This is a genomic window from Micromonospora sp. A202 (genome assembly GCF_006715105.1).
In the GTDB taxonomy this organism is placed as follows: domain Bacteria; phylum Actinomycetota; class Actinomycetes; order Mycobacteriales; family Micromonosporaceae; genus Micromonospora; species Micromonospora zamorensis.
Map to the genome: position 1 here is coordinate 3,000,208 of NZ_VFMP01000001.1, position 224,267 is coordinate 3,224,474.

A 224,267-nucleotide genomic window follows, 5' to 3' on the forward strand; every position below is an offset into this window, starting at 1 on the left:
GCGTACGGCGGTCAGCTGGTATCCGACGGACGTGTGGCGCCACGTGCTCGCCTCCGCCTGGACCCGGATCGCCCAGGCGGAGCACCTGCCCGGCCGGTGTGCCGAGGTCGGTGACGAGCTGGGCAGCCGGGTGGTGACAGCCGGGCTGGCCCGGGATCTCCTGCGGCTCGGTCTGCTGCTGCGCCAGCGTTGGCCGCCATACGACAAGTGGCTCGGCACGGTCTTCAGCCGGCTGGACGACGCCGAGCCGGTGGTCGTGGCGCTGGCCGACGCGCTCGGCCCGGGCGACTGGGCGCGGCGTCAGGCGGGGCTGGTCGAGGCTCTGGAGACGGTGGCCCGATGGACCGACGAGACCCGTCTCGCGGTGCCGGTGCGCGCCCGGGCGCGGCCGTTCCACAGCCGCCCGTTCCTGGTGCTGCGCGCCGAGCGGATCGCCGCCGCGCTGAGTGCCGCCGTGACCGACCCGGCGCTGCGTGTCCGGCCGCTGGTGGGCGCGGTCGACCAGTACGTGCACAGCGTCGATGTCCTCACCGACGCGGCCCTGGTGCGCCGGTTCGCCGGCAGCGTCTGATCAGCCGCCCGGTCACCGATCCCCGACACCGACCGCCGACCGCCGACCGCCGACCATGGTGGTCGTGCCGGCGGTCCACCAGCGCCAGAACACCCCGGCCCGTTCGTCGACGTGCATGTCGCCGTCCCCCGTTCGCCGAGCCAGCGCGTTCCAAACTGGAACGGACTATAGTCGGAGCGGGAGCAACGGAGGTAGCGGGTGCGGCGAGAGGATCTTGCCGATGCGGACTGCGGCATCGCGCAGGCGCTCGGCGTACTGGGGGACTGGTGGACGTTCCTCATCGTGCGCGACGTCGCCGGTGGGACGACCCGCTTCGACGCGTTGCAACGCGAGCTGGGCGTCAGCCGACGGGCGCTGACCGAGCGCCTCGGCGCGTTGGTCGAGCACGGTGTGTTGGAGCGCCAGCCGTACTCACGACACCCCCCGCGCTACGACTACCTGCTCACTGCGAAGGGCGAGGGGCTCCTACCGGTGCTGATCGCCCTGCAGGACTGGGGGACGAGGCATCTGATGGGTGATGGAGAGTTGACCGCGACGGCCGACGCCGGGTCTGCCGAGGCGCGCCGGGCACACGACCTGATCGGGCGGCGGTTGCCCGAGGCCGTGCTGCCGGGTGCCGACGGTCAGCCGGTGTCGGTGGCCGCCACGGGCGAGTGGAGCGTCCTCTACCTCTTCCCCGGGGCGTACGCGCCGGGGACGCAGGGCTATCCGCCGGCCTGGTCGGAGATCCCCGGTGCCCGGGGCTGCACCCTCGAATCGACCACCTACGCCAAGCGGCACCCGGACTTCCAGGCCGCCGGGGTGCGGGTGTACGGGATCAGCACGCAGCGACCGGACCAGCTCGCCGACTTCTCCGCGTACGCCGGGCTGCCGTTTCCGCTGCTGTCCGACCAGGACGGCCGGCTGGCCGCCGGGCTGCTGCTGCCCGTCTTTCGCGCCGGTGGGATGACCCGGTTCAAGCGACTGACGCTGCTGGTCGACCCGCAGGCGGTGGTGCGGGCCGTGCAGTTCCCGGTCACCGACCCGGCCGGCTCGGTGGAGGAGATGCTCACTCTGGTCCGCGAGCACGCACCGATCCCCGGCTGACGCGGGGCTTTGACCGGGCACCCGTAGCGCTGGTCCGTCTGCGAGCCAGCACAGCCGTGGCGACCTGCGCGATCCAGATGGCACCGGCCATGGTCATTATCAGGGGGACGAGGTTCGGGCCAGAGATGTGGAACGGCTGCGCGGTCATCGCGACCCCGAGCATGAGGCACCCCACCCACGCCCCGACCGTGCAGACGGCGTACGACACCGTGACGTCGGAGCTGGACTTCATCCTCCCCACGTACCGGCCCACGGTCGGGGGTACGGCCAGCAGCAGACCGAGCGGTATGGCAAAGAGAACGAACGCGCCGAACACCAGACCGCCGCCGGCGGCGATGCTCACGCAGATGAGCAGGATCGGGATGACGGTCGGGGCCGACCACTGCCCGCGGTGCACGACCCGCTGGAATCTGGATTCCATTGCACGTCCTCAGTCGGTCGGCAGCGTCCGGCCCGACCCGATCGGTCCACATCTATGATCGGCCGCAGGGTCGGGTCACTCTAGCTGCCGACGGCGCGACCTGCTCGCCGACGTCACCGCGTACGCCGTTGCCGCTGCTCACCCATCCGGATGACCCTGCCTGCCCTGGCTCGCGAGCACGCACCGATCCCCGGCTGACGCGGGGGCGTCGACCGGGGATCGTTGCGACCGAACCGTCAGGCCGGGAGCGTCCAGCGCTGGTTGGCGCCGGCGAAGCAGTCCCAGATCTGCAACCGGGTGCCGTCGGCGGAGCTGTTGTCGCTGGCGTCCAGGCACTTGTTCGACTGCGGGTTGCGCAGCGTGCCGTTGGACTGCGACTGCCAGACCTGCGCGCCGCTGCCGTTGCAGTCCCAGAGCTGGATCTTCGCGCCGTTGGCGGTCGCGCCGTTGGTGATGTCGGCGCACTTGCCGAGGGCGCGCAGCGTGCTGTCGCTGGCCACGGTCCAGGTCTGCGCGTTGGTGCCGTTGCAGCCCCATAGCTGGATGGGGGCGCCGTTGGCGGTGCTCGCCGAGGCCACGTCGAGGCACTTGCCGCCGATGCCGGTGATCCGCCCGGTGCGGCCGGTCGGCGGCGGCGTGGTGCCGCCCATGATCGTGTCGTACATGGCGCTGACCAGCGAGGTCGAACCGGTGGTGTCCTGCGACAGCTCCCAGTTCATCACGCCGCCGGCGTTGGCGAGTGCCCACTGCGTCTTGCGCTTGACCGTCGGGATGCCGTTGTAGCACTGCTGGGCGCCACCGGCCGTGGTGCAGTCCCGGTTGGCGTTGGCCGGGTCCAGCGCGACCAGTGCCGAGTAGGTGAAGTAGCCGGGGCGGCTGTAGAACGGGATGCCGAGCACGGCCTTGCTGGCCGGCAGGCCCCGGGCCTTCCACAGGTTGATGCTGTTGATCGACCAGTCGTAGTTGGCGTGCGGGCTGCCACCGTCGTACGCCATGATGTTGAGCCAGTCGACCTGGTTGAACACGGCCGTCTGCACGCCGTCGACGGAGTAACCCTCGCTGACCACGGCGGCGGTGAGCAGCTTGCCGCGGCTGTGCATCGCGCTGCCGAGCTGCGTCATGAGCGCCGCGTAGTTGTTGGCCGAGGCGCCCGGGTCGGGGTATTCCCAGTCCATGTCGACGCCGTCCAGGTTGTACTGGTTGACGAAGTTGACCAGGTTGTTGACGAAGGTGGTCCGGCTGCCGGAGTTGACGGCCAGGGCCTCGAAGGCCGAGTCGTTGCCGTCGTTCCAGCCGCCGACGGCGATCGACACCTTGACGTTGTTGGCGTGCGCGAGGGAGACCAGCGAGGAGAGCTTGCTCGGGTTCTCGACCGCACGCAGGCTGCCGTCGTTGTTGGGCAGCACGAACGCGTAGTTGATGTGGGTGAGCTTGTTGTACTGGATGGTGTTGACGTTGCCGGCCCAGGAGGGCATGTAGCCGACGCTCTTGAAGTTGTTCGGCAGCACCACGGCCTGCGCGGCATTGGGGGTGATGGCGAGGGTGGCGCCGGCGGTGGCCAGCGCGAGGAGGCCGGCGGTGAGGGCGCGGCGCAGTGGTGAGGACATCGGGGGCCTTCCCGTGGGCGGGGGACGACGCCCGCCCGCGCAGGGTTGTCGCGGGCGGGAGTTGCGGGGGGACGCAGGGACGGGTGGGCCTCGAGGCAGCCAAATCTTAAAGAGTGTTAACTGTGCGCGTCAATCAACGTCGATGGATTTTCCGACGATCGGTGTCGATATGGGGTTTGCCCAAACGACCGTTAAGCTGACGGGGTGGGAATCGACGAGCTGTATCCGCCGGATCGGCTGATCGCCGCGCAGCGCGCCACCGCCGCCGCCGGCCTGGACGCCCTGCTGCTCACCCCCGGCTCCGACCTGCGCTACCTGAGCGGCTACGACGCCCACGCGGGGGAGCGGCTGACCTGCCTGGTGCTGCCCGCCGAGGGCGAGCCGACCCTGATCGTGCCCCGGCTGGAACGCCCGGCGGCGGAGGCGTCCCCCGCGCCCGCCACCGGGGTCCGCATCGTCGACCACGTCGACGGCACCGACCCGTACCCCCTGGTGGTCGCCGCCCTCGACGGCCCGCCGGCGGCGGTGGGGCTGGCCGACCGGATGTGGGCCGAGCAGGTCCTCGCGCTGCGCGCCGCGCTTCCCGGCGCCGCGCAGCGGCTGGCCGGCGAAGTGCTGCGTGAGCTGCGGATCCGCAAGTCCCCCGCGGAGGTGGCGGCGCTGGCCGAGGCCGGCGCCGCCATCGACGAAGTGCACCTGCGGATGGGCGAGTGGCTGCGCCCCGGCCGCACCGAGGCTGAGGTCGCGACGGACATCGCCGCAGCGATCCGGGCCGCCGGGCACGTCAGCGTGGACTTCGTCATCGTGGCGGCCGGCCCGAACGGGGCCAGCCCGCACCACGGCACCTCGGACCGGCCGATCGGCGTCGGAGAGCCGGTGGTGGTCGACATCGGCGGCACGATGCCCTCGGGCTACCGCTCGGACTGCACCCGCACCTACCTGGTGGGAGGGTCCGCGCCGGCCGACTTCCTGGACTACTACACGGTGCTGCGCGACGCCCAGCGCGCTGCGGTCGCGGCGGTGCGGCCCGGGGTCACCGGCGCGGCGGCCGACGCCGCGGCGCGGGAGCCGATCGCCGCCGCCGGCTACGGTGCCGCGTTCCTGCACCGCACGGGGCACGGCATCGGTCTCGACGGTCACGAGGAGCCCTACCTGGTGGCCGGCAACGACCAGCCCCTGGAGGCCGGCATGGCGTTCTCCATCGAACCGGGGATCTACCTGGCGGGCCGACACGGCGCCCGTATCGAGGACATCGTCGTCTGCACAACGGACGGCGTGCAACGGCTCAACACCACCCCCACGGAGCTCATCGCGCTATGACTGTCGACCGGATCCTCCCCACCGACGAGGCCCACGACCTGCTGGGTCTCGCCACCGAGCTCGCCGACCGCGAGCTCGCGCCGAAGGCCGTCGCCTTCGAGGAGCGCGCCGAGTTTCCCCGCGAGGTGCTGCGTACCCTCGGCCGGGCGGGCCTCCTCGGGCTGCCCTACCCCGAGGAGTACGGCGGCGCAGCCCAGCCGTACGAGGTGTACCTGCAGGTGCTGGAGATCCTGGCCAGCCGGTGGCTCGCGGTCGCCGAGGCGGTCAGCGTGCACACCCTGTCCTGCTACCCGGTGGCGGCGTTCGGCAGCGACGAGCAGCGCAAGCTGTTGCCGGACATGCTCGGTGGCGAGTTGCTGGGCGCGTACTGCCTCTCCGAGCCGCAGGGCGGCTCCGACGCGGCGTCGCTGAGCACCCGGGCGGTCCGGGACGGGGACGCGTACCTGGTCTCCGGCACCAAGGCGTGGATCACCCACGCGCGGACCGCCGACTTCTACAACGTCTTCTGCCGCACCGGGGGCCCCGGCCCGAAGGGGATCTCCTGCCTGCTCGCCGACGCGGGCACCCCTGGCATCGCCCCGCAGGCGGCCGAGCGGACGATGGGTCTGCGCTCCTCCCCGGTGGCGCAGATCGCCTTCGACGAGGCACGCGTGCCGGCCGACCGGTTGATCGGCGGCGAGGGCGTGGGCTTCACCATCGCCATGTCCGCGCTGGACTCCGGCCGGTTGGGCATCGCGGCGTGCGCGGTCGGGCTGGCCCAGGCGGCCCTGGACTACGCGGTCTCCTACGCCCGGGAGCGGCAGCAGTTCGGTCGGTCCATCATCGATTTCCAGGGCCTCGGCTTCCTCCTGGCCGACGCGGCCACCCAGATCTCCGCCGCCCGTGCGCTGACCCTCGCGGCGGCCCGGTTGCGGGACGCGGGTCGCCCGTACGCGATCGAGGCGGCCAAGGCGAAGCTCTTCGCCACCGACATGGCGATGCGGGTGACCACCGACGCGGTGCAGGTGCTCGGCGGCGCGGGCTACGTGGCCGATCACCCGGTGGAGCGGTACATGCGTGAGGCCAAGGTGTTGCAGATCGTGGAGGGCACCAACCAGATCCAGCGTCTGGTGATCTCCCGGGCGCTCGCCCAGGGCTGAGGGCGGCGCGTGGTGGTGGGGCTGCGGTGGTTCGCCGTGGCCCACCGCCCGCGTGGCCGCGTCGGGCGCTGCGTCGCAGTCGGGCGGTTTTCCCGGTAGGTTGCACGCCGTGGAGGAGATCGACCGCGCTATCGTCGCCGCGCTGACCGCCGACGGCCGTCTGTCGTACACCGACCTGGCCGAGAAGGTGGGGCTGTCGGTGTCCGCGGTGCACCAGCGGGTGCGCCGGCTGGAGCAGCGTGGGGTGATCAAGGGGTACGCCGCCCGGGTCTCGTTCGAGGCGCTGGACCTGCCGCTGACCGCGTTCGTGGCGATCCGCCCGTTCGACCCGTCGCAGCCGGACGACGCGCCGGAGCGGCTGTCCCACCTGCCCGAGATCGACTCCTGCTATTCGGTGGCGGGGGAGGACTTCTACATGCTGCTGGTGCGGGTGGCCAGTCCGGCCGACCTGGAGCGGGTGTTGCAGGAGATCCGCACCTCGGCGAACGTCACGACGCGGACCACCGTTGTGCTGTCCACCCCGTATGAGAACCGGCCGCCGAAGATCAGTGCCGCGGTGCCGAGTCGGTCGCGGTCCCGGGCGCCGGAGGAGCCGGCTGGTTCCACCGCAGGATGACCTGTCGGCCGTGCTCGTGACCGAGTGCGCTGACCGTGGCGGTCTCCAGGCGGAGCCGTCCGCCGGCGGACGGGGGCAGGCCGATCCAGCGGGCGCCGAGCACCCGCAGACTGTGCGCGTGACCGACGAGCGCGACGGTGCCGCGGTCGAGCAGCGGGGTGACGCGGGCCAGCACCCGGTCGAGCCGTTCGCCCACCTGCGCGGGTGACTCGCCGCCGGGGCAGCCGTCGGTCCAGATGTTCCAGTGCGGCTGGTCGGCGTGGATGTCGACGGTGGTGCGGCCCTCGTACTCGCCGTAGTTCCACTCGCTGAGGTCCTCGTCGACGGCGTCGACGGTGAGGCCGGCCAGCTGCGCGGTGCGCAGCGCCCGGGAGCGGGGGCTGGCCAGCACTGTCACGAAGCGCCGGCCGGCCAGGAACGCGGCGAGGGTGCGCGCCTGTCGCTCGCCGTCGGGGGTCAGCTCCAGGTCGGTGTACGAGGTGTGCCGCAGGCTGGCGCTCCACGTGGTTTCGCCGTGCCGGATCAGCAGGAGCTCTCCCATGCGGCCAGTTAACCACCGTGGCCGGGGGTCGGCATGCGCCCACCCTCAACCTATCTTCCTAGGATGCCTTAGCGGGTGTGCCGACCGGCACCGCCGGTTTCGGCACCGGGAGAGCGGGCAAGCGTGCGAGGACAATCGCCAGACCGAGGAGGCGCGATGAGCTTCACCGAGAAGGCAAAGAACAAGGTCGAGCAGATGGCCGGCGCCGCGCGGGAGCGCATGGGCGACATGACCGACAACGAGCGGATGCGTGGCGAGGGCGCCAGCCAGCAGAGCGACGCGCGCGCCAAGCAGGCCGGTCAGAACGTCAAGGACGCCGGTCGCAACGTGAAGGACTCATTCAACAAGTGACCTGAGCGGTTCACGGGTCCCCGGGCGCATCGTCGCCCGGGGACCCGCTGTGTGTGGCGGCTAGTCTCGCCGGGTGACAGTGCTCCGTTCGCTGGTGTTGTTCGCGTTGGCCGCGCTGGCCGAGATCGGTGGCGCCTGGCTGATCTGGCAGGGCTGGCGGGAGCATCGTGGCCTGTGGTGGATCGCCGCCGGGGTGGTCGCGCTGGGCTGTTACGGGTTCGTGGCGACGTTCCAGCCGGATGCGAACTTCGGCCGGATCCTGGCCGCCTACGGCGGGGTGTTCGTGGCCGGTTCGTTGGCCTGGGCGATGGTGGTGGACGGCTTCCGCCCGGACCGGTGGGACCTGACCGGCGCGGCGTTCTGCCTGCTCGGCGTCGCGGTCATCATGTACGCGCCGCGCGGGGGTTCCGCCTGACCCGCGCAGTGGCTGCGGGCGGTCGGTGACCGGAACGGCACCGCTGGGGCGGGCCTGGGACACGCGCCCACGAGCCCTCACGACAGCACGCGCGGGACAGTGAAACGCATTCGCGTCTGCGATGATCTCCGGCGTGATCCGAGCTGGGCTTCGCCCGTTTCTTGGCGTACTGGTTGTGGCGGCCATCCTCAGCAGTGCCGGGTGCGAAGCGTCCCGGGTGCCGCCCTCGGACCAGCCGGTCTTCGTCGGCTCGTCCGCCTCGTCGAGCCCATCCACGCCTTCCGTCGCGCCGTCCGTCGGTGTCCCGTCGCCGCCGGCGGTTGCCTCGGTGCCGGGCACGACGCCGACTGGGACCAGGGCGCCGGTGGTGGACCACGGGCCGCGGGCCGGTAACAAGGTCGCGTTGACCTTCGACGCGGACATGACCGACGGGATGCTGGCCAGTCTGCGTGCAGGTCGGGTGAAGTCGTACGCCAACCTGCGCATCCTCGACCTGCTGGAGCGCGACGAGGTCCCGGCCACGTTCTTCCTGACTGGCAAGTGGGTGCAGCGGTACCCGGACGTCACCCGGCGGATCGCCGACAATCCGCGATTCGAGTTGGCCAACCACACCTACGGGCACGCGGCGTTCACCGGCGACTGCTACGACCTGCCCTCGCAACCGGTGAACGAGTTGCGCGGCGACGTGGCGAAGACCTTCGAGGTGATCAAGCCGTACGGGGGTCGGCAGACCCGGTACTTCCGCTTTCCGGGACTCTGCCACGACGTGGCGACGCTGGACGCTCTGGCGCCGCTGGGCGTGACGGTCGTCGACGGGGACGTGGTCAGCGGTGATCCCTTCGCGACCGCGTGGAAGCCGCTGGTGCGGGCGGTGCTGGACCACGTTCGCCCGGGGTCGGTGGTGATCATGCATGTGACCGAGGCGAACGCCGCGATGACCGATGAGGCGTTGCCGCACATCCTGGCCGGGTTGCGTGAGCGAGGGCTGGTGCCGGCGCCGTTGTCAGAGGTGCTAGCCGCCGCCTGAGACGGCACGGTCCGTGTCGGTTCCGACGGCGCGCGTCCGGTGGGGTGTCACGGTTGGGGTCCCACCGGACATGGAGTGAATGTGAGCTCCGGGATGGAACAGGACGAGGACCGCTTCCGACGGGTGTACGCCGACGATTTCGAGTCGCTGCTGGCGTACGCATTGCGGCGTGTCGCACATCCGGAAGACGCGGCCGACGTGGTCGCGGAGACCTTCCTGGTGGCATGGCGTCGCCGGCAGGACATTCCGATCGCCGGTGCGACCCGGCTGTGGCTGTACGGGGTCGCCCGGCGCGTGCTGGCCAATCATCACCGTGGTGGCGTTCGCCGGCAGCGCCTCGGTGAGCGGTTACGCCAGCAGATTGCCGCGTCGGTGGCCGATCCGGGAAGTGAGGTGCCGGAGCGCCTTGCCGTTCGGGCGGCGTTGGCGGGTCTGACCGAGGTGGACCGGGAGGTGCTGATGCTCACCGTGTGGGAGGGGCTGCAACCGCATGAGGTCGCGTCAGTGCTGGGGGTGTCTCCTGCGGCGGTCCGGACGCGGCTGGCGCGGGCGCGGACGAGGTTGCGGGGGTTGGTTGGTGACGATCCGGGGCCGCCCGGACATGTACTCGACGTGCTGACCACATCCACCCGCAAGGAGGACTGATGACCACAGAGGAGCGTGTCGACCAGCTGGTTCGGGATTCCGACCCGGGTGGGCTCGGGATGATGGGGGACCTCGGCGGGGTGAAGCACACCCTCCTGGAGGACATCATGTCCGAGTCGTTGGTCCGGCGTAGCGTCGGGATGCCGTCGCGGCGGTTGTGGGTGCGTCGCTTCGCGGGCGTCATGACGGCGGCGGCCGTGCTCCTGAGCATCGTGCCGGCGTCCATGGTGTTGCGGGGGCAGGGCGAGGACGACGGGGTCTCTCCGATCGTCAGCGCGGGTGCGGCAGCCGGGGCCGTCTTTTCCCCGTTGGCGATGGAGGCGGCGGAGAGGAGCCCGCGGTTGCTGATCGATCAGGCCGGTTGGACGGTCGTGGCCCTGGCCGAGTTCTCCGAGAACTATGGCGTGGTCAGGTTTCGCCGGGGTGGGCGGGAACTGGAGATGAACTGGTATGCGGCGTACGTGTACACGGACCGGTATGCCGGTCAGCGCGATGCGGGGCCGGGGAAGTCGGTGCGGGTGGACGATTGGCCGGCTGATGCGTTCCAGAGCCTCAGCGGTGATTTCACTGTGCTGTTGCGTCCCCGCGACAACCTGGTCGTGGAGATGAAGACCTCCGAAAACTGGTCGCGCAAGGACCTGGACCGGGTTCTCGCGGACATCGTTCGGGTGGACGCGCGGACCTGGTTGGCCGTTCTTCCGGCGGAGATGGTCATGCCGGTGCGGGAGCGGGCGGCGAAGGTGCTCGCCGACGTGCCGCTGCCGCCGGGGTTCGATATGGCTGCGCTGGAGGAGATCGGGGTGAGCGACCCGTACCATTTCAACGTGGGGGTGACGTCCCGGGTGGGGTGCGGGTGGATCGCTGAGTGGCAGCGGGCGAGGGCGAGCGGGGACGAGGCCGGGGTGCGGCGGGCCGCCGACGCGTTGCGGAGCAGTCACGGGTGGCGGGTGCTGCGGGACATGGACAAGGCCGGCGACTGGCCGGAGGTGTTCTGGGAGTACGCCGACGAGATCGCGGCCGGGACGTTGCGGCCCGGTTACGTCCAGGGCCTGGGCTGCCGGTGACGGAGACGGCGGCGGCCCCCGGGAAGACCACCCGGGGGCCGCCGCCTTTGGTGGGTCAGTCGTCGCGGTGGTCGTTCCACCACTGCTGGCCGTCGGCGGGCAGGGTGTCGATCGGGTCGTAGTAGGCGTAGCGCTTGTTGAGCGCCTCCAGGTCGGCGGACTCGATGGAGGTGCGGTAGTTCTTCGTCCAGTAGGAGATGCCGCGTTCGCGGTCGTAGTCGGTGAGCATGTGCACCCAGCGCTTGCCGACGAAGGGGACGTCGCAGACGATCCGGGGGGTGGCGTAGCCGGGGAGGTAGCCCATGATGTCGTGCTGGAGCTGCTGGGCGTGCCAGACGGGGACCCGCCAGTGTTCGGCGTTGGGGATCATGTCGCACATGTAGAAGTAGTACGGCAGGATCCCGGCTTCGCCCTGGAGCGCGAAGCAGAGGTCGAGCAGCTCGGGGGTGGTGGCGTTGACGCCGCGCATGAGCACGCCCTGGTTGCGGACGTCGCGGACGCCGACGTCGAGGGCGGTCTGGGCGGCTTTGGCGACCAGTGGGGTGAGCGACTGGGCGTGGTTGACGTGGGTGTGGATGGCGAGGTTGACGCCTCGGCGGGCGGCGGTGCGGGCGACGCGTTCGAGGCCTTGGACGACGTCGGGCTGGAGCCAGTGCTGGGGGAGGCCCATGAGGGCCTTGGTGGCGAGCCGGATGTCGCGGACCGTCTCCAGTTCCAGAAGGCGCATGAGGTACGACTCGAGGTTGCGCCAGGGGACGTTGGCCACGTCGCCGCCGGAGACGACGACGTCGCGGACGCCGGGGTGGGCCTTGAGGTACGCGATGTGGGCGTCGTAGCGGTCGACGGGCTTGAGGGTGAGCTTGAGTTTGTCGACGGCGGGGGTGGAGTTGCCGACGAGGTCCATCCGGGTGCAGTGCCCGCAGTACTGGGGGCAGGTGGAGAGCAGCTCGGCGAGGACCTTGGTGGGGTAGCGGTGGGTGAGGCCTTCGGCGACCCACATGTCGTGCTCGTGCAGGCTGTCGCGGCTGGCGTAGGGGTGTGACGGCCAGTCGGTGCGGCGGTCGGAGGCGACCGGGATCATGTAGCGGCGGATGGGGTCGGCGAGCAGCGCCTCGGTGGTGAGGGGCGCGAACGGCACCATCGTGTTGATCATTTGTGGTGGCACCAGCATCGACATGGTGGCCAGGGCCAACTGGTCGGCCTCGAGGTCGGTGTAGAAGGTGTCGTCGATGAGGTCGCCGAAGACGGCGCGGAGCTGCTTGATGTTCTTGACGCAGTTGACGCGCTGCCACTGGGCGGATTCCCACTGGTCGCGGGTGACGTGGCGCCAGCCGGGGAACCGGGTCCAGTCGGGTTCGACCAGGGGGCGGCGGTGGTATTCGTAGGGCTGCCCGGCGGTCGGTACGGCGACCGGGGCGTGACGGGGTTGAGGGATGGTCTCAACCGGTTGGGTCTGGGTCACGGCCCCTCCTCGGTGTTGCGGCTGATCATCGAAGCCCGAAGGCTACTGGAAAATATTCGGTACAGAAACTAGTCTGCCGTAAGTTTTCCCGTTACGCGAGCCTTGACCGGGGCTTCGAGCGGCTGGACAAGGGGAGGTCGGCGTGACGTCACCGGTGGGACTGCACCGCGTCGTGCAACCGGCGGGGGTGCTGCCGCAGGCGGCCTGGCGCCTGGACGCGTCGGCGGCGATCGGGCCGAACGAGGTGCGGATCCGGGTGCAGCGGCTGAACCTGGACGCGGCGAGCTTCCGGCAGTTGTCGGAGAAGCACGGCGGCGACGGCGACGCGGTCCGCGCCGAGGTGCTGGAGATCATCTCCACCCGGGGGAAGATGCAGAACCCGGTGACCGGTTCCGGCGGGATGTTGATCGGCACGGTCGAGGAGGCCGGTCGGCGTTCCCCACTCGGGTTGAAGGTGGGGGAGCGGGTGGCGACGTTGGTGTCGTTGACGCTGACCCCGCTGGTGGTGACCGACGGGCTGGCGCGGTGGGATGGGCGCAGCGAGCAGGTGCCCTGTGACGGGTGGGCGATCCTGTTCGCCCGTTCCATCGCCGCGGTGCTGCCCGACGACGAGGACCCGCAGTTGTCCCTGGCGGTGCTGGACGTGTGCGGGGCGCCCGCGCTGACCGCGCGGGTGGTGTCGCGCTACGTGGAGGACCGTCGTCGCGTCGGTGACCCGACGCCGGTGCGCGTCGCGGTGATCGGCGGGGCGGGCAAGAGCGGGTCGCTGTCCCTCGCCGCGGCGCGGCGGGTGGGCGCCGCGCGTACCGTCGGGGTGGTGCCGGTGGCGGCCGAGCGCGACGCGCTGACGGCCGCCGGCCTGGCCTCGGTGGTGGCGTTGGCCGACGCGCGGGACCCGGTGGGGTTGTCCACGGCGGTGACGACCGCCCTGGGGGCGCCGGCGGACGTCACAGTGGTGTGCGTGGACGTGCCGGGGTGTGAGCACGGTGCGGTGCTGGCCACCGCGGACGGCGGCACGGTGATCTTCTTCTCGATGGCGACGAGTTTCTCCGCGGCGGCGTTGGGCGCGGAGGGGCTGGCGGCGGACGTGACGATGCTGGTGGGCAACGGGTACGTTCCGGGGCACGCGGAGCTGGCGTTGGGGCTGTTGCGGGCCGAGCCGGGGGTGCGTCAGCTGTTCACGGCGCGGGTCGCGGCAGACTGAGGTCATGACGAACCCCTCGACGTTGTACCGCGGCGGCGTGCTGCACTGCCCCGCCGACCCGAGCGCCACCGCGCTGCTGGTGTCCGGTGGGCGGATTGCCTGGTTGGGGACCGACGGTGACGCGCCGCCGGCCGACCGGGTGGTGGACCTGGATGGGGCGTTGGTGACGCCGGCGTTCGTCGACGCGCACGTGCACGCCACCGACACGGGGTTGGCGTTGTCGGGGCTGGAGTTGTCCGGGGTGCGCTCGGCGGCGCAGTTGCTCGACGCGGTGGCCGGGTTCGCGGCGGGCCTGCCGGCGGACGCGGTGCTGCTGGGCCACGGCTGGGACGAGTCGGGTTGGTCGGATGCGACGTTGCCGGACGCGGCGGCGTTGGACCGGGCGGCCGGGGGTCGGCGGGTGTACCTGTCGCAGGCGTCGATCCACTCGGCGTTGGTGTCGTCGGCGTTGCTGGCGGCGTGCCCCGAGGCGGCGGACGCGGCGGGGTACGACGCGTCGGGGTGGTTGCGGCGCGACGCGCACCACGTGGTGCGGGCGGCGGCGCAGGCGTCGGTGAGCCGGGCGCAGCGGGTCGCCGCGCAGCGGGTCGCCCTCGCGCACGCGGCGTCGTTGGGGATCGCGGCGGTGCACGAGTGCGGCGGTCCGGACATCTCCGACGAGGAGGACTTCACCGGGCTGCTGGGCATCTCCGGTGCGGGGTTGCCGGAGGTGTACGGGTACTGGGGTGAGCTGGGTGGCGCCGCCCGTGCCCGGGAGTTGGGTGCGGTGGGCGCCGGAGGTGACCTGTTCGCCGACGGGGCGTTGGGTTCGCGTACGGCGCACGTGTCGCAGCCGTACGGCGACGGTGACGACTGCGGGCACGGGTACCTGACGGCCGAGCAGGTGCGTGATCACCTGCTGGACTGCGCGGCGCACGGCATGCAGGGCGGTTTCCACGCGATCGGTGACGCGGCGATCGGCACCGTCCTGGACGGTTTCGCGGCGGCGGCGGAGTCGCTGGGTGTGGAGCGGCTGCGGGCGGCCCGGCACCGCATCGAGCACGCGGAGATCATGAACAAGCGGTTGATCGCGCGGTTCGTGGAGTACGGGGTCGTGGCGAGCATGCAGCCGGCGTTCGACCGGCTGTGGGGTGGCGCGGGCCGGATGTACGAGGCGCGGCTGGGGTTGGACCGGTCGTTGGAGTCCAACCCGATGGGTGCGATGCACTCGGTGGGTGTGGCGATGGCGTTCGGGTCGGACTCGCCGGTGACGCCGCTGGACCCGTGGGGTTCGGTGCGGGCGGCGGTGTCACACCACAACCCGGCGCAGCGGATGAGTGTGCGGTCGGCGTTCGCCGCGCACACCCGTGGTGGGTGGCGGGCGGTGCACCTGGACGTCGAGGGGGTCCTCGCGTTGGGTGCGCCGGCGACGTTCACGGTGTGGTCGACGCCCACGGGGGTGGAGCGGGGCCTGCCGGTGCTGCTCGCCGAGGACCCGGAGGAGCGGGGTCCGGACGACCCGACGCCGTTGCCGGTGTGCCGGCGGCTGGTGCTGCGCGGTGAGGTCATCTATGAGGAAGGGTCATCATGACCGGAAAGCTTGATCTTGATCCGGTGCTGGTGGCGCGGGCGCGCGAGTTGGCGCGCCGGGCCGGGCAGCCGGTGGTGAACCTTGCCCGCAGCCACACCACGGTGTCGGTGGAGCGGGCGGTGCTGCGGCTGGCCGGGGTGAGCGGCGCCGACCCGGATGGCATTCCGTGGGTGAACCGGCTCGTCGACGCCGTCGTCGCGGACGTCGGGTTGGGTCACGGGGTGGCGGTGCCGGTGTTCGACGCCCTGGCCCGCGAGGGCATCACCGATGTGACGTTGCTGGCGCAGAAGGCCGCAGCCGGGTCGGTGCGCTTCGCGCTGCCCACCGGGCGGGCCGCGACGGCGGCACGGTCGGCGGCGCGCAGGTCCGTCGGGGCGGGTATCCGGCGCATCGACCGTCGGCGCGCCGAGCGGGATCGCCTCATCAAGCGGCACGGGGACCCGAAGCAGCGGCCGTGGATCTACCTGATCGTGGCGACCGGCGACATCTACGAGGACATCCCGCAGGCCCAGGCTGCCGCCCGGGCGGGCGCGGATGTGATCGCGGTGATCCGCTCCACGGGGCAGTCGCTGCTGGACTACGTGCCCGAGGGCGCGACCCGGGAGGGTTTCGCCGGCACGTACGCCACGCAGGAGAACTTCCGCCTGATGCGCGCGGCGTTGGACGAGTCGTCGAAGGAGTTGGGCCGCTACGTGCGGTTGACCAACTACGCGTCCGGGTTGTGCATGCCGGAGATGGCGACCCTGGCGGGCCTGGAACGGCTCGACATGATGCTCAACGACTCGATGTACGGGATCCTGTTCCGCGACATCAATCCGGTGCGCACGTTCGTCGACCAGCGGTTCTCCCGGCAGGTGCACGCCCGGGCCGGGATCATCATCAACACCGGTGAGGACAACTACCTGACCACCGCGGACGCCGTGGACGAGGCGCACACGGTGACGGTGTCGCAGCTGCTCAACGAGTTCTTCGCGCACGAGGCGGGGTTGGCGGACTGGCAGTTGGGGCTGGGCCACGCGTTCGAGATCAACCCGGAGGTTCCGGAGTCGTTCCGCCTGGAGTTGGCGCACGCCCTGCTGGCCCGGGAGTTGTTCCCCGAGGCGCCGCTGAAGTGGATGCCGCCGACGAAGCACATGACCGGTGACGTCTTCCGGGGCAACCTGCTCGACGGGTTCTTCAACCTGGCGGGCGCACTGACCGGTCAGGGCATCCTGCTGGTGGGGATGATGACCGAGGCGGTGGTGACGCCGTGGTTGTCCGACCGGGACATCGCGTTGCAGAACGTGCGGTACGTGTTGGGCGCGGCCGGTGGGCTGCACGAGGACTTCGTGCCGGCGCCCGGCGGGTTCATCCGCCGCCGCGCCAACCAGGTCCTCGGTGAGGCCCTGGACCTGCTGGAGCGCATCGGGGAGCAGACGCTGCTCACGGCCATCGCCGAGGGCACCTTCGGGATCATGAAGCGGCCCGCGGACCGGGGCAAGGGCCTCGCCGGGGTCGCCGCGCACGAGGCGGACTACTGCAACCCGGCCACCGACATCCTGGAAGGGGACGCGGCATGAGCGCCGCCGACGCCGCGAAGAAGATCGTGCGGCCGTACGGGGACACCACCGGCGACGGGATGGTGCAGGTGTCGTTCACCCTGCCGGTGAGCCACGACAAGCGGGCCGAGGGCGCGGCGGTGCAGTTGGCCAACCGGATGGGCATCGACCCGGCGATGGTCGTGCACGCCAAACCGATGGGCGACGAGTTCACGTTCTTCGTGGTCTACGGGCGGGTCAACCACCTGGTCGACCTCAACGCGGTGCAGGTCGTGGAACGCGACTTCGCGCTGCTGTCGGCGAAGGACGTCAACACGGTGATCAAGCAACGGTTGCGGCGCAAGCTGTCCGTGGTCGGGGCGTGCATCGGCACCGACGCGCACACCGTGGGCATCGACGCGATCCTCAACGTCAAGGGCATCGCGGGGGAGAAGGGCCTGGAGTACTACCGGGAGTTGAAGGTCACCAACATGGGCGCGCAGGTCAGCGTGCCGGAGCTGGTGGAGACCGCCCGGGCGGAGAAGGCCGACGCGGTCCTCGTGTCGCAGGTGGTCACCCAACGCGACGCGCACCTGCACAACACCCGGGAGATGTCCGCCGCGTTCCGGGAGGCGATGCCCGCCGGGCGGCGGCCGCTGCTGATCGTCGGCGGCCCCCGCTTCGACGAGACGATGACCGACGAGTTGGGCGTGGACCGCATCTTCGGTCGCGGCACCACTCCCGGCGAGGTGGCCAGCTACCTCGTGCACGCCCTGATCACGCAACGGAAGGCGATGGCATGACCGACGCAAGGCTCGGGTTGACCGTGACGCACCGGCGGTACGTGCCGTACTCGCACGCCCACTACGCCGGCAACCTCGTCGACGGGGCGTACGCCCTCGCGCTGTTCGGCGACGTCGCCACGGAGGTGTGCATCCGCACCGACGGCGACGAGGGTCTGTTCGCCGGGTACACCGACGTGCGGTTCACCGCTCCCATCCGCGCCGGTGACGTGGTCGAGGTGACCGCCCAGGTGTCGCGGGTGGGCACCCGCAGCCGCACCCTGGAGCTGTCCTGCGCGGTGGTGTGCCGGGGTCGCCCGGAGCGCTCCGAGTCCGCCGCCGAGGTCCTCGACCCGCCGATCGTGGCGGTCACCGCGACCGGCACCGTGGTCGTTCCCGCCGGCTCGTGACCCTGGCGGTCTGCGCGGACGTCGGGTCCACGTACACCAAGGTGGCGGTGGTGGACCTGGCCGCCGGTGTGCTGGTGGGAGCGGCGGCGGCGCCGACCACCGTGGGCACCGACGTGTTGCACGGCCTGGACGCCGCGGTCGCGGCGGCCACCGACGGGCTCGGGGTGCGCGACGTGCCGTGGTACGTCTGCTCGTCGGCCGGTGGTGGGTTGCGGCTGGCCGTGATCGGCTACGAGCCGCTGGTCACCGCGCAGGCGGGCCGGCGGGTCGGGTTGTCCGCCGGTGCGCACGTGGTGCACGTGGCCGCCGGTCGGCTGGGCGCGGCGGACCTGGCGGCGTTGCGGGCGGCCCGACCGGACGTGGTGCTGCTGGTCGGTGGCACCGACGGCGGTGACGCCGAGACGATCACCCACAACGCGACCCGCCTGGCCCGTGCCCGGTGGCGGGTGCCGGTGGTGTACGCGGGCAACGCCGACGTCCGCGCGGAGCTGACCGGGCTGCTGGAGGCCGCCGGGGTGCCCGTGACGGGCGCGGAGAACGTCCTGCCGCGCATCGGGGTCCTCGCCCCGGCGTCGGCGCGGGCGGCGATCCGCGCGGTGTTCCTGCGCCACGTCATCGGGGGCAAACGACTGTCCAGGGGCACCCGGTTCGCGCGGCTGGTACGCGCGGCCACCCCCGACGCGGTCCTCACCGGTGTGGAGGTGCTCGCCGACACCATCGGCGGTGACCTCGCCGTCGTCGACGTGGGTGGGGCCACCACCGACGTGTACTCGGTGCTCACCCCCGACGAGCGGGCCACCGGCCCGGCGCGGGAGGTCGCCGGCAGCCTCTGGCGGGCCCGCACCGTGGAGGGCGACCTGGGCATGCGGTGGAGCGCCCCCGGGGTGCTGCGCGCCGCCGTCGAGGAGCGGCTGCTCACCCCGGACGAGTCCGAGGAGCTGACGGACGCGGCGGCCCGCCGGGCGGCCGACCCGGCGTTCCTCGCCGTCGACGACGTCGAGCGGGCCGTGGACCGGCGGATCGCCACCCTCGCGGCGACCGTGGCGTTGCGGCGGCACGCGCGGGGCGCAGCCACCGGCGAGCGGGCCGGGCGGGACCTGCGCGACGTGCGGTTGATGGTGGGTTCCGGTGGGGTGCTGCGGCACGCGCCGGCGCAGGCGTCCGCGCAGGTGCTGGCGGCCGTCCTGGCCGACCACGCCGGCGGGTGGGCGTTGCCGCGGGCCGCCTCCGCCGTGGTCGACGCCGACTACGTGCTGGCCGCCGGAGGGCTGCTCGCCGAGGAACACCGGGCCGCGGCGGGGGCGCTGCTGCGTCACCATCTGCGGACGCATTGAGACTCGCCGACCCGACACGCCGTGGCGCAACACACGACAGGCCGGGGGTGGGTTGACAAGCGACGGGGGTCGGCACGTACCGTCTTTGAGTCCTACCACGGGAAGCGGCTGTTGTTCGCTTCGTCCCTTCGTCCGCTGGCCGAGCGACATTTTTGAGCGTCATCGTCGCGGCGGCCAGGTCCAGCGGGCGGGGGTCGGCGGGGCGGCGCGAACCGGCCGCGGTTACCGGTGTACGGGCAGGGTGAGGTGCACGGCCAGTAGACAACGGCCCGGCGGGGGCAGCCAGTCCGCGTCCGGTCGGTCCGAAGGTCGTCGTACCCCATCCTCGCCACACCGGCCGGGAAGGGCCTGGGAGCATCGGGGCGCGGCGTGAGCCGCGCCCCGATTTCATGTCCGTCGGGCGGTTCGTGCCCGGCGGCCCGATGCGGCTGCTCCGGCCGCCGGCCAGGTAGCCTTCGCCCCGTGATCGAGGTGAAGCGGTGACGATTCTGGACCGGGACGAAACCCACAGCCCGGCGGCGCCGAGTCAGCCGGTCGTGACCGGTCGGCCGCTGCCGCTGCGGTTCGCCGTGCCCCTGGCCGTGGCCGCCGGCCTGGCCCTGCTGGTGGCGTTCCCCCCGTACGGGGTGTGGCCGCTGGCCCCGGTCGGGGTGGCGTTGCTGGCCGCCGCCGCGCACCGGCGGCGGTTGCGCGCCGGCGCCGGCCTGGGCTTCCTCACCGGGGTGGCGCTCTTCGCCCCGCTGCTGGCCTGGACGAACCTGCACACCGGTTCACTGCCGTGGGTGCTGCTGTCGCTGCTGCAGGCCGGCTACCTGGCGCTGCTGGGCGCGGCCACCGCCTGGGTGTCGCCGCTGGCCGACCGCGTCCGCTGGACGTGGCCGGTGCTGACCGGGCTGCTGTGGGTGGGGCAGGAGGCGCTGCGGGACCGCACCCCGTTCGGGGGGTTCCCGTGGGGGCGGTTGGCGTTCAGCCAGGACACCTCACCGCTGCTGCGCCTGGCCGCGTTGGGCGGCGCGCCGCTGGTGACCTTCGCGGTGGCGCTCGTCGGCGGGTTGCTGGTCACCGCCGCCTGGCGTGGCTGGGCCGCCGCCCGCACATCGCCCGCTGAGGGCTCCCAGGACGCCGACGGCGCGCAGGGGGTCACCTCGGCACGTCGGTGGGCGCCCGTGGCCGTACCGGCCGCCGTGGCGGTCGCGCTGACCGCCGGGGGCCTGCTGGTGCCGGTCGCCACCGCCGGGTCGGGCGCCACCACCACCGTGGCCATCGTGCAGGGCAACGTGCCGCGCCTGGGCCTGGACTTCAACGCCCAACGGCAGGCGGTGCTCAACAACCACGTCGACGCCACCATCGAGTTGGCCGGTCGGGTCGCCGCCGGGCAGGAACGGCAACCCGACCTGGTGGTGTGGCCGGAGAACTCCAGCGACATCGACCCGCTGCGCAACCCCACCGCCGGTGCCCGGATCTCCCAGGCCGCCGACACCATCGGCGCGCCGATCCTCGTCGGGGCGGTGCTGCTGGGCCCCGGCGTCGGGCAGGTCCGCAACGCGGGCATCCTGTGGCGCCCCGGCACCGGCGCGGACCTGGACCAGCTGTACACCAAGCGGCACCCCGTGCCGTTCGCCGAGTACGTGCCGCTGCGCGACGTGGCCCGGATGGTCAGCAAGCAGGTCGACCTGATCCGCAGCGACTTCGTGCCCGGAAGCACCCCGGGCGTGGTACGCGCCGGCCCGGCCGTGCTCGGTGACGTGATCTGCTTCGAGGTCGCCTACGACGAGGTGGTCCGCGACACCGTCACCGGTGGCGCGCAGCTGCTGGTGGTGCAGACCAACAACGCCACCTTCGACGTGGCGGAGGCCCGCCAGCAGATGGCCATGGTGCGGCTGAGGGCGGTGGAACACGGCCGGCCGGCGTTGATGGCCTCCACGGTCGGCGTGTCCGGGTTCGTCGCACCCGACGGGCGGGTAAGCGATGCCACCGGGTTCAACACCCGGGAGGTCGTGGTGCGGCAGGTGCGGCTCGACGACGGTCGTACCCTCGCCACCCGCCTCGGCTGGTGGCCGGAGGTGGCGCTCGCCGCGCTGGCCGCGGCGGCCCTCATCGGCGCGGCGGTGCTGCGCCGCCGGCAGCGGGTCATGTCCGGATAGCAACAGCCGGTACGCCGGCGGGAGCGGAGGAACCGTGATCCAGGCGACCGATACGATCCGACGCCCGGACGAGGTGCCCGGTGTGGGCCGGGTGCTGGTGGTGATCCCCACCTACAACGAGGCCGACAACATCGCCGCGATCGTGGGCCGGGTCCGACGCGCCGCCCCGCCGGTGCAGATCCTCATCGCCGACGACAACAGCCCCGACGGCACCGGGGCGATCGCCGACGCCCTCGCCGACGGCGACGCGCACGTGCAGGTGCTGCACCGCCACGGCAAGGAGGGCCTCGGCGCGGCGTACCTGGCCGGGTTCGGTTGGGCGCGGGAACGCGGCTACCAGGCGGTAGTGGAGATGGACGCCGACGGCTCGCACGCCCCGGAGGACCTGCCGGCGCTGCTGGACGCCGCCCGCGACGCCGACGTGGTGATCGGGTCGCGGTGGACCAGCGGCGCGCGGGTGCTCAACTGGCCGCTGCGGCGGCTGCTGCTGTCGCGCTGCGGCAACCTGTACGCGCGCCTCGCGCTGGGCATGCCCGTCTCGGACGCCACCGGCGGCTACCGGGTGTACCGGATCAGCGCGTTGGACGCCATCGACCTGGAGTCGGTGACCTCCCAGGGCTACTCGTTCCAGGTGGAGCTGTCCCGGCTGGCGCACCAGGCCGGGGTGCGGATCGTGGAGGTGCCGATCACCTTCGCCGAACGGGAACACGGCGACAGCAAGATGAGCCCGAAGATCGTGGCCGAGGCGCTGTGGCGGATCACCGCCTGGGGCGTGCGGGACCGCCGCCAGGCGGTACGCCGAGGTCTGCACGGCACCGCCACCGGTCAGGCGCGGTGGCCGTGAGCGCGGTCGTGTCATGCTGGATGAGCGGGACACGTCCGTGGTGCCCGCGGGAATGGCGATGAGGTGAGATGCGCCGAGGACTGAGGTTCGTGCCGTTGGCCCTGTTGCTGGCGGTGGTGCTGGAGCTGGCGGTGTTCGTCGGTGTGGGGCGGGCGCTGGGGTTCGGCGTGGCCGTGCTGCTGGTGTTCGCGGCGTCCCTGCTGGGGCTGGTGCTGCTGCGCCGCGAGGGGATGCGCGCCTGGCGTGGTTTCCGCTCCGCCGCGGCGGCCGGACAGCCACCGGGTGGGCAGGTGACCGACGGGCTCGTGGGGTTGGCCGGCGCGTTGCTGCTGGCGGTGCCCGGCCTGGTCAGCGGCCTGGTCGGGTTGCTGCTGCTGGTGCCGCCGGTGCGTCGACTGGCCCGCGCCGGGGTGCGCCGTGCCACCGAGCGGCGGGTGTCGTCGATGGTCGCCGGTGACCTGTTCGGCCCGCGTACGGTGCGGGTGCGTCAGGGCGCGCCGCAACCGACCCCGCAGCCGGAGCAACCGGTCGTGGTCGACGGCGGGCGGGCCATCGAGGGAGAGATCGTCGAGCCCGGTCGCCACTGAGACCACCTGTGCAGACACGACGGCGCCCCCGGGTTGTCCCGGGGCGCCGTCGTTGTTCGTCGTGCGGCTCAGGCGCGGCCGCGGCGGGTCCGAACCTCCTGCAGGCGCTCCTCGAGGATGTCCTCCAGCTCGGCGATCGAACGCCGCTCCAGAAGCATGTCCCAGTGGGTACGCGGGGGCTTGGCCTTCTTCTGCTCCGGCTCGTTGCCGTCGACGAGTCGGGCGACGCTGCCGTCGAACTTGCACTCCCAGGTCATCGGGACCTCGGCGTCGACGGCGAACGGCACCTCGAACTGGTGGCCCTTGGCGCACAGGTACTCGCGGGTCTGACGCGGCGCGAGCTCCGTGTTGCGGTCGGATTCGTAGCTCACCGCGCCAAGGCGGCTTCCGCGCAGCATACGCTCGCCCATGATCGACTTCCCCTCGTTCGTGGTGCTGGTCTTCTGGGTGTAACGGTGTGTGCCCGTCGAGCCATTCCCGCCCGAGGGCGTGAGGCGTCCACGTGTGGGCCGGGACCAAGGGTAGCCGGCCGGGACGATCACCCGGTGAGGTGATCACCAGGCGGGTCGCAACGGGCTGTGTGTCCGCTGCCACCGGGGATGTTAACCGCCGAAGCGTAGCGAAGGTTGCGCGACGATCATCGGGTGGCGTCGTCGGGAGTGGCAGCGCCGAGGCGCGCCAGCGCCAACGCCAGGTCGCTGACCTGGTCGCCGAGCTGCGCCACCCGCCGCTGGGCCAGGTCCCGGTCGGTCTCGGCGGCGTCGAGTCGTACCGTCAGGGCGGTGAGGCGGCCCTCGGCGGTCGCCGCGGCCTGCCGGGCCGCGGTCAGCTCGGCGGTCAGCGTGTCCCGCTGGGAGGCGGTGGCGGCCAGCTCCGCGCGCAGCCGCGCCGCGAGCTCCGCCGCCTCCTGCCGGGCGTCATCGGCCTGCACGGCCGCGACCTGCGCGCGGTCGCGGGCCCGGTCGGCCTGCTCCCGGGCGCGGGCGGCGTCGGCGGCCTCGGCGCGGGTCCGCGCGGCGTCGGCGCGGGCCTGCTCGATCTGGCGCCGCACGTCCTGCACCTCGGCCTGCCACCGGCCGGCCCGCTCGGTGGCCTCGGCGGCGGCCCGGGTGGCCCGCTCGGCGTCGGCGCGCGCCGCGTCGCGTTCCACGCTCAGGTCGGCCACCCGCTGCCGCTCGGCGTCGCGCTGCGCCCGCAGGTCGCGCACCTCGGCGCGGGCCTGGTCCCGGTCGCGTTCAGCCTGGGTGCGCAACGCCTCGGCGGCGCTGACGTCGTGGCGCGCCTGATCGCGGGCGGCCTCGGCGCGCTGTGCCCGCTCGTCGGCGGCGGTGGCCTGCCGGTGCGCCTGCTCGGCGCGCTGGCGGGCGTCGTCGGCCTCGGCGAGGGCCGCCCGGGCCTGCTCGCGGGCGCGCGCCGCGTCGGCGGCCGCGTTCTCGGCGTCGTCGCGGGCCTCGTCGCGTTCGGTCTGCGCCGCCGCGACCTCGGTGGCGGCCTCCGCGCGAACCTGGGCGACCTGCCGCTGCACACCCACCGGGGACAACTCGGCGTGCAGCGACTCGGTCAACGTCTCGACGATCTGATCGAGGCGGTCCACCGCCTCCCAGGTGCGGGCCACCTGCCCGGGCAGGCCGGGGGCATTGCGGTGCCGCATCCGGCTGTTGCGCGAGGCGCGCTGGCAGGCGCCGTCGTTGTCCCGGCAGTAGCGAAACGGCCGGCCCGCGCCGACACGCTGCGGCACCGGCGCTCCACAGTGGGCGCACGGGCGGGTTTCGGTGGTGGTGGGCTGGGCGTCCATCGAGGGCGAAGTCTAGTGCCGGCCGTTCACGTCGTCGTCCGGGCGGTCGCGTCCAGGGTGTAGCGGCGTTGCAGCAGCAGGGCCGCGAGCATCGCCACCGCCGGCAGCAACCCGAAGCCGTAGCGGACCGCCGCCAACGCCGCGTCCGGCTGCACCGGCGACTCACCGGCCGTGGAGGCCACGAAACCACCAACGGCCAGGCACAGGGCATAGGCGTACGGGCCGAGGGCGGCGCCGGTGGCCTCGGTGGCCGTCCACACCCCGGTGTAGGTGCCGGCGCCGGTGGCGGTCCCGTCCTTGGTGGTGGCGGCGCGGATCACGTCGGGCAGCATCGAGAACGGCAGCAGCTGCATGCCGGCGAACGCCACCCCGAGCACCGCCACCGCGCCGATCAGCACCGGCAGCCCGGCCGGTCGACCCACCGCCAGCACCAGCGACCCGACGGCGAACGCGCCCTGCGCGCCGAGCAGCGCCCGCTGCTTGCCGACGCGGCGGGCCACCACCAGCCAGACCGGGGTGACCAGCAGCGCCGGCGCGACGAACGCGGCCACCAGGACCGTGGTCAGGCCCGGGGCCCGGAGCTCGTACTCGGCGTAGTAGGGAACGCCGGCGAGCACCAGGTGGGTGGTGGTGGACATCGCCAGGTACGCGGCGACGAGCCAGCGGAACTGCCGGTCGCGCAGCGCGATGCGCAACGCCGGCCACCCGCCGTGGCCGGCCGGGGTCGGGTCCGCCGCCGAGCCGCGCAGCCGGGCGATGCCGACGACACCGACCAGCATGGCCACCAGCATCCCGACGGCGAGGACCACGCCCATCCGCTGGTAGCCGTCGCGGGTCGCGGCGTCGCCGCCGGTGAGCAGCGGGGCCAGCAGGCCGGAGACCAGGATGCCCAGGGTCAGCACGACCATCCGGAACGCCATCAGCCGGGTGCGTTCGTGGTAGCCGATCCGCAGGTCGGCCGGGGTGGCCAGGTAGGGGACCTGGTAGGCGGCGAAGAGCAGATTGCCGGCGATGAAGAACACCGCCACCCACGCGGCCGCCGGCGCGCCCGTCAGGCCGCCGGGCACCGCGAAGAGCGCCGCGAACGCGAGCGGCAGCGCGCAGCCGACCAGCAGCAGGCGACGCCGGTCGCCGCGTCGGGTCTGCTCGACGTCGGCGCGGTGCCCCACCCACGGGTGCAGCAGCACGTCGGCGATCTTCGGCAGCAGCAGCGCGAGACCGGCCAGCCACGGCCCGACGGCCAGCACGTCGGTGAGGAAGTAGAGCAGCAGCAGGCCGGGCACTGTCACCCAGACACCCATGCCGAGCGACCCGGCCGCGAAGCCCGCCAGGGGGCCGCGGGGCAGTGCCGCGTCGGTGGCGGCCACGGGCCGCCGGTCGAGCCCGGTCATCGCCGCATCCTCTCCGCAATCCAACAGTTGCTGGATTCTAGGGGCAGAATGGCGGCCATGACCATGCCCCGACGCCGTCCGGGTCGCCCGCGACGCGACGAGACCCGGCCGACCCGTGAGGTGGTGCTCACCGCCGCGACAGCGCTGTTCGCCGAGCGCGGCTTCGACGCCGTCGGGCTGCGGGAGGTCGCCGCAGCCGCCGGGGTCGACGTCGCCACGGTCGCGCACCACACGGGTACGAAGGCAGCGCTCTACGACGCCTGCTTCGCCCGGGTCTTCGCCGCCGAGCGGGAGGTGCTGACCGAGGCCGCCGAGCAGGCCCGCGCCGCCCTCGACGGAGGGCCGGACGCGGCGCGGCGGGCACTGCACCAGTTGGTCGACGTCTTCGTCGACTTCCTGGAGGACCGCCCCGAGACCACCGCGCTGTGGCTGCGTCGCTGGTTGGAACCGCAGCGGCACGCCGAGCTCGACCAGCGCTACGCCGAACCGTTGTACCGGCTGGTGGCGGAGCTGCTCACCGCCGCCGCTGCGGCCGGAGCGCTGGCCGAACCCACCCCGCACATCACCGTCCGGAGCCTGGTGTGGGCGACGCACGGGCATGTGGTGGCGCTGGCCGCGGGTGCACCGGGCGCTCGGGAGCGGCGTGAGTTCCGGGCGTTCGTGCATCGTCTGCTCGACGGGCTCTACGGGCGGTCGACGACTTGACGGGCCGCCGCCCGCCGACGATTATCCATCGGACGTTGGATTAAAGGGGGCGGCGATGGGCGTACCACCCAGGGTGGCGGTGATCGGCGCCGGCGCTGCCGGGCTCGCCGCGGTCAAGGCGCTGCGCGACGCCGGTGTCCCGGTGGTGTGCTTCGAGAGCACCGACCAGGTCGGCGGCCTCTGGGTGTACGGGGCACCCGACTCGCCCGCGTACCGGACGCTGCACCTGAACACCAGCAGGGGCCGCACCCAGTTCGCCGACCACCCGATGCCCACAGACTGGCCCGACTATCCCGACCACCGCCGGGTCGCCGGTTACCTCGCCGACTACGCCGACCGTTTCGGGCTGGGCGAGGACATCCGGCTGCGCCACACCGTCGAACAGGTCACCCGGGACTCGGCAGGCACCTGGACGGTGACAGCCCGCGGGCCGGACGGGCCGGTCGAGGTCACCGTCGACGCCGTGGTCGTCGCCAACGGGCACAACCGGGTGCCCCGGCTGCCCCACCCCGCGTACCCCGGCACCTGCACGGCCGAGCAGATCCACAGCCACGACTACCGGGGTCCGGAGCAGTTGGTCGGCAGACGGGTCCTCGTCGTCGGCGGCGGCAACTCCGCGATGGACATCGCCGTGGACGCCTCGTACGCCGCCACCCGCACCCTGCTGTCGTTGCGCCGGGGTGTCTGGGTGGTGCCGAAGTACCTGCTGGGTCGCCCCTCGGACACCCTCAACGGGGCGCTGGCCCGCCGGTTGCCGTGGCGGCTGCGTCAGCGCATCAGCCAGACGATGCTCACCGCCACCGTCGGCAGCCCGGCCCGCTACGGGCTGCCCGCGCCGACGCACGGTTTCCTCCAGGACCACCCGACGCTCTCCGACGGGCTGCTGTCGCGGCTGACCCACGGTGACGTCGAGGCCCGGCCCGGCGTCGCCGCCCTCGACGGCGACCGGGTCGAGTTCACCGACGGTCGCAGCGACAACGTCGACCTGATCGTCTGGTGCACCGGCTACCGGGTGGAGATCCCGTTCCTCGACCCGGCGCTGCTCGGCGGGGGCGCCGACACCCTGCCGTTGTACCGGCACGTGTTCCACCCGGACGCCCCCGGCCTGAGCTTCGTCGGGCTGATGCAGTCCACCGGTTCGGCGTTTCCCCTGGTGGAGGCTCAGGCCAAACTGATTGCCGCGAACCTCGCCGGCCGCTACGCGCTGCCCGATGAGGACCGGCAGCGGGCCGTCTGCCGCGCCGAGCTGCGGGCCGCGACCGCCCGCTGGGGTCAACGCCGCCCGGCGATGCGCGTGGACTTCGACGCCTACCTGGCCGAGCTGACCCGGGAACTGGCCGCCGGGACGCGCCGGGTCGGGGCGGGGCAGTGAGCCGCCGGACGCTGACCGGCCGCCGGGTGCTGGTGACCGGGGCCAGCGGCACCTTCGGGCGACACCTCGGGGCCGCGCTGACCGCCGCCGGCGCCCGGGTCGTGGGCCTCGACCTGCACGCGCGACCCGACGACGACCTGCCGGTGCTCGGCTGCGACCTGACCGACCCGGACGCCGTCGCGCCGGCGGTGGGCGCCGCCGTCGACCAGCTCGGCGGGCTCGACCTGCTGATCAACAACGCCGGGGTGGGTGGCCCCGCCCCCGCCGAGTTGCCGCCCGACGAGGTGGTCCGCCAGCAACTGGAGGTCAACCTGCTCGCCGCCTGGCGGACCACCGCCGCGGCCCTGCCCCCGCTGGTCGCCGCCCGGGGGAGGGTGATCTTCGTGTCCAGTCGGATGGCGGTGCTGCCACTGCCGCTCGCCGCCGCGTACGGGGTCAGCAAGCGGGCCCTGGTCGCCTACGCCGACGCGCTTCGCCACGAGGTGGGCAGCCACGTGGGGGTGAGCGTCGTCTACCCGAGCATGGTCGCCTCACCCATCCACGACAGCACCGCCGAGGCGGGCCTGTCCCTGCGGGGCGTGTCCCGCCCCGAGCCGGTCGAGGGGGTGGTCGCGGCGATCCTGCGCGCCGCCACCGCCCGCCGGGCGCCCCGGGACGTGGCGACCACCACCCGTGGACGCCTGGAGATGGCCGTCGGCCGGCACGCGCCCGCGGTGGCCGACCGGCTGGTCCGCCGTACCCTCGCGGCCCGGCTCGCCGCCGGTGACCTGGATGCCGCGCCGCTGGCCGCCGGGATGCTGCGCCGCCACCGGGGGCAGTGACCGTCGGGTGTCAGGGTGTGGCGACCGCCGCGCGGGAGCGGTCCGTGGCGATCCGGACGGCCAACGCGGCGAGGGCCGTCCCGGTCACCCACCGCTGCACCCGCAGCCACACCGGCCGGCGCGCGAAGAAGCCGGCCAGCGCCCCGGCGCTGAGCACGATCAGCGCGTTCACGCTCAACGCGACGGCGATCTGGGTCAGGCCCAGCAGCAGACTCTGCATGGCCAGGTGCCCCCGCGCCGGGTCGATGAACTGCGGTAGCAGCGACACGTAGAGGATGGCGATCTTCGGGTTCAGCAGATTGGTGATCAGGCCCATGGTGAACAGCTTCCGAGGCGGGTCCGGCGGCAGCGGGGTGGGCGCGAACGGCGAGTGGCCGCCCGGGCGCACCGTCCGCCAGGCCAGCCACAGCAGATAGCCGGCCCCGGCCAGCTTCACCACCGCGTACAGCGTCGGCACCAGGACGAAGACCGCGGCCAGGCCGGCGACCGCCGCGACCAGGTAGACGCCGAACCCGGCGGCCACCCCGAGCAGCGAGATCAGCCCGGCCCGGCGGCCCTGCGCCACCGAGCGGGACACCAGGTAGACCATGTTCGGGCCGGGCGTGAGCACCAGCCCCAACGCCACCAGCGTGATGCCCAGCAGTGCACCCGTACTCACCACGACGCTTCCCCCGTTCGGTAGTCCCCACACCGACCGTAATCGGGATGAACATCCCAACCCAGGGCCACCTGGCAGGCCGTGGCCTGCGATCCGGGGTGATCCACCCGCGTTCGGCGCAACGCCAGCACCGTCGGCGGGAATGCTCACCGTGGCGGGCGCGCTGACCCCTGGCAAGTGCGTGTCGCCGGCCGGAGGCGGCGCGTTACGGTGGCCAGGGAGGTGCCGCACGGTGACCGAGGCGTGGGAAGCGTCAGTGGAGGCGAAGATCCAGGATGCCGTTCAGCGCGGCGAGTTCGACGACCTGCCCGGCATGGGCAAGCCGATCCCCGGTCGGGGGGCGCCGTACGACGAGGCGTGGTGGATCAAGAGCTTCCTGGAGCGCGAGGCGCTCCCCAGTGACCTGCTCCTGCCCACGTCGCTGCAACTGCGCCGACGCATCGAGCAGGTCCCTGACGAGGTTCGTGACCTGCCCACCGAGCAGTCTGTCCGCGACTTCGTGGGGCAGTTGAACGCGCAGATCGTGGCGTGGCTGCGCTTCCCCGACGACGGCCCCCGGGTCGCGGTGCGCCCGGTGAACACCGAGGACGTGGTCCGCCGCTGGCGCGCCGAACGGGCCCGCCCCAAGGTCACCTCGACCGCCACCGAACCGGCGACCGTTCCGACACCGTCGCGCCGGCCCCGCCGCAGCTGGTGGCGGCGGTGGCGCCGACGGGGCTGACCCCCGGCCACGACCACGGCAGACTGTGCCGATGCTGATCGAATCGCGGTCACCCGACATGCCCTCGACGCCGGGAGTCGCGCTGCGTCCCTGGTGCGCCGACGACCTGAATGAGCTGGTGCGGGCGTACCAGGATCCGATCCTGCGCCGCTGGACCAGAGCTCCGGTGACCACCGCCGCCGAGGCCCGGCGGTGGCTGGACGGCGCACAGCGGGACTGGGCCGGCGGCCGGCGGTACACCTTCGCCGTCCTCGAAGAGCAGGCCGACGGCGTTCGGCTGGTGGGCAACGTGGTGCTCAAGGGGGTCACGCCGCAGCGCCCGGCTCCGGAGGTCGGCTACTGGACGGCGTCGTGGGCACGCGGCCGCGGCGTCGCCCCTCGCGCGGTCACCGCGCTGAGCCGCTGGGCGTTCGACCGGTTCCCCGAGGTGACGCGTCTCGACCTGCTGCACCAGGTGGACAACGTCGCGTCCTGCCGGGTGGCGCAGAAGTGCGGCTTCGTGCTCCAGGAGATCCTGCCGGCCCGGCCGCCCTTCCCACTCGACGGCCACCGCCACACACTCGACGCCGGCTAGTGGTCGCCCCGACAGGCGACCACCCACCCCTCGACGCTGGTGCGAGTCAGTCGACTGCGGCGCGCCAGACCCAGGACGTACGCCGGGCCCGGCCGGGCAGCTCGCCGCGGCCGGTCATCCAGAGCAGCACCTCGGGTGCCGCCCCGGCCGGGGCGTCCGGGAAGAGTCGCCGCAGCACCAGCGCGCTCAGCCGCTGCGGCGGCTGCCACCGCACACCGAGACCGAGGGTGACGTCGTGGGTGTGCAGCACGGTCTCGGCCACGCCCATGGCGGCGAAACCGGCCGGATCGCACGGACCGAAGTGCCAGGCCCGCGCGCCCGGCGGGGCGGCGTCGACGGCGGCGGCGAGCAGACCGGCGCAGGCCCGCACCACGGTGAGCACCTGCGTCGGGCTCGCGGCGGGGGAGACCCGCAGGTCGTACGGCAGGTAGCCGTCATCCGGGTGGCCGGTGACCTGGCCCGCGTACGCGAGAAGGTCGTGCGCGACGTGCGCCGCGGTGGTCCAGCAGCTCCAGCTCAGCGAGCCGGCCGGCACCGACCAGTCGCGTTCCCGGTGTGGCAGCAGCACCCGGGTCATCTCGTCGGCTGCCTCCCGCAGGTCAGCGCCGGTCACCGCCGACATTCGCCAACCCACCGGGCAGCACCGGGCGTGGGAATCCGGTCATGGGTAAAGGGCGTCGAGGCATGCAAGAATCCATCTTCGCATGTGGGGGAGGTGAACGGAATGTTGCCCAACCTGGTGGTGGACACGACCGTGGTGCCTCCGGCGGACAGGTTCGCCTTCTGGTATGCCCTGGTCGCCCAGGAGACGGCGCCCGCGCACATCAGCAGCGGTCACCTGGACAACTTCGTCGCGTACGCGCAGGCCATCGATCTCGGCCGCATTCGGATGACCTCGCTGGGCTACCCGTCGTTGGACTCGATCCGGCCCACGAAACTGGTCCGCCGAACCGAGGGGGACTTGTATCAACTCGCGCTACCACTGACGGGTCACAGCACCCTGATCCAGGACCGCACCGAGTCCACGCTGGAAGCCGCGAACCATTTCACGCTCTTGGACACCGCGCGACCGCACGTCGCCCGGCATCGCGCGGACGGCCCCGGTCTCGCCACCGCGATCACCGTGCAGATACCGCACGCGGCGCTGCCCCTGGCGCCGGACCGTCTCCGCCGCCTGTTGGCCACGCCGATGCCGTCGCACCTCGGCGTCGGCGGGCTGTTGGCCCACCACCTGCGGAGCATCGCGGCGCACCCGGAGCAGTTCGAGCCGGCTCAGGCAGAGATCCTGGGCGGGGTGGCGGTGGACCTGCTCACTGCCGCGCTCGCTCAGTACCTCGACGTCGAGGACACCTTGTCACCGGAGGCGCGGCAGACCGCACTGCGGGCCCGGGTCGTCGATTTCATCGACCGCCACCTCGACAGTGACGAGCTCAGCCCTCGCAGCGTCGCCGCCGCCCACCACATCTCGCCGCGGTCGCTGCACCGCCTGTTCGAGGCGGAGGCGACGACGGTTGCCGAGCTCATCCGCGCCAAGCGCCTGGAGCAGTGCCGGCGTGATCTCGGCAACCCGCTGCTGCGGCAGCCGATCCAGGCCATCGCCGCCCGTTGGGGTTTCCCGGACAAGGCCCACTTCAGCCGCCTCTTCCGTGCCCACTACGGACGTTCGCCGCAGGAATACCGCACAGGCGTCTATCGCCAGGATCGGTGACCCGCCCCGACGACCTCGCAGGGACGCTGCGACAGTGCAACGTCAGCTCCGCGCCGGTGACCACCCGTCGGCGACGAACCGGGGGGCGTCGGGACCCTCGCCCGAGAAGAGGACGCCGTGCCGGTCCGCTGCCACGACCCGGTCGACGTAGACGCCACGCCCCTGCCCGGAGCCGTCGGTGCTGCTGCTCCAGCGCAGGTGGGTGGCCTGATCGGGCAGCGCCACCGTGACCTGCCACCACACGCGGCCCCCGTAGCCGGTGACCGTGCCGTCGGCGCTCCACCGACGGGCGGCATCGCGGAGCTGCATCGTCGCCGGCACCCAGGTCAGGCCACCGTCGGTGGAGACCTCGAATCGCGCGTTGTCAAAGCGGGGCTCCGTGTCGTACCAGAGCAGGAAGCTCGCCGTCCCGCCACGGCCGGGCCGACGCAGCGGCGCCGTGAGCGTGCTCGTCGCCGAGTCGCGTGGGTCGGCCCGCCAGGCGCTGGCCGAGCGCGGCCGCACCGGCAACGCCTCCGCGAGGTCACGCGCGACGGCCCGTCGGGCGACGTTGTTGCTGCCCCAGCCCCGGTCCGGGTGCACCCGGTTGCTGAGCATGACGACGAACGAGTGGGAGAGCGGGTCGATGACGATCGACGTTCCGGTGAAGCCGGTGTGCCCGAAGGCCACCGGCGAGGAGAGCCCCATCATGTACCAGTGCTTGTTCAGCTCGAAACCGAGCCCGCGGTCGCTCTCCGGGTAGGCCGACTCCAGCGGCGCGTTGTAGTTGACCAGCATCTCGCGCACCGTTTCCGAGCGCAGGATCCGCCGGCCCAGGTATTCGCCGCCGTTGAGCAGCGACTGGCAGAGCACGGCCAGGTCCGCGGCCGTGGAGAAGACCCCGGCGTGCCCGGCCACCCCGCCGAGCGACCACGCGTTCTCGTCGTGCACCTCACCCCACACCATGCCCCGTCCCGCGTACGGCTGGTATTCGGTCGCGGCGATCCGCGACCGCCGCTGCGGACCGGGGTTGTAGCCGGTGTCGGTCATGCCCAGCGGCCCGGTCACGCCGTCGCGGACGAGGTCGGCCAGCGGCCGACCAGTCACCCGCTCCAGCAGGACTCCCAGCGCGATCAGCCCCAGGTCGGAGTAGACGTACTGGCCACCGGGCGTCGCCCCGGTGGCCAGCGGCGTGGCGAGCGCGGCGGCGAACCGCTCGGCCGGTGTCGGGTACCTGCTCCACAGTGGTGTGAACGCGGGCAGACCCGATGTGTGGGTGAGCAGCATCCGCACGGTCACCGTCGCCTTGCCGCCGGCGGCGAACTCCGGCACGTACCGGGCGACCGGCGTGTCCAGCTCCACCCGTCCCCGCTCCACCTGCTGCATGGCGACGATCGTGGTGAACAGTTTCGACACCGACGCCAGGTCGAAGATGGTGTCGCGGCGGGTCGGAATCTGCTGGTCGGCGGGGAGTTCCACACCGACCAGGTCGGGCGGTGGTCCCACCGCGGAGTATTTCACCGCGCTGCCCACGGCGGCGTGCTGGACGATCACGCCGTCCTTGGCGGCCAGGATCACCGCGCCGGCGTACGCCGGGTAGCCGGGGTGGTCCGGGGTCGGGCGCAGGTACGCCGCCAGGTCGGCGGGCATGCGATCCACCTGGTCGGGGAGCAGTCCGACCTGGCGGGCGCTGCCACGCCGCAACGTGTCGTGGCGGAACTGGATGTCGGCGGGGGTGACGGTCGGCGGACCGGACGACGGTGTCGCGGCGGCTGCCCCGGTGGCGGGCAGCGCCGTGCCCAGGGTCACCAGAGCCAGACCGAGCGCGAGTGAGCGGAGCGGACGACGAGTCGACCTGGTCATGACCGCGCTCCTCAGTAGAGCAGGTAGGGCCGGCGTTGCCGGTTGAAGGTGGCCAACTCCTCGGCCCAGGCGCCGACGACGTCGTCCACGTCAGCTCCGGCGTCGATCTGGGTCCGCAGCCGCGGCGATCCGGTGAGCTTGTCGATCCAGTACGGGCGCACGGTGTCCCACGAGTCGCGTCGCCAGGCGAACGCCGGGTACTTGTGGGCCTCCACGAGCATGGCCACGCCCGCGCGGATCGGGTCGTACACCGCCGGGTCGACGACCTTGACCTCGACGCCGGCGCAGAGCTTGTTGAGCAGGTCTGGCTTCTGCCCGGCCGAGGTCGGCGAGAAGTACGCCTCGCGGAACTCGACCCCGGGCAGGTTCCGGGCGTTGAGCCGGTCACCCCAGTGGTGGTCGAAGTCCGTCGCCAGCCCGCCGATCAGTTCGAACGGACGAGTCGTGCCGCGCCCCTCGGTGATCGAGGCGACACCCTCGAACAGCCCGGTGCCCGGGTAGACCAGCGCGGTGTCCGGGGTGGGCATGTTCGGGCTGGGCATCACCCAGGGCACGCCGGTGTCGGCGGCGAGGGCGTCGCGCTTCCAGTGCCGGCAGCGGACCACGTGCAGGTCGACCGGTCGTCCCGCCTCGGCCGGCAGGAACGTGGCGTTGAAGAACCGGGCCAGCTCCCCGACGGTCATCCCGTGCTGCTGGATGATTTCCTTCAGGCCCACTCCCGAGGTGTACGGGCTGGTCATCAACGGCCCGTAGGCCCGCCCGCCGATCGGGTTGGGCCGGTCCAGCACGACGTAGCGTTTGCCGACCCGGGCCGCGGCGACCATCGAGGTGTACATCGTCCAGATGTAGGTGTAGAAGCGGACTCCGACGTCCTGGATGTCGAAGACCACCGTGTCCACCCCGGCCTCGGTGAACATGGCCTCCCACCGGGCCTGCGAGGCGCCGTACGCGTCGTACACCGGTATGCCGGTGCGTGCGTCGACGCCGGTTCCCTCGCTGCCACCGGCCTGGGCGGAGCCGCGGAAGCCGTGCTCGGGGCCGAACGCCGCGACCAGTCGCACCCGACCGGAGCCGTGCATCAGGTCGACGAGGTGCCGGTAGGACGCGTCGACACCGGTCGGGTTGGACACGACGCCCACACGCTGACCGGTGAGTTCGGCGAACCCGGACGACACCAGCTCGTCGAGGCCGGTGCGAACCCGACGGGCACGGGAGCCGGCCGACGCCGGTCCTGCGCCGAGCGTCCCCGCCCCCAGCGCGCCCGCGCCGACCGCGCCGATGAGGAGATTCCTCCGCTGCATGCTTGCCTCCTACCAGCTCAGGCCGTGGCCGTAGGGGTAGAGCACGGAGCCCGTCCCCTCGGCCGTGGGGATCGTGACGGGCAGCCGTCCGCTCGGGGACAACTCGCCGTGCAGCGCGCGGACGAGGGCGTCCATCGCCGCGCGGGTGTACGAGTACGTCGCCAGGTAGGTGGTGACACCCGGCAGGTAAGCGATGTCGTACGGGTCGCGGACGGCCACGACGACAACGGGTTTCCCGGTGCCGAGCAGCGCAGCGACCAGGCGCTGCTGGGTGGCTCGCGGGTCGGTGACGGCGGTGTCCCACGCCTTGTTCACGAGCACGACGGTGAGGTCGTGCTCGGCGGCCTGGCTCGCCGTGGCGGCGATCGTCGCGTCGGAAGGCAGGGTCGCCGGTCGGGCGGTGGCACGGGCACCACGCGCGGTGAATCCGGCGGCGACCGTCGCGACCGGGGCGAAGGCAGCGCTGTCCCAGCCGGTGATCAGGACCGACCGGTCGGCGTGGGGCAGGGGCAGCACTCCGGCGTCGTTGCGGACGGCGGTGAGCGTGGGGTCGGTGACCCGGGTGACGGCGGCGAGGTGCTCCGGAGCGCCGACGGTCCGCACGGCCTTCTCCACGTCGACCAGCGGGGAGCGGGCCAGTCCCTGGCGATACTTCACGCCGAGGATGCGTCGGACCGACTCGTCGATCCGACGCTCGGTGAGCTCGCCGGTGGCGACGGCCCGCAGCACCGCGTCCCGCGCCAGCGCGAGGTTCGGCGGCATCAGGAGCTGGTCGGCGCCGGCCTTGAGCGCCAGGACGGGCACCCGCTCGTCACCGTACTTCGCCCGTACGCCAGCCATGTTGAGCGCGTCGGTGACGATGACGCCCCGGAAACCGAGCTCGCCACGCAGCACGCCGGTGAGGATCGTGGGCGACAAGGTCGCGGGGTCGCCGGACGGGTCGAGCGCCGGGACCACGATGTGCGCGGTCATGATCGTGTCGACACCGGCGCGGATCGCCCGCCTGAACGGCGGCGCGTCGATCCGATCCCACTCGGCGCGGCTGTGGTTGATCACCGGGAGACCGGTGTGGCTGTCGGTGGCTGTGTCGCCGTGACCGGGGAAGTGCTTCGCCGCGGCGGTCACCCCGGCCCGGTCCTGGAAACCGGTGACCTGGGCGGCGGTGAGGTCGGCCACGAGGGTGGGGTCGGCGCCGAAGGACCGCACCCCGATCACCGGGTTGCCCGGGTTGACGTTGACGTCGGCGATCGGCGCGTACGGCTGTCGGATGCCGACGGCGCGCAGCTCGCGTCCGGTGACCTCCGCCGCCGTCCGGGCGGCCTGGGCCGACCGCCCCGCGCCCAGGGCCATCGACCCGGGGAACTGGGCGGCGGGGGAGGGCATTCGCACCACCGCGCCCTGCTCCTGGTCGGTGGAGATGAGCAGCGGCACCCTGCCCTTCGCCCCGTCGCCGCGGGCGGCCCGCTGGAGGCCGTTGGAGAGGGTCGCGATCTGCCGGGGACTGTCCAGGTTGTGTGACCAGGAGAAGTAGCAGACGCCGCCCAGGTCGTACCGCTCGATCACCTCGCCCGGGGTCTCCACCCCGAAGGCGGCGAGGTTCGCGGCCCGGTCTGTGGCGCTGGGGTCCACGGCGTCACCGCCGTAGACGTAGGTGGCGAAGAGTTGGCCGACCTTCTGCTCCAGGCTCATGTGTCGCAGCGTGGACGTCACCCAGCCGTGCTCGGCATTCGGCGGGCGCGCCGGCGTGGCGGCCTGGGCAGGGAGGGAAGCGAGGGTGGCCACCAGTGTGGCCGCCCAGGCGGTCGCGGTAACGAGTCGGGTCTGCATAGACGCCTCTCAGTCCGGGTGGCTGAAACTTAGCTACACCTCAGCCGCCCGTCAAGAAGACAACCTACAGATAACCGTCGAGCGTCACGGCCGCGCGTCGGTCGGGTCGTCCGCGGCGAACTCGCGGATGGCGGCGCGGATGGCCTCGCCGTACGGGTCGTCGGACAGGTGCGTCAGGTGTTCGCCGGCTCGGGCCAGGTGCTCCCGGGCCTGGGCGGGGTTGCCCAGGCGCCGGTGGCAGTCGGCCAGGTTCAGGTACAGCGACGGCAGGAACGCCTGGACCTGGAGCGAGGACAGGTAACGCTGGGCGCGCTCGTCGGTCAGGTCGGACACGGCGGCCAGGGCGCGCTCGTCCCACACCAGCTCCGCGTCGGTGGTGTCCTGCAGATCGGCGAGGTAATGGGCGAGGGTGCAGCGGTGGAAGGCGTCGCCGGTGGGGCCGATCTCGTCCCACAGTGCGGTGAGGGCGTCCCGGGCGAGAGCCTTCTGCCCTGATCGGCCGAGCTGCACCGCCGCACCGATGCGGGTCATGGTCGGGTCGGGTGTCGGCTGGTTGTCCATGTCGCCGATCGTCGGGCCTCGACCCGGTCGAGGGTCAACTCAGCGGCTCGCAGGCCCGGTGCTCGCCAGCACGCATCACCGTTGGGAGACGATGGCCTCGAGCACCGAACGGACGGACGCCGGTCGACGACCGATGATGGTTTCCAGCGTCGGGTCGGTGACAGCGAACTCTCCCCGTCGCGCTGCGCGGTACAGGCCGAGGGTGAAGTCGGCGGCTGCCGCGGGCATGCCATGCGCGACGGCATCGGCCTTCCACTCGTCGTCGCCGACGACCACCCGGGCGATGGTGCGGCCCGTGATCCCGGTGAGGAGCCCGGCCACCGCTTCGAGGTCGAGCGCCTCCGCCGCGGTCAGCGCGGGCGTGATGCCATCGAGCAGGCCCTCCTCGGCCATTGCGATGGCTGCGGCCTCGGCCAGGTCGGAATGCGCGGTCCAGGACACCGGCCCGTCCGCCGGCGCCACGAGTTGCCCGGTCTCCAGCGCCGCACCGATGGAGTAGCTGAGCGTGCTCACGTAGAACCCGTTGCGCAGTGCGGTGAAGGGAACCCCCAGTCCGGCCAGGTGCTCCTCGGTCGCGGCGTGCGTGGGCTGGGGGGCGAACAGCGAGTCCCTGGAGGCGGCCTGGTGGCTGGTGTAGAGGATCCGTTTGGCTCCCGCGGCCCGGGCGGCGTCGATGGCGGCGCAGTTCGCGACGATCGCGCCGCTGCCGCGGATGGCGGTGGACACGACGAGGACCTTCTCGGCACCCTCGAAGGCGTGCTCCAGCGTGGCTGGGTCGGTGAAGTCCCCGGCACGCACCCGGACACCGCGCTCGGCGAGGCCCGCGGCCTTGTCGACGTCGCGCACGCTCACGCCCACGGCCTCGGGTGGCAGCCGGTCGAGGAGCAGGTCGACGATCTGGGACCCGAGCTGACCAGTGGCACCGGTGACGACCAGCATGATGAACGCTCCTTGTTATCGGTGATTCGCCTCCGACGTTAGCACCGATATTCCGCAGATAACAAGGCGCTGTTAGCATCGGTTCATGGTGACGACGCAGGACACGGCATCTCGCGACGACGTCCGCTCCAGCATCGTCGCGGCAGCCACCCAACTGCTGCGCGCGAAGGGCGCGAACGCGGTGACGACGCGCGCCGTCGCCCAGGCCGCAGGGGTGCAGGCTCCGACCATCTACCGCCTGTTCGGCGACAAGGACGGCCTCATCGACGCCGTCGCCGAACATGTCATGGCCACCTACGTCAGCGGCAAGTCGGTCGCGGCGGACGTCGCGGCGGGTGACCCGGTCGCGGACCTGCGCGCCGGATGGCGTACGCACGTGGATTTCGGCCTGGCGAACCCCGAGCTGTACGCGCTGATCGCGACGCGGGGGAGCGGCGCACCCTCGCCGGCGACGGTCGCGGGCCTCGACGTGCTGCGTCGCCGCGTTCGGCGACTCGCCGCAGCCGGCCTTCTGCGGGTCGACGAGCAGCGCGCACTATTGATGATCCACTCTGCGGGCAACGGAACCATCCTCACTCTGCTGGGAGTGCCCCCGGAGCAGCGCGATCCCGGTCTGAGCGAGGCCATGCTCGACGCTGTGCTCACCAGCATCCTGGCGACAACTCCGGCGACACCCGACACGGCCACGAACGCTGTCGCGGTGACATTCGCGGCGGTGCTGCCCGACCTCCCAGGGCTCACCGACGCCGAACGCGCGCTGATGACCGAGTGGCTCCACCGATCGCTGACCCGCCCGCAGGACCGCTGACGGCGACAGGGCGAGCGCCGCGCTCGCCGCGCGGACGAGAAGGCGTAGGCCCGTGACCATGACTGAAAAGAGCTGGCGGGACGATGGTCGGGCTTGTAGCTTGCAGGTGACGTGACCCGCCCGAGGAGGTGAGACCCATGAACGATGCAGCGATGTGGGTGCTCCCCCTTCCCGTCACGACCGGGCGATTGACGTAGGTGTCGCCGGGAGCGCCCCGCCAACAAGGCCCTCCCGAAAGGCAACACCCATGCGCCCTCAACAATTCACCGGCGAGCCCGCGTCTCAAAACGGGGTCGAGTCGCCGTCCACCAGTGCGGATCGCACGCCCCTCATCTTCGACGTGATCATTGCCGGGTGTGGGCCGACCGGTGCGATGCTGGCCGCCGAACTGCTGCTGCACGGCGTACGGGTCCTCGTGGTGGAGAAGGAAACCGAGCCCGCCTCGTACGTCCGTATCGTCGGTCTGCATGTCCGCAGCCTCGAACTGCTCGCCATGCGCGGCCTGCTGGATCGCATCCTCCCGCACGGCAGGCAGCGGCCGGCCGCCGGCTTCTTCGCGGCAATCGCCAAACCCGCACCGAAAGACCTGGATTCCGCGTACGCCTATCTGCTGGGTATCCCGCAGCCAGTCATCGTCGGTCTGCTCGAAGAGCATGCGATCGAACTGGGCGCGCAGGTTCGGCGTGGTCGCGCGGTCGTCGGCATCGAGCAGGACGACCACTGTGTGACCGTCGAGCTGACCGACGGGGAGCAACTGCGCTCGCGCTATCTCGTCGGCTGTGACGGCGGGCGCAGCGCGGTGCGCAAACTGCTCGGCGTCGGCTTTTCCGGGGAGCCTGCCCGGACCGAGACGCTGATGGGCGAGATGCAGGTGGGCGCGCCGCAGGAGGAGATCGCCGCCACGGTGAACGCGATCCGCGGAAACCATCACCCCTTGTGGCTCCGACCCGCAGGCAACGGGTTCTACAGCGTCGTGGTCCCCGCCGCGGGAGTCAGCGACCGTGCGGTGGCGCCCACCCTCGAGGATTTCCAACAACAGTTGCGCACAATCGCCGGAACCGATTTCGGTGTGCGCTCCCCGCGCTGGTTGTCCCGCTTCGGGGACGCCACCCGGCTGGCCGATCGATACCGGGTCGGCCGCGTCCTCCTGGCCGGCGATGCCGCCCACATCCATCCGCCCATCGGGGGACAGGGCCTCAACCTGGGCGTTCAGGACGCCTTCAACCTCGGCTGGAAACTGGCCGCGCACATCCGGGGCTGGGCACCGGAGGCTCTGCTGGACACGTACCAGGCCGAGCGTCATCCGGTCGCCGCGGACGTGCTGGACAACACCCGAGCCCAGATGGAGTTGCTGTCCCCCGAACCAGGCCCGCAGGCCGTACGCAGGCTGCTCACCGAGCTGATGGACTTCGACGAGGTGAACCGCCACCTGATCGAGAAGATCACCGCGATAGGCATCCGGTACGACTTCGGCGCGGGCCCTGACCTGCTCGGCCGCCGCCTGCCCGACGTCGCCCTGAAACAGGGCAACCTCTACGGTCTGTTGCATCGCGGCCGGGGCCTGCTGCTGGACCGCACCGAACGCCTGACCGTCGGCGGCTGGTCAGACCGGGTCGATCACCTGACGGATCCCACCGCGGAGCTGGACGTCCCCTGTGTCCTGCTGCGCCCCGACGGGCACGTCGCCTGGGTTGGTGACGATCAGCAGAGCCTGGACCAACACCTCTCCCGCTGGTTCGGCGAGCCCGCCCACTGAGTTCAAAGCCGGCCTGGTTGAGTACGGATGCCGCACTCAACCAGGCTGGCCCGGCCGGTGCGGGTCTGGTGCCTTGACCCAGCAGCGGGTCGGTCGCGTGTGCCCTGTGGATGCTGCAGACTCATCGCATGACGGGTCTGACCGCCGAGGTCGTGGTCGACGGTTGTGCCCCGCAGACCCCGGCGCTGGCCCCGAACGGGCGCCTGCTCTGCTACGTCCTCGCTCCCATCAGCCGGGCCGGTGACCACCTCGACACCGAACTCTGGCTCGCCGGCACCGATGACGCCGTCGCACCGCGTCGGGCGACAGCCGACACCGCAACCGAGTCCCGGCCGCTCTGGTCGGCCGACTCGGAGACGCTGTTCTTCCTGTCCGACCGCGCCGACCGCGGCACCCCGCAGCTACACAGATTCACCCCCTCCAGCGGTGTGGTGAGCACGGTGACCACCTGGCGAGCCGGCGTCATCGACCACCTGCCGCTCAGCGGCCCCCACCTGATCGCTCTGCTCGCGAAGGACGAACCCACCGAGCAGGACGCGCGCCGAGCCCGGGACCGAGACGATGCCATCGTCGTCGGCGAGCGCGAATCGCGTGCCCGTTTGCGGATGCTCGACCTGCGCACCGGCCGGGTCACCACCCCGGGTGTGTTCGGCGACCGGCACGTCGTGGAACTGTGCCAACGTCCCGGCGGCGGCCCACTTGCCGTGCTCACCTGGGCCAGCGCCGACAACGACCACGGCCCGCGCATGGGCCAACTGCACCTGTTCGACTCCACGACCGGGAGTGCGGAGAACCTTGGCCCGGTCGCGGCCGACGCACGATCTCTGGCCTGGTGGCCGGGCGAGGACGGTTGGCACCTCGGTTACGTCGCGCTCACCCCGCCGGTGCTGCAGGCCGGCACCGCCGTGTTCGACCTGGCCGTGGACAGCCGCGTCCTGCGCAACCGGACAGCTGGTCTCTCGATGTGCCCCACCCAGCTCTGCCAGACCGGTGCCGCCCCGCTGCTGGTGTGCGCCGACGGTCTGAACACGACACTGGCCCGGCTCGACCCCGCCGGCCTCACCACCCTGTCGCATCACCCCGGACGCCTCGACAACGTCACCACCACTCCAACCGGCACAGAGATCGCCGCCATTTCCGGCACCCGCTATCAACCCCCGAACGTTCACATCGGGCCGTCGACCGGGCCGCTGCGAAGAATCACCAACACCCGCCCGGACCTGGACGGCATCGCACTCGGCACGCAACAACCGCTGGCCTACCGCGCCGCCGACGGCCTCGATCTGGACGGTTTGCTCGTGCTGCCGGTCGGAAGGTCCGCATCGGAAGGCCCGTTCCCGCTGGTCACGATCGTGCACGGAGGCCCCTACGAGCGCTACGCCGATCGGTGCCAGTTGTTCTGGTTCCCCAGCGCGCAGTGGCTGGCCGCCGCCGGCTACGCGGTGTTCCTGCCCAACCCGCGCGGCGGCCAGGGCCATGGTCACCAGTTCGCTGCCAGCGTCGCCGGCCGGGTCGGAGGGCAGGAGTGGACCGACATCCTGACCGGCATCGACCTGCTCATCGCTCAGGGCATCGCCGACCCCGACCGGCTGGGCATCGCTGGTTGGAGTCACGGCGGCTTCATGTCCGCCTGGGCCGTCGGCCAGACCGACCGCTTCCAGGCCGCGCTGGTCGGTGCCGGCGTCGTCGACTGGGGCATGCTCGCCGCGACCGGGGAGAACGGCCAGTTCGAAGCCGCGCTCGGTGGCAGCACCGGCTGGTCCGGCATCGGCCCACACCCCCATGACGCGGTCAGCCCGATCTCCTTCGCCAGCCGCATCCGCACCCCGGTGCTCATCCTGCACGGTGCCGAGGACACCAACGTTCCCCTCGGGCAGGCCGTGTACCTCCACCGGGCGCTGCGCCACTTCGATGTCGAGCACGAGTTCGTGATCTACCCGAGAGAGGGCCACTCGGTCCGGGAACGCAACCATCAACTCGACGTCCTGCGCCGGACCCGCGCCTGGTTCGATCGCTGGCTCCGACCCTGAGCGGGCGCGTGGATCAGACGTCGTCGCTTGCCTGAGCTGACCTCAGGACCTTCAGATCCTTGAGACCTCGGGTCAACTCACCCACTCGCGCGCCGCCACAAGCTCCTCTTCGCCGTCTGGGCACATTAACGGTTTGCCGGTAACAGTAATCCGATAATTAGCTGCCACAAAGGGGGCGAAGCGGGCATGCATCATAATGACAGTTCTTGTGCGTAATGCTTCAGGATGTTGTGGGGATGCTCCTGAAGCGACCCGATGCCCAGCTCACGTGCTCACTCAGCCGCTTGCGGGAAGGGCTTCAGCCCACCTGCCGGCCGTGATGTGCGCCCAGGCCCGCCCGGCGACCTTTTGGTACACGCCCGCTGGCTGCCGTAACCGCGCACGATCAGGCAGCCGTCGTCTCGCCGGCCCGAACGACCGATGAGGTACGCGCGCAGGGCTAGGTCAGCGCTCTGACAGACCCGATCAGGTGGGAAGCCGCCAAGCGGCTCAGGTCGGTGATCGGCCTTGCGCGCCGGCAGCCTGACCGCCGAAATCCCAGGAGAATCGTTCTGACAGAACCGTTCAACCCGTTCGAGGGCAGCGCTTCCCCCGAGACTGCGACATCCTGGTCACTGTGATCACGCAACGGCTCCGGGTTGCCGCGTACGCGGTGTGTCTACGGGATGAGGACGTGCTGCTCGCCCGTTGGGTTTCGCCCGACGGTGCGCGGCGGCACTGGACGTTGCCCGGCGGCGGGGTCGAGCACGCCGAGGATCCGTTCGACGCCGTCGTGCGGGAGGTGACTGAGGAGACGGGGTACGAGGCGCAGGTCGAGCAGTTGCTCGGTGTGAATTCGCGTACGAGGAATGTGGAGCGCAACGACAGGGATGTTGTCGAGCTGCACATGCTGGCCATCTTCTACCGGGCCCGGATCGTTGCCGGTGAGCTTCGATCCGAGACGTGCGGCACGACGGACCTGGCGCAGTGGACACCCGTGGCACAGGTCTCGACCCTGGAGCGCTCCGTCGTCGTCGACGTCGGGCTTGAGCTGCACCGCAGTGCGCCGCCGACCGGGCACGTGGAGACGATCCAGACGACCGGACTCCTGCGGCACTGATCGCGGGGCGACGTCCTGGTCGATGAGCGATCAGCGACCGCACCAGGCCCGGGCCGAAGCGGTGCGGAGCAGCAGCCCGCTGACGAGCAGGGCCAGCACCGCCAGCAGCCCGCCCAGGATCCCCACGATGACAACGGGTTCGACCGGCGGCGTGATCAGCGGCCCGAGGCGCGGCCCGAACAGCAGCATCGTCCCGGCACCACCGAGAAAGGCGAGCCCGACGCCCACGGCGAATCGCTGGGCCACCCGCCACGCGGTCGGGCCCCCGCGCCGGAGGCCCCAGAGCAGGACACCGACGGCCACCGTGCAGCCACCCAGGGCGAGCCAGTTCCCGGCGCCGCCGACCTCGGCCAGGAGCGCGATGTCAACGGCAAGCACGTACACCCACCAGAACGCGAACAGCAGCACGCTGGCGCTGATGCTGGGCGGTCGCCGACCGGTGGCCGCCGGGCCAGGGCGCAACGGCTCAATGATCATCGCTGGATCATACGGACCGGTCACCCCGCGCGACGTGCGCCAGGTCCGCATGACCGAGGTACGCGGTCAGGCGCTTGAGGACTAACGCCTTCGCGACGCTGGCCTCCTGGAGCAAGAGGTTTCCTCCGATGCAGTTGATCTGTGAGCATCGTGCGATGGAGCGCTTGGACAGTCGGACCGTCTACACCAACGCCTGGATGACCGTCCGGGAGGATCGCGTCCGCCGGCCAGACGGCTCGACTGGCATTTACGGGGTGGTGGAGAAACCGGACTCTGCGCTGGTCCTGCCCCGCTGGGCTGAGGGCTTTTGGCTGGTCGAGCAGTTCCGCTACCCAGTTGGCCGGCGAGCCTGGGAGTTCCCTCAGGGCAGTTGGGGACACGGGGTCAGAGGCGACGCCGACGCGCTGGCTCGTCAGGAGTTGGCCGAGGAGACCGGACTGCGTGCGGAGACGGTCACCCATCTCGGGCACCTGTACGAGGCGTACGGCTTTTCCACCCAGGGCTTCGACGTCTACCTGGCCACCGGGTTGACCGAGGGAGAACCGGACCGCGAGGCGACCGAGCAGGACATGGTGCACCGGTCGTTCACCGACGTGCAGATCCGTGCCATGGTGTTGGCTGGCGAAATCGTCGATGCGCCGTCGCTGGCTGCGCTGACCCTCTACGCAATGTCCCGTTGACCCCGCTGCTCGACTCACGCCAGACGGCTCCCGGGGCCGCAGTGTCCCGCGCGCTCAGCCCACCTGCCGGCCGTACGCGGCCCGTGCTGCGGCAACCTCTTCGGACTGCCGTACGCGCCACCTCTTCTGCGCCTCGCTGTTGCACACTCGACACACAGTGCGGTAGCGACCACTCGTCGGATCGATCTCTCGCTCGTGCCCGTTTCGGCACCGCGGCTGCTGGGTGCGGTTGCGGCAGTTCTCGGCGTGGGTCACCTGCTGGAGATGGGTGGGTTCGATGCAGTCCGGCGCGCCACACAGGTGGCGCACGTCCAACCCGGGGTCGTATCTACCGACGAAGACAACGTAGGCCGTAATGTGCGCCCAGGCCCGCCCGGCGACCTTCTGGTACACGCCCCGCTGGCTGCCGTAACCGCGCACGATCAGGCAGCCGTCGTCTCGACGCACCGAACGACCGATGAGGTACGCGCGCAGGGACTCCTCAGTGAAATGTCGGGACAAGCCCTTCACCTGCGACAGCATCTCACCAGGCTAGATCAGGGGGCCGCGCGTGGGTGACGAGGACCGGCCGGGTGGACCGGCGTGAGCGAGCGACCCGCCGGTCCTGGCCGAGTTGGTCCCCGCGTTGCTGGTCGGCGCTCGATAGATTGGCGGCCATGTCGTCACTGGCAAGCTGGACGGGTGGGAGTCGCTGTCGCCGGACTGGCGCCCGCAATCGTCGGCGGCGACCCGGACGGGTGGGAAGACGCCAAGAACGAGATGCAGCGGGTCATCGGGGAGTGGGACGCACCGGCGATGACCTCGGACAACTACTGGGACGGCCTCTCGTGGGACATCGCCACCGGCAACTGCCACCCGCTAAAGAACGGCCATCTAACATCCCTCAAGCCCTCGTGGCATTGACACTCAGACATGTCATCACCCGTCTTTGACAAACGGGTTAACAGAAATGCACCCGTGCCGCCGCGCGATCTTCCACGCGACCGTTTCTGAGAGGAACCGCTTCGTCGCCTCGATCCGGAAGAGGCGACGGCTGTCCGGCCCGTCAGGAAGCCCGCGCCGACCGGAAGGTCGTCCGGATCTGATCGGTGAGGATGCCGGGCTGCTCGAGGGCGGCGAAGTGTCCACCGCGGTCGAGCTGAGCGTAGTGCAGCACGGTCTCGTAGCGTGCTTCGATCCAGCGCCGGGACGCCTGCACGGCCTCGCCGGGAAAGATGCTGAACCCGGCGGGGACGGGGTTCGGCCCCCACGAGCCGGCGCTCATGGCGTTGCTCTGTCGGTCCTCCCAGTACAGCCTGGCGGAAGACGCCGCGGCGTTAGGCAGCCAATAGAGCATGATGTCGTCGAGGATCTCATCACGGTCGACGACCTTTTCGGGGTTGCCGTCGCTGTCGGTGACGTCTTGGAAAAGGGTGTAGATCCAGGCGGCGAGGCCGGTCGGAGAGTCCGCGAGCGAGTAGCCGATCGTCTGTGGCCTGGTCGCCTGCTCCCGGGCGTACCCGTCAAGTTCGCTCTGGTAGCGCTGGGCGCGCGCCATCATCTGCTGCTCTTCCCCGGTGGCCGAGCTCATCTCCTGCGGGGTGGGGAACACCAGCGGCAGGTTGAAGTGAATGCCTCGGCTCCGCTCGGGCGCTTTGCGGGAGATCTGTTCGACGACGGCCGCACCCCAGTCGCCGCCCTGGGCGAACCAGCTGTCATAGCCGAGGCGCTGCATGAGGGTGATCCACGTGTCGGCGACGCGGGAGATGTTCCAGCCAGTCGTGGTGGGTTTGTCGGAGAACCCGAAGCCCGGCATGGAAGGGATCACGACGTGGAAGGCGTCCTCGGCGTTGCCGCCGTGGGCGACCGGATCGGTCAGCGGGCCGATCAGGTGCCGGAACTCCAGGACCGAGCCGGGCCAGCCGTGGCACAGCAACAGCGGTGCTGCGCCGGGCTCGGCCGAGCGCACGTGCAGGAAGTGGACGCCGATCCCGTCCAGGACGGTGCGCGATGAGCCGAAGCTGTTGATGGCCCGCTCGGTGCGCCGCCAGTCGTAGCCGGTGGCCCAGTGGTCACAGAGTGCCCGGATGCGGTCGAGTTGCGGTCCCTGGCTGGTGTCGCCGACGGTCTCACGGTCGGGCCAGCGGGTGATGGCGAGGCGGTGCAGCAGGTCCTGCAAGTCTTGCTCGGGAATTGCGATGGGAGACGACGTCACGACATCGTTGGTGAGGGAAGAGGTAGGCATTCCAGTACCGTAGCAGAGAGTGGAATTCTCCTTCAACTTGGAAGAGATATTCCGCTTGTGTATGCTCGGACACGTGAGCGAGCCACCCCCGTCCCTGCGCCGTGATGCCGTGCGTAACCGTCAACTGCTCCTGCGCACGGCGTACGAGCTCATGGCCTCCGACGGCCTGGATGTCCCTTACGAAGACATTGCCCGGGCCGCCGGCACGGGGATGGGCACGATGTACCGGCGCTTCCCGCAGCGTCAGGACTTGCTGGACGCCCTGTTCAGCGAGCACATCGACACGGTGATCGGCTTCGCCGAGCGGGCCGCGCAGTGCGGCGACGCCTGGGCCGGGCTCGCCTGGTTCCTGGAGCAGCAACTCGAGATCGAGGCGCAAAGCCGGGGGCTCGGGGAGCTGTTGCGCAGCCGCAGCCAGGCCACCGCACTGGTGCAGCGGGCGCACGAGCGAATGACCCCGCTCGTGGCAGATCTCATCACCCGAGCCGTGCGTGCGGGCCAGCTACCGGCCGGGGCGACCCCCGCCGACTTCGCCGCCGTGCACGTCATGGTCGGCAGTGTCATGGACGCCTCCCGGGCCTTCGCCCCCCATCTGTGGCGCCGCGCTCTCACCATCGCCCTGGCCGGCCTGCGCAATGCCGAACTATCCGGCGACCCGCCTGACGAGGCAGTCATCGACTACCTCTACAACGACAAGAAATGAAGGTCCAACCCATCATGGCCCTGCCCGACGACCTCCTCGCGGTTCTGCACAGCAAGGCGATCTGCTTCGTCACCACGCTGATGCCCGACGGATCTCCGCAGATTTCCCAGACCTGGGCCGGTACCGACGGCGAACATGTGCTGATCAATACGGTGGTCACCCACCAGAAGACCCGCAACATCACGCGCGACCCCCGCGTCGCGATCGGCATCGCCGACCCGGCCGCACCATCCCGCTCCTGGGCGCTGCGCGGCAGCGTCGTGACCGCCACCACGGACGGCGCGAGGGAGAACATCGACGAGCTGTCCCAGAAGTACATCGGCCGGCCCTACCCCGGCTTCGGCGGTAACCAGGAGCAGCGCCTCGTCCTCACCGTCAAGGTCGACAAAGTACATACACCTTGATGCCAGCCACCCACTCCGCGACGTGGGTGTAGGTGGAGATGCCCTGCCCGCGGGCGAAGTAGCGCGACAGGTGCCGGGCGGTGATGGACTTGCCTTTGACCGGGAACCGCTGTCCGTCAGAAGAGGACAAGGTGCCGGAGCCGAAGGTCTGGGTCAGCGGGAGCCGATGGTGGTAGTTCACGATCGCCGCGTTCGCCGCCTCCAGGATCTCGGGCCGGAAGTACCACTCGGCCGTCCAGGCCAGCACGTCATACGGCACGCCGCAGGACTCCGACATCGCCGTCAGGCCCATGTTGGTGGCCTCGGCGATGATCACGTACATCAGGTTGCGCTTGAGCTCCGCCGGCCGGTTCACCTTCCCCCGGCGTGCACCAGGTGGTCGGTGAACCCGGTCCTGGCGTCGACCTCTACCAGCACTGATGCGAGGGGTAGGCGGGGCAGCATGCCGGCCAGCTCGGTGCGCAGCACGTCGGCTTCGGCCGGGACGTCCTCGGCGGTCAGCGACGACGCTCGGAGAGCAGGTGCTCGACCCGCCGAGCGGCCCGGCAGGCGGTGGCGGCGGTGGACTGCCGATCACCGGTTCACCCATCCTCACCATCGCGGCGGTCGGGATCCTGCTGATCCTGATCGGCATGGCGGCCCTGTGGCGTACGCCGGCTGCGGTGGGTGGTCAAGTAGGTCACACCGTCCCGCCGCACCCCTGACGCGTGCGCCGGGACGGTCCGCCGCTGGTCACGCCCACGTTGGCAGCCAGATCTCCGCATCGACTGGGCTCGTTCGTCGCGAATCGAGATGATCGCGGAGTGTGGCGAGCGCGGGATGCGGGTTGTCGTCGCGCCAGATCAACGACATGGGGTAGACCGGGGCCGGCCCGCGTACCGGTATACGCCGCAGGTCGTAACTGTCCGGCCACAGGTACCGGGTGCGTTCGCCGGCCAACGTCGCCAGTTCCGCGGAGTCGGCGATCTCGGCCAACAGTGCCTCGTTGCCGAAGACCGGCCCGACCAGGTCGATGGTGAGGCCGAACGCGGCGCCGAGGTCGTCGTAGTAGTCCGCCCACTCGGTGCCGGAGGCCATGCCGGGCATCCAGATGCGGTGCGCGGCGAGCTGCGCGGGCGTGACGGTGCGGGCGTTGGCGAGGGCGTGGCGTGGCCCGACGAGGAGTTCGTGGTGTTCGTCGATCACGCGGGCGGTCCTGATCCCGTCGGGCAGATGGCGGGCCGGGATGGGGACCGCGTGGAACGTGGCGTCGACCGCCCCCGCCTCGACGGCCGCCATCGCGGCATGGACCTCGGCGTCGAGGGTGACGACATCCAGCTCGATGCGGGGATGCGCCCGGTGGAAGTCCTGCAACAGCACCGCCGGGGCGATGCGCCGACTGTGCACATCCACGCGCAGGGCGCGCCGACCGGGGCGTACGGAGGCGTCGGCGCGCGCCTCGACGCGCAGCAGTTCCCGGGCGTGGGGCAGGAAGGTCTGGCCGTCGATCGTGAGCTGGGCGCCGCGAGCGGTGCGGTTGAACAGCCGTACCTGAAGATCCTTTTCCAGGGCGGCGATGCGCTTGGACACGGCCTGCTGGGTGATCGACAGCGCGGTCGCGGCGTCCTGGAACTGACCGGCGTCGGCGGCGGCGACGAACGTGCGTACGGCGTCGAGATCCACGCCAGGAACCCTACTTCCACAACATCTGGTTGTGGCTCACCGTCGGTTCGGTTGTTTGATCTGGCCTCTGCACCCTTGCTTTGATCGCACCGGCCAACGGCAGGTTGTTGGAAGCGGGGGTGTGGGTTGTGGCGGCGAGACGATCCCTGGGCCGGCGGTTCCGGTGGTTGTGGGCGGCGTACGCGGTCAGCGCCTACGGTTCTGGCTTCGGCTTCGGTGCCCTACCGCTGATCGCCGTGCTGGTGTTGGACGCCAGCCCCGCCCAGGTGTCCGCGCTGTCGGCTGTGGGGCCGGCGGTGGGCGCGCTGGTCGCGTTGCCGCTCGGGCCGTGGGTGGAGTTCCGCCGCAAACGGCCGGTGATGGTCGTGACGGATCTGGCCCGGTTCGTGGTGCTGCTGACGATCCCCATCGCGTACGCGCTCGGCCGGCTCGGTTTCGCGCAGTTGTTGGTCGTCTCGGCCGTCGTCGCCACCGCCAGGATCGCTTTCGGTGCGGCCAGCGGCGCCTACCTCAAGGCCCTCGTCCGGCCGGACGACCTGCTCGTGGCCAACGCGAGGTTCGAGTCGACGACCTGGAGCGCCATCGCGTTCGGGCCGCCGCTGGGCGGCGCGGCGGTCGGCCTGTTCGGCCCGGTCGCCACCATCGTGGCCGATGCCGTGAGTTACCTGCTCTCCGCGCTGGGGATCACGGCGATCGGCGGGCGGGAGGAACACCCCCGGCGCGGTGGCGGTCGCCGGGTGCGGGCCAGCGAGGTGCTCGACGGCTGGCGGCACCTCCTGACCCACAGTGGCCTGCGGGCGCTCTACCTCAACCAGCTGCTCGTCAGTGGGCTGATCATGGCCACCGAGCCACTGCTGGCAGTGCTCCTGCTCGGCGAACTCGGGTTCCCACCCTGGCAGTACGGGCTTGCCTTCGCCGTGCCCTGCGTCGGCGGGCTCATCGGCTCACGCCTGGCCCGCCGGGTCGTCGCGAGGTACGGCCAACACCGGATCATCCGCACCGTGGGCACGTTGCGCGCGATCTGGCTGGTCGGCCTCGCCTTCGTCCAGCCCGGTGTCGTCGGGCTCGCCACGGTGATCGCCGTCGAACTTGCGATCATCATCAGCATGAGCCTGTACAACCCGGTTCTCGCCACCTACCGCCTGGAGCAGACGCCGAAGGACCGCGTGGTCCGCACTCTGACGGCCTGGTCGATCGGCAGCAGTGCCACCATCGCGGTCCTCAGCGCGCTCGGCGGACTGTTCGCCGCCGCCACCAGCCCTCGCACGGCCATCCTGGTCGCGGGACTGCTGATCCTCGCCAGCCCGTTGCTGCTACCGCGCCGCCCCGATCCCGGAGCGGCAGGGAACGCCGAGGCCCACGATGACGGCCGCCCGCAGACGATGCGGGAGTTCGCCTGATGTTCCAGCCGACCTACCCGATCCGCACCGCTCGGCTCACCCTGCGTCCGTTCACCATCGACGACCTCGATGACGTGTACGCGTACCAGCGTCGACCCGACGTCGTTCGCTGGATGCTCGGTGCCGAGCCGCGTACCCGTGAGCAGTCGCGGTCGTCGGTGCTCGCCATGGCCGGCGAGGACGAGCTGCGCGTGGAGGGGGACTGCCTGGCATTGGCCGCGGTCGGTGAAGCGGGGGTGATCGGGACCGTGGAGTTGGTGTGGCGCAGCCAGCTCGACCGTACGGCTGAGCTCGGTTTCGTGTTCAACCCCGACCATGGGGGTCGCGGGTTGGCGACGGAAGCCGCTTCGGCGTTGGTGGACTGGGGTTTCACCGAGTTCGGCCTGCACCGGATCTATGGCCGGTGTCACGGGCGCAACGCCGCCTCCGCCCGTCTGATGGCCCGGCTCGGCATGCGCCGCGAGGCACACCACGTCGCGAGCTATCTGTTCGCGGGGGAGTGGGCTGACCAGCTCGTGTTCGCGATCCTGGACCGCGAGTGGCAAAGCCGTACCCGCACGTCGCCGTGATGATCGACTGTCACGGCGACGTGCGCGTACGGCCGACGCTCAGCCCTGGCGGCCCAGCCACTCCCGGTAGGCGGTGGGCGCGATGACGGCGCCGTCGGGGGCGACGAGGACGTCGTCGGGTGCGGCGGCGAACATGCCGGCGGTGTCGTCGGTGGTGACGGTGCGCTGGTCACCACGGGCGGCGAGGGTGATGCGCCCCAACTCGTCGAGGGCGAAGACCTCGGGGCCGGCGACGTTGCGGATGCCCCGCAGCGGCGCGCCCATGCTGACGTCGGCAACGGCCTGCGCCACGTCGGCGGCGGCCATCGGCTGCACCGGGGTGCTGGGTAGGCGAACGGTGGTCTCGTCGGCGGTCCAGGAGAGGATCGACTCGACGAACTCGAAGAACTGGGTGGCGCGGACGATCGAGTACGGAACGGGACCGGCCTTGAGGATGTCCTCCTGGAGGGTCTTGGCGCGGTAGTAGGCCAGGTCGGGCACCTGGTCCACGCCGACGATGGAGAGCACCACCGCGTGACCGACGCCCGCACGCTCGGCGGCGGCCAGGAGGTTGTCCATGGTCGTCTGGAAGAAGGCGGGGGAGGCGTCGTCGAAGGTCGGCGAGTTGGTCAGGTTGACGACGACGTCGGCGCCGGTGAGCGCCTCGGACAGCCCCTGCCCGCTGAGGAGGTCCACCCCGGTGGACAGCGAGTGCGGCACCGCCTCATGCCCGGCGGTCTGCAGGATCTTGACGACCTGCGACCCGATGAGGCCGGTCCCACCCAGTACGGCGATCTTCATGCTCATGCACCTTCCTGTGAAATGTGGTCGTCTGTCCGGCTTCCCGGCTCAAGCCAAACTCGGACCTCTCCTGTCCGAGAACAATACTCGGACATTGCAAGTCCGAGTATCCGGGGTTGGCTAGGGTGAGGTCATGAAGATGTCCGGCGGGGTCGAGTGGGCGCTGCACTGCTGCGTGGTCCTCACGACCAGCAGCACGCCCGTCCCGGCGGCCAAACTGGCGGAGCTGCACGATGTCTCCAGCAGCTACCTCGCCAAGCAGCTCCAGTCGCTCGCCCGCGCCGACCTGATCCACTCCGTTCAGGGCAAGTCGGGCGGTTACGTCCTCACCCGGGCGCCGGAGAGCATCACCCTGCTCGACGTGGTGCGGGCCGTCGACGGCCCGGGGCCCAGTTTCGTCTGCACGGAGATCCGCCAGCGCGGCCCGTTCGCGACACCGGCCGACTCCTGCACCACGCCGTGCCCGGTCGCCCGTGCCATGTGGGCAGCGGAGGACGCGTGGCGCCAGGCGCTCGCCGCGGTCACGATCGCCGATCTCGCCCGCGACGTCGACACCGCCTCCGGCCCCGAGGCACTGGCCGGCATCCACACCTGGCTCACCAGCGACCGCGCCGGCTGACCACTGTCAGCCGGTGTGGCGTACCTCGGTGTCCCAGATCTGCGACCACGGACGCCGCAGACCCCGGCACACGTGGATCGGGCCGCCGTTTTCGTCGTTCTCCACCTCGACCCGCTGGTCCACCCGCCCAGCGAGCGTGCACGTCTCGAACCAGGCGTTCAACGGGTCGGGCCGTTCCCAGCCGACGGCGATGACCACGTCCGCTTCGGCGGGTGGCCGATCGAAGTCGACCATGCTGTTGTGCCCGGAGTAGGCGCGCGGAAGACCACGGGCCGGACCGTACCGGGCCACCGCACCGGCCTCGCCGTAGTTGCCGGTCAGGATGACCGCCCGGGAGCGCTCCTCGGGTGACAGGCCACCGTGGACGGCGGCGAGCGAGTCCGCGAACGTCGGCCAGCCGATCGTCTCGCCGGCGTCGTAGTTGACGTCGACCACGAACCCGGGGAGCCGCTCGGCGGGCAGCACCGGCAGCAGCAGCACGATGTTGGGCAGGAGGAACGGCACCACGCCCAGCACGAGCAGCCCTCGACGCAGCCGGATCGACCCGCGCGACGCCCACGCGACGGTGACCAGCACGCCGGCGGCGGTGAGGACCAGCAGCAGCGGCGCGTCGTAGTAACCCTTGCCGCCGGCGATCAGCACGATGCCGACCACCACCAGCCAGGCCCAGCCCACCGCCCGGTACGCCCGCCACGCCGGTCGGCGCAGCAGCGCGACGAGGCCCGCGATCCAGATCGGTACGGCGTACGGGCTGATGATGACGAACTGGAGGGTCAACGCGTCGACCCGACCGCTGTAGGAGCTGTCCCCGTCGGAGATGGAGGCCGCCACACCGAGCTGCGGGAAGCCGTGTGCCGCCTGCCAGATGAGGTTCGGAGCGGCCAGCAGCACGGCGACCCCGGCAGCGGCGAGCACCCACCGGTCACGCAGCAGCCGACGTGGCCCGGCGATGAGCACCCCGGCGATCAGACCCACTGCCAGCAACGCCGGCAGAAGCTTGCTGAGCATGCCCACCCCGAGCGCCAGACCGATGCCGAGCGCCCAGCGGCTGTCGCCGGTGCGCAGCAACCGCACCGCACACCACATGGCGGCCAGCCAGACCAGCAGGTCGACGGTGGTGGTGCTGAGCAGGTGACCGCTGGCGAGAACGATGCCGGACAGCGCGGCCAGCACCGCCGCGAAGGTCTGCGCGCCACGGCCGCCGCCCAGCTCCCGCGCGATGGCGGCGACCAGCAACACTGCGCCACCAGCCAGCAGCGCCGACGGCGTCCGCAGCACCACCAGGTTGCCCGGTGCGATCGTGTCGAGCAGCCGAGCGAGCGCCGGGACCAGCGGACCCTGGTCGACGTAGCCCCAGTCGAGGTGTCGGCCGGCAAGCAGGAAGTACAACTCGTCGCGGTGGTAGCCGTACCGGCCGGCGAGCAGCAGCAGCGTCACAGTGGTCGCTGCGGAAACCAGCCACGGGCCGCGCCCTCGTGCGCCAACCTCCGGTGGCGCGCCCGGCGGTGCCGCCGGAGCCGGCCGCTGAGGCCGGTCAATGTCGATCGCGGGGTCGCTCACCTGCTCATGATGACCCGCGAGGTGGTCGCGCGGGTGCCCGTACCGCGTTCGGCACTGTCCCGCATGCGGGTGGTCGGGACGGGTGCGAAGATCGGCTTCGTCACTCGGACCGAAAGGACGATATGCGCTATCGCACTCTGGGCTCCACCGGCACTGTGGTCTCGACCCTGTGCCTGGGCACCATGACCTTCGGCGCGGAAACCGACGAGGCGGGCAGCTTCGCCCAACTGGACCGGTTCGTCGAGGCCGGTGGCACCTTCATCGACACCGCCGACGTCTATTCCGCCGGTGTCTCGGAGGACATCGTCGGGCGTTGGCTGCGGGCCCGGCCCGACCTGCGCGACCGGCTGGTGATCGCCACCAAGGGGCGTTTCCCGATGGGCCCGGGGGCGAACGACGCCGGCCTGTCCCGGGTGCACCTCACCCGCGCGCTGGACGCCAGCCTGCGGCGACTCGGGGTCGAGGCCGTCGACCTCTACCAGGCGCACGCCTGGGACCCGATGACCCCACTGCCGGAGACCCTGCGGTTCTTCGACGACGCGGTGACCGCCGGAAAGATCCGCTATGCGGGGGTCAGCAACTTCACCGGTTGGCAGTTGCAGAAGGCCGCCCTGCTCACCCAGCACCTCAACCTCACCCCGATCGTGACCCTGCAACCGCAGTACAACCTGCTGGCTCGGGAGATCGAGTTCGAGCTGGTGCCGGTCTGCGAGAACGAGGGCATCGGCATCCTGCCGTGGTCGCCGCTGGGCGGCGGCTGGCTGACCGGCAAGTACCAGCGCGACAGCACGCCCACCGGAGCGACCCGCCTCGGCGAGAACCCCCAGCGCGGCGTCGAGGCGTACGCCGGTCGCAACGCCGAGGAGCGCACCTGGCGGGTGCTCGACGCGGTCCGTCAGGTCGCCGGGGAACACGGCGTGTCCATGTCGGCGGTGTCGCTGGCCTGGCTGGCGGCCCGACCGGCGGTCACCTCGGTCATCCTCGGCGCGCGCACCACCGAGCAGCTCGACGACAACCTGACCGCCGCGGACCTGGTCCTCGACGCCGAGCAGATGCGATTGCTGGACGAGGCGAGCGCCCCGCTGGTGGGGGACTACCCGTACGGCGCGGCGGGTGTGCGGCAGCGCGCCCGTGACCTGCCGACCTCATCATGATTCCCTTCCCCGAGCCCACCGCGCCGGCCGGCAGCCGCACCGAGGTCTTCCTGCGCTACCTGGACTACTTCCGCGAGTCCACTGTGGCCAAGGTGTCGGCGTTGGCCGAGCCGGAGCTGCGCCGCAGCCGGCTGCCGTCGGGGTGGACCCCACTGGAGCTGCTCACGCACCTGCGCCACGTCGAGCTGCGCTGGATCGAGTGGGGTTTCCAGGGCCGGGACGTCGCCGACCCGTGGGGCGACCGCCGCGACGACCGCTGGTACGTCGCCCCGGAGGAGACCCGGGAGGACCTGGTGGCGGCGCTGCGGGCCCAGGGCGAGCACACCAACTCGGTGGTGACGGCACACGACCTGGCGGAGATCGGTGCGCCGGGGCCGCGCTGGAACGGCGCGGACCCGGCGTCGCTGGAGCGGGTGCTGTTCCACCTGGTCCAGGAGTACGCCCGCCACCTCGGCCACCTCGACGTGGTCGCCGAACTCGCCGGCGGCCCCCTCGGCGAGTGAGCTCCCGGCTCGATAATGGGCCAATGCCGTCGCTCGTCACACCCGCACTGCCCGCCGGGAGTCTCGGCGCCCAGGACCAACCCCACCTACCGGTACGCCCCGGGCTGGCGCTGCGGCCGTGGCGCGACGACGACGCCGGGGTCGTCCGGGTCGCGTTCGACTGTCCAGCCATCCAGCGCTGGCACGTCCGCCGTCTCGACAGTGACGACGAGGCGCGGGCCTGGACGGCGCAGTGGGCCGGCCACTGGCACGAGGAGACGTCCGCGAGCTGGGCGATCGTCGACGCGGACGACCGGCCGCTCGGTCAGGTGGGGTTGCGGGGCGTGCTGCTGGCCGAGGGGTCGGCGCACCTGTCGTACTGGCTGCTGCCGGGTGCACGCGGTCGGGGGATCGCCACCGAGGCGCTGGGAGCCCTGACCCGGTGGAGCTTCACGGACGCCGGTCTGCACCGACTGGCCCTGGAGCACTCGACCGCCAACCCGGCGTCGTGCCGGGTGGCCATGCGGGCAGGTTTCCCCGCCGAGGGCGTGGCTCGCGGGTCGGTCCGCCACAGCGACGGCTGGCACGACATGCACCTGCACGCACGGCTACGCACCGACGGCTTGACCTGATCAGTGGACGCCAGCGGATGTGGGCCTGGGCGGGCACCACCGCCGACTCGACGGGCCCTACCATCTCCGGCATGGCAACGCGGCTCGTACAGATCAACATGAAGGCCCGTGACGATTCCGCGCTGGGCGGTTTCTGGGCGGCGGTGCTCGGTTGGGAGATCTCCAGCGAGGGCCCGGGCGTGACCAACCTCGAACCTGTGGGCTTCGTCTACCCGGACCCCGTCGCTGTCTGCATCGACCTCGTCGTCTCCCCGGAACCCAAGACGGTGAAGAACCGCGTGCACGTCGACCTCGCCACCACCTCGGCGGCTCACCAGGCGGAGGTGGTGGCGCGCCTGAAGGATCTCGGCGCGACACCTGCCGACGTGGGGCAGGGCGACGTTCCCTGGACGGTCCTGGCCGACCCGGAGGGCAACGAGTTCTGCGTGCTGGAGCCCCGGGCGCTCTACCGGGACACCGGGCCGATCGCCGCGGTCGTGGTCGACTGCGCGGATCCGCGAGCCATGGCCGACTTCTGGAGCCAGGCCACGGACTGGGTCCTGCACGACGTGACCGACCGCCAGGCGGTGCTGCGCTCCGCCAAGGGCGTCGGCCCATACCTGGAGTTCGTCCGGACACCCGACGTGAAGACCGTGTGGAACCGCGTCCATCTCGACGTCCGCCCCTACCCGGGTGACGACCCGGAGACCGAGGCGGCCCGACTGCGGGCTCTCGGCGCCACCGCCGTCGATCTGGGCCCCGACGACGTCGCGTGGACCGTCCTCGCGGACCCCGAAGGCAACGAGTTCTGCCTGCTCAGCCCGAGCTGACCGTACCCGTGAGAGGACTAAGGTCCTGAGGCGCAGTCAGGCGGCGTCGAGCGAGCTGAACTGGATACTGACGAGCCGCCATCCGGCCGACAGTTCGATCCAGACCTGAGTCAGTCGGACCGCCAGTGCCATCTCATGGCCGCGCCAGGACGCCCGGCTGCGCTGGACACAGCGCACGATGGCGGTGCGCTCGTAGCGGCGCACGTCCAAATCGCCGGTCTCCAAAGAGAGATAGGCGAAGTCGGCGTGACGGTCGATCCACTGCCGTTTGTCGAGCTGGTAACCCCGCTCGCCGATGGACATGAAATCGTCCGCCAGCAGTGCGTTCAAGCGGCCAGTATCTGCCCCGAGTTCGGCGTCGTCAAAAGCTTGCTGGAGTTCGCGGATGTCGGTTGTCATGGGCCATCCTGTCGCGCAGTGGTGAGGTTGGGTCTCTGTTCACATCGTGACGACTAGCTTGCCGGTCGTGTGCAGACGGACGAAGTCCACGCACGCTTGAACGCCGTCGTCGAGGGTGTAGCGGCGGCCGATGGTGGCCGGTAGTTCGCCGTGCACCGCCAGTTCGCCAACCTCGCGCATTCCGCCGAACGTGCCGTCCAGGTCCAGCACGAAATGCAGACCCACGTCGTCGCGGCTGATCCACTCCTGTTGCGGCACGGGGTAGGTGATCGTCAGTAGACGTCCGCCTGGGCGAATGGCGTTCGCGACCGCGGTGAGGCGGTCGCTCGGCAGGACCAAGTTGAACGCGACATCGACTCCTGCGGGGTACTGCGTTTCGGCGTATCCGATGGTCTCGCCGGCGCCCAGTGCTCGCAGAACGTCGGCATCGGCGGCGGTCGCGGTTGCGGTGACCCGGGCTTTCACGGCGGCGAGCAGCGAAATCAGCGCGGTACCGACGCCGCCGGTGGCGCCGACCACCAGGACGGTCTCGCCTGGCTGGACTTGGGCGGTGGCCATCAGCGCCCGGGCAGTCAGGCCGATGGTCGGCAGAGCTGCTGCCTGTTCGACGTCGAGACCGGGCGGGCGATGCGTCAGTAACGGGGTGTCGGCCTCGAAGACCGCGTACTCGGCCAGCGACCCGGTGCTCAGCGACGGCCGCGTCGTACCGACCATGGTTCGCAGCACTCGGGGCACGGCCTGACCGAAAATCTCGTCGCCCACCTGATAGGCCGTGACCCCGTTACCGATATCGCTGACCGTGCCGGCGAAGTCATTGCCGGGTACGTGCGGAAATTTCAGCGGCACGACCTCGCGGAAATCGCCGCTGGGTAGCCGCACGTCTGCCGGGTTGATCGAGGCCGCTGCGATCCGGACCTGAATCTGCCCCGGACCGGGCTGCGGCACCGGCACGTCGGCCACCACGTATTCCTCGGGTGGTCCGTAGTCGGTTGCAACAACTGCCTTCACGCAACTTCCTCCAAACGGACCGCTGGGTCATGTTACGGCGGCCAAGCTAGCAATAAACGGACCGAGCGGTCAACTTGCTAGAATGTTGAAGTGACCTCGACCCGGCCGTTGCGTGCCGACGCCGCCCGCAACAGGGAACTGCTGCTGGCGGCTGCTGCCGACGAGTTCGCGGAGCGAGGCCTGGACGCATCGGTTGCCGACATCGCCCGGCGAGCCGGTGTCGGAAAAGGCACCGTATTCCGCCACTTCGCCAGCAAGGACGACCTGATCGCCGCGATCGTGGTCGACCGCGTCGACGCGCTCAACACGGTCGGCGAACGGCTGTTGGACGCGGCGGATCCAGGCGGGGCGCTGCTGGAATTCCTCACCGCCGCAGCGCATCAGCGACAGCAACGCGACCTGTCGTTTCTGCAGGAGGCCGGCGAACTCACGACAGAGGTCACCAGGGTCCGCAACCGGATGTTCCACATCGTGCACACCCTGGTCGACCGGGCGCGCCAGCACGGCGCCGTGCGGACCGACGTCACCGGCGCGGACATCATCCTGCTGATGTGCGCGCCCAACTACGTCACCACCTACGTGCCGGACGCCCCACCTGACCTGTGGCGGCGGTATCTCGCCATCATCTTCGACGGCCTGCGCCCCGAAGGCGCCCACCCGCTGCCACACCCACCGCCACCGACGTCTTGAGTCGCGTGGACCGTCCTCGCGGACCCCGAGGCAAACGAGTTCTGCCTGCTCAGCCCGAGCTGACCCATACCCTCGTGAGCTGCTTCGTCGGAGTTCGGTGTATGGCTCAGCGGGCTTCGGCCCAGCCGACGAAACGCGGGGTCAGATTGGGCAGCGCGACGCCCGGGTTGAGCGTAATGAGATCGGCTTCGGCTGCCTCCTGAAGCTTTGCCAGGTGACTCAACAGGCCCGGCCGATCCTCGCGGTACTCGCCGAGGAGGCACAGCTTCGCGGCCGAGCACGGCCACAGGATGCCGCAGGCCGGGCAGCGCCACGACGGCCGCAACGGGAAGTGCTTCGGTCGCTCGGGCATCAGACGACCCCCACCGCTTCCCGACCCCGGGTCGGTGCGAGCGAGCGGGCATCCTCGGAGGGGCGGGGGGCCCGAACCTGCACCTGTACGCCCGCACGCATCACGAACAATTCGCGCCGCGCCACCGCCTCGCCCTTCCTGCCCAACTCGTACGCGTCGAGCCAGAGCCAACCGTCGTAGGTGTGGCGATCGGGCAGCTCGCGGATGACCCGGACGACGATCGGCTTCATAAATTGGACGCTCGCGGCGGTGGTCAAGCGGATCACGTCCCCAGCCCTGAGCGCAGGACCGGCCATGGTCGTCGCTCTTCCCGCTTCGGCCTCGCGGGCTTCTTCTCCGTCCTCGTCGGACACGGCTTTCCCCCAGATCAACGTGTGGGAAGGGGCCGCCCCCGTGAGTGCTCGCCCAACGGAAGCGGCCCCGCTACGAACGCGTCCGCCGGGTTCGGGTCCCCTGCCGGCCGCGCCGTCTACACAGCACCTTGCCCGGGGTTGCTGGACAAATACACAGCGTTATCTAATCTCTTCAAGGCAGTTGATTTGTTCCAGGGGAGGGACGGTATGAATCACGCCTTTGTCGCAGCACTGGCTGGGGCGGGTCACACCGCCGAGACCCTCGCAGGTCAGATCGGCGTGCACCCGAAGACCGTCGCCAGGTGGGCAAACCCGGGTCACATTCCCCAGAGCCGCCATCGCTCGACCGTCGCAAAGCTCCTGGCAAAAGATGCCGACGCACTTTGGCCGGACGTCGTCCGTCGCCGCGAACCGGTGTGGTTCCGGCCGTGGGTCGACCTCGAACGCGAGGCGGTGACGCTCCGGTCGTTTCAACTCGCGTGGGTGCCCGGACTGCTCCAGACGGAGGCGTACGCGCGAGCGACCCTGGCGGGCGGGGTGCTGGCACCGGACGCGGTCGCCGAATTCGCCGAGGCCCGAATGAGCCGGCAAGCGATCCTGAGTCGCGACGGCGGACCGCTGCTGATCGCGGTGCTGGACGAGGGGGTGCTGAGGCGACGCGTCGGCGACGACCGCGCGCTGATGGCGTCGCAACTCACGCGCCTGCTTGGCTTTGCCGAGAGCGGCAGCGTTCAGCTCCACATCGTCCCGGCGGACGCGCCCAGTTACCCCGGGCTCGACGGACCATTCACCATCGCCGACATGCCGGACGGATCGCGGGTCGCGCACGTCGACAGCCCTGCCCAGGCGCAGATCCTCGACCAGATGTCGGACCTTGTTAGCCTGGAGCGGCGGTGGGAGCGTATTCGCGGAGAGGCACTGCCCCGAGGACGTTCCGTGGACCTTCTGAGAGAAGCGGCAGCATCATGGACCTGACCGGCGCGCGGTGGCGTAAGAGCACGAAGAGCGGCGGCAACGGCGGTGACTGTGTCGAGGTTGCCGACAACCTTCCCGGCGTGGTCCTCGTCCGTGACACGAAGGACCGCGACGGCGCGACATTGGCCTTCAGCCCGCAGTCGTGGCGTGGCTTCGTGACGATGGCACGCGACGCCGACTGACTGACCACATCGGTCCGGAGGCTCCCCACCCGTTCACGTGACGGTCAACGGACGGCGACGGGTGCGACCGGTTGCGGTTGCGGGGTCGCTGGCCAGGTGAGTCGGCGTACGCCGGGGACGAGTGCCGTGCCCGCGCAGGAGGCGAGGACCAGCAGGCCGGCGACGGCCAGGGGCACGGGCGCGCCGAACGCGTCGGCGGCCAGCGGCGCCAGCGCGTATCCCAGCGGCATGGCGCCGAGCGACACCAACCAGTCGTACGAGGTGACGCGGGCCAGCACCTCCGGTGGGAAGTGGTGCTGCACGACGGTCTCCCAGACCGGGTTGAGGTAACCGAGGGCGGTCAGCGCCACCGCGTAGGCGACGATCACCGCCGGGGCGGGTGCGGCGACGGCGAGCAGGAACAGCGGCGCGGCGTAGCAGGCCAGCCCGAGGTTGGCCAGCAGCACCGGCCGGCGTAGCCGAACCCGTCCGGCCAGCAGCGATCCGACGAGCATCCCGACCGCGCCGGCCTGCAGCAGCAGCACCCAGGTCGTCTCACCGCCGAGGCGGTCGATGGCGACTGCCGGCCCGAGGGTCATCAGCACGGCGGCGGCACCGTTCCACACGCCGTGCCCGAGCAGGCTGGTCCAGAACCAGTCGCGGGCACGTACTTCGCCGAAGCCGTGCCGCAGGTCGGCGAGGACGGAACGGCGGGGCACCGGGACGTGGCGGACCCGCAGCAGCCCGAGCAGGAGGGCGCTGAGCGCGAACGACGCACTGTCGAGGATGAACGCCCAGCCGGGGCCGGCAGCCCAGATCAGCGCGCCGGCCAGCGCCGGCCCGGCGAGGCGACTGGTGTTGGCAGTCATGCCCATCAGGGCGTTGGCCCGCTGCCGGTCGACGGGCTCGACGGTGCCGGCGACCAGTGGAGACGCGGTCGGAATGGCGAACGCCGACGCGGTGCCGCCGAGCGCGGACGCCACGACAACGGTGGTCAGTGACGGGTCTCTGCCGAGCAGCTCCACGCCGACGGCGAGCTGGGTCGCGCAGCGCACCAGGTCGGCCGCCATGGCGACCCGACGGGCGTCGAACCGGTCGGCCACGACACCGCCCAGTGGCAGCAGAAGCAGTCGGGGGATCATCGCCGCGGCGAGGACCACGGCCAGCGCGCCGGTGGAGCCGGTGGCCCGCAGCACGGCCAGGGCCAGAGCGGCGGGCACCACCGCCTCGCCGAGAGCCGAGACGGTACGGCCCAGGAACAGCAACCGGAAGGAGGGGATGCGCAGGGGGTGAGCCATGGCCACAACATACTTCGACGCCGAATCTTTCGGCAATGAATATTTCGACGCTGAGGTAAGCTGGTGCGGTGACCACCACTCCGGATGACGTCGACCGGCACATCGAGCGTTGGCTTCCCGTGGTGCCTGACCTCGACGCGGACGTCGAGGGCGCGGTGACCAGGATGATCAAGCTGATCCGGCACCTGCGGACGGTCAAGGAACGGGTTCTGGCCGACCTCGACCTGCCCGCCCACGAGTACGACACCCTGCACGCCCTGGCCGGCCGACGCGGCCGGGCGGCCCCCTCGGACCTCGCCGTGGATCTCGCGGTTGCCCCCGCCTCGATCACGGCCCGGGTGGACACCCTGCTCCGGCGGGGTTTCGTGCGCCGGATTCCGTCGACAGTCGACCGCCGGCGGGTGGACGTGGAGCTGACCGACGCGGGTCAGGCTGCCTGGCGTGGGGCGATGGAGATCCAGGGCGCCGAGGAGCACCGCCTGCTCGGCGCGCTCACAGCGACCGAACGGCGGCAACTCTCCGACCTGTTGCGCCGGGTGATGCTCGTCGCTGAACAGCCGAAGGTCGACTGAACAGGTCCCGTCGACTACGCAGGCTTGGTCGAGCGAAGGCCGACCGTGCAGGCTCGGAGAAATCGCGTGGCGCCTCGCGTACAGCTGATGCGAGGGTGACCGGCGTGACTGCGCATGCTCTGGCCGGAACCCTGGCCGACGACGGACGGCGACGGATCTTCGCGGCGATCGTGCTGGGTGCCACCAGCGCGACGGAGGTCGCCGAACGGGCCGGCCTGCCGGCGCGGGTGGTGCTCACCGGGGTCCGCCGGCTCGCCGACGCGGGTCTCGTCACCGGCGCGGACGGCTCGCTGGCGGTCGACGAGGCGTCGCTGCGGGCGGCCGCCCGCAGCAGTCGCCCGGCCGACGACGCGGAGCCCAACGCCGACCCGGTGCTGCGGACCTTCCTGCGCGCGGGCGCCCTGGTGGGTCTGCCGGCGCAGCGCAGCCGACGGAGGGTCCTGCTGGCACATATCGCCGAGCGGTCGTTCGAACCGGGCACCCGCTATCCGGAGCGCGCCGTCGACGACGCGCTCAAGGCGTGGTGCGCGGCGGGCGGGTCGGATCACGCGACGCTGCGTCGGTATCTGATCGACGAGCGGTTGCTCACCCGCGAGCACGGCATCTACCAGCGGCCCTGATCGTCCGCTTGGCTAACCGTATCGTCGCGGAGGATCTTGCTAGCCTCGGCGCATGACCTCCTGCACGCCCGCTGACGGCCCCCCGGATCTGTTGTTCCTGCTCTCCTGGGCGAGTCACGCGCTGCAGACCGAACACGCGGCGGGGCTGGCCGAGCTGGGCATCTCACCGCGGGCGCACTACGTGTTGGCGCAGGCGCGCACCGGAGACCTGACCCAGCGGCAGATCGGCGAGCGGTGCGGCGTGGACAAGACCACGATGGTCGTCACCCTCGACCAGTTGGAACGGGCCGGGCTGGCCGAGCGTCGCCCCGTGCCGACGGATCGACGCGCCCGGCTGGTCGCGGTGACCCCGGCGGGGGAGCAGGTCCTGCTGCGGGCGCGGCAGGTGGTCGAGCGCATCCAGGAGGACCTGCTCGCGACCCTTCCCGAGCAGGATCGTGCGGTGTTCCTGCGTGCCCTGCTGGCCCTGGTGAACGGTCCGTTGGCCACCAGCTCCCCGTACGCGCCAGGTAGCCGCTCAGGCTGTTAGTTCCGAGAAAGATAGTTCTGAACAAGACTATCTGTTACGGTCGTACTCGTTCGTTTCCCCTGAACGAGGAGCCGTCATGAGTTCTGCCGCCGTCACGACCCCCACCACCTCGACCCTGCGCCGCCGCGCCCTCGCCGTCGGCGTCGCCGTCGTGGCCTGCCTGGCCATCTGGTCGCTCGGCGCACTGGCCGGTGTCGACTACACCGTCGAGAGTCCGGGTCAGCCCGCCACGGTCATCGGCGCGGGCGCGATCTTCGTTGTCGCCCTGGGCGCCGCCCTGCTCGGCTGGGCCGCGTTGGCCCTGCTGGAGCGGTTCGCCCCACGGGCCGCCCGTCCGGTCTGGATCTCGCTGGCCGTCGCGGTGACCCTGCTGTCCCTCGTCCCCCTGGTTGGCGTCGAGGCCACCGGCGGCGCCAAGCTGACCCTCGGCGCGACACACGTGGCCGTGGCGGTCGCGCTGATCGCCCTGCTGCCCCGCCCTCGCCGCTGAACGGCGGCGCACGGAAGCGTGCCGACCGCTCACGGAGGTCGTCGGTCAGCTACCTGCCGGGTCTTACGCGGGCGGTCGGCTGAGTTTGGCGGCCACGGCGTCGAGGACCCAGTCCAGGCCCGTCGCGAAGGATGTTTCGGCGTCCACGTCTGCGCCGTCGTGCACGGCCCTGGTCAGCGCCGGGAAGCGGCCCGTGGCCAACATCTTCGTCAGGTGCGGACCGGAGGCGCGCTGCCATTCGCGTTTGGACAGGCCTGTGACGCGCTCGGCCCGCAGGTTCGCGATCTCACGCCTGATCGCGCCGGTGAGGTAGGAGCTGACGGTTTCCACGGCGCGCAGAACGGTGTCGATGTCGGCGAAGCCGTCGAGGGCAGCCAGCTTGGCCTCGGTCACGGCCATGCCGTTCGGGCCCAGGGTCGGACGGCCGCCGAGCAGGTCGGCCAGCCAAACGTGGCGCAGGGCGGCCTGCCTGGTGCGGTGGGCGAGGACGCGCAGCGCCTCTCGCCAGTCACCGGGCTGCTCTGCGGGGAGAATCTCGGCGTGGACCTCGTCCACCATGAGGTCGAACAACTCCTGCTTGGTGGAGATGTACCCGTACAGCCGCATCGGGCCGGCGTTCAGTCGGGCGGCGACCTTGCGCAACGACACCGCCTCCAGCCCGCCTTCGTCGGCCAGCGCGATGGCGGCGGCGACGATCCGCTCGCGGTCGAGCGGCACGGGAGGATTCGACGGCTCGGGCCGGTCCCACACAGTCAATGGTCACCACCGTTCTGTTGCTGTGCATCGTACGAGTGGAATACGGTGTATCGCCATGAGACACCGTATCGCCGTGGTCGGGGGCGGCCCTGCGGGCCTCACCTTCGCCCGTGTCCTGCACCGCCACGGCCACCCCGTCGCCATCCTCGAACGCGATCCCACCCCGGACGCACGCCCTCCGGGGGGCGCTCTGGACCTGCACGAAGGACTGGGCCAGCTGGCACTGGACAAGGCGGGGCTGCTGGCAGAGTTCCAGGCGCTGTCTCGCCCGGAGGGGCAGGCCATGCGCATCCTGGACGCTGCTGGCACGGTGCTGCGGGACTGGCGGCCCTCTCCGGATGAGCAGGCCAATCCGGAGATCGATCGCGGGCAACTCCGTGATCTGCTGCTCGGCTCCCTCGACGTGCGGTGGGGTCGAGAGGTCCTGCAGGTGGTGCCGGGGACCGAGGATGGCGTACTGGTTCGTTACGCGGACGGGGGGCAGGAGACGTTCGACCTCGTGGTGGGCGCGGACGGCGCCTGGTCCCGGGTCCGCCCGGCGGTCTCGCCGGTGACGCCGCAGTACACCGGCGTCACCTCGGTCGAGACCTCCCTCGACGACGTCGACACCCGCCACCCCGCCCTCGCCCAGTTGATCGGCGACGGTTCGGTGGCCGTGTACGGCGTGAACCGATCTCTCGTCGCCCAGCGCAACAGCGGCGGTCACGTCAAGGTGTACACCAAGTTTCGCGCGCCGCTGGACTGGCACGCGGGGCTGGACCTGGCCGACGTCGAGGCCACGCGATCAGTCCTTCTGGCTCTGTTCGACGGCTGGGCCCCTCCCGTCCTCGACCTGCTCGGCCACGGCACCGCCTTCCTCCACCGCCCCTTCTACGTCCTGCCCGTATCCCACACCTGGGCCCACGTCCGCGGGGTGACGCTGCTGGGCGACGCCGCCCACCTGATGCCACCGTTGGGGGCGGGCGCGAACCTCGCGATGCTCGACGGCGCCGAGCTAGCGGAGTCCATCGCTGCCGACCCTGAAGATCTGGACGAGGCCGTCCGCGCCTTCGAGGAACGGATGTGGGCACGGGCCAGCAGGTGGGCGACGATCACGACGGCCGGCCTGGAACGCCTCGTGAGCCCGGACCCGGCCGAAGCCCTCGCCCTCTTCGACCAGGTCCAGCCATCCTGATCGCCACGAGCGGGAGCACCGACCGGGGTAATGCCGTTGACCGGGCGGTGATGATCGACTGGTGACCATCACCGCCCGAGCAACCTGGACGACCAGCGTCAGCCGACCCGACCAGCCCGACGCGGTGCTGCTGCTGCGCGAGTACATGACCGAGATGGTGGTGCGCTACCACCGCCGCCCGGCTCTGCCCGGCGAGGTCGACGAGGCGCTCGCGGAGATGCCCAGCGACGACCTGACCCACGCGAGCGGGTTGCTGCTGCTCGCCCACCACGGCACCGACCTGGCCGGGTGCGCCGGGCTGCGCTGGCACTCGGGCTGGGCCGAGCTGACCCGGGTGTTCGTCCGACCCGCGCATCGTGGCGCCGGTGGGGGTGCCGCGTTGCTGACCGCCGTCGAGCAGCACGCACGGGAGGCCGGAGCGCAGGCGATACGGCTGGACACCCGCGCCGACCTGGTCGAGGCCCGCGCCCTGTACGCCCGGCACGGCTACGTCGAGATCCCGGCGTACTCGCACGGCCCCTACGCCGAGCACTGGTTCGAGAAGCGCCTGGGTTGAGCGGTTGACGCTCGCCGGCGGATGCGCTAAATAAGAAGAGGAAGTTGAGTCACCCCGGCTCAACTCATCACCTTCGGCCAGGAGAACCGAGGAGGCATGACCATGTTGATGCGTACCGACCCGTTCCGCGAGATCGACCGGCTCGCCGAGCAGTTCTTCGGTACGGCGGCCCGTCCCGCGACGATGCACCTTGACGCCTACCGCGACGGCGACCACTTCTACGCGGCGTTCGACCTGCCCGGCGTCGACCCCGACACCATCGACTGCACCGTCGAGCGCAACGTGCTCACCGTCCGGGCCGAACGTCGCCGACCCTCCGGTGACGGCGTCGAGCTGGTGGCAGCCGAACGTCCGATGGGTACGTTCACCCGGCAGCTGTTCCTCGGCGACACCCTGGACACCGACAAGCTGGAAGCCGGCTACGAGCACGGGGTCCTGACGCTGCGCATCCCCGTCGCCGAGCGTGCCAAGCCGCGCCGGGTGACCATCACCGCCAACGGCGACGGACGTCGACAGATCAACGCCTGATCATGGTGTCGGGTGGGATCGGCGCGCCTGCACGCCGATCCCACCCGAAGCTGAGAACCTTTTTCACATGGTGTTCTCCGACGCTCCGGTGCTGGCCCGCCCGTCCGCGCCACCCGCGCTGCCGAGTGGGCCGGTCGAGGTCACCGAGGCGTGGCTGCGTAACCGGCGGTTGTCCGAGCACACCCGCGACGCGTACCGGCGCGACGTCACCGGCTGGCTCACCTGGTGCGCCGGCCGGGACCTGGACCCGCTGCGGGCCACGTTCCTGCACGTCAACGAGTATGCCCGGGCGTTGGAGTCCACAGTCGCCGCCCGCAGCGGCCGGCCGCTGACCCCGGCGACCGTGGCGCGACGACTCTCCGCGCTGTCCAGTTGGTACGACTTCCTGGTGAAGCTGGGCGCGGTGCCGGCCAACCCGGTCGCCGGCGCGGACCGGCCCCGCGTCGACCGGGACCACTCCGCCACTCTCGGGCTCACCCCCGAGGAGGTGGACGCTCTGCTCGGCGCCGCCGACGCGGACACGGGCGCGACCGCCCTGCGCAACCGGGCGGCGATCGCTCTCCTCGCCGATCTGGGCCTGCGCGTCGGGGAGCTGATCTCGCTGGACCTGACCGACCTCGGCACCGAACGCGGACATCGCAGCGTGCGTTTCGTCGGCAAGGGCGGCAAGCAACGCCGTCGGGCCCTCACCCCCGGCAGCGGGTACGCCGTGGACGCCTACCTGGCCCAGCGGGCCGCCGCCACCGGTGTGCCGGTGACACAGCTGACCGGGCCGCTGCTGGTCACCGCCAGCGGTGCCCGCCTGGACCGGCACTCGGTGTTCCGGATGGTCCGCCGGCTAGCCCGGGTCGCCGGCATCCCGGCCTGGGCGAAGCTGTCGCCACACTCCCTGCGGCACGCCTTCGCCACCACCGCCCGCTCGGAGGGCGTGCCGCTGGAGGACGTGCAGGACGCGATGGGGCACGCCGACCCGCGCACCACCCGCCGCTACGACCGGGACCGGCACAACCTCGACCGGGACCCGGCCTACGTGGTGTGGGCGGCGCGATCCCGTCGGAGCAGTTGAGCGCTACACGGCAGACGTCGGGTTGTTGATCAGTCGAGAACCGCAGTGGCTTCGACCTCGACGAGGAGATCAGGCTCACCCAGAGCACTGACACCCAGCAGCGTGATGGGCTTGACCAGGTCAACTCCCAGCTTCGCACCCGCCCGAGCGGCGCCTTCGCCCAACAGGGGCATCTTGTCGGGCGACCAGTCGACGACGTAGATGGTCAGTTTCGCCACGTCGCCGAAGGATCCTCCGACTTCGGCCAGGGCGGTGCCAATGTTGAGATAGCACTGCTCGACCTGGGCGGCGAAGTCTCCCTCGCCGACTTTGCGCCCTTCGGCATCGCGGGCCACCTGACCGGCGAGGAAGACGAGCTTGGACCCGGTTGCGATCGACAACTGACGGTAGACGTCCGGCTTCGGTAACCCGTCCGGGTTGACGAGAGTGATGGCCATGCTGACTCCTTCTGTCGTTGCGCCGGGCCGGCTCAGCTCTGCGGTCGGGGGCAGATGCAGAACGGCTGCCCGATCGGGTCGAGAAGCACCACCCACCGCTCGCCGCCGGGCTGGAAGTCCGGCTTCGAGGCGCCCGCCGCGACGAACGTCTCCTCCGCCGTGGCGAGGTCGTCGACGTACAGGTCCAGGTGGTAGCGCTTGTCGCCCGACGGGTCCGGCCAGGACGGCGGACGGTAACCCTCGACCAGCCCGAAGCCGATGGAGACACCACCGGAGCTGATCATCGCGTAGTCGGGTTGGCTGTGGGTGATCTCCCAGCCGAGCGCCTGGTGGTAGAACGCGGCGTGGCCGGCGGGGTCGGAACTGTCGAGGTTGACCATGGCGAGGTCCGCAGAGGCTGTCACGCCAGCAGTATGCCGCCGGGGCCCGACAAGCCCGCGTGACCGACACACGCGTCAGACCCCCGTCCTACGGTCGGCGAATGAGACATGGCCTGGAGATCTCCTGCGGTGGCGCCTCCATCCCGGTGTCCGTTCTGGTGGAGCTGGGTGAGCTGGCCGAACACGCCGGCTGGGACGGCGTGTTCCTGGAGGACTACCTCATCCACTACAGCGGGGACGAGCCGTCCACCTACGACCCGTGGCTGGTGCTCGCCGCGATCGCCGGACGCACCGGGCGGGTGCGCCTGGGCACCACGGTCACCGCGCTGCCCCGGCGCCGCCCGGCGAAGCTGGCGCGTGAGGTCCTCACCCTCGACCACCTCAGTGCCGGCCGCGCCACGGTGGCGGTCGGCGTCGGAGACCCCGGCGACCGAGGGCTGGCCGCGTTCGGCGAGCAGACCGAGGTGTCGGTGCGCGCCGCGATGCTCGACGAGGGCCTCGACCTGCTGACCGGGCTGCTCAGCGGTGAGCGGGTCGACCACCAGGGCACCCACTACCGCGCCGACGGGGTGGCGCTGCGGCCGGCGCCGGTGCAGGCACCCCGGGTGCCGGTCTGGGTCGGCGGCAGCACCCAGGCCGCAGCGGTTCGTCGCCGCGCGGCCCGCGCCGACGGCATCGTTCCGTACAAGCTCACCGACACCGACACATGGTCCGACTTCACCCCCGACGAGGTACGCGAGCTGGTCAACGCCCTGCCACCGACCCGCGCCGACGGTCAGCCGTTCGACGTGGCGATCGGTGGCCGGCGCCGCCGACCCGACGAACGTGCCGAACGGGCGTACCTCGAAGACCTCGCCGCGGCCGGCGCCACCTGGTGGCTGGAGTTCGTCCCGGTCGGCGATCCGGCGGCCATGCGCGCCGCCGTCGCCCGCGGGCCCCTGCGCTGACACGGGTCAGCATGCGGCGAGCATGAGTCGTCGGGCGTTCAGCAGAGCAGATCCAGGTGGTGGTGGGCGTCCTCGGCGATCTCCTCGTGCCGCAGCCAGCGGCGCGCCCACAGCCGGGCGGCCAGTGCCGCCTGCTCGTCGCCCCACGCGGCGTGCTCGACGAGCAACGCGGTGGTCAGCGCGTACGCCAGGTGCAGTGCCAGGCCACGCGCGCCGGCGAGCACCGTCGGTGAGCCCGGGTCGGCGGTCACCGAGGTGATGGTGTCGCCCAGCTGTGCGGCGGCGCCGGCCAGGGTGTCGGCCAGCACCGGCGACAACGGGCGGGCCAGGTCGACGGCGGCGGCGAGCCGGGCCAGCAGCGGCGCGCCGGCGTCCTCCCGGGTCAACGCGCGCAGCACGTCCAGCGACAGCACGTTGGTGGTTCCCTCCCAGATCGGCAGCACCTGCGCATCGCGCAGCAGCCGGGGCACGCCGGTGTCCTCCACGTAGCCGGCCCCACCGAAGCTCTCCACGTACTCGCTGGCGGAGCTGACCGCCAGCCGGCCGGTGGCCAGCTTCGCCAGCGGCGCCACGATCCGCAGCTCCGCCGCGGCCTCCGGGTCGGCGCCGACCTCGACCCGCCCGAGCAGGGCGAACGCGTGCCCGGCCAGGGCGAACGCCCCGGCCGCGTCGACCGCCAGGGTGCCCAGGGTGGCCCGGTGCAGCGGCGAGGACGACAGCGCGCCGCCCGCGACGTGCCGCACGTCGGCGTACGCCCGGGCGTAGGCGAGACCGCGTCTCATCCCGCCCGCCGCCGCTGCGGCGTTGTGCACCCGGGTCACCACGACCAGGGTCATCGCCCGGACCAGGCCGGGCACCGCCGGGTCGCCCAGCGGCACGGCGTACGCGTCGTGCAGACCGATCTCGGCGGTGGGCAGCGCCCGGGTGCCGAGCTTGTCCTTGAGGCGGTGCACGGTGACGCCCGGTGCGGGTGCGCCCGGCGCCAGCCCGTGGGCCAGCGGTGAGTCGACCGCGTAGCGGGGAACCAGGAACGGCGCGAGCACCCGACTGCCGCGCCCGGAGCCCTCCGGTCGGGCCAGCGCCACCGCCATCGCCGCGTCGGCGGCCGAGCAGAACCACTTCTCGCCTGTCAGCCGCCACGAACCATCCACCGCTGGCCGGCCGATCGTGCTGGAACGGCCCAGGTCGGAACCGCCCTGCGACTCGGTCATCCACTGCCCGCTGGTGATCGCCACAGCCGGGTCCGTGGAGATCAGCCGGGGCAGCCACGCGTCGCGGACCCCGTTGTCCACCTCGGGCAGGCTGAGCAGCGCCGCAGCCCCGTCGGCCATCGCCACCGGGCAGGAGAACGTCGCGGACTCCGGCCCGTACAGGTGGAGCAGGGCGTGTTGCACCACCCGGGCGGCGGCACCCCAGGTGCCGCGCGCGTCCGGCAGGTAGGGCAGCGCGACCACGGCGTGCCGGGCGGCGGCGGCCCGCTGCGCCTGCCAGCCGGCGGAGGTGTCGATCCGGTCGACCCGGGCGCCCCACGGGTCGTAGCGGACCAGCGTCGGCGGGTGCGCCTCCGCGTCGGCGTGCGCCGCGCGCAACGGCCCGGCGACGTCCGCGGCCAGGTCGGCGAGACGGCCCTTGGCGGCGGCGTGCCCGGCCGGGCCGAGGTGACGCTCCAGCCAGGACCGCAGCAGGCCATCACCGGCGTACGGGTCGACGGGGGGTGGTACCGGCTGCACGAAGCGGCTCATCGATCGGCTCCTGGCACTGCTCGGGGGTGTGCGCCGACGGTAGACGATCCGTGGTCGCCGCGAACAGGGCACACCCACTCACCGGGGGCACCCAGTTTCCGACTTGTCGTACCTCGGTGCGACCACGTTCTCTACGGTCGGTAGTCGTGGGTGCCGGCCAGTCGTGGAGCCGACCGGCCCGGCGCAGCCGCCCGATGCGCACCGGGTTGGCGTTCGCCGGGTTCGGGGTGGCGCTGTGCTGCGTCGGGGTGGCCGGGCTGGCCGCCTGGAACCTGCAGACCGTCCGTCAGGCCGCCGGCCCGATCCGGGAGACCGCCGACGGGTTCCTCAACGAGGTGAGCCTCGGCGACAGCGACAGGGCGTACGACCGGCTCTGCGAGGACGCGCGCAGCCGGTGGAGCGCGATCGGCTTCACCAGTTGGGTGCGTACGCCGCCGATGGTCACCGACTACGAGATCACCGACGTCTCGGTCACCACCCGGAGCGGACGACCGCAGGGCACGGTGACGGTGAAGCTGACCCGCGACGGCGGGCTCAGCGAGGAACGCCGCCTGCCGGTGGTCCGCGAGGGCGGCGACTGGCGGGTGTGCGGTGACCCCTTCTGAGCCGCCGGCCGTTCGGCCGAAGCGGCAGTGGTTGCTGCGCGAGCGTCGGGGGGTGGAGCCGACCACGTCGACGGAGCTCTTCTTCGACCTGGTCTTCATCTTCACGATCACTCAGTTGTCGCACTACCTGATCGAGCACCCGGACTGGCGTGGCGCCGCGCGTACCGCGTTGCTGCTGGCGTTGGTCTGGTTGGTGTGGATCTACACCGCCTGGGGGACGAACTGGCTGCGACCCGACCAGGCGCCGGTGCGGGCGCTGCTGATCGCGCTGATGCTGGGCAGCCTGTTGCTCTCGGCGGCGATCCCCGAGGCGTTCGCGGGCGCCGGGCTGGTCTTCGCGCTCGTCTACGCGACCCTGCAGGTGGGCCGCACCGTGTTCGCGCTGTGGGCGGTGCAGGGCCACCCGTGGCTGGTCGACGGGTTTCAGAAGGCGCTGCCATGGTTCGCCGTGACCTCATCGCTCGTGGCGGTCGGCGCGGTGGTCGGCGGGGGTTTCCAGGAGGCGCTGTGGGCGGCGGCGATCGTGATCGAGGTGATCGGCCTCTCGACCGGGTTCCCGGTGCCCGGTCTGGGCCGCAGTCCCGCTGAGCGGTGGATGGTGGAGGGCGGGCACCTGGCCGAGCGGTGCCAGGCGTTCATCCTCATCGCCCTGGGTGAGTCGATCCTGGTCACCGGGAGCACACTCGCGCAGCACCTGAACCTGACGATGTCCGGCGCGTTCGTGCTGGCGTTCGCCGGTTCGGTGGCGCTGTGGTGGGTGTACTTCGCCCGGTCCGCCCCGGCGGCGGCCGAGGTCATCGCGCGAGCCGGTGAGCGCACCGGCGGTTTGGGTCGGCTGGCGTTCAACTACCTGCACCCCGTGATGGTCGCCGGCATCATCGTCACCTCGGCGGGCGACGAGCAGCTCCTGCGCGAACCGGGTGCCCCCGCCACCACGACCGCCGCGCTGTTCACGCTGGGCGGCCCGGCGTTGTTCCTCGCCGGGCACGCCGCCTACAAGGCGGTGCTGTGGCGGACCCTGCCGACAAGCCGGATCGCGGCGGTGGTGCTCCTGCTCGCGTTGGTGCCGTTGTGCGTGGGACTGGGGGCCACCGTCGCGGTGTGCGCCACGCTGGCGTTGGCAGTGATCATCGCCGTGATCATGGCCGACCGGTTCCGCGTACGGCCAGGCGTCCCGCAGCCGTCCTGACGCGCCCGGCCGTACTGCGTCGGTTCTCGGACAACGTCACCGCAGGTGGGCCCCCGGGTGGTTAGCGTGGGTCACCGGCCCTCCGGGTGACCTTCCGCGGTGCTCGGACGAGCGGAGGCGACGCGATGGCAATCGAGCAGCGGCCCCGGCCACGGCGGTGGCTGATGCTGGTGGCCGCCGCCGGGTACGGCAAGACCACCGCCCTGGAGACCGTCGGCGGGGACGAGCCGACGGCCTGTCACCGGGCGACGGACCTGATCGACGCGGCGACGCACACCACCAGCCCGCCAACGGGCACGCAACCACCGGCCCGAGTCGCCGTGGACGAGGTGTCCGCGCTCAGCGGAGACGACCAGCTGGCCCTGGTGCGGTGGTTGGGAGCGCTGCCGGGTCAGCCGGCGGTGACGCTTGCCGCCCGACACCCCCTGGCCGACGCGGCGCTGAGCGCCTGCGCCGGGCCCGTCGTGCACCGCGGGCCGGAAACCCTCGCCCTCGGCCGGGACGCGGTCGCCCGGATCCTGCGCGACGAACACGCGGTGCCCGACAGCGACCTGGCCTACCTGGTGTACGAGCTGACCGCCGGCTGGCCGGCGTGGGTGCACCTCGCGGGCGACGCCCTCGGTCGGCAGGGCGTCGGCCGGCGGGAGCTGCTCGCGGCCCTGACCGAGCCCGGCACCGCCGGTGGGCACTTCGCCCGCGACGAGATCCTCGCCGACCTGCCCGCACAGGTGGCGACTCTGCTCGGTCGTGTCCACCATCTCGACCCGATCAGCGCGCCGCTGTGCGTGACCGTCGACGCCGACACGCCAGGCGACGTCACCGCGCACGCGCTGCGCTGGGCGACCCGCACCGGGTTGCTGGTCGCCCACCCCCGCCGTCGGGCCGGCCACACCTCGTCGACGGTGCAGCTGGTCCGGGTCCTCGCCGCGGTGCTGGCCCAGCAGGCGGGTCGGCCGGACACCTCGGGACGCCGCAGGCTGTACGCGGCCGTCGACTGGTACCTCGCCAACGCGTATCCGATGGCGGCGGCCCGAGCCGTGCACGACGCGGACGACGCCGGTCGGTGCGCGGAGCTGATTGTCAGCCACGGCGAGGGCATGCTCGCCGGTGGTGGTGCGCCGGACGTCACCGAACTGATCAGCGCGTTGCCGCAGGCCGAGCAGAACCCCGACCTTCAACTGATCTTCGGCGACGCGTTGCGGATGTCCGGCTCGGTGACCTGGGCGTCGAGGGTCTTCGCCGCGCTGCTGGCTCGGGCCGACCAGGACCGCCGTTGGCCGGCCCGGCTGCTCTGGCGGGCGGCGATGGTGCCGTACCTGCGGACTGACTACGCCGGCGCCCTGGCGGTGCTCGACCGCGCGGGCGCACCGCCGACGCTCACCCCACCGGGTCCCGACGACGTGCTGCTGCTGGCCTGTCGCGCCAGCACCCTCGCCCAGCTTGGCCGGGTCGACGACGCGGTCGCCGCCGGGGCCCGGGCGGTCGCCGCCGCACACCAGCTCAACGAGGACACACCGTTGGCGGCGGCGCACATCGCGGCCGCACTGACCTCGTCCGGCACCCGCCGCGACGAGCACCTGGCCGAGGCGCTGGCGGCGGCGGAACGCGCGGGTGACCTGGTCCAGCAGGCACGGGTCCTGGTCAACCAGGCGCACTGCCTGCTGCGCGAGGCCCGATACCCGTCGGCGCTGGCCACCGCCGTACGGGCGGTGCGCGCGGCGGAACTCGCCGGCCCGCCGGGAGTGCTGGTGACCGCCCTGCACAACGCGGGCGAGGCGCTGGTACGCCTGGGCCGCTACGACGAGGCGACACTGCACTTCACCCGGTCCAAACTGGTCTCCCAACGGTTGGGTTTGAACCGGGCTGCCGCCGGGGTCTACGGGTTGGCCGAGGTCAGTCGCCGCCTCGGCCGGCGGGAGGAGGCGTTGGCAGCGTTCGCCGAGGCCGCTGAGCTGGCCCGTGACGTGGGGGACCTCCAGGTGCGCATTCCGGCGTTGGCCGGTCTGGCCCGGCTGCGCTGCGAGGGCACGGGCGCCGACCTCGCTGCCGCTCGTGCCGCGGCCGACGAGGCGCACCGGTTGGCACCGGCGTTCCTGCTGTCCTGCGCGCTGGTCGCGACGGGTTGGGTGGCGTACGCCGGGGGTGATCTGGGTCTGGCCCGGCGGCGGGCGGCCGAGGCGGTCGGAGCGGCCCGCACCGGTCGGCAGGCCGACGCGTTGGCGGAGGCGTTGGAGCTCACCGCGGCGGTCGCCGCCGAGCCGGACGCGAGTCGAAGCGCGTTGCTGGAGGCCGGCGCGATCTGGCAGGCGGCGGGTGCGGGACCGGCCGCCGAACAGACAGTCGTCCGGCTGGGCCGTCTCCCGGGCGCCGACGCCGCGCAGCGGTCGGCGGCGCGGCTGGCCGCCGACCGGCTGCTGGCGCTCGGCATCGAGACGGTCGACGGGCGGGCGTTGGCCGAGACGCCCGCCGACGCGGACACCGTCGAGGTGCGGGTGCTCGGCCGGTTCGAGGTCGTCGTCGGTGGGCGGGACGTCCCGCTGCCGGCGTGGCGGTCCCGGCAGGCCCGCACGCTGCTGAAGATCCTCGTCGCCCGGCGCGGTCGTGCCGTCGGGCGGGGGGAGCTGTGCGAGCTGCTCTGGCCCGACGACGAGCCACGGCGGACCGCACACCGCCTGTCGGTGCTGCTGTCCGCCGTGCGTGCCGTGCTCGACCCGTCCCGCCGGTGGCCCGTCGACCGGTACGTCCGCGCCGACCTGACCGGTGTACGTGTCGACCTGACCCGGGTGGTCGTCGACGCGGAGAACCTGCTCACCGCCGTCCCGCGGGCCGAGCGCCTCGCCCGCGACGGTGACCCGGCGCGGGCCCGCGAGCTGCTCGCCGAGGTGGACGCCGCCTACCGGGGGGACGCCTTCGCCGACGAGCCCTACGCGGACTGGGCCGACGGGCTGCGGGAACAGGCCCGCGCGGTGTGGTTGCGGGCACTGCGTGACCTTGCCCGGCGGTACCGGGGCGACGGTGACGCCGACCGGGCCGCCACCGCCCTGGTCCGGCTGCTCGACGCCGACCCGTACGACGAGTGGGCGCACCAGGCGCTGGTCGGGACACTCGTCGGTGCCGGCCGGCACGGGGAGGCCCGGCGTTCGTTCGAGAGGTGGGCCGGGGCGATGCGTACGATCGACGCACCGCTCCCGGACCCGGGTGTGCTGCGGGCAGGGGCTGGTCAGCAGGCGTAGAAGTTCTCCTGGCCCGCGTCGGTCAGCACGTACGAATAGAAGATCGCGCCGGGGTCGGCCGTCTCGTCCTCCGCGCAGGTGTCCACCCCGGGCCCACCGTCGAGGGTGTCACCGCCGGGCCCCGTGACGGTGTCGCCCGCCACCCCGATCAGCAGGTCGGCGCCGTGGGAGCCGGAGAGGACGTCGTTGCCTTCCAGACCGGCGAGCAGGTCGGCGCCGGCGCCGCCGGCGATGAAGTCCCCGCAGCCCTCACCATAGATGGTGTCGTCACCACCGCCGCCGTGGATCGTGTCGACGCCACCGCCGCCGTAGATGATGTCGTTGCCGCCGAGCCCGTAGATCTCGTCGGGCCCGCCACCGCCGAACAGGGTGTCGTCGCCCTCGGTGCCCATGATCGGGTCGCCGTCGGTGGTGGCGCACGGGTTCGCGTCCGGGTCGGCCTGCGCCGCGGCGCCGCCCACGCCAACCAGTGTGCCGCTGAGCAGGAGGGCGGCCAGCACCGCCGCCACTCGGGTACGCATGATGAAACCTCCTGTTCGTGGACCCCGTGAGGAGTCCGGTGACGCCGCGCTGACGTCACCGGCACTGTCGCAGCCGCCCGTCATCGTGGCGTCAGTACGCCGAGGGCGGTCGCCGTGCTGACGCTCTCCTGACGACGGTGCGGAGTCTGGGCCCAACGCCGTCGTCGACAGTCGACGAGGCAGTGCGGAGGGAACATCCGATGAAGCGGAAACTGGCTGGTCTGGCAGTGCTGACCGGCATGGCGGCGGCGACGACGCTGCTCGCGCCGACGAGCCCGGCGCAGGCGTCGGTGGGCCTGTACCGGGTCGCCGCCACCAGCGTCCTGGACGCGACGAACGCCAAGACGATGGCCATCTCGTGCAACGGCGTCGACCAGGTGGTCGGTGCCGGCGGGAGGATCAACGACGGTCAGGGTGACGTCCTGATGACCCGGGTCTACGCCGACGCGACCCTGCACACGGTCACCGTGCTCGGCGTGGAGGCCAACGCCACCAACGTGCCCTGGTCGGTGGACGCGTTCGCGGTCTGCGCCCCGGCCGGGGCGGTGGCCGGCCTGCAACTGGTCACCACCACGTCGGCGAACAACGCCCTCGACAAGGTGGGCATTATCGCCGTGTGCCCGCCGGGCAAGAAGACCTTCGGCGGTGGGTACCGGATCGACAACGCCAACGCCGCGGTGGCGATCGACGAGCTGGCGTTCACCTCGGCGCTCGGCTCGGTGTCGAGCACCGCGTACGTGTTCGGCGCGCCGGGCAACTTCACGTTGCAGACCCAGGCGTTCTGCGGCACCCCGCTGCCGGCGATGGCGTTGACGGAGGCGACGAGCGCACTCAACGCGAACTCGCCGAAGTCCGTGACGACGCCGGCCTGCCCGGCGGGATCGCAGACCGCCGGGGTCGGCGCGGTGTTGAACGGGCTCACCGGGGCCGGCTCGGTGGCGACGTTGCTGCCCAAGCCGGCACTGGACACCGCCGAGGCGACCGGACGGGAGATCGTCGCGTTCGCCGGGGCGTGGACCGTCAGGGCGCAGCAGGTCTGCGTGGGTTGATCCACCCGTACCACGGCCGTCCCCAGCACGGGGGCGGCCGGCCACCGCGTCGACGCCTCAGTCGCGGGGGCCCAGGTCGCCCGAGCGGTAGTGCCTGCGGCACAGCACCTGGTAGCGCACGTCGGCGGTGTCGACGGTGTCGCCGATGACGACCTGGGCGCCCTCGCGAACCACCCGCCCGTTGACGACCCGGGCGTTGAGCAGCCCTTCCCGGCCGCACCAGCAGAGCACCTCGACCTGGATGCGGGCCACCTCGTCAGCCAGCTCGAACAGCCGCTGCGTGGCGGGGAACAGGCAGGACCGGAAGTCGGTGGCGAGGCCGAACGCGAACACGTCGACGTCGTAGCTGTCGACCAGCTCGGCCATCTGCTCGACGTGCTCCACGGTGTAGAAGCACGCCTCGTCGCAGATCAGGTAGTCCACGCGTACGCCGTCGGCCCACCGGCCGCGGACGAGGGCCCGCAGATCCAGGTCGTCGGTGACCTCGATGGCCTCGTGGGCCAGCCCGATCCGGGTGGTGACCTGCGGGCCCAGCGACCGGTCGATGCGGGTGGTGACCAGCCCTCGACGGCCCTGCCGGGCGTGGTTGTAGTTCATCTGCAACGCCATCGTGGACTTGCCGCAGTCCATCGGCCCCCAGAAGAACTTCAACGCCGCCGCGTGCACCGGACGCCCGTGGAGCCCGCGCGCAGCCGCGCACCCGGCCGGAGCGTGCGGCTGGCCGGGGAACGGGTGGGCCAGGCAGGTCGGGGCAGCGGCGGCGTCGTCAGTCACGGTCGGGCAGCCTAGCTGATCGACCGCCTCTGATCTGTCGGGCGCGGGACGCGTGCTCAGAGCACCCGGGGTGGCGTGTTGCCCGCGGCCACGATGGCCCGGCGGATCGGCACGGCCGCGAGGAGCAGGAAACCGACCACGAAGAAGATCAGCAGTGAGACCAGGCCCACCCGGTAGGAGGAGGTGAGCTGGAACACCAGGCCGAAGGCGAGCGGCCCGAGCCAGCTGGTGCCCTTGTCGCTGATCTCGTAGAAGCCGTAGTACTCGCCTTCCTTGCCGGCCGGGATGAGCTGGCTGAACAGCGACCGGCTCAGCGCCTGGCTGCCGCCGAGGACCAGGCCGATGGCCGCGCCGAGGACCATGAACGGCAGCGGCGCCTCGGCGGGAAGCCGGAACGCGGCGATGATCACACCGGTCCAGAGCACCAGGCTGAGCAGCACGGTCTTCCAGGCGCCGATGCGCTTGGCCAGCGCGCCCAGGCTCAACGCGCCGCCGAAGGCGAGGAACTGCACCAGCAGGATCGTGATGATCAGGGTGCTCTGCTCCAGGCGCAGCTCTTCGGTGCCGTACTGGCTGGCCAGGGTGATGACGGTCTGGATGCCGTCGTTGTAGACCAGGAACGCCAGCAGGAAGTACAGCGTCAGCGGGTATGCCTTGACCTCGCGCATGGTGCGGGCGAGTTGCCGGAACCCGTCGGTGAGCACGTTGCCGCCGCTGGCCAGGGCCGCGACGCTGGGGCGCTCGCGCAGCCAACGCAGCGGCACCAGGGTGAACAACGCCCACCACACGCCGGCGGACACGATCGACCAGCGGGCCAGGTCCAGGGTGCGTTGCGGGTTGTCGCCCTCGTCGAGCAGGGTGATCGCGACGAGGTTGAGGGCCAGCAGCACGCCGCCGCCGAGGTAGCCCAGCGCCCAGCCGCGGCTGGAGATGCCGTCGCGTTCGTCGGGGCCGCCGAGCTGCGGCAGGAACGAGTTGTAGACCACGATCGCGGCGCCGAAGGAGATGTTGGCGACCAGGAAGAGCGCCCCGCCGAGCAGGTAACGGTCGCCGGTGACGAAGGCCATCGCGATGGTGGCGCCGGCGCCGGTGAACGCGGCGCCGCCGAGCAGCCGCTTCTTGTGCGCAGAGCGGTCGGCGATCGCCCCGATGACCGGCAGCACGAACACGGTGAGGAACACCGACAGCGAGATCAGGTACGGGTAGTAGGACCCGGCGGCGATCTTGATGCCCAGTGGGTAGACGGAGCCGTCGCAGGTGTCCGCGCCGAGTTCGCAGCCGGCCGCCAACTCGGCGACGGTGGTCAGGAACGGGCCGAGGAACACGGTGATCACGGTGGTCTGGAACGCGGAGTTGGCCCAGTCGTAGATGTACCAGCCCCTGCGTTCCCGGCGGGTGCTCGCCGGAGGCGGGGTGTCGTCCACCGTGGGGGTCACGGTCTCGGCCATCGGGGGTCCTTCGATGGTCAGGCGGCCCAGTGGCCGCGGCTGCGGTAGACGTCGCGCAGCACGCCGACGTGATCGGTCATGATGCCATCCACGCCACGATCCAGTAAGTCGTGCATCTGGGCCGGTTCGTCGATCGTCCAGACGTGCACCTGCAGGCCGATCCGGTGGCAGTAGTCGAGGAACCGGCGGTCCACCACCGGCACCCGCCCGTAGCTCGGCGGCACCTGCGCGGCGACCACCGACGGGGGCAGTCGCAGCGGGCGTCCGTGCAGGGAGGCGAGCCGCAGCCGGGCGACCCCGCGCATGCCGAGGCTGGTGGCGACGCGCCCTTCGGTGAGCGCGCGCAGCCGGGTCAGGCGGGCGTCGCTGAACGAGGCCAGCAGCACCCGGTCGGCGGCGCCGGCCCGGGTCACGGTGGCGACCGTCGGCGCGACGCCGCTGTCGGCCTTCACGTCGATGTTGAAGCGGACCTGCGGCCAGGCGCCGAGCACTTCGTCGAGCCGGGGTACGACGGCAGCGCCGCCGACGCGTACCGAGGCGAGGTCGGCCCAGCTCATCTCGGCGATGCGCCCCGCCTCACCGGTGACCCGTCGCAGCGTCGGGTCGTGGAAGATCACCGCGACATCGTCCGTGGTGGCGTGCACGTCGGTCTCCACGTACCGGTAGCCGAGCCCGATGGCCCGGGCGAACGCCTCGGTGGTGTTCTCGTCGCCCTCGGCGGCGCCGCCACGGTGGGCGAACGCCAGCGGCGCGGGCGCGTCGAGGTAGCCGGGTCGGGTCAACACGCGACGCAGTATGCCCTCGGCGGGTGGCCGGTGGGTGGCCGGCCGGCGTCTGTCGCCCGCTCGCGCCGCCGTCCGGGCCCGCCGATGATCGACTCGGCTTTCGGAAGGCGGGGTGTCCGGGGCGCGGCGATGCCCCGGTTTGCAGGAAACCGAGTCGATCTCGGTGCCGGCATCAGCTCCAGTCGGTCTGACGGCCGTCCCGGCGCAACAGGTCGAAGGATGATCTGACGGCGCGACACTCGATCATTGTCCGCGTCGACCGCGCGGGTGAATTGCCGGGCGACACCGCCGAGCCGGTCAGCGCCGCAGGAGCCGGAGCGTCTCCTCCCAGAGGAGGTCGGCGTTCTTCTCGTCCAGGGCGTACGGGAGCACTCCGCTCCTGCCGTCGACGGGCTCGGCGATGACCGTGGCCTCGTTGGCGTCCTCGAAGTAGCGGCCGGTCACGCCGTCGACCGCAGGGGAGGCGGCCATCAGGACCGAGGTGGCCGCTCCCTGCTGCGGGGTCTTCCAGCCCGGTGGCACGTCGAGGCGGTTGCCCTGCTCGTCGACGGCGCCGACCCAGCGCAGCTGCGCGTCGTCGAGATGTCGTTGCAGCTTCGTCATGATGCCACCGGGGTGCAGGGCGTTGGCGGTGATCCCGTCGGCGGCCCACCTGCTCGCCAGGGCGACGGTGAAGAGGATGGTGGCGGTCTTCGACTGGCCGTAGGCCGACCAGGCCTCGTAGCGGCGCGCGGTGAAGTGGATGTCGTCGAGGATGACCGGGGACTGCTGGTGGGCCGACGAACTGACGACGACGATCCGGGCGCCCCCCGCTGCGGTGAGTGCGTCGTGCAGACCCAGGGTCAACTCGGCGTGACCGAGGTGGTTGATGGCGAACTGTGTCTCCCAACCCTCGGCGGTCCGGGTGAGCTCCGGCAGGGCCATGACACCGGCGTTGTTGACCAGGATGTGCAGTGGGCCCGTCCACCCGCTGAGGAAGGCGTCGATGGAGGCACGGTCGGCCAGGTCGAGGTGGTCGACTCGGACCTTGCCGGGCGCCCCGCCCGCCGTGATGTCGGCGGCGGCGCGCTCACCGGCGCCGATGTCGCGCACGGCCAACGTCACTTCGGCGCCGGCGCCGGCGTTGGCCAGGGCGCGGGCGGTTTCCAGGCCGATGCCGGACGCGCCGCCGGTGACCACGGCCCGCCGGCCGGCGAGATCGACCCCGGCGATCACGTCGGCTGCGGTCGACCGGGCGGAGTACGGGGTGATGATTCGTGACATTTCGGAACTCCTTGGACGCAGGGAACCAGCGTGAGGCGATACGGTCGGTGCCCGGCGGGTCAGTCGGCGGGTCGGTGGATCAGCTGCAGGCTCCGCCGGATGCGGTCGCGGAAGTCGTCCCTGGTGGCCGACGTCGATTTCCAGGTCAGGGCGGCGGAAAAGAGCAGATCCATCACGTCGTGTCCGGTCAGGTCGGCGTGCAGCAGGCCGGGTGGGGCGAGCGCGGTGATGTGGGCGCTCAACTTCGCCCGGGCCCGCTCCTGGTAGTCGTGGAACATCGAGCCCAACCGGGGTTCGCTGTTCTCCAGCAGTTCGTTGAGGTCGCGGGCCAGCTGGGTGTCGATGTACGGGCCCATCAGCGCGTCGAGCGCGGCCACGACTCCCTCGTCGAAGCCCAGCGAGCGGTCGGCGAGGTGGACCTCCATGGCCCGCTGGGCGCGCTCCAGGACACCCTGCATGGTGGCGCGGTACAACTGCTCCTTGTTGGGGAACGTCAGGTACAGACCCGGTCGGGAAATGCCGGCCGCCTTGGCGACGGCCTCCATCGACGTTTTCTGGAATCCGTAGCGGCCGAACACCCCGACCGCCGCCACGAGGACCGCAGCGCGCTTCGGGTCTTCGACGTCCATCTCCATGTTGCTCACGTTAGACACATTAGACGAATATCGAAGATTTGTATAATCCACCAGCTGGGAGTGCGGCAAAGAAGATCATCCCGCGTTGCGGCGGTGGGCGCGACTCGGGTCGCTGGGCCGACCGGGGTCGACGTGCCGGGGCAGGTCGGGTTCGTCGGGCCGCAGCGGGGCGAGGGTGTCGGTGAGCGCGTCGATGATCCGACCGGTGGCCCGCCGGGCGGCGCCAGGGCTCGCGGCGCTCGACTCGCCGAGGTCGACGGGCGCGCCGAAGTGCACCCGGATCACCGGGCGGCGCCACAGCGAGCGGGCGATGCCGCGCAGCATGCCCCGGGGCGCCCGGTAGGGCAGCACCTCGTGGGCGCCCCACTGGGCGACCGGTATGACCGGGGCGCCGCAGGCCAGCGCGAGTCGGGCCGTGCCGGTCTTGCCGCGTTCGGGCCACATGCCGGGGTCCAGGCCGATGCGCCCCTCGGGGTAGATGAGGATCACCGACCCGCGCGCGACGGCGGTGGCGGCATCGTCGAGGGCCCGGTGCACGGCGCTGGTGCCCCGGTCGACGCGGATGTGCCCGGCGTGGCGCATGGCGGCGCCGAGCACCGGGGCGCGGAACAGGCCGGCGGTCGCCATGATCCGGGGGGCGATGCCCCGGGTGTGACAGGCGGCGGCCATCACGACCGGGTCGAACGGGCTGATGTGGTTGGCGGCCAGCACCAGCGGGCCACGACGCAGGTGCGCCGGAACGTCGCCGGTGACCTCGAGGCGGGCCAGCAGGCCGACCAGGGCCCGGGTCAGCAGGAGGGCGCCGCGCCAGATCAGCGGCGGTTGCCAGGGGGAGTGCGCGGTGTCCATCAGCGCGACATCGTCGCACGCAGCGGTGTGGTCGCGAGGTCGGGTCGGCGGGTTGCCCAGGTCCGTGGTCCGGGGTGATCAGGGTCATTGGTCCCGGGCCGGTTCGGGCCGCCCGGCCCTGCCCAATCGTCTACGACGAGCAGTAGTATTTACTACGTCTCGTAGTACGAACAGCAGCTGGGGGTTTCAGGTGGACGCGTTGGACGTCGCCCGGTGGCAATTCGGTGTCACCACCGTCTACCACTTTCTCTTCGTGCCACTGACCATCGGCCTGTCGGTGCTGGTGGCCATCCTGCAGACGTTGTGGCACCGCACCGGCAACGAGCGCTACCTGAAACTCACCAAGTTCTACGGCAAGCTGTTCCTGATCAACTTCGCGATGGGCGTGGTCACCGGCATCGTGCAGGAGTTCCAGTTCGGCATGAACTGGAGCGACTACTCCCGCTTCGTCGGCGACATCTTCGGCGCACCCCTGGCCATCGAGGCGCTGGTCGCGTTCTTCCTCGAATCCACCTTCATCGGCCTGTGGATCTTCGGCTGGGACCGGCTGCCCAAGCGGGCGCACCTGGCCAGCATCTGGGCCGCCGCGATCGGCACCAACCTGTCCGCGTACTTCATCCTCGCGGCGAACTCGTTCATGCAGAACCCGGTCGGCTACCGCATCAACCCCGACAGCGGGCGCGCCGAGCTGACCGACTTCCCGGCCGTGCTGACCAACAAGGTCGCCCTGATCACCTTCCCGCACACCCTGGCCGGCTCGTTCCTGGTCGCCGGGTCGCTGGTCGTCGCGGTCGGCCTCTGGCACGTGATCCGCAACCGCGACTCCGCCGACACCGGCGCCTACCGCTTCGCCACGAAGTTCGGCTCCTGGGTGGTCCTGGTCGCCTCCGCGGCCGTGCTGTTCACCGGCGACATCCAGGGCAAGATCATGACGGACGTGCAGCCGATGAAGATGGCCGCCGCCGAGGGCCTCTACACCACCGAGAGCCCCGCCTCGTTCTCCGTACTCACCATCGGCAGCCTCGACGGCAGCCGCGAGGTGTTCGCCCTCAAGATCCCGTACCTGCTGTCGTACCTGGGCACCGGCGACCCGAACGGCACCGTGCAGGGCATCAACGACCTGCAGGCCCAGTACGCCACCCAGTACGGCGCGGGCAGCTACACCCCGATCATCCCGGTCACCTACTGGAGCTTCCGCTTCATGATCGCCTTCGGGATGGCCGCCGGGGCCATCGCCCTGCTGGTGCTCTGGAGCCAGCGCAAGGGCCGCACCCCGCGCAGCAAGTGGCTGCTGCGCGCGGGGCTGGCCATGCCGGTGCTGCCGCTGCTGGCCAACTCCTTCGGCTGGATCTTCACCGAGATGGGCCGCCAGCCGTGGATCGTGTTCGGCGAGATGCTCACCCGCAACGGGGTGTCCCGCAGCGTCTCGTTGGCCGAGGTGCTCACCTCGTTCACCGCCTTCACGCTCATCTACGCCACGCTCGCCGTGATCGAGGTGAAGCTGCTGCTGCGCTACGCCAAGGCCGGCGTGCCCGACGTCAGCGAAGAGCACCCCATCGACGACACCCACGACGACGCCGAGCGCCCGCTCGCCTTCGCCTACTGATCCCGGAGCCCATCGTGGAACTGACCACCATCTGGTTTCTCCTCGTCGCCGTGCTGTTCACCGGGTACTTCATCCTGGAGGGCTTCGACTTCGGCGTCGGCATGCTGCTGCCCGTCCTGGGCCGCGACGACCGTGAGCGCCGCGTCCTGATCAACACCATCGGCCCGGTCTGGGACGGCAACGAGGTGTGGCTGATCACCGCCGGTGGTGCCATGTTCGCCGCGTTCCCCGAGTGGTACGCCACCCTGTTCTCCGGCTTCTATCTGCCGCTGCTGCTGATCCTGCTGGCCCTGATCGCCCGGGGGGTCGCCTTCGAATACCGGCACAAGCGCCCGGAGGCGTCCTGGAAGCGCCGCTGGGACACCGCGATCGTGGTCGGCTCGCTGCTGCCGGCGATCCTGTGGGGCGTCGCCTTCGCCAACATCCTGCGCGGGGTGCCGCTGGACGCCGACCACGAGTACGTCGGTGGCCTGGTGGACCTGCTCAACCCGTACGCCCTGCTCGGTGGCGCGACCACCCTGGCGTTGTTCCTCACCCACGGCGCGGTGTTCCTGGCGCTGAAGACCACCGGTGACATCCGCGAGCGCGCGGGCGCGCTCGCGGTGCGCCTGGGCGTCGGCGCCGCCCTGCTCGCGGTCGGGTTCCTGACCTGGACGCTGAGCATCCGCTCCAGCGCGGCGGCCGTCGTGCTCGCCGTCGGCGCGGCCCTCGCCCTGCTCGGTGGTCTGGCCGCCGCCCGGGTACGCCGGGAGGGCTGGGCGTTCGCCGGCACCGCCGTGGCGATCGGCCTGGCCGTGGCGACCCTGTTCGCGGCGTTGTTCCCGAACGTGCTGCCGTCCACGCTGGACGCGGCCGGCACGCTGACGGCCACCAACGCCGCCTCCACCCCGTACACCCTGAAGATCATGACCTGGGTGGCGGTGATCTTCACTCCGATCGTGCTGGCCTACCAGGGCTGGACCTACTGGGTGTTCCGCAAGCGCATCGGCGTGGCCAACATCCCGCAGCACTGACCGGCGGCACGGGCCCGGCCCCGTCGATCATGGAGTTGTGGTGCCCAACTTGAGGCAGCAAGGGCGACTTTGTCACCCACCACAACTCCATGATCGGCGCGGGGTGGGACGGGGTGGGGCGGGGTGGGGTGGGACATTGGTGGGGGCCGGCAACCGCACCTGGCGGGAAATCGGCAGTCGTCGGGAGTCGCCCCCCGCTAGGGTGTGCCGATGCCCGAGCCTGTGCACGTTCGTGAACTCACCACCGACGACCTCGACGCCGCCTGGGAGCTGGGACGGGTCGCGTTCGGCGCCACCTCGGAACGAGCCGCCAGCACCACCATCGCGGTGCCCGGCATGAGCCGCTACGGCGCGTTCGACGACAGCGGTCGGCTCGTCGGCAAGGCCGTCGACCTGCACCACGACCAGTGGTGGTCGGGCCGGGCGGTGCCGGCCGCCGACGTCGCCGGTGTGGCGGTCGCCCCCGAGGCCCGGGGTCGGGGCGTGGGCCGTGCCATGCTCACCGGTCTGCTGCGGGGGGCCCACGAGCGGGGGGCGGCGGTCAGCGCGCTCTACCCGACCGTCGCCGCCCCCTACCGGGCCTGCGGGTGGGAGGCCGTCGGTGTGCTGCGTACCGTCGATCTGGCCACCGCCGCGCTGCCCCGGCACCGGCCCTCCCCGGACCTGACCGTGCGGGCCGGCGCGGTGGCCGACCTGCCCGCCGTCGCCGACCTGTACGAGCGGGTCGCCCGGTGCCGCAACGGCATGCTGACCCGTCGGGGTGAGCTGTTCGACTTCTTCGCCGCCGACCGGGGCCTGCCCGGCGACGGCCTCACCCTCGTCGAGGACGACGGCGACCTGGTCGGCTACGCCACCTGGCAGCGGGGATCGGGCTACGGCGCCGACTCGGTGCTCACCGTCGACGAGGCCCTGGCCGTCACCGCCGGGGCCGCCCGGGAACTGGTCGGGATGCTCGGCAGTTGGGCCAGCGTCGCGCCGACGCTGCGGCTGTGCCCCCTCGACGGCGACGCGGTCAGCCCTCACCTGCCACTGGAGTCGGCCCGCGACCACGAGCGGGACCTGTGGATGCACCGACCCGTCGACGTCGCCCGCGCAGTGAGCGCGCGGGGGTGGCCCGCCCACACCCGGGGCGTCGTCGACTTCGGCCTCACCGACACCCTCGCCGAGTGGAACACCGGCACCTGGCGGCTGACCGTCGCCGACGGCGACGCCGAGCTGACCCGGGTCAGCGGCGAGGCCGATCTGCGGTTGGACGTACGCGGCTTCGCCCTGCTCTACGCCGGCGCCGCGCGGGCCCGCTCGGTCGCGCAGGCCGGGCTGCTGCACCACAGTGCGGGTGTCGACCCGGCCGCGCTCGACCTCCTCGGCGCCGGCGGGCAGGCGCAGTTGCTCGACTACTTCTGACCGACGCCCACTGGTGCGGTGTCGGCTTCTGACGATGAGTGTCTGGCGGGCGGCGAGTCACCGGCGTGCTCAGTCGCCGTCGATCTGGCCCGCGCCGTTGAGGTAGGTGAGCACGGCGAGGACACGGCGGTGGCCGCTGTCGGTGACGGCGAGCCCGAGCTTGTTGAAGATGTTGCCGATGTGCTTGTGCACGGCGTTGTCGGTGATGACAAGCCGGTCAGCGATGGTGTTGTTGTCGTGTCCCTGGGCCATCAGTGCGAGTACCTCACGTTCGCGAGGAGTGAGGACGGCGATCGGGTCGCTGCGGTTGGCGAGGAGTTGGGCGATGACTTCAGTGTCCATGGCGGTGCCACCGGCGGCCACTCGGCGCAGCGCGTCGACGAACTCGTCCACCCGGCTGACGCGATCCTTGAGGAGGTAGCCGACGCCGCCGCCGGTGGTGGCGAGTAGTTCCGCGGCGTACTGCTGCTCGACGTACTGCGACAGCACCAGGACCGGCAGGCCAGGGTGCTCTCGGCGGGCCTGAAGGGCGGCTCGGATGCCCTCGTCGCGAAATGACGGCGGTAGCCGGACGTCGACGATGGTGACGTCGGGCCGGTGGTCCCGCACGGCGGTGAGGAAGCCCGCCGCGTCGCCCGCGATGGCGGCGATGTCGAACCCCACGCTGTTGAGTAGCAGTTCCAGTCCGGTGGCCAGCAGCACATTGTCTTCGGCGATTACGACCCGCATGGCAGCTCCATGGTGATCGTCGTAGGCCCGCCGGCCGGACTATCGACGTCGACGGTGCCGTCGAAGGCGAGCACACGGCGACGGATCCCGGCCAGGCCGGTGCCCAGCCGATCGTCGGCGCCGCCAGCGCCGTTGTCGGTGATCACCACCGATAGCCGGTCTGCCTTACGGCTCACCCGTACGCCGGCCGTAGTCGCTTGGCTGTGCTTGGCGACGTTGGTGAGTGCCTCGGCGACGGCGAAGTAGACGACGGCCTCCACGGCCGCCGGTACTGTGTCGAGGTTGTCGATGTCCAGCCGGGTTGGCACGCCACAGCGAGCCGTCACTGCGGTCAGTGCACCGGTGAGGCCGCGGTCGGCGAGGATCGGCGGATAGACGGTTCGGATCACGTCGCGGAGTTCGGTCATCGCCTCCTCGGTTCCTTCGTGTGCGTCCCGAAGAAGTTCTTCCAGGAACTGCTCGTTTCGTGGGTTGTCGGACAGTGCTCGCCGGGCCACGGCCAGCCGCATCGCGATGGCCACCAGCCGCGCCTGGGTGCCGTCGTGCAGGTCGCGCTCGATCCGGCGCAGCTCTGCGCCGTGTGCGTCGAGCACGTCTGCCCGGGTGCGGGTCAACACGGCGACCCGGTCGGCGAGCTGTTCGGCCGTCGAGTGCGACAGCACTGCCAGGCAGATCCGGGCATGTGCGCGAGCGATCGGTGCGAAGGCCAGGTACGACAACGCGGTGAGCAGGAGGATCTGCAGTGCACCGAGGGTGAGGGCTGTTGCCCAATTGGTCACCGGGACATCGATGAACAACCGTGGCCGATTCTCCGGCGCGAACGCCCACCACAGTGGTGTGGCGAGTGCGGCGGTCAGGAGGTTACCCACGCACAGCAGCGCGAGCAGGCCGAGCGTCACTCCGGTGATGGCGTTCACCGGCAGCCAGAGCAGGTCGCGGGGCGTTGCCGGATCGGCCCATGCTCGGCGCCCCGTCAGGTGCAGAACAGGGCGCGATGCCAACGGCGTCTCGAGCAGTCGGCCGGCGCGGTCACGGTGCCAATTCGCCCATCGCCGGGCGAGCCTCGGATGGCACAGCAGCGGCAGTGCGAGCAGCGTGGCGATCCCGGTGGCCAGTGATCCCAGGAGGTAGGTCCCGCCACGCCACACCTGCACCCACGGCCGACCCGACGTCACAGGATGCCCTTTCTGCGTACCCTCCTTGGGGCCGCGTTCACGACACCGCGTCAAGTCTGCCCGGTGGCCGCCGCCGGCGGCACTACAGCCACCTGTACCTCACATCCGGTGGTACGGGGTATCGGTATCCGACGGTCGCGGAATCTAGCGTCGGACCCATGAAGTTCAACAGCAGAAACCCATCGAGACGACGCGGGGCGCTGGTCGAGGCCACCGCGACCCAGTCGCTACGGCCGGGTGCACTGCCGACATTCAGAACACCATCGTGCGCGGTGCAATTGGATTCGGTGTCAAAAGTATACGGGTCGGGGAGGAACGAGGTACGCGCTCTCGACGGGGTGACAGCCGGATTCCCGCGCGGTACGTTCACCGCCGTCATGGGCCCGTCCGGCTCCGGCAAGAGCACGTTTCTGAACTGCGCGGCGGGTCTGGACCGCCCGACATCGGGCCGGGTCGTGCTGGGTGACACGGATCTGTCCGGCCGGTCGGAGACCGAGTTGACCGAGCTACGCCGCGACCGAATCGGGTTCGTCTTTCAGGCGTACAACCTGCTCGGTGCGCTGACCGTGGCGGACAATGTCACGTTGCCCCTCCGGTTGGCCGAGAAGCCGGTCGATGCCGAGCAACTGGCGAGCGTCCTCGCTGCGGTCGGGCTCGCCGAGCATCACGACCGGCGCCCGAGTCAGCTCTCCGGCGGCCAGCAACAGCGGGTGGCGATCGCGAGAGCTCTCATCAACCGGCCCGATCTGGTGTGCGCCGACGAGCCGACGGGCGCGCTGGACAGCCGTAACGGCCGCCAAGTCCTGACACTGCTCAGGAAGATCGTCGACGACCTGGGGCAGACCGTGCTGATGGTGACGCACGATCCGGTCGCGGCCGCGCAGGCCGACACCGTGGTGTTTCTCGCCGACGGCCGGTTGGCCGGCGAGATGACCCGACCGTCCATCGAGCAGATCGCCGAGCGGATGACTCACCTGGGGGAGCAGTGAGTCGCCGCGTGATGTCGAAGCGCATGCTGGCGCTGGCCTGGAAGACAGTCAAGGGGCGGAAGGGCGGGTTCGTCGCGGCATTCGTCGCGGTGCTGTTCGGCTCGGCGGTGATCACGGCCTGCGGGATCCTGCTGGAGAGCAGCGAGCGCTCGGGCGTGCCAACCGAGCGCTACCAGGCTGCCGACCTGGTGGTGGGCGCCTCGCAGGCAATGCCGGTGGCCGACGACGTAGATCCCAGGTTCGGCGAGCGAGCCACCCTGCCGGCCGCCCGGGTCGGCGACATCGCGCGAGTGCCTGGCGTCCGATCGGCGATCGCCGACGTCAATGTCCCGGTCAGCCTCGTGACGACGGACGCCGAGGTGCTCGCCGGGCCGGACGGCACCCCCGCGCTCGGGCATGGTTGGCAGTCGGTCGCGCTCGGCCCGTTCACCACGAGCACCGGCCGGGCACCGGCCGGGCCGGACGATGTGGTGCTGGACTCCGCGCTGGCCGAGCGGGCCGGCGTTACCGTCGGCGCGTCGGTGCGACTCGCGGTCGGCTCGAACACGTCGATGTACCGGGTGACAGGCATCGCGGGTCTGCCTGGAGGCCGACTCGCCCGGCAGTCCGCACTGTTCTTCACCGATGATCGGGCCCGAGAGCTGACCGGCCAACCGGACCGGGTGGACGCGATTGGCGTGCTGGCCGCACCCGGAGTCAGTGCCGACGAATTGGCAAGCGCCATCAAGTCGGCAGTTCCCGATGCGGTCGTCTACACCGGCAGCGACCGAAGCGAGGCCGAGTTCCTCGACATCGGCACCACGCGTTCGTTCATCAGCGAGCTGTCCCTGGCGTTCGGCGGCAGCATGATTTTGGTGATCATGATCGTTGTGGCGAGCACACTCGCCCTGTCCGTTCGGCAACGGCTGCGGGAGCTGGCGCTGCTGAGGGCGATCGGCGCGACCCCGAAGCAGGTGCTCGGGATGATCGCCGCAGAGACCATGGTGGTGGGCACGCTCGGAGCAGTGCTGGGCGTGATTCCCGGCATCGGCCTCAGCTTCCTCCTCCGCGAAACCTTCATCCTGGTCGGCGCGGTACCAGACGACTTTGAACTGTGGATCAGCCCGCTGCCGGTACTCCCGGCGATGGTGCTGTGCCTGGTCGGCGCCCGTTTGGGCGGCTGGATAGCCGCGCGGCGCGCGGCCAGGCTCAGGCCGGTGGACGCGCTTGGCGAGGCCGTGGTGGAGCCGCCCGAACTCGGGTGGCTTCGGTTGACCGTCGGCTTGCTGCTGGTCCCCGCCGGTCTCGCCATGGCGGTCGTGCTGCCATGGGTGCTACCCGGTGAAGGGGCCGCTGAAAGTGCGGCCTTCTCTGCGTTCCTGCTCCTCTTCGCCGTCGCGCTGCTGGGGCCGCGGTTGCTCGGCGGTGCCGTCACCGTGCTGGGCCCCTGGTTACGCCGCGGGTCGGGCGTCAGCGGGTTCCTTGCGATAGCGAACGCGCACGCCAACTCGCGGCGGCTTGCCGCGGCGACCACTCCTTTGATCATGGGCATCATCCTGGCCGCCGGGCAGCTCTTCAGCGGGACGACCGCGAGCTCGGCCGCGCAGGATCAGGCCGCAGACGGACTGCGCGCGGACTACGTCGTCACATCCACGTCCGCCGGCGTGTCGCCCGAGGTCGCGGACATGCTCCGGGACGTGCCTGGCGTCTCGGCGGTGACCCCGGTCGTGCGTACACGGACGCTGGCGACCTTCGGCTCGAGCGACGGCCCCCAATTCAGGACCTACTCGTCGCAGGGGGTCACCAGTGATCAGCTCGCCGAGACCATGGATCTCGCCGTTCTCGAGGGCGATGTCGCGGATGTGCGGGGCAACACGGTGGCGTTGAGCCGGATCGCGGCGGGCACCCTCGGCGTCGCTCTCGGCGACAGCATCGACCTTCGCCTCGGTGACGGCACACCGATCAAACCCACGGTGGTGGCGCTCTACGAGAGAGGACTCGGCCTCGGTGACGTCACGCTGCCGCACGACCTCGTCCTAGAGCACAACACCGACCGCCTGGACCTCGCGGTGCTGGTCACGGCGGCCACGGGAACCGACGCTGCGGCACTCGGCGACGCATTGCGCTCCGCCGTCCAACACCTCCCGACCGTCCGGGTCAACAACCGCGAGTCGTTCATCGCCGCGCAGAGCGCCGCGGCCGCTGGTGAGTCGGCGGTCGGCCTCATTCTCAACGCGGTCCTGCTCGGTTACCTCGCGATCGCCGTGGTAAACACCCAGGTGATCGCTACCGCCTCGCGCTTCCGCGAATTCGCCCTACTCCAACTGGTCGGCGCCACCCGCCGCCAGGTGTTCGCGATGATGCGCAGCGAGACGCGGATCATCGTCGTCGCAGCCGTGCTCATCGGTACCCTGGGCGCGATCCCGTCATTGATCGGCACAAGCATTGGACTGACCAGGACGCTGATTCCGTCTATCCCACCGCTCGTCTACGTGGGAATCGTCGCGGTCACCGCGCTGCTCGGCTCGGCCGCCATCATGACCTCCACTCGAATCGCCATGCGGTCGCAGCCGGTCAACGCGATTGGCGCTCGCGAGTGACGCCGGCGGCACTACAGCCACCTGTACCTCACATCCGGTGGTACGAGGTATCGGTCCGCGTCGACGCGGCTCCTACCGCCAGTGGCAGGAGTCGAGGGCCCTGACCTGGCGATGGCCACGCCAGTCAGGGACCGTTCGGAGGAGGAGGCCGATAGAACGCGAGTTGCGCAACTGCACCAGAAAAGGAGTCCAGCTACGGTTGCCTGGTGGCGGCGTCCGGTCAGGCCGGGTCGCCGCCAGTTCGGCGTTCGCTCGGTCAGGCGGGGACCGCCGCCAGCTCGGCGTTCGCGCGTTCGGTGACGAGGGTGAGCACCCGCGCCGCCGTGGCGGCCTCGTCGGCGGGGATGTCCGCGTACAGCCGGGCACTGAGGTCGGCGACGGCGGCGACGACGCTGCGCTGGGTGGCGCGACCCGTGTCGGTGAGCGCCACCCGCGGCTCGTCGCCTCCACTCGCGGGGGACGGGCTGTCGACCTGTGCGAGGCCGGCATCGATAAGTTGGGCGACCACCTGGTGCACGGCCGACTCGTCGATCTTGCGTGTGCTGCTGACCCGGTGCGTGAGGTGTGCGCGTTCGACGGGGCCCTGGGCGAGGGCGTGCAGCGCGACCACCTGGTCGAACGTGACGCCGAGGGGACCGATGGCCCGTTTGAGCAGGGCCCGGGTGGCGTAGTGGGCCTGGCCGATGACCTGGCCGTTGAGGGTGGGGACGGTGGACATGGGAACCTCCTTCGAAGCGTTGGCACAGCCAACGTTGGAGCCGCCAACGTAACACCCGATCGTGGGTGGTGCCAACGATTACTGGTAGCCTGCGCCCATGGATCCCGTGGCCCCGCAGTCACCCGCCGGACTCCGCAGCACCCCGACCTGGCTGCTCAACCAGACCGCCGGCCATGCCGCCCGCCTGCTCAGCGAGGGCTTCGCCGCCCACGACCTCCGCGGCTACCACTACCGGCTGCTCACCGCGCTCGCCGAGGACGGCCCGGCCAGTCAGGCCGACCTCGGCCGCCGCTGCGCCATCGACCGCAGCGACGTCGTCGCGGCCATCAACGACCTGGCCGGCCGAGGGCTCGTCGTGCGCGCCCCCGACCCGGCCGATCGCCGCCGCAACGTCATCAGCATCACCGACGTCGGCGCCGACGAGGCCCGCCGGCTGGGCGACACCCTCGACCGCGTCCAACGTGACCTGCTCGCCCCGCTGTCCGCCACCGAACGCGACCAGCTGACCCGCCTGCTCACCCGGCTGCTGGCGCACCACAGCCGACAGTGACCCGCCTCAGCGGGCCTCGCGCAACTCCGCCAACCGGGCCTCGATCTCGGCCAGCTCGGCGCGCAGCTTGTCCGCCTGCTGCTCCGCCTCGGCCCGTTCGGTGCCGAGGATCTGCTCCACCGCCTCCTGCACACCCGGCACGTCGACCAGGCCCACCATCTTCAACGCCTCCGCCGGCTTCACCACGTACGGCTTCGCCAGAGCCTTGCTGCCCTGCTGCGCGGCGACGGTCCACTCACCGTCGGCGTACGCCAGCGTCACCGTGAGACCCGCGGGACCCTTCGGCTTGACGGCCTTGACCGCCCGCCGCGCCGGCGGCTTCTCCGTCTGCTCCACCTTCGGCTCCTCCTGTCGCTGCGCGGGCACCCGCGGCGTGTCCAACACGAACTCCGGCGCCGCCACCGGCGACTCCTGCGGCTCCGGCTCCGGTTTCGGCTCCACCACCCGCCGCGTCACACCCTTGGGCGCCACGGCCAGGTCCGCGGGGGAGAACGGCAACTCGTCGCGGCCGAAACGCACCACCACGAACTCGTCGGACACCTCAGGGTCGGTCAGCTCGATCACCTGACCGACCTGACCGGCGATCTGCCCCGCCGACGCGGTGAACACCACCCGCGGCTTACGCCCGGCAGCCAACGCCTCCCGGATGCTCTGCACCTCGCTAGTGGACAAACCCTGGCCGGCATCCATCACAACCCTCTTCCGTACACCTGTTTGATTGCTGTCTTGATACCAGCCGGCTGCGACACCCGCCGCACAGGGCTCGCGCCCACTCAGCCGCCCAACGCCCGCAGCGCCCGGTCCGCGTGGTCGTTCATGCTGACCTCGCTGTGGATCACCTCGATGACCCGACTGTCGGCGCCGATGACGAACGTCATCCGCTTCGTGCTCAACGGCCCCAACGGCAGCCGTCGCTTCACCCCGAGCTGCTGCGCCACAGTCCCGTCCTCATCCGAGAGCAGCGGATAGTCGAACCCGTTGAGCTTGGAGAACTCCGCCTGCTTCGCCACCGGGTCGCGGCTGATGCCCACCCGGGACGCGCCCAACGCCGTGAACTCCGCCGCGAGGTCCCGGAAGTGGCAGCTCTCCGCCGTGCACCCACGGGTCATCGCCCCCGGGTAGAAGAACAGCACCACCGGCCCCGCCGCCAGGAACTCCGACAGCCGCCGCGGCGTGCCCGTCTCATCTGGCAGCTCGAAATCCTCGACCACGTCGCCGACACCCACACTCGCCACCGCGCACCTCCATCGTCAGACCGGACAGGCGGTGAGCGTAAGCGATCAAGCCCAGAGCGCCGCCACCTCGTCCAGCACCGCGGCGGCCTGGGCCCGCCCGGCCCGCGCCGCGCCGGCCCGCCGGGCCGGGTCCAGCACGTTGCGGCCGATCGCCGTGCGCGCCGCCGCGTCCGGCGTCAGCACCGACACCCGCGACCCGGCCGCCCGCAACCCGTCGACCTGCGCCGACAGCCGCGGCATCGGCCCGATCGCCGCCGACGTCGGCGCGAGCACCAGGACCCGCTCCGCGCCGGCCGCGAGGTCCGCGTTCACCGTCGAGCGCATCCCACCGTCGACGAACCGGCGCGCGCCGATCGTCACCGGCGGCCACACCCCGGGCACCGCGCAACTCGCACCCACCGCGTCCACCAGGGACACCTCGCTGTCCCGGTCGAACACCACGAACTCACCGGACGACGCGTCCACCGCCGTGACCAGCAGCCGCCGCCGCGGCCACTCCCGCTCCGGCAGGCGGGCCTCGATCACCGCGCGTCGCGACGCCTCCGACGGGGTACGCGCCGCCAACGCCATCGCCCCGATCCGGGCCCGGGAGCGCGCCGCGTCGCGGGTACGACCACCCGCCCACACCAGCCGCGCCAGCGTCGCGAAGCCCAACCGCGCCGCCACCTCACTCGACGGCGGCGCCAACTGCTCCTCGTAGAACCGCTGCACCGGAAGCTCGGAGCACACCAGCGCGCCGACCACCGAACCCGCCGACGTCCCCACCACCAGGTCCGCCTCCGTGACCGGCACGCCCCGTTCGACCAGACCCGCCAGCAGCCCCAACTCCCAGGCCACCCCGGTCACCCCGCCACCACCGAGCACCAAAGCCCGCCGCATGTGACTCTCCTCTCGACGACCGACCCGCGCCGGTCACGGTAGCGTCGGCACGACACCTGCGCAGCCGTCAGCACCCTGGGGAGGCACCGTGGCACCCGTCACCGTCATCACCGGCGGTGGTCGCGGCATCGGCGCGGCCACCGCCCGCCGCCTCGCCAACGCCGGTCACCACGTCGCCCTGTGCTACCGCCGTGACGAAGCCGCCGCCACCGCCGTCCTGGCCGACCTGCGCGCCGCCGGGGCACAGGCCATCGCGGTACGCGCCGACACCACCGACCCCGATCAGGTCGCCGAGCTGTTCGACGCAGCAGCCCACCTCGGCCCGCTCACCGGCCTGGTCAACAACGCAGGGGTCACCAGCCCGATCGGGCCCTTCACCGAGTTGCGCGTCGACGACCTGCGCCGCGTCGTCGACGTCAACCTCGTCGGCTACGTCCTCTGCGCCCAGCAGGCCGCCCGCCGCCTCACCGACGGCGGCGCGATCGTCAACGTCTCGTCGGCCGCCGCGACCCTCGGCAGCCCCGGCGAATACGTGCACTACGCCGCCGTGAAGGCCGCCACCGACACCCTCACCGTCGGCCTGGCCAAGGAACTCGCCCCGAAGGGCATCCGGGTCAACGCCGTCGCACCCGGCATCGTGCGCACCGACATCCACGCCGACTCCGGCGTACCCGACCGCGCCGACACCGCCGTCGGTCGCATCCCGCTGGGCCGCGCCGGCGAACCCGACGAGATCGCCGCCGCCATCGCCTGGCTGCTCAGCCCCGACGCCTCGTACGCCACCGGCACGGTCCTGCGGGTCTCCGGCGGCCTCTGACCTCGCGTCACACCAGTCAGAGACCGCCGGACCCGGGTCACTGGGTGAACAACTTCGCCGCGGTGATGACCGTCTGCGTCACCCCGTAGCCCAGCAGCGCCGCCACCACCAACCACGAAATCCACAACCGGGCCTGCTGCCCGGATCGGCTGTCGTCGCTCATCGCGTACCACTCCTCTGCGCCGTCTTGTCCTCGTCAACGTCCCGATCCGCCGACGGCTCGTGGTAGCGCTGCGGCACCGGCCGCACCAACAGGTTCGCCACGAAGCCCACAGCCAGCACCCCCACCATCGTGAACAGCGCCGGCCGGTACGCCGCCGCCGTCAACGAACCCGGCTCACCCTGCGCGTCGAGGAACCCGTTGACGATCAGCGGACCCGCGATCCCCGCCGCCGACCAGGCGGTCAACAACCGGCCGTGGATCGCACCGACCTGGAACGTGCCGAACAGATCCCGCAGGTACGCCGGCACTGTCGCGAACCCGCCGCCGTAGAACGACAGGATCACGCACGCCAACAACACGAACAGCGCCGTCGCGGTCTGCCCCACGAGAGCCAGCAGCGCGTACAGCACCATCCCGACACCCAGGTAGACCATGTAGATCGGCTTGCGGCCGATGACGTCCGACGTCGACGACCACACGAACCGGCCCGCCATGTTGAACAGCGACAGCAGACCCACGAACCCGCCGGCCGCGGCGACGCTCACCGCCGAGGTGCCGTTGTCCCGGAAGAAGTCCTGGATCATCGGGCTGGCCTGCTCCAGGATGCCGATGCCCGCCGTGACGTTGCAGAACAACACCACCCACAGCAGCCAGAACGAGCGGGTCTTCACCGCGTTCGCCGCCGACACGTTCGCCGTGGTGACCAGCGGTTTCGCCGCGACGCTCGCCGGGTCGAAGCCGGCCGGGCGCCAGCCCTCCGCGGGCACCCGCACGTTCGCCACCCCGAACATCATGATCACGAAGTAACCCAGGCCGAGCGTCACGAACAACCACACCAGGGCGCTGCCCGACGCCGTCGACCCCGCGTTGGACGGGTCGTAACCGGCGTCGAAGAACGACAACAACTGCCGGGACAGGGGAGAGGCGACCATCGCCCCACCACCAAACCCCATGATGGCCAACCCGGTGGCCAGACCCGGCCGATCCGGGAACCACTTGATCAACGTGGAGACAGGGGAGATGTAACCGATGCCCAGACCAATGCCGCCGAGCAACCCGTAGCCCAGATACAGCAACCACAGTTGCTTCGTGGCAATGCCCAGCGAACCCACCAGGAAGCCCGCCGCCCAGAAACAGGCCGAGACGAACATCGCCTTACGCGGGCCGTTCGCCTCCACCCAGGTCCCGGCCACGGCCGCGGACAACCCGAGCATCACGATCGCGATACTGAAAATCACCCCGATCGCCGTCTGACTGGCGTCGAAGTGGGCGATCAGCGAGTTCTTGTAGACGCTGGTCGCGTAGACCTGGCCGATGCAAAGGTGGATGGCCAACGCCGCCGGGGGAATGAGCCACCTGCTGTAACCGGGCGGCGCGACGGTGTGCCGACGATCGAGTGCGGAAAGCATGCGGTGCTTCCTCTCCGAGGAGGACGAAGGACGTCCCGCACAACGTGCCCACACCACACGCACACCGCAAACCTCACCGTCGCCGGACGGTCATCCCGGTGAGCTGAGCGGTCAGTCAGCGACCGCACGGACCTGACGATCAGCGCAGATCCGGGGTGTGCCAGCCGCCAGCCAACGCGTCGGCGTCCGCCGGACCCCAACTGCCCTTCTCGTACGACTGCACCGCCGCCGGCAGATCCAGGATCGGCTCGACGATGCGCCACTCCTGCTCGATCGTCTCCTCACGCGCGAAGCGCAGATGCTGCCCATCCATCGCGTCGTCGAGCAACCGCTCGTACGCCTCCTGACGGCGACCCAGCGCCATGCCGAAGTCGACCGACAAATCCACCGCACGGCTCGCCACCTCGGCGCCCGGGCTCTTCGCCTGGATCGACATCGTGATGCCGTCACCACGCCCGAGGCGGAACCGCAACAGGTTCGCGGCCGTCACCGTGCCCCGCTCGGCAGGGATGAGCGACCGCTGCGGCTGCTTGAACTCGACCACGACCTCCGTCGCCGTCCCCGCAAGGGACTTACCGGCACGCAGGTAGAACGGCACACCCGCCCAGCGGGGGGAGTCGATCGTCAACCGGGTGGCCACGAACGTCTCCGTGTTCGAGTCCGCAGCCACACCCGGCTCGTCGCGGTACCCGGCGTACTGACCCCGCACCGTGGACTGCGGCGACAGCGCCTCGATCTGCCGCAGCACCGCGACCTCCGCCTCACGGAACGCGGCCGCGTCGTCAGCCGCGGGCGCCTCCATCGCCACCAGCGCGACAACCTGCAGAATGTGGTTCTGCAACACGTCACGAGTGGCGCCGACGGTGTCGTAGAAACCGGCCCGACCCTGCGTGCCGAAACCCTCGGCGAGAGTGACCTGAACGTTGTCGATGTGCTCGCTGTTCCACAACGGCTCGAACAGCCGGTTGGCGAACCGGAAGGCGTAGAGGCCCTCGACGGCTTCCTTACCGAGATAGTGGTCGATGCGGAACACCCGCTCCGGGTCGAAGGTCGCCCGCAGCGTGCGGTCCAGCTCGCGGGAGGACTCCACGTCACGCCCAAACGGCTTCTCCACGATCACCCGGCCCCGGTCAGCCAGACCGACCGCCGCGAGACCGTCGACGACGGCACCGAACACCGCCGGAGGAATCGCCAGGTAGAAGACCGGTCGCTCCGCACCCCGCAGACGCTCCGCCAACCGCTGATAGGTGACCGGGTCCGCGTAGTTGCCGGAGATCATCGAAAGGTTGCCCGCCAGCCGGTCGAAAGTCTCGTCGTCGACCTCGTCGTTGGCCTCAGCGACCGACTTGCGGGCCATCGTGATGAGCTGTTGATCATCCCAGGGGGAGCGGGCCACCCCGATCACCGGGACGTCCAGACGGTCGCGCCGGGTCAACTCGTACAGCGCCGGGAACAGCTTCTTCGAAACGAGGTCTCCCGTGACGCCGAACAGCACGACCGCGTCTGAACGCATGCGCATGGCACTTCCATTCGATCATGTAATTCTGATCTTCCGAACGGACAACGGCGCGGCCCAGCGCGAGAATTCCCCTGCGAGGGGCGCACGTGAGGTCGGCGACAGCGACGGCGCTTACCCTAGGAAGGTTCGCAGCTCAGGTGTGATGTGGGCAACGCCCCACCGTGATCGACGAAGTTCGATCATCATAATGCCTGCGAAGACCTGTCGGTAGGGGAGGAGAGACTGCCGACATGAGTCCACCATTCGGGACCGTGGTCATCACGGGCGCCGCCGGCCGCATCGGCAGCACACTCCGCCACGCCCTCCGCGACGAGACCCGCCACCTCGTCCTCATCGATCGCGACCCACTGACCGCGCAGTCGCCGGTGGAGCAGGTCATCGGCCTGGACCTCACCGACCTCGACGCCCTGATCTCGGCGTTCGAGGGCGCTGACGTGGTGATCCACCTCGCCGGGCTGCCGGACGAGGCCCCACTCGCCGACCTGCTGGACGCCAACGTGCTGGGCACGTTCCACGTCTTCGAGGCGGCCCGCCGGCAACAGGTCGACAGGGTCGTCCTCGCCAGCAGCAACCGGGTCACCGGCTTCCACCCCGTCGGAAAGACCGTCAACCCCGAAGATCCGGTCCGACCGGACGGCTTCTACGGGGTCAGCAAGGTGGCAGTCGAGGCTCTCGCCCGCCTGTACGCGGACAAGTTCGCCCTGTCCGTGGTGTGCCTGCGCATCGGCAGCTTCGAGGACAGACCAGACGACGCCCGATATCTCGCCACCTGGCTCAGCCCACGCGACTGCCTCGGGTTCATCCGAGCGGCCATCACCGCACCCGACGTCTCCTTCGCAACCGCCTACGCCGTCTCCGCCAACACCCGCCGGTTCTGGGATCTCGACGCCGGCATCCAACTCGGCTACACGCCAGTCGACAACGCGGAAGACCACGCTGCCCACGTCGTCGGCGCCGACGACCCCATCGACTCCCGCGCGCCCCAGGGAGGCAGGTACGCCAGCGCCGAGACCACCCTCAGCCACATTCGCGGCGGGCAACCGAACCCCTGACGAGGAGTACAGGATGGACCGCACCGGCCAGCAGGGGAGAGCCCGACAATGAACCTGGCAGTCGACCAGTCACCGGGCACAGCACCAGAGGTGGTGTGCCTGCCGACGTTCGGCATGACCCGCACCGCCACGGCTGCCGCGTTCGGCCCAGCCCTCGCGGGCGCGGGCCTGCGAGAGACATACCTGGACCTACCCGGCCACGGCGACAGCCCCACGGACTGCCCACCAACGTCCCAGGCGGTGCTGGACACCGTGTGCGGGTGGCTCGACCACCACGTCGACGCGCCGGTCCTGCTCGCCGGCGGCTCCTACGGCGCGTACCTGGCCACCGGCATCGCCCGCCGACGACCCGAACTCGTCCGCGGCCTGCTCCTCGTCTGCCCGGGCGTCACCATCGCCCGCGACAGCCGGGACCTGCCCGACGACCCGCCGTCCGAAGCGCCCGAGGGCTGGCTCGACGAAGCTCCCGCAGCCCTGCACGCCCACCTCGACGCCGCCCTGGGCAATCGCACGTCAACTGTCGTCGCGACGGTGCTCGCGGCACTGAACGCCGGCGGTCCCGGTGACGCGACCTTCCAGGAGAAGCTGCAGACCGGGCCCGACTACGCGTTGCCCGACGAAAACGCCGACGTCGTCTTCGACGGCCCGGTCACGGTGATCACCGGCCGACAGGACAGGATCGTCGGGTACGCCGACCAGTTCCGCGCCATGCGCCGCTATCCACGCGGCACCTTCACCGTGATCGACGCGGCGGGGCACTACCTGCCGTACGAACAACCCGCGCTGCTGCGATCACTCACGCAGGACTGGCTGCGCCGTATGGGCGCGTAGACGGTGAACGAGCGCCATTCGATAATGCACATTATGTAAAGCTGTGTTATCTGACGGTCCCCTCGACCACCGATGGGCACTCTCAGTCGCGCGTCAGGCCCGGCGGACACGCGTCCTCGTCGGGTCGCACGCGGCGGGCACTGACCAGCGGGTTGCGTTGCAGGCCGGCGATGACAGCGGCGCTGCCGCCGACATCGGTCCAGGTGTCGTCCCACAGGGCGGAGACCAGCCAGGAGTGATCCGCCGGGAAGAACAGGTCGGGCAGCGGGCCGCCGCCGCGCATGTGACCGGTCCGCCAGGTGAGTGCCTGCTCGGGTCCCGCTTCGACCAGGACGTAGGGCCAACCCCAGTAGAGCGACACCCTCGGGGCACGCGGAAAGACGACGTCGTGCGCGCCGGTGTCGAGGTAGCCCAGCCACCAGGGCTGCTCCGCGGTACGTGCCGCCAGCTCGCGGACCACGGCCTGTTCGTGGGCGTCCACACCGACACCCTCGGGCGGGTGGAAGGTGGCGTACGCGTCGAACACCTCCGGGATCGCGGTGGTGATCGCGAGGCCCTGTGTGGTGTGGCCGGCGAGCCAGGCGACGTGGCTGGCCGTGCCGATCCGCCAGTTCCGTCCGTCCTTGTGGACGTCCAGGGGTTGTGTCGAGGCGCCGTCAGCGTCGGGGCGTCCAGCCACGACGGTGGGCGATGCTGAGGGAGCCCACCCGGGTTCGCCGTCCGGCCGCCACTGGTGCCCCTCGGGGCAGACCACATCGACGGGGTGGACCGGGTCCCGGTAGACGGTGGGCGCGCCGGGTCGACCACAGACGGGGCAGGTGGCGACGGGCGACGTCATGCCGCGCACGATACGTGCTTCTCCAGCAGCGCCACTGGCCTGCGACGCTGGGGGCGAGCCGATGTGTCGCTCGGTGCCTGTAGAGCTGCCCCATCCGTGGGGCGCGCCGACCACCGGCGGCGGAACCGCCCGCAGCGGCGCAGGGACCGGTGCGCCCTCACCGCTGCTCACCCACTACAGCGGGATGGTGTTTGCCGGGACGTCGTCGGCTTCGAAGAACCATCACACCTGGTCCGCGCGCCGGGGATCATCCGCCCCATACGTGGGGCAGCTCTACAGGCACCTGAGGAGACAGCGCGCCTCCCGTGCGGACCGGTTCCGCTCCCCCTCTCCCCACGCTTCCCCGCAACGCGAAAATGCTGCATAATATCCCTTATGCATGACAAACAGGACGAATCGCTCATGGTGCTGATCGAGGAGTTCCTGACCGCCCGAGCGACCCGCAAGCCCTCCCCCCACACTTTGGCCGCGTACCGCCGGGATCTGCACACGGTGGCGGCGCTGGTCGCCGAGGACGCCGCCACTCCCCTCCCCCTGGGCGCGCTGTCGATCACCGATCTCTCCCCCAGGGTGATGCGTGCGGCCTTCGCCCGGTTCGCCGGGCCCCGCGCGCCCGCGTCGGTGCACCGGGCCTGGTCCACCTGGAACAGTTTCTTCACGTTCCTGGTGGCCGACGGGATCGTGGCCGGCAACCCGATGCCGGCGGTCGGGCGACCTCGGGCGCTACTCCCCCAGCCGAAGCCGCTGCGGGGGGCGGACACTCCCGAGGTGCTGCTCGCGTCCGCGGCGCGCGACGAGGGTCGGCAGCGCGACCCGTGGCCAGAGCGGGACGTCGCGGTGTTGGCGGTGGCGCTCTGCGCGGGGCTGCGCCTGTCGGAGTTGCTGGCGCTACGGGTCGGCTCGCTGGGTGGTCGACCGGGTGAGCGGCGGATCGAGGTGCTCGGGAAGGGTGGGCGGCCCCGGGTGGTGCCGATCGAGGGGGGTCTGGACCGGGTGCTGGTGGACTACCTGGACAGTCGTGCGCGGCGCTTCGGTTCGCGGTCGGTGCGCCCCGACTCGGCGTTGCTGGTGGATCGGCGTGGTGAGCCGTTGCGCCGGGGTGGGCTGCAGTATCTCGTCGAGTCGTGTTTTCGGCGGGCGGGTATCGGTGACCGGGTGCCGCGGGGTGCGCGGTTGCACGCGTTGCGGCACACGTTCGCGACCCGGTTGGCCGAGGACGGGGCGAGCGCCGTGGAGATCATGCGTTTGTTGGGGCACGCGTCGTTGGCGTCGTCGCAGACGTACATCGAGGTGACGGCTGGGCAGCAGCGCGACGCGGTGCGCGCGAACCGGACCAACCGGGCGCTGGCGGGTCTGGTGCCGGTGAACCAGGAGTGAGCGCGGTCAGTGTGCCCGGTGGTCGCTGTCGTTGGCGGTGGTGGGCAGTGGGCCGAGGACCGCGTTGATGATGTGGATGCGCGTGTCGGTGGCCTGGTAGTCGGCGCAGACGGCGTCGGCGCGGTCGGCCAGACGGACGGTGGGGCCGTTGCGGGTGATGGCGACGGTGGTGCCGTCGAGGGTGGTGGCGGTGCCGGTGTCCGCCAGTTCGCCGATCGGGTGGGTTCCCTGGATCAGGTGTGCCTTCAGCAGGGTGCGCAGCTGGTCGGTGTGGCGGGTCATCAGGTCGTCCCAGTTGTCCTCGGAGAACTTGGCGGCGAAGGCGTCGTCGGAGGGGGCGAGGATGGTGACGCCGACGCCGGTGGGCAGGTCGGTGAGGACTCTGCTGGTGCGTACTGCCGCTTCGAAGGTGGTGAGGGTGGGGATCCACCGGAGCGCCTGGTCGACGGGCTGACCGGCGAGGAAGGTCGGGTTTCCGGGGTCGGTGCCGGTGGGCAGGGCGGCGCAGAGCGGTCCGGTGACCTGGGGTGCGTTGGCCGGTGGTGCGGCGTCGGTGCGGGGAGTCGCGGGGCTGCTGGTGCAGGCGGCGAGGAGCAGTGTCGGCGCGAGGAGCCCGAGGGTGAGCAGTCGGGGGCGTCGCGGTGGGGTGGCGGGTTGCGACACGGCGGCCTCCACGGTTTCGGGTGGGTGGGGATGTGCCGGCGGCGCGGGTTCGAGACCCGCGCCGCCGGCAGTTCGGTTCGGTCAGGTGACCGTCACAGTGCTGCGCACTGGGTGGTGCGTGGGCCGTGCACGGTGTTGGCGACGCCCAGGTTGGTCGGGGCGGGGCTGTTTGCCGTGCAGTTGAGCGGGCCGCGGATGGCGTTTCCGGCCAGCAGGGGTGCGTCGGTGCCGGTGGTGTTGCCGGTCAGGCTGACCGGGCCGGCGATGGTGACGTCGATGACGGAGACCGCGTTTGTGGTCTTCGTGATCTGGACCGGGCCGTTGATGGTGCTGTCGGCGAGGAGGATGCCGGCGGCGCCGGTGGCGGTGACCGGGCCGCTGATGGTCGTTCCGGTCGCGACGAGTGCCGCGCCGGCCCGGACGGTGACCGGGCCGTTGATGGTGGCGTCGTCGGCGCAGGTGAAGCCGGAGACGGTCAGTGGGCCGTTGCGTCGGCCGGTGAGGGTCGGGTAGACGCGTTCGCCGTCGGTCAGCTTCTCCACGCCCTTGGTGTCGAGCAGCAGCGGGATGAGGCCGCGTTCGGGTTGGTTGAGGGGGACGTAGTAGCCGTCCTCGGTCTTGATGACCTTCCAGCCGTGTGCGGCGATGCGTTGCGCGACGGTGGTGCCCACGCCGCCGGGTCCGTCGGTGCGGGCGCCGTTGTACTGCTCGTCGGTGAGTTTGTAGGCGCAGGGGGCGTTGTCGAGGATGAGGTCGGCGCGGGGTGCGTCCAGCGGCGGCGGGCTGTCGCCGGGGTGCGGGGCGGGGTAGGCCGGGATGGGTCGGGAGCCGCGGAAGACGAGGCGGCCGGTGTTGGCGGCCTGGATCTCGATGGACTGGGCGCGGGAGTTGAGGATGTCGGCGCGGTCGGCGCGGTGGTAGTCGAGGAACTGCTGGAAGGTCCACAGCGCGGAGTAGGTCTTGCGGCGCCGGTTGTTGGCGGTGTTGCCCTCGTCGGGTCGGGTCTGACCGCCGGAGCTGCGCAGTTCGAGCAGGGAGTTGGCGACGTTCTTGAGGCCGAGGGTGTTGCGCAGGATGGTTTCCTCGCTGAGGCCGATGTTGCCGCCGCCTTCGCAGCCGTAGGGGCAGGCCCACCAGCCGGCTTCGGCGCCCTTGGCGTACATGTGACCTTCGATCATGTCCTGGGACTGGTCGAAGATGGGTTGGGCGACGTTCTGGTGCCGCGGGGGCAGCATGGGCAGGTCCCCGGCGCGGGAGTTGCCGAACTCGTGGCCGTCGTAGCCGGCGACGGGTCGGTAGTCGCGGACCATCTTGATGTACGCGGCGGTTTCCGGCTGGCGGATGAGGGAGTAGTCGCGGTTGAGGTCCTGGCCGGTGGAGTTGCCGCGGGTGTTGTTGGCCCGGCCGTCGCCGTTGATGGTGGGGACGATCAGGACGGTGGTTCGGCTGAGCAGGTCCGTGATCCGGGGGTCGGTGCTGAAGGCGAGTTGCCGGGCCATGATGAGGCAGGCCTCGCGGTCGCCCGGTTCGTTGCCGTGCACGTTGCAGTTGATGGCCACCGGTGCGGTGGCGGCGACTGCCTCCGGGGTGGTCGCCGGGGTGGGGTGGCCGATGACCATCATGTTGATGGGTCGGTTCTGCACGGTGCGGCCGAGTTCGACGACGCGGACGCGGTCGCTGAGGGCGTCGATGGCGGCGGTGTAGGCGTACTCGTCGGTGTCGCTGGTGTACTGCGCGGCGTGGGTGGTCTCCCAGCCGGTGCGCAGTTGCTCGCCGGGGGTCGTGGGGTTGCCCCAGGGTGCGGTGGTGGTGGCGACGACCGGGTCGGAGTAGGGCTGTTCGGTGGTGTCGGTGCGGGCGCGTACGCGCCACTGGAAGGTGTCGCCGGGGTTGAAGCCGGCGTCGGCGAAGGTGGGTGCCTGTTGGTTGATCTGGCGGTTGGGTCGCCAGATACCGACGATGGTCGGTGCGCCGGTGGGGGTGCCGTTGGTGTCGACGGCGGTGCGTTCGATCTGGTAGTCGGTGGCGCCGTCGACGGGTTGCCAGGCGAGGGTGGCGTACCCGTCGGCTTGGCGGACGGTGAGGGCGGTGACCTGATGGGGTTCCGCGGCGCTCTGGGCGTTGGCGGGGGTGGGTGCGGTGGTGAGGGTGAGAGCGATGAGGGTGGATGCGGCGATGAGGGTGGATCGCTGACGTCTCATGTGGCCTCCGACGAGTTGATCGTGGCGCGTGTCGACCAGCATGATCGTCGAAGTCGGTCGATGCAATGATCTTGAGGGAATCTTGCGTCTCGGGGTGGTGCTCCCCCGGGCGCGGCTGAGCCACGGTGCGGCCGGTCGGGCGATGACGCTCAGCCGAGGTCGACCAGCAGGGGGCGGTGGTCGGAGATGGTGGACGCCGGTGCGGTGACCGCCCGTACCGGTGGGAGCTGGTCGAGGGCGTGCCGGTCGGCGAGGATGTGGTCGAGCTGGACGCGGGGCTGCCCGGAGGGGTAGGTGGGGCGGCGGCCCAGTGGATGCCAGCCGGAGACGAGGCGGGCCGCGCCGGCGGGCAGGTTGAGGTCGCCGAGCAGGACGCGGGGGGCGGGCAGGGCGCGTAGGGCGCGGACGGTCTGTCGCAGTTGGCGGGCGTTCCAGCCGGGCACGAAGGACAGGTGTGTCGCGGCCACGGTGAGCGGGCCGTACGGGGTGTCGAGGATGGCGGCGAGCACGACGCGGGGTTCGTCGTGCAGCAGGATCAGGCCGCCGCGGGGGCCGGGCACGTAGACCGGTGAGCGGACGGGTGCCGGTTTGAGTCGGGTGATGTGCCAGCTGCGTACGGGGTGTCGGCTGATGAGGCCGATGCCGTAGCAGGGTTCGCCGTGCCCGTCGTCGTCGTGGCGCAGCGGGCGGAAGTGTTCCCCGGGGGTGCCGACGACGGCGGCGGCGAAGCGGTGGTGGGGTGCGTCGAGGGCTCGGGCGGCGATGGCGGTGAGGTCGAGTTTTCCGCTGCGGTGTTGGTCGCGGTCGACCTCCTGCAGGGCGAGCACGTCGGCGTCGAGGGCGCGTACGGCGTCGGCGAGGCGGTCGGAGTCGACGAGCCCGTCGGTGAGGGATCGTCCGTGCAGCAGGTTGAAGGTGGCCAGGCGCACTCCTGCACCTTACGTGCCCGTGGCATGGTTGCCGGGTGCTGAAGGTGCTGCTGTGTTCCGTGCTGGTGTTCGTGGCGGTCGGCGCGTTGGGGGTGTGGTTGCGGCGTACGAGGGGTCGGTGACCGGGTGAGGCTGGCCACTCGGGTGCTGGTCGGACGCGTCGGGTAGGCAGAATTGCCGCCCGTGGACGCCGTGACGCTGAGTACCCTGCTGGCCGCCGCCGCGATGGCCGGGTGGGTGGATGCCGTGGTCGGTGGTGGTGGGTTGTTGCTGCTGCCGGCGTTGTTGGTGGCTGCCCCGGGGTTGCCGGTGGCCACCGCGTTGGGCACGAACAAGCTGGCCGCGATCTTCGGTACGGCCACGGCGGCGGCGACGTACGCCCGCCGGACCACTGTCGACTGGCGGGTGGCGGCACCGGCGGCGGGGGTGGCGGTGCTCAGCGCGGGGCTGGGCGCGGCGCTGGCCGGGGCGGTGCCGGCGTCGGCGTACCGGCCGGTCGTGCTGGTGGTGCTGGTGTCGGTGGCGGTGTTCGTGCTGCTGCGTCCCCGGATGGGGGTGGTGGCGGTGCCGGCGAAGCGGACTCCGGTGCGGGTGGCGGTGGTGATCGCGGTGGCCGGTGTGGGCATCGCCCTGTACGACGGTCTGATCGGTCCGGGGACCGGCACGTTCCTGGTGTTGGCGTTCACCGCTGTCGTCGGCGCGGACTTCGTGCACGGCTCGGCGATGGCGAAGGTCGTCAACGCGGGCACGAACCTGGGTGCGCTGGTGGTGTTCGGGGTGACCGGGCACGTGTGGTGGCTGCTGGGCGCGGGGATGGCGGTGTGCAACATCGCCGGCGCGGTGCTGGGGGCGCGGATGGCGTTGCGCCGCGGGTCGGGCTTCGTACGGGTGGTGCTGCTGGTCGTGGTGGTGGCGTTGGTCGCGAAGCTCGGGTACGACCAGTGGGTGGCCCGCTGATGGCGGTACGCCCCGAGCATGACCGTGCGGTCCTGGCGCGGTTGCTGGGGCGTGATCCGGTGCTGCACGCCTACCAGTTGGGTGACCTGGACGACTTCTTCTGGCCGTACACCTCGTGGTTTCGCTCCGGTGAGCAGGTCGCGTTGCTCTATCGCGGGGTGGACCCGCCGACGCTGCTGGCGTTCGCGGCGCCGGCGGACGCCGCGGCGCTGGCGGCGTTGCTGGCCGACCTTGCGCCGGCGTTGCCCGCCCGGTTGTACGCGCACCTCTCCCCCGGGCTGTCCGACGTGCTGGCCGGGTCGTTCCGGTTGGATTCCGGTGGCGCGCACCACCGGATGGCGTTGACCGATCCGGCCCGGTTGTCGGCGGTGCGTCCGGAGGGCGTGGTGCTCGGGCCGGCGGACCTGCCGGGGCTGCGCCACCTGTACGAGCGGGCGTACCCGGGGAACTGGTTCGATCCTCGGATGCTGGACACCGGGCAGTACCTGGGCGTACGCGAGGGCGGTGAGCTGGTGGCGGTGGCCGGGGTGCATGTGTGGTCCCCGGCCTACCGGGTGGCGGCGTTGGGCAACGTCACGACCCATCCGCTGTGGCGTGGACGGGGGCTGGGCGCGGCGGTGGTGGCGGCGCTGTGTGTCCGGCTGCGCGAGACCGTGGAACACGTCACGCTGAACGTGAAGGCGGACAACACGGTGGCGGTGCGGCTCTACGAGCGGGTGGGGTTCACCCGGGTCGCCGACTACGAGGAGTGGACGCTGACGGCCCGGTGACGCCGCGCGTTCCTGGTCGGGGTCAGGAGTCGACCGGAGGCCAGGTGCGCAGGGCCATGTCGGCCACCAGTTGCAGCTCGTCCCGGGTGGTGCCGCCTGCGGCCTGTACGGCGATGCCGTTGGCCACGGTCATCAGGTATCGGGCGAGCAGACCGGGATCGGCGCCGGCCGGCAGGTCGCGCTCGTCGATGGCCCGCTGGAACCGGTTCCGCAGGTGGGTGGTGCCCTCCTCACGCCAGGCGGCGAGTGTGTCGCGGGCCTGGCGGCCGGCCTCGCCGGCTGCCAGGGAGCCCTGCACCCCGAGGCATCCGGCGGGGCAGTCCGGTCGTGTGGTGGAGCGGACGGCGCCGTCGAGGAACGTTGTGGCCACCTCCCGGGCGGACGACTTTCCCAGCGCGTGGGCGACGTAGGACGCCGGGCCCTCGGTGTAGCGTTCCAGCGCCTTGCGGAACAGGTCCTCCTTGTTACCGAAGGCCCGGTACATGCTGGTGCGGGTGATGCCCATCGCGCTGGTCAGGTCGTCGAGGCTGGCGCCCTCGTAGCCCTGTGCCCAGAAGACGAGCACCGCCCGTTCGAGGGCTTCGTCGACGTCGAAGCCTCGTGGTCTGCCGAGCGGTGTCGTCCGGTTGCTCTCCACGACCTCAGCCTACGCCTTCGGTACCGACCGGTGCGGAAATGCTACGGTGGCATTCGGTACTGACTGATACCGAACTCCGTGGAGGTAGACCAGTGAAAAAAGCCGTTCTCATCACCGGAGGAACATCGGGCATCGGCCTGAGCCTCGCGGAGTCCTTCCTCAACGACGGAGCCGACGTGGTGGTGTGCGGCCGATCGCGGACAGCCCTCGACCGCTTCAGCCGGGCACATCCGCAGGCGCTGGCCGTTCAGGCCGACGTGACCGTCCCTCTGGCGAGAGCCGCCCTGCTGGACGCGGTGACGGATCGGTTCGGCCGGCTCGACGTGTTGGTCAACAACGCCGGCACGTTCGTCGAACGGGACTTCGCCGGAAACGACGACGCCACAGTGGCGCTCGACCAGGAGATCGCCCTGAATCTCACGGCGCCCATTCACCTCACAGGAGAGGTGGTGCGGCGCTGGCCGGCCCTGGACGCGATCGTGTTCGTGACGTCGGGCTTCGCGCTGGTCTCTCCCACCCGCGCACCGACCTACGGCGCTGTCAAGGCCGGATTGCACGGCTTCGCCGACGGACTTCGCCGTCAACTCGCACCTCACGGCACCCACGTGCTCGAAGTGCTCCCACCGACCACGGACACGCCCATGAACGCCGACGCCACCGGACCGAAACTGCCACCTGCCGAGGTCGCGGAGGTCACCCTCAGAGCACTGCGGCAACGCCGGCCGATGGCTCTGCCGGGCCAGACGAAACTGTTGCCCACGATGCTCCGGATCGCGCCACACACCCTCGGGCGGATGGTCGCGAAACGGTGAGCGCCGGCTTTCCGGAACGACCGGACGAGGGTCAGCGGCGGCGGCTGGGTGAGTCGAAGCGGCCGGCGCGGATCTCACGCAGGGCGCGGCGGCGGATGTCACCGCGCAGGGTGTCGACGTAGAGCGTGCCGCGCAGGTGGTCGGTCTCGTGTTGCAGGGCGCGGGCGAGGAACCCGCTGCCGGCGATGGTCAACGGTTCGCCGTGCTGGTCGACGCCGCGGGCGGTGGCGTGCAGGGCCCGGGCGGTCGGGAAGTACAGCCCGGGGATGGACAGGCAGCCCTCCTCGTCGTCCTGGAGCTCGTCGGACAGTTCGAGGGTGGGGTTGATCAGGTGGCCGCGGTGCCCGTCGGCGTCGTAGACGAACACCTGGGCGCTGACGCCGATCTGGGGTGCGGCGACGCCGGCGCGGCCGGGGGCGCCGAGCAGGGTGTCCATCAGGTCGGTGACCAGGGCCCGCAGCTCGGCGTCGAAGGTGGTGACCGGTTCACATTCGGTGCGCAGGACGGGGTCGCCGATGATCCGGATGGGCCGCATGGTCATGTCGGTCAGCGTATCGCCGGTGGCGGTGGGGTCACCGCCCGGCCAGGGTGGCGCGGATCGGGGCTGTCTTCGCGGCGGCTTCGGCGACCTCGGCGGACGCGTCGCTGTCCCAGGTGATGCCGCCGCCTGCCCAGGTGTGCAGGTGCTGGCCGTCGGCGGCGGCGGTGCGGATGGTCAGGCCGAGGTCGACGCGGCCGGGGGCGACCCAGCCCAGCGCGCCCATGCTGGCGCCGCGACCGACGGGTTCGAGGGCGGCGATCTGGGTGAGGGCCGCGCGTTTGGGCGCGCCGGTGACGGACCCGCCGGGGCAGGTGGCGCGCAGCAGGTCGGCGAGGCCGAGGCCGTCGGCGGCCGCGGCGCGGACTGTCGACTCGGCCTGCCACAGGTCGCACCAGCGGCGGACGGTGAACAGGTCGTCGACGGTGACGGTGCCGGTGCGGGCGATGCGGGCGAGGTCGTTGCGTTCCAGGTCGACGATCATGACGTGTTCGGCGCGTTCCTTGGCGCTGGCGAGGAGTTCGGCGCGGCCGGTGGCGGTGGCCGGGCGGGTGCCCTTGATGGGTCGGGTGATCAGGTGTCCGTCGGTGACCTCGATGAGGGTTTCCGGGGAGGCACAGCCGATGGCCCAGCCGTCGCCGGTGAGGACGCCGCCGTAGCGGGCGCCGGGGAGCGCGCCGAGGCGGCTGAGGGCGGGCAGGGGGTCGCCGGTGTAGCGGGCGGCGGCGTGCCCGACGAGGTTGGTCTGGTAGACGTCGCCGCGGCCGATGGCGGCGCGGACCTGGTCGACGGCATCGGCGTGTTGACGCGGCGTCCAGCTCTCGGTCCACTCGCCGAGCCACCACGACGACGCCGGTGCGCCCGGTGGGGTGGCCCGGGTGGGGCGGTGGTCGTAGACGACGACGGCGAGGTCGGGCAGGGTCGGCGCGGGCTCGGGCGCCGCGCCGGGTGCGCCGGCCAGGTGGGCCCCGGCCGCGGCGGACAGGTAGAGCGCCGCCCCGCAGACCCCGGTGTCGTGCTGGCGGGTGGCCGGTCGGGTGAGGTCGTGCAGTGGCAGGCCGTGTGCGGCGAGGAACTCCTCGGCGAGTGCGGCGGGGTCGCCGCCGTCACTGAGGCGCCACTGCAGTCGGGCGCGTTCGGTCAGGGCGCCCCGGCACGCGGCCGGCGCCGCCGGCACATCGACCAACGCGGTCGGGCCGCTGCCCGCGGCCAACGCAGCTGAGCCGCTGCCCGCGGCCAACTGAGCTGAGCCGCTGCCCGCGGCACCAACCTGTGGGAGCGTTTCCACGCCGTACGGTCCGACCTTCCTCATCCGTTCAGTGGATTTCCGGTGCGCCAGGTGGGCACCTGCTCGATGCTGGACACTTTCGCTTGGTACTGTGCGTCACTGGTCATGTGAACCATGACACAGTGCCCCCACAGTCCGGAGAACCCGATGTGCCAGCACCAACCGACCTGCCCCTCTGCTGAAGCCACCGATCGGGAAGCCGCGCGAGTCCTCGCTTGCTTCCGTGAGCAGGGCTGGAGCCTGCTCTGCAATGGTGTCATCGTCTTCGAGGACACCGGCGAGCTGCTCCCCGACGGCAGCAGCATCGCACCGCACCGCGGCCCCGCCCGTCACGCCCTCGTCGCCTGATCGACCACTCAGAGTCACCGAATAGCCGCCGTCGACCCAGGCTGGTCCCCCGGTAAGGGACGCCGAGCCCAGGTCGCAGCGGCTGCCGGGGCGGCCAACACCGCCCGCCCCGGCTCGCCGTCGTTCGTCCTCGAACGCCCCCGGCGTTGTCAGTCCTCGAACGCCTCCGGCGACGGGCACGAGCAGACCAGGTTCCGGTCGCCGTACGCGCCGTCGATACGCCGCACCGGCGGCCAGTACTTCCCGGCCCGGTCCACCCCTGCCGGGTACGCGCCCACCGACCGCGGGTACGGGTGCGGCCACTCGTCACCGCTGACCATCGCCGCGGTGTGCGGCGCGTTGGCCAGGGGGTTGTCCCCTAGCGGCCACGACCCGAAATCCACCTGCTCGATCTCCGCCCGGATCGCGATCATCGCGTCACAGAACCGGTCCAGCTCGGCCAGGTCCTCGCTCTCGGTCGGCTCCACCATCAGCGTCCCCGCCACCGGGAACGACATCGTCGGCGCGTGGAAGCCGTAGTCGATCAGCCGCTTCGCCACGTCGTCGACGCTCACCCCGGTCGCCTTCGTCAACGGCCGCAGGTCGAGGATGCACTCGTGCGCCACCAGGCCCTTGTTGCCGGCGTACAGCACCGGGAAGTGTCCCCGCAGGCGCGCCGCCACGTAGTTCGCCGCCAGGACCGCCACGCCGGTCGCCCGGGTCAGCCCCTCGGCGCCCATCATCCGCAGGTACGCCCACGGGATCGGCAGGATCCCCGCCGACCCGTACTTCGCCGCCGAGATCGCCGGCGTGGAGTCCTCGTGCGCGCCCAGCGGGTCACCGGGCAGGAACGGCGCCAGGTGCGCGCGCACCGCGACCGGGCCCACGCCGGGGCCACCGCCGCCGTGCGGGATGCAGAACGTCTTGTGCAGGTTCAGGTGCGACACGTCCGCGCCGAACTTGCCCGGCTTCGCGAACCCGACCAGGGCGTTGAGGTTCGCCCCGTCGACGTACACCTGACCGCCGGCGTCGTGGACCTTCGCGCACAGCGACGCGATGCCCGTCTCGTACACGCCGTGCGTCGACGGGTACGTCACCATGATCCCGGCGAGCGCGTCCCGGTGCTTGTCGATCTTCGCGTCGAGGTCGACCAGGTCGACGTTGCCGTCGTCGTCGCAGGCCACCACGACGACCCGCATGCCGGCCATCACCGCCGACGCCGCGTTGGTGCCGTGCGCCGACGACGGGATCAGGCACACGTCGCGGTGCGACTCACCCCGCGAGGCGTGGTAGGAGCGGATCGCCAGCAACCCGGCCAGCTCACCCTGGGAGCCCGCGTTGGGCTGCACGCTGACCGCGTCGTAGCCGGTCACCTCGGCCAGCCACGACTCCAGCTGGCCGATCATCTCCCGGTACCCGGCGGTCTGCGCGTCCGGCGCGAACGGGTGGATGTGCGCGAACTCCGCCCAGCTGATCGGCTCCATCTCGGTGGTCGCGTTCAGCTTCATCGTGCACGACCCGAGCGGAATCATGCCCCGGTCCAGGGCGTAGTCGAAGTCCGACAGCCGGCGCAGGTAGCGCAGCATCGCCGTCTCGGAGTGGTGGCTGCGGAACACCGGGTGGGTGAGGAAGTCACTGGTGCGGGCCAGGTCGACAGGCAGGGTCGCGTCCACGGCCCCGTCGAACGCGGGCACCCCGAAGGCCGCCCACACCTGCGCCAGGTGCGCGGCCGTGGTGGTCTCGTCACAGGACACGCCCACCCGGTCGGCGTCGACCAGCCGCAGGTTCACGCCCCGCTCGGCGGCCGCCGCGACGACCTGCGCGGCCCGGCCCGGCACGCTGACGGTCACGGTGTCGAAGAACGCGACGTCCGCGACGTCCACGGCACCGGCGCGCAGCCCGGCCGCGAGCCGCGCCGCCATCTGATGGGTACGCGTCGCGATGTCACGCAGCCCGTCCGGGCCGTGGTAGACGGCGTACATGCCGGCCATCACGGCGAGCAGCACCTGCGCGGTGCAGATGTTGCTGGTCGCCTTCTCCCGCCGGATGTGCTGCTCGCGGGTCTGCAACGCCAACCGGTAGGCCGGGTTGCCGTCGGCGTCGCGCGACACCCCGACCAGGCGCCCGGGCAGCATCCGCTCCAGGCCCGCGCGCACCGCCAGGTAACCGGCGTGCGGCCCACCGAAGCCCATCGGTACGCCGAAGCGCTGGGTGGTGCCGGCGGCGATGTCCGCCCCGATCTCGCCCGGCGCCCGCAGCAGCGTCAACGCCAACAGGTCCGCGGCGACCGTGACGAGGGCCCCGGCGGCGTGTGCGGCCTCGACGAGGGCGGTGTGGTCCCGGACCGCCCCGGACGCCCCCGGGTACTGCAGGTGCAGGCCGAAGAACTCCGCCGGCACCTCGTCGCGCTCGACGTCGACGACCCGCACCTCGATGCCGAGCGGCTCGGCCCGACTGGCGATGACCGCGATGGTCTGCGGCAACGCGTCGGCGTCGACGACGTACACCCGGCTCTTGCTCTTGGAGGCACGCCGCGCGAGGGTCATGGCCTCGGCCGCGGCGGTGCCCTCGTCGAGCATGGAGGCGTTCGCGGTGGCCAGACCGGTCAGGTCGGTGACCATCGTCTGGAAGTTCAGCAGCGCCTCCAGGCGGCCCTGGCTGATCTCCGGCTGGTACGGCGTGTACGCCGTGTACCAGGCCGGGTCCTCCAGCACGTTACGGCGGATCACCGCCGGGGTGTGCGTGCCGTGGTAGCCCAGACCGATCATGGACACGGCGACGGTGTTGCGGGCCGCCAGGGCGCGCAGCTCGGCGATCGTCTCGGCCTCGGTGGCCGGGTCCGGCAGGTCGAGGGTGCCGTGCCAGCGGATCACCTCGGGGATCGCGGCGTCCATCAGCTCGTCGATCGAGCCGTGCCCGACGACCTCCAACATCCGACGCTCGTCGTCGGGGCCGGGACCGATGTGACGGGTGGCGAACTGCTCTACGGTCATAGGAGGCACTCCCGGGGCGAGGTCGACGTGTCGGCCTCCCCCTCTGTCGCACCCCATGGGGCGCTCCACAGTGCCTGCCCACGAGGTCCTTTTGCCTGAGAGGTTCCGGGGAGGATTTGCCCCTTCGGCGCCGCCCTGCGTGCTGTCGGGCGGTCTCTCCCACGTGGGTGTTACCGGCGCTCCCAACGCTACCAGCGCCGGTGTTTCCCGCAGATGTCCTACCCCCGGCCCCCGTGCCTGCCGTTCAGACCCCGACCGTCGCCGCGTTGCCGGCGACCCGGGCGGCCAGCTCCGGCAGCAGCGCGCCCAACGGGGCATCGACGCACACGCTGGCGTGTGCGTCGCCCCGCGTCGGACCCTGGTTGACGATGGCCACCGGGATGCCCTGTTTCGCCGCCCGAATCACGAAACGTCGCCCCGACATCACCGTCAACGACGACCCCAGCACCAGCAACGACCGTGCCTGCTCCACGGCCGCGAAGCAGCGCGCCACCCGCTGCGGCGGCACCGTCTCGCCGAAGAACACCACGTCGGGCTTCAACATGCCGGTGCCGCAGATCCCGCAGTCCACCGGCCGGAACGCCGCCACCTGCTCGTCGGGGAGATCCACATCACCGTCCGGGTTGACCGCGGCGACCCGGGCCACGAAGTCCGGGTTGGCCTCGCGCAGGCGCCGGTCCAGTTCCTCCCGGGAGGTCAGGTTGCCGCAGTCCAGGCAGGTCACCTCGTCGAGGCGACCATGCAACTCGATCACCGACGTGCTGCCGGCCGCGCCGTGCAGACCGTCGACGTTCTGGGTGATCACCGAGTCGACCAGCCCGGCCTGTTGCAGCCCGGCGACCGCCCGGTGTCCGGCGTTGGGCGCCGCGCCCGCGATCAACCGCCATCCCAGGTGGCTGCGCGCCCAGTAGCGCCGCCGGGCGAGGGGGTCACGGGTGAACGCCTGGAAGGTCATCGGGGTGTGCCGCCGGGCCACCCCGCTGGGCCCCCGATAGTCGGGGATGCCCGACTCGGTGGACAGGCCCGCACCGCTGAGCACCACCACCCCACCACCGGCCACCAGCGAGGTCAACGCGTCGAAGCTCTCCGTCACGCCTCCATGCTGCCTCAGCGCACCCGCCGACGCCGAGCCTCACCCCGGCGGGAAGCGCCGCGACGTCTACACCGCCACGATGTCGGCGACGACGCAGGCGATGTTGTCCGGCGCACCCTCGGCCCGCGCCAGGTCGATCAACCCCCGCACCGTCTGCTCGGGATCGGTGGCCGCGCCCAGCACCGCGCACAGATCGGCCCGGTCGACGACGGCGGACAACCCGTCGGAGCACAGCAGGTACCGGTCACCGGGCAGCGCCGTACGGAGCGCGAGATCCGCCTCGACCTGCGGACCGGCGCCGAGGGCACGCACCAGCATCGCCCGCTGCGGATGCGTGGCGGCCTCAACGGGGTCGAGGCGACCCTGATCCACCTGGGCCCGCACCCACGTGTGGTCCTGCGTCAACAGCGACAGCTCACCGTCGCGCAACAGGTACGCCCGGGTGTCACCGACGTGCACGAGGGCCAGTTGGGAGCCGCTGCGCAGCAACGCGGTCAGCGTGGTGACCGGCTGATGATCCTCGGTCGCCAACCCGCGCACCGCACGGTCGGCGTCGGCGACCGCACCGGCGAGCATCGTCAGCAGCTCCACGGCCGGCGCGTCCGTGAGCTCCAGCGGCCTGAGGGCGTCGATGGCGGCAGCGCTCGCGTCCGCGCCACCGGCCCCTCGCATGCCGTCGGCGACGGCGAGCAACCGCTGGCTGGCGTACGCGGCGTCCTCGTTGCTGTCGCGAACGGTGCCGGTCTCACAGTCGGAGGCGTAACGGACGGCAAGGGTGGGATTCGCTGATGACACGGTGGTGCTCCCTCCGGACAGATGATCCACGAGGACGGTGGCGAGCCGGGCGCGCGCCGCGGTGTCGGCGGTGACCTGCCGCCAGTACGCGGTGATCGCCTCAGCCGCCGCCGCGGGCGCCAACCCACACACGGTGCGGATCATGGCCAGCGGCATGCCGATGCGACGTAGCTGGGCGACCAGCCGGGCCAGCGGCACCTGGTCCGGGTCGTAGAGCCGGTACCCGGACTCGGGATCGACCGCCGCCGGCAGCAGCACCCCCACCTGGTCGTACAGGCGCAGGGCCTTCGGTGTCAGTCCCGCCGCCTGGGCGAACGCCCCGATGGTCAGCAGCCCCACGTCGGCTTCCTCCTCGTGCCGGTCACGGCGACCGACAGGCACCAGACTGGGCCTTGACCAAAGGTCAAGGTCAAGACCCGGACCCGGGCCGCGCGCATCGGGTTGGAACGCCTTGTGCCGCGCGTGCTGGCGGCACCGCCGGTAGTTTGGTCGTATGCGAGTCGTCATCGCCGGAGGTCACGGCAAGATCGCCCTACTGCTGCAACGTCACCTCGCCGGGCGCGGTGACACCCCGGTGGGTCTGATCCGCAACCCCGAGCAGGCCGCGACGCTGCGCGCCGCCGGCGCCACCCCCGTCGTCTGCGACCTGGAACACGCCGACGTCACCGAGGTCGCCGCGCACCTCGACAGCGCCGACGCGGTGATCTTCGCCGCCGGCGCCGGCCCCGGCAGCAGCGCCGCCCGCAAGGACAGCGTCGACCGGGGGGCGGCCGCGCTGCTCGCCGACGCCGCCACCCGCGCCGGTGTCCACCGCTACCTGCTGGTCTCCTCCATGGGCGTGGACGACCCACCGGCCGCCGGCACCGACGACGTGTGGGCGGCGTACCTGAGGGCGAAACGCGCCGCCGAGGACGACCTGCGCGGCCGCGACCTGGCCTGGACGGTGCTGCGACCAGGCCAGCTCACCGACGACCCACCCACCGGGCGGGTCACCCTCACCCGGCACGCCGGCCGTGGCGGGATCAGCCGCGCCGACGTCGCCCACGTCCTCGTCGCTCTGCTCGACGAACCCCGCACCGCCGGCAAGACGCTGGAACTCGTCGACGGGCCCACCCCGATCGCCGACGCCGTCCAGGCCGCCCACGCCTGAGGGGGACAGCGCCGCCCGCCCCGGGCCACTAGTCGCCTGCTCCGGCCGCTGCCAGGAAGATGTTCGCCATCGCAGCGGCAAGATCTTTGGGGTTCTGCGCGGCCTCGGCCCGGCCGCCGGTTGTCTCGGCGACCGCGCGCAACGTGTCCAGGTCCGCGCTTTCGCCGATGCCGATCGAGAACACCGGCACCGGGGGTTGGCTCTGGGTGAGCTGTTTGAGGAATTGCGCCTTGTCCATGGCATGGGGTGAGTTTCCGTCTCGACCGTCGGTCAGGACGACGACGATCGCCCGGCGATCTGGCCTGATCTTGGGTTGCATATACCCCACGGCGTCGAGCACCGCCTGATACAGCGGCGTTCCGCCATCAGGAATAGGAGTGTATGCCGCAATCTTTCGGCCGACGGCTTCGCGACGCGTTCCGCTCTTTACGGTGCCGGTGATGGGCCCTAGGGGAACAACCACCTCCGTTGGCGGGCTTTTCGCAGTTGGCGTGCCGAAGAACCACAATCCGAGTTCCGTGTCATTGGTGAACGTCTGCGCGGCGACAGCGCCGAAGGACCGAAGCAGCGTCGCCTTGGTCTCGGTTCGACCCGGCCCGACGACCACAGGAGCGGCCATGGAGCCTGAACGGTCGACGACCACGAGCACCTGAAAGCGCTCCGGTAGGTAGCGGGACCATTCGGCCGCTTCCAGGCCCAAGCTCACGTCTGCGACCGCCGTCGGCTCGGCGATCTTCAAGGGCAGACCCTTGGGTACGCCGACCCGAGGCGACGGCCCCCCGAAACCGGTGAGGCGAAAACCTGCGGCCACCAGGGCGTTGCTGGTGTCCACCGATCGCAGACTGCCAATGAACTGGGTGAGCAGCCGGCGCTGCACGGCAGTGGCGGTGGACTGACCTGCGATCGCCACGGGGTAGTCAGCCTCGACCGCGATGTCGGTGGCATACAGGTTCAGCACTGGATTGTCGCGGCCATCGTTGTGCTTCCAGAGCTGCTGCTCGAGCACCAGGAACATCCCAAGGTCGGCAAGGGCCTTGCGGTCGCCGCCCTGCTCGGCGGCGACACGTAGCAACTCACCGGCCGACGCGTCCGCGTCGAGCAGCCTGCTGCGCAGCGCGAGGGCCCGAAGCTTCGCTACGCCGGGCTCGGTTCCAGGCACGGCGGCGGCGGCCTGCACCGCCACGAAAGACAGCAGACCGGCGGTGTCCCGGGTGGGGTCACCCATGCTGAGCTTGACCGACCCTCCCACGACACCGCTCAACAACGTCGCCCACGAAAAGCCGGATCGGGCCCACGGCGAACCAGCCACACCCGCGGGCGCAGCAAGAACCACAGGAGACCGTGCCAGGGAGTCGTCGTGGATGGGGTAGACACGCCGGTCCGGGTCGACGCTGTCCAGCCAGATGCGAGACGACGGGATCCACACCTGCAGCCCTTCCGGCGCACCCTTCTGTGCCGTGATCGCCGGATCTTCCCCGACGACATCCACCGCACCGCAGACATCACCCATCTTTCCCACCGCCGCTGCCACCGCAGGCACAATTTCGGGGGCCACGACGACGCGCAGGGACTCCGCGCCCTTCCCGCAGGACGAGCCCGGTGACAGCTTGTCCATGATCCCCGCGTAATTCGTCGTGGCGGCGATGACCAGTCCCGCGACAACGACAGAGGTCAGCACAAGAAATCTGTTCCGGAGTCGAGGCCGGCGACGATGGCGTTGCGGAGGCTCAACCCCGCCCAACTCCGCACCACGCTGGCCATGACGATTGGTAGTCACCGACGAACGATCCCTGCCACCACTATCGGTAGTCATGTCTTCTCTCACAGTTGCATACGCGCGCGAATTCGGCCGCCTGAACGAGCGGTAACTGATCTTCGCGTAAAGTTACTTGACAGGTGGCAAGGGCCTGAAAGCGGTCGCCGAAACTGCACCTGTTCGCATTTGAACAGATAGCGTCATACTGTCTATGTCGATTCTGACAGATAGCGTCATGCTGTCCATGTCGATCCCGACAAGCGGCACGCGCGATGTGGGCGACCGGCCCCGGCTACGCCCCGGCCCTCAAAGACCCGGGCAGCGCCACAGCAGCTCCCTCGATCTTCATGCCCTCGCGGGACCCGCCTCGAACTCGGCGGTTCGTCGTTCCCACCAACACCGGAGCCGGGGTGAGGTCCGGCAGAAGCGGACCCCACCCCGGCTCCGTCACCGCTGCTGGTGCCGCGGCAACGCCGACTGCCCCGCCGTGCCCCCCACGAAGGGCGCACCCGGCGTCTCCGCGGCGATCCGGTCCATCGTGCGGGCCAACTGCTCACTGCCATCGTCGAGATGCCGCGCCGCCGCCTGCATGTGCGACACCATCATCTCGCCGAAGATCCGCAACGCCTCCCGGGTGGCCACCGTGTCGTCGAAGGTCGGCCCCGCCGCGCTGCGGTACTCCGCCACCGCCCGTTCCGCCTCCTGCTTCGCCTCCGCCTCCGCGGCGTGCAGGTAACTCTCGTACTGCACCCGGGCGTACTCGGCGACCCGCCGCGCGTAGTCATGCGCCTGCGCGATGATCTGCTCCGCCTCCCGCTGCGCCGCGGACAGCAGATTCACCTCCCGCGCCGCCGGGACCTTCGCCGCCGCCCCCGTACTCGGGATCACCCCGTGCCGGTGCAACTCCACCCGGTCGGTCAGCCGCTCGTTCTCCGCCCGCAACGTCGCGATCTGCGTCGCCAACAGGTCCAACTCGTCGGCCACCTGCATCCGGAACCGGTCCACGTCGGCGTTGTCGTAACCACGCCGGGCGAACGACGCGGCACCGAACTCCCACCGCCGAACCCGGTCGGCGGTCATCCGCACCTGCACACCACCGGAAACCTGCATCCCGTCATACCGACTGATCGGGGTCGCGCTCACCTGTCCGCCCCTCCGATCGCGACTGCGGGACCCGCAAGCTCACCTCTCGTGCTCACCTGAGCCCACCTCCCGAAGTGTCACCGGCGGTCGTCTCCTGCACCGCCGTGCGCCAGGCCGCGCCGTACCACTGCGCGCCCAGACCCTCGTGGTGCACCTGACCCGCGTGAAAACCCGCCTGGGCCAACGTCCGCACCGCATGCGAAACCATCTCGTCGGACCCGCACACGAACACGTGCCGGGAACGCCAGTCACCGTCGGCCAACGCCCGATCCACCGCGTGCACGAACTCCCCCGGCCGGTGCACGTCGGCACCCACCACGTAGGTCACCGTCAACCACGGGTACGACGACGCCAACTTGTCGATCGCCTCGCTGTCATAGAGCTCACTGCGGGAACGGGCCCCCACGTAGAGATCCACCCGCCGGCGGGAACCCTCCGCCGCGACCTGCTCCACCAACGCCTTCACCGGCGCCCAGCCCGTCCCCGCGGCCACCAACAACAGGTCACTGGAACCCGCCGACCACAACCCCAGCCGATCCCCCACCGGCGCCGCCAGGTGGATCCGATCCCCCACCGCCGACCCGTACACCAACCGAGACGACACCGCCCCGCCCGGCGCGGCCCGCACATGCAACTCCAACGTGCCGTCCGCGCGCGGCGCGTTCGCCGGCGAGTAGTACCGCCACGACCGCACAGCCGGATGCGACACCCCGATCGACTGACCCGGAGTGAACGGCAACAGATACTGCGGGCGCACCGTCAACACCGCCACGTCGAACGCCCGCCGCTCGTGGGCCACGATCTCCGCCACCCACCACGGCGGGTTCACCGCCTCGGCGGCCTGCGCGGCCTCCGTCATCACCTGGGCCACCAACCCGTACGCGGCCGCCCAGTCCGACGCCAACTCGTCGGTCCACTGCTCGGCGAGGAAATGCTGCAACGTCGCCAACAGCGCCTCACCAACCGCCGGGTAGTGCTCCGCGCGGACCGCGAACTTGCGGTGGTCCGCACCGAGGTCCTGCAGGAAACCCACCAGGTGCTCCACCTGGTCCACGTTCGACACGATGTGACCCAACGCCGTCACCAGGCGATCCCGCTGCCCGGCCATGTTCGTGGGGAACATCTGCCGCGTCTCGGGATGAGCGAGGAACAACGTCGAGTAGAAGTAGAGCGGCACCTGATCACCGTGCCCGGCGACCACCGACCAGCTCTGCTTGAGTCGGGCCGCGTCCACGCTCAGACGCCCGACCGGTTTCCGCGGGACACCACCTGGTCCTGCACCTGCCCCAGCACCGTCTGCACGTCCGCCAGGATGTCCGCCGGCACACCCAACTCGGTCAGCGTCACCACCAGGTGCCCACCGACCATCGCGTAGTGCTCCACCGGGATGTTCAACGGCTGGTGCGCCTCCGCCAACCCACGACCGGCGTACTCGTCAGGGCCACCCAGCACCGTGGTCAACATCAACGTCAGATGCCGCCGCTGACCCACCATGTCCACATCGGAGAAGTAACCCGCCAACTCCGGGTCGACGAGCACCTTGTCGTAGAACAGGTCAACGGCCGCCCTCACCGCGCTGGCACCGCCAATGCGGTCGTAGTGCGAGGCGGGCGCGGTCTCTTCGGTAACCGTCACGGTCATTCCTCCGGGGGGTGAAGGGGCCAGAACCGTGTCGGACCATAGCGTGTCAATCGCCTCCGGTCAGTGCCCCCTTATCGGGTTCCCGACAACACGAAGACACGCTGCGTCACCACTACCGATGAGTATCTCGACAAGGAGCCACCGCAACGACACCCACAGTGTCCACTGTAGACAACGAAGCCTGGCGAACCCGCTCACCGTCACCGACGGTCGCGACAAAACGAACCGAAAAAAACCCGGAACCCGCCAACGCCCCCGGCGCTCAGCCAGCCCGCCGCCGCGCCCGCCGCGCCGCCAACTCGTCACCGACCGGATCCGACTCGGACGCCGCCGCCGGCTCCACCGGGCCGCTCGTCGCCGGCTCCGCCGGCAGATGCGACAACGACCCCTGGATCTCCTTGAAAGCCCCACCGATCGCGATCCCGAAGACACCCTGGCCACCCTGCAACAGGTCGACCACCTCCTCCGGGGACCGGCACTCATACACCGTCGTCCCATCGGAGATCAGCGTGATCCCGGCCAGATCCTCCACACCACGCGACCGCAACGCCTCGATCGCCTTACGGATGTTCTGCAGGGACACCCCCGCGTCCAACAACCGCTTCACGACCTTCAACACCACCAGGTCCCGGAACGAATACAACCGCTGCGTCCCCGAACCCGAGGCGTCCCGCACGCTCGGCACCACCAGCGTCGTCCGCGCCCAGTAATCCAACTGCCGGTAACTGATGCCCACCGCGTGGCAGGCCGTCACACCCCGGTAGCCAACCGAACCCTCACCCTCAGCCACCCCATGAGGCGACGAGGCACCAGGCTCATCGAACTGTCCACCCGGATCAGAATCCCGCGGCTCGTGCATCCGGACAACCTCCCCGTCAGTGTGGCGACGCGTCGTTTCCGGGACGCGCACCCCTCGACATGGCAACCCTAACGCCACCGCCAGGGGTTACCAGGGAGGAACCGACGCGACACGCCGCGCAGCCACCGAGAAAGATCACCAACCCGCCCGCAGCATCACCCACAGTGACACCTCGAGGCGCAGAGCCCAGGCCCACCTCAGCCCGCGAAATCCTCCGGACGCACCTGCTCCAGGAACTCGCGGAACTTCTCCACCTCGTCCTCCTGCTCGTCAGGGATAACGATCCCCGCCTCGCTGAGGACCTGCTCCGAACAACGAATCGGCGCACCGACACGCAACGCCAACGCGATCGAATCGCTCGGCCGCGCCGACACCCGCACCCCATCACCGATCAACAGATCCGCGTAGAACACGTTCTCCTTGAGCTCGGTGATCTCCACCGCCTGCAAGGGCGCCTTCAACGCCGCCAACACATCCCGCAGAAGATCGTGGGTCAACGGCCGGGCCGGCTTGACCCCCTGCTGCTCGTAAGCGATAGCCGTCGCCTCGACCGCGCCGATCCAGATCGGCAGATAGCGGTCACCCTCGACCTCCCTGAGCAGGACGATCGGCTGGTTGCTGGGCAGCTCCACCCGAACTCCGACCACGCTCAGCTCGCGCACCGCCGCCTCCGTGTCGTTGTCACCTACGCCGCACCGCGCCCTTCCCTGCACGGTACACGGACCGCGACACGGCCGTCCCATGCGCTACAGCACCACGCCCGCGCCAGAAAGGGGTTACCCCAGCAAGCCTACGGCACGCTTCCCGGAAGAGATCTTTCCGCTCAGCCGCCACCCACCGGGCACATCACCGACCCAACGTCGACCGCAAACCCACCCGCACCAACGCCGCGTGCAACTGCTCCGACAACGCCACCAACTCCCGCGCCATCTCCGCCGCACGCGCCCGCGCCGCCGGATCACTCTGCCGCGCCAACGGCGCCACCAACTGCGCGAACAAACCAACCTCACGGTCAGCCGCAGTTCGGTAACCCCGCAGATGCCGCGGCTCCAACCCGTACGACGCCAACCCCGCCACCGCCGACGCGATGATCAACGCGTCCGCGTCATACCACCCCGGCGGGTCCGACACCAGCACACCGAGCCGCTCCAACTCCACCAACGTCGACTCGTCGATCCCACTGCGCGCCACGAGATCCGCCCGGCCGAGCCGCACCTGCGACGACTCGGCCGGCTCCGCCAACTCACGGCCCGGCACAGCACCATCGGGACCAACCGCCACCAACGCCGGCCGCGACCGCCCCGGCTGCTCACCGGACGAATCCCACTGCGCCAACTGCTCACGGATCACCCGCAATGGCAGGTACTTGTCCCGCTGCGCGGTCAACACGAACCGCAACCGCGCCACATCGTCCCAGCTGTACTTCCGGTAACCCGCAGCCGTCCGCTGCGGCTCGACCAGACCCTCAGCCTCAAGAAACCGCAGCTTCGAAATCGTGGTGTCCGGGAAATCCACCCGCAACTGCCCGAGCACCTCACCGATGCTCATCAGCGGCTGAGACCGGGCCGCACCGGGTGACGTGGAGGCTGCAGGCTCGTTCACCCCCGGCCGGCCTCCTCCTCCGGGCGCGGACCGGCGATGAACACGACCCGGAACTTACCGATCTGAACCTCATCACCATTACTCAACGTGGCCGCCTCGACGCGCTCACGATTCACATAGGTGCCGTTCAAACTACCCACGTCCCGCACCGTGAACGTGCCACCGTCACGGTGGAACTCCGCGTGCCGACGCGACACCGTCACGTCATCGAGGAAGATGTCACTGTCCGGATGCCGGCCACTGGTCGTCACATCGTGGTCCAACAAGAACCGGGCACCCGCATTCGGGCCTCGACGAACCACCAGCAGCGCCATACCCGGCGGCAACGAACCGGACATCCGGCTCGGCACCACATCGGTGTCCGGCCCTTCCAGCACTTCGTCGAGCGAACCGAGATTGAGCGTCGAAGTGACGTCGAGCGGGGGGAACTCGTCGTCTGGCCGCGTCATGGGACCACCTCACGGATCTGTTCGGTCGGCGTCGGGTAATGGCGGGTCTGGCCGCCGGGCACTTGAACACCCGGCGGCTGGCTCCCCGTGCCCGGGAAGGCAATTCCGCAACGCTCAACTATTGGGTTCTCGGTCGACTGGGCGAGCCTAGCCAGCGCCGAAATGCAGGGCAACCGGACGCGCGCAGACAACCCACGCGCCGGATCAAGCACACTCAGCCTTCGGTGATCTTCTGATACGCGCCGGCCGTGAGCAACCCGTCCGTCGCGGTCGGATCATTCGGCGTGATCTCCACCAACCAACCCTCACCGTACGGATCAGTGTTGATCAGCTCCGGCGTGTCACCCAACGCCTCATTGCGGGAAGCGACCGTACCAGCGACCGGGGCGTAGATCTCCGACACGCTCTTGGTCGACTCGATCTCACCCAACGAGTCACCGGCCGCGACCACCGCACCCGCCTCGGGCAACTGCACGTACACGATGTCACCCAGCGCGTCCTGCGCGAAGTGCGTGATGCCGACCCGGATCGAACCCGTGCCGTCACCCGCCACCCACTCATGCTCGGCGGTGTATCGCAGATCCTCGGGAATCACCAGACGCGTCCTTCATCCATCGGTGCCCCGGACCACCCGGATCCGGCGCGGCCGCGCCGGTCAGGAGACCGGACGGGCGTGTTCCAACTTGATCGGCACGTGCAGCGCCGAAACCTCGGCAACCTCACGCTCCCCAAACGTCACGTTACCGCCGACACCACGGACCGACGCCACCACCCCACCAGGAATGTTCAACGCCGTGCGCATCGTCGCCGGATCACCGATCACCGTGATCGTGAACGGCGCCGTCAACCGACGCCCCTCCACCACCAACGACCCGTTGTCCCCGTCAAGGAAGTACGTCGACGCGATGATCCGCACCGACGCCCCGTCACCGCCGGAAATCTGCATCGCCTCCGCGCCCGCGCCCCGCAGCTCCTGCACCGCGTCCAGCACCCGATTCGCCGTGATCGGCTTGGCACCGGCGTCGAACCGCACCGTCAACCCCGGCCCGACCGCCGGCAACGTGCCCGCCAGGATGCCCAACTCGTCCGCCCGCCGCGTCGCCTCGTCCAACGCCGCCTGACGCCCCTGCTCACCCGACTGCAACTGCCGCTGACTGTCCTCCAGAGCCCGGATGTCCTGCTGAAGACGGTTCTCCCGCGCATCCAGATCCGACAGGATCCGGACCAGGTCCTCCTGGCGCGTCGCACCCAACGTCGGATCCGTCGACGTCGTCTTCAGCTGCACCACCAACGTGAAACCCAGCAACGCCAACAACGCGGCGATCATCACCCCGGCCGTACTCCACCGGGACCGACCCGCCGCCGGCGCCGCCGCCGACTCACCAACCGGCTCACCCAACCCGTCGGAACCCGCATCCGGCTCCCCCGACCGCGGCACCGCGCTCAGGTCCACCGTCGCACCGTCGTCGACCGGCTCCACCGCCGGCTCACCCTGCACCGCCGGCTCATCGACCGGCTCGCGCTCCGCCGGCCCCTGCGGCGCCAACGGGCTCAACTCGTCCGGATCCGGCGCGTCCGGACGAGGATCCGGCTCACCCGCCGGCCCACCCGGCCGCGCCGGACCCGCAGGCTGCGGCCACCCCGTCCCCGTGTCGGTCTGCTCGTCACTCATCGCAACCCAACCTACGCCCGGAACAGGTGCCGGCGGATCGCCGCCACGTTGCCGAAGATGCGCACACCCAGCACCACCACCACACCGGTGGACAACTGCCCGCCCACGCCCAACTGGTCACCCAGATACACGATCAGACCAGCGACCAGCACGTTGGAGATGAACGACACCACGAACTGCTTGTCGTCGAAGATGCGGTCCAACCTCGCCCGCACCCCACCGAACACCGCGTCCAACGCGGCCACCACCGCGATCGGCAGGTACGGCTGCAACGCCGCCGGCACCGTGGGATCAAGCCACACACCGAGCACCACACCGGCGAGCAACGCCAGCACCGCGATCATCGGCCACCTCCGGAGGGGCTAACGGTCGTCGTCGGACCAGACGACCCAGGACTGCCGGAACGGACACCCGACGCGGAAGGGCTCGGACTGACCGACGGCTTGGCGTAGCGTAGCTGCGGCTCCGGAGCCGCCGGCAGGGTGAGGTCATCCGCCTCCCGCACACCGAACGACAACCCGGTCTTCTGCGCGACCTCCCGCATCAACGCCGCGTTACGACTGTCCTCGAACTTGCGCCGCATGGAACCCGGCCCGATCGCCGACACCTCGTACGGCCCGGTCACCGGCCGGAAATCCACCAGCATCGCCTCACCCGCCGACCGGATCGTCGACGTCGACGTCAACCGCTGCCCGTTGATGGCGACCGCCTCCGCGCCGGCACTCCACAACGCGTTCGCCACCCCCTGCAGATCGCTGTAGAGCACCCGCGACGGCCCAGCGCCAGCACCGGTCACCACGTCGGCCTTGTCCGGAGCATCCGCCAACCGCACCACGACACCGTCGCCGCGCACCCGACCCAGCCCCGTGCTCGCCTCCATGTCCCGCAACCGGGCGGCGGCCGTCCCGCTCAACGCCGCGTCGCGCTGCCGGCTGACCTCCTCGCGCAGCTGATCCGCGCGCGTGGACAACCGGTCGGTCTGGTTCTCCCGTTCCTTGATCTGCGCCACCAGGCCGGAACGGGCCTGGCTGCGCCCCGGCTCGTCCGCCATCGTCTGCCGGTACGCGACCGCGAACAGGAAACCGAGCATCACCAGCACGACCAGACTGACCGACCTCGTCGGCCAGGCCCGCCATCCCGCGGCGCGCCCGCTGGACGCCGACCGCTGACGGGCGGCCGCCGCGTCCGCGTAGCCCGGGTCCAGGGGGTTGCGGAACAGTTCGGTGAGGAAATCCGGCGCGTACACCCGGTCCTGGCGTGGCTTGCCCGGCTCCGGCGCGCTCACGCCGCCGCTCCCGGGCCGCGCGCCGCGCGCACCAGCCGAGCCGCCTGCACGACGTACATGCCACCGGCCACCCAGTAGAGCACCAGCCCCCACCAGGCCAGCCCCCAGCCGATCGCGGCCATCGCCGTCGCCGCCGCGCTCCACTCGGTGGCCAACAGCAGCACCGGGAACGCCGCGAGCAGCAGGAACGTGGCGGTCTTGCCCACGTAGTGCACCGGCGGCGGCCCGTAGCCGTAGCGGCGCAACACCGCCAGCGAGGCGAGCAGGAGCAGCTCACGGGCCAACAGCGCCGCCGTGAACTGCCACGGCACCACCTCCCGCGCGGTGAAGGCGAGCAGGGTGGCGAGGATGTAGAGCCGATCGGCCAGGGGGTCGAGCAGCTCACCGAGTCGGCTCACCTGGCGCAGTCGGCGGGCGATCCAACCGTCGACCCAGTCTGTGGTGCCGCCGATGGCCAGCACGATGATCGCCGCCACGTCGGCCCGCTCGACCAGGAACAGGTAGAGGAAGAGCGGCACGCCCAGCAGCCGCCCGAAGCTGATCAGGTTGGGCAGGGTGAGCACCTGGTTGCCGGGAGTCTGGTCACCGGTGTCCGGCGGTTGCTCTGCCCGAGCCGGCCGACGCGACACCGATCCTCCTCCACGGCACGTGGGCCCCGAGCCGACGTCGAGCGTGGCTGAGGGTCGTACGCGCTGTTGGGCCGGCCACCGCCGGCTCCCCCTGCGGCCCCGGGCGGGGCCCTCCCCTGATGCGGCCCGCGATCTTGATGATCGCGGGCCGGGTAAGTGCGCTGTCACTATATCGGGCTTGCCCCAGCGTCCCGGGTGCCGCCGTGCGGCGTCCGGGTGCGCCCCTGCCGCACTGTGGTGTGGATCACTACGCGTAAAGCGTCCTAGGATACTAGTGGAAGGCGGGACACGCTCACGCCGTCTGCGCTGCGGAATCGGGCTGCTGGTCGGGCACCGACTGCGTCGCCGCCCGGCCGAACGCGAGCAACGCCAACAACAGGTCGTGCTGCACCCGCGCCGGCATCCGATCCAACACCGCCTGCACCGCCCGCTGCCGCCGCTCGGCCAACTCCCCCAGCAGGGTCAGCGCCGCCGCGGTCGGCACCAGTCGCACCTCACGCCGGTCGCGCGGATCCGCCACCCGACGCAACAGCCCGGTCGCCTCCAGCCGGTCACAGAGCCGACTCGCCGACGAGGGCACCACGTCCAGCAGCTCCGCCAGCCCGTTGACGTTTGTCTCCTGCCGGCTGCTGATCAACGCCAGCACCCGCAACTGGGTCGGCGGCACTTGGTGCCGCGACGCGGCCGAGTCGAGAACGGCGATCAGTGTCTCGGCAGCCGCGTCGATCGCCGCGGCGAGATCCGCAGGTCGCTCCACCCGATGTCCCCTGCCGTCGTCGCGCTGCTGACCGCCCGGCCGAGCGGCGGCCACCCTCACCCGCCGCTCCGCCCACGCGGACCGTGCCAGTCCAGACAGACCACGACGGCGTCGTCGCGCAGATCGGAATCCGCGTGGTAGGCGTGCAGTTCGCGCATCACCGTACCAACCGCTTCGGCCGCTGGCTGCAGCCGCGTGGCGCGCAGGGAACGCGCCATCGCCCGGTCCCCGTACGGTTCCCGACCCGCCGGCTCGGCGGCCCACACCCCGTCGCTGACCACGAAGAGGCGGTCACCGGGGGCGAGTTGCAACTCCTGCAGCTCGTAACGGGTTTCCGCGAACATGCCCAACGGCAGCTGCTGATCCAGCTTCACCGGCTCCACCACGGACCCCCGCATCCGCAGCATGTGCGGGGAACCGGCATCGACCGCCCGTACCTGACCCGTGCGGGTGTCCACCTCCAGCAGCAGGGTGGCCACGTACCGGCGACCCCGGTGTTGGTAGAAGACGGTGTCCGAGGCCAGCTCGGCCTGCTCCACCAGGCCCCCGCCGGAGCGGCGCGCGTTGCGCATCGCGTTGACCGTGACCGAGGTCAGCATCGACGCGGTCAGACCGCTGCCTTCGCCGTTGAGCACCGTCACGGTCAGTCGGTCGCCGTCCAGGGACCAGTCGAAGTGGTCCCCACCCACCGTGTAAGCAGGTTCGAGTTGACCGGCCAGATCGAAAGCGTGGTGCGCCACACTGCGACCGGGCAACAGATCCCACTGCATCTCGGCGGCCATCGTCATCCGCTCGCGGCGGCGCGCCCGCCGGTAACGGTCGGTCTCCCGGTCCGCCGCACGCATCGCCACCGCCAGGGCGCCGGCGATGTCCGTCGCCCTGCCGGTGACGGCCGGGTTGGCCACGTCGGGAAGCTCGATCAGCAGCACACCCAGCCGTTCCCCCCACACCGTCAACGGCAGGTAGAGCCGGCACGGGCCATCGCCGTCGCGCACCGGTTGCTGGCTGCTGAAACACCGCTGAGCCACGGTGTGACAGGCGAGGAAGCCCGCCGCCGGCAGATCCGGATCCAGCAGCGGCCAGAGCCCACTGATCCGGTAGCCGGCGACGAACACGTCGGTGCGCAGCGCGCCCATCGTCGACCGGATCACCCGGTCCGCCGCCTCCGCCAGTTGGTCGGGCGGGGCGTCGCGCAGTGCGCGCGACACCACGTCCGGCGCGTCAACCATGGTCGTCCTCTCCAGAAGCTTGCTACAGGGCAAGCATCATACGGACGCCCGCGGACGACCAAACCGGCGCGGTCAGTCGCCGTCGCGGGTCGCGAGCACGCCGTGGAACGCGTCCGGCACCTGCGCCGGCGGACCCTCCGGCCGCCACTGGGCGACCGGGACGATCCCGTCCGCCGTCGGCACCCAGCGACCCAGCAGCGGCGCGAACGCCGCCGGTGGGCGCATCCGGAACTGCGGCCCCATCATCGCCAGCGCCTGCGGGTGACCCGCCAGCTCCTCGGTGTCGAAGTCCACGGCGAGCTGGCTGCCCGGCGCGGCGGCGGCGTACAGCTCGTCGAGTGTGCGGGTCAGCGTGTCGTCGTCGAGGAACGCGGCGAGCCCGAGAAAGACCACCCCGACCGGCCGTCGACCCCAGCCCGGGACGAAACGGTGCAGCTGCGCCGGGTCGATAGTGCCGATGTCGGTCGCGTCGCCGAAGCCGTAACCGGCCCGGTCGCTGCCCGCGAGGATGCTCTGCCCCAGCCGGATGGTGACCGGGTCGACGTCGGTGTAGAGCACTGTCGCGTCGGTGGCGACCTCGTGCACGTTGCCCATCGTGGGCACCCCCGCGCCGAACACCAGGAACCCGTCCACGCCCTGCTCGACCATCGCCCGCACGGCCCGACCAAGGAACGCCCGCAGCTCCCGGAACACCGGCGCGCACGGCCCGTACGCCTGCTCGAAAGCGTTCGCGGCGGCCACGTCGACCGGGAAGTGATGCTCCCCGCCGAGCCAAAAGTCGATCATGCGTGCCGTGCTCGGCTGGTCCGGTTCACCCATCGATGACGCCCCCTCCCCGACCGCTCGTCGCCAGCGTACCGACCGGGACGCTGTCGGCGGTATCGCGACGCGGAGGCGCCCGGGCCCGCGATACTGGCCGCGAGCGGGAGGTGGGCGGTGAACTCGGCGAACAACGCGGCGGTGGTGGTCGGCGTGGACGGCTCGGAGCCGGCGCTGCGCGCCGTTCGTCTCGCCGCCACCGAGGCGGCGCGCCGGCAGCGACCCCTGCGGGTCGTGCACGGCTTCATCTGGCCTCTGCTGCACGTGCCGGTCTCCCCCGCCCCGGACGCGCCGCCCGGCGGTGGGCTGCGCCACCAGGCCGAGGAGCTCGTCGAGGCCGCGGTGGCCGAGGCCGAGGCGACCGTACCCGGGCTGTCGATCTCCGGCGAGATCATCGACGGCGAGGCCGCGGCGGTGCTGGTGGGCGAATCCCCCACGGCCGCGCTCATCGTGCTCGGCGACCGCGGGTTGGGCGGCTTCTCCGCGCTGGTGGTCGGCTCGGTCGCGGTGCAGGTCGCCGCGTACGCCGACTGCCCGGTGCTGGTGGCCCGCGGTGAGCAACGACCCGACGAACCGGTGCTGGTGGCGGTGGACGGTTCGGCGGCCTCCCGGCAGGCGGCCGACTTCGCCGCCGAGACCGCCGTGTCGCGCGGGGTGCCGCTGGTGGCGATGCACGCCTACCGGCACCCGGGCAGCAGCGGGCCGGGCGACATGCAACCCCTGGTGTACGACGAGGCGAAGCTGCTCGGCGAGCAGGACCGGATGCTCGCCGAGTGGCTGAGCGGGCTGACCGAGCAGCACCCGACGGTGCGACTCACCTGCCGGGCGGTCCATGGCCGGCCGGGCGCCGTGCTCGCCGAGGCGTCCCGCTCCGCCCAACTGGTGGTGGCCGGTGGGCAGGGGCGTGGCGAGGTGTCCGGTTTGCTGCTGGGGTCGGTGAGCCAGTCGCTGCTGCACCACGCGCACTGCCCGGTCGCCGTGGTCCGCGCGCCGCGTTAGGCCGGGGTTGGCCCGTCGCGAGACGGGTAGACGTCCGGACCGACGAAGGAGGCAGCAGATGCCAGGACCACGGCCGGGCAGTAACGCGTACGACAAGCAGCGGGCGCGGTTGCGCAACGCGATCGACGACTCCGGACGCCGCGTACCCGACGGCAAGGCCAACCAGGTCGCGAACAGGATCCTGCAGGAGGATCGCGGCCAGCGGGGCGTGGTGCGTGGTGAGCGCACCTACGGCCCCAAGAGTGAGCGCGAACCGGGCGACCCGAAATGAGGAGGGCCGACCTTGCCGACGGCGCCATCGCTGGCGCCGTCGGCAGCACCGCGCTGAACGTGGTCAGCTATCTGGACGTGGCGCTGCGGGCTCGACCGGAGAGCAACGTCCCCGGTGAGACCGTCGACCGGTTGGCCGACATAGCGCACGTGAACCTGGGGTCCGGGGCCCGGGCGGCCAACCGCCGCTCGGGCCTCGGCCCGCTGATCGGCTACGGACTGGGCATCGCCGCCGGCGTCGCGTTCGCGCTCTACGCCGGTGGCCGGCGCCAGCCACTGCCGATGGCCGCAGGGGTGCTCGGGGCCGGCGTGATGACGATGACCGACGGGTCCATCACCGCGCTGGGCATCAGCGACCCGCGTACGTGGCGGCGCTCCGACTGGATCTCCGACATCATTCCGCACCTCGCGTACGGGCTGACGGCCGCCGCCACCTGGAACAGGTTGCGGCGGCCGTCAGATCGCGGTCGCTAGCTGAAGGTCTGGTCAGTGGGTGTCGCTGTCGTCCTCGGCCACCGGTTCACCGGCCGGGCCGTACGGCGACACCTGCCCCTTGGGCACCGGGCGACCCTCATCGCCCCGCGACGATCCGCGGTTGAGCGGATGCCCGGTCGGCTTGGGCCCCTTGCTGTCCTGACTGGTGGCGCCCTTGGCGTTACGCCGGAACTCCTCCTGCTGCGGGTTGACCATAGGTTTGTCTCCCTCCCGGTACGGCGGGCGGCATCGACCGCCTCCACCGTCGCATACCCGCCCACCGCGGCGGCATTCCGACAGTGGTCGCCGACGCGACGGCTAGCAGGGCCCGGATCGGGTACCCGGTCGGTGTGGGCAACGATCGAACGGTGGTGCGGGTCCTGCTCGACCGGCGTGGCCGCACGTACGCGGAGGAGGCCGGTATCCGGCTCTCCGACCGCCCCGGGCCGCTGTACCAGCTGCTGGTGCTGACCACCCTGCTGAGCACCCGGATCCGGGCGTGCGTGGCGATGGACGCGGCACGCGAGCTGTTCGCCGCGGGCTACCGCACGCCGCAGGCGATGGAGGCGGCCAGTTGGCAGGAACGCGTCGACGCGCTGGGCCGGGGCCACTACCGCCGCTACGACGAGCGCACCGCCACCATGCTCGGCACCGGCGCCCGACTGTGCCTGGACCGCTGGCACGGTGACCTGCGACGGCTGCACCGCGACGCCCAGGGCGACCCCGTCGGGCTGCGTCGGCGGCTCACCGAGTTCCCGGGCATCGGCCCCACCGGCGCGGACATCTACCTGCGCGAGGCGCAGACGGTCTGGTCCGATCTGCGCCCGTACGCCGACCGGCGGGCTCTCGCCGGGGCGAAGCGGCTGGGCCTGCCCGGCAACCCGCACGGGCTGGCCACCCTCGTCGACGAACCGGACTTCGGCCGTCTCGCGTCGGCGCTGGTCAGGGTTGCGCTCGGCGAGGAGTCAGCCGGCGAGGTCACCCGCGTCGCCGCCCGCTGACGGCGTTCACTTCACCGTCTTGTCTCCCGGCCGGGTCAGGTGCCACACCAGCAGGGCGGCGAGCAGCGCCAGGACCACCACCCCGCCGGAGATGCCACGGCCCTCCTCGGGGCTGCGACCCGCACTACCGAAGTAGATCACCGCGAGGCCGGCCAGCACCGTGAGAAACGTACGAAACCCTCGGTCCTTCACATATCGCACAGTAGGCGGGCGCGCCCGGTTTAGCCGTATTGTTGGTTATTATTCATCGACCGGGTGACAGTCACCGCTCGCTGACGAAGCCGCGCAGCCGCACCCGGCGCACCGCCCGGTCGCGGACCTCTACCACCTCAAGGGTCAGCCCGGGCAGACGCACGGTCTCCCCCGGCTCACAGGGCAGGTGCCGCAGCCGGGCCAGCACCAACCCCGCCACCGTCGTGTAGTCGCGGGACAACGGGAAACTCAGCCGCACCCCGAGGTCGGGCAGGTCGTGCAGCGGGAAGTCACCGGGCACCAGCACGGACCCGTCCGCCTCCCGGACCACCCCGCGCACGTCGCGGTCGGTCTCGTCGTACAACTCGCCGACCACCTCGGCCAGCAGGTCCTCCATGGTGACCATGCCGTCGATGCCACCGTGCTCGTCGACCACCAGGGCGAGTTGCTGGTGGTCCTGGCGAAGCTGACGCAACGCGTCGGCGACCGGCAGGGTGGCCGGCAGCAGCAGCGGCGACCGGACCTGCTCGGCCACCGGGGCGGTGCCAGCCCGCACCAGGTCGCGGATGTGCACCACCCCGAGCACCTCGTCCAGGCCACCGGGACCGGTGACGGGAGCGCGGGAGCGCCCGGCGGCGGCCAGCCGGCGCACCCCCTCGTCGGCGGCGAGGCCGGCCGGCAGTGTCATCACCTCCCGGCGGGCGACCAGGATCTCGCGCAGCGTCCGGCCGGCGATGTCGAACGCGCCGGTCAGGATCTCCCGCTGCTGGGCGGACAGGCCGCGCTGGCTGGCCAGCATCTCCCGCAACTCCTCCTCCGTCATCTCCTCCCGGTTGGCCCGCGGGTCGCCCCCGGCGAGCCGTACGACCGCGTCCGTGGCCCGGCTGAGCAACCACACCGCCGGTCGGGACACCCGTGCGAGCAGGTCCAGCGGGCCGGCGCTCAGCAACGCCCACCGCTCCGCCCGCTGCATGGCCAGCCGCTTCGGGGCCAGCTCGCCGAACACCAGCGTGACGAACGTCAGCAGCACCGTCACCAGCAGCACCGCGGCGGGACGGGCCGCGCCGCCGAGGAAGCCCAGCGGGCCGACCAGCGGCTCGGCCAACGACACCGCGGCCGCCGCCGAGGCGAGAAAGCCGGCCAGCGTGATGCCGAGTTGGATGGTGGCCAGGTAGCGGTTCGGGTCGCGGGACAGCTGCACCAACCGGTCGCCGGAGCGGGACCGTCGGCCCAGCCGCCGCAACTGCCCCTCGCGCAGCGTCACCAGCGCCATCTCACTGCCGGACAGCGCGGCGTTGACCAGCACCAGCACGGCCACCAGCGCCAACTGCCCGAACTGACCGCCCATCGCGCACCCCCGTCCGCCACCTCAGGTCACTCAACCGCAGCGGGGCCGTCCCCGGGCCTGGTTCGCCACCGCGCCCCCGCTCAGACGACCTCCAGGTCGTCCAGTGAGATGGCGTGCGTCATCAGCCACCGGGCCAGCGCCGACATCCCGAACAGCCACAGCGGCACCGACTCGGTGGGCCCGTTGGTGGCGTAGATGGCGAAGCGCAGGTCCGGCACGCGGTACGCCTCGATCCGCCACCGGTGCTGCCTGTCCCGCCAGACCGCCGAAGGGTCCATGGCGTCACCGTAGGTGACCGCCGCCGACCGGGGGGCCGGTTGGCCAGCACCGCTCAGCCCGGCACCATCGTCGTCCCGATCACGACCCGGGCAGTGGACACCAACAGGCTGATGCCCATTCCCGCGAGGACCAGCCAGCCGAAGCCACGCCACCCGGAGCCACGGTCCCGCCGTTCGTCGCATGCTGCGGCAGCGGTCGGCTGCCCCAGTACGCGCCGTCGTCGGCCCAGCCGTACGCCCGTTGGAAGGTCACCACCTGGCCAGCCGCGAGATCGCGGTCGAGCTGGGCCTCGGTGGACTCGCGCGGCTCGGCCTACCACGCCAGAGACGCCCACAGCACCCACAGCACCGGCAGCGCCCAGCGCAGCACCACCGGGACGACCTCACGCCACCGGCAGCGGGAGGCTCGTGGCCGGGTGGGGATCGCCTCGACCATCAGCCCACCGTCGCACCTCGGCGCACTGTTGTCAGCCCCGGATCGGCCGCGACTGACGGTCGTGCGGTTGTCAACGGTCCGGTTGATCCTGGTCCCTCGGCACAGTGGCTCGCCGAACGCAGTCGCGCAGCAGGGCGCGGCGTTGATCATGAACGTCGTCGGGTTCCTGGTTGCTGGCCGCGTAGACGTTGCTGACCGGCGACCAGGCCATGGACATGGCGATGACCAGAGCCATGAGGTCGAACGGGTCGCCCGCACGTACCCGCCCGGCGGCCTGCGCCTCGGCGATGGCCGTCAGCTTGCGATCGTCGTAGTGCTGGTGGGTCTCGACCAGGTGCCCGGCGGGCCGGCGCTCCAGTCGCGTCCAGGTCGCGAGACGGATGAGGTCGGGGCGGCGCAGGTATTCGTCGTAGAGGCGAACGGCCCAGTCGGCAAGGTCGTCAGCGTCGATCGGCACCACGTTCGTGATGCGCTCCAGTGAGCTGAGAAAGATCGCGTCGAAGAGCCGTTCCTTGTCGCCGAAGTAGCCGTAGAGCTGCGCCTTGTTGGTGCGCGCCGCCGTCACGATGCGTTCGATGCGCGCTCCGGCGATGCCGTGCTGGGCGAACTCCTCGGTGGCGGCGTCCAGGATGCGCTGGTAGGTCGCGGTGCCGCGCGAGGTCAGGGGCTGCTCCGGCATGCCGCCACTCTAGCAACAGAACAGTTGGTTTGCTTCTCTCCGCGGCCAGAGCTACGGTCGACAGACCGAACAGTCTGTTTAAGGATGTGTGTATGCGAACGACCATCGGATGGCGGGCGAGCGGCCCGACGGCGCTGCGGCGTACGTCGCTGGAACGCCGTGACCTGCGCTCAGACGATCTGGCGGTGCGAGTCGACTACTGCGGCGTGTGCCACACCGACCTGCACTCCCTGCGCGACCATGACCAGCATGCGAAAGCGCCTCTGGTGCCCGGTCACGAATTCACCGGTGTGGTGACCGCGACCGGGGCCGAGGTGACTGCCTTCTCGGTCGGCGACCGCGTCGCGGTGGGCAATATCGTCGACTCCTGCGGCACCTGTGCCATGTGTCGAGCAGGACAGGAGAACTTCTGCCACTCCTTCCCGACTCTCACCTACGGCGGCACCGACCGGCGGGACGGGTCGACCACCTTGGGCGCCTTCTCCCGCGAGTACGTCGTGCGGGACCGCTTCGCCTACCCGCTCCCCTCCGGCCTCGACCCGGCCGCAGCCGCCCCGCTGATGTGCGCCGGCGTCACCGTCTGGGAACCGCTGCGTTCCCTCGGTGTGGGCTCCGGCAGTCGCGTCGCCGTGGCCGGGCTCGGCGGCCTGGGTCACCTCGCGGTCAAGCTGGCCGTGGCACTCGGCGCCACCACGACCGTCATCAGCCGCACCCAGGAGAAGCGCGACGATGCCCTCCGGCTCGGCGCACACGATCTCCTGGACTCCACCGACACCCGCCAGATGGCAGCGACACGCGACACCTTCGACGTCGTCATCGACACCATCTCCGCTTCGCACGACCTCGCCCCGTACCTGAAGGTGGTGGCGATGGACGGCACCCTCAGCCTGCTCGGATACCTGGGCCCGGTCACCGTCGAGGCGATGGACCTGCTTGTCGGCCGCAAGAAGCTCAGCTCCGCCGGCAGCGGAGGCCGCCGTTCAACAGCCGAGATGCTCCAGTTCTGCGCCGACAACGGCATCGCCGCCGACGTCGAGGTGCTCCCGTCGGCGCAGGTGGAGACGGCACTCGACCGCCTCCGGCGAAACGACGTCCGCTACCGCTTCGTGCTCGACATGTCCGACCTGGACTGACAGCGGTTGACCCGGCGGGCGCCACGCCCTCAGGTAACGACGATGCGGGCGTCGTCGGGCAGTCGTCGGGTCGCGCCCCGACGGTCCAGCAACTCCAGCAGGGGCACCGCCACCCGGCGGGTGGTGTCCAACGCCTGCCGGGCCGCGGAGAGCGTGAACGGCTGCGGCAGCCCAGCCAGGACCCGGACCGCGTCGTCGGGCGCGTCGGGCAGCAACACCACGTTGTCGGCCAGCCGCAGCAGCGCGCCGGCCCGCACCGCGGCGCCGATCTCGCGTGGCCCCAGGCCGAGGTCGACGAGGCGGTCCGCCTCGGGGGCGCGAAACGGCCGGTCGCCGTATTCCGCGCGGACCCGTTGCACGGCCCGGGCCACCGGCTCGGGCAGCGCGTTGGCGCTCGCCGCCCCGACCCGACCGGCGTGGATCCGCAGCGGCGGCCGGACCAGCGCCTCGACCAGCACCCGGTCGGGCAGGGCGAGGCGCTGGCGCAGCGCATCCACCGGCATCCCGGGCTCCAACGGGTGTTCCCGCGCGTGGCGGGCGACCTCCTCGGTCAGCTGCTCGCCGAGGCGCCGCCAGTGCGCCGGGTCGGCCAACCAGTCACCGGCCACCGGAGGGGCGTCCACCGGCACACCCATCCGGATCAGCGCACCGGCGCGAACCAGCCGGCGACGGCGCAGCTCCCCGGCCAGGTCGGGACGACCGTCCAACTCGGCGAGGACCTGCGCGCGGGTGACGGCGGCACCCCGGCGGGCCAGCGGTGGCGGCGCCACGTCCAGCACCCGCACCCCGCCGGTCACGTGGTGCCGCCCCGGGTCACGCAGCAGCGCCCGATCGCCCACCAGCAACGGCAACGGGCGAGCCAACCGCAGGCGTACGGTGTCCAGGCCGAGCGGGCGGACCCGTACCGGCACGGCCGCCGACCCGACGTGCAAGGTGAGGGTGGCCGGCAGGTCGGCCGCCGGATCGCCAGCCAGCCGCACGTCGACGAGGTCGGTGCGGTGGAACCGGCCCGGGCTGAGCAGCGCGTCGCCACGACCGAGCCGGTCACGGGGCGTACCCCGCAGGTTGACCGCCACCCGGGCCACCGCGGTCACCTCCGGCCGGGCCTCGCCCAGTGAGTGCAGGCCACGTACCCGCACCGGCTCGTCGGCCCCGGCCAGCTCCAACTCGTCGCCCACCCGCAACCGTCCGACGCCGAGGGTGCCGGTGACCACGGTGCCGCTGCCCCGCACGGTGAAACTGCGGTCCACCCAGAGCCGGACCGGGTCGTCCACCACCGGCGCGGGCAGCCCGGCGGCGAGCCGGTCCAGGGCGGCCCGAAGCTCCGGCAGGCCGGCACCGGTCAGGCCACTGACCGCCACCGCCGGCACCGCGCCGAGACTGGTCGCCGCGATCTCGGCCCGGGCGCGGGCCATGGCCGGCCCCGGGTCGGCCAGGTCCGCGCGGGTCACCGCCACCAGGCCGTACGCCACACCGAGCGCGTCGAGCGCAGCCAGGTGCTCGGCGGACTGCGGCATCCAGCCCTCGTCGGCGGCCACCACGATCAGCGCCGCCGGCACCGGGCCGACACCGGCGAGCATGTTCGGCACGAACCGCTCGTGCCCGGGCACGTCGACGAAAGCGACGGTGCCGCCGGACGGCAGCGTCGTCCAGGCGAACCCCAGGTCGATGGTCATCCCCCGGCGCCGTTCCTCGGCCCACCGGTCGGGTTCCATCCCGGTCAGCGCCCGGACCAGTGTCGACTTGCCGTGGTCGACGTGCCCGGCGGTGGCGACGACGAACACGGTCAGTCGTCCCCGGGCACGCGGAGCACGGCCGCGCGGACCGTCTCGTCGGCCTCTTCGGGCACGCAGCGCAGGTCGAGCAGGAGCCGGCCCCGCACCACCCGCCCGAGCACGGGCTGGTCGCCGGTGCGCAGCGGCTCCGCGTACCGCTCGGGCAGACTCAGCGCCCACGAGTCCAGCTCGACGCCGGGCGCCCCACCGCCACCGACCACCGCGGCGGCCGGCACCACCTCCGCCTTACGGCCGTCCGCGCCGAGCCGGTCGCGCAGCCGCTCCACCCGGCTGCGCAGCACACCCGGGTCCGCGTGCAGCGCCGTGCGGGTGGGCGTGTCCGGCTGGTGCAGGGTGGCGGCCAGCGCGGCCAGGGTGAGCTTGTCCACCCGCAACGCCCGGGCCAGCGGATGACGGCGCAACCGGTCGACCAGCGCGACGTCGCCGAGCAGCAACCCCGCCTGCGGGCCGCCGAGCAGCTTGTCGCCGCTGGCCGTGACGAGCGTGGCACCAGCGCGCAGGGTGCTGGCCGCGTCCGGCTCGTCGGGCAGCAGCGGATCCGCGGTGAGCAGACCGGAGCCGATGTCGGCGACCACCGGCACGCCGAGGGTGGCCAGTTGTTTGACCGGGGTTGCCGAGGTGAAGCCGGTGACCTGGAAGTTCGACGGGTGCACCTTGAGCACGAACCCGGTCTGCGGGCCGAGGGCGGCGGCGTAGTCGGCGAGGGTGGTGCGGTTGGTGGTGCCCACCTCCCGCAGTCGCGCGCCGGTGCTCTCCAACAGGTCGGGCAGGCGGAAGCCGTCGCCGATCTCGACCAGCTCGCCCCGACTGACCACGATCTCCCGGCCGGCGGCCAGCGCGGTGGCCGCCAGCACCAGCGCGGCGGCGCCGTTGTTGACCACGTGCACGGCGCCCGCGTCGGGCACGGCGGCAGCCAGCGCGTCGAGGGCGTCGCGACCGCGACGGGCCCGCCGACCGGTGGTCAGGTCCAACTCCACGTCGGTGTTCCCGGCGGCGGCCACCACCGCGGCGACCGCGGCCGACGACAGCGGCGCCCGGCCCAGGTTGGTGTGCAGCACGACGCCCGTGGCGTTGAGCACCACGCGGGGGCCCGGCGCGGGCAGCGCGGCGACCGCGGCGTCGCGTACGTCATCGGGGTGCAGCTCGCCACGGCGGGCCCGGTCCTGGGCCCGGGCGACGACCGCCTTCACCCGGTCCCGGCCGAGCGTCGCGCTGGCCGCGGCCAGCCGAGGGTCGGCGAGCAGCGTGTCGGTGCGGGGCACCCGGCGTCGCGGGTCCACCGGCCCGTCACCCATCGCGTCATCTCCTGCACTGTTGGCGGAGACGGACGGGAATCGAACCCGCCTGGCCCGGGTCCCGGACCACACCGGTTTTGAAGACCGGGAGGGGCACCAGCCGCCTGAACGCCTCCACCGGACATTCGATCACATCGCGGGCGGGGCCGCCCGATCAGATGGAAGATCCATGCCCGTCCGCCGGGCGTCGGCCCGCTCGCGCTGCGGCACCACCGTGTACCGAGGGTCGCGCGCGGAGGCCACCCCGCCGTAGAAGATGCCGAACCGGGTCACCACCGACGCGGCCAGCAGCGCGGCGCCGGACAGCGCGCCGACCAGCCGGCTACGCCGACCGAGCAGCGCGCCGGCGACACCACCGGCCGTCAACATCCGGCCGGCACGCAGAAGCCGGCCGGGGCTGCCCTGCCGGTAGGGCTCACTGAGTAGACCGAGGCGGGTCTCCACCCGATGCGCGCCGTACAACTCCAGGGCCGCCCCGGCCACCGCCATCCGCCGAGCCGGCCCCGCCTGGGCCGGCGGCGCGGCGAGCAGACCCACGCCGGCGCCGCTGGCCAGCGCGCTGCCCGCGAAGATCACCGGCAACTCGGGGTACGCCTCATGCCAGGACGGCACCGCCGTGTCGGCGAGCAACACCCCGGTGTACGTGGCCAGCGCGGGCGCGGTGCCGGCGGCGAGCAGCCCGGCGACGTGCCCGACCGACGGCAACGCCCGACCGGCCAGCCCGAGCAGGCCGTGGCGCGGCAGCACACCGGCGGCCTCGGCGATCGCGGCGACACCAGCGGCCGGCCCGTACGCGGTGAGGATCCAGGTGCCCACCGACATCGGCGAGGTCAGCTTCGCCACGCGCAGCATGTGGTGGAACCGCGCCGGCCGGCCGAGGTCCTTGACCAGGAAGACCGCGCTGGCGCTCACGGCGGCCAGCGCGGTGACCCGACCGGCGCGTCGCAACGCCGGCCGGCCGGTGAGCTGCCCACCGGCGGCGAGCAGTGACGAGCCGGCCGCCAGCCCGCCGGTGAACAGGTACGCCGCGATGTCCCACTTCCAGACCGGCGCCTTCAGGATGGGCCGACCGTAGTACGACGTGAACTCCGCCTCCGGCACCCGCAGTTCCTCGCCGCCTCCGCGACGCCCACCTCCGCGACGCCCGCCCCGCCGGCCGGGTTCGGCGGTGCGCCGCTGCTGTCCGACCGCCGAGCTGATGCCGGCGCCGGTCGCGGCCGGCAGCCCGGTGCTCTCGCCGTTCGCGGCCCGCAACTCGGTGCTGGCCGTCGGTCGGTCGCGACCATCGGCGGCCAACCGGTCCCGGAAGCGACGGAAGATCTCGCCCACCTCGGGGCGCTGCGGACTCACGAGGAACCTCCGACGAACGCGGCGACGGTGGCCGCCGCCATGGCGAGGGCCGCGAGGCCGGCGCGCTTCCACATCTTCGGCAGGTCGCGGGTAGTCACGATCGGGTCGGGTGGCAGCCCGTACACCTCCGGCTCGTCGAGGAGCAGGAAGAACGCACCGTCCCCACCGACGCCGTCATTCGGGTCGTGCCCGTACAGGCGGGCCTCGGGGACGCCCCGCTCGTGCAGCGTCTCGACCCGCGCGGCGGCCCGCTCCCGCAACTCGTCGAGCGGCCCGTACTGGATCGACTCCGTCGGACACGCCTGCGCACACGCCGGGGTCATCCCCGCACCCAACCGGTCGTAGCACAGCGTGCACTTCCACGCCCGACCGTCATCCTTACGCTGATCGATCACCCCGTACGGACACGCGGAGATGCAGTAACCGCAGCCGTTGCAGATGTCCTCCTGCACCACCACGGTGCCGAACTCCGTCCGGAACAACGAACCCGTCGGACAGACATCCAGACACGCCGCGTGCGTGCAGTGCTTGCACACGTCCGACATCATCAACCACCGGAAATCCGTCCGCCCCTCCACACCGGACCCACGCCCCGGCGGCTGCGCCCCCGGCATCCCCAGGAACTGTGGACCCGCGCCACCGCGGCCCGCGGCGGTCGGATCGGCCTCGATCGTGCCGAGCACGTCCACCGGCCCGCCCCCGGCCATCCGGGCGGCGGCGGACGGCGTGCCGGTCGGCACACCCGGGTCCGTGCCGGTGCGCTCACTGGTGCCGGCCGCCACGGCCGCCGACGCCGCGCTGACCGAACCGTCGGTCGGCGTACCCGCGAACGGCGGTGTGCGGTGCCCGGCCGGCCGGGGCTGCTCGATGAACGCGACGTGTCGCCAGGAGTTCGCGGTCAACGCGCCGGTGTTGTCGTACGACATGCCGAGCAGGTCGAGCCCGCTCTCCGGGACGCCGTTCCACTCCTTGCAGGCCACCTCGCAGGCCTTGCAGCCGATGCAGACGCTGGTGTCGGTGAAGAACCCCATCCGCGGCGGCGCGTCCTCGTAACCGGCGTCCGGCGCCGGATCCAGCGGCCCGTAGAGGCTGTTCGGGTCAGGAAGCACCGCGATCCCTCCCCTCACTGTCAGTGGTGACCGCCGGGGCGTTGTGGCCCGGGTTGATCCCGGCGCGCCGCTGGTAGTCGGCGACCAGGTCCAGCAGCGCCGGCCCGGTCGGCCGACGGCCGGCCCGCACGTCGCAGGTGCCGACCTTGCTCTCCTGGATCAGCACGTTCGGGTCCAGGCTGATGCCGAACAGGTCGTTGGCCGAGTCGCCGGTCACCAGACCCTCGAAACCGAAGTGGTACGGCAACCACACCTGGTGGATCACCCGGTCCTCGACCCGCAACGGGCTGAGCCGATCCGTCACCAGCACCTTCGCCTCGATCACGGCACGGCCGCTGACCAGGTGTGCCCAGCCCAGGTGGTCGAGACCGCGTTCGACGGCCAACTCCGGGGACACCTCCACGAACATCTCCGGCTGCAACTCGGCCAGCGGCGACACCGTCCGACTCATCCCACCGGCCGTGTGGTGCTCGGTGAGCCGGCTGACAGTGAACACGTACGGGAACACCTGGCTGTGCTCCTCCGGCGGGCTCGGGTTCACCGAGTTCACCGGATGCGCGTACATCTTGCGGGTCGGGTTGGCCTGCTGCCCGTAGAGCGGGTTACGCACCGGCGACTCCACCGGCTCGTAGTGCGTCGGCAACGGGCCGTCCAGGACACCGCTGGGCGCGTACAGCCAGCCCTTCCCGTCGCCCTGCATGATGAACGGGTCGTCGCCGGCGATGCCCTCCGTCCCGGACGCGCCGGGTGGCGGCCGGTACGACGGCGGTTTGGTCTTCTCGAAGTCCGGCACGTCGTGACCGGTCCACTCGCCCTTCTCGGCATCCCACCAGACGTAGCGTTTGCGCTCACTCCACGGGTTGCCGTCCGGGTCGGCGGACGCACGGTTGTAGAGGATGCGCCGGTTCGCCGGCCACGCCCAACCCCACTCGGCGGCCACCCAGTCCTGCTCGTGTCGGGACTTGCGCCGCGCCGCCTGGTTCACTCCGTCGGCGTACACCCCGGTGTAGATCCAGCAACCGATCGCGGTGGAGCCGTCCGCGCGGGCCTCGGCGAAGCTGGACAGCGGGCGGCCGGTCGTCACGTCGTACCCGTTGATCTCGCGCAGCACCGCCTCGGCGCTCGGCTCCACGTTCGGGCCGTGCGTGGGGTAGTCCCAGGTGAGGTCGAGCAGCGCACGGTCGCGCGGCAGCTTCGAGTCGGCCAGCTTCTCGCGCAGCTTGCGCCCGAGGTGGTAGAAGAACCACAGCTCGGAGCGGGCGTCGCCTGGCGGCTCGACGGCCTTCTCCCGCCACTGCAACAGGCGCTGCGTCTGGGTGAAGGTGCCCTCCTTCTCCACGTGGGAGGCGGCGGGCAGGAAGAACACCTCCGTGCGGCACTCCTCGGGCACGATCTCCCCGGTGGCGACCTCGGGACCGTTCTGCCAGAAAGTCGCACTTTCGATCATGAACAGGTCCCGGACGACCAGCCAGTCGAGGTTGGCCATGCCCAGGCGCTGCGCCCGGCCGTGCGCCGAACCGACAGCCGGGTTCTGCCCGAGCAGGAAATACCCCTTGATCTTCCCGTCGATCATGTTCAGCACCTGCTGGTAGGTGCCGTGGTCACCGGTCAGCCGCGGCAGGTAGCCGTAGCAGTAGTCGTTCTCCGGTGTCGCCGCGTCACCCCAGTACGCCTTGAGCAGGCTGGCGGCGAACGACCCGGCGTTACCCCAGAAGCCCTTCTGGCCGGGGTGCCGGATGCTGTCCACCCACTCGTCGAAGGTCGGGTGGTCGGCGTGGTGCGGCATCGGCAGGTAACCCGGCAGCAGGTTGAACAGCGTCGGAATGTCCGTGGAGCCCTGGATGCTGGCATGACCGCGCAGCGCCATCACCCCACCACCCGGGCGGCCCATGTTGCCGAGCAGCAGTTGGATGATCGCGCCGGTGCGGATGTACTGCACACCCACGCTGTGCTGCGTCCAGCCCACCGAGTAGATCAGCATCCCGGTGCGCTCCCGGCCGGAGTTCTCCGTCCACGCCCGGGCCAACTCCAGGAACTTGTCCTGGGGGATGCCACAGACCCGCTCGACCATCTCCGGGGTGTAGCGGGCGAAGTGTCGCTTGAGGATCTGGTAGACGCAGCGCGGATGCTGCAACGTCTCGTCCCGCGGGGTGTCCCCGTCGACCTGCGCGCCGTGCGACTCGTGCTCCAGCCCGGACGCGGTGTCGCGCTCCTTGGCCGTGTGCCCACTGCCGGACGAGTCCTCGTTGCCCTCGTACTGCCAGCTGTCCTGCACGTACGTGCCGGTCTCCGGGTCGAACCCGGAGAAGAACCCGTCGCCGTCCTCGGTGTCACTGAACTGCTCGCTCACGATCGTCGCCGCGTTCGTGTACGACAGCACGTACTCCCGGAAGTCCAGCTCGTTGTCCAGGATGTAGCGCACCACACCACCGAGCAGCGCGATGTCCGTGCCCGCCCGGATCGGCAGGTACGAGTCAGCCAGCGCGCTGGTGCGGGTGAAACGCGGGTCGACGTGGAAGACCTTCGCACCCCGACGCTTGGCCTCCATCACCCACTGGAAACCCACCGGGTGTGCCTCAGCCATGTTCGAACCCTGGATGACGATGACGTCAGCGTTGGCGATGTCCTGCTGGAAATCCGTCGCACCGCCACGACCGAAGCTGGCCCCCAGACCGGGGACGGTGGCGGAGTGTCAAATACGGGCCTGGTTCTCGATCTGCAACGCACCCGCCGCGGTGAACAACTTCTTGATGAGGTAGTTCTCCTCGTTGTCCAGCGTCGCCCCACCCAGACTGGAGAAACCCAGCGTCCGGTTGAGCGGCCGGCCCTGCGTGTCGACGTCCTCCCAGGTCTGCTCACGAGCCGCGAGCACCCGGTCGGCGATCATGTCGAGCGCGGTGTCGAGGTCCAGATCCTCCCACTGCGTCGAGTAGGGACGGCGGTAGCGGACCTTCGTCTGCCGAAGCGGGCTGGTCACCAGACTCTTGCTGGCCGAACCCTTCGGGCAGAGCCGACCCCGCGAGATCGGGCTGTCCGGGTCGCCCTCGATCTGACTGACCCGCCCGTCCTTGACGAACACCCGCTGACCGCAGCCAACGGCGCAGTACGGGCACACCGAGCGGGCCACCGAGTCGGCGGTTTCCGTGCGAGCGGTGAGCGCGCGGGATCCATCGGACTTCGCCGCGGCACCCCGCCCCAACGGGTCGGTGCCGGTGAGCTGGCGGTAGACCGGCCAACCCTCGATGAAGGTACGCAGACCCATGCCCCGACACCCCCTCCCACGCGAGCGACCCCATGAACATAGGCCAGCCGAGACATCTTCGCGAGCGGAGGGAAGCCAGACAGCGCCGCCCCCGGCCTTGTGGGCTCGGGGGCGGCGCTGGTGTCGGTGTGCAGGTCGCCTCTCGGCGAGTGGCGCGACGCGGCTCCAGCCGAACGGTATTCCGCGAAGGCGATATTAGGTGAGGCCCGGGGACACTGAGTCACACCGACACTGACCACAACCACCCAGCCCCCGCCCGTGTTCCCACTCCCTACCCGAGCCCCGCCCCGCCCGGGCCGGGCCGGGCCGGGCCGCCCGTCCCACCCGGGCGGCCCGCCCCGGGCCGCTTGGGTCGATCAAGGAGTTGTGGCGCCGGACAAGACCACCCGAACCATCCTCAGCCCGGCACCACAAGTCCATGATCGACCGACCCGACCCGACCCGAGGACGTGCGAGCGTGCGGATATGCCGCTGGCCGGCACCCCGGGTGGGCGTACCGGCCAGCTGTGCTGTGCGGTGTTCGTGTTGGTGGGTCAGCTGTTCCAGTACTGGCCGACCAGGTCGGTGGCCTGCTGCTCCCACTGGGCGTAGGCATCCGGGTAGGCGGAGACCTGGACGGTCTGCGCGGCGTCGGTCAGCGCCATGTCCTGCCACCCGTCGACCTGGCGGAGGCCCTTGAGGAACGCGGTCGTGGAGTAGGCGGGGTCGGTGATCTGCTCCGGCGTACCCCAACCACTGGTCGGGCGCTGCTGGAACAGGCCCAGCGAGTCATGGTCATTGGCGTCGCCGAGGTGGCCCAGGTTTTCCAGCTTCGACTCCTGCAGGCTCGTCGCGATCGAGATGACCGCGGCGCGCTCGGGCAGGCCGGCCTTCTTCGTCGCGGCGATGATCGCCTTGACGTTCGCGGTCTGCTCATCATTCAACGTGATGTGGGACTGGTCGCCCTGGGGCTTCGGGGCGGCCGACTGCACCGCCACCGCCACCGGCTTGCCATCCACGGGGTTGGCGTGGGCGGCGATCGGGCCGGCGAAGACACCACCGGCGAACGCGAGACCAGCAACAGACAACATGCTCTTACGGAAGATCGTGTTCATGGGGGTAGCTCCTTCGGGGGTAGGAAACACCCGCACCGCCAAGGGGGTCGGCGACACAAGGGTGTGAGCACCTCGTCCGGCGCTGCATCAAACAAAGGGGAAAAGTCTTCGGGGAGATCGGCACCGTCAGCCGGGGGCTTGGCGGGGGCCGGGTCGGCGGCCTGCGAGCCGGGGGGCTCGGGCGCCCGGTTCATGTGTAACGACCGGGGGTCGGGGGTCATTCCCCGGTGGGCCATCCCGTGGCACCCGATGGAGCGGGGTGCTCGGGCGGTCGGTGCGGAAGGCTTCAACGATGCGGACCGGGTCGGCATTCCAACCCCGCCACCAGCTGTTCCAATCCCGGTGGGCGGGGGCGGTGAGCCGGTGGTCCTGCGATCGTCAGAGTGTGTAACGACCCCGCCCCGGCCATCATTCCGACCCACCGGTGCGACCGGTCACAGGCCAAACGCCCCGAAGGCCGTGAACCTCGTGGCGCGGTGCTCGGCGCGCTCGACTCGACCCCTCAGACCGGACAAAAGCCCTCAGCCTCGGACGTGGTCGGCCCTCAGGACGCCAAATCGGGCTTGATCGACTCGGCTTCCTGAAACCCGGGGTGTCCGAGACGGCATGACACCGCGACTTCAAGAAACCCGAGTTGATCACAGAGACCTCAGCCGTCACAGGCGGGGGTAAATCGGACGAACCTCCGTTGGAGGATGCCCGACCCCGGCGCTCGGGCGGCCAGTTGGCCTGGGCTCCGCGAAGCACCGTCAACAGCCTGCGGCAGGGCGCAGGGATCGTCTTGAGCGACACCGGCTCGGGCGGGCGTTACCCTGACACCATGCAGGCCGTCTCCCCCACCGCGACCGGCGTGGCCTTCGTGGCCCGACCGGGTCGCCCTGCCGTGGTGGCGCGGACGCTCGTCGAGCTGGCCGGGCCCACTCGCGGTGTGGTGGAGTTGCCGGTGCGGTTGATGTGGAACGCCGAGCGCACCTTCGACCTCGCCGACCCCGACCAGCTGCTCTGGATGTACGAGAACGTGCTGCGCGAGACGACCCGCACCGAGGACCTGCGCGTCCTGATCAACGGGCGGACGCTGCGCCGGGTGTGGCGACTGCTCAACCTGCCTCGGGGCGTACGTCAGGCGTGGGAGAGCCGGCACCGCGGCCTGCGCGCGGCGTGACCGAGCCTCATTTGCACGACTTCTACCGGGAGGTGGCCCGGGTGGCGCTCACCGCCGCCGGACCGTACCGGTTTGTGTTGGGTGGCGGGGTGGCATGGGCGGCGCACGGGTTGGTCGCCCGCCCGACGGAGGACGTCGACCTCTTCGCGGACGTGGAGGGTGCCGCTGCGGCGGCCTCCGCGGGGGTGCGCTGGGCGTTGGAGCGAGCCGGCTTCCTCGTCACCGACGCCGACCCGGACAGTGAGCTGGGCGAGCTGTTCGACGGGTACGAGCAGGACATGAAGGACTTCGTGGTGAGCCGGGACGGACGGCAGATCCGGCTCAGCCTCGCCCGGTTGGACCGCCAGCAGAGCCCGGTGGTGATGGACCTCGGCCCGGTGATGGACGTCCGCGACCTGGTGGCCAACAAGATCGCGGCACTGGTCAACCGGCGGGAGGTCCGTGACTTCATCGACGTGGCGGCGGCGTTGGAGCACTACGACGTGACCGAGCTGCTGGTACTGGCACGGCAGGTCGACCCCGCGCTGGACCCGGACGACGTGCGCGCCGCCGGCCGCTACCTGGACCGCCTGCCCGAGCAACGCTTCGGACGTTACGGCCTGAGCGCCGCCGACATCGCCCAGGTCCGGCAGCGCTTCGCCGCCTGGCCGCGCTGACCCAGCCACCGTCGGCGAACCACGCAACGAGACGGGCACGCCCCCGCAACGAACCACCGGCCTCCGCAACACCGGATGCCGGACCGAGCCGCGTCGGGGCGGGCACCCGAGCAGCGCCCGCCCCGACGGCGGATCACTTGGTCGGTCGGCCGCCCGTGACGCCCAGGATCTCGCCGGTGACGTAGCTGGATTCCTGCGAGGCGAAGAAGACGTACGCCGGGGCCAGCTCCGCCGGCTGGCCGGGCCGACCCTCCGGGGTGTCGGTGCCGAACTGCTTCACCTTCTCCTCCGGCATCGTCGACGGGATCAGCGGCGTCCAGACCGGGCCCGGCGCGACCGCGTTGACCCGGATCCCCTGTTCGGCCAGGTCGGCCGCGAGGGCCTTGGTGAAGTTGGCGATCCCCGCCTTCGTGGTCGCGTAGTCCAACAGCTGCGGCGACGGGTCGAACGCCTGGATCGACGCCGTGTTGATGATCGCCGACCCCTCGGCCAGGTGCGGAATGGCGGCCTTGCACAGCCAGAACATCGCGTACAGGTTGGTCTTGAGCACCCGGTCGAACTGCTCGGTGCTGATCCCGAGGATGCCCTTGTCCTGCGACATCTGGTACGCCGCGTTGTTGACCAGGATGTCGATGCCTCCCAGGTCCCGGACCGCCCGGTCGACAAGCTCCTGGCAGTGCGCCTCGTCGGTGACGTCGCCGCGGATCGCGATCCCCCGCCGGCCGGCGCCCTCGATCAGGCGGATGGTCTCCTGGGCGTCGGCGTCCTCCTCCTCGCTCAGGTACGAGATCAGCACGTCGGCGCCCTCCCGGGCGAACGCCAGCGCGACCGCCCGGCCGATCCCCGAGTCACCCCCGGTGATCAGCGCCCGTTTGCCGTCGAGCTTGCCGGTGCCCCGGTACGACTCCTCGCCGTGGTCCGGCTTCGGAGTCATGTCGCCGGTCGTGCCGGGCGGTGACTGCTGTTGTGCGGGCTGGCCGGACTGCTGGCCGTACTGGCTGGTGGGGTCCTGCTGGGTGTGCTGGTCCTCGCTCACCGATCTCTCCTCGCGCCGCGCGGGAAGCGGGGGCTGCCCCGCGAATGTCGTCCCCGACCGCCGTACCCTGCGCCGGCCTGCGGAAACCGCAGCAGCACCTGGGGCTCGCGTGGCAGGAGTGTCCGCTGCTGGTTATGGTGCGCAAGGCGCTCACGAGGCGCGTCCACCCCCATGGAAAGGCACGTCATGACCTCTCCCTCCGGCCCGTCGCGTCGCCAGGTGCTCGTCGCCGCGGCGGCGGCCGCGACCGCCCCGCTGATCGCCGCCGCGCCCGCGCAGGCGGCCGGCGCGGCCCGGCCGCGCACCTGGGACCTCACCCTCCTGGGCACGTCGGACACGCACGGCAACGTCTACAACTGGGACTACTACCGCGACGCCGAGTACGACGACAGCAAGCAGAACGACATCGGCGTCGCGAAGCTGGCGACTCTGATCAACCAGATCCGTCGGGAGCGGCGCGGCAAGGCGACGCTGGTGCTCGACGCCGGCGACACCATCCAGGGCACGCCGCTGGCCACGTACTACGCCAAGCAGGAGCCGATCACCGCCACCGGGGAGAAGCACCCGATGGCCCGGGCGATGAACGTCATCGACTACGACGCGGTGACGCTGGGCAACCACGAGTTCAACTACGGCCTGCCGTTGCTGGACCTGTGGATCCGTCAGCTCGGTTTCCCGGCCCTCGCCGCGAACGCGGTCAACGCGAAGACCGGCAAGCCGGCCTTCCTGCCGTACGTCATCAAGAAGGTCTCCCTCGGTTTCGCCGCGCCGACCCTGCGGGTCGGCATCCTGGGGTTGACCAACCCCGGTGTGGCCATCTGGGACAAGGGCAACGTCGAGGGCAAGCTGCGCTTCGACGACATGGTCGCCACCGCGGCGAAGTGGGTGCCGATCATGCGGGCCCGCGGCGCGGACCTCGTGCTGATCTCCGCGCACGGCGGTGACAGCGGCACCTCCAGCTACGGCCCGGAGCTGCCGAACGAGAACCCGGTGGCGTTGATCGCCCAGCAGGTGCCGGGGATCGACGCGATCCTCTTCGGTCACGCGCACAACGAGGTGGTCGAGCGGTTCGTCACCAACGAGCGGACCGGCGCGCAGGTGCTGCTCTCCGAGCCGTCGAAGTGGGGCCAGCGGCTCACCCGGATGGACTTCACCCTGACCCGCGAGCGCGGCCGGTGGACGATCACCAAGAAGGCCGCCAGCATGCTGAACACCAACACCGTGGTCGAGGACCCGAAGGTGCTCGCCGCGGTGCGGGCCCAACACCAGAAGACCATCGCGTACGTCAACCAGGTGGTGGCCCAGGCCACCGTTGAGATGTCCACAGTGGAATCCAGGTACAAGGACACTCCCATCCTGGACTTCATCAACCACGTCCAGGCCGAGACCGTCACGAAGGCGCTGGCCGGCACGCAGTACGCCGACCTGCCGGTGCTGTCCCAGGCGTCCCCGTTCAGCCGTACCGCGGTCTTCCCCGCCGGGGACGTGAAGATCCGTGACGTGGCAGGGCTCTACGTCTTCGACAACACGCTCGAGGCGGTCGTGCTCAGCGGCGCGGAGGTGCGCACCTACCTGGAGTACTCGGCGAAGTACTTCCGGACCCTCGCTCCCGGCGCCCCGGTCGACCCGGAGCAGATCAGCGACTCGCCGGCGGTGCCGGACTACAACTACGACGTGATCTCCGGCCTGGACTACGACATCGACATCTCCAAGCCGATCGGGCAGCGGATCACCCGCCTGGTGCTGGCCGGCACCGACACTCCGGTGGCGGACAACGCCCAGTTCGTGATGGCGGTGAACAACTACCGGCGCAGCGGCGGCGGCAACTTCCCCGGCATCGTGAAGACCCAGGTCTACAACGCGCAGCAGGAGATCCGTCAGCTGCTCATCGACTGGGCGCAGGCCAAGGGGACGATCGACCCGGCCGACTTCTTCCAGCAGAACTGGCGACTGGTACGCGAGGGCGTGCCGGTCTTCTGACCCCAGCACATCGCTAACGGGCCGTGGGTGGCGACACCCGCGGCCCGTCGTGCGTTCTCAGCCCTGCACGTTCCAGCGGATCGGGTCCTCGGCCTCCTCCGGGCGGTCGCGCCCGGGGTCGGTCTCGGTCAGGGCGACGCGTTCGTCGGGACGCACCGCGAGCGGCAACTCGCCGAACCGCGCGTGGCGCAGGAACGCGTACTCGTCATCGGTGAACGGCTGCTCGGCCATCTGCACCTCCCACTCCCCCGCCATTGTCCAGCGGCTGGGCCACTGGACACCAGTGCGCGGTCACACCGCGTAGAGCATCCTAGGATCCTGGGTGAATGAAAGGGGCCCGGCGCGGGGCTGGCACCCGATCCAGCACCGCGAGGGCCGCCCGGATGGGCCGACGCCGCAGCATTTCGTCGAAGCTCGCCCGCCCCTGGCAGAACTGGACGAACATCCGCCAGCCCGGCGGCGTCGCCAGCAGGGCGTGGAACACGTCCGGGCGGCGGGTGAACACGTCCAGCAGCCGGAAGCCCGCCCGCATCTCCGGCACAAGCCCTTCGGCGACCGCCCGCTCGTACCCGGACAGGTCACCGGCCGCGACCGCCGCACCGGCCAGCCCGCCGGAACGCAACGCGAAACTGATGCCCTCCCGGCTCCACGGCTCCAACAGCCCCGCCGCATCCCCCACGACCAGCACCCGGCCGTTGCGCAACGGCGAGTCCTCCTCCCGGCACCGGGTCAGGTGCCCGGAGTCGTGCTCCGCCGGGAAGCCGGTCAGCCCCAACCGGTCCACGAACCGCCGCAGGTACTCCCGGGTCCCCTCCCCCGCGCCCCGTCCGGCGATCACCCCGACAGTCAACCGGTCACCCTTGGGAAAGACCCAGGCGTACGACCCCGGCATCGCTCCCCAGTCCAGCAGCAACCGCCCCCGCCACCGCTCCTGCTCGGCCGGGGGCACCGGGATCTCCAGCTCCAGACCCAGGTCCACCTGCCGGTACCGGACCCCCACATGCCGGGCGGTCACCCCCGACGAACCGTCCGCCCCGATCACCGCGCGGGCCCCGATCGTCGCACCGTCGGCCAGCCGCAGGCGTACCCCCTCGGGGTCCTGCTCGATCGCGCGGACGGCGACCCGCTCCCGCATCTGCGCGCCCGCGGCGACCGCCGCCGCGCGCAGCCGGTCGTCGAACTCCTCGCGGCGCACCATGGTCACGACCGGGCTGTCGTTGCGGCGGGTGAACTCCCGACGGCCGTCGCGGGTGAACGTGACCCGGTCCACCCGGTCGTGCGCCGGCACCTCGATCCGATCCGCGACGGCCGCCAGGGAGGTGCCGATCAGGCCACCACCACAGGTCTTGTAGCGCGGATGCGCGGCTCGCTCGACAACAAGGGTGGAGACACCGGCGCGGGCAGCGGCGTGCGCCGCGGAGAGCCCGGCGGGGCCGGCGCCGACGACGACGAGGTCCCAAACGATCACGAAAGCAGCCTAGGGCACCACCGAAGGCCCGGACCGTTCGCCACAGCCGACACCGACCGCCCGATCGGGTGTGCATCTTCGGTCACCCAGGGGGTAACCCGCGCACGGCAGCCGCCGCACGACGGCGGACGAACGAAGGAGGAAGCATGCAGCAGGTGCAACTGTCGGAGGCCGAGCAACGCGTGTACCAGGCGGTCACCACCCTGGAGGCACGCGGGCAGGTGCCGTACCCGGACCTCATCGCCGAGGTGTCAGGGCTGACCCAGGAGCAGGTGGACAGCCCCCTGCACCTGCTCACCGAGAAGGGCCTGCTGCACCGCGAGGACTCGCCGATGGCCGGCCTCGACTTCGGCCCCCGGTTCTGCGCCCGCCAGATGGCGTGAGGGCACCGAACAATCCACGACGATTCGCCCCCCGATGCTCCGGGTAGCGATCAGCAATGCGTGATCGACGGTCAACGGGGGGCGCGATGAGTGCGGCGCAGACGCCGCAGCCGGTGACGGCGGCCGAGAACCGACGACGCTGGCAGGCGGTCGGTGTCGGGTTGGTCGCCGCGTTCATGACGCTGCTCGACGTGAGCATCGTCAACGTCGCGGTGCCCTCCATCGACCGGGCGCTGCACGCGTCGCCGAGCGACCTGCAGTGGATCCTCTCCGGGTACGCGCTCACCTTCGGCCTGGCGCTGGTCCCCGCCGGCCGCTTCGGCGACGCACGCGGTCGGCGCAACGCGTTCGTCTTCGGCATCTCGCTCTTCACCGTGACCAGCGCGCTCGCCGGCCTCGCCACCTCACCGACGTGGCTGGTCATCGCCCGACTGCTTCAGGGTGCCGCCGCCGGCGTCGTCAACCCGCAGGTCATCGGGCTCATCCAGCAACTCTTCCGGGGGCCCGAACGGGCGCGCCCGTTCGGGCTGCTCGGCGCAACCATCGGAATCTCCACAGCGGTCGGGCCGTTGCTCGGCGGGCTGCTCATAGCCATCGGCGGCGAGGAACACGGGTGGCGGTGGGTCTTCTTCGTCAACGTGCCCGTCGGCATCCTCGCGGTGATTCTCGGCTGGCGTCTGCTGCCCGGCCGCCCCGCCGGTCAGGTCGGCTGGCATCGACTCGACCCCGTCGGTGTCCTCCTGCTCGGTGTGGGCGTCGTCCTCGTCCTGCTTCCGCTCGTGCAGGAGCAGCAGTGGCAGACCCCCTGGAAGTGGGCGCTCATCCCGGTCGGCCTGGCCGTGCTGGTCGTCTTCGGGCTCTGGGAGCGACGCTTCGCACGCCGTTACGAACCCCTGTTCGACCTTCGACTGTTCAACCTCCAGTCGTACACACTGGGCTCGATCCTGGCGCTGGTCTACTTCGGCGGCTTCACCGCGATCTTCTTCATCTTCACCCTGTTCCTACAGATGGGTCTCGGTTACAGCGCGTTCATCGCCGGTCTCGCCATCACCCCGTTCGCCCTGGGATCGGCGGCTGCCGCCGTACTCGGTGGCCGCGTCGTCAACCGCTTCGGCCGACCACTGGTCGCCATCGGTCTGCTCACCGTCGTGATCGGCCTGGCCGCAACGGTGGTCGCGCTGAAACTCGCGCCGGACGCCCCCGCGCCCTGGGTTGCCGCCGGTCCACTGCTCGTCGCCGGCATCGGCAGCGGGCTGGTGATCGCCCCCAACCAGACGATCACCCTCTCCGAAGTGCCAGTAGGGCAGGCGGGCAGCGGCGCCGGGATGCTCCAGACCGGTCAGCGCATCGGCGCCGCGGCCGGCATCGCCGCCGTCGGTTCGATGTTCTTCTCGTCGCTGGCCGACAGCCGCGGCAACTGGACCAGCGCCTTCGAGCGATCGCTCCTGCTGGCCACCGGCATCATCGTGCTCGCGCTGATCTGCGCGCTGATCGACATCGTCCGCACCCACAACCACCACAAGAACTGACATGGGTACGCCGCTGGCCGGCACCCCGGGTTGGGGGCCGGCCAGCGGTGTCGTTCGGTGTGTGTTGGTGTCAGCTGTTCCAGTGCTGGCCGACCAGGTCGGTGGCCTGCTGTTCCCACTGGGCGTAGGCGTCGGGGTAGGCGGAGACCTGGACGGTCTGCGCGGCGTCGGTCAGCGCCATGTCCTGCCACCCGTCGACCTGGCGGAGGCCCTTGAGGAACGCGGTCGTGGAGTAGGTCGGGTCGGTGATCTGCTCCGGCGTACCCCAACCACTGGTCGGGCGCTGCTGGAACAGGCCCAGCGAGTCATGGTCATTGGCGTCGCCGAGGTGGCCCAGGTTTTCCAGCTTCGACTCCTGCAGGCTCGTCGCGATCGAGATGACCGCGGCGCGCTCGGGCAGGCCGGCCTTCTTCGTCGCGGCGATGATCGCCTTGACGTTCGCGGTCTGCTCATCATTCAACGTGATCTGGGACTGCTCGCCCTGGGGCTTCGGGGCGGCCGACTGCACCGCCACCGCCACCGGCTTGCCATCCACGGGGTTGGCGTGGGCGGCGATCGGGCCGGCGAAGACACCACCGGCGAACGCGAGACCAGCAACAGACAACATGCTCTTACGGAAGATCGTGTTCATGGGGGTAGCTCCTTCGGGGGTAGGAACACCCGCACCACCAATGGGGGTCGGCGACACAAGGGTGTGAGCACCTCGTCCGGCGCTGCATCAAAACCAAGGGGGAAAGTCTGGAGGTGGTCGGCACCAGTTAAGCCGGGGGGCTTGCGGGGGCCGGGTCGGCGGCCTGCGAGCCGGGGGGCTTGTGGCGCCGGGTCCATGTGTAACGACCGCCGTCCGGGGATCATTCCCCGGTGGGTCCGCCCGCCGACACCGGCTCGTGTGAAGCGGTGCTCGGGTGGTCGCTCGTGGGGACTGCAACGACCGGGGGCCCGAGGTCATTCCGGGGCCGGGCCATCCCGTAGCACCCGATGGAGCGGGGTGCTGGGAAGGCTTCAACGATGCGGACCGGGGTCGCATTCCAACCCCGCCACCAGCTGTTCCAACCCCGGTCGGGCGGGGCGGTGAGCCGGTGGTCCTGCGATCGTCAGGGTGTTCAACGACCCCGGCCCGGCCATCATTCCGACCCACCGGTGCGACCGGCCACAGCCCAGACCCCTGAAACGGACAAACTTCGCGTCAGCCTGTCGCCGGCACCCCGGCACCCCGGCACCCGCGACAAACCCACCCGAGCCGGGCGTGATCCACTCGGGTTCACGGATAACGCGCCCGTGCTCAGCCGGTGGAAGCAATCTGGCTGGTCAGCAGCTCGGCGAAGACTTCTTTGGGTTTCTTGTAGCCGAGGATACGGCGGGGTCGGTTGTTGAGTCGGTCGGCGATGGCGTTGAGGTGGTCGTGGTCGTTGGGGATGACGGTGCCGCGGGGTAGGTATTCGCGAATCCACCGGTTGGTGCTCTCGTTGGTGCCGCGTTGCCAGGGACTGTGGGGGTGGGCGAAATAGACGTCGATACCGGCGGCGATGCTCAGGGCGGCGTGTTCGGCCATTTCGGTGCCGCAGTCCCAGGTCAGGGTGCGGCGCAGGGCGTCGGGCAGACCGGCGATGCCGGTGGCCACGGCGCTGGTGACGGTGGGGCTGTCTCTTCCTGATAGCGGGATCAGGATCAGGAACCGGGAGGTGCGTTCCACCAGCGTGGCGGTGGCGCTGGCGCCGTTCTTGCCGATGACCAGGTCGCCTTCCCAGTGCCCAGGTACCCGCCGGTCCTCGGCCTGGACGGGCCGCTGATCGATGAACGTCGGGTTCGGGATCTTCGGCGCCCGCGACGCCGGCGAACGCGCCGGGCGACGGTTCCTGCGGCCACTGCGCAACCGCAGGTGCTGCCGTGCCAACTCCCCGACCGGCAACGCATACATCCACGTGTAAATCGCCTCGTGCGACACCCGCATCGCCTCGTCCTCGGGATAGTCCACCCGCAACCGCCCAGCGACCTGATCCGGCGACCAACCCTCACCCAACAACGCCACCACCACCTCCCGCAGCCGCGCGTCCAACTCCAGCTTGCACGGCTTCGGCCGGCGCCGCGCCCGCTGCGCCTGCCGCTGCGAACGCCACGCCCGATAGAACCCCCGCCCACCACCCCGACAAATCTCCCGCGACACCACACTCGGATCCCGACCAATCCGCGCCGCAATCTGCTGACCCGAGAGCCCTTCAGCGATCCCCCGCGTGATCTCTTCCCGGTCCACCACCGTCAACGGCCTACGACCCGCCACGCCCCACCAGCCTCTCAGCGATCACCCCGCCGAAGAGACCAACGAACGACAAGATCGATTGCTACGACCACCTGAGCACGGGGCGGTAATCGGGACGGGTTGACACCCCGACTTCAAGGGAACCGAGTCGATCAAAGAGGCCTCGACTGCGCCGAGGCTGCTAAACCCGGACAAACGACCCCGGGCGGGCTGACGAAGAGCTGGCGCCCGTCGGAGTGGTCCGACGGGCGCCAGCTTCAGTGCGAACCGGGCGTTGCCCGGTGGTGCGGGTTAGTGCGCAGCACCGCCGAGGCGCTGGCGGCGACGCCAGGCCAGGGTCAGCAGCAGCATGACCGCTCCGGCGCCGACCAGGCCACCGCCGAGCTTCATGGGCGTACCCATGCTGTCACCGGTGACGGGCAGCGGCTGCTTCTTGTGCAGCACCCGCAGCTGCGTGCTGGCCGTACGGCCGGACTCGCGACCGGTCGCGGTGAAGGTCAGCAGACCCGTCACCGACGGCTTGTAGCTCCTGGTGAAGCGACCCTGGGCGTCGGTTCGCGCCGTGAAGGTCAGGGGCGCGCTCGCCTGGTGGGCCACCGGGGCCATGGCGACGGTGCTGCCGTCGCTGCGGCGAGCCGGAGCCTGACCGCCGGCTGGAGCGGCGAACGGGGTCACCGTCACCACGATGTCGACGGTCTCGTTCGGACCGAAGCCGGTGCCGGTCAGGATGACCGTCTCGCCGAGGTAGATCGTCGGCCGGTTGACGGTGAGCGACGCGGCGGCCGGTGGGTACGGCGGCGGCTGCGGCGGGTCAGTGGTCGCGGTCGCGCTGGGCGTCGGCTGCGGCTGTGCCGCCACCGCTGCCGTCGGCACGGCCACCACGGCCAGGCCGACCGTGAGCGCCATGATGATGCGGGATAGCCGCATGATTGGTTCCCTCCTACTGGTCACAGCTTGGTGCGGAATGAACTTGGGTGGTCCAGGGGCTGGCGGTGGGGGTCAGTCGCAACTCGGCCTGGCCGACGCCGGTCTTGGCCGTCAGCACGGTGACCTCCAGCGCCCTCTCGGCACCGGGGCCGACGTCGACGCTGGCCGTCGCCACCTGGCGGTGGCGTTCGGTGCCGCTACCAAGCGCCGTCTCGGCCCCGTCGAGCCGGGCGTCGAGCACCGCCCCGCCGGCCGGGCTGAAGATCGACACCAACGTGCGGGCGGTGTACGGATCGCCGGCCAGACCGAGGCCGAGGACCGACTCGCTAAGTCCGGACTTCGGCGCCGTCGAGCGCAGGGTCACCCGCAACCGGAGCTCACGGCGTCCGTCGGGTCGGCATTCGCCCACCGTGAGGTTCGCCGTCGGCCGCAGGTAGTAGCCGAGCTTCGCGCCGCTGCCGTCGTTGAGGAACACGCCGACGGTCGGCACGGTGTCCTGTTCCGGAAGCGTCCCGGCCATCCGGCTGTCGCCGAACGTCCGCTGTTCCTCAGGTCGGGCACTCCAGAACAATATCCGCCGTTCGGTGATAGCACGGTCAAATGCGGACAACAACACCCGTGGGTTGACATTCTTCTTGAAGAAGGCATCAAACACCGAGGCTGCTGACGAGGCGAAGAACTCGTCCTGCTGCTTCACGTTCAGCCGTTGGTAGCTGTCGTTGAGCAGGGTCTGCACGACCTTCTCGCTGGCGAGCGGGACCCCGCCGGGCACCAGAACCGGGCCGGTCGCCTTGAGCAGATAGGACAGCACCACCGGGTCCACGGCGAGCACACCGTCGACTGTGGTGCCCGTCTTACGGCGGAACATCTCGCGGTACAGCGCGGCGGCGGTCGGGAAGTGCGGGGAGAGATTCACGTCGGCCGGGTAGATGCCGGGCAGGTCGGTCCAGAGCGCGCGGGTCTCGGCGGGCAGCTTCAACGCCGGGGTGAACTGGCCGAGCGAGGCACTGCTGCCCTGCTTGCCCATCTTCACCTTGCCGTTCTCCGCCTCCATGATCGCGTACGCGCCGAACATGCCGCCGGTGGCGCGCAACTCGGCGAGGTTCTGCGAGACCAGCAGGTAGCGTCGCGGGCCGCTCGCGCCGAGCAGTGGCGGCAGCAAACGGGCTCCCTGGTCGGCGGCCGAGGTGAGGCTGGCCAAGCGGTCGATCTCGCCGCGCAGGTCGATCAGCGCCTGCCGGACCTGACTGACCAGACTCTCGGCGGGCACCGCGGCCAGGTCTCGACGCGTCCGCTGCACCGACTCGTCCGCGCGGGTCAGTTCGGCGGAGACGTCGCCGAGCCGGGCCAGGTCCAGTCGACCACCGGCCGGCACGAGGCTGGTCAGGTCCGTCCGGAGCAGGGTCGGGAACGCCTGCCGTGCCAGCTCGTCGATGGCGATGGCGATCTGCCGGACCGCGTCGAGGTCGTCGCCGGCGATCGGGGTACGCCGACCGAGTTGCCAGCTCGGGTCGCCCGTCGCCTTCCGGGCCGCGCCCGACTGCGACTGCAGAGCGGCGAGCGTCCGCAGAGCCCGGTCGGTGTCACCACCGACGACCTGGGCGCTCAACTCCCGAGCCAGACCGGCGGCGTTGAGCAGGTGGGCGCGCGCCTGCCAGCCGCGGAAGCCGACCCACCCGCCGGCCGCCAGCAGCAGCGAGCCGACCACCAGGGCACTGAGGAGGACACGTCGCAGTCGGGCACGCCGACGACGCCGGGACCGGCTCCGTCGCCGGGTCGGCCGTTCGCTTTCCGTCACACCACACTCCCGTTCGCGGAATCGGACAGATGGTCGATTCCCTGACGTTCTTAGCACGCGCCGGGGAACTTCGTACCGTTATTGCAATTGTTGTCCTTTAGGCGAGGTTTCCTCGCGAGTTGCCGGCCGGCTCCGCGACTCGTCCTGCCGCCTCATGCAGCAGTCGCTCGATCCGGTCCACACCGGCGGGTAGCGACATCTCCCGCAGGTACGCCGCCCGGCCGCGCCGACCCATCTCGGCCCGGGTCGGCGGAGGAATGGTGGCGGCCAACCAGAACCGGTCGGCCAGAGCCGCCCAGTCCTCCGGCGGGCAGGAGAGCCCCGCTCTGGCTCGTTCGACAAGCTCGGCCGTGTCCCCGCCGGCCGACGCCACCACCGGTGCGGCACACGAGAGCGCGGCCTGGAGCTTGCCCGGCACCGTGCCCCGCAGCTCCGGAAGGTCACGCAGCATGACCAGCTGGTAGTCGGCGGCGGCGTACAGCTCGGGCATGTCGACGGGCGACCGTCGCTCCATGAAGCGGACGTTGTCCGCGCCCAGCTCGGCGGCGAGCCCCCGCACCCGCCGCTCTTCAGCGCCCGAACCGACCAGGACCAGATCCATCGTCCGGTCCAGTGCCGCCGCCGCCCGAACAGCGGTCTCCAGCCCTTGCCGGGCGCCGATGGTCCCGGCGTGCATCACCACGCACCGGCCGTCCCGGCGAACCAGCTGACGGGCGGCCGCGCCGGGCGTCACCGGATGGAAGATTCGCTCGTCGGTCCAGTTCAGCACCAGTCGGACCCGGGTCGGGTCGGCGCCCGCGGCGACCACCAGGTCCCGCATCGACGGTGCGGCTACCGCGATCCGCGCCGCGGCCCGGTAGATCCGGCTCATCGCGCTGCCCATCCGCACCGCCCAGCGACCCTCGCCCGCCTCGTCGACGCCGTCCGAGGCCCAGACATCCTGCACGTGCAGCACCGCCGGAACCCGACCGAGCAGCCGGAGCACCCCGGCGGTGGCGAACGTCGTCGCCGGCAGTTGAAAGACGTAGAGCGCGTCCACGTCGCGGAAGTACCGGCGCGCGGCCAGTGTCGCGCTGCCGGCGAAAGAGAGGTAGCTGGCCATCCGGGTACCGGTGGACGCGGCACGCCCGGGGTAGCGCGGCACCCGTCGAACGGTCAGCCGTTCGCTGTGCGTCTCGTGGTGCCAACGCTGCCGCCAGCCGGGATAGACGTGCCCACCGGGATAGTCCGGAAAGCCGGTGAGCACCCGGACCTCGTGCCCCCGCGCGGCCAGTTCCTCGGCGAGGCTGCCCGGGATGAACGCCGGCTCGGGCGGAAAGTGGTACGACAGGATTCCGATCCTCACCGCAGCGCCCCCGTCCGGCGTGGATCGACGTCGACCGGCGCGGCACCACGACCGGCAGACGCCCGGCCCGCGTACGATGCCGACAACCCCTCCCCGCGCGGCCTCCGGCGTCGACGCACCGCCCTCGCGGTGCGGACACCCGCGTCCGCACCGATGAGAGGGGCACCGATGGCTGATCGCGTGTTGTTCGTCTGCCACGCCAACCTGTGCCGGTCGCCGATGGCCGAGTTCCTGGCCCGCCGGCTGTTGGCCGACCGGCCCGTCACCGTGGCCAGCGCCGGCACCGACGCGATCGACGGGCTGGCGATGCACCCGTACGCGATGGAGATCGCGGCCGACAGCGGCGTCGACCCGGCGGAGTTCCGGACCCGGGGGTTGCGCCCCGAGTACCTGGCCGACGCGACGCTGGTGCTGACCGCGACCCGACGCCAGCGCTCGGTCTGCACCGCGCTGACACCGGCGGCGCTGCACCGGACGTTCACCGTGCGCCAGTTCGGCCGGCTGGCCGCTGCGGCCGAGCCGCTCGACGGATCGAGCGACGACCCGTTGGGCGCGGCGATCGCCGCCGCCGCCCAGGCCCGGGGACGGCTGCAACCTGCCGCCCCCGAGGCGGACGACCTTCGGGACCCGATCGGCGGCACCGCCGCCGACTTCCGACGCTGTGCCGAGGAGATCGAACGGTCGCTGCGACCCCTCGCCGCGCTCATCGGGGCAACCGGCTGAGTTCCTGGGTGTGGTCGGCGACGCCGTTGACTCCGTCGGTGGTCGCGACGTGTCTGCCGGACGCGGCCCGGTCGGCCGGCACCGACGCCTTGGGCGTCGAGGTGACCACCCGGTAGGCCTCGTACTGGTACGCCTCGGCCTTGGCCACCTTCGCCATGTTCAGCACGCAGCCGAGCAGCCGGACCGAGACCGAGTGCAGCGAGCGGGCCGCGGCGGCCACCTGGGTCCGGGAGGTACGGCCCTGCTGGGTCACCAGCAGGGCACCGTCGGCCTGCACGGCGACGACCACGCCGTCGGTCACCGCGAGCAGCGGCGCAGTGTCGATGATCACGATGTCCGCCGACTCGCGCAGCGCCAGCAACAAATCCGACATCGCCTTGGAGCCGAGCAGTTCGCTCGGGTTCGGCGGGGCCGACCCGCTGGGCAGCACCAGGAGCGACTTGTCCCCCCAGCGCTGCACGACATCACCGACCTGCACGTCGCCGACCAGCACGTCGGTGAGACCGACACCGGCGTCCAGGCCCAGGTAGTCGTCGACCTTCGGGCGGCGCAGGTCCGCGTCGACCAGTAGCACCCGCCAGCCGGCCTCGGCGAGCGCGATGGCCAGGTTGCAGGAGAGGGTGGTCTTGCCCTCGCCCTGCAGGGCGCTGGTCACGGCGATGACCCGGGCCGGCTCGTGGACATCGACGAAGCGCAGGTTGGTCCGCAGTTTGCGAACCGCCTCGGCACGCGCCGAGGTCGCGGCCTCGCCCACGATCAGCGGCGCGGTGCGGGCGCTGGCCTCGAAGGGGATCTCGCCAAGCAGCGGGCTGCCGGTGGCGCGTTGCAGGCCCGCGGAGTCGCGCAACCGTACGTCGGCGATGCCGCGCAGGATCGCCAGGCCGACGCCGAGGAGCAGCCCGATCAGGCCGCCGAGGGTGAGATTGCGGACCGGCTGCGGCGAGACAGGGTTGGCGCTCACCCGCGGGCCGCTGACCACTTCGATTTTGATCGGCGCCTTACCTTCGGGCGTCGTCTCGATCTTCTGCACGAGTTCGACGAACTTCGCGGCGAGGGACTCCGTCACCCGCAGCGCGCGGGTCTGGTCCGTGTCAGTGACCGACGCCCGCAGCAGAACGGTGCCGGTCTCGGTGGAGGTGCTCACCCGGCGCTGCACCTCGTCCGCGGTGAGACCCACCGGCGTTTCGGCCACCACGCTCTGCGCCAGTCGGTCGCTGCCGAGCAGGTCGGCGTAAGACTTGACACGCTGCTGGAGGAAGAGCCCGCCCTGGTAGGCCTCGCTGATGCCCGAGTTGGGGGTGGTGACGAAGAAGGTCACCGAGGCGACGTACCGGGGTTGGGCCCGCACGGTCAGGAACGCCGAGACGCCCAGAGCCACCATGATCGTGACCAGCGGTACCCACCAGTGCCGACGCACGTGACGCAAATGGCGGAGCAGGTCCATCAGGAGCGCCTCCGTGCCGGTCCGGTTACGCCAATAAACTTCACGAAAACCCCCAAGGTCGTCTCTAAACTCGTGAAACCATTAAAGCGGTTGTTGCGCCTTATGTCCGGAGTTATGTATTTTCCGCAGTGCGATGCGCATCCGGATGACCAACCCGACAAACACCCATTCGGCAGCGGCGACAACGCGGAAAAGGTCGAAAGCCGATCAGGTGGCGTCCGATCGGCCCAGCGCGGGCCGCCCGGCGCAAAGCCGGATAGGCTCGGTGAAGGTGTGCCGGGAAGTCTGGTCGGCGAGTGGATTCCTGCTGTCCTGACTCCCGAGGTGACCCCGCACATGACCTCCCGCACCCCGCCGTCCGAGCAGCGCCCGCCGAGGGTCCGGCTGTTCTCCCGCTCATCCTGGCCGCAGGCCCGACACCTGGCCGACGTGCTGCGTACCGAGACCGTCGGCGGAGCGCTGCTGCTGCTCGGTGCCGTGGTCGCGCTGACCTGGGCAAACTCGCCCTGGTCCGACTCGTACACCCGGCTCGGTGCCTGGGTGCCCTGGCCCGGCGGCGCGTCGGCGCACCTCGACCTGACCCTGGCCACCTGGGCGGCGGACGGCCTGCTGGCCGTCTTCTTCTTCGTCGTGGGTCTGGAACTCAAACGGGAGTTCGTCGCCGGGGAACTGCGCGACCCACGCCGGGCGGCGCTGCCCGTGGTGGCCGCCCTCGGGGGAATGCTGCTGCCGGCGCTGATCTACGTGGGGGTCGTCCTGAGCGCCGGCGGGGACGGGTTGCGCGGATGGGCCATCCCGACCGCGACCGACATCGCCTTCGCGCTGGCCGTGCTCGCGGTGGTCAGCTCACACCTGCCCCAGGGCCTGCGCGCCTTCCTGCTCACCCTCGCCGTGGTCGACGACCTCTTCGCGATCACCATCATCGCGGTCTTCTACACCGCCGACTTCCAACCTCTTCCGCTGCTCGCGGCGCTACTGCCGATCGGGCTCTTCGCCCTGCTGGTGCAACGCGGGCGCACCTGGTGGTGGGCGCTGATCCCACTCGCGGTCGCCACCTGGGCGCTGGTGCACGCCTCGGGTGTGCACGCCACCGTGGCCGGTGTCCTGCTCGGTTTCACGGTCCCGGTGCTGGCCCGCCGCCCAACGGTCGCTGGTGGCCAGCCGGCCGCCGTATCGGACGAGGGCGGGCTCGCCGAACGCCTGGAGCACCGGTGGCGCCCGGTGTCGGCCGGCTTCGCGGTGCCGGTCTTCGCGCTGTTCGCCGCCGGGGTCACGCTGCGCGGCAGCGACCTCGGCGCCCTGCTGACCGACCCGATCGTGATCGCCGTCGTCGCCGCCCTGGTCTTCGGCAAGAGCATCGGCATCTTCGGATCGACGTACCTGCTGGCCCGATTCACCCGCGCCGAACTGGACGAGGACATCAGCTGGTCGGACCTGCTCGGGATCGCCCTGCTGGCCGGCGTCGGGTTCACTGTGTCGCTGCTCATCGGCGATCTGGCCTTCGGCGCCGGCAGCACGACCGACGGTCGGGTCAAGGTGGCCGTGCTGCTCGGGTCGGTGATCTCCGCCGGCCTGGCCGCCACGGTGCTCGTCCGCCGCAACGCGACGTACCGCCTGGTGGCGGAGCGGGAGCGGCTCGACGCCGACGGCGACGGTGTGCCCGACGTCTACCAGCGACCCTCAGGCGCTTGAACGGATGGCCGCGCGAGCCGGCGAACGGCCGACCCGCGCGGCGTGCCACCTCCGTGCCGTACGACGGACCTCCGGTCAGCGGCGACGATCGGCGGGCGGCAGCTCCTCGGTCTCCTCGACCACCGCCTCGGCCGCCGGGGCGGTGAGGTCGTCGCCCGGCACCGCCACCGCCTCGACGCGATCCTGCTCGTCGGGCTTCCCGCCGGGCGGCGGCTCGGGAGCGGTGGCACCGCCGGAGAAGCCGTACTCGTTCGGTTCGTCGTGCCGGCTCATGTGGTTATCCTCCCGTTTTCCCGGTTCCACGTCTCAAGGCCAACGGTAGGTGGTGATCGTCCCCGGCGCAGGGTGCCGGGGATTGTCGCCCGGACCACGGCGGCGGAGCGCTCATCGCCGCACCGAGCAGTTGCCGCAGGGCGATGATCGCGACCGCGCCGGCCAGGCCGTTCCAGCCAGGGTCGCCGGCCAGCCGCAGCAGACCGGCCGCGGTCAGCAGGTCCAACAGCAGCCGTACGCCGGTCCGCAGCGCTCCGGTGCTGAGCACGGTGACCACCCCGACGACCAGGGCCAGAGCGGTGACCACCGTGAGCAGGACGTCCATCACCGGGACTGCTCTGCCTCGGCCACCTGGCGCTGCTCCTGACGGATCTCGCGGCCCAGGAAGTAGTTCAACGCCGTTCGGATCGTGGCGATGGCCGCCAGCTGGCCGATCTGCTCGAACGACGGCGACACGGCGGTCCGCAGCACGTCGGCCGCCAACTGGAACTCCAGGCCGAGGGTCAGAAAGCGGCCGAGGGAGAGCCGGATGGGCGTGAAGAGGGCGGCGGAACGGTGTCGTAGCCCTTCGACCACGAACCGCACCGCCGCCCAGACCGCGCCAACGAAGATCACCAGTGCGCCGGCCACCTCCACCACGGCCACCAGCACCTGGTCGCCCTGACGCAACAGCTCGGCCGGCTCCACCCCGGGCCGTTACCCGCACTCGGGGCAGCTAGTCGACACTCAGGTCAGCTCGTTCACCGCCTCCAGGATCAACCAGAGACCGGAGATGGCGAACAGGATCGCGGCACCGTACTTGATGGCCTTCTCCGGCAGCCGACGACCGAGCATCCGGCCGACCAGGATGGCCAACGCGTCCGCCGCCACCATGCCCAGCGTGGAGCCGAGCCAGGTGCCGAACCAGCCGTACTTGGTGGCGAGCGTGATCGTGGCGAGCATCGTCTTGTCACCCAGCTCGGCCAGGAAGAACGCCACCGACACCGCCACCAGCGCGGTCTTGTTGGTCTTCTCCGCCTTTCGCTTCTCGTCCTCGGTGAGCTTGTCCCCGCGCAGGGTCCACGCGCCGAAACCGAGGAACGCCACACCGGCCACCAAGGAGATCCACTCGGTCGGCAACACCGCCCCGAGACCCGCACCGATGGCGACCGACGCCAGGTGCACCACCGCCGTGGCGATGGTGATGCCGATCAGCACCGGGATCGGCTTGAACCGCGTGGCGAAGGTCAGCGCCATCAGCTGGGACTTGTCCCCCAGCTCGGCTACGAAGATGACGCCGAAGCTGACGACCAGCGCGGCGAAAAATCCCTCCATGACGTCCTTCCCGCTCATGCCGGGAGGAGGTACAGGGGCGCCCTCGACCCGGCTGCAACAGCCTGAGTCGAAGGTCTCGCCCGCCTCGGGAACCGAGGCCGCGTGGCCGGATGCGGAACGCACCAGTATGTCGACCACGACATTGGGGGCTACTCCCCTTCGCCCGGTCAGCCTATCCGATCATCGGCTGGCCGGTTCTCGGCGGGTGGACAGGCTCACCGGGTTCGCGCCAACGTGACCCCGAAGAGCCCATCCGGGTCGGTCCAGAACTCCGTCGTGTCGAAGCCCGCCGTGGCCAACTCCGCGGCGATCCCCTCCGGGTGGAACTTCGCCGAGACCTCGGTGCGCAGGTCCTCCCCCGCCGCGAAGTCGACAGTCATGCCCAGCACCCGCACCCGCATCGCCCGGGTCGCCCGCAACCGCATCTCGATCCACTCATGGTCCGGGTCCCAGAGGGCGACGTGTTCGAACGCCGCCGGGTCGAAGTCCGCACCCAACTCGCGGTTGATCACCCGCAGCACGTTGCGGTTGAACTCAGCGGTGACCCCGGCCGCGTCGTCGTAGGCGGGCACGATCACCGACGGATCCTTCACCAGGTCGGTGCCGAGCAACAGCCAGTCGCCGGCCTCCAACGCTGCGCGCATCGCCGTCAGGAACCCGGCCCGCTCGGCGGGCAGCAGGTTGCCGATGGTGCCGCCCAGGAAAACCACCAGCCGTCGGCCACCGGTGGGCAGCCGGTCCAACTGCCGGGTGAAGTCCCCCACGATGCCCCGAACCCGCAGGCCCGGATAGTCGGCGGCGATCTGGGCGGTGGACCCCCGCAGCGCGCTGACCGACACGTCGAGCGGGACGAACGTGCCCAGCCCGCCCTCACGGGTGAGGGCGTCCAACAGCAGCCGGGTCTTCTCCGACGAACCGGAGCCCAACTCGATCAGAGTCTTGGCCGACGTCAGCGCCGCGATGTCGGAGGCCCGCTCGGCCAGCACCGCCCGCTCGACCCGGGTGGGGTAGTACTCGGGAAGTCGAGTTATCTCCTCGAACAGCTCACTGCCCCGGGCGTCGTAGAACCACTTCGGCGGCAGCCACTTCTGCCCGGCGCTCAGCCCGGCCCGGACGTCGTCGCGCAGGCCACGCTCCAGATCGCGCTCTTCGAGGTAGATCTCCAGCGGTTCCGCGGTCATCGGTTCGCCTCTCTGCTCGATCAACTCTGCTCGATCAACCGTTGCGTGCCCGACCGGTGCGACTCACCGGGTCGGCAGGGGACGTGTCCGCACCTCGTCAGCGGTGGCGACGACCAGATGCCCCTCCGGCACCGCCCGCCACCCGGGATCGTCGTCGTGCGGCTCCGAGGCGAGCAGCACCGAACAGGGCCCCTCGCGGACCGACAGCGCGTGCCCGGCCACGCTGGCCACCGCCCGGTGACCGTCGGTGAGCAGCAGGTTGAGCCGCGACCCGGGGGCGGCCGCGGCGACGTCGGCCACCGTCTGCCCGACCGCGTCCGCCGGGTCGTCGCCGGCCCGCAGCCGATGCCGCACCAACGCCCAGAGCAACGCCGAGTCGGTGGCGGCGTCCAGGGTGAGCAGGTCACGGACCGGCAGGCCGGCCGCGAGTGGCACCACCGTGTCCGGCCAGCCACGAACCACCCCGTTGTGGCTGAACAGCCACCGCCCCTCGGCGAAGGGCGCGGCGGCACCGTCGAGCACCGCCATCCCGACCGTGGCCGAGCGCACCGCCGCGAGCACCGCACCGGAGCGGGTCACCGACGCGAGCTGGGCGACGGTCGGGTCGCTCCAGATCGGCTGCGCCCGCCGGTAGCGCACCGGCTCACCCTCGCCCGGGTACCAGCCGACGCCGAACCCGTCAGCGTTGATCGTGCCGCCGCCGCGCATGTCCCGGGGCGCCCAGGACTGCCGCACCAACGAGTGCGGGGGGTCGAACAGGACCTCGGCCAGGGTGACAGGCGGCCCCAGATAGGCCAGGTGACGACACATCAGCGCGCCCAGCCCGCCGGGCCGCCGACAACGCAGTGGATCACCGGTGCGACTCGTCGGGCCGGGCGTCGCGGGCGCAGCGGAAACCGCTGAAGATCTGCCGGCGGATCGGATGGTCCCAGTTGCGGAAGGTGCCCCGGCAGGCGGAACGGTCGGTGCCGAACGAGCCACCCCGCAGCACCCGGTAGTCGCCACCGAAGAAGACCTCCGAGTATTCGCGGTAGGGAAACGCGGTGAAGCCGGGATGCCCGCCGAACGTGCTCGACGTCCACTCCCAGACGTCACCGATGAGCTGGTGCACCCCCAACGGCGACACACCGGCCGGGTACGCGCCCACCGGCGCCGGCCGCAGGTGACGTTGGTCGAGGTTGGCGTGCGCCTCGGAGGGGTCGTCGTCCCCCCAGGGATAACGGCGCGAGCGCCCGGTCGCCGGGTCCCAACGGGCCGCCTTCTCCCACTCCGCCTCGGTCGGCAACCGCTCACCGGCCCACGCCGCGTACGCCTGCGCCTCGTAGAAGCACACGTGCACCACCGGCTCGTCAGCGCGCACCCGGCTCCACCGGCCGAAACGCTGGTAGGACCATTCGTCGCCGTCCCGACGCCAGTGCATCGGCGCCTCCAGCCCCTCCCGGAGCCGATGCGCCCAGCCGGCCGAGCTCCACCAGCGCTGATCGCGGTAGCCGTCCTCCGCGATGAACGCCGCGAACTCCCCGTTGGTGACCGGGGCGGCGTCGATGACGTACGCCGGGAGGTCGACCCGGTGCGCCGGACGTTCGTTGTCCAACGCCCACGGGTCGGTGTCGGTGCCCATGGTGAACTCCCCGGCCGGCACCAGCACCTCCCCACCGACCCGCACGGACGGCTCCGGCGGCGGCGGGGCGTGCAACACCGCCGGCCCCGAGCGCAGTTGATGGGTGGCAAGCATGGTCTCGTCGTGCTGCTGCTCGTGCTGCACGATCATGCCGAACGCGAACCCGTCGGCGACCAGCGGCCGCTCGGTGAAGGTCACCGCGTCGAGCAGATCGTGCACCTTGTCCCGGACGGTGCCCAGGTAGGCACGCGCCTCGGCGGGCGGGAGCAGGGGCAGCGCCGGGCGGTCCCGGCGCGGCTGCTTGAACGCGTCGTACAGCTCGTCGATGTCGCACCGGACCGGCTGGCGCCCCCCGACATCGCGCACCAACCACAGCTCCTCCTGGTTGCCCACGTGGGCAAGGTCCCAGACCAGCGGCGACATCAGCGGAGAGTGTTGGCGCATCAGGTCGGCGTCGTCGACCACCTCGGTCAACAACGTGGTGCGGGCACGGGCACGCGCCAGCTCCACCGCGATCCGCTCGCGCAACCGCTCGCCGTCGACGTGCCCCATGGCGCCGGCGGGCACCGCGTCCCCCTTCACACTCACCGCGTCCCTTCCGTTCGCGACTGCGGGGCTCGCAACCCCGGCTCACTCCTCGCGCTCACCGGTCGTCTCCCCTCTGGGCGACGGCCAGCCGCCCTCGTACGCCTCGCTCGATGTCGTCGTGGGTGCCGGCCGGCAGGTCCAGCCGAGGCAGGGTGGTCAGGGCCAGGTCGAGCAGGGCCGCCGCGGCGGCGGCCAGCGCGGGGTCGGCCAGACCGTGCCGGGCGGCAGCCGACCAGCGGTGCGCCACCGGCGCGGCGATCGCGTACGCCCCGCGCAGCGTGCCCGGGTCGTGGAAGAGGGCGCTCAGCACCGCCAGCGGGAGCCGCCAGTCCCGGTCGGGTTGGGCGTCCAGGTAGCGCAGCTCCAGGTAACCGCGCGGCCGCACCGGCGGAAAGAGGGTGCTGACGTGGTAGTCGAGGTCATCGGTGGTGGGTGGTTCCGGCAGCGCGCCGTCGAGCCAGTCGGCGAAGGTCACACCGGCCGGCGCGGTCCAGTCCGAGCCGTCCCGACGCCGGCACAGCAGCGGCGCGGCCAGCACGTACCGGATCCAGGCGGCGGTCGGGTCCTCATCGGCGTGGCCCGGTGTCCAGACCGGGCGGGTGCGAGCCGGGTCGATGGCCAGCCAGGTGGCCATCCGGGCGGAGGCCCAGCCGGTGCGCCGCCCGGCGTGTCGGGCGGCGGATGCGAACGCCGCGAGCAGCGGCGGCCCGACGGCGTGGGCCGCGGCCCAGCGGTCAGCGACCTGGTCCGGCTCACCGGCGTCCAGACAGACCTGGAGGCCGGCGGTGCTGTACATCATGGTGCGGCCGGCCGGACCGCGCCGGTCGAAGGCACCGCGCATCGCGCGGTAGCGGGGAGTTTCCAGCACCGGGCGGGGCCGTCGGTGTGGGTCGATGCCGCTGCGGCCGAGAATCAGCCCGGCGGTGGCCAGCAGGTCGGTGACCTGGGCGATGTCGGCCTCGGTGGCTCGGATCAATGCGGCGGTCGAGGCGCGGGGCGGGGTGGAGATCTCCAACTGGCCACCCGGCTCCAGGGTCACCATGCCGCCGTGCCGCAGAGGCTCGGAAGGGCTGGTGGGATCCAGTGTGACGGGGCTGTGCCGCCCCAGCGCCGCCCGCAGCCTCGTCGGATCGACGGGGCGGACGGGGTCGGCGGCGTCGTGCACGGTCCATTCCAGTTCGACGCCGGTATGTGTCGGTGGACCGGTCTTGAAGCAGATCCGGGCGAGGTGCCGGCCTGCGGCTGCGGACTCGCGCAGAATGGCGCTGCGGTCCAGCTCGGGCGACGTCACCAACGGTCAGGCCCCCTCTCGTGTGCCGCCTTCGCGACACCGTGCCACCGTAAACCCACCCACCGACACCGTCGGGGGCGTGCACGGCGCCGCCAACTTCTGTCTAACAGACGAATTTCCGACGCAGGGCGGAACAGACCGCCCCCGGCCGCCGGCCGATCACTGCGGGGTGGGACGGCCCGTCGGTGGGGGCGGCGGGCTGACCTTCGCCGGTTCCGACCGCTTCTCCTCGGGCACCAGCCGCCGGCAGTACTCCTCGACCTGGCCGGCACTGCCCGCGGCCGTCACCAGCCTCTCGTAGGCCGGCGTTCGCAGCGCCTTGTCCCGCTGGTCGGGCTTCTTGGCCAGCCAGGAGCGGCACAGACCGTGCAACGACCCGCCAGGCGCGGCCTGCGCCGATGGTGTGCCGGGGGCAGGTGGCGTGCCGGGCGACGGCGGGCGGGGCGACGGCGGGCGGGGCGACGGGGTGCCGGCCGACGGGGTGCCCGGGGAGGACGGCGATCGACCGGGCTCGCCGGACCGGGGAGAACCCTGGCCCGGGGTTGGTGACGTGCGGGTCGGCTCCGGTGCGCCCGGGTCGGGCACCCAGTCCTGACTGACCGCGGCGAAGGCCGCACCCGCCGTCGCGGTGACGGCCACCGCACCGATCCAGGCCGCCGCGCCAGCCGTCAGACGGCGACCGCGCGGCCGGTGCGGCACCGACGGCGTCGGGTCTGCTCGGGCCGCCAGGAACGCGGCAACGGCCGCGTCCTCGCCAGCCAACTCTCGCGGGAGGCCCGGGCCGGCGGCCGCGGCGAGCAGCCGCGCCACCGGCTCGGCGGGGGCGGACCCCGGGACGGACGTCGAGGGGGTGTGGGCCTGGCCCGGGGCGGTGTCGGAGCTGCCGTGGGCGGAGTCGAGCAGCCGGTCGGTTTCGGCATGGTCGGCCCGCCGGAACGGGTTCATCGGAAATCCCCTCACGTCAGCCGTCCGCCGGCTCGGTGTGCGGCGCCCGCAGGGCTGGACTGCTGGCAGGGCGGGGCGCCGGCACCCCCTCGACACCGACGGACAACCCGGCCGGGCCCTCGCGCTCCAGCAGTGCCGCGAGCCGCCGCAGGCCTCGGTGGGCGGCGGTCCGAACGGCACCGGCCCGACGACCGAGCACACGGCCCGCGGACCCCGCGTCGAGCCCGATCACCGCCCGCAACAGGACGGCTTCGGCCTCGCGGGGAGGCAGGGTCGCGATCAGCGCCAGGGCGGTCTCGGTGCCGATCGTCTCGCTGGCCCCCTCGGCGGTGTCCGCGTCGCTGGCGAGGTCGGCGAGCGCCTGCACCGGGACCGGAAGTGACGGGCGGCGGCGCATTCGGCGCAGGTGGTCCATCGCCCGGTTGCGGGCGATGGTGACGGTCCAGGCGCGGAACTCGCCGCCGGTGAAGCTGGGCAGGTCACGGGAGATCTGCAGCCAGGTCTCGGAGGCGACGTCCTCGGCGTCCGTGCCGACCAGCGCGGTCAGATAGCGCAGCAGGCCCGGCTGGAGGCTGCGGTAGAGGAAGCGGAAGGCCTCCTCGTCCCCGCTCTGTGCCGCGCCGACCGCTTCCGACAGGTCGCCGGTCATCCGCAACCCGTGCACTGTCCGGGGCGCGTCGGCCCGATCCGCCGAGCAAAGGCAGACCACGCGGTACGAGAGGACCCGCCGACCAACTCCCGCACCCGCACCGCCCCCCGCCGATCTGATCGCGCCCGCTACCGGAGTGGCCCGGGCGGGACGTCCGGTGCCGACGCCAGGGTGGGCGACGCGGCACGACCGCGCGCCGAGATCGCCGGGCGGGCCCGAGCCGGGCTAACGCTAGGAGGGGGACCACCGACGAGCAAGTCGGCAACGTGTCACGGAAGAGTGACAATTATCAACCCGGCGGGACGGCGCGTTGCCGTCACAGGCAGTCGCCAGGAAGTGCGCTCTGTGCCCGACGGCGGATTTTTGCGACCATCCAGCGTTGCCGTGCCGAAAGATGTCAGTTTTCGTCACACCCCGTCGCGGCCTGGTCACAGAGACGCAGCGTCCACAGAGGTCAAGCCGGATGACCTGACGTGTATGACCCGATCGACCGACCGGCCGCGGCGCGCCGCGCGGCGCCGCTCTAGGTACGGTAATGCGGTGTTGTCATCGGAGGTCGTGCTCAGCGGTCGGTACCGCCTGGACGAACGTGTCGCCACCGGCGGTATGGGCGACGTCTGGCGTGCCTCCGACCTGGTCCTCGGCCGGCAGGTCGCGGTCAAGGTCCTGCTGCCGGCGCTGGTCTCCGACCCCGACTTCATCGCCCGGTTCCGGGCCGAGGCCCGGATCATGGCGGCGCTGCGGCACCCCGGCATCGTGCAGGTCTTCGACTGCGGCGCGGATGATCTGCCCGACGGCGGGCGGGCGGACTACCTCGTCATGGAGTTCGTCGCCGGCGAGCCGTTGTCCAAGCGGATCGAGACGGCCGGCCGGCTCGACGTGGCCGAGACGATGTCGATCGTGGCCCAGGCGGCGGCCGCGCTGAACGCGGCACACCGCGGTGGCATCGTGCACCGCGACGTCAAGCCCAGCAACCTGCTGGTGCACGAGGACGGCAGTGTCGTCCTGGTGGACTTCGGGGTGGCCCGTTCCACCGACATCACCAGCATCACCAGCGCCAACGCGGTGCCCGGCACCGCCCTCTACATGGCCCCCGAGCAGGCCGCCGGCCGGCCGGTCAGCGGCGCCACCGACGTCTACGCGCTGGGTGCGGTCACCTACTGCTGCCTCACCGGCAGTCCCCCGTTCACCGGCGACAACCCGCTCCAGGTCGCCGTGCGACACCTGGACGACGAACCACCCGAGCTGCCGCATGACATCCCGGAGGCGGTCCGGGCCCTGGTGTCCCGGGCCCTTGCCAAGGACCCGATCGACCGGTTCAGCAGCGCCGCGGCGATGGCCGAAGCCGCCCGGACCGCGGTCACCGGCGGCGAGCCGCCGACGGCGATGGCGGTTCCGTTGCGCGACGCCGGCCCGGGCACCCGCACCGACGTGCCGGCCGGCGCGGCGGTGGCGAGTGGGGCGCAGGCCGGGCGTCAGCGTCGGCGAGGCCCGCTGGTCGGTGCGGCGGCGGCCATGCTGGTCGCGCTCGTCGGGCTCGGTGCCGCACTGGGCGCGGCGCGCAACGCCGCGGATGAGGACCCGGCGGTCAATCTGCCGACCACCTCACCGACGGTGCGGCCGAGCGGGCCGCTGGACCTGCCGGCCGCGAACGAGCAGGTCGCCACCGGCGACCCGGGCCGACCCGATCGGGGCCCGGTCCCCAACACCTCGCCGTCGGCCCGGGTCTCCGCCACGCCGAGCATCCAGCCGAGCCAGACGACCACCCCGCCAACGCCGGCGCCGACGGTCACCACTGCACCGCCCAGCGATCCGCCGAAGACCGCTACGCCGAGCAACCCGCCACCCGCGCCCGATCCGACCCCCACCACGAGCCCACCGACCGCGCCGGAAGACCCGGTGGGCGGCTGACCGCCCAGTCCCACCAGCACCGATATCCCCAAAACGGACTTACGTCGCCGAAGACGCCTCTAGGCTCTCTGCAGGTCATTTCCACCATCTGCCGCAGGAGCCTGGGTGAGCGCTGAAAAGCTGGTCGTGATCGGTCAGGGGTACGTCGGACTGCCGCTGGCCATGCGTGCCGTCGAGGCCGGGCTGGACGTGGTCGGTCTCGACGTCGATGCCGATCGGGTGAAGCGTCTCGCCTCCGGTGAATCGTTCGTCGAGGACATCCCGACCGACCGGCTGGGCCGGGCGTTGAGCAGCGGCCGATACCACCCCAGCACGGAGTACACCGACGCCGACGATTTCGACATCTGCGTCATCACCGTGCCGACCCCACTGCGCGACGGCACCCCCGACCTGAGCTTCGTCGAGCAGGCCGGCGTCGGCATCGGCCCGTACGTCCGGCCGGGTTGCACGGTGATCCTGGAGTCGACCACGTACCCCGGCACCACCGAGGAGTTGCTGCGCCCGCTGTTGGAATCGGCCAGCGGGCTGACCAGCCCCGGTGACTTCCACCTCGGCTACAGCCCGGAGCGGATCGACCCGGGCAACCCGGACTGGCGGCTGGAGAACACGCCGAAGGTCGTCTCCGGTGTGGACCCGGCGTCACTGACCCGGGTGGACGAGTTCTACCAGCGCCTCGTGCACCGCACCGTGCCGGTGGACTCCACCCGCGTGGCCGAGCTGACCAAGCTGATCGAGAACACCTTCCGCCAGGTCAACATCGCGCTGATCAACGAGCTGACCATGCTCTCGCACCACCTCGACATCGACGTCTGGCAGGCCATCGACGCCGCGGAGACCAAGCCGTTCGGCTTCATGCCGTTCCGGCCCGGCCCCGGCGTCGGCGGGCATTGCCTGCCGATCGACCCGTGCTACCTGTCGTGGCAGGTCAAGCGCCGCCTCGGCCGGCAGTTCCGGTTCATCGAGTTGGCCAACGACATCAACCACGAGATGCCCGAGCACGTCGCGCAGCGGATCATGGCGGGGCTGAACCGGAGCGGCCGGGCCGTCAGCGGCGCACGACTGCTGCTGCTCGGTCTGGCGTACAAGAAGAACACCGGCGACATGCGGGACTCCCCCGCGGTCGACGTGGCCCGCCGCCTGCAGGCCCTCGGCGCCGAGGTCCACGCGGTGGAGCCGTACGCCGAGCCGCACCAGATCCCGGCCGGCGTCACAGTGGTCGGGCTCTCGGAGCGGGAGGTGAGCGCCGCCGACGGGGTGGTGGTGGTCACCGACCACGACAGCATCGACTACGACCTCGTGGTGCGGCACGCCCGCTACGTGTTCGACACCCGCAACCGGTGCGTCGGCCCGATGGTCGAGCGCCTGTAGACCCGGCACCGCTGGCCGGTCCCGCCGCTGGGGAAGATGGCGGGGCCGGCCGGCGGATGTCCGTTCGGGTCGCGCGCGGCCGGGACCGCGTCGGTCACTGGTCGGCGAGCGCCTCGACGACCGGGCGGGACAGCGCCCGGCGGGCGGGCAGCACCGAGGCGAGCAGGGCGGCCAGCACCGCGACGCCGAGGGTCAGCCCGAGTTGGCCGAGCGGCAGCACCACGTGGAAGTCCCCGCCGAGGCGGGTCAGCAGTGCCATCGCGGAGGCGCTGACCCCGGTGCCGAGTCCCACCCCGAGCACCGCGCCGACCAGCGCCATCAGCACCGCCTCGATGGCGAGCACCGCCCGCATGCGCCCTCGGGTGAGCCCGACCGCCCGCAGCACGGCGTTCTCCCTGGTGCGCTCGACCACCGACAGGCTCAGCGTGTTCGCCACACCGACCAGGGCGATCACCACGGCCAGGCCGAGCAGCGCGGTGACGAGGACGAGCAGCATGTCGACGGTGCCGGTCAGCATCTTCTTGTACGCCCCCTGGTCCATCAGGTTCACCGTCGGGTAGCGGCCCAGCACCGCCTCGATCGCGTCCCGGGCACGTTCGGCGCTCACGCCGGGGGCGGGGTCGATCTCGGCCAGGTAACCGCGCTGGGCGGGGAAGAGCGCTGCGAAGTCCTCGTCGGCCATGTCGATGACGTGCCCGACGGGCGCGCCGTCGGAGCGGGTGTCGTCGGTGACCACGGCGGCCACCCGGAACGACCGGCCCTGGACGGTCATCGGCGAGCCGACCTGCCAGCCGCGGGCCTGCGCCAGCTCACGATGGACCAGCACCTGCCCCGGCCCGACCCGGCCGGCGTCGCCGGCGAGCACCCGCTCCAGCGTCCGGCCGACCAGCGCCGGGTGGGCCGCGCGGATCTCGACGTCGGCGACGACCGTGCTGCGCTGCTCGTGCACCACACCCAACTCGGGGCGGGCGGCAAGCTCACCGGCGAGCGCGCCAGGCAGATCCTGACCGATACCGCTGACCACGAAGTCGGTCCCGATCCGGGCGTCCACGCTGCGTTCGATGCCGTCCTTGGTGCTGCGGGCACCGACCATGAATGCCGACACCAGTCCGATCCCGATCACCAGGGCGGTGGCGGTCGCGGCGACGCGCCGCGGGTTGCGGACCGTGTTGGCGACCGCCAGCGCTCCGGTCGCCCCGAGCACGCGCCGTGCCGGCCAGCCGAACACCCGGGCCAGGGCCGGGACGAGCACCGGTCCGAACAGGACGATGCCGAAGAAGGCCAGCACCCCGCCGCCCGCCACCAGGATCAGTTGGCCGGCGCTGGCGGCGCCGACCAGCGCCGCGACCCCGATGGCCAGCACCACCGCGCCGAAGGTCAGCCGTACCCGGCCAGCACTCCGGGCGGGCTGCACCGCGGCGTCGGTCAGAGCGGCCACCGGGGCGACCCGCGTCCCCCGCCAGGCCGGCAGCAGGGCGGCGCACACGGTCAGCGCGGTACCCAGCAGCAGGCCAGTCAGGACTGTCGAACCGGACACGGTCAGGCCACCGGCGACCGGCACGTCCAGTCGGGACATCACCAGCCCCATCCCGCCGGCGAGGCTCACGCCGAGCAGCACGCCGAGCGCCGAGGCGACCAGCCCCAGCACTGCCGACTCCAGCACGGCGGCCCGGAAGACCTGCCCGCGGGTCGCCCCGATCAGGCGCAGTAGCGCGGTCCGGCGGGTGCGCTGGGCCAGCACGATCGCGAAGGTGTTGGCGATCACGAAGCCCGCCACCACCACGGCGACCCCGACGAAGATCAGCAACAGCATCCGGAACTGGTCCACGTTGCGCACCGCGTCCTCGACGGCCTCGTCGAGGATCTGTTGGCGACTCTTCACTGTGGCTTCGGCGCCCGCCGCGGCGCGCACACGGTCGGTCAGCGCCGAGACGGAGGCCCCCGGTCGGGCCGCCACCAGAATGCGGCCGTAGCCGCGCTCGCCGGTGAGAGCCAGCGCGTCCGGCCCGACCATGCCGACGAACGGGCCGCCGACGTCGCGGGAGGTGCCAGCCACGTCGACGGTGCCGACCAGGGTGTACGGACGGGCCGGGCCACCGGAACCGCCGACGCGGACCGGCGTGCCGAGCACGAAGCCCTCTTTGGCGACCGTCGGCGCGTCCAGCACCACCTCCCCGGCACGGTCGGGCAGTCGGCCGGCGACCACGTCGTACGAGCGCAGGGCGTCCTCGGTGGGAATGGCGGCGAGCACGGTGAAGCCGAGCACCGGGCGGCCGTCGACGCCGACGACCCCGGCGGTGTTGGTCAGCTCACCGGCTGCGGCGGCCACCCCGTCGACCGCGCGCACCTCATCGACCAGGGTCGGGGGCAGCAGCTCCCGGCCGGCCGAGTAGACGCCCAGGTCGGTGTGGCGGTCGAAGGTGCCGGCCCGCTCGTAGGTGCCGGCGCGCATCCCGTCGACGAAGATCATGGTGCCGGCGACGAACGCGACACCGAGCACGACGGCCAGCGCGGAGAGCAGCATGCGCAGCGCCTCGGCACGCAGCGAGCGCAGGGTCAGGCGGATCAAGCGGGGCTCCCGGTGCAGGTGGCGGATCGGACCCCTCCGACGCTATGGCCGGTGTCGGTTCGTCCATCTCCACCTGTGCGCTCGACCTGCGTGCGTCCGGGGTCGCGGTGCACACGTCGGCCGCTACGACCCAGGTCGTACGCGGGGTCATCCGCCGGGTGTGACCAGCCCGCTCTCGTACGCCAGGACCACCGCCTGGACCCGGTCACGCAGCTGGAGCTTCGCCAGGATCCGCCCGACGTGGGTTTTGACCGTCGCCTCGGCCACGTGCACCCGGGCGGCGATCTCCGCGTTGGACAGCCCCTGGGCGACCAGCAGCAGCACCTCCCGTTCCCGGTCGGTGAGCTGCGTCAGCCGGGGGTCGGCGCTCGGGCCGGCACCGAGCTGCCCGGCGAAACGGTCCAGCAGCCGCCGGGTGATCGACGGGGCCACCACGGAGTCGCCCTGGGCGACCACCCGGATCGCGGCGAGCAGTTCCTCCGGTGGGACGTTCTTGAGCAGGAACCCGCTCGCGCCGGCCTGGAGGGCCGCGAACGCGTCGGCCTCGGTGTCGAAGGTGGTCAGGACCAGCACCCGGGGCGGGCCCGCGGGCCGGTCGGCGCAGAGCCGCCGGGTAGCCTCCACCCCGTCCATGGTCGGCATGCGGATGTCCATCACGACGACGTCCGCCTCGGTGCGGGCGAGCACCCGCAGGGCGTCCGCGCCGTCGATCGCCTCGCCGACCACCTCCAGGTCGGGCTGGGAGTCCAGCACCATCCGGAACCCGGCGCGGACCAGCGCCTGGTCGTCCACGATCACCACTCGGATCGTCATGCCGCGATCACCTCCGTTGCCGGCTCCGACGGTAGCGGTAGCCGCACCTCGACCTGCCAGCCCCCGACGGGTCGGGGGCCGGCGGTGAGGCTGCCGTCGTACACCGTCACCCGCTCCCGCATGCCGAGCAGGCCGTGACCGCCCGACGGCGTGGGGCTGACCAGCGGGCGGCCCTGGCCGTTGTCGACCACCCGGACGACGACGGCCTCGGCGGTGTAGGCCAGGCAGACCTCGACGCCGGCGCCGACGCCGGCGTGCTTGAGCGCGTTGGTCAGTGCCTCCTGCACCACCCGGTAGACGGTCAACTCCAGGCCCGGGGGCAGGGCCGGCGGCGCGCCGGTGACGGTGCTGCGGATGCGCAGCCCGGCGTCGCCGAACCGGGTCAGCAGGTCGGGCAACTCGGCCAGGGCCAGGCGCCGGTGCTCCGGGTCGGCGGCCACCACGAGCCCGTCGGCCCCGTCGGCGGCGCCACCCGGGCCGGCGTCGCGCAGGACGCCGACCAGCCGGCGCATCTCCTCCAGTGCCTGCCGGCCCGTGTCCGCGACCACCTTGACGGCGGTGCGCGCCTGGGCGGGGTCACGGTCGAGCATGAACCGGGCGCCGTCCGCCTGGACGATCATCACCGCCATGCTGTGGGCGACCACGTCGTGCAGCTCACGCGCGATCCGGGTGCGTTCCTCGGCGACCGCCGCCCGGGACTCGGCCTCCCGTTCGCGTTCCAGGGTCGTGGCCCGTTCCTCCAGGCTGAGCACGTAGAGCCGGCGGGTCCGCACGTTCAGCGCCACCAACCACACCGCGCCGGTGACCAGCGCGTACCACAGCGCGGTGATCCACCACTGGACGACGTGGGGGGTCTGCGCGGCGGCGAGCAGCACACCGACGGCGGCGACCGCGCCGGCCACCACGCCGTCACGGAGCCGTTCGCCGTACTTCACCACGCTGTAGAGCGCGATCAGGACGGCGATGTCGTAGACGAGCGGGCCCCACCCGGCGATCACCTGGACCAGGGCGAGCGCCGCGACCACCACGGTCACCGCGCTCGGGTGGGTGCGGCGCAACACCAGCGCCGCCGCCATTGCCACACCGACCAGGGTGGCCGCCCAGCCGCCCGGCTGGTTCACCGCCGCGGTCAGGCTGATGAGCGCCACCAGGGCGGACACGGCCACGTCGAAGGCGACGCCGCGCAACGGCCGACCGAACATGGTGCGTCTCACGGTCACCCAGCGTACGTGCCGGGAGGCCGGGCTCAGCCCGCGAGGACCTCACGCATGCGGTCGATCTCGACGGTCTGCTCGGTGGCGACCGAGTTGGCGAACTCGTTGAGCGTCAGGTCGGAACCGACCTTGAGCAGGTTGGTGGCCATCTCGATGGCGCCCTCGTGATGCTCGGTCATCATCCGCACGAAGAGCCGGTCGAAGTCCGCGCCACGGGTCGCGGCGAGCTGCCGCATCGCCTCGGGCGTCTGCATGCCACGCATGGTGCCGTGGTCGTGCCCCTGGACCTCCGCCGGGAGCCCGCGAGTCTGAAGCCAGCCCCGCATCATGCCCATCTCCGGCCCCTGGCTGGCGCGAATGCGGTCGGCGAGCGCGCGGATGTCGGGGTCGGCGGCCCGGTCGGGGGCGAGTTCCGCCATCGCCAGAGCCTGCGCGTGGTGCGGGATCATCATCCGCACGAACCAGACGTCCAACGAGTTGTGCGGCGCCGGGCCGGCGTCGCGGACCTCGTGGGCCGCGCGGGTGGTCGCCGACTCACCCGGACGACCGGGCGCGATGACGGTCAGGTCGGTGGGCACGGGGCTGGCCGAGGGCGACGCGGGGGGCGCCGAGGTGGCGGGCGCGGAGGCCGGCCGCGCGGCCCCCGTTGCGGTGTCGTCCCCAGAGCGGATCACGATGAAGGCCACCAGCGGCAGCACAAGCGCCAGTGTGACGATCGCCAGGGTTCGTGCACGCCGGTTGGTCATGGGCAACTCCCTGGGGTCGAGGTCATCGCGATGTTATCCATTGAAGAAGACACTTTCATGTGACACAGGTCACATCGACGTTCTTCTCCGGGCGGTAAGGTGTCGACCATCGTCTTCCCCTTGCGAAGGGCCTCGCCGATGATCAGACTCCACAAGCCACGGTTACGACAACTCCGCATCGTGGCGCTCGCCGCGACCGGCTTCCTCGTCGCCGGCGTCCTCGTCGCCCCGGCGAGCAACGCCCAGGTGGTGCCCCAGGCGGCGCCAACTGCCGCCCCCACCAACACGATCCCCGGCGTCGACGAGATCGTGAGCAGCCCCAACCTGCGTCAGATCGCCAACGTGCCGAAGGTCGCCCCACTGGACGCGACCAACAGCGACATCGCCTTCCAGGGCAAGTACGCCTTCGCGGGCAACTACAACGGCTTCGTCATCTACGACATCTCGCGGCCGAGCGCGCCAACGGTCGTGTCCCGGGTGCTCTGCCCGGGGTCGCAGAACGACATCTCCGTCCACGGTGACCTGCTCTTCCTCTCCACCGACTCGTCCCGCAGCGACGACTCCTGCAACAGCACCACGCAGGGGGCGGACGTGAAGGAGTCCTGGGAGGGCATCAAGGTCTTCGACATCAAGGACAAGGCAAACCCGCGGTACATCAAGTCCGTCGAGACGGCCTGCGGCTCACACACCCACACCCTGGTGCCGGGCAAGAGCGGCAAGACGGTCTACCTGTACGTCTCGTCGTACAGCCCGCGGGCCGAGTTCCCGGACTGCCAGCCGCCGCACGACTCGATCTCCATCATCAAGGTGCCGGTGAAGAAGCCGACCGACGCCGCGGTGATCGCAGCCCCGAACCTCTTCCCGGACGGCGGTTTCCCGGGCAGTGAGACCGGCTCGGCGACCACCGGCTGCCACGACATCACCGTCTACCCGGCCAAGGACCTGGCCGCCGGCGCGTGCATGGGTGACGGCATCCTGCTCGACATCAAGAACCGCGAGAAGCCGCGGGTCATCAACCGGGTCCGGGACACGGTCAACTTCGCGTTCTGGCACTCGGCCACCTTCAACAACGCCGGCACCAAGGTGATCTTCACCGACGAGCTGGGTGGCGGCGGTGCCGCGACCTGCAACGAGGCCGTCGGACCGACCCGGGGCGCGGATGCCATCTATGACATCAGTGGTCGCGGCGACGCTCGGAAGATGAACTTCCGCAGCTACTACAAGATCCCCCGCAACAACTCCGACACCGAGAACTGCGTGGCGCACAACGGCTCGCTGATCCCGGTGCTCGGTAAGGACATCATGGTCCAGGCGTGGTACCAGGGTGGCATCTCGGTCTGGGACTTCACCGACTCGGCCAAGCCGAAGGAGATCGCCTTCTGGGAGCGCGGTCCGCTGTCGGCCGACAGGCCCGTCGGTGGTGGCACCTGGTCCGCGTACTACTACAACGGCCACATCTACTCCAACGACATGGTGAAGGGCCTGGACGTCCTGGAGCTGAACGACTGGCGTACCTGGACGGCCAACCTGACCCGCTACAAGGAGCTCAACGTGCAGACCCAGCCCAGCTACCTGGGCTGGTAGGCACCGAAGCACGAAACCGGGCCCGGCCCCCAGAGATCGGGGGCCGGGCCCGGCCGTGTTCGGGCAGGTACGCCCGGTCTGTCTGGTTCCCCCGCACCGGGCCACCTCGCCCGGCCGACCGCGCTCCCCGGCGATGGTGGGGCTGGTCACGACGGCGGTGCCAGCGCGGGCGGCAGACCAACCGTCATGCGAACGTCGTCAGACGTGAAGCTTGCCGCCGTCGCCGATGCGCCGCCCGCACCGCCCGAGCCGACCAGCCGCTGGCGACCCCACCCGCTGGACCTGGTCGCGGTCATCCTGGCCGTGGTCGGCGCGGCCTGCGCGCTGAGCGGGCTGCTGCCCCGCGCGGAGACCACCGCGACACTGCACCGGATCCTGCCGCTGCTGCTCTTCCTCGGCACCGTGATCGTGCTCGCCGAGCTGACCGCCGTCGCCGGCGTCTTCGACGTGCTGGCCAGCGGGCTGGCCATCGCCGCCCGGGGCAGGTGGGCGGCCCTGTTCCTGCTCTGCGGCGGGCTGGCCACGGTGACCACCCTCGTGCTCAACCTCGACACCACCGCAGTGCTGCTCACCCCGGTGCTGCTCGCGCTGGCCCGCAACCTGCGCGTCCCCGCCGCCCCGCTCGCGGTCACCACCGTCTGGCTGGCGAACACCGCCAGCCTGCTGCTGCCGGTGTCGAACCTGACCAACCTGCTGGCCGCCGACCGGGTCGGACTGACACCGCTGGCGTACGCCGAGCGGATGGCGCTGCCGCAGCTCGCCGCAGTGGCGGTCACCATGGCGCTGCTCTGGTACGCCTGGTGGCGGCGCGATCGGCCGGTCGGGGGACGGTTCGTTGCGCCGGCCCGGCACGTACCGGCCGACCCGGTGCTGCACCGCACCGCGCTCGCCGGCTGCCTTCTCTTCGTCGCCGGCATCGTCGCCGGGGTGGAGATCGGGCTCGCCTCCACCGTCGCGCTCGCGCTGGTGCTGCTCGGCTTCGTGGTCCGGTCCCCCGCCACGTTGCGCCCCGGGCTGGTGCCGGTGCGGCTGCTGCTCTTCGTCACCGGCCTGTTCCTGGTCGTGCAGACCCTCGGCCGGCACGGGCTGGACGACCTGGTGGGCAACCTGCTGGGCACCGACGGCGGGGCGCTGGGCGCGCTGCGCGCGGGCGGCACCGGCGCCTTGCTGTCCAACGCGGTGAACAACCTCCCCGCCTACCTGGCCGGGGAGTCGGTGCTGCCGGCGGGCGACCACACCCGTCTGCTGGCGCTGCTGATCGGCACCAACGTCGGCCCGCTGGCCGCGCCCTGGGCGTCACTGGCCACCCTGCTGTGGTTCGAGCGGTGCCGGGCCGCCGGGGTGAGGGTGCCGGTGACCCGCTTCGTGGTGACCAGCACGGTGCTCGCGGTCACCGGCACCCTCGCCGCTGTCGGCGCGCTGCTGCTGGTCAGCTGAGCGCTCGCGCCGGGCGTGGACAGCAGGGCCAGGGTCACCCGGTCGCCCGCCGCACGACGAACATGAGGCAGCCATACACCACGTTGCGGCTGTGCAGCTCACGGGCCGTCGGGTCGGCCAGCAGCTCGGCGATCACCCCCTCCGGGTCCGTGCCGTCGTGCAGCCGGCCGCCGCAGATGCGGCCCTGCCGGTCGTACGCCCGAAGGACCTGGGGTCGCCCCCGCCAGGCCGGCGGGTGCCCGCCCGCCGGGTCCCGGCCGGGGCAGGCGGTGGCGTGCGCGAAGACCGGTCCGATCTCCCGGTACGGGCCGGCGGCGCCCGGCGGCGCGTACCCGAAGAGCAGCAGGTCCTCACCCTCGTCGGCATCGCGCAGACAGCAGCGCAGTGCTTCGCCGCCACCGGCTCGGAGCGACTCGACGGGCCGGTCGGCAGCGTCCCGGCCGGTCCGGCGGACGGTGTCGAGCGCGGCGGCCGGCAGGGCGTGGACGCGGAACGTGGTGCTGTTCGTCATCGGTCCAGCCTGGCGCGGTGACGGCGGGAGTGCTGGCGGCGATCGGACCTGACGTTGGGCCGCCGGTCACTCAGTCCCGGTGGACGGCGAGCTGGAGTTCGGTGACGCCCTTCTCCGGGGCGTCCGGGCAGTAGTCGAGGTACACCTCGCGGGCGAACCCGTCGGTGCGGTACCCGTTGTCCTCGATCCACCGGGCGAGGACCTGCATGCTCTCCTCCACGTCGTCCATTGCACCGTGATGGATGATCGTCGCGGCGGTGCGCACCGCGGGCAGGTCCACCACCTCGACGTCGGAGGCGGCCTCCGCCCCGACCCCCACGACCACCCCGGCATGCACCACCACCGCGTCGCCGTCGTCGCCGGGGGCCGGCTCGTACCAGGCGATGCTCGGCCCCGCCGGCGTGATCCCCGCGCCGGCCAGCCGACGGAACAACTCCGGGTAGAGCGGTTGGATCACCGGGCCGATGTCCTCGCCCTGGTAACTGGGCGCGACAGCGGTCAACTCCGCGACGCGGACCGGCACGATCTCCTTGAGTACGACCTCCTGGGTGGTCATCCGACCCTCCGACTCGATCAAACGGAGCCTCGCCTCGACGGCCGTCAACCGGGCGGTGTCGGCAGCCAGCTGTTCCGCCAGTTGGCTTCGGCGCAGCCGCAGCATGCCGCGCAGCTCGGCCACGTCGACGGCGTCGTCGACGATCGCGCGCACCTGGTCGAGGGTGAGGCCCATCTCCTTGAGGGCGATCACCCGGTTGAGCCGGCGCAGCTGGTCGGCTCGGTAGAAGCGGTAACCGGTGTGCGGGTCGACGCTGGCGGGGCGCAGCAGGCCGATGCTGTCGTAGTGGCGCAGCATCCGCACCGACACGCGGCCGAGTCTGGCGAAGTCTCCGATGGTGAACATGGTCCCTCCACGCTCGTCCCTGACACCGTGTCAGAGTCAAGCGTGGCCCGCGGGGCGGTTCAGCGGCGGGCCGGGCGCGGGCCGACCAGCCGACGGACCATCGGCGCGGCGTTCCACTTGGCCGCGCCGACCAGGTCGCGGGCATGCTCCAGGACCGTGTAGTCGGGCCGGGTCAGCCCGTCGGCGATGGCCCGGTCCAGGTCGTTGCCGCAGCGGCTCAGGACACTGTCGAAGTCCCGGCGGACCGGCTCCTGCAGGTCGTAGCCGAACGAGCGGTGCAGCCGGGCGAAGAGCGGCTTGTACAGCCGCACCCGCTCGTGCAACCCCGACGAGTACGACATCGGGTTCTTCGGGCGGCGCAGGATGTAGTCGGGCAGCACGTCGGCGAACGCCCGCCGGACGATCCACTTCTCCTGCCCGTGGCGCAGCTTCAGATCCAGCGGCAGCCGCATCGCCAGCTCCACCACACTGAGGTCGAGGAACGGCAACCTCGCCTCCACCCCGTGCCCCATGGCTGCCCGGTCGACGCGCTGCAACTCCGTACGGCACAGATTGCGGATGCGGTGCAGGAAGAGTCGGCGCGCCGCGGCGGGGCCGACCTGGTGATACATCCGGTAGCCGCCGAACAGCTCGTCGGAGCCGTCGCCGGTGAGCACCACCTTGATGCCCAGGTCACGGAGCCGGCGGAAGATCGGCACCGACACGACGGCGTTGATGATGTCGCCGTACTCGGTCAGCTCGGAGATCCGGATCGCCTCGCGGACGTCGGCGAGCCGGATGTCGCGCGGACGCAGCTCGACCACCACGTGCGGCACGTCGAGGTCGGCGGCGAGCCGCCGGGCGTACGCCACGTCGGGGCTGTCCGCAGCGCCGACGGTGACCGCCACGCAGTCCGGGTGGATGTCGCGCACCTGCCGCAGGGTCAGCGAGCTGTCCAGCCCACCGGAGAGCACCACCCCGACGGTCAGGTCGGTTTCCACCCGCATCCGGATCGAGTCGCTCAGCGCGGCGCGGACGAGCAGGGCGGCCTCGTCCGGGTCGTCGATGATCGGCAGGCCGTCACCGATGGTGAGCAGGTCGACGTACGGGTTCAGCCGCACGTGCCCGTCCGCCTCGGCCCAACCGTGGTGCCCGGGCGGCACCTCGGCGATCGGGGCACCGTGCCCGACGAGTGCCTTGACCTCGGAGGCGAGGTGCAGGCAGCCGGGCCGGCGGGACCAGTACAGCGGCTTGACCCCGATCGGGTCGCGGGCCAGGTACATCCGGCCGGTGGCCCGCTCGACGACCGCGAAGGCGTACTCGCCGCGCAGCCGCGTCACCGCCGCCTCGCCCCACTGCTGGAACGCGGCGAGCAGCACCTCGGTGTCGCTCTCGGTGCGGAAGGCCTGCCCGAGGCGGGTCAGTTGGGCGCGCAACTCCCGATAGTTGAAGATCTCGCCGTTGAAGCAGAGCAGCCAGCGCTCATCGGTCGAGGTCCACGGCTGCACCGCCCGGTCCCGGTCGACGACACGAAGCCGGCGGGTGCCGGCGAGCAGGCCGTTCTCGGACCGGGTCTCGGTGACCTCACCGCGGGGGGCCAGGACGGCGAGCATCCGCCGGAACGTCGCCGGGTCGGCCTCGGGGCCGATGCTCAACGCGATGCCGCACACCGGGGTCAGACCCCCATCTCGGCCTCGTAGGCCCGGCGCAGGCGACGCCGGGCGGTGGGCGCGAGGCACAGGTGCCAGGCCTGCCCCTCGTCGATCACGTTCAGCTCCCCGGCCCGCTGCCTGTTCAGCAGCACCTCCGCGAGGGTGTCCCGCGCGCCGAAGCGCTCGAACCAGGCCAGCTCGACGTCGACCGAGTAGCCGAGGCAGTGCCCGCTGGGCAGCATCGCGGCGTACCCCAGGCGGCGCAGCCGGTACTGGTGCTCGGCGCTGCGGACCAGGCTGGTCACCCACAGCGGCGGGGTGGCCGGCGGCGCGGCGGCGGCGAACTCGCGTGCGATGTCGTTGAGCAGCGCCACCACCTCGCGTCGTGCCCGACGGAACAGCAGCCCCGCCGTACGCGGGGTGAGGTCCGGTCGCAACCGCCGACGCAGCCCGCGCGCGGCCCGGCCCAGCATGGTGGCGGGCTGCTCCTGGTAGCGGAAGCCCAGCAGGTCGCGGCGGCGCAGCCACTCCAGGTCGACCAGTTCGGCGCTGCCGTTGACCTGGTCGTCGGTGAGGAACGTCGGGGCGTCCTGCCACCACAGCACGTCGATGCGGGAGAGCAGGTAGATCCGGACCAGCGCGGTGAGGTCACGCGCCGAGGTGCGGTCGTTCGGCTGGTAGCGGGCCATCTCCAGCAGCAGCGTCTCGCGGGCGCCGATCAGCCCCTGCGGGGTGGCGTCGAGAACGTCGGCGAGCGCCGGCTCGCGCAGTCGTTCGTCGATGAGCACCTGTCGAGCGCGGGTGCTCGACGCGTCGGCCAGCGCGCCCACCTCGACCAGCAGCTCGGCGACGGCTGTCCGGTAGGCGGCGAGGTCCGGCTCGGGGGTGGGAACGCGGCGGGGAGTCGTGCCGGAGGGCCGGCGGCGTGCCGGCGCGGTGGGCGACACGGGCGAACCGGGTTGCTGTCCCGGGCTACGGCTGGGCACACGCATGACGGGGTCCCTTCTCCGGTCACGACACTGGGTGGTTCGCCCTGTAACACACCGTAATTGCCGAGACCGGAGTGGACCGAACAATCCTCCTATCTACTCCTAAGGAAGCCGACCGTCCGGTTGGACACCGGCGCTCGGCGGCACCAGGCCCTGCACCTCGGCGTACGACGGCAGCCCTTCCGTCGTCGCGAGTCCGCCGGCGCGTACCTGATCGGCGGCGGCGAGCGCGGCGGCCAGCGCCACCCGGAACAGCAGGGAGCCGGTGCTGACCCGGGCAACCCCGGCGGCGGCCAGCTCGTCCAGTACTGGTCCACCCGGCTGGTACAGCGCGTTCACCGGGGCGTCGATCCGCTCGGTGAGCACGCGCAGCGTGGCCGGGTCGACGATGCCGGGCACGAAGATCCCGTCGGCGCCGGCGGCCCGGTAGGCGTGCGCACGGGCGAGAGTCTGCGGCAGCGGGTCGTCCACCCCCAGCCACCAGGTGTCGGTCCGGGCGTTGACGAACAGGTCCGGCACCGCCGCCTTCACCGCCGCGACCTTGGCGGCGATGCACCCCGGCTCGGTGAGGGTGCCGTCGGCACGTCCGTCCTCCAGGTTGATACCGACCACGCCGAGCCCGGCCAGCTCCGCCACGTAGCCGGCGACCGCCGCCGGATCATCGCTGAACCCGGCCTCGATGTCGACGCTGAGCAGCACCGGCAGGTTGGCCAGCCGGCGGGCCAGGGCCAGGGTCTCCTGCGCGGTGGCCGCGGTGCCGTCGGGTCGGCCCGCCGCCGCGGCGACCCCGAGGCTGGTGGTGCCGATCGCCGGGTGGCCGCGCGCGGCGAGCGCCGCCGCCGAGGCGTGGTCCCAGGCGTTCGGCAGCAGCAGCGGTCGGCCGGTGTGGTGCAGGGCGCGGAAGTCGGCACGGCGGTCGGTCATCGGACGCTTACCTCCAGGTTCGTCGGGACACGCAGGGTCGGGTGCGGCTCGTGGCGCAGGTCGGCTCGGAGACGCCGGCAGCGTGCGCGCAGCACGTCGAACACCCCGGCGGCCAGGGCCAGGGCGTGCCGGTCGCCGGGGCAGCCGCGCTCCCCCGCCCCGAAGGTCAGCAGACCCGCACCGGGCCGACCGGGCCGGAACGCCGCCGGCTCGCAGAACACCTGCGGGTCACGGTTGGCGGCATCGAAGCGCAGCAGCACCGGGCTGCCCGCCGGCAGGTCCCGCCCACCCAGGCGTACCCCGGCGGTGGTGACGCGCCGGGTCGCCCGCACCGGCGGGTCGAGCCGCAGCACCTCGGCCAGCATCGCGCCGGTCTCCACCGGTCCGGGCACACCGCCCGGCAGGCCGCCGAGCGGTGGCAGCAGGTGGTGGGCGGCGGCACCGATCAGACCGCCCGTCGCGTCGCACGCCTGGACCAGCAGACCGATCAGGTTCGCCCGTACCTCCGGCGGGGCCGGCGGCGCGAGCGCCAGCAACGTCGCGACCGCCTGGTCGGCCCGCCGGGCCAACGCAGGATCAACCCCCGGGTGGTACGCGGCAGCGACGACAGCGACCGCCGTCCCGGCGGCTGCCGGATCGGCGAAACCGAGCCGGCCGGCCAGCACCCGCAGCGGCACCGGCCGGGCCACGTCACGCGTCACGTCGAGGCGGTCGCCGGCCCGGTCCAGGACAGTGACGGTCAGCCGGGCAGCCTCGTGCCGCAGCTCGTCCGGGTCCAGCTCGGTCAGCGCGCTCACCACGACCGCCCGGCGCTCGGCGTGCCGCTGCGGGGGGCTGAACCGGCTGACCGAGGCGCGCAGCCAGGCGAGCGTGCCGGGCGGGCCGCTCTCGACGGCAGGCACCCGGAGGGCCGGGTCGGTGAGCGCCGCCCGCACGTCGAAGTGCCGTGTCACCCACCAACCGCGCTCCGGTTCGAACGATGGCGGGCCGCAGTCCGGCGTTCCGGGAGCGGGAGCGATGTCAGGCCAGCTGTCAGTCACGGCCCGACCGTAGAACCCGAACCCTTCGCTCCCCACCGAACAGTCAAGCCCGCACCGCGCCGCGCGCCCCGCCGCTGGCGGGTGGGCGACAGGGTCAGGCTCGGCCGCTGGTGGGTGTCGGGGGCGACGTGGGGGTGAGGGTGTCGTCCGGGACGTGCAGGGTCTCGGCCAGGGCGACGCGACCGATCGGGGTGAGACGGATCGCGCGGCCGGGGCCCTGGGTGATCCAGCCCAGGTCGGTGAAGCGGCGGCACAGTGCCGCCCCGAGCGCCCCGGCCAGGTGCGAGCGGCGTTCGGTCCAGTCGAGGCAGTCGCGGACCACCGGGCGGCGGGCGGTGCGCAGCACCTGCACGGGTACGCCCAGGTCGGCCGCCCACGCCCACCCGTTGGCGGTCAGCGCCAACCCGCTGGACCGGTCCAGCCGTCCGTCGGCCAGCAGCGCGTCGTACATCAGCACACCGAGGCGTCCGGCCAGGTGGTCATAGCAGGTCCGGGCGTACGCCAGAGCGGCGCTCGCGGTGGCGGCCCGCAGCGACCCGACCGGCGCGAGTGGGGTCGGCGCGTGGCCGGCCAGGCCCTCGATCAGCTGGGCCACCGACGGCCCGGCCAGCCGCAGGTAGCGGTGCCGACCCTGCCGTTCCTCGACCAGCAGCCCGCCCCGGACCAGCCGGGTGAGGTGGTCGCTGGCCGTCGACGGGGCGACCCCGGCGCGGCGGGCCAACTCCCCGGCGGTCCACGCCCGGCCGTCGAGCAGCGCGAGGCAGATGCCGGCCCGGGTGCCGTCGGCCAGCAGCGCGGCCAGCTCGGCCATTCCCCGGCCCTCGGTGCCACCACTCATGGCCCCATCATCGCCCCGGCCATCGGCGCGGTGAGCGGCCGGGTGCGGCACGCGGGTACGCGAGACCGCAGGCGTCGATCTCTTTACAACGTTGTATCCATCGTTGTAGAAACGAGGGCACGACCCCACGCCCACTCCCCCGAGGCAGGTCCACATGCGACACCTTCGCCGCGGCGGCGCGCTCGCCGCCGCGCTCGGTCTGATCCTGGCCACGTTGGCGCCCCCACCCGCCGCCGGCTCCGGCAGGCCGTCCCGCTATGACAATCCGATCTCGGTCGGGGTGGGCGACACGTTCGCCGACCCGGTCATCGTGCGCGGCGACGACGGCTTCTGGTACGCCTACGGCACCACCGACCCACTGCGCGAGGGCGAGCACGAGTTCCACCGGGTGCCCACCGCCCGCTCGGCCAACCTGGTCGACTGGACGTACGTCGGGGACGCGTTCGGCCCCGAGCAGCGGCCACCGTACGCGGCGCCCGGTGCGGCCTTCTGGGCACCTGACGTGCGCCGCGTCGGCGATCAGTGGGTCATGTACGTGACGGTCACCGACACCACCGTCTCCGCCGAGGGCAGCGACTACGCCATCGGCGCGGCCACCGCGCCCACCCCGACCGGCCCGTGGACCTTCGCCGCGCAACCCGTGGTGGCACCCAGCCCCGGCGGGGGCGGCGGCTATCTGTGGACCATCGACCCAAGCCAGTTCACCGACGTCGACGGCCGGGGCTACCTCTACTACGGCAGCTACTACGGCGGCATCTCGGTCACCGAACTCAGCGCGGACGGGCTGACCGCCGTGGGCACACCGACGCAGGTGGCGATCGACAACAAGTTCGAGGGCAGCTACGTGCTGCGCCACGACGGCTGGTACTACCTGTTCGCCTCAACGGCCAACTGCTGCGCCGGCCCGGCCACCGGCTACTCCGTCCAGGTGGGACGCGCACGCAGCCCGCGCGGCCCGTTCACCGACCGCGACGGCGTCGCGCTGACCGCGTCCCGGGCGGGTGGCACGCCGGTGCTGACCCAGAACGGCAACCGGTGGATCGGCACCGGGCACAACGGCTTCCTCACCGACCTGTCCGGCCAGGACTGGATCGTCTACCACGCGATCGACCGCGCCGACCCGTACCTCGACGAGCCGTTCGGCATCAACGAACGCCCGATGCTGCTCGACCGCCTCGACTGGATCGACGGCTGGCCGACCGTGAACGCCGGCGCCGGCCCGTCCGAGGGCGCCCGACCCGCACCGGTGACCACCGGCCGGGTCGACGACCGGTTCGACAACACCGGGCTGGCCGGCTGGCGACGTGTCACGGGCCAGTGGCGGGTCACCGACGGCCGGCTCGTCGGCAGCGGCGCGCTGACCAGTCGTACCACTGTGGGCGGTGACGTGCGCGCGGAGACCGACCTGCGGCTCACCGGCGCGGCCAGCGCCGGGGTCACCCTCGGTGACCGGGTCGAGGTCCGCGTCGACGCGGCCGCCGGCCGGCTCGTGGCCAGCGACGGCCGCCGCCGCGCGACCACGCCGCTTCCCGTCGGGCTCGACCTGGCCGACCCGCACAACCTGGCCATCGAGGTACGCGGACAGCAACTCGTCGCCGAGCTGAGCCCGGCCCGCCTCGGTGACCAGGTCGCCGTGGTGTCGCTGCGGCTGGACCGCCCGGTCGCGGGGCGCCCTGGGCTGGCCGCCGCCGGTGGTCCGGCCGAGTTCGACAACGTCAGCGTGGCCCGACTGTTCCAGCCGGCGAAGCGGGCGGTGCCCGAGCCCCACGTCGGGGCGCCGCTGCGGGCGTACTCCGACGAGTTCACCGATGGGCTCGACGGCGACTGGCGGTGGGTCCGCGAGGACCCGGCGGTCACCGCCGCCGACGGCGCGCTGCGCTGGCCGGTGCAGTCGGCCGACCTGACCGGCACCGGCAACACCGCCGGTGTGCTGCTGCGCGACGCGCCGCGCGGCGACTACGTCGTCGAGACGAAGGTGACGCTGAACCTGGGTGAGGAGTCCGTCCGCAACTACCAGCAGGCGGGCCTGATCGCCTACGTGGACGACGACCGGTTCGCCCGGCTGACCCAGGTGGCGATCTGGAACACCCGGCAGGTCGAGTACGGCTACGAGCTGCCCTTCGCCGGCCAGCCGGTCTACGGCGGCAGCATCGTCGGCACCCCGGCCGCCACCACCTGGCTACGACTGGCGCAGCACGTCGACCCGGCCACCGGGGAGCACGAGTTCCGGGCCGGTTCCAGCCGGGACGGGCGTACCTGGACGTGGGGTGCGGTGTGGACGTTCCCGGCCGACACCACTCCCCGGATCGGCCTCGTGGCGCACGGCGGCGCCGAACCGGCGGTCACCGCCGAGTTCGACTACCTGCGCTTCTACCGCTAGAGCGGCGGGCCCCCTGCCGACGTGCAGGGGGCCCTTCGACCCGGTCAACGTCGTGTCTGGTGACGCACTTGCCGGCTGCCCTACCCTGAAGGAGCCGCGGCGCCACTTCGGCAAGTCGAGGCCCTAGCGCCCGCACCCGGGCGGATGGAAGCAGCCGCATGAACTGGACAACGTTCAGAAGCAACCGCACCCCTCACCGACTCCGCGCCGTGACCGACCTGCAGTTCCCGGCCAGCGGGCGGCAGCAGCTACGAAACCGGCACCCCCATCTCAGCGACGACGACATCGCCCTCGTCGAAACCGCGACCCGGCAGTGGTTCCGGATCATCGCCCGCCAGGGCAGCGCGAAGCTGTCGGTGCCGTCGGTGGTCGTGGACGATCTGTGGCAGGAACTGGCCCGGCATACGCAGGACTACGCCGCCTTCTGCGACGCCGCGTTCGGGCGCCCTCTGCCGCACCAGCCCAGGCCCGCCACCGGCGGAGGCATGACCAACGCCGATCGCAGCGCCCTGCTCGCCACGCTGAACCACGGCCGCCGGGACGAGGGTTGTGGTCCGACCGGCCTTCCCCTGCTGTTCCGGGTGGACCAGGAGGTGCGCGTCCAGAATGGCAACCGCTACCTGGCCGACTGCGGAGGCCGTGGCGAATGTTTCCCGGTCGCCGACCGCGTCTGCCTGCAACACCTCGCGGGGCCGGGCAAGCGGCCCAAGCCGCGCGGCATCCGCGGTGATCTGCCCTTCAACGACGGCCGTCACGGCTACGCCGGCGGTGCAGGCGGCAGTGGCGGAGGCGAGTTCAGTGGCGGGAGCGACGGAGGGGGCGGCGACGGCGGTGGCGGCGGGGGCAGCAACTGAAGGCCCCTGACACGCCGCGACGGGCCTAGGGCGTGGTCAGCGGTGTCAGCGTCCGGTCCGTGCCGTCGTAGCTGCGCGCGGCGTCGAAGTCCCCCGTCGGGCGCTGCCCACCGGCGACGGCACGGGCCAACCGCAGGTCCGCGTTGCGAAAGCGCAGGGCCAGGCTCAGGTGTGGCACCCACGCCCCCGGAGCGTGCCACGGCCGGTGCCCGTCGGCCTCGGCGAGAACGTCCCAGACGGCGGCGTGCAGCGCGGTCAGCGCCGACGTGGGTTGCACGAGCCAGACCAGCGGGGCGCTGCCGTCGAGGACGACAACGCGGTCGAGCGTGACCGGGATCGGGAGCGCGGCGTCGAACAGCTCGGCGAGGCGGCGCTCGACGCCGGGCGGAAACTCGTCGACGGCGGCGAGGGTCAGGTGCGGCCGGTTGGTCGGGTGGGTGTTGCGGGCCAGGCTCGGCAACCCGGCAGCCGCCAACCGGTCCCAGACCGCCCGAACCTCGGCGTCCAACCCAGGCGAGCAGACCAGTTCGACGGTACGCACCCCGACACGCTAGCGGGACTGCTCCGCCCGACCGTCCGATCCCCACGGCAATGCGCTCCGCGCAGCCACCCCCCGTCGATCATGAAGTTAGCGGTGTCGATGCCGGCGTGTCGCGACGCTAACTTCATGATCGACGCGGGCGAGGGCGGGGGGGCTCGGTTAGAGCCAGCCGTTGTTTCGGGCGGTGCGGACGGCTTCGGCGCGGTCGGCCGCGCCGAGCTTCTGTACGGCGGCGGAGAGGTGGTTGCGGACGGTGCCGGTGGACAGGTGCACCCGGCGGGCGATCACCGCGACCGGCGCGCCGACCTCGGCCAGCCGTAGCGTCTCCAGCTCCCGTGGCGTCAGCGGGCACGCTGGCAGGGTCAACGCGTCGGCGGCGAGCGACGGGTCGACGTACCGTCCGCCGGCGTGCACCCGGCGGATCACGTCGGCGAGCGCGCCACCGGGCGAGCCCTTGGGCACGAAACCGCGCGCCCCGGCGGTCAGTGCCTGACGCAGGTGCCCCGGGCGGCCGTGCCCGGTCAGCACGACCACCGCGCACTCAGGACGGACCCGGGCCAGCTCGGCGGCCACCGCGATGCCGTCCAGGCCGGGCATCTCCAGGTCCACCACCGCCACGTCCGGGTGGTGCGCGAGCGTCGCGGTGACCGCCGTGGGTCCGTCGGCGGCCTGGGCCACCACGTCGATGTCCGGTTCGAGGCCGAGCAGAGCGGCGACCGCGACCCGGATCAGGTCCTCGTCGTCGGCGAGCAGGACACGGATCACGACGGCACCGGCACTGTCGCCTCCAGGGTGAACACCCTGTCCTCCCGGCGGACCCGCAGCTCTCCCCCGACCGCGGCCAGCCGGTCGGCCAGGCCGCGCAGGCCGTGGCTGTGCTCATCCGGGCCGCTGTCGTCGGCCCCGTCGTTGGCGATGGTCATCCTGGCCCCGTTCTCGTCCCGGTCGATGTGGATCCGGCACCACTCGGCCCGGCTGTGCCGCAGCACGTTGGTGCCCGCCTCGCGCAGCACCGCCGCCAGTTCGGTGGCGGCCGGCTGAGGCAGGTCGACGTGTGGCGGCACCGTGCAGCGCACCCCGCAGGAGCGCAGCACGTCTGCCACCGCGGTCAGTTGCTCGCCGAGGTCGACTGCCCGGTAGCCGTGCACGCTCTCGCGGACCTCGGTGAGCGCGGACGCCGCCAACCGTTGCACCTCGGCGGCCTCCCGCCCGGCCCGCTCCGGGTCGACCGGTGCGAGCCGCGCGGCGAGTTCGGCCTTCAGCGCGATCACGGTGAGACTGTGCCCCAGCAGGTCGTGCACGTCACGGGCGAAGCGCAGCCGCTCCTCGGCGGCGGCCAGCCGGGCCTGGGCGGCCTGACCCTGCCGAGCCTCCACCAGCAGGTCCCAGAACCAGACCTGGAACCAGTTGACCGCTGCCACGCCCACCCCGATGCCACCGGTCACGGCCAGGGACCGCCCCACCGACCCGCCGGTCCACCAGGCCACAGCCGCCGACACGAGCAGGGCGCCGGCGGTGACCGCCAGCGCGCCCGGGAGGCGGACCAGCAAGGGGGCCATCCCGACCAGGGAGGCCCCGATCCACGCCCAGGTCGGCCAGGTCCCGGCCGCGACCGGGGCCACCAACGGCACGGTCAGCGCCGCCACGACGACCAGGCCGAGCTGGGCGCGACGTCGCCACCGTTGCGCGAGCCAGGGGGTGACCGCCGCGTACAGCACAGCGGTCTGGGTGGCCGCGAAGAGGAGGATCCCGACCGCGCCGAGCGCGACGCGGCCGGGGGACGGCTCCCGGGTCAGGCCGGCCGTGGGCAGCAGGACAGTCGCCCACACGCCGGTGGCCAGCGACAGCAGCGTCGCCCGCCGGGCCCGGTGCAGCCGGCGGTCCGCCCGGGGGGTCACCGCCTCGCTCGCCACGCACCGATCCTAGGACCGCCCGGCGCCCGGTCCACCCGTGCGAGATGTCACGGTTGGACCGTGCGATCCGCACGGGTTTCCGGTGACGGACGAGCCTGCCCACCGCGCCGGGACACCGGCAGTGTCAACGGCATGGAAAACACACGGGTGTACGCGGACAGCATGGTCGTACCGTCGCCTGCGCCGATGCCGGCAGCGCCCGGCACCGGCACGCGGCGGCTGTGGTGGCATCTCGCCGAGATGGCGCTGGCGATGGTCGTCGGGATGCTGCTGCTCGGGCCCCTGTGGGACGCGGCCGGCGCCCCGCTCGGGATCACCGGGACGCTGGACCGGCCGGACGTCGCCGCGCTGGTGATGGCCACGAACATGACGGTCGGGATGACGGTGTGGATGCGCTACCGGGCGCACCACTGGCGTGGGGTCGTGGAGATGGCCGCGGCGATGTACGTGCCGTTCCTGTTGGTGCTCGTACCGTTCTGGGCCGGCCGGCTCGATGGCGACGCCCTGATGCTCGGCGGTCACCTGCTGATGGTGCCGGCGATGGTGCTGGTGGCGGTGCGCCATCGGCACGAGACGCCGGTGTCGGTACGCCGGCACCCGACCGTGACGGCGCTGGCCCATCGCTGGCCGACCGGGCTGGCGCTGCTGATGACGGTGGACATGTGGGTCGAGCCGAGGGTGCTCAACCCGTGGACGATGCTGGTGCTGCCCGGCGGGTACCTGCTGATCGGCGTGGTCCGACGCACCCTGCGCGGGCCGGGCGCGCTCGCCACCCAACTGGTCGGCCTGGTCGTCTGGGTCGCGCTGACGCTGGTCGCGGTCGCGGTCGGGGGTCAGACGGCCGCGTGGCTGGTGGCGCTCGGTTGGCTGGCGCACGCCGGTTGGGACCTGGCCCACCACCGCACCGGCCGGGTGGTGCCGCGCGGGTACGCCGAGTGGTGCGGCGTGTTCGACACGACACTGGCGGGCACCATGATCCTGGCGATCCTGACCGGCGCCGTCTGACGGTTCCGCCCGCCGGGGCGGAACGGGCAGGATCCACGCAACAACGGTGAAACTGCTGCCTCAGGCGTCGCGGAGGCAGCATTTTCAGCGTTGCTGCGCGGATCCTGTGGGGGTGTCCCGCGGCGCTGATCGCGCTCTTGTGGCGGTCGGCGCAGCGGCTTGGACGGCGTAATGAAAGGCTTGGCACATGAGTTCCGCACCTGCACAGCACGACGCACCGATCGACGCACCGATTGACGCCGCCCCCGCCGGCGCCGAAGAGGTGTACGCCTTCACCGAGCTCGGGCTGCGTCCCGAGCTGCTGGGCGCGCTGTCCGCCCTCGGCTACGAAGAGCCGACCCCGATCCAGCGGGAGGCGATCCCACCACTGCTGGAGGGTCGGGACCTGCTGGGCCAGGCGGCCACCGGCACCGGCAAGACGGCGGCGTTCGCGCTCCCGCTGCTGAACCTCATGACGGCGCACCGCCAGGGCGGTGACCCGGTGGCGCTGGTGTTGGTGCCCACCCGTGAGCTGGCGGTGCAGGTCTCCGAGGCGTTCCACCGCTACGGCAAGGACCTGGGCGCCCGGGTGCTGCCGATCTACGGTGGGCAGCCGATCGGGCGGCAGCTGCGGGCACTGGACAGCGGTGTCGACGTGGTGGTGGCCACCCCCGGGCGGGCCCTCGACCACATCGCCCGGGGCACTTTGCGCCTGGGTGGGCTCGCCACGGTGGTGCTCGACGAGGCCGACGAGATGCTCGACATGGGCTTCGCCGAGGACATCGAGGCGATCCTGGAGCACGCTCCGGCCGAGCGTCAGACGGTGCTCTTCTCGGCCACCATGCCGTCGCGCATCGACGGGATGGCCCGGCAGCACCTGCGCGAACCGGTCCGGATCGAGATCGGCCGGGAGCCGACGGTCGCGGGCGAGGCGCCGCGGGTGCGGCAGAGCGCGTACATCGTGACCCGGGCCCACAAGCCGGCCGCGTTGGGCCGGGTGCTGGACGTGGAGTCGCCCACCGCGGCGATCGTGTTCTGCCGCAGCCGGGAAGAGGTCGACCGGCTGACCGAGACGATGAACGGCCGGGGCTACCGCTCCGAGGCGCTGCACGGCGGCATGAGCCAGGAGCAGCGTGACCGGGTGATGGGCCGGCTGCGGGCGGGCACCGCCGACCTGCTGGTGGCCACCGACGTGGCGGCCCGTGGGCTGGACATCGAGCAGCTCTCCCACGTCGTCAACTACGACGTGCCGTCCGCCCCGGAGTCGTACGTGCACCGGATCGGCCGGGTGGGTCGGGCCGGCCGCGAGGGCGTGGCGATCACCCTCGCCGAGCCGCGTGAGCACCGGATGCTCAAGACCATCGAGCGGGTGACCGGCCAGCGGATCACCATCGACAAGATCCCCACAGTGGCCGACATGCGGACCCGCCGGTTGGAGCTGACCCAGGCGGCGCTGCGGGAGAGCCTGCTGGAGGACGACCTCGACCCCTTCCGGGTCATCGTGGAGACGCTGACCGACGAGTTCGACCTGATGGAGGTCGCCCTCGCGGCCGTGAAGCTGGCCCACGAGGTGACGTCGCCGGGCTCCGACGACGAGGAGGAGATCCCGCAGGTCCCGGTCCGCGGTCCCCGCGAGGGTCGACCGGAGACCGGCGGCCGGGGCGGCGACCGGCGGGGCGGGGGCCGGCCGCGCTCCGGCGGCGGCAACACCGTCCAGGTCTTCGTCGGCCTGGGCCGGCGCGCCGGGGTGCGCCCTCAGGACCTGGTTGGCGCGATCACCGGGGAGACCGGGATCCGTGGTCGGGACATCGGCTCGATCGAGATCGCCGACCGGTTCTCGCTGGTCGAGGTGCCGCAGGGGGTGGCCGACGAGGTGATCTCCGGGTTGCGCCAGAGCACGATCAAGGGCCGCAAGGCCACAGTGCGCCGCGACCGCGGGGGCGACGAGCGCTGAGAACGCCGCCGGCGACCGCCGAGGTACGACGGTCGCCGGCGCTTTGGATCAGAAGGAGTACGGCCCGAACCGGCCCCACGCCACCACTGCGGCGAGCACGAGCAGCACCGCGCAGGTGATCGCGCCTTGCAGCTCGGTGCGACGCTGCTCCGCCGTCTCCAGCTTCTTCCTGTCGCGCAGGTGCACGAGGATGCCGCCGATCATGACGATGACCAGCCCGGTGGCGGCGAGCGGGGTGAGCACGGTGGCGATGCCGGTGAGTGGGGGCAGCACCAGCCCGAGGGCGGCCAGCAGCTCGACGGCGCCGAGCGCCTTGACCTGGGTCGGCGGGACCGGGTCCACCCACCGCATCATCTCGCGCAGCTTGTCCTTGGGCTGGGTCAGCTTGGCGAAGCCGGCGCCGGCGAAGACGACGGCGAGCAGGATCTGGATGATCCAGAGCACCACGTTCACGGGGGTTCCTCCAGGGGGACGCCTCGCGGCGAAGAAGAGGTAGTTGAGGATTCAAGCGAGACAGTAGACCTCTCCCCGCGTACGCAGAGGACCCCCGCCGTCTTGAAAGACGGCGGGGGTCCGTTGGGGCCTGCGTCAGGCCGCGAAGAGCGCCGGACCGTCCAGCGTCTTGACGTCGGCTGGGCGCAACGCCAGGGCGAGCACGTCGGCCACGTCGGCCAGGGTGTGCACGGTCAGCGCCTCGCGCACCTCGGTCGGCAGGTCGTCCAGGTCGGGCTCGTTGCGCGCCGGGATGATCACCTCAGTGAGGCCGGCCCGGTGCGCGGCGAGCAGCTTCTGCTTCACCCCGCCGATCGGCAGCACCCGACCGGACAGCGTCACCTCGCCGGTCATCCCGAACTCGGGACGGACCGGGCGGCCGGTGACCAGCGAGGCCAGGGCCGTCACCATGGTGATGCCGGCGCTCGGGCCGTCCTTGGGCACCGCGCCCGCCGGGAAGTGGACGTGGATCCGGCGTCCGGCGAGGACGTTCGGGTCGATGCCGAACCGGCGCCCGTTGGAGCGCAGGTACGACAGGGCGATGTGCGCCGACTCCTTCATCACGTCGCCGAGCTGGCCGGTCAGGGTCAGCCCCGGCTCGCCCTCCATGCTGGTCGCCTCGATGAAGAGCACGTCCCCACCGGCGCCGGTGACGGCGAGGCCGGTTGCCACGCCGGGCACGGCGGTGCGCTCGGCCGACTCCGGGGTGAACTTCGGTCGCCCCAGGTAACGGGTGAGGTTGTCGGTGTCGACGCGTACCGGCGACGGGTCGGTCGCCAGCGTCACCGCCACCTTGCGCAGGATCTTGGCGAGGCCACGTTCGAGCTGCCGGACACCGGCCTCCCGGGTGTACTCCCCCGCGATCAGCGCCAACGCCTCGTCGGCGATCTCCACCTCGTCGGCGGTCAGCCCGGCCCGCTCCCGCTGCCGGGGCAGCAGGTGGTCACGGGCGATGGCGACCTTCTCGTCCTCGGTGTAGCCGTCCAGAGTGACCAGTTCCATCCGGTCCAGCAGCGGGCCGGGGATGGACTCCACCACGTTGGCGGTGGCCAGGAACAGCACGTCGGACAGGTCGAGGTCGACCTCCAGGTAGTGATCCCGGAAGGTGTGGTTCTGCGCCGGGTCGAGCACCTCCAGCAGGGCGGCGGCCGGGTCACCGGCGTAGCCGGCGGCCAGCTTGTCCACCTCGTCGAGGAGCACGACCGGGTTCATCGAGCCGGCCTCGCGCAGCGCGCGGACGATCCGACCGGGCAGCGCGCCGACGTAGGTACGCCGGTGACCGCGGATCTCCGCCTCGTCGCGGACGCCACCGAGCGACACCCGGACGAAGTTACGCCCGAGCGCGCGCGCCACGGACTCGCCGAGGCTGGTCTTGCCGACCCCGGGAGGGCCGGCGAGGGCGAGCACCGCGCCGGAGCCGCGACCGCCGACCACGCCGAGGTTGCGCTCGGCACGACGATTGCGCACGGCCAGGTACTCCAGGATGCGGTCCTTCACATCGGCCAGGCCGGCGTGGTCGGCGTCGAGCACCGCCCGGGCCGCGGCCAGGTCGGTGTTGTCCTCGGTACGCGTGCCCCACGGCATTTCGAGCACGGTGTCCAGCCAGGTGCGGATCCAGCCCGCCTCCGGCGAGGCGTCGCTGGCCCGCTCCAGCTTGCCGACCTCGCGCATGGCCGCCTCGCGGACCTTCTCCGGCAGCTCCGCGGACTCGACCCGGGAGCGGTAGTCGGCCGAGCCGTCCGGCTCGTCCTCACCCAGCTCCTTACGGATCGCGGCGAGCTGCTGGCGCAGCAGGAACTCCCGCTGTGACTTCTCCAGTCCCTCGCGGACGTCACTGTTGATCTGCTCGGTGACCTCCTGCTCGGCCAGGTAGTCCTTCACCCAGCCGACCAGCAGCTCCAGCCGGGCGGTCACGTCCGGCGCGGTGAGCAGTTCGGTCTTCTGGTCCAGGGTCAGCCAGGGCGCGTAGCCGGCCGAGTCGGCAAGCTCGGACAGGTCGGTCATCCGCTCCACCGCGTCGATGACCTGCCAGGCACCCCGCTGCTGGAGCACGGAGGTCACCAGGGCGCGGTACTCGCGGGCCAGTTCCCGGGCGCGACCGGCGGGAGCGGGTTCGTCGAGTTCGGAGGCCTCGACCCAGAGTGCGGCGCCAGGGCCGGGCACACCGGAGCCGATCCGGGCCCGGGACAGGCCACGGATGACGGCGGCGGGCTCACCCTCGGGCAGCCGGCCGACCTTCTCGATGGTGGCGACCACGCCGACCGGGCCGTACTCGCCGTCGATACGCGGCACGGCCAGCAGCTTGCGGTCGCCGGTCGCCCGAGCTGCGTCGATCGCGGCCTGGGTGGTCGGGTCGAGGGTCACCGGGATGACCATGCCGGGCAGCAGCACGGCGTCGGTCAGGGGAAGTACCGGAAGAGTTGCCATCGAACACCTGCTATCGCGTTGAGTTGAGCGTGTCTGGCTCAAGTAACAAAGCGTTCCCCTTGTTCCGCTCTGTGACCCAGACCACTCTTCCGCCCGGTCCGTCGGGCCGCCCGAAACCGGCGGGCGACCCGACCGGACACGTCAGGTGAGCTTGCTCTTTACCGTGTTCACGACCGAGCCGGCCACACCCGGATTGGTGCCGTACAACCGCGGGTCCCCCGGCGGCAGGACAGGCTCCGGCGCATTCGCCCGCGGGCTGTCGCCGTACCGGAACTCACCCTTGCCGTCCGGCGTGGGCCCGGACGCCCAGCGCCCCTCGTTGGCATCGGTGCCCGAGGAGAAGCTCAGGTAGGTGTAGCCGAACTCCTCGGTGAACTCGCCGGAGTCCGGGAACGCCTCCGGCACCGGCATGTCCTCCAGGCCGTCCTCCTTGAGCTGCTCGATCGCCGCCAGCCACATGTTCTGGTGCATGGTGTCGCGGGCCAGCAGGAAGCGCAGCATCTGCTTGACGCCCGGATCGTCGGTCATGTTGAACAACCGGGCGACCTGGAGCCGACCCTGCGCCTCCGCGGTGACGTTGAGCTGGAAGTCGGCCAGCAGGTTACCGCTGGCGGTGACGAACGAGCCGTTCCAGGGCACCCCGTTGGAGTCGGCGGGCAACGCCCCGCCACCGCCATGGATGAAGTGCGCCGGGTTCGACGCGGCGTAGGTCGCCGCGCCCCCAGGGTTGGCCGCGACGCCCTCCGACAGCGACAGTGGCGCGTTGTCCAACAGCCGGGTGATCATCGCGACGATCATCTCGACGTGGCCCATCTCCTCGGTGCCGACATCGAGCAGCAGGTCCTTGTACTTACCGGGCAGTCGGCAGTTCCACCCCTGGAACAGGTACTGGTTGGCGACGGTCATCTCGCCCCACTTGCCGCCCAGAACCTCCTGCAACCGGCGGGCGAACGCGGCGTCCGGGCCATCCGGTTTGGCCTCGAACTGTAGGTCCTTGACATGGCTGAACATCTGACCTCCTCGGTACGGGAACTGGCAGACGGTGTCGTTCCCGCCTCGGTGACCCGACCGGGCCAACCCGTGTCCCGGTGGGGTCAGCACAGCGGGTGAACCGTCGGCAGCAGCACCTCCAGCGCCACGCCGCGCGGTCGCAGTCGGTGCACCCGCAGCGCTCCCCCGTCCGTCACGAGGAGCTGCCGCACGATCCACAGCCCCAGCCCGGACATCCCGACCGCGGGCGCCGCGCGGCGCACCGCGGACAGCAACGCATCGTCGACCCGTCCCTCGTCCGTGACCAGGACACTCAGGCCAGGCCCGCGCACTGTGGCGTACAGCCCCACCTGCCCGTCCGGTGGCCCGTGCCGCAGCGCGTTCTCCACCAGGTTGACCAGCACCTGGCGGGTCCGTCCGGCCGGCACCGGGCAGGCGCCAGCCCGCCGGGTGGCCCGCGCACGCCGCCGACCGGCCGGCACCAGCGCGGCGGCCTCCCGCAGGATGCCCGCCAGCGGGACGGCCGGCTCCGGCTGTGGAGCCAGCGCCAGCGCGCCGGTACCGGCGGTCGCGTCGCGCAGCAGGCTCTGCAGGTGGACGGCCTGGTCGCGGGCCAACTCGCTGATCGCCCGCCGGTCGGCGCCGCTGAGCTCTCGCTGCTCGTCGGCCAGCGCGCGGGTCAGCGACGTCAGGGTGCTGATCGGCGTACGAAACTCGTGGCACAACACCCGCAGCAGCAACTCCGAATCCGCCACCGGTGGTCCCATCTCACCTGGAGTTGGCTCGATCCGGCGCAACCCTCGCAGCAGACCCTGCAGACCGTGGCGTGCGCGCATCCACCCGACTCCCCTCGTTCGGTGCGTACCCGCATGATCGGTACCCGCTGGGGAACGGCGCAGACATGCCGGGAGCCTCCACCATGCGACTTGTCGTCGTGGACGATCACCCCCTCTTCGTCCGCGGCCTCGAACTGCTGCTCCCCATCACCACCGACGGCCGCGCCGAGGTGGTCGCCTCGACCGGCGACGCCGCAGCCGCCGCGGCGCTGGTCAGCCAGTGGCAGCCCGACCTGGCCCTGGTCGACCTGCACATGCCCCCACCGGGAGGCATCCGGGCGGTGGGCGCGATCCGGCGGACCACCCCACGGGTACGGGTGGTCGCGATGTCCGGTTTCGCCGACCCGGCGCCGGCGCTGGAGGCGCTGCGGGCCGGTGCCGAGGGGTTCCTGCCGAAGACCAGTGAACCGGAGGAACTGCTGCCCCCGCTGCTGGCCGTCCTGGAGGGGTGGGCCGTGCTGCCGGCCGAACTGCTGCACGCCATGCTGCGGCCCACCCGTGCCGCACCGGTCGACCTGGACGGCGAGGAACGTCGGCTGCTGCGGGCGATCGCCGCCGGCCGCAACACCATCGAGATCGCCGACGAACTGCACGTCTCGGAGCGGACGGTGAAACGAATGACCGCCGCGTTGCTGCGCAAGTTGCGGGTGTCCAACCGGGCGGAGGCAGCCGCCCTCGCCGGGCACGCCGGCCTCCTCGACGAATGAGACCGCTTCATCGCGCGCGATTCACGGTTTTGCTCGGTAACAGAATCGCGACGCGCCGAATGAATGGGACGCATATTGTTGCGGATTACCGGGGTGATAGGTCAGACTTTGGACACATCCCGCCGCACACAGGGAGTAATCGGCAATGGCGAGAAAAGTAATCACGGTCCTGACCGACGACCTCGACGGTGGGAAGGCCGACCGGACGGTCGAGTTCAGTCTCGACGGCGTGGCCTACACGATCGACGTCTCGGACGAGAATGCCGGTGTCCTGCGCAAGGCACTGGACCCGTACATCAATGCGGGTCGGCGGATCGGGCGTGGTCCGGTGGAGAGCGCCCGCACCGTCCGGCGGCCGGGACGACCCGTCGGCGCGGGAATGGATCGGGAGCAGAACCGGGCCATCCGGGAATGGGCCGTCAAGAACGGCTACAAGATTTCCGAACGAGGCCGGATCCCGGTCGAGGTCGTCGAGGCTTACAAGAGCCGCTGACGCAGGAGTTGACGATGGGGCCCCACCGGAAACGGTGAGGCCCCATCGGTTTGTCCGGGCACCGAAACGACACGGCGGCCGGTCACCCGGGGATTGTCGCCCCGGGTGACCGGCCGCCGCCGGTGACGCTGGATCAGTTGACGGAGATCCGCACCGAGTCGAACGCGGGCGTCTGGTTGGCCCGCTCCATCATCGGCAGGCGGTGCGAACCGTCGCCGGCCCAGACGGAGCACTGTGCCGTACCCGACTCCGGCAGGCCCGGGATCTGGATGGTCACCTCGTCAGGCTGGGCGCCACCGCGGCCGTCCTCGGTCGCGACGAAGAACGCGGGCACCTCCTGCGGCTCCGGCGGAGCGGTCAGGCTGTCCAGCATCCGGCATGCGGTGTGGAAGTGGCCCCGGACCAGGCCCTGGGCGTTGAGCAGCGAGCTCTCCACGTAGTAACCACCCTGACCGGCGGCGAGGAAGCGGTCCCGGACCAGGTTGCGGGTGCTGACCCGCAGGGTGAAGGCCTCGTTCTGGCCGACCTGCTGGGGGAACTGGGTGATCAGCAGTGACGGGTTGTTCGCGGCGGCGCCGACCTCACCGAACTCGGTGCTCACGCAGCGGTTGCCGTTCTGGAAGCCGTTGTGCGGCTGGAGCTGGCTCTCGTCACAGTCGTTGGCCAGCACGCCGAGCCCGGCGCCGGGGGCCGTGCCACCGTTGTTCCCGCCGTTGTTGCCACCGGGAGTGGTGGTGGGGCTGGTGGTGGGGGTGCCGCCACCGTTGTTGCCGCCGGAGTTGTTGGTCGGCTGCACCTGGCACTCGGCGAGCTGCGCGAGACCCTGCGGCCGGGGACCGACCCGGTCGATGGCCGTCGTGATCCGGTCCAGCACCGCGCGCCGCTTGCCGGCCAGCGGTTGGAGGATCGCGCTACGGATGAACGCCTCACCCTTGTTGCCCTCGGCGGCCAACCGGCGGTCCGCCTCGGCGATCTGGGCCTGCAACTGGGCGAGGTTGCGGTCCACCTCGGCCCGCGCCCGGTCCGGCACCTGCGGCAGTTTGGCCGTCACGTCCGGGCAGGCAATGGCTGTGCCGGTGCCCACCGTGCCGTCCTTACCGTCCTCACACTCCGGGACCGACTGCTGTCCGTCACCCCAGTGATTACGCACCCACCGACCGTTCTGCCAGGTGCGGCTGGTCGAACCGCCGCCCGTCGGCGCGGTCGCGCCAGGGCTCGGTTCCACGCACTGCCCAGCAGCCGGGCGCGGCTTATTTGTCCGCCGGTCCTGGGCCGACGAAATCTGGGTCACGGCGACGACTCCGCCGAAGACCGCGAGCGTGCCGACAACGGCCAGCAGACGCTTGCTCCGCGCGTTGCCGGATGACCGGCCCGCCCGTGTGGACCTGCGCATCGAATTGTTCTCCTTCTCGATCCGGTAGTGGATTCCTGGCCTCGGCCTACCGACGGATGTCAGATGGCACGCCACGGCGGCGAGCACCGTGACCTACCCGGTAATGCGTCGATGGCCGACGATGCCCTTTCCACACCGTCCCCCGGGTCCCGACGACGCGGATGGGAGATCCTGTTCATTCGCGCAGGAGTACGGGTGGGCGACGGGGAAGGTTCAACCGGCGCACAGGAAATTGCCACGACCCGGCATCGAGCCGGCGCGGAGCGGAAAATCAGCAGGTGGAACGGGTGCCGATCAGTCGGCGCAGAGGTGGTCGAAGGCGAACCCGCCCACGAGTTCGTGGCGGCGCCCGCTCAGCGCGACGATCTGCGCGGTCAACTCGGCGCGCGGCACCAGGTCCGAGGCGACGTTCTCCCGCAGCCGTTCCCCGACGGCGACCGTGGCGAGGTCCTCGGCCAACCGGGCCGCGTCGATGCCGCAGGAGAAGCGGTGCTCGGTCACCGTGACCCGCTCGACGAGGCACGCGTCTGGGCGGACCTGCACCCAACTCCACCCCTGCGCCGGCCCGTCCACCCAGAGCACGTGCAGCCCTCGCACGATCGGGTCGGCCACCCGCCCGGCCACGTACGCCTCGACCGCCGCCGCCCGGGTCAGCGCGCCGAGGTCGTTGACCGGTCCGGTACGGCCGTCGGGCAGTCGACCGAGGATGTCCCGGAAACCCACCGGGGCCGGGTCGTCCCCGGCGGCGGTCACGCCGGCGCCTCCCGCGGCGTAGGCGCGCGCGTCGATCATGTACTCCACCAGGCGGCGGCCATGCTCGGCCGCCCGCAACGTCGGCGACCCGATCCGCAGCACCGGCAGGCCGACGGCAGCGCTCACCGCATCCTTCAGCCGCTCGACGCGCTGCTCGGCAGAGCCGGCGGGCGGGACGGGACCGATCTCCACGGCGACGATCGCCCGACCGGTGTCGGCCGCACAGACCACGAAGTCGAAACTGGCACGGCTGGCCGAACTCCACTGGCTGCCGGTGACACCGGGCGGGCGGCCCTGGACCAGGTCACTGAGCCGGCGCGCCGGGTAGACCCGGTGGCCGTCGCGGGTGAGCAGCGGGTCGCGCCCATCCTCGCCGGGCACCGCCCGCAGCCACCCGCGGTCGTCGCTGCCGATGCTCGTCATCTGCCTGATCCATCCGCCGGTCGGTCGAGCCGGGCCGAGTCTAGGTGGTCGATCATGACCTACACCTCGGCGGTGCGGCCGGTCCGGCGTACCCGGCCGCCCGTTATTCGGCGGCGCCCATCACCAGGCCCTCGATGGTGTGCTTCTGCCGGATGGGCTCCAGCCGGTCCACGACCGGGCAGGGCAGGTGCTCCCGGACCAACGGCGGCAGGCTCTCCCAGAAGCCGTGGGTGACGGCCATGTCGTGGTGGGCGGCGTTTCCCGCTCCCGGGGCGTCGACGCCGAGCACCAGCACGGGGCGGGCCGACCGGGAGACGTTCGGGGTGCCGCGGTGGATGGTCAGCGCCGAGCGGGCCGAGATGTCCCCGCGCTGCGGGTACTTGCGCACCCCCCGCTGCTGGTAGCGCGGGTAGCGCTCCCGCGGCGGGAACATCTCGTGGTCGAAGTCGGCGCCGTGGTCCCACTGGGTGCCCGGGGCGATCTCGAACGGCCCCATCTCCTCCACCGTGTCGACGGTGGTCAGGTTGAACGCCAACGAGGTGAGCCGCCGCTGCCTGCGGGTCTCCTCCGGCATCGGGAAGTCCCGGTGCCACGGTTGCATGGCGGCGCCGGGGAAGGGGATGTCGAAGCCGAGCTCGACGATCTCGTACTCCGGCCCAGGATCGCCTGGCAGACCGACACCACCCAGGGCTGGGTGACCAGTTCGACGAAGCCCCGCAGCTGCTCCGGATGGATCTCCACGTACCAGCGCTGCGGGCCTCGTCCGACGGCACCGTCGGGCCGGGAGCGCGCCTCGTCGAACGCGGTGGCGACATCCTCGCCGACCTGGTCCACCCACGCCACGTCAAAGGCGCCCCGGCAGGCCGTGATGCCGTCGCGGTAAAGGTCGCCGAGCGCCTCGACCGGCACCTCGTCCGGGGCGACGGACGTGGGGTGGGCGGGCGACGCCGCTGGTTGGGCCGGGGAGACGCGCATCGAGGGCTCCTGGGGGTCGAAGCGTGGATTACAACGTTGTAGAAGCGTGTCAAGAACCAACAGCCGGTGCCAGCACTCAAGGTGAAGGTGTGACGCAGGTCACGTCGAAGTCGTGTTCCACGGGTGCGCGGCGGGTGTATTCAGCCGGGGCGCCGGTAGCGGACCGGCCGGGAGGTCAGCATGTCGCGACAACAGCTCGGCACCCCCGCCGGTAGCGGTCTGGCCGCTGGCCACCAGCAGGATGACCCGCGTCGCGCCCGCCGGCCCCGACTGGCCGGTGACCCAACCATTCGCCGACGCCCTCGCGCTGATCGCGCGGGCCGACACCACCGGCTTCCTTCGCGGCCCGTCGCCATCCGCCCGACCGTCGGCACCACAGGGGCCACACGCGTCATCCGGACCAGCAGCCCCACCACGCCTGCCGACGCTCCGAGAGGTCGACGTCGCACCGGGCCGGACCGCCGTGAGCCGAGCACCGTCACGGCGGCGGACATCGCCCGGATCGCGGCCGAAGCGGCCCGCCGGGTGTCCGGCGTGAACGGCGCCCACCCCACCGCCGTGCGTCTAGCCGGCGGGGCCGTGGGACTCGACCTGCACCTGGTCACCTCGTACGGGCACAGCGTGCCCGTCGTGGCCGAGGCGGTCCGGGTGGCGGTCTCCGAGCGGGTGGCCGCCGACACCGGCGTCGGCGTGGCCGCGGTGACCATCACTGTGGACGACCTGCGCGTCCCCGGGGTGGACAGCGCTGGGGCAGGGCGGCCCGTCCGGCGGCCGGAGGCCGACATGCCGACGATCAACCGGGCCGCCACGGTGCTGCTGGCCGTCGCCCTGCTCGCCGGTGGCGTGCTGCTGGCCGTACAGGCGCTGCTGGTCACGCTGGGACGCCCGGCGTCGCTGCTCGCGCGCACCGGCTGGTACGACGCGCTGACCAGCACCCGTTGGCACGACCCGGAGGTTCGCGCCGTGGCCGGCGGGACCGTACTGCTGGGCCTGGTGATCCTGGCCGCCCAGCTGCGCCGCTGGACACCGGCCCGGCTGCGGATCGACGAGCGGGACGGCTGGCACCTGCGGCGGCGGTGCCTGGAACGCCGGTTGACCGAGGCGGCCGCGACAGTGCCGGGTGTACGACAGGCGCGGGTGCGCATCCGGCGGGACGGTGACCAGTGGCGCCCCCGGGTGCGAGCCACCGGCGACCCGGCGGCCCGTTCGGAGGTCGAGTTCGCGGTGAGTCAGGAGCTGCGGCAGCTCACCTCGCATCGTGTCGGCCGAATCGAGATCCGGCTGCTGCCCCGCCGGCGGCCGGCATGACGGACGCCGCACACCGGCTGCTGTGGACCGTCATCGCGCTGCTGCTGGTAGCGCTCGGAGCGACAGCGCTGGGGGCCAGCCTCGGCGCGCTGCCCGGCAGCGACCCGGGTGCGCCGCTGCTCGGGGCGGGGTTGCTGGACGCGTGGCGAGTGGCCGCGCCGTGGAGCACAGTGGCCGCGGCGGTCGCCGGAGCGCTGACCGCCCTCACCGGGCAGCGCCTGTTGGGCCGTGAGCTACGTCGGCCCCGCCAGGCACTGCACGGCATGCTGAGCCACCCCGGGCGCCACCCGGGACGCACCCGCCTGGCTACCGACGTGCTCGTCGACGCACTGGAGCGCGACCTGACCGGCGACCCCGGTGTGCGCCGCGCCCGGGTGGTGCTCACCGGCACACCGGGACGTCCCGACGTGTGGATCCGGGTGGATCTGGCGGCCGACGCCCGGGCCGACGCCGTACGCGAGCACGTCGACGCCGCGGTCCGCCGGTTCGCGACGACCGCCGGCTGCACACCCGCGCACCTCGACGTGACCGCCCGCATCGAGCCCCGCCGGCCCGGACCGGGGTTGCCACGACGGGCATGATCGGTGCCGGGACCGGTGGCGGACGGAGGTGCGCGGGTGCGGGTGGTGTCGTTGGTGCCGTCACTGACCGAGGCGGTGGCGGTGACAGTGCCGGGAGTTCTGGTCGGGGCAACGGACTGGTGCAGCCACCCGGCCGAGCTCGACGTCGCCCGGGTCGGCGGCAGCAAGTACCCGGACCTGGACCGGGTGCGCGCCCTGCGGCCGGATCTGGTGTTGCTGAACGTGGAGGAGAACCGCCGCGACGACGCGGAAGCGCTGCGGGCGGCCGGCGTGCCGGTGCGGGTCACCTATCCGCGTACGGTCGCGGGCGCGCTGAGCGAGCTGGGCGAGCTGCTCGCCGAGCTGGGGGCGCCGACGGAGCCGGCCTGGCTGCGCGACGCCCGGCGGGCGTGGGCCGAGCCGCCCCGGCTGGCCCCGCCCCGCCGGGCGGTGGTGCCGGTGTGGCGTCGGCCGTGGGTGGTGCTCGGCGGCGACACGTTCGCCGGTGACGTGCTGCGTCGGCTCGGCGTGGTCAACACCTACGACGAGCATCCCGAACGTTATCCCCGTCCCACGCTTGCCGAGCTGCGCGAGCGGGAGCCCGAGCTGGTGGTGCTGCCCGACGAGCCGTACCGGTTCACGGCCGACGACGGGCCCGAGGCGTTCCCCGGCGTACCGTGCGCCCTGCTCTCCGGTCGGCACCTCACCTGGTACGGCCCCTCGCTGGCCGAGGCGCCCGCCCTGCTGGCCGGGCAGCTGACCCGCCCGGTCGTGGTCGGCTGACCCGACGCGGCCGGCGGCTCAACCGCCGGCTCCGGCGGCCTGGCGCCTCAGCGGCCGTTTCCGGGACGTCGCGCGGCCGGGATGCTGGTGCCGATGGAGACCGCCAGGGTCAGCACCACCACCGCGAGGGTCAACCAGACCGGCAGTTTGCCCACCGGCGTCTCGGCGAGGATGAGCTTCAGCCCCGCGAAGGCCAGCAGCAGCGCGAGCCCGTACCGCAGGTAGCCGAAGTGTCGCAGCAGACCGGCGAGGCAGAAGTAGAGGCTGCGCAGACCCAGGACGGCGAACGCGGTGGCCGTCCAGACCAGGAACGTGTTGGTGGTGATGGCGAGGATCGCCGCCACCGAGTCGATGGCGAACACCACGTCGGTGGCCTCGATCGCGACGAGGGCCACCAGCAGCAGCGTCGCCACCCGCCGGCCTGCGACCCGGGCGGTGAACCGGTCGCCGTGGTAGCGGGCGTCGGTGGGCACCAGCCGACGGAACAATCGGACCACGACGTTGCGGTCCGGGTCGACGTCCGGCTTTCCGCGTACGGCCAGCCGCCAACCGGTCCAGATCAGGAAGGCGCCCAGCACGAACCCGGCCCAGGCGAGCCGGTCCAGCAGCTCGGCACCGGCGAAGATGAACAGCAGACGGAAGAGAAGCGCCCCCACGACGCCCCAGAACAGCACCTTGTGCTGGAAGCCGGGCGGCACCTGGAAGTAGCCGAAGAGCAGGGCGAAGACGAAGACGTTGTCCACGGAGAGGGCCTTCTCCAACAGGTAACCGGAGAAGTAGGCGATGGCCGGGTCACCGCCGAGGCCCCACCACACGACCAACCCGAACAGCAGGCCCGCACCGATCCAGACGGCGCTCCACAGGATCGCCTCGCGCAGCTCGATGACGTGGTTGTCCCGGTGCAGGAGCACGTCCACGGCGAGCATCACGGCGATCACCGCGCTGACCGCCGCCCAGGCCCAGAGCGGGACCGTGACCGTCGCCTCAGCCACCGACGCCCTCCGCATCGACCACGGTGCACCGCCCGCACCCCGCCGGCCGGCCGCTCCCGAGCCTAGGCGAACGGGCGGCCCGACGTCGGCGGTCGGGCGAAGTCCCGCGGCCAGAGGTCGTACCGTCGAGGGGTTGGTCGTGGCCGTCGGCCCTGCCACCGGCGGCGCGGCGCGGCGGGCGAACGAGCAGGTGGCGGGTCCGCCGCACATCGGTGAGCGGCGATCCGGCAGGATCGACGGTGACCGGACACATCACCCAACACGGCAGGAGATCCCCGCATGAACCAGGCAGCAGGCGCCCGATCGGGCAAGCCCGAGGTGGGTCCGATCGAGGGTGCACCGCCGGCCGACCTCGTGATCGAGGACATCACCGTGGGCGACGGCCCGCAGGCCGAGGCAGGCCAGCTGGTCAGCGTGCACTACGTCGGGGTGTCGCACTCCACCGGCGGCGAGTTCGACTCGTCCTGGAACCGGGGTGAGGCGTTCGAGTTCCCGCTCGGCGGCGGTCAGGTCATCGCCGGTTGGGACCAGGGCGTCGTGGGCATGCGTGTCGGCGGTCGCCGCCGCCTGACCATCCCGCCGCACCTCGGGTACGGCGACCGGGGCGCCGCCGGCGTCATCGCGCCGGGCGAGACGCTGATCTTCATCGTCGACCTGCTCGGCGTGCGCTGACCGATTGTCCGGGGGTCGCCGGCTCACGCCGGCGGCCCTCGCGTCGCGCCTCGGGTCAGGCGACCAGCTGCAGGTGCGCGGTCGCGGGAAGCGGGCGGCGCGCCGCCTCGACCACCCGGGCCGGCTCCAGGATCGACATCACGCGGTGCAGACCGGTCGCGCGCAGCACCCGCGCCACCACCGGGCTCGGGTCGACCAGGACCAGCTCGCCGCCGCGAGCCCGCACGCGCAGATGCGCGGCGAGCAGGGTGCGGATGCCGGCGGCGGAGAGCAGCCGCAGCTCGGACAGGTCCAACTGGAGCACCGGACGAGGCGGCGCGGACCACAGCGCGGAACGGAACGCGGCGACCGTGGCGATGTCGACCTCGCCGCCCACCCGCATGAGGACCATCCGGTCACCCACGCTGACCTGCACGTCGAGCCGGTCGCTGTGCTCTTCCATGCCCTGAAATCTAGCCGCCACCCCCGACAGTTTCGCCCTCCCGCGGAGTGATTCCGGGTACGCCCAGGGTCATACCCCGAGGTGCTGCCCCTCCCCCTCAGGGTGGAGCCCGGGGCCCGACCGTCGGCACGCCGCGCGAGCGGTGATCCGGGACGGCCGACAGCGGCGGTGGAGAATAGGCGGATGCTGATCCCCCGGCCCCGACCGCCCCGGCTGATCCGTCCCGTCCGCGAGCCGGCAACCGTCCCTCCGGCACTGACCGGGGCGTGGGCTCCCACCGACCGCCGGCTCGACCAGGCCGAGGTGCTGCCCCTCCCCGACGGCGCCATCGGGCCGGAGGACGTGCTCATCGACCAGGCCGGACGGGTGATCAGCGGCGACGAGGAGGGTCGGCTCTGGTGGTGGCCGGTCGACGCGCCGGCCGGCACCCGACCCCGGCTGCTGGCCGAGACCGGTGGCCGACCGCTCGGCATCGAGCTGGACCCGTCCGGCGAGGCCCTGGTCGTCTGCGACGCGTACCGGGGGTTGCTGCGGGTCACGCCCGACGGCGCGGTACAGGAGCTGACCGGGACGACAGCTCCGGTGCACCTGGCCAACAACGCGACGGTGGGCCGCGACGGCACCATCTACTTCACCGACAGCTCCGACCGGTTCCCGGTGTCGCACTGGAAACGGGACCTGCTGGAGCACCGCCCCAACGGCCGGGTGCTGGCCCACCACCCGGGCAGCGGTCGCACCGAGGTGGTGGCCGACGGGTTGTACTTCCCCAACGGGATCGCGCTGACCCCGGACGAGTCGGCCCTGATGCTGGTGGAGACCAGCACCCACCGTCTGCTGCGCGTGGAGTTGGGCGGCGGTGTGCGGGTCCTGGCCGACCTGCCCGCGTACCCGGACAATCTCGCCGCGGTGGGCGACGGGACGTACTGGATCGCGCTGCCCAGCCCACGGGTGCCGATCGCCGAACGGTTGCTGCCGCATCCGCGACTGCGCCAGATCGCCGCGCTGCTGCCCGACGCGATGCAGCCACAGCCACGCCGCTACGGGCTGGTCGCGCTGGTCGACGGCGACGGCGGGGTCCGCCAGACGCTGCACGGTCCGAACGGGCACTACCGGATGATCACCGGGGTACGCCAGCACGGCGACCACCTGTGGCTGGGCAGCCTGATCGGGACCGGGGTGGCCCGCGTACCCCTGGGGTGATCGCTCCCACGCCCCTTGTCGGTGCGGCCCTTGCCTCGACGACGTCAAGGCGACGACGGGGCCGGTCCGCCACGGTGGCGGGCCGGCCCCGAAGGCTGGCGGCGGTGACTCAGCGGCCGCTGACCGAGGGTGCCGGAGCGGGCGACCCACCGGCCACCGCTCCCGGGTGCGCCGGGGCGACCGGCGCGGGCTTGAGCCCGGGCGGCACCGGCAGGGCGCTACCCCGGACGAACTCGTCCCAGCTCACGTTCCACGCGGTCCAGCCGTTGCCGGGCTGCAACTCCACCTCGGTGCCCTTGACGGTGACCAGGTCACCGACCTGGGTCACCCCCATCAACCAGTCCGCCGCGGTGGCGGACACGTTGGCGCAGCCGTGCGAGACGTTGGTGTTGCCCTGGTCCCCCTCCGACCACGGGGCGGAGTGGATGAACTCGCCACCCCAGGTGTAGCGCTGGGCGTCGTCGACGTCGACCACGTACCCGCCGTTGGGCTCCCCCCGGGTGTCGAAGGTGGTCCGATCATGCTTCTCCATGATCACCATCTTGCCGCTGGAGCTCGGGGTGCTCGGCTTACCCAGGCTGACCGGGATCCGGCGGACCTGCTTGCCGTCGCGCATCACCGTCATCTGCTTGGTGGCGTTGTCGATCTCAAGTGAGACCTGGCGTCCGATCTTGGAGGTCGCGGTCCGTTCGGAGTCGCCGACCCGGTCCTTCCCGATCGGCAGACCCTCCAGGCCGGCCCGGACGCTGATCGTGGTCCCCGGCTTCCAGAAATCGGGTGCCCGGTAATAGACCTGACTCCCGTCCTCGAGCCACGACCAGGTGCCCGGCTGCGGGGGATTCGTCTTCACGAACAACCGCCGCTGGACATCCGCTCTGGCCTCTTTCGGAATTCCCGGGTCGAAGGCGACGGTTACCGGCATGGCCGTGCCGTACGTCCGATTGCCGACGAAATAGAGAGTGCTGGTGATCTCCGGTTTGGTGGATTTCGCCATCGTGGTGAACGTGGTGGTGCGAGTGGTGGTGGCACCGGAGTCGCCGGTGGCGGTCACCTCGGCGGTGTAGGTCCGTCGCGGTTGCAGCGGCGCGCTCGGCACCCAGCCCGAGCCATCCTCGCGCGGCTCGGCGTTGACCTGCTTGCCCTTGTCGTCGGTGAGGCGTACGCCAGTGACCCTGCCGCCCTTGACCACGGTGCCCACCTCGGCGCTGACCGGCACGTCGCGGGTCTTGTCCCCCGGTGTCACGGCGAGCTCCGGCGGGGCGGCGTGCCCCTTGGCCGAACCGGTCGCCGACTCCCGGTTGGCGGTGCACCCACCCAGGACGAGTGGTGCGGCTGCGATGGTTACCGCCAACATCGTCAATCGCCGCCTAGACGTCATGTTCAGTCCCCCCGTTTTTGACTTCCCTCTGTCACATTCTCGCTTCTTCGACAGAGGCGTCCACGGCATTCGCAAATAATCGGCGGCGCATTTATCGACGCATTTTCCGCCAATGTTCCGCTTGGCGGATGAGGCGTTCAAGCGACCCGTGTCACGCTCTTTGCTCTGCTTGAGCGATCCCCACACCGGCTGTCCGGATCAGGGCGTCTCGCCCGACCCGGCCCGGTCCGGTCCCGCCTGGACCCGCCTGGGCCCGCTGGGCCCGCCTGGGCCCGCCTGGGCGGAACGGCGCGAACGAGGCGTGCGAGGGTCGCACCCGTCATGATCGACTCGGTTTCATGGAAGTCGGGGTATCGGGACGTCTTGGACACCGCGACTTCCAGGAACGCGAGTGGATCACGGACCCCGGGCCCGCGCGGCGCGGCCCGGCGCGGAACTAGGAGCTCGCGGCAGGCGGCGCACCTCAGGGGCGGACTTTTGTCAGTTGGAGCGAAACTTCTGCCGATCACGACGAAGCTTTGCCTTCGTCCGGAGGCAAGGGTAGGGTCACGATCCAGATAGAGGGTTGCCCATTCGTCGATCAGCTCGCCGCCACCCTGCCGGGTCGCCGCGTTCCGCCCCCGAGGGGTCCGGGCCGCACCCGAGCGCCGTCCCTCACCCGTCCAGCCGGAGCCAGCCTCCGGCCGGTTCGGCGCGTCCGGGCGACGGCAGCCAGGTCGACTGCCGTAGACGGCATGCCAGCCGTCAGGAAGGGACCACCACCATGGATCAACAGATCAACCAACCGGAGCCGACAGCGGTGTCCGAGCCGGTCAGCCGCCGTGCGGTTCTGCGCGCCGCGACCGTTTCCGCCGCTGCCGTCGGCGCTGCCGGTATGTTCGCCGCTCCGGCCGCCGCCGCGCCCGCCGCGCAGTCCCACGGGCGGCGCCGGGTTCCGGTGGACCGGATCAGCATCCAGCTCTACACGCTGCGCGATCAACTCGCCGCCGACCTGCCCGGCACCCTGGACGCGCTGCGCCGGATCGGCTACCGGCGGGTGGAGCACGCCGGTTTCGTCGGACGCACCGCCGCGCAGTTCCGGGCGGCGCTCGACGAGGCCGGGCTGCGCGCCACCTCCGGGCACACCGGCATCCCGCAGCCGTTCGACGCCGCCACCTGGGAACAAGCCCTCGCCGACGCGAACGTCGTGGGGTGCAAGAAGATCGTCCACCCGTACTTCGGTCGGGACGCGAGCGGCCAGGCGATCCGGGACCCCAACGTCTACCGGGCCCTGGCGCGCGACCTGAACAAGGCGGGCCGGATGGCCGAACGTGCCGGGCTCGACTTCGGCTACCACAACCACCAACTGGAGTTCGTGCCGTTGACCGACGGCTCGACCGGGT

226 protein-coding genes, 1 tRNA gene, 1 pseudogene and 1 riboswitch (2 of these 229 only partly in view) are annotated in these 224,267 nt (G+C 71.5%); of the genes and pseudogenes, 100 read left to right on the plus strand and 128 right to left on the minus strand.

Translation table 11 applies throughout. The features are described from left to right. Window positions 1-571: the 3' portion of a DUF4037 domain-containing protein gene (locus tag FBZ33_RS13935; RefSeq protein WP_141909364.1), read on the plus strand. Its footprint begins 497 nt before the window's first position; only the last 571 of its 1,068 coding nucleotides appear in the window; the start codon falls outside the window, past its left edge; it ends in the stop codon at window positions 569-571. 198 nt (window positions 572-769) lie between these two features. Continuing rightward, window positions 770-1,657, plus strand: a complete 888-nt coding sequence (locus tag FBZ33_RS13940) for a winged helix-turn-helix transcriptional regulator (protein ID WP_141909365.1) — start codon at window positions 770-772, stop codon at window positions 1,655-1,657. Here the strand turns inward: FBZ33_RS13940 and FBZ33_RS13945 are convergent. Beyond that, a complete protein-coding gene (locus tag FBZ33_RS13945) occupies window positions 1,620-2,078 on the minus strand; it encodes a hypothetical protein (RefSeq protein ID WP_141909366.1) in 459 nt (152 codons plus the stop codon). The two genes, FBZ33_RS13940 and FBZ33_RS13945, sit on opposite strands and share 38 nt — an antisense overlap. A gap of 236 nt (window positions 2,079-2,314) precedes the next feature. After that, window positions 2,315-3,685: a glycosyl hydrolase family 18 protein gene (locus FBZ33_RS13950; RefSeq protein WP_141909367.1), complete on the minus strand. Its 1,371-nt coding sequence runs from the start codon at window positions 3,683-3,685 to the stop codon at window positions 2,315-2,317. A 204-nt stretch (window positions 3,686-3,889) separates the two neighbouring features. Here FBZ33_RS13950 and FBZ33_RS13955 point away from each other — a divergent pair, with 204 nt between their 5' ends. From FBZ33_RS13955 to FBZ33_RS13965, 3 genes are all read left to right on the plus strand, one after another. Continuing rightward, entirely contained in the window at window positions 3,890-5,005 is a 1,116-nt protein-coding gene (locus FBZ33_RS13955) for a Xaa-Pro peptidase family protein (protein ID WP_141909368.1), read from the plus strand. After that, window positions 5,002-6,144, plus strand: coding sequence for an acyl-CoA dehydrogenase family protein (locus FBZ33_RS13960; protein ID WP_141909369.1), 1,143 nt, complete (start codon window positions 5,002-5,004; stop codon window positions 6,142-6,144). The genes FBZ33_RS13955 and FBZ33_RS13960 overlap by 4 nt, the downstream gene beginning before the upstream one ends. 109 nt (window positions 6,145-6,253) lie before the next feature. Beyond that, complete coding sequence (locus FBZ33_RS13965; protein WP_099853440.1) at window positions 6,254-6,760, plus strand: Lrp/AsnC family transcriptional regulator; 507 nt, start codon at window positions 6,254-6,256, stop codon at window positions 6,758-6,760. Here the strand turns inward: FBZ33_RS13965 and FBZ33_RS13970 are convergent. Next, window positions 6,690-7,301, minus strand: coding sequence for a histidine phosphatase family protein (locus tag FBZ33_RS13970; protein ID WP_141909370.1), 612 nt, complete (start codon window positions 7,299-7,301; stop codon window positions 6,690-6,692). The two genes, FBZ33_RS13965 and FBZ33_RS13970, sit on opposite strands and share 71 nt — an antisense overlap. A gap of 156 nt (window positions 7,302-7,457) precedes the next feature. Here FBZ33_RS13970 and FBZ33_RS13975 point away from each other — a divergent pair, with 156 nt between their 5' ends. The 5 genes from FBZ33_RS13975 to FBZ33_RS13995 all read left to right on the plus strand — a co-directional run bounded on the left by FBZ33_RS13975 (window position 7,458) and on the right by FBZ33_RS13995 (window position 10,803). Further along, entirely contained in the window at window positions 7,458-7,652 is a 195-nt protein-coding gene (locus FBZ33_RS13975; RefSeq protein ID WP_088948150.1) for a CsbD family protein, read from the plus strand. Window positions 7,653-7,725: 73 nt separating this feature from the next. Beyond that, the gene (locus FBZ33_RS13980; RefSeq protein WP_088948151.1) at window positions 7,726-8,067 is read left to right on the plus strand and encodes a YnfA family protein; all 342 of its coding nucleotides are present in this window, start codon (window positions 7,726-7,728) and stop codon (window positions 8,065-8,067) included. A gap of 367 nt (window positions 8,068-8,434) precedes the next feature. Further along, window positions 8,435-9,094, plus strand: a complete 660-nt coding sequence (locus FBZ33_RS13985) for a polysaccharide deacetylase family protein (protein WP_255508850.1) — start codon at window positions 8,435-8,437, stop codon at window positions 9,092-9,094. 81 nt (window positions 9,095-9,175) lie between these two features. Then, on the plus strand, window positions 9,176-9,739 hold the full coding sequence (locus FBZ33_RS13990; RefSeq protein ID WP_141909371.1) for an RNA polymerase sigma factor: 564 nt from the start codon (window positions 9,176-9,178) through the stop codon (window positions 9,737-9,739). Next, window positions 9,739-10,803: a hypothetical protein gene (locus FBZ33_RS13995; protein ID WP_141909372.1), complete on the plus strand. Its 1,065-nt coding sequence runs from the start codon at window positions 9,739-9,741 to the stop codon at window positions 10,801-10,803. The genes FBZ33_RS13990 and FBZ33_RS13995 overlap by 1 nt, the downstream gene beginning before the upstream one ends. A gap of 55 nt (window positions 10,804-10,858) precedes the next feature. Here FBZ33_RS13995 and FBZ33_RS14000 read toward each other — a convergent pair whose 3' ends face one another. Further along, window positions 10,859-12,265 (minus strand): KamA family radical SAM protein, encoded by a 1,407-nt coding sequence (locus FBZ33_RS14000; protein WP_088948155.1) that lies wholly within the window; start codon window positions 12,263-12,265, stop codon window positions 10,859-10,861. 154 nt (window positions 12,266-12,419) lie between these two features. On the opposite strand from FBZ33_RS14000, the gene FBZ33_RS14005 reads away from it, so the two are divergent. From FBZ33_RS14005 to FBZ33_RS14045, 9 genes are all read left to right on the plus strand, one after another. Continuing rightward, window positions 12,420-13,469, plus strand: coding sequence for a zinc-binding alcohol dehydrogenase (locus FBZ33_RS14005; RefSeq protein ID WP_185755490.1), 1,050 nt, complete (start codon window positions 12,420-12,422; stop codon window positions 13,467-13,469). Window positions 13,470-13,473: 4 nt separating this feature from the next. Further along, window positions 13,474-15,039 carry an amidohydrolase gene (locus tag FBZ33_RS14010; protein ID WP_141909374.1) on the plus strand — a complete coding sequence of 522 codons (1,566 nt, stop codon included), beginning with the start codon at window positions 13,474-13,476 and terminating at the stop codon, window positions 15,037-15,039. Beyond that, window positions 15,036-16,598: a lysine 5,6-aminomutase subunit alpha gene (locus FBZ33_RS14015; RefSeq protein WP_141909375.1), complete on the plus strand. Its 1,563-nt coding sequence runs from the start codon at window positions 15,036-15,038 to the stop codon at window positions 16,596-16,598. Before FBZ33_RS14010 ends, FBZ33_RS14015 begins: the two co-directional genes overlap by 4 nt. After that, complete coding sequence (locus FBZ33_RS14020) at window positions 16,595-17,359, plus strand: OAM dimerization domain-containing protein (protein ID WP_088948159.1); 765 nt, start codon at window positions 16,595-16,597, stop codon at window positions 17,357-17,359. Before FBZ33_RS14015 ends, FBZ33_RS14020 begins: the two co-directional genes overlap by 4 nt. Next, complete coding sequence (locus FBZ33_RS14025) at window positions 17,356-17,748, plus strand: hotdog domain-containing protein (protein WP_099853458.1); 393 nt, start codon at window positions 17,356-17,358, stop codon at window positions 17,746-17,748. Before FBZ33_RS14020 ends, FBZ33_RS14025 begins: the two co-directional genes overlap by 4 nt. After that, window positions 17,745-19,082 carry a glutamate mutase L gene (locus FBZ33_RS14030; protein WP_088948161.1) on the plus strand — a complete coding sequence of 446 codons (1,338 nt, stop codon included), beginning with the start codon at window positions 17,745-17,747 and terminating at the stop codon, window positions 19,080-19,082. Before FBZ33_RS14025 ends, FBZ33_RS14030 begins: the two co-directional genes overlap by 4 nt. Window positions 19,083-19,561: 479 nt before the next feature. Next, on the plus strand, window positions 19,562-21,226 hold the full coding sequence (gene lnt, locus FBZ33_RS14035) for an apolipoprotein N-acyltransferase (RefSeq protein ID WP_185755299.1): 1,665 nt from the start codon (window positions 19,562-19,564) through the stop codon (window positions 21,224-21,226). Window positions 21,227-21,260: 34 nt separating this feature from the next. After that, entirely contained in the window at window positions 21,261-22,070 is an 810-nt protein-coding gene (locus FBZ33_RS14040) for a polyprenol monophosphomannose synthase (RefSeq protein ID WP_255508853.1), read from the plus strand. 68 nt (window positions 22,071-22,138) lie between these two features. After that, on the plus strand, window positions 22,139-22,657 hold the full coding sequence (locus FBZ33_RS14045; protein ID WP_141909376.1) for an FxsA family protein: 519 nt from the start codon (window positions 22,139-22,141) through the stop codon (window positions 22,655-22,657). A 68-nt stretch (window positions 22,658-22,725) separates the two neighbouring features. On the opposite strand, the gene FBZ33_RS14050 is transcribed toward FBZ33_RS14045, so the two are convergent. The 3 genes from FBZ33_RS14050 to FBZ33_RS14060 form a co-directional block, all read right to left on the minus strand. Further along, entirely contained in the window at window positions 22,726-23,067 is a 342-nt protein-coding gene (locus FBZ33_RS14050; protein ID WP_030489777.1) for an RNA polymerase-binding protein RbpA, read from the minus strand. A gap of 227 nt (window positions 23,068-23,294) precedes the next feature. Then, on the minus strand, window positions 23,295-24,452 hold the full coding sequence (locus tag FBZ33_RS14055; protein WP_141909377.1) for a hypothetical protein: 1,158 nt from the start codon (window positions 24,450-24,452) through the stop codon (window positions 23,295-23,297). Window positions 24,453-24,478: 26 nt separating this feature from the next. Beyond that, a complete protein-coding gene (locus FBZ33_RS14060) occupies window positions 24,479-25,843 on the minus strand; it encodes an MFS transporter (RefSeq protein WP_099853471.1) in 1,365 nt (454 codons plus the stop codon). A gap of 57 nt (window positions 25,844-25,900) precedes the next feature. Between FBZ33_RS14060 and FBZ33_RS14065 the strand changes: the two genes are divergently transcribed. The 3 genes from FBZ33_RS14065 to FBZ33_RS14075 are packed head-to-tail and all read left to right on the plus strand — an operon-like array spanning window position 25,901 to window position 28,741. Continuing rightward, window positions 25,901-26,548: a TetR/AcrR family transcriptional regulator gene (locus FBZ33_RS14065; protein WP_255508856.1), complete on the plus strand. Its 648-nt coding sequence runs from the start codon at window positions 25,901-25,903 to the stop codon at window positions 26,546-26,548. Window positions 26,549-26,603: 55 nt separating this feature from the next. Then, window positions 26,604-27,920 (plus strand): NAD(P)/FAD-dependent oxidoreductase, encoded by a 1,317-nt coding sequence (locus FBZ33_RS14070; RefSeq protein WP_141909378.1) that lies wholly within the window; start codon window positions 26,604-26,606, stop codon window positions 27,918-27,920. After that, the gene (locus FBZ33_RS14075; protein ID WP_141909379.1) at window positions 27,917-28,741 is read left to right on the plus strand and encodes an SDR family oxidoreductase; all 825 of its coding nucleotides are present in this window, start codon (window positions 27,917-27,919) and stop codon (window positions 28,739-28,741) included. Before FBZ33_RS14070 ends, FBZ33_RS14075 begins: the two co-directional genes overlap by 4 nt. 10 nt (window positions 28,742-28,751) lie before the next feature. Here the strand turns inward: FBZ33_RS14075 and FBZ33_RS14080 are convergent, their stop codons facing one another. Then, a complete protein-coding gene (locus FBZ33_RS14080) occupies window positions 28,752-29,402 on the minus strand; it encodes a LysE family translocator (RefSeq protein ID WP_141909380.1) in 651 nt (216 codons plus the stop codon). 229 nt (window positions 29,403-29,631) lie between these two features. Between FBZ33_RS14080 and FBZ33_RS14085 the strand changes: the two genes are divergently transcribed. Further along, on the plus strand, window positions 29,632-30,120 hold the full coding sequence (locus FBZ33_RS14085; protein ID WP_141909381.1) for a DUF1992 domain-containing protein: 489 nt from the start codon (window positions 29,632-29,634) through the stop codon (window positions 30,118-30,120). 31 nt (window positions 30,121-30,151) lie between these two features. Continuing rightward, window positions 30,152-30,694 carry a GNAT family N-acetyltransferase gene (locus tag FBZ33_RS14090; protein ID WP_141909382.1) on the plus strand — a complete coding sequence of 181 codons (543 nt, stop codon included), beginning with the start codon at window positions 30,152-30,154 and terminating at the stop codon, window positions 30,692-30,694. 46 nt (window positions 30,695-30,740) lie between these two features. Here the strand turns inward: FBZ33_RS14090 and FBZ33_RS14095 are convergent, their stop codons facing one another. Next, a complete protein-coding gene (locus tag FBZ33_RS14095; protein ID WP_185755301.1) occupies window positions 30,741-31,316 on the minus strand; it encodes a maleylpyruvate isomerase N-terminal domain-containing protein in 576 nt (191 codons plus the stop codon). Window positions 31,317-31,343: 27 nt separating this feature from the next. Here FBZ33_RS14095 and FBZ33_RS14100 point away from each other — a divergent pair, with 27 nt between their 5' ends. Next, entirely contained in the window at window positions 31,344-32,402 is a 1,059-nt protein-coding gene (locus FBZ33_RS14100; protein ID WP_141909383.1) for a helix-turn-helix domain-containing protein, read from the plus strand. A 42-nt stretch (window positions 32,403-32,444) separates the two neighbouring features. Here FBZ33_RS14100 and FBZ33_RS14105 read toward each other — a convergent pair whose 3' ends face one another. From FBZ33_RS14105 to FBZ33_RS14125, 5 genes are all read right to left on the minus strand, one after another. After that, entirely contained in the window at window positions 32,445-34,244 is a 1,800-nt protein-coding gene (locus FBZ33_RS14105; protein ID WP_141909384.1) for a serine hydrolase, read from the minus strand. An 11-nt stretch (window positions 34,245-34,255) separates the two neighbouring features. Continuing rightward, window positions 34,256-35,545, minus strand: coding sequence for an exo-beta-N-acetylmuramidase NamZ domain-containing protein (locus FBZ33_RS14110; protein ID WP_141909385.1), 1,290 nt, complete (start codon window positions 35,543-35,545; stop codon window positions 34,256-34,258). A gap of 9 nt (window positions 35,546-35,554) precedes the next feature. Then, window positions 35,555-37,372 (minus strand): glycoside hydrolase family 3 protein, encoded by a 1,818-nt coding sequence (locus FBZ33_RS14115; protein ID WP_141909386.1) that lies wholly within the window; start codon window positions 37,370-37,372, stop codon window positions 35,555-35,557. An 84-nt stretch (window positions 37,373-37,456) separates the two neighbouring features. Beyond that, window positions 37,457-37,933, minus strand: a complete 477-nt coding sequence (locus tag FBZ33_RS14120; RefSeq protein WP_141909387.1) for a hypothetical protein — start codon at window positions 37,931-37,933, stop codon at window positions 37,457-37,459. A gap of 75 nt (window positions 37,934-38,008) precedes the next feature. Beyond that, on the minus strand, window positions 38,009-38,872 hold the full coding sequence (locus FBZ33_RS14125; RefSeq protein ID WP_141909388.1) for an NAD(P)H-binding protein: 864 nt from the start codon (window positions 38,870-38,872) through the stop codon (window positions 38,009-38,011). 85 nt (window positions 38,873-38,957) lie between these two features. Here FBZ33_RS14125 and FBZ33_RS14130 point away from each other — a divergent pair, with 85 nt between their 5' ends. The 4 genes from FBZ33_RS14130 to FBZ33_RS14150 all read left to right on the plus strand — a co-directional run bounded on the left by FBZ33_RS14130 (window position 38,958) and on the right by FBZ33_RS14150 (window position 44,565). Beyond that, window positions 38,958-39,680 carry a TetR/AcrR family transcriptional regulator gene (locus FBZ33_RS14130; protein WP_141909390.1) on the plus strand — a complete coding sequence of 241 codons (723 nt, stop codon included), beginning with the start codon at window positions 38,958-38,960 and terminating at the stop codon, window positions 39,678-39,680. Window positions 39,681-40,011: 331 nt separating this feature from the next. Then, window positions 40,012-41,436: a rifampin monooxygenase gene (gene rox, locus FBZ33_RS14135; protein ID WP_221629543.1), complete on the plus strand. Its 1,425-nt coding sequence runs from the start codon at window positions 40,012-40,014 to the stop codon at window positions 41,434-41,436. Window positions 41,437-41,564: 128 nt separating this feature from the next. Continuing rightward, complete coding sequence (locus FBZ33_RS14140; RefSeq protein WP_141909392.1) at window positions 41,565-43,466, plus strand: prolyl oligopeptidase family serine peptidase; 1,902 nt, start codon at window positions 41,565-41,567, stop codon at window positions 43,464-43,466. A gap of 616 nt (window positions 43,467-44,082) precedes the next feature. Next, window positions 44,083-44,565 carry an NUDIX hydrolase gene (locus FBZ33_RS14150; protein WP_221629466.1) on the plus strand — a complete coding sequence of 161 codons (483 nt, stop codon included), beginning with the start codon at window positions 44,083-44,085 and terminating at the stop codon, window positions 44,563-44,565. A gap of 30 nt (window positions 44,566-44,595) precedes the next feature. On the opposite strand, the gene FBZ33_RS14155 is transcribed toward FBZ33_RS14150, so the two are convergent. After that, window positions 44,596-45,042 (minus strand): hypothetical protein, encoded by a 447-nt coding sequence (locus FBZ33_RS14155; RefSeq protein ID WP_141909393.1) that lies wholly within the window; start codon window positions 45,040-45,042, stop codon window positions 44,596-44,598. 155 nt (window positions 45,043-45,197) lie between these two features. Here FBZ33_RS14155 and FBZ33_RS14160 point away from each other — a divergent pair, with 155 nt between their 5' ends. Then, window positions 45,198-45,722 carry an NUDIX hydrolase gene (locus tag FBZ33_RS14160; protein WP_141909394.1) on the plus strand — a complete coding sequence of 175 codons (525 nt, stop codon included), beginning with the start codon at window positions 45,198-45,200 and terminating at the stop codon, window positions 45,720-45,722. Between the two features lie 54 nt (window positions 45,723-45,776). On the opposite strand, the gene FBZ33_RS14165 is transcribed toward FBZ33_RS14160, so the two are convergent. Next, window positions 45,777-46,244 carry an HNH endonuclease gene (locus tag FBZ33_RS14165; RefSeq protein WP_141909395.1) on the minus strand — a complete coding sequence of 156 codons (468 nt, stop codon included), beginning with the start codon at window positions 46,242-46,244 and terminating at the stop codon, window positions 45,777-45,779. A gap of 159 nt (window positions 46,245-46,403) precedes the next feature. On the opposite strand from FBZ33_RS14165, the gene FBZ33_RS14170 reads away from it, so the two are divergent. Continuing rightward, window positions 46,404-46,625 carry a hypothetical protein gene (locus tag FBZ33_RS14170; protein ID WP_141909396.1) on the plus strand — a complete coding sequence of 74 codons (222 nt, stop codon included), beginning with the start codon at window positions 46,404-46,406 and terminating at the stop codon, window positions 46,623-46,625. Between the two features lie 142 nt (window positions 46,626-46,767). On the opposite strand, the gene FBZ33_RS14175 is transcribed toward FBZ33_RS14170, so the two are convergent. Beyond that, complete coding sequence (locus FBZ33_RS14175; RefSeq protein WP_141909397.1) at window positions 46,768-47,946, minus strand: epoxide hydrolase family protein; 1,179 nt, start codon at window positions 47,944-47,946, stop codon at window positions 46,768-46,770. Window positions 47,947-47,965: 19 nt separating this feature from the next. Between FBZ33_RS14175 and FBZ33_RS14180 the strand changes: the two genes are divergently transcribed. Beyond that, a complete protein-coding gene (locus tag FBZ33_RS14180; RefSeq protein WP_255508858.1) occupies window positions 47,966-48,649 on the plus strand; it encodes a TetR/AcrR family transcriptional regulator in 684 nt (227 codons plus the stop codon). Continuing rightward, complete coding sequence (locus tag FBZ33_RS14185) at window positions 48,646-49,053, plus strand: TIGR03618 family F420-dependent PPOX class oxidoreductase (RefSeq protein WP_255508859.1); 408 nt, start codon at window positions 48,646-48,648, stop codon at window positions 49,051-49,053. The genes FBZ33_RS14180 and FBZ33_RS14185 overlap by 4 nt, the downstream gene beginning before the upstream one ends. Before the next feature lie 13 nt (window positions 49,054-49,066). On the opposite strand, the pseudogene FBZ33_RS14190 reads toward FBZ33_RS14185, so the two are convergent. Then, window positions 49,067-49,554: pseudogene (locus tag FBZ33_RS14190) on the minus strand (Tn3 family transposase); the annotation flags it as partial. Window positions 49,555-49,574: 20 nt separating this feature from the next. Between FBZ33_RS14190 and FBZ33_RS14195 the strand changes: the two are divergent. Then, complete coding sequence (locus FBZ33_RS14195; RefSeq protein WP_141909398.1) at window positions 49,575-49,757, plus strand: hypothetical protein; 183 nt, start codon at window positions 49,575-49,577, stop codon at window positions 49,755-49,757. 28 nt (window positions 49,758-49,785) lie between these two features. Here the strand turns inward: FBZ33_RS14195 and FBZ33_RS14200 are convergent, their stop codons facing one another. Beyond that, window positions 49,786-50,715: a LysR family transcriptional regulator gene (locus FBZ33_RS14200; RefSeq protein ID WP_141909399.1), complete on the minus strand. Its 930-nt coding sequence runs from the start codon at window positions 50,713-50,715 to the stop codon at window positions 49,786-49,788. A 128-nt stretch (window positions 50,716-50,843) separates the two neighbouring features. On the opposite strand from FBZ33_RS14200, the gene FBZ33_RS14205 reads away from it, so the two are divergent. Both FBZ33_RS14205 and FBZ33_RS14210 read left to right on the plus strand, forming a co-directional pair. Beyond that, window positions 50,844-52,115: an MFS transporter gene (locus FBZ33_RS14205; protein WP_255508861.1), complete on the plus strand. Its 1,272-nt coding sequence runs from the start codon at window positions 50,844-50,846 to the stop codon at window positions 52,113-52,115. After that, the gene (locus FBZ33_RS14210; protein WP_141909400.1) at window positions 52,115-52,684 is read left to right on the plus strand and encodes a GNAT family N-acetyltransferase; all 570 of its coding nucleotides are present in this window, start codon (window positions 52,115-52,117) and stop codon (window positions 52,682-52,684) included. The genes FBZ33_RS14205 and FBZ33_RS14210 overlap by 1 nt, the downstream gene beginning before the upstream one ends. Before the next feature lie 39 nt (window positions 52,685-52,723). On the opposite strand, the gene FBZ33_RS14215 is transcribed toward FBZ33_RS14210, so the two are convergent. Beyond that, entirely contained in the window at window positions 52,724-53,464 is a 741-nt protein-coding gene (locus FBZ33_RS14215; RefSeq protein ID WP_141909401.1) for an SDR family oxidoreductase, read from the minus strand. A 133-nt stretch (window positions 53,465-53,597) separates the two neighbouring features. On the opposite strand from FBZ33_RS14215, the gene FBZ33_RS14220 reads away from it, so the two are divergent. Beyond that, on the plus strand, window positions 53,598-54,083 hold the full coding sequence (locus FBZ33_RS14220; RefSeq protein WP_099853521.1) for an Rrf2 family transcriptional regulator: 486 nt from the start codon (window positions 53,598-53,600) through the stop codon (window positions 54,081-54,083). Window positions 54,084-54,089: 6 nt separating this feature from the next. Here the strand turns inward: FBZ33_RS14220 and FBZ33_RS14225 are convergent, their stop codons facing one another. Further along, window positions 54,090-55,643 (minus strand): glycosyltransferase family 39 protein, encoded by a 1,554-nt coding sequence (locus FBZ33_RS14225; protein WP_141909402.1) that lies wholly within the window; start codon window positions 55,641-55,643, stop codon window positions 54,090-54,092. A gap of 122 nt (window positions 55,644-55,765) precedes the next feature. Here FBZ33_RS14225 and FBZ33_RS14230 point away from each other — a divergent pair, with 122 nt between their 5' ends. The 4 genes from FBZ33_RS14230 (at window position 55,766) to FBZ33_RS14245 (ending at window position 58,720) form a co-directional block, all read left to right on the plus strand. After that, window positions 55,766-56,797: an aldo/keto reductase gene (locus tag FBZ33_RS14230; RefSeq protein ID WP_141909403.1), complete on the plus strand. Its 1,032-nt coding sequence runs from the start codon at window positions 55,766-55,768 to the stop codon at window positions 56,795-56,797. Next, the gene (locus tag FBZ33_RS14235; RefSeq protein ID WP_255508863.1) at window positions 56,794-57,300 is read left to right on the plus strand and encodes a DUF664 domain-containing protein; all 507 of its coding nucleotides are present in this window, start codon (window positions 56,794-56,796) and stop codon (window positions 57,298-57,300) included. Before FBZ33_RS14230 ends, FBZ33_RS14235 begins: the two co-directional genes overlap by 4 nt. A 23-nt stretch (window positions 57,301-57,323) precedes the next feature. Beyond that, the gene (locus FBZ33_RS14240) at window positions 57,324-57,911 is read left to right on the plus strand and encodes a GNAT family N-acetyltransferase (protein WP_141909405.1); all 588 of its coding nucleotides are present in this window, start codon (window positions 57,324-57,326) and stop codon (window positions 57,909-57,911) included. Between the two features lie 71 nt (window positions 57,912-57,982). After that, window positions 57,983-58,720, plus strand: a complete 738-nt coding sequence (locus FBZ33_RS14245) for a VOC family protein (RefSeq protein ID WP_141909406.1) — start codon at window positions 57,983-57,985, stop codon at window positions 58,718-58,720. A 36-nt stretch (window positions 58,721-58,756) separates the two neighbouring features. Here FBZ33_RS14245 and FBZ33_RS14250 read toward each other — a convergent pair whose 3' ends face one another. Further along, entirely contained in the window at window positions 58,757-59,119 is a 363-nt protein-coding gene (locus FBZ33_RS14250) for a nuclear transport factor 2 family protein (RefSeq protein WP_141909407.1), read from the minus strand. A gap of 39 nt (window positions 59,120-59,158) precedes the next feature. Continuing rightward, complete coding sequence (locus FBZ33_RS14255; protein ID WP_141909408.1) at window positions 59,159-60,127, minus strand: NADP-dependent oxidoreductase; 969 nt, start codon at window positions 60,125-60,127, stop codon at window positions 59,159-59,161. Between the two features lie 90 nt (window positions 60,128-60,217). Between FBZ33_RS14255 and FBZ33_RS14260 the strand changes: the two genes are divergently transcribed. Then, window positions 60,218-60,817, plus strand: coding sequence for a TetR/AcrR family transcriptional regulator (locus FBZ33_RS14260; protein WP_141909409.1), 600 nt, complete (start codon window positions 60,218-60,220; stop codon window positions 60,815-60,817). Between the two features lie 106 nt (window positions 60,818-60,923). Here the strand turns inward: FBZ33_RS14260 and FBZ33_RS14265 are convergent, their stop codons facing one another. Both FBZ33_RS14265 and FBZ33_RS14270 read right to left on the minus strand, forming a co-directional pair. Then, window positions 60,924-61,169: a flavin reductase gene (locus FBZ33_RS14265; protein ID WP_141909410.1), complete on the minus strand. Its 246-nt coding sequence runs from the start codon at window positions 61,167-61,169 to the stop codon at window positions 60,924-60,926. Beyond that, window positions 61,169-61,522: a hypothetical protein gene (locus FBZ33_RS14270; RefSeq protein ID WP_370453009.1), complete on the minus strand. Its 354-nt coding sequence runs from the start codon at window positions 61,520-61,522 to the stop codon at window positions 61,169-61,171. The genes FBZ33_RS14265 and FBZ33_RS14270 overlap by 1 nt, the downstream gene beginning before the upstream one ends. 207 nt (window positions 61,523-61,729) lie before the next feature. Between FBZ33_RS14270 and FBZ33_RS14275 the strand changes: the two genes are divergently transcribed. Both FBZ33_RS14275 and FBZ33_RS14280 read left to right on the plus strand, forming a co-directional pair. After that, window positions 61,730-62,497, plus strand: coding sequence for a DUF5753 domain-containing protein (locus tag FBZ33_RS14275; protein WP_141912671.1), 768 nt, complete (start codon window positions 61,730-61,732; stop codon window positions 62,495-62,497). After that, on the plus strand, window positions 62,488-62,679 hold the full coding sequence (locus tag FBZ33_RS14280; protein WP_088948198.1) for a DUF397 domain-containing protein: 192 nt from the start codon (window positions 62,488-62,490) through the stop codon (window positions 62,677-62,679). Before FBZ33_RS14275 ends, FBZ33_RS14280 begins: the two co-directional genes overlap by 10 nt. Before the next feature lie 44 nt (window positions 62,680-62,723). Here the strand turns inward: FBZ33_RS14280 and FBZ33_RS14285 are convergent, their stop codons facing one another. Next, on the minus strand, window positions 62,724-63,956 hold the full coding sequence (locus FBZ33_RS14285; protein WP_141909411.1) for an MFS transporter: 1,233 nt from the start codon (window positions 63,954-63,956) through the stop codon (window positions 62,724-62,726). A gap of 68 nt (window positions 63,957-64,024) precedes the next feature. On the opposite strand from FBZ33_RS14285, the gene FBZ33_RS14290 reads away from it, so the two are divergent. The 4 genes from FBZ33_RS14290 to FBZ33_RS14305 all read left to right on the plus strand — a co-directional run bounded on the left by FBZ33_RS14290 (window position 64,025) and on the right by FBZ33_RS14305 (window position 66,167). After that, window positions 64,025-64,528, plus strand: coding sequence for a MarR family winged helix-turn-helix transcriptional regulator (locus FBZ33_RS14290; protein WP_197699643.1), 504 nt, complete (start codon window positions 64,025-64,027; stop codon window positions 64,526-64,528). Between the two features lie 104 nt (window positions 64,529-64,632). Next, window positions 64,633-65,148, plus strand: a complete 516-nt coding sequence (locus FBZ33_RS14295) for a DUF2087 domain-containing protein (RefSeq protein ID WP_141909412.1) — start codon at window positions 64,633-64,635, stop codon at window positions 65,146-65,148. Between the two features lie 52 nt (window positions 65,149-65,200). Further along, the gene (locus FBZ33_RS14300) at window positions 65,201-65,677 is read left to right on the plus strand and encodes a MarR family winged helix-turn-helix transcriptional regulator (RefSeq protein WP_141909413.1); all 477 of its coding nucleotides are present in this window, start codon (window positions 65,201-65,203) and stop codon (window positions 65,675-65,677) included. Window positions 65,678-65,753: 76 nt separating this feature from the next. Beyond that, window positions 65,754-66,167: a DUF6069 family protein gene (locus FBZ33_RS14305; protein WP_141909414.1), complete on the plus strand. Its 414-nt coding sequence runs from the start codon at window positions 65,754-65,756 to the stop codon at window positions 66,165-66,167. Between the two features lie 63 nt (window positions 66,168-66,230). On the opposite strand, the gene FBZ33_RS14310 is transcribed toward FBZ33_RS14305, so the two are convergent. Continuing rightward, a complete protein-coding gene (locus FBZ33_RS14310) occupies window positions 66,231-66,884 on the minus strand; it encodes a TetR/AcrR family transcriptional regulator (protein ID WP_255508864.1) in 654 nt (217 codons plus the stop codon). Window positions 66,885-66,978: 94 nt separating this feature from the next. Here FBZ33_RS14310 and FBZ33_RS14315 point away from each other — a divergent pair, with 94 nt between their 5' ends. From FBZ33_RS14315 to FBZ33_RS14330, 4 genes are all read left to right on the plus strand, one after another. Beyond that, entirely contained in the window at window positions 66,979-68,097 is a 1,119-nt protein-coding gene (locus FBZ33_RS14315) for an NAD(P)/FAD-dependent oxidoreductase (RefSeq protein ID WP_141909416.1), read from the plus strand. Between the two features lie 61 nt (window positions 68,098-68,158). Beyond that, on the plus strand, window positions 68,159-68,653 hold the full coding sequence (locus tag FBZ33_RS14320; protein WP_255508865.1) for a GNAT family N-acetyltransferase: 495 nt from the start codon (window positions 68,159-68,161) through the stop codon (window positions 68,651-68,653). 102 nt (window positions 68,654-68,755) lie between these two features. After that, window positions 68,756-69,181: an Hsp20/alpha crystallin family protein gene (locus tag FBZ33_RS14325; RefSeq protein ID WP_141909417.1), complete on the plus strand. Its 426-nt coding sequence runs from the start codon at window positions 68,756-68,758 to the stop codon at window positions 69,179-69,181. A 67-nt stretch (window positions 69,182-69,248) separates the two neighbouring features. Beyond that, window positions 69,249-70,247 carry a tyrosine-type recombinase/integrase gene (locus tag FBZ33_RS14330; protein ID WP_141909418.1) on the plus strand — a complete coding sequence of 333 codons (999 nt, stop codon included), beginning with the start codon at window positions 69,249-69,251 and terminating at the stop codon, window positions 70,245-70,247. A gap of 29 nt (window positions 70,248-70,276) precedes the next feature. Here the strand turns inward: FBZ33_RS14330 and FBZ33_RS14335 are convergent, their stop codons facing one another. Beyond that, window positions 70,277-70,684, minus strand: coding sequence for a RidA family protein (locus tag FBZ33_RS14335; protein ID WP_141909419.1), 408 nt, complete (start codon window positions 70,682-70,684; stop codon window positions 70,277-70,279). Between the two features lie 32 nt (window positions 70,685-70,716). Next, window positions 70,717-71,088, minus strand: a complete 372-nt coding sequence (locus FBZ33_RS14340; RefSeq protein ID WP_141909420.1) for a VOC family protein — start codon at window positions 71,086-71,088, stop codon at window positions 70,717-70,719. A gap of 77 nt (window positions 71,089-71,165) precedes the next feature. Here FBZ33_RS14340 and FBZ33_RS14345 point away from each other — a divergent pair, with 77 nt between their 5' ends. Then, window positions 71,166-72,011: an LLM class flavin-dependent oxidoreductase gene (locus FBZ33_RS14345; protein ID WP_141909421.1), complete on the plus strand. Its 846-nt coding sequence runs from the start codon at window positions 71,166-71,168 to the stop codon at window positions 72,009-72,011. Between the two features lie 38 nt (window positions 72,012-72,049). On the opposite strand, the gene FBZ33_RS14350 is transcribed toward FBZ33_RS14345, so the two are convergent. Beyond that, entirely contained in the window at window positions 72,050-73,753 is a 1,704-nt protein-coding gene (locus FBZ33_RS14350) for an acyl-CoA dehydrogenase family protein (protein WP_141909422.1), read from the minus strand. Window positions 73,754-73,899: 146 nt separating this feature from the next. Here FBZ33_RS14350 and FBZ33_RS14355 point away from each other — a divergent pair, with 146 nt between their 5' ends. The 3 genes from FBZ33_RS14355 to FBZ33_RS14365 all read left to right on the plus strand — a co-directional run bounded on the left by FBZ33_RS14355 (window position 73,900) and on the right by FBZ33_RS14365 (window position 78,780). Continuing rightward, complete coding sequence (locus FBZ33_RS14355; protein WP_370453010.1) at window positions 73,900-74,358, plus strand: hypothetical protein; 459 nt, start codon at window positions 73,900-73,902, stop codon at window positions 74,356-74,358. Then, window positions 74,345-75,547 (plus strand): low temperature requirement protein A, encoded by a 1,203-nt coding sequence (locus FBZ33_RS14360; protein ID WP_141909423.1) that lies wholly within the window; start codon window positions 74,345-74,347, stop codon window positions 75,545-75,547. Before FBZ33_RS14355 ends, FBZ33_RS14360 begins: the two co-directional genes overlap by 14 nt. Before the next feature lie 125 nt (window positions 75,548-75,672). After that, on the plus strand, window positions 75,673-78,780 hold the full coding sequence (locus FBZ33_RS14365; RefSeq protein ID WP_141909424.1) for a BTAD domain-containing putative transcriptional regulator: 3,108 nt from the start codon (window positions 75,673-75,675) through the stop codon (window positions 78,778-78,780). Here FBZ33_RS14365 and FBZ33_RS14370 read toward each other — a convergent pair. Further along, the gene (locus tag FBZ33_RS14370; protein ID WP_185755302.1) at window positions 78,768-79,301 is read right to left on the minus strand and encodes a calcium-binding protein; all 534 of its coding nucleotides are present in this window, start codon (window positions 79,299-79,301) and stop codon (window positions 78,768-78,770) included. The genes FBZ33_RS14365 and FBZ33_RS14370 overlap by 13 nt on opposite strands. A 200-nt stretch (window positions 79,302-79,501) precedes the next feature. Between FBZ33_RS14370 and FBZ33_RS32760 the strand changes: the two genes are divergently transcribed. Beyond that, window positions 79,502-80,350 carry a hypothetical protein gene (locus tag FBZ33_RS32760; RefSeq protein ID WP_185755303.1) on the plus strand — a complete coding sequence of 283 codons (849 nt, stop codon included), beginning with the start codon at window positions 79,502-79,504 and terminating at the stop codon, window positions 80,348-80,350. Between the two features lie 57 nt (window positions 80,351-80,407). Here FBZ33_RS32760 and FBZ33_RS14380 read toward each other — a convergent pair whose 3' ends face one another. The 6 genes from FBZ33_RS14380 to FBZ33_RS14405 all read right to left on the minus strand — a co-directional run bounded on the left by FBZ33_RS14380 (window position 80,408) and on the right by FBZ33_RS14405 (window position 86,104). After that, complete coding sequence (locus FBZ33_RS14380) at window positions 80,408-81,124, minus strand: thymidine kinase (RefSeq protein ID WP_141909427.1); 717 nt, start codon at window positions 81,122-81,124, stop codon at window positions 80,408-80,410. 56 nt (window positions 81,125-81,180) lie between these two features. Next, window positions 81,181-82,572 carry an MFS transporter gene (locus FBZ33_RS14385; RefSeq protein WP_141909428.1) on the minus strand — a complete coding sequence of 464 codons (1,392 nt, stop codon included), beginning with the start codon at window positions 82,570-82,572 and terminating at the stop codon, window positions 81,181-81,183. A 17-nt stretch (window positions 82,573-82,589) separates the two neighbouring features. After that, window positions 82,590-83,357: a glycerophosphodiester phosphodiesterase gene (locus FBZ33_RS14390; protein WP_141909429.1), complete on the minus strand. Its 768-nt coding sequence runs from the start codon at window positions 83,355-83,357 to the stop codon at window positions 82,590-82,592. Between the two features lie 297 nt (window positions 83,358-83,654). Then, complete coding sequence (locus tag FBZ33_RS14395) at window positions 83,655-84,620, minus strand: SDR family NAD(P)-dependent oxidoreductase (protein ID WP_141909430.1); 966 nt, start codon at window positions 84,618-84,620, stop codon at window positions 83,655-83,657. A gap of 59 nt (window positions 84,621-84,679) precedes the next feature. Then, entirely contained in the window at window positions 84,680-85,255 is a 576-nt protein-coding gene (locus FBZ33_RS14400) for a TetR/AcrR family transcriptional regulator (RefSeq protein ID WP_255509125.1), read from the minus strand. Between the two features lie 75 nt (window positions 85,256-85,330). Next, the gene (locus FBZ33_RS14405) at window positions 85,331-86,104 is read right to left on the minus strand and encodes a 1-acyl-sn-glycerol-3-phosphate acyltransferase (protein ID WP_141909432.1); all 774 of its coding nucleotides are present in this window, start codon (window positions 86,102-86,104) and stop codon (window positions 85,331-85,333) included. Window positions 86,105-86,294: 190 nt separating this feature from the next. On the opposite strand from FBZ33_RS14405, the gene FBZ33_RS14410 reads away from it, so the two are divergent. The 3 genes from FBZ33_RS14410 (at window position 86,295) to eis (ending at window position 90,127) form a co-directional block, all read left to right on the plus strand. Next, entirely contained in the window at window positions 86,295-87,710 is a 1,416-nt protein-coding gene (locus FBZ33_RS14410; RefSeq protein ID WP_141909433.1) for a cytochrome ubiquinol oxidase subunit I, read from the plus strand. Between the two features lie 14 nt (window positions 87,711-87,724). Beyond that, window positions 87,725-88,723 carry a cytochrome d ubiquinol oxidase subunit II gene (gene cydB / locus FBZ33_RS14415; protein ID WP_141909434.1) on the plus strand — a complete coding sequence of 333 codons (999 nt, stop codon included), beginning with the start codon at window positions 87,725-87,727 and terminating at the stop codon, window positions 88,721-88,723. A 210-nt stretch (window positions 88,724-88,933) separates the two neighbouring features. After that, window positions 88,934-90,127, plus strand: a complete 1,194-nt coding sequence (eis, locus tag FBZ33_RS14420; RefSeq protein ID WP_185755304.1) for an enhanced intracellular survival protein Eis — start codon at window positions 88,934-88,936, stop codon at window positions 90,125-90,127. 69 nt (window positions 90,128-90,196) lie between these two features. Here the strand turns inward: eis and FBZ33_RS14425 are convergent, their stop codons facing one another. Together FBZ33_RS14425 and FBZ33_RS14430 are read right to left on the minus strand one after the other, a co-directional pair. Further along, window positions 90,197-90,856, minus strand: coding sequence for a response regulator transcription factor (locus FBZ33_RS14425; RefSeq protein WP_141909435.1), 660 nt, complete (start codon window positions 90,854-90,856; stop codon window positions 90,197-90,199). Further along, window positions 90,844-92,031 carry a sensor histidine kinase gene (locus FBZ33_RS14430; protein WP_141909436.1) on the minus strand — a complete coding sequence of 396 codons (1,188 nt, stop codon included), beginning with the start codon at window positions 92,029-92,031 and terminating at the stop codon, window positions 90,844-90,846. Before FBZ33_RS14430 ends, FBZ33_RS14425 begins: the two co-directional genes overlap by 13 nt. Window positions 92,032-92,189: 158 nt before the next feature. Here FBZ33_RS14430 and FBZ33_RS14435 point away from each other — a divergent pair, with 158 nt between their 5' ends. Both FBZ33_RS14435 and FBZ33_RS14440 read left to right on the plus strand, forming a co-directional pair. Next, window positions 92,190-93,020, plus strand: coding sequence for an ABC transporter ATP-binding protein (locus FBZ33_RS14435; RefSeq protein ID WP_141909437.1), 831 nt, complete (start codon window positions 92,190-92,192; stop codon window positions 93,018-93,020). 11 nt (window positions 93,021-93,031) lie between these two features. Continuing rightward, window positions 93,032-95,599 carry an ABC transporter permease gene (locus FBZ33_RS14440; protein WP_141909438.1) on the plus strand — a complete coding sequence of 856 codons (2,568 nt, stop codon included), beginning with the start codon at window positions 93,032-93,034 and terminating at the stop codon, window positions 95,597-95,599. 256 nt (window positions 95,600-95,855) lie between these two features. On the opposite strand, the gene FBZ33_RS14445 is transcribed toward FBZ33_RS14440, so the two are convergent. After that, window positions 95,856-96,317, minus strand: a complete 462-nt coding sequence (locus tag FBZ33_RS14445; RefSeq protein ID WP_141909439.1) for a MarR family winged helix-turn-helix transcriptional regulator — start codon at window positions 96,315-96,317, stop codon at window positions 95,856-95,858. A gap of 97 nt (window positions 96,318-96,414) precedes the next feature. On the opposite strand from FBZ33_RS14445, the gene FBZ33_RS14450 reads away from it, so the two are divergent. Continuing rightward, window positions 96,415-96,867 carry a MarR family winged helix-turn-helix transcriptional regulator gene (locus FBZ33_RS14450; RefSeq protein ID WP_088948222.1) on the plus strand — a complete coding sequence of 151 codons (453 nt, stop codon included), beginning with the start codon at window positions 96,415-96,417 and terminating at the stop codon, window positions 96,865-96,867. 6 nt (window positions 96,868-96,873) lie between these two features. On the opposite strand, the gene FBZ33_RS14455 is transcribed toward FBZ33_RS14450, so the two are convergent. The 3 genes from FBZ33_RS14455 to FBZ33_RS14465 all read right to left on the minus strand — a co-directional run bounded on the left by FBZ33_RS14455 (window position 96,874) and on the right by FBZ33_RS14465 (window position 98,981). After that, a complete protein-coding gene (locus FBZ33_RS14455) occupies window positions 96,874-97,557 on the minus strand; it encodes a hypothetical protein (protein ID WP_141909440.1) in 684 nt (227 codons plus the stop codon). A gap of 83 nt (window positions 97,558-97,640) precedes the next feature. After that, window positions 97,641-98,102, minus strand: coding sequence for a peroxiredoxin (locus tag FBZ33_RS14460; protein WP_141909441.1), 462 nt, complete (start codon window positions 98,100-98,102; stop codon window positions 97,641-97,643). Between the two features lie 45 nt (window positions 98,103-98,147). Beyond that, a complete protein-coding gene (locus tag FBZ33_RS14465; RefSeq protein WP_099853597.1) occupies window positions 98,148-98,981 on the minus strand; it encodes a patatin-like phospholipase family protein in 834 nt (277 codons plus the stop codon). A gap of 88 nt (window positions 98,982-99,069) precedes the next feature. Here FBZ33_RS14465 and FBZ33_RS14470 point away from each other — a divergent pair, with 88 nt between their 5' ends. Next, window positions 99,070-99,798, plus strand: a complete 729-nt coding sequence (locus tag FBZ33_RS14470) for an SDR family NAD(P)-dependent oxidoreductase (RefSeq protein ID WP_088948226.1) — start codon at window positions 99,070-99,072, stop codon at window positions 99,796-99,798. A gap of 37 nt (window positions 99,799-99,835) precedes the next feature. Here the strand turns inward: FBZ33_RS14470 and FBZ33_RS33365 are convergent, their stop codons facing one another. From FBZ33_RS33365 to zwf, 3 genes are all read right to left on the minus strand, one after another. Continuing rightward, complete coding sequence (locus tag FBZ33_RS33365; RefSeq protein ID WP_255508866.1) at window positions 99,836-99,961, minus strand: hypothetical protein; 126 nt, start codon at window positions 99,959-99,961, stop codon at window positions 99,836-99,838. After that, window positions 99,958-101,370: an OFA family MFS transporter gene (locus FBZ33_RS14475; RefSeq protein WP_141909442.1), complete on the minus strand. Its 1,413-nt coding sequence runs from the start codon at window positions 101,368-101,370 to the stop codon at window positions 99,958-99,960. Before FBZ33_RS14475 ends, FBZ33_RS33365 begins: the two co-directional genes overlap by 4 nt. Before the next feature lie 139 nt (window positions 101,371-101,509). Further along, window positions 101,510-102,889, minus strand: a complete 1,380-nt coding sequence (gene zwf / locus FBZ33_RS14480) for a glucose-6-phosphate dehydrogenase (RefSeq protein ID WP_141909443.1) — start codon at window positions 102,887-102,889, stop codon at window positions 101,510-101,512. 230 nt (window positions 102,890-103,119) lie between these two features. Between zwf and FBZ33_RS14485 the strand changes: the two genes are divergently transcribed. Both FBZ33_RS14485 and FBZ33_RS14490 read left to right on the plus strand, forming a co-directional pair. Further along, window positions 103,120-103,941, plus strand: a complete 822-nt coding sequence (locus tag FBZ33_RS14485; RefSeq protein ID WP_185755305.1) for an NAD(P)-dependent oxidoreductase — start codon at window positions 103,120-103,122, stop codon at window positions 103,939-103,941. A 48-nt stretch (window positions 103,942-103,989) separates the two neighbouring features. Then, window positions 103,990-104,772 carry an alpha/beta fold hydrolase gene (locus FBZ33_RS14490; protein ID WP_141909444.1) on the plus strand — a complete coding sequence of 261 codons (783 nt, stop codon included), beginning with the start codon at window positions 103,990-103,992 and terminating at the stop codon, window positions 104,770-104,772. A gap of 82 nt (window positions 104,773-104,854) precedes the next feature. On the opposite strand, the gene FBZ33_RS32765 is transcribed toward FBZ33_RS14490, so the two are convergent. Beyond that, window positions 104,855-105,610: a hypothetical protein gene (locus FBZ33_RS32765; protein WP_255508867.1), complete on the minus strand. Its 756-nt coding sequence runs from the start codon at window positions 105,608-105,610 to the stop codon at window positions 104,855-104,857. A 375-nt stretch (window positions 105,611-105,985) separates the two neighbouring features. On the opposite strand from FBZ33_RS32765, the gene FBZ33_RS14500 reads away from it, so the two are divergent. Further along, entirely contained in the window at window positions 105,986-106,987 is a 1,002-nt protein-coding gene (locus FBZ33_RS14500; RefSeq protein WP_141909445.1) for a tyrosine-type recombinase/integrase, read from the plus strand. Window positions 106,988-106,993: 6 nt separating this feature from the next. On the opposite strand, the gene FBZ33_RS14505 is transcribed toward FBZ33_RS14500, so the two are convergent. The 3 genes from FBZ33_RS14505 to FBZ33_RS14515 all read right to left on the minus strand — a co-directional run bounded on the left by FBZ33_RS14505 (window position 106,994) and on the right by FBZ33_RS14515 (window position 110,780). Further along, window positions 106,994-107,650: a fasciclin domain-containing protein gene (locus tag FBZ33_RS14505; protein ID WP_185755306.1), complete on the minus strand. Its 657-nt coding sequence runs from the start codon at window positions 107,648-107,650 to the stop codon at window positions 106,994-106,996. Between the two features lie 92 nt (window positions 107,651-107,742). Beyond that, on the minus strand, window positions 107,743-109,851 hold the full coding sequence (locus FBZ33_RS14510; protein ID WP_141909447.1) for a M14 family zinc carboxypeptidase: 2,109 nt from the start codon (window positions 109,849-109,851) through the stop codon (window positions 107,743-107,745). Between the two features lie 149 nt (window positions 109,852-110,000). Then, a complete protein-coding gene (locus FBZ33_RS14515; RefSeq protein WP_141909448.1) occupies window positions 110,001-110,780 on the minus strand; it encodes an endonuclease/exonuclease/phosphatase family protein in 780 nt (259 codons plus the stop codon). A 183-nt stretch (window positions 110,781-110,963) separates the two neighbouring features. Here FBZ33_RS14515 and FBZ33_RS14520 point away from each other — a divergent pair, with 183 nt between their 5' ends. Continuing rightward, window positions 110,964-111,737 (plus strand): sulfite exporter TauE/SafE family protein, encoded by a 774-nt coding sequence (locus tag FBZ33_RS14520; protein ID WP_305069537.1) that lies wholly within the window; start codon window positions 110,964-110,966, stop codon window positions 111,735-111,737. Further along, on the plus strand, window positions 111,737-112,507 hold the full coding sequence (locus FBZ33_RS14525) for a GNAT family N-acetyltransferase (protein WP_141909449.1): 771 nt from the start codon (window positions 111,737-111,739) through the stop codon (window positions 112,505-112,507). Before FBZ33_RS14520 ends, FBZ33_RS14525 begins: the two co-directional genes overlap by 1 nt. A 22-nt stretch (window positions 112,508-112,529) precedes the next feature. Here the strand turns inward: FBZ33_RS14525 and FBZ33_RS14530 are convergent, their stop codons facing one another. Further along, a complete protein-coding gene (locus tag FBZ33_RS14530; protein WP_141909450.1) occupies window positions 112,530-113,144 on the minus strand; it encodes a TetR/AcrR family transcriptional regulator in 615 nt (204 codons plus the stop codon). A gap of 92 nt (window positions 113,145-113,236) precedes the next feature. Between FBZ33_RS14530 and FBZ33_RS14535 the strand changes: the two genes are divergently transcribed. Further along, window positions 113,237-113,956 (plus strand): SDR family NAD(P)-dependent oxidoreductase, encoded by a 720-nt coding sequence (locus FBZ33_RS14535; RefSeq protein WP_158240915.1) that lies wholly within the window; start codon window positions 113,237-113,239, stop codon window positions 113,954-113,956. Window positions 113,957-113,987: 31 nt separating this feature from the next. Here the strand turns inward: FBZ33_RS14535 and def are convergent, their stop codons facing one another. Both def and FBZ33_RS14545 read right to left on the minus strand, forming a co-directional pair. Then, a complete protein-coding gene (gene def / locus FBZ33_RS14540; protein ID WP_088948232.1) occupies window positions 113,988-114,497 on the minus strand; it encodes a peptide deformylase in 510 nt (169 codons plus the stop codon). A 31-nt stretch (window positions 114,498-114,528) separates the two neighbouring features. After that, window positions 114,529-115,806 carry a chorismate-binding protein gene (locus FBZ33_RS14545; RefSeq protein ID WP_141909452.1) on the minus strand — a complete coding sequence of 426 codons (1,278 nt, stop codon included), beginning with the start codon at window positions 115,804-115,806 and terminating at the stop codon, window positions 114,529-114,531. A 123-nt stretch (window positions 115,807-115,929) separates the two neighbouring features. On the opposite strand from FBZ33_RS14545, the gene FBZ33_RS14550 reads away from it, so the two are divergent. Then, entirely contained in the window at window positions 115,930-116,130 is a 201-nt protein-coding gene (locus FBZ33_RS14550; RefSeq protein WP_007460326.1) for a DUF5999 family protein, read from the plus strand. Between the two features lie 149 nt (window positions 116,131-116,279). Here the strand turns inward: FBZ33_RS14550 and gcvP are convergent, their stop codons facing one another. The 3 genes from gcvP to FBZ33_RS14565 all read right to left on the minus strand — a co-directional run bounded on the left by gcvP (window position 116,280) and on the right by FBZ33_RS14565 (window position 121,329). Next, window positions 116,280-119,102 carry an aminomethyl-transferring glycine dehydrogenase gene (gene gcvP, locus FBZ33_RS14555; protein ID WP_141909453.1) on the minus strand — a complete coding sequence of 941 codons (2,823 nt, stop codon included), beginning with the start codon at window positions 119,100-119,102 and terminating at the stop codon, window positions 116,280-116,282. Window positions 119,103-119,175: 73 nt separating this feature from the next. Then, window positions 119,176-119,274: riboswitch (glycine riboswitch) on the minus strand. Window positions 119,275-119,346: 72 nt separating this feature from the next. Next, window positions 119,347-120,195 (minus strand): NAD-dependent protein deacetylase, encoded by an 849-nt coding sequence (locus tag FBZ33_RS14560; RefSeq protein ID WP_141909454.1) that lies wholly within the window; start codon window positions 120,193-120,195, stop codon window positions 119,347-119,349. A gap of 66 nt (window positions 120,196-120,261) precedes the next feature. Continuing rightward, on the minus strand, window positions 120,262-121,329 hold the full coding sequence (locus tag FBZ33_RS14565; protein WP_141912683.1) for a MerR family transcriptional regulator: 1,068 nt from the start codon (window positions 121,327-121,329) through the stop codon (window positions 120,262-120,264). Window positions 121,330-121,483: 154 nt separating this feature from the next. On the opposite strand from FBZ33_RS14565, the gene FBZ33_RS14570 reads away from it, so the two are divergent. Then, window positions 121,484-122,140, plus strand: coding sequence for an SDR family oxidoreductase (locus FBZ33_RS14570; RefSeq protein ID WP_141909455.1), 657 nt, complete (start codon window positions 121,484-121,486; stop codon window positions 122,138-122,140). A gap of 28 nt (window positions 122,141-122,168) precedes the next feature. Here the strand turns inward: FBZ33_RS14570 and FBZ33_RS14575 are convergent, their stop codons facing one another. The 16 genes from FBZ33_RS14575 to FBZ33_RS14650 all read right to left on the minus strand — a co-directional run bounded on the left by FBZ33_RS14575 (window position 122,169) and on the right by FBZ33_RS14650 (window position 135,981). Further along, window positions 122,169-123,818, minus strand: a complete 1,650-nt coding sequence (locus tag FBZ33_RS14575; protein WP_185755307.1) for a substrate-binding domain-containing protein — start codon at window positions 123,816-123,818, stop codon at window positions 122,169-122,171. 525 nt (window positions 123,819-124,343) lie between these two features. Then, a complete protein-coding gene (locus FBZ33_RS14580) occupies window positions 124,344-125,039 on the minus strand; it encodes a DivIVA domain-containing protein (RefSeq protein WP_141909457.1) in 696 nt (231 codons plus the stop codon). 52 nt (window positions 125,040-125,091) lie between these two features. Then, window positions 125,092-126,273 (minus strand): globin domain-containing protein, encoded by a 1,182-nt coding sequence (locus FBZ33_RS14585; RefSeq protein ID WP_088948239.1) that lies wholly within the window; start codon window positions 126,271-126,273, stop codon window positions 125,092-125,094. Between the two features lie 2 nt (window positions 126,274-126,275). Beyond that, on the minus strand, window positions 126,276-126,674 hold the full coding sequence (locus tag FBZ33_RS14590; protein WP_141909458.1) for a group 1 truncated hemoglobin: 399 nt from the start codon (window positions 126,672-126,674) through the stop codon (window positions 126,276-126,278). Window positions 126,675-126,942: 268 nt separating this feature from the next. Beyond that, complete coding sequence (locus FBZ33_RS14595; protein WP_088948241.1) at window positions 126,943-127,539, minus strand: MerR family transcriptional regulator; 597 nt, start codon at window positions 127,537-127,539, stop codon at window positions 126,943-126,945. 197 nt (window positions 127,540-127,736) lie between these two features. Then, on the minus strand, window positions 127,737-128,201 hold the full coding sequence (locus FBZ33_RS14600) for a bifunctional nuclease family protein (protein WP_088951760.1): 465 nt from the start codon (window positions 128,199-128,201) through the stop codon (window positions 127,737-127,739). A gap of 184 nt (window positions 128,202-128,385) precedes the next feature. Continuing rightward, the gene (locus FBZ33_RS14605) at window positions 128,386-129,087 is read right to left on the minus strand and encodes a MerR family transcriptional regulator (protein ID WP_172862197.1); all 702 of its coding nucleotides are present in this window, start codon (window positions 129,085-129,087) and stop codon (window positions 128,386-128,388) included. Window positions 129,088-129,137: 50 nt separating this feature from the next. Continuing rightward, window positions 129,138-129,590: an FHA domain-containing protein gene (locus tag FBZ33_RS14610; RefSeq protein ID WP_007071101.1), complete on the minus strand. Its 453-nt coding sequence runs from the start codon at window positions 129,588-129,590 to the stop codon at window positions 129,138-129,140. A 214-nt stretch (window positions 129,591-129,804) separates the two neighbouring features. Then, window positions 129,805-130,185 (minus strand): glycine cleavage system protein GcvH, encoded by a 381-nt coding sequence (gene gcvH / locus FBZ33_RS14615; protein ID WP_088948243.1) that lies wholly within the window; start codon window positions 130,183-130,185, stop codon window positions 129,805-129,807. A 60-nt stretch (window positions 130,186-130,245) separates the two neighbouring features. Then, window positions 130,246-131,262: a DUF881 domain-containing protein gene (locus FBZ33_RS14620; protein WP_141909459.1), complete on the minus strand. Its 1,017-nt coding sequence runs from the start codon at window positions 131,260-131,262 to the stop codon at window positions 130,246-130,248. Between the two features lie 11 nt (window positions 131,263-131,273). Continuing rightward, entirely contained in the window at window positions 131,274-131,606 is a 333-nt protein-coding gene (locus tag FBZ33_RS14625) for a small basic family protein (protein WP_030327710.1), read from the minus strand. Continuing rightward, window positions 131,603-132,547, minus strand: a complete 945-nt coding sequence (locus tag FBZ33_RS14630; protein ID WP_141909460.1) for a DUF881 domain-containing protein — start codon at window positions 132,545-132,547, stop codon at window positions 131,603-131,605. The genes FBZ33_RS14625 and FBZ33_RS14630 overlap by 4 nt, the downstream gene beginning before the upstream one ends. After that, window positions 132,544-133,176 carry a CDP-alcohol phosphatidyltransferase family protein gene (locus FBZ33_RS14635; protein ID WP_141909461.1) on the minus strand — a complete coding sequence of 211 codons (633 nt, stop codon included), beginning with the start codon at window positions 133,174-133,176 and terminating at the stop codon, window positions 132,544-132,546. The genes FBZ33_RS14630 and FBZ33_RS14635 overlap by 4 nt, the downstream gene beginning before the upstream one ends. 292 nt (window positions 133,177-133,468) lie before the next feature. Further along, complete coding sequence (locus FBZ33_RS14640; RefSeq protein WP_141909462.1) at window positions 133,469-133,933, minus strand: MarR family winged helix-turn-helix transcriptional regulator; 465 nt, start codon at window positions 133,931-133,933, stop codon at window positions 133,469-133,471. A 56-nt stretch (window positions 133,934-133,989) separates the two neighbouring features. Next, window positions 133,990-135,162 (minus strand): PP2C family protein-serine/threonine phosphatase, encoded by a 1,173-nt coding sequence (locus tag FBZ33_RS14645; RefSeq protein WP_141909463.1) that lies wholly within the window; start codon window positions 135,160-135,162, stop codon window positions 133,990-133,992. Between the two features lie 72 nt (window positions 135,163-135,234). After that, window positions 135,235-135,981 (minus strand): SAM-dependent methyltransferase, encoded by a 747-nt coding sequence (locus tag FBZ33_RS14650; RefSeq protein ID WP_141909464.1) that lies wholly within the window; start codon window positions 135,979-135,981, stop codon window positions 135,235-135,237. Window positions 135,982-136,098: 117 nt separating this feature from the next. Here FBZ33_RS14650 and FBZ33_RS14655 point away from each other — a divergent pair, with 117 nt between their 5' ends. From FBZ33_RS14655 to FBZ33_RS14665, 3 genes are read left to right on the plus strand one after another with little or no spacing between them, the layout of a single operon-like run. Further along, window positions 136,099-136,980 carry a universal stress protein gene (locus tag FBZ33_RS14655; protein WP_141909465.1) on the plus strand — a complete coding sequence of 294 codons (882 nt, stop codon included), beginning with the start codon at window positions 136,099-136,101 and terminating at the stop codon, window positions 136,978-136,980. A 58-nt stretch (window positions 136,981-137,038) separates the two neighbouring features. Then, window positions 137,039-137,251, plus strand: coding sequence for a phosphatidylethanolamine-binding protein (locus tag FBZ33_RS14660; RefSeq protein WP_088948250.1), 213 nt, complete (start codon window positions 137,039-137,041; stop codon window positions 137,249-137,251). Beyond that, on the plus strand, window positions 137,248-137,724 hold the full coding sequence (locus FBZ33_RS14665; RefSeq protein ID WP_141909466.1) for a hypothetical protein: 477 nt from the start codon (window positions 137,248-137,250) through the stop codon (window positions 137,722-137,724). The genes FBZ33_RS14660 and FBZ33_RS14665 overlap by 4 nt, the downstream gene beginning before the upstream one ends. Window positions 137,725-137,736: 12 nt before the next feature. On the opposite strand, the gene FBZ33_RS14670 is transcribed toward FBZ33_RS14665, so the two are convergent. After that, window positions 137,737-137,940 carry a hypothetical protein gene (locus tag FBZ33_RS14670; RefSeq protein ID WP_141909467.1) on the minus strand — a complete coding sequence of 68 codons (204 nt, stop codon included), beginning with the start codon at window positions 137,938-137,940 and terminating at the stop codon, window positions 137,737-137,739. A gap of 134 nt (window positions 137,941-138,074) precedes the next feature. Here FBZ33_RS14670 and FBZ33_RS14675 point away from each other — a divergent pair, with 134 nt between their 5' ends. After that, window positions 138,075-138,725: a hypothetical protein gene (locus tag FBZ33_RS14675; protein ID WP_141909468.1), complete on the plus strand. Its 651-nt coding sequence runs from the start codon at window positions 138,075-138,077 to the stop codon at window positions 138,723-138,725. A 6-nt stretch (window positions 138,726-138,731) separates the two neighbouring features. Here FBZ33_RS14675 and FBZ33_RS14680 read toward each other — a convergent pair whose 3' ends face one another. The 5 genes from FBZ33_RS14680 to FBZ33_RS14695 form a co-directional block, all read right to left on the minus strand. Continuing rightward, window positions 138,732-138,917 carry a hypothetical protein gene (locus FBZ33_RS14680; RefSeq protein ID WP_141909469.1) on the minus strand — a complete coding sequence of 62 codons (186 nt, stop codon included), beginning with the start codon at window positions 138,915-138,917 and terminating at the stop codon, window positions 138,732-138,734. 70 nt (window positions 138,918-138,987) lie between these two features. Next, window positions 138,988-140,265, minus strand: a complete 1,278-nt coding sequence (locus FBZ33_RS14685; RefSeq protein WP_141909470.1) for a hemolysin family protein — start codon at window positions 140,263-140,265, stop codon at window positions 138,988-138,990. An 80-nt stretch (window positions 140,266-140,345) separates the two neighbouring features. Then, window positions 140,346-140,543 (minus strand): hypothetical protein, encoded by a 198-nt coding sequence (locus FBZ33_RS14690; RefSeq protein WP_141909471.1) that lies wholly within the window; start codon window positions 140,541-140,543, stop codon window positions 140,346-140,348. A gap of 313 nt (window positions 140,544-140,856) precedes the next feature. Beyond that, window positions 140,857-140,979, minus strand: coding sequence for a hypothetical protein (locus FBZ33_RS33370; protein WP_255508870.1), 123 nt, complete (start codon window positions 140,977-140,979; stop codon window positions 140,857-140,859). Window positions 140,980-141,049: 70 nt separating this feature from the next. Then, on the minus strand, window positions 141,050-141,658 hold the full coding sequence (locus FBZ33_RS14695; protein WP_088948255.1) for a TetR family transcriptional regulator: 609 nt from the start codon (window positions 141,656-141,658) through the stop codon (window positions 141,050-141,052). A gap of 92 nt (window positions 141,659-141,750) precedes the next feature. Here FBZ33_RS14695 and FBZ33_RS14700 point away from each other — a divergent pair, with 92 nt between their 5' ends. Beyond that, window positions 141,751-142,791: an NAD(P)-dependent alcohol dehydrogenase gene (locus FBZ33_RS14700; RefSeq protein ID WP_141909472.1), complete on the plus strand. Its 1,041-nt coding sequence runs from the start codon at window positions 141,751-141,753 to the stop codon at window positions 142,789-142,791. A 29-nt stretch (window positions 142,792-142,820) separates the two neighbouring features. Here FBZ33_RS14700 and selB read toward each other — a convergent pair whose 3' ends face one another. The 7 genes from selB to FBZ33_RS14740 form a co-directional block, all read right to left on the minus strand. Further along, window positions 142,821-144,575, minus strand: a complete 1,755-nt coding sequence (gene selB / locus FBZ33_RS14705; protein ID WP_141909473.1) for a selenocysteine-specific translation elongation factor — start codon at window positions 144,573-144,575, stop codon at window positions 142,821-142,823. 2 nt (window positions 144,576-144,577) lie between these two features. Further along, window positions 144,578-145,882: an L-seryl-tRNA(Sec) selenium transferase gene (gene selA / locus FBZ33_RS14710; protein WP_141909474.1), complete on the minus strand. Its 1,305-nt coding sequence runs from the start codon at window positions 145,880-145,882 to the stop codon at window positions 144,578-144,580. Between the two features lie 20 nt (window positions 145,883-145,902). Then, window positions 145,903-145,998 (minus strand) — tRNA-Sec (locus FBZ33_RS32770). Window positions 145,999-146,011: 13 nt separating this feature from the next. After that, window positions 146,012-147,232 (minus strand): NrfD/PsrC family molybdoenzyme membrane anchor subunit, encoded by a 1,221-nt coding sequence (nrfD, locus tag FBZ33_RS14715; RefSeq protein ID WP_141909475.1) that lies wholly within the window; start codon window positions 147,230-147,232, stop codon window positions 146,012-146,014. Continuing rightward, window positions 147,229-148,341 (minus strand): 4Fe-4S dicluster domain-containing protein, encoded by a 1,113-nt coding sequence (locus FBZ33_RS14720; protein WP_141909476.1) that lies wholly within the window; start codon window positions 148,339-148,341, stop codon window positions 147,229-147,231. Before FBZ33_RS14720 ends, nrfD begins: the two co-directional genes overlap by 4 nt. After that, a complete protein-coding gene (gene fdh, locus FBZ33_RS14725; protein ID WP_185755308.1) occupies window positions 148,331-151,603 on the minus strand; it encodes a formate dehydrogenase in 3,273 nt (1,090 codons plus the stop codon). Before fdh ends, FBZ33_RS14720 begins: the two co-directional genes overlap by 11 nt. A gap of 533 nt (window positions 151,604-152,136) precedes the next feature. Beyond that, on the minus strand, window positions 152,137-152,697 hold the full coding sequence (locus FBZ33_RS14740) for a hypothetical protein (RefSeq protein WP_141909478.1): 561 nt from the start codon (window positions 152,695-152,697) through the stop codon (window positions 152,137-152,139). Between the two features lie 820 nt (window positions 152,698-153,517). Between FBZ33_RS14740 and FBZ33_RS14745 the strand changes: the two genes are divergently transcribed. Both FBZ33_RS14745 and FBZ33_RS14750 read left to right on the plus strand, forming a co-directional pair. Further along, window positions 153,518-153,859, plus strand: a complete 342-nt coding sequence (locus tag FBZ33_RS14745; RefSeq protein ID WP_099857485.1) for a hypothetical protein — start codon at window positions 153,518-153,520, stop codon at window positions 153,857-153,859. Then, the gene (locus FBZ33_RS14750; RefSeq protein WP_141909479.1) at window positions 153,856-154,515 is read left to right on the plus strand and encodes a nucleotidyl transferase AbiEii/AbiGii toxin family protein; all 660 of its coding nucleotides are present in this window, start codon (window positions 153,856-153,858) and stop codon (window positions 154,513-154,515) included. Before FBZ33_RS14745 ends, FBZ33_RS14750 begins: the two co-directional genes overlap by 4 nt. 133 nt (window positions 154,516-154,648) lie before the next feature. Here FBZ33_RS14750 and FBZ33_RS14755 read toward each other — a convergent pair whose 3' ends face one another. After that, the gene (locus FBZ33_RS14755) at window positions 154,649-155,551 is read right to left on the minus strand and encodes an SDR family oxidoreductase (RefSeq protein WP_141909480.1); all 903 of its coding nucleotides are present in this window, start codon (window positions 155,549-155,551) and stop codon (window positions 154,649-154,651) included. Between the two features lie 186 nt (window positions 155,552-155,737). On the opposite strand from FBZ33_RS14755, the gene FBZ33_RS14760 reads away from it, so the two are divergent. Continuing rightward, window positions 155,738-157,531 carry a bifunctional UDP-sugar hydrolase/5'-nucleotidase gene (locus tag FBZ33_RS14760; protein ID WP_088948264.1) on the plus strand — a complete coding sequence of 598 codons (1,794 nt, stop codon included), beginning with the start codon at window positions 155,738-155,740 and terminating at the stop codon, window positions 157,529-157,531. Between the two features lie 57 nt (window positions 157,532-157,588). Here the strand turns inward: FBZ33_RS14760 and FBZ33_RS14765 are convergent, their stop codons facing one another. Together FBZ33_RS14765 and FBZ33_RS14770 are read right to left on the minus strand one after the other, a co-directional pair. Next, window positions 157,589-157,786, minus strand: coding sequence for a hypothetical protein (locus FBZ33_RS14765; protein WP_088948265.1), 198 nt, complete (start codon window positions 157,784-157,786; stop codon window positions 157,589-157,591). A 55-nt stretch (window positions 157,787-157,841) separates the two neighbouring features. After that, complete coding sequence (locus FBZ33_RS14770; protein WP_141909481.1) at window positions 157,842-158,999, minus strand: geranylgeranyl reductase family protein; 1,158 nt, start codon at window positions 158,997-158,999, stop codon at window positions 157,842-157,844. A gap of 146 nt (window positions 159,000-159,145) precedes the next feature. On the opposite strand from FBZ33_RS14770, the gene FBZ33_RS14775 reads away from it, so the two are divergent. Together FBZ33_RS14775 and FBZ33_RS14780 are read left to right on the plus strand one after the other, a co-directional pair. After that, window positions 159,146-159,382: a hypothetical protein gene (locus FBZ33_RS14775; protein WP_088948267.1), complete on the plus strand. Its 237-nt coding sequence runs from the start codon at window positions 159,146-159,148 to the stop codon at window positions 159,380-159,382. An 86-nt stretch (window positions 159,383-159,468) separates the two neighbouring features. Continuing rightward, on the plus strand, window positions 159,469-160,911 hold the full coding sequence (locus FBZ33_RS14780; protein WP_088948268.1) for an MFS transporter: 1,443 nt from the start codon (window positions 159,469-159,471) through the stop codon (window positions 160,909-160,911). A gap of 70 nt (window positions 160,912-160,981) precedes the next feature. On the opposite strand, the gene FBZ33_RS14785 is transcribed toward FBZ33_RS14780, so the two are convergent. The 5 genes from FBZ33_RS14785 to FBZ33_RS14805 form a co-directional block, all read right to left on the minus strand. Further along, on the minus strand, window positions 160,982-161,542 hold the full coding sequence (locus FBZ33_RS14785) for a hypothetical protein (RefSeq protein ID WP_141909482.1): 561 nt from the start codon (window positions 161,540-161,542) through the stop codon (window positions 160,982-160,984). Window positions 161,543-162,193: 651 nt separating this feature from the next. Then, entirely contained in the window at window positions 162,194-163,189 is a 996-nt protein-coding gene (locus FBZ33_RS14790) for an IS30 family transposase (protein ID WP_141908230.1), read from the minus strand. A 270-nt stretch (window positions 163,190-163,459) separates the two neighbouring features. After that, entirely contained in the window at window positions 163,460-164,095 is a 636-nt protein-coding gene (locus tag FBZ33_RS14795; protein WP_099853742.1) for a hypothetical protein, read from the minus strand. A 13-nt stretch (window positions 164,096-164,108) separates the two neighbouring features. Continuing rightward, complete coding sequence (locus tag FBZ33_RS14800) at window positions 164,109-165,893, minus strand: DUF4012 domain-containing protein (protein ID WP_141909483.1); 1,785 nt, start codon at window positions 165,891-165,893, stop codon at window positions 164,109-164,111. Window positions 165,894-165,990: 97 nt separating this feature from the next. After that, window positions 165,991-167,238, minus strand: a complete 1,248-nt coding sequence (locus tag FBZ33_RS14805) for a glycosyltransferase family 4 protein (RefSeq protein WP_141909484.1) — start codon at window positions 167,236-167,238, stop codon at window positions 165,991-165,993. A 168-nt stretch (window positions 167,239-167,406) separates the two neighbouring features. Between FBZ33_RS14805 and FBZ33_RS14810 the strand changes: the two genes are divergently transcribed. Next, window positions 167,407-167,961, plus strand: coding sequence for a low molecular weight phosphatase family protein (locus FBZ33_RS14810; protein ID WP_141909485.1), 555 nt, complete (start codon window positions 167,407-167,409; stop codon window positions 167,959-167,961). Here FBZ33_RS14810 and FBZ33_RS14815 read toward each other — a convergent pair. Next, complete coding sequence (locus FBZ33_RS14815; protein WP_141909486.1) at window positions 167,942-169,405, minus strand: polysaccharide biosynthesis tyrosine autokinase; 1,464 nt, start codon at window positions 169,403-169,405, stop codon at window positions 167,942-167,944. The two genes, FBZ33_RS14810 and FBZ33_RS14815, sit on opposite strands and share 20 nt — an antisense overlap. A 336-nt stretch (window positions 169,406-169,741) precedes the next feature. Between FBZ33_RS14815 and nhaA the strand changes: the two genes are divergently transcribed. Continuing rightward, window positions 169,742-171,097, plus strand: coding sequence for a Na+/H+ antiporter NhaA (gene nhaA, locus FBZ33_RS14820; protein WP_141909487.1), 1,356 nt, complete (start codon window positions 169,742-169,744; stop codon window positions 171,095-171,097). Window positions 171,098-171,172: 75 nt separating this feature from the next. Here the strand turns inward: nhaA and FBZ33_RS14825 are convergent, their stop codons facing one another. From FBZ33_RS14825 to FBZ33_RS14870, 10 genes are all read right to left on the minus strand, one after another. Then, window positions 171,173-171,370, minus strand: a complete 198-nt coding sequence (locus FBZ33_RS14825) for a hypothetical protein (protein WP_141909488.1) — start codon at window positions 171,368-171,370, stop codon at window positions 171,173-171,175. A 4-nt stretch (window positions 171,371-171,374) separates the two neighbouring features. Next, complete coding sequence (locus FBZ33_RS14830; RefSeq protein ID WP_088948277.1) at window positions 171,375-171,695, minus strand: hypothetical protein; 321 nt, start codon at window positions 171,693-171,695, stop codon at window positions 171,375-171,377. Next, on the minus strand, window positions 171,695-172,057 hold the full coding sequence (locus FBZ33_RS14835; RefSeq protein ID WP_088948278.1) for a DUF1622 domain-containing protein: 363 nt from the start codon (window positions 172,055-172,057) through the stop codon (window positions 171,695-171,697). Before FBZ33_RS14835 ends, FBZ33_RS14830 begins: the two co-directional genes overlap by 1 nt. A gap of 39 nt (window positions 172,058-172,096) precedes the next feature. After that, the gene (locus FBZ33_RS14840; protein ID WP_088951766.1) at window positions 172,097-172,684 is read right to left on the minus strand and encodes a TMEM165/GDT1 family protein; all 588 of its coding nucleotides are present in this window, start codon (window positions 172,682-172,684) and stop codon (window positions 172,097-172,099) included. Window positions 172,685-172,899: 215 nt separating this feature from the next. Further along, on the minus strand, window positions 172,900-173,865 hold the full coding sequence (gene egtD / locus FBZ33_RS14845; protein WP_141909489.1) for an L-histidine N(alpha)-methyltransferase: 966 nt from the start codon (window positions 173,863-173,865) through the stop codon (window positions 172,900-172,902). A gap of 63 nt (window positions 173,866-173,928) precedes the next feature. Further along, window positions 173,929-174,675 carry an ergothioneine biosynthesis protein EgtC gene (gene egtC, locus FBZ33_RS14850; protein WP_141909490.1) on the minus strand — a complete coding sequence of 249 codons (747 nt, stop codon included), beginning with the start codon at window positions 174,673-174,675 and terminating at the stop codon, window positions 173,929-173,931. Window positions 174,676-174,715: 40 nt separating this feature from the next. Then, window positions 174,716-176,038, minus strand: a complete 1,323-nt coding sequence (gene egtB / locus FBZ33_RS14855; RefSeq protein ID WP_141912685.1) for an ergothioneine biosynthesis protein EgtB — start codon at window positions 176,036-176,038, stop codon at window positions 174,716-174,718. 91 nt (window positions 176,039-176,129) lie between these two features. Further along, window positions 176,130-177,368 (minus strand): ergothioneine biosynthesis glutamate--cysteine ligase EgtA, encoded by a 1,239-nt coding sequence (gene egtA, locus FBZ33_RS14860; protein WP_141909491.1) that lies wholly within the window; start codon window positions 177,366-177,368, stop codon window positions 176,130-176,132. Between the two features lie 156 nt (window positions 177,369-177,524). Beyond that, complete coding sequence (locus FBZ33_RS14865; protein WP_141909492.1) at window positions 177,525-178,310, minus strand: hypothetical protein; 786 nt, start codon at window positions 178,308-178,310, stop codon at window positions 177,525-177,527. A 16-nt stretch (window positions 178,311-178,326) separates the two neighbouring features. After that, window positions 178,327-178,959 (minus strand): RNA polymerase sigma factor, encoded by a 633-nt coding sequence (locus tag FBZ33_RS14870; RefSeq protein ID WP_141909493.1) that lies wholly within the window; start codon window positions 178,957-178,959, stop codon window positions 178,327-178,329. Between the two features lie 540 nt (window positions 178,960-179,499). On the opposite strand from FBZ33_RS14870, the gene FBZ33_RS14875 reads away from it, so the two are divergent. Continuing rightward, window positions 179,500-180,870 carry a serine/threonine-protein kinase gene (locus FBZ33_RS14875; protein ID WP_255508872.1) on the plus strand — a complete coding sequence of 457 codons (1,371 nt, stop codon included), beginning with the start codon at window positions 179,500-179,502 and terminating at the stop codon, window positions 180,868-180,870. Between the two features lie 105 nt (window positions 180,871-180,975). Continuing rightward, on the plus strand, window positions 180,976-182,238 hold the full coding sequence (locus FBZ33_RS14880) for a nucleotide sugar dehydrogenase (protein WP_141909495.1): 1,263 nt from the start codon (window positions 180,976-180,978) through the stop codon (window positions 182,236-182,238). Window positions 182,239-182,332: 94 nt separating this feature from the next. Here the strand turns inward: FBZ33_RS14880 and FBZ33_RS14885 are convergent, their stop codons facing one another. The 4 genes from FBZ33_RS14885 to FBZ33_RS14900 all read right to left on the minus strand — a co-directional run bounded on the left by FBZ33_RS14885 (window position 182,333) and on the right by FBZ33_RS14900 (window position 187,580). Then, complete coding sequence (locus FBZ33_RS14885) at window positions 182,333-184,807, minus strand: ABC transporter permease (protein WP_141909496.1); 2,475 nt, start codon at window positions 184,805-184,807, stop codon at window positions 182,333-182,335. Between the two features lie 147 nt (window positions 184,808-184,954). Continuing rightward, entirely contained in the window at window positions 184,955-185,620 is a 666-nt protein-coding gene (locus FBZ33_RS14890; RefSeq protein WP_099853774.1) for a response regulator transcription factor, read from the minus strand. After that, window positions 185,617-186,840 carry a sensor histidine kinase gene (locus FBZ33_RS14895; RefSeq protein ID WP_141909497.1) on the minus strand — a complete coding sequence of 408 codons (1,224 nt, stop codon included), beginning with the start codon at window positions 186,838-186,840 and terminating at the stop codon, window positions 185,617-185,619. The genes FBZ33_RS14890 and FBZ33_RS14895 overlap by 4 nt, the downstream gene beginning before the upstream one ends. A 26-nt stretch (window positions 186,841-186,866) precedes the next feature. After that, the gene (locus FBZ33_RS14900; protein ID WP_141909498.1) at window positions 186,867-187,580 is read right to left on the minus strand and encodes a DUF305 domain-containing protein; all 714 of its coding nucleotides are present in this window, start codon (window positions 187,578-187,580) and stop codon (window positions 186,867-186,869) included. Between the two features lie 138 nt (window positions 187,581-187,718). Here FBZ33_RS14900 and FBZ33_RS14905 point away from each other — a divergent pair, with 138 nt between their 5' ends. Beyond that, the gene (locus FBZ33_RS14905) at window positions 187,719-189,164 is read left to right on the plus strand and encodes an LVIVD repeat-containing protein (RefSeq protein ID WP_141909499.1); all 1,446 of its coding nucleotides are present in this window, start codon (window positions 187,719-187,721) and stop codon (window positions 189,162-189,164) included. Window positions 189,165-189,350: 186 nt separating this feature from the next. Then, window positions 189,351-190,601, plus strand: coding sequence for an SLC13 family permease (locus FBZ33_RS14910; RefSeq protein ID WP_141909500.1), 1,251 nt, complete (start codon window positions 189,351-189,353; stop codon window positions 190,599-190,601). 34 nt (window positions 190,602-190,635) lie between these two features. On the opposite strand, the gene FBZ33_RS14915 is transcribed toward FBZ33_RS14910, so the two are convergent. The 7 genes from FBZ33_RS14915 to FBZ33_RS14945 all read right to left on the minus strand — a co-directional run bounded on the left by FBZ33_RS14915 (window position 190,636) and on the right by FBZ33_RS14945 (window position 197,435). After that, a complete protein-coding gene (locus FBZ33_RS14915; protein ID WP_141909501.1) occupies window positions 190,636-191,112 on the minus strand; it encodes a DUF1203 domain-containing protein in 477 nt (158 codons plus the stop codon). Window positions 191,113-191,182: 70 nt separating this feature from the next. Continuing rightward, window positions 191,183-192,013, minus strand: coding sequence for a MerR family transcriptional regulator (locus FBZ33_RS14920; RefSeq protein ID WP_141909502.1), 831 nt, complete (start codon window positions 192,011-192,013; stop codon window positions 191,183-191,185). Window positions 192,014-192,072: 59 nt separating this feature from the next. Further along, window positions 192,073-193,662, minus strand: coding sequence for an asparagine synthetase B (locus tag FBZ33_RS14925; RefSeq protein WP_141909503.1), 1,590 nt, complete (start codon window positions 193,660-193,662; stop codon window positions 192,073-192,075). Between the two features lie 5 nt (window positions 193,663-193,667). Then, the gene (locus FBZ33_RS14930; RefSeq protein WP_141909504.1) at window positions 193,668-194,636 is read right to left on the minus strand and encodes a DUF5715 family protein; all 969 of its coding nucleotides are present in this window, start codon (window positions 194,634-194,636) and stop codon (window positions 193,668-193,670) included. A 99-nt stretch (window positions 194,637-194,735) separates the two neighbouring features. Continuing rightward, window positions 194,736-195,557 (minus strand): isocitrate lyase/phosphoenolpyruvate mutase family protein, encoded by an 822-nt coding sequence (locus FBZ33_RS14935; RefSeq protein WP_141909505.1) that lies wholly within the window; start codon window positions 195,555-195,557, stop codon window positions 194,736-194,738. Continuing rightward, the gene (locus FBZ33_RS14940) at window positions 195,554-196,597 is read right to left on the minus strand and encodes a cytochrome P450 (RefSeq protein ID WP_255508873.1); all 1,044 of its coding nucleotides are present in this window, start codon (window positions 196,595-196,597) and stop codon (window positions 195,554-195,556) included. The genes FBZ33_RS14935 and FBZ33_RS14940 overlap by 4 nt, the downstream gene beginning before the upstream one ends. A gap of 94 nt (window positions 196,598-196,691) precedes the next feature. Beyond that, on the minus strand, window positions 196,692-197,435 hold the full coding sequence (locus FBZ33_RS14945; protein WP_141909507.1) for a helix-turn-helix transcriptional regulator: 744 nt from the start codon (window positions 197,433-197,435) through the stop codon (window positions 196,692-196,694). A 154-nt stretch (window positions 197,436-197,589) separates the two neighbouring features. Here FBZ33_RS14945 and FBZ33_RS14950 point away from each other — a divergent pair, with 154 nt between their 5' ends. Beyond that, window positions 197,590-199,815 carry a family 43 glycosylhydrolase gene (locus FBZ33_RS14950; protein WP_141909508.1) on the plus strand — a complete coding sequence of 742 codons (2,226 nt, stop codon included), beginning with the start codon at window positions 197,590-197,592 and terminating at the stop codon, window positions 199,813-199,815. A 209-nt stretch (window positions 199,816-200,024) separates the two neighbouring features. Next, a complete protein-coding gene (locus tag FBZ33_RS14955) occupies window positions 200,025-200,669 on the plus strand; it encodes a hypothetical protein (protein WP_141909509.1) in 645 nt (214 codons plus the stop codon). Between the two features lie 25 nt (window positions 200,670-200,694). On the opposite strand, the gene FBZ33_RS14960 is transcribed toward FBZ33_RS14955, so the two are convergent. The 3 genes from FBZ33_RS14960 to FBZ33_RS14970 all read right to left on the minus strand — a co-directional run bounded on the left by FBZ33_RS14960 (window position 200,695) and on the right by FBZ33_RS14970 (window position 203,123). Next, window positions 200,695-201,210: a 2'-5' RNA ligase family protein gene (locus FBZ33_RS14960; protein ID WP_141909510.1), complete on the minus strand. Its 516-nt coding sequence runs from the start codon at window positions 201,208-201,210 to the stop codon at window positions 200,695-200,697. Between the two features lie 159 nt (window positions 201,211-201,369). After that, window positions 201,370-201,975 carry a DNA-binding response regulator gene (locus FBZ33_RS14965; protein WP_141909511.1) on the minus strand — a complete coding sequence of 202 codons (606 nt, stop codon included), beginning with the start codon at window positions 201,973-201,975 and terminating at the stop codon, window positions 201,370-201,372. Then, window positions 201,972-203,123 (minus strand): histidine kinase, encoded by a 1,152-nt coding sequence (locus FBZ33_RS14970; protein ID WP_141909512.1) that lies wholly within the window; start codon window positions 203,121-203,123, stop codon window positions 201,972-201,974. Before FBZ33_RS14970 ends, FBZ33_RS14965 begins: the two co-directional genes overlap by 4 nt. A 132-nt stretch (window positions 203,124-203,255) precedes the next feature. On the opposite strand from FBZ33_RS14970, the gene FBZ33_RS14975 reads away from it, so the two are divergent. Both FBZ33_RS14975 and FBZ33_RS14980 read left to right on the plus strand, forming a co-directional pair. Beyond that, window positions 203,256-204,128 (plus strand): hypothetical protein, encoded by an 873-nt coding sequence (locus FBZ33_RS14975; RefSeq protein ID WP_255508874.1) that lies wholly within the window; start codon window positions 203,256-203,258, stop codon window positions 204,126-204,128. Between the two features lie 187 nt (window positions 204,129-204,315). Continuing rightward, a complete protein-coding gene (locus tag FBZ33_RS14980; RefSeq protein ID WP_088948303.1) occupies window positions 204,316-206,061 on the plus strand; it encodes a DEAD/DEAH box helicase in 1,746 nt (581 codons plus the stop codon). 48 nt (window positions 206,062-206,109) lie between these two features. On the opposite strand, the gene FBZ33_RS14985 is transcribed toward FBZ33_RS14980, so the two are convergent. From FBZ33_RS14985 to FBZ33_RS15000, 4 genes are all read right to left on the minus strand, one after another. Further along, on the minus strand, window positions 206,110-206,514 hold the full coding sequence (locus tag FBZ33_RS14985; RefSeq protein WP_141909513.1) for a DoxX family protein: 405 nt from the start codon (window positions 206,512-206,514) through the stop codon (window positions 206,110-206,112). A gap of 135 nt (window positions 206,515-206,649) precedes the next feature. Further along, window positions 206,650-208,980 carry an endopeptidase La gene (gene lon / locus FBZ33_RS14990; protein WP_088948305.1) on the minus strand — a complete coding sequence of 777 codons (2,331 nt, stop codon included), beginning with the start codon at window positions 208,978-208,980 and terminating at the stop codon, window positions 206,650-206,652. 141 nt (window positions 208,981-209,121) lie between these two features. After that, a complete protein-coding gene (locus tag FBZ33_RS14995; protein ID WP_141909514.1) occupies window positions 209,122-209,991 on the minus strand; it encodes a manganese catalase family protein in 870 nt (289 codons plus the stop codon). Window positions 209,992-210,074: 83 nt separating this feature from the next. After that, window positions 210,075-210,806, minus strand: a complete 732-nt coding sequence (locus FBZ33_RS15000; RefSeq protein ID WP_141909515.1) for a sensor histidine kinase KdpD — start codon at window positions 210,804-210,806, stop codon at window positions 210,075-210,077. Window positions 210,807-210,889: 83 nt separating this feature from the next. On the opposite strand from FBZ33_RS15000, the gene FBZ33_RS15005 reads away from it, so the two are divergent. Next, on the plus strand, window positions 210,890-211,513 hold the full coding sequence (locus FBZ33_RS15005) for a response regulator transcription factor (protein ID WP_255508875.1): 624 nt from the start codon (window positions 210,890-210,892) through the stop codon (window positions 211,511-211,513). A gap of 145 nt (window positions 211,514-211,658) precedes the next feature. Further along, on the plus strand, window positions 211,659-212,006 hold the full coding sequence (locus FBZ33_RS15010; protein ID WP_141909517.1) for an Lsr2 family protein: 348 nt from the start codon (window positions 211,659-211,661) through the stop codon (window positions 212,004-212,006). A gap of 133 nt (window positions 212,007-212,139) precedes the next feature. Here the strand turns inward: FBZ33_RS15010 and FBZ33_RS15015 are convergent, their stop codons facing one another. The 3 genes from FBZ33_RS15015 to FBZ33_RS33375 all read right to left on the minus strand — a co-directional run bounded on the left by FBZ33_RS15015 (window position 212,140) and on the right by FBZ33_RS33375 (window position 215,149). Then, window positions 212,140-213,399 (minus strand): hypothetical protein, encoded by a 1,260-nt coding sequence (locus tag FBZ33_RS15015; RefSeq protein ID WP_141909518.1) that lies wholly within the window; start codon window positions 213,397-213,399, stop codon window positions 212,140-212,142. A 294-nt stretch (window positions 213,400-213,693) separates the two neighbouring features. Continuing rightward, window positions 213,694-214,575: a DUF2726 domain-containing protein gene (locus FBZ33_RS15020; RefSeq protein WP_141909519.1), complete on the minus strand. Its 882-nt coding sequence runs from the start codon at window positions 214,573-214,575 to the stop codon at window positions 213,694-213,696. 103 nt (window positions 214,576-214,678) lie between these two features. Beyond that, window positions 214,679-215,149: a hypothetical protein gene (locus FBZ33_RS33375; RefSeq protein WP_255508876.1), complete on the minus strand. Its 471-nt coding sequence runs from the start codon at window positions 215,147-215,149 to the stop codon at window positions 214,679-214,681. A gap of 581 nt (window positions 215,150-215,730) precedes the next feature. Here FBZ33_RS33375 and FBZ33_RS32775 point away from each other — a divergent pair. Genes FBZ33_RS32775 through FBZ33_RS15040 form a run of 3 tightly spaced genes read left to right on the plus strand, consistent with a single transcriptional unit; the run spans window position 215,731 to window position 218,201 of the window. Beyond that, a complete protein-coding gene (locus FBZ33_RS32775) occupies window positions 215,731-216,858 on the plus strand; it encodes an Asp23/Gls24 family envelope stress response protein (RefSeq protein ID WP_141909520.1) in 1,128 nt (375 codons plus the stop codon). Continuing rightward, a complete protein-coding gene (locus FBZ33_RS15035) occupies window positions 216,855-217,439 on the plus strand; it encodes a hypothetical protein (RefSeq protein ID WP_141909521.1) in 585 nt (194 codons plus the stop codon). Before FBZ33_RS32775 ends, FBZ33_RS15035 begins: the two co-directional genes overlap by 4 nt. A 36-nt stretch (window positions 217,440-217,475) precedes the next feature. Further along, the gene (locus FBZ33_RS15040) at window positions 217,476-218,201 is read left to right on the plus strand and encodes a helical backbone metal receptor (RefSeq protein WP_141912689.1); all 726 of its coding nucleotides are present in this window, start codon (window positions 217,476-217,478) and stop codon (window positions 218,199-218,201) included. Between the two features lie 47 nt (window positions 218,202-218,248). On the opposite strand, the gene FBZ33_RS15045 is transcribed toward FBZ33_RS15040, so the two are convergent. Beyond that, a complete protein-coding gene (locus FBZ33_RS15045) occupies window positions 218,249-219,208 on the minus strand; it encodes a TerC/Alx family metal homeostasis membrane protein (RefSeq protein WP_141909522.1) in 960 nt (319 codons plus the stop codon). 264 nt (window positions 219,209-219,472) lie between these two features. Here FBZ33_RS15045 and FBZ33_RS15050 point away from each other — a divergent pair, with 264 nt between their 5' ends. Then, on the plus strand, window positions 219,473-219,865 hold the full coding sequence (locus FBZ33_RS15050; protein ID WP_141909523.1) for an FKBP-type peptidyl-prolyl cis-trans isomerase: 393 nt from the start codon (window positions 219,473-219,475) through the stop codon (window positions 219,863-219,865). 55 nt (window positions 219,866-219,920) lie between these two features. Here FBZ33_RS15050 and FBZ33_RS15055 read toward each other — a convergent pair whose 3' ends face one another. After that, on the minus strand, window positions 219,921-220,307 hold the full coding sequence (locus tag FBZ33_RS15055; protein ID WP_141909524.1) for an STAS domain-containing protein: 387 nt from the start codon (window positions 220,305-220,307) through the stop codon (window positions 219,921-219,923). 183 nt (window positions 220,308-220,490) lie between these two features. Here FBZ33_RS15055 and FBZ33_RS15060 point away from each other — a divergent pair, with 183 nt between their 5' ends. Next, on the plus strand, window positions 220,491-221,507 hold the full coding sequence (locus FBZ33_RS15060) for an SMP-30/gluconolactonase/LRE family protein (protein WP_141909525.1): 1,017 nt from the start codon (window positions 220,491-220,493) through the stop codon (window positions 221,505-221,507). Window positions 221,508-221,616: 109 nt separating this feature from the next. Here the strand turns inward: FBZ33_RS15060 and FBZ33_RS15065 are convergent, their stop codons facing one another. Further along, window positions 221,617-222,885 carry an Ig-like domain-containing protein gene (locus FBZ33_RS15065; protein WP_141909526.1) on the minus strand — a complete coding sequence of 423 codons (1,269 nt, stop codon included), beginning with the start codon at window positions 222,883-222,885 and terminating at the stop codon, window positions 221,617-221,619. A gap of 763 nt (window positions 222,886-223,648) precedes the next feature. Between FBZ33_RS15065 and FBZ33_RS15070 the strand changes: the two genes are divergently transcribed. Next, on the plus strand, window positions 223,649-224,267 hold the 5' portion of the coding sequence (locus FBZ33_RS15070; RefSeq protein ID WP_088948319.1) for a sugar phosphate isomerase/epimerase. It continues 338 nt past the right edge of the window; the window shows 619 of its 957 coding nt (coding positions 1-619); its start codon is at window positions 223,649-223,651; its stop codon lies beyond the right edge, outside the window.

Coding starts and splice junctions, on each gene's coding strand:
- FBZ33_RS13945 (WP_141909366.1), bottom strand. CDS start 2,078: ATGGAATCCAGATTCCAGCGGGTCGTGCACCGCGGGCAGTGGTCGGCC.
- FBZ33_RS13950 (WP_141909367.1), bottom strand. CDS start 3,685: ATGTCCTCACCACTGCGCCGCGCCCTCACCGCCGGCCTCCTCGCGCTG.
- FBZ33_RS13960 (WP_141909369.1), top strand. CDS start 5,002: ATGACTGTCGACCGGATCCTCCCCACCGACGAGGCCCACGACCTGCTG.
- FBZ33_RS13970 (WP_141909370.1), bottom strand. CDS start 7,301: ATGGGAGAGCTCCTGCTGATCCGGCACGGCGAAACCACGTGGAGCGCC.
- FBZ33_RS13975 (WP_088948150.1), top strand. CDS start 7,458: ATGAGCTTCACCGAGAAGGCAAAGAACAAGGTCGAGCAGATGGCCGGC.
- FBZ33_RS13995 (WP_141909372.1), top strand. CDS start 9,739: ATGACCACAGAGGAGCGTGTCGACCAGCTGGTTCGGGATTCCGACCCG.
- FBZ33_RS14010 (WP_141909374.1), top strand. CDS start 13,474: ATGACGAACCCCTCGACGTTGTACCGCGGCGGCGTGCTGCACTGCCCC.
- FBZ33_RS14015 (WP_141909375.1), top strand. CDS start 15,036: ATGACCGGAAAGCTTGATCTTGATCCGGTGCTGGTGGCGCGGGCGCGC.
- FBZ33_RS14020 (WP_088948159.1), top strand. CDS start 16,595: ATGAGCGCCGCCGACGCCGCGAAGAAGATCGTGCGGCCGTACGGGGAC.
- FBZ33_RS14025 (WP_099853458.1), top strand. CDS start 17,356: ATGACCGACGCAAGGCTCGGGTTGACCGTGACGCACCGGCGGTACGTG.
- FBZ33_RS14045 (WP_141909376.1), top strand. CDS start 22,139: ATGCGCCGAGGACTGAGGTTCGTGCCGTTGGCCCTGTTGCTGGCGGTG.
- FBZ33_RS14050 (WP_030489777.1), bottom strand. CDS start 23,067: ATGGGCGAGCGTATGCTGCGCGGAAGCCGCCTTGGCGCGGTGAGCTAC.
- FBZ33_RS14055 (WP_141909377.1), bottom strand. CDS start 24,452: ATGGACGCCCAGCCCACCACCACCGAAACCCGCCCGTGCGCCCACTGT.
- FBZ33_RS14060 (WP_099853471.1), bottom strand. CDS start 25,843: ATGACCGGGCTCGACCGGCGGCCCGTGGCCGCCACCGACGCGGCACTG.
- FBZ33_RS14065 (WP_255508856.1), top strand. CDS start 25,901: ATGACCATGCCCCGACGCCGTCCGGGTCGCCCGCGACGCGACGAGACC.
- FBZ33_RS14070 (WP_141909378.1), top strand. CDS start 26,604: ATGGGCGTACCACCCAGGGTGGCGGTGATCGGCGCCGGCGCTGCCGGG.
- FBZ33_RS14090 (WP_141909382.1), top strand. CDS start 30,152: ATGCTGATCGAATCGCGGTCACCCGACATGCCCTCGACGCCGGGAGTC.
- FBZ33_RS14095 (WP_185755301.1), bottom strand. CDS start 31,316: ATGTCGGCGGTGACCGGCGCTGACCTGCGGGAGGCAGCCGACGAGATG.
- FBZ33_RS14105 (WP_141909384.1), bottom strand. CDS start 34,244: ATGACCAGGTCGACTCGTCGTCCGCTCCGCTCACTCGCGCTCGGTCTG.
- FBZ33_RS14110 (WP_141909385.1), bottom strand. CDS start 35,545: ATGCAGCGGAGGAATCTCCTCATCGGCGCGGTCGGCGCGGGCGCGCTG.
- FBZ33_RS14115 (WP_141909386.1), bottom strand. CDS start 37,372: ATGCAGACCCGACTCGTTACCGCGACCGCCTGGGCGGCCACACTGGTG.
- FBZ33_RS14120 (WP_141909387.1), bottom strand. CDS start 37,933: ATGGACAACCAGCCGACACCCGACCCGACCATGACCCGCATCGGTGCG.
- FBZ33_RS14125 (WP_141909388.1), bottom strand. CDS start 38,872: ATGCTGGTCGTCACCGGTGCCACTGGTCAGCTCGGGTCCCAGATCGTC.
- FBZ33_RS14130 (WP_141909390.1), top strand. CDS start 38,958: ATGGTGACGACGCAGGACACGGCATCTCGCGACGACGTCCGCTCCAGC.
- FBZ33_RS14140 (WP_141909392.1), top strand. CDS start 41,565: ATGACGGGTCTGACCGCCGAGGTCGTGGTCGACGGTTGTGCCCCGCAG.
- FBZ33_RS14155 (WP_141909393.1), bottom strand. CDS start 45,042: ATGATCATTGAGCCGTTGCGCCCTGGCCCGGCGGCCACCGGTCGGCGA.
- FBZ33_RS14160 (WP_141909394.1), top strand. CDS start 45,198: ATGGAGCGCTTGGACAGTCGGACCGTCTACACCAACGCCTGGATGACC.
- FBZ33_RS14165 (WP_141909395.1), bottom strand. CDS start 46,244: ATGCTGTCGCAGGTGAAGGGCTTGTCCCGACATTTCACTGAGGAGTCC.
- FBZ33_RS14175 (WP_141909397.1), bottom strand. CDS start 47,946: ATGCCTACCTCTTCCCTCACCAACGATGTCGTGACGTCGTCTCCCATC.
- FBZ33_RS14185 (WP_255508859.1), top strand. CDS start 48,646: ATGAAGGTCCAACCCATCATGGCCCTGCCCGACGACCTCCTCGCGGTT.
- FBZ33_RS14210 (WP_141909400.1), top strand. CDS start 52,115: ATGTTCCAGCCGACCTACCCGATCCGCACCGCTCGGCTCACCCTGCGT.
- FBZ33_RS14215 (WP_141909401.1), bottom strand. CDS start 53,464: ATGAAGATCGCCGTACTGGGTGGGACCGGCCTCATCGGGTCGCAGGTC.
- FBZ33_RS14220 (WP_099853521.1), top strand. CDS start 53,598: ATGAAGATGTCCGGCGGGGTCGAGTGGGCGCTGCACTGCTGCGTGGTC.
- FBZ33_RS14230 (WP_141909403.1), top strand. CDS start 55,766: ATGCGCTATCGCACTCTGGGCTCCACCGGCACTGTGGTCTCGACCCTG.
- FBZ33_RS14235 (WP_255508863.1), top strand. CDS start 56,794: ATGATTCCCTTCCCCGAGCCCACCGCGCCGGCCGGCAGCCGCACCGAG.
- FBZ33_RS14240 (WP_141909405.1), top strand. CDS start 57,324: ATGCCGTCGCTCGTCACACCCGCACTGCCCGCCGGGAGTCTCGGCGCC.
- FBZ33_RS14245 (WP_141909406.1), top strand. CDS start 57,983: ATGGCAACGCGGCTCGTACAGATCAACATGAAGGCCCGTGACGATTCC.
- FBZ33_RS14250 (WP_141909407.1), bottom strand. CDS start 59,119: ATGACAACCGACATCCGCGAACTCCAGCAAGCTTTTGACGACGCCGAA.
- FBZ33_RS14265 (WP_141909410.1), bottom strand. CDS start 61,169: ATGCCCGAGCGACCGAAGCACTTCCCGTTGCGGCCGTCGTGGCGCTGC.
- FBZ33_RS14275 (WP_141912671.1), top strand. CDS start 61,730: ATGAATCACGCCTTTGTCGCAGCACTGGCTGGGGCGGGTCACACCGCC.
- FBZ33_RS14280 (WP_088948198.1), top strand. CDS start 62,488: ATGGACCTGACCGGCGCGCGGTGGCGTAAGAGCACGAAGAGCGGCGGC.
- FBZ33_RS14285 (WP_141909411.1), bottom strand. CDS start 63,956: ATGGCTCACCCCCTGCGCATCCCCTCCTTCCGGTTGCTGTTCCTGGGC.
- FBZ33_RS14300 (WP_141909413.1), top strand. CDS start 65,201: ATGACCTCCTGCACGCCCGCTGACGGCCCCCCGGATCTGTTGTTCCTG.
- FBZ33_RS14305 (WP_141909414.1), top strand. CDS start 65,754: ATGAGTTCTGCCGCCGTCACGACCCCCACCACCTCGACCCTGCGCCGC.
- FBZ33_RS14315 (WP_141909416.1), top strand. CDS start 66,979: ATGAGACACCGTATCGCCGTGGTCGGGGGCGGCCCTGCGGGCCTCACC.
- FBZ33_RS14325 (WP_141909417.1), top strand. CDS start 68,756: ATGTTGATGCGTACCGACCCGTTCCGCGAGATCGACCGGCTCGCCGAG.
- FBZ33_RS14330 (WP_141909418.1), top strand. CDS start 69,249: ATGGTGTTCTCCGACGCTCCGGTGCTGGCCCGCCCGTCCGCGCCACCC.
- FBZ33_RS14335 (WP_141909419.1), bottom strand. CDS start 70,684: ATGGCCATCACTCTCGTCAACCCGGACGGGTTACCGAAGCCGGACGTC.
- FBZ33_RS14345 (WP_141909421.1), top strand. CDS start 71,166: ATGAGACATGGCCTGGAGATCTCCTGCGGTGGCGCCTCCATCCCGGTG.
- FBZ33_RS14350 (WP_141909422.1), bottom strand. CDS start 73,753: ATGAGCCGCTTCGTGCAGCCGGTACCACCCCCCGTCGACCCGTACGCC.
- FBZ33_RS14365 (WP_141909424.1), top strand. CDS start 75,673: ATGGCAATCGAGCAGCGGCCCCGGCCACGGCGGTGGCTGATGCTGGTG.
- FBZ33_RS14370 (WP_185755302.1), bottom strand. CDS start 79,301: ATGCGTACCCGAGTGGCGGCGGTGCTGGCCGCCCTCCTGCTCAGCGGC.
- FBZ33_RS32760 (WP_185755303.1), top strand. CDS start 79,502: ATGAAGCGGAAACTGGCTGGTCTGGCAGTGCTGACCGGCATGGCGGCG.
- FBZ33_RS14385 (WP_141909428.1), bottom strand. CDS start 82,572: ATGGCCGAGACCGTGACCCCCACGGTGGACGACACCCCGCCTCCGGCG.
- FBZ33_RS14395 (WP_141909430.1), bottom strand. CDS start 84,620: ATGTCACGAATCATCACCCCGTACTCCGCCCGGTCGACCGCAGCCGAC.
- FBZ33_RS14400 (WP_255509125.1), bottom strand. CDS start 85,255: ATGGAGATGGACGTCGAAGACCCGAAGCGCGCTGCGGTCCTCGTGGCG.
- FBZ33_RS14405 (WP_141909432.1), bottom strand. CDS start 86,104: ATGGACACCGCGCACTCCCCCTGGCAACCGCCGCTGATCTGGCGCGGC.
- eis (WP_185755304.1), top strand. CDS start 88,934: ATGCCCGAGCCTGTGCACGTTCGTGAACTCACCACCGACGACCTCGAC.
- FBZ33_RS14425 (WP_141909435.1), bottom strand. CDS start 90,856: ATGCGGGTCGTAATCGCCGAAGACAATGTGCTGCTGGCCACCGGACTG.
- FBZ33_RS14435 (WP_141909437.1), top strand. CDS start 92,190: ATGAAGTTCAACAGCAGAAACCCATCGAGACGACGCGGGGCGCTGGTC.
- FBZ33_RS14440 (WP_141909438.1), top strand. CDS start 93,032: ATGTCGAAGCGCATGCTGGCGCTGGCCTGGAAGACAGTCAAGGGGCGG.
- FBZ33_RS14445 (WP_141909439.1), bottom strand. CDS start 96,317: ATGTCCACCGTCCCCACCCTCAACGGCCAGGTCATCGGCCAGGCCCAC.
- FBZ33_RS14450 (WP_088948222.1), top strand. CDS start 96,415: ATGGATCCCGTGGCCCCGCAGTCACCCGCCGGACTCCGCAGCACCCCG.
- FBZ33_RS14455 (WP_141909440.1), bottom strand. CDS start 97,557: ATGGATGCCGGCCAGGGTTTGTCCACTAGCGAGGTGCAGAGCATCCGG.
- FBZ33_RS14465 (WP_099853597.1), bottom strand. CDS start 98,981: ATGCGGCGGGCTTTGGTGCTCGGTGGTGGCGGGGTGACCGGGGTGGCC.
- FBZ33_RS33365 (WP_255508866.1), bottom strand. CDS start 99,961: ATGAGCGACGACAGCCGATCCGGGCAGCAGGCCCGGTTGTGGATTTCG.
- FBZ33_RS14475 (WP_141909442.1), bottom strand. CDS start 101,370: ATGCTTTCCGCACTCGATCGTCGGCACACCGTCGCGCCGCCCGGTTAC.
- zwf (WP_141909443.1), bottom strand. CDS start 102,889: ATGCGCATGCGTTCAGACGCGGTCGTGCTGTTCGGCGTCACGGGAGAC.
- FBZ33_RS14485 (WP_185755305.1), top strand. CDS start 103,120: ATGAGTCCACCATTCGGGACCGTGGTCATCACGGGCGCCGCCGGCCGC.
- FBZ33_RS14490 (WP_141909444.1), top strand. CDS start 103,990: ATGAACCTGGCAGTCGACCAGTCACCGGGCACAGCACCAGAGGTGGTG.
- FBZ33_RS32765 (WP_255508867.1), bottom strand. CDS start 105,610: ATGACGTCGCCCGTCGCCACCTGCCCCGTCTGTGGTCGACCCGGCGCG.
- FBZ33_RS14500 (WP_141909445.1), top strand. CDS start 105,986: ATGCATGACAAACAGGACGAATCGCTCATGGTGCTGATCGAGGAGTTC.
- FBZ33_RS14510 (WP_141909447.1), bottom strand. CDS start 109,851: ATGAGACGTCAGCGATCCACCCTCATCGCCGCATCCACCCTCATCGCT.
- FBZ33_RS14525 (WP_141909449.1), top strand. CDS start 111,737: ATGGCGGTACGCCCCGAGCATGACCGTGCGGTCCTGGCGCGGTTGCTG.
- def (WP_088948232.1), bottom strand. CDS start 114,497: ATGACCATGCGGCCCATCCGGATCATCGGCGACCCCGTCCTGCGCACC.
- FBZ33_RS14545 (WP_141909452.1), bottom strand. CDS start 115,806: ATGAGGAAGGTCGGACCGTACGGCGTGGAAACGCTCCCACAGGTTGGT.
- FBZ33_RS14550 (WP_007460326.1), top strand. CDS start 115,930: ATGTGCCAGCACCAACCGACCTGCCCCTCTGCTGAAGCCACCGATCGG.
- gcvP (WP_141909453.1), bottom strand. CDS start 119,102: ATGACCGTAGAGCAGTTCGCCACCCGTCACATCGGTCCCGGCCCCGAC.
- FBZ33_RS14570 (WP_141909455.1), top strand. CDS start 121,484: ATGCGAGTCGTCATCGCCGGAGGTCACGGCAAGATCGCCCTACTGCTG.
- FBZ33_RS14595 (WP_088948241.1), bottom strand. CDS start 127,539: ATGCACGAGCCGCGGGATTCTGATCCGGGTGGACAGTTCGATGAGCCT.
- FBZ33_RS14605 (WP_172862197.1), bottom strand. CDS start 129,087: ATGAGCATCGGTGAGGTGCTCGGGCAGTTGCGGGTGGATTTCCCGGAC.
- FBZ33_RS14610 (WP_007071101.1), bottom strand. CDS start 129,590: ATGACGCGGCCAGACGACGAGTTCCCCCCGCTCGACGTCACTTCGACG.
- FBZ33_RS14620 (WP_141909459.1), bottom strand. CDS start 131,262: ATGAGTGACGAGCAGACCGACACGGGGACGGGGTGGCCGCAGCCTGCG.
- FBZ33_RS14625 (WP_030327710.1), bottom strand. CDS start 131,606: ATGATCGCGGTGCTGGCGTTGCTCGCCGGTGTGGTGCTCGGTGTGTGG.
- FBZ33_RS14645 (WP_141909463.1), bottom strand. CDS start 135,162: ATGGTTGACGCGCCGGACGTGGTGTCGCGCGCACTGCGCGACGCCCCG.
- FBZ33_RS14650 (WP_141909464.1), bottom strand. CDS start 135,981: ATGGGTGAACCGGACCAGCCGAGCACGGCACGCATGATCGACTTTTGG.
- FBZ33_RS14660 (WP_088948250.1), top strand. CDS start 137,039: ATGCCAGGACCACGGCCGGGCAGTAACGCGTACGACAAGCAGCGGGCG.
- FBZ33_RS14665 (WP_141909466.1), top strand. CDS start 137,248: ATGAGGAGGGCCGACCTTGCCGACGGCGCCATCGCTGGCGCCGTCGGC.
- FBZ33_RS14670 (WP_141909467.1), bottom strand. CDS start 137,940: ATGGTCAACCCGCAGCAGGAGGAGTTCCGGCGTAACGCCAAGGGCGCC.
- FBZ33_RS14685 (WP_141909470.1), bottom strand. CDS start 140,265: ATGGGCGGTCAGTTCGGGCAGTTGGCGCTGGTGGCCGTGCTGGTGCTG.
- FBZ33_RS14690 (WP_141909471.1), bottom strand. CDS start 140,543: ATGGACCCTTCGGCGGTCTGGCGGGACAGGCAGCACCGGTGGCGGATC.
- FBZ33_RS33370 (WP_255508870.1), bottom strand. CDS start 140,979: ATGGTCGAGGCGATCCCCACCCGGCCACGAGCCTCCCGCTGCCGGTGG.
- FBZ33_RS14695 (WP_088948255.1), bottom strand. CDS start 141,658: ATGCCGGAGCAGCCCCTGACCTCGCGCGGCACCGCGACCTACCAGCGC.
- FBZ33_RS14700 (WP_141909472.1), top strand. CDS start 141,751: ATGCGAACGACCATCGGATGGCGGGCGAGCGGCCCGACGGCGCTGCGG.
- selA (WP_141909474.1), bottom strand. CDS start 145,882: ATGGGTGACGGGCCGGTGGACCCGCGACGCCGGGTGCCCCGCACCGAC.
- FBZ33_RS14740 (WP_141909478.1), bottom strand. CDS start 152,697: ATGAACACGATCTTCCGTAAGAGCATGTTGTCTGTTGCTGGTCTCGCG.
- FBZ33_RS14745 (WP_099857485.1), top strand. CDS start 153,518: ATGCAGGCCGTCTCCCCCACCGCGACCGGCGTGGCCTTCGTGGCCCGA.
- FBZ33_RS14760 (WP_088948264.1), top strand. CDS start 155,738: ATGACCTCTCCCTCCGGCCCGTCGCGTCGCCAGGTGCTCGTCGCCGCG.
- FBZ33_RS14765 (WP_088948265.1), bottom strand. CDS start 157,786: ATGGCGGGGGAGTGGGAGGTGCAGATGGCCGAGCAGCCGTTCACCGAT.
- FBZ33_RS14775 (WP_088948267.1), top strand. CDS start 159,146: ATGCAGCAGGTGCAACTGTCGGAGGCCGAGCAACGCGTGTACCAGGCG.
- FBZ33_RS14780 (WP_088948268.1), top strand. CDS start 159,469: ATGAGTGCGGCGCAGACGCCGCAGCCGGTGACGGCGGCCGAGAACCGA.
- FBZ33_RS14785 (WP_141909482.1), bottom strand. CDS start 161,542: ATGAACACGATCTTCCGTAAGAGCATGTTGTCTGTTGCTGGTCTCGCG.
- FBZ33_RS14795 (WP_099853742.1), bottom strand. CDS start 164,095: ATGCGGCTATCCCGCATCATCATGGCGCTCACGGTCGGCCTGGCCGTG.
- FBZ33_RS14810 (WP_141909485.1), top strand. CDS start 167,407: ATGGCTGATCGCGTGTTGTTCGTCTGCCACGCCAACCTGTGCCGGTCG.
- FBZ33_RS14815 (WP_141909486.1), bottom strand. CDS start 169,405: ATGGACCTGCTCCGCCATTTGCGTCACGTGCGTCGGCACTGGTGGGTA.
- nhaA (WP_141909487.1), top strand. CDS start 169,742: ATGACCTCCCGCACCCCGCCGTCCGAGCAGCGCCCGCCGAGGGTCCGG.
- FBZ33_RS14825 (WP_141909488.1), bottom strand. CDS start 171,370: ATGAGCCGGCACGACGAACCGAACGAGTACGGCTTCTCCGGCGGTGCC.
- FBZ33_RS14830 (WP_088948277.1), bottom strand. CDS start 171,695: ATGGACGTCCTGCTCACGGTGGTCACCGCTCTGGCCCTGGTCGTCGGG.
- FBZ33_RS14840 (WP_088951766.1), bottom strand. CDS start 172,684: ATGGAGGGATTTTTCGCCGCGCTGGTCGTCAGCTTCGGCGTCATCTTC.
- egtD (WP_141909489.1), bottom strand. CDS start 173,865: ATGACCGCGGAACCGCTGGAGATCTACCTCGAAGAGCGCGATCTGGAG.
- egtC (WP_141909490.1), bottom strand. CDS start 174,675: ATGTGTCGTCACCTGGCCTATCTGGGGCCGCCTGTCACCCTGGCCGAG.
- egtB (WP_141912685.1), bottom strand. CDS start 176,038: ATGGGGCACGTCGACGGCGAGCGGTTGCGCGAGCGGATCGCGGTGGAG.
- FBZ33_RS14865 (WP_141909492.1), bottom strand. CDS start 178,310: ATGAACCCGTTCCGGCGGGCCGACCATGCCGAAACCGACCGGCTGCTC.
- FBZ33_RS14870 (WP_141909493.1), bottom strand. CDS start 178,959: ATGACCGGCGACCTGTCGGAAGCGGTCGGCGCGGCACAGAGCGGGGAC.
- FBZ33_RS14890 (WP_099853774.1), bottom strand. CDS start 185,620: ATGACGATCCGAGTGGTGATCGTGGACGACCAGGCGCTGGTCCGCGCC.
- FBZ33_RS14900 (WP_141909498.1), bottom strand. CDS start 187,580: ATGACCAACCGGCGTGCACGAACCCTGGCGATCGTCACACTGGCGCTT.
- FBZ33_RS14905 (WP_141909499.1), top strand. CDS start 187,719: ATGATCAGACTCCACAAGCCACGGTTACGACAACTCCGCATCGTGGCG.
- FBZ33_RS14910 (WP_141909500.1), top strand. CDS start 189,351: ATGCGAACGTCGTCAGACGTGAAGCTTGCCGCCGTCGCCGATGCGCCG.
- FBZ33_RS14915 (WP_141909501.1), bottom strand. CDS start 191,112: ATGACGAACAGCACCACGTTCCGCGTCCACGCCCTGCCGGCCGCCGCG.
- FBZ33_RS14920 (WP_141909502.1), bottom strand. CDS start 192,013: ATGTTCACCATCGGAGACTTCGCCAGACTCGGCCGCGTGTCGGTGCGG.
- FBZ33_RS14930 (WP_141909504.1), bottom strand. CDS start 194,636: ATGCGTGTGCCCAGCCGTAGCCCGGGACAGCAACCCGGTTCGCCCGTG.
- FBZ33_RS14935 (WP_141909505.1), bottom strand. CDS start 195,557: ATGACCGACCGCCGTGCCGACTTCCGCGCCCTGCACCACACCGGCCGA.
- FBZ33_RS14945 (WP_141909507.1), bottom strand. CDS start 197,435: ATGAGTGGTGGCACCGAGGGCCGGGGAATGGCCGAGCTGGCCGCGCTG.
- FBZ33_RS14950 (WP_141909508.1), top strand. CDS start 197,590: ATGCGACACCTTCGCCGCGGCGGCGCGCTCGCCGCCGCGCTCGGTCTG.
- FBZ33_RS14975 (WP_255508874.1), top strand. CDS start 203,256: ATGGAAAACACACGGGTGTACGCGGACAGCATGGTCGTACCGTCGCCT.
- FBZ33_RS14980 (WP_088948303.1), top strand. CDS start 204,316: ATGAGTTCCGCACCTGCACAGCACGACGCACCGATCGACGCACCGATT.
- lon (WP_088948305.1), bottom strand. CDS start 208,980: ATGGCAACTCTTCCGGTACTTCCCCTGACCGACGCCGTGCTGCTGCCC.
- FBZ33_RS14995 (WP_141909514.1), bottom strand. CDS start 209,991: ATGTTCAGCCATGTCAAGGACCTACAGTTCGAGGCCAAACCGGATGGC.
- FBZ33_RS15000 (WP_141909515.1), bottom strand. CDS start 210,806: ATGCGCGCACGCCACGGTCTGCAGGGTCTGCTGCGAGGGTTGCGCCGG.
- FBZ33_RS15005 (WP_255508875.1), top strand. CDS start 210,890: ATGCGACTTGTCGTCGTGGACGATCACCCCCTCTTCGTCCGCGGCCTC.
- FBZ33_RS15010 (WP_141909517.1), top strand. CDS start 211,659: ATGGCGAGAAAAGTAATCACGGTCCTGACCGACGACCTCGACGGTGGG.
- FBZ33_RS15015 (WP_141909518.1), bottom strand. CDS start 213,399: ATGCGCAGGTCCACACGGGCGGGCCGGTCATCCGGCAACGCGCGGAGC.
- FBZ33_RS15020 (WP_141909519.1), bottom strand. CDS start 214,575: ATGACGAGCATCGGCAGCGACGACCGCGGGTGGCTGCGGGCGGTGCCC.
- FBZ33_RS33375 (WP_255508876.1), bottom strand. CDS start 215,149: ATGCCGGAGGAGACCCGCAGGCAGCGGCGGCTCACCTCGTTGGCGTTC.
- FBZ33_RS32775 (WP_141909520.1), top strand. CDS start 215,731: ATGTCGCGACAACAGCTCGGCACCCCCGCCGGTAGCGGTCTGGCCGCT.
- FBZ33_RS15035 (WP_141909521.1), top strand. CDS start 216,855: ATGACGGACGCCGCACACCGGCTGCTGTGGACCGTCATCGCGCTGCTG.
- FBZ33_RS15045 (WP_141909522.1), bottom strand. CDS start 219,208: ATGCGGAGGGCGTCGGTGGCTGAGGCGACGGTCACGGTCCCGCTCTGG.
- FBZ33_RS15050 (WP_141909523.1), top strand. CDS start 219,473: ATGAACCAGGCAGCAGGCGCCCGATCGGGCAAGCCCGAGGTGGGTCCG.
- FBZ33_RS15055 (WP_141909524.1), bottom strand. CDS start 220,307: ATGGAAGAGCACAGCGACCGGCTCGACGTGCAGGTCAGCGTGGGTGAC.
- FBZ33_RS15060 (WP_141909525.1), top strand. CDS start 220,491: ATGCTGATCCCCCGGCCCCGACCGCCCCGGCTGATCCGTCCCGTCCGC.
- FBZ33_RS15065 (WP_141909526.1), bottom strand. CDS start 222,885: ATGACGTCTAGGCGGCGATTGACGATGTTGGCGGTAACCATCGCAGCC.